This is a genomic window from Pseudonocardia phyllosphaerae (assembly GCF_046546475.1).
In the GTDB taxonomy this organism is placed as follows: domain Bacteria; phylum Actinomycetota; class Actinomycetes; order Mycobacteriales; family Pseudonocardiaceae; genus Pseudonocardia; species Pseudonocardia phyllosphaerae.
Map to the genome: position 1 here is coordinate 623,919 of NZ_JBKGXS010000001.1, position 224,380 is coordinate 848,298.

Annotated in this window: 224 protein-coding genes, 4 tRNA genes and 2 pseudogenes (2 of these 230 only partly in view); 156 read left to right on the forward strand and 74 right to left on the reverse strand. The window is 73.2% G+C overall.

The annotated features are described in order from the left end of the window. Positions 1 to 582 carry the end of an amidase gene (locus tag ACLE50_RS02905; protein ID WP_410941764.1) on the forward strand. 921 nt of this gene lie to the left of the window's left edge, so only the last 582 of its 1,503 coding nucleotides appear in the window; its start codon lies off the left edge, out of view; the stop codon is at positions 580 to 582. A gap of 5 nt (positions 583 to 587) precedes the next feature. Next, complete coding sequence (locus ACLE50_RS02910) at positions 588 to 779, forward strand: hypothetical protein (protein ID WP_410941765.1); 192 nt, start codon at positions 588 to 590, stop codon at positions 777 to 779. Here ACLE50_RS02910 and ACLE50_RS02915 read toward each other — a convergent pair. After that, a complete protein-coding gene (locus ACLE50_RS02915; protein ID WP_410941766.1) occupies positions 767 to 1,246 on the reverse strand; it encodes a GNAT family N-acetyltransferase in 480 nt (159 codons plus the stop codon). The genes ACLE50_RS02910 and ACLE50_RS02915 overlap by 13 nt on opposite strands. Before the next feature lie 7 nt (positions 1,247 to 1,253). Between ACLE50_RS02915 and ACLE50_RS02920 the strand changes: the two genes are divergently transcribed. Continuing rightward, positions 1,254 to 1,652 (forward strand): hypothetical protein, encoded by a 399-nt coding sequence (locus ACLE50_RS02920; RefSeq protein ID WP_410941767.1) that lies wholly within the window; start codon positions 1,254 to 1,256, stop codon positions 1,650 to 1,652. A gap of 147 nt (positions 1,653 to 1,799) precedes the next feature. Here the strand turns inward: ACLE50_RS02920 and ACLE50_RS02925 are convergent, their stop codons facing one another. Continuing rightward, positions 1,800 to 2,465: a TetR/AcrR family transcriptional regulator C-terminal domain-containing protein gene (locus ACLE50_RS02925; RefSeq protein WP_410941768.1), complete on the reverse strand. Its 666-nt coding sequence runs from the start codon at positions 2,463 to 2,465 to the stop codon at positions 1,800 to 1,802. Positions 2,466 to 2,562: 97 nt separating this feature from the next. On the opposite strand from ACLE50_RS02925, the gene ACLE50_RS02930 reads away from it, so the two are divergent. Further along, a complete protein-coding gene (locus ACLE50_RS02930) occupies positions 2,563 to 3,999 on the forward strand; it encodes an MDR family MFS transporter (RefSeq protein ID WP_410941769.1) in 1,437 nt (478 codons plus the stop codon). Between the two features lie 548 nt (positions 4,000 to 4,547). Here the strand turns inward: ACLE50_RS02930 and ACLE50_RS02935 are convergent. Beyond that, a tRNA-Tyr gene (locus tag ACLE50_RS02935) sits at positions 4,548 to 4,629 on the reverse strand. Between the two features lie 94 nt (positions 4,630 to 4,723). Here ACLE50_RS02935 and ACLE50_RS02940 point away from each other — a divergent pair. Next, on the forward strand, positions 4,724 to 5,215 hold the full coding sequence (locus ACLE50_RS02940; protein ID WP_410941770.1) for a YajQ family cyclic di-GMP-binding protein: 492 nt from the start codon (positions 4,724 to 4,726) through the stop codon (positions 5,213 to 5,215). 70 nt (positions 5,216 to 5,285) lie between these two features. Here ACLE50_RS02940 and ACLE50_RS02945 read toward each other — a convergent pair whose 3' ends face one another. The 3 genes from ACLE50_RS02945 to ACLE50_RS02955 form a co-directional block, all read right to left on the reverse strand. Next, entirely contained in the window at positions 5,286 to 5,522 is a 237-nt protein-coding gene (locus tag ACLE50_RS02945; RefSeq protein WP_410941771.1) for a helix-turn-helix domain-containing protein, read from the reverse strand. A 2-nt stretch (positions 5,523 to 5,524) separates the two neighbouring features. Next, positions 5,525 to 6,133: a DUF2975 domain-containing protein gene (locus tag ACLE50_RS02950; protein ID WP_410941772.1), complete on the reverse strand. Its 609-nt coding sequence runs from the start codon at positions 6,131 to 6,133 to the stop codon at positions 5,525 to 5,527. Between the two features lie 185 nt (positions 6,134 to 6,318). After that, a complete protein-coding gene (locus tag ACLE50_RS02955) occupies positions 6,319 to 7,869 on the reverse strand; it encodes an HNH endonuclease signature motif containing protein (protein ID WP_410941773.1) in 1,551 nt (516 codons plus the stop codon). Positions 7,870 to 8,022: 153 nt separating this feature from the next. Between ACLE50_RS02955 and ACLE50_RS02960 the strand changes: the two genes are divergently transcribed. Together ACLE50_RS02960 and ACLE50_RS02965 are read left to right on the forward strand one after the other, a co-directional pair. Further along, positions 8,023 to 8,658 (forward strand): DUF998 domain-containing protein, encoded by a 636-nt coding sequence (locus ACLE50_RS02960; RefSeq protein ID WP_410941774.1) that lies wholly within the window; start codon positions 8,023 to 8,025, stop codon positions 8,656 to 8,658. Positions 8,659 to 8,670: 12 nt separating this feature from the next. Beyond that, positions 8,671 to 9,030, forward strand: a complete 360-nt coding sequence (locus ACLE50_RS02965; protein ID WP_410941775.1) for a VOC family protein — start codon at positions 8,671 to 8,673, stop codon at positions 9,028 to 9,030. 27 nt (positions 9,031 to 9,057) lie between these two features. Here the strand turns inward: ACLE50_RS02965 and ACLE50_RS02970 are convergent, their stop codons facing one another. Genes ACLE50_RS02970 through eat form a run of 5 tightly spaced genes read right to left on the reverse strand, consistent with a single transcriptional unit; the run spans position 9,058 to position 13,584 of the window. Then, a complete protein-coding gene (locus ACLE50_RS02970) occupies positions 9,058 to 9,756 on the reverse strand; it encodes a cation diffusion facilitator family transporter (RefSeq protein WP_458788546.1) in 699 nt (232 codons plus the stop codon). Further along, positions 9,720 to 10,064 carry an ArsR/SmtB family transcription factor gene (locus tag ACLE50_RS02975; protein WP_410941776.1) on the reverse strand — a complete coding sequence of 115 codons (345 nt, stop codon included), beginning with the start codon at positions 10,062 to 10,064 and terminating at the stop codon, positions 9,720 to 9,722. The genes ACLE50_RS02970 and ACLE50_RS02975 overlap by 37 nt, the downstream gene beginning before the upstream one ends. Before the next feature lie 30 nt (positions 10,065 to 10,094). Beyond that, positions 10,095 to 10,817: an ethanolamine ammonia-lyase subunit EutC gene (gene eutC / locus ACLE50_RS02980; RefSeq protein WP_410941777.1), complete on the reverse strand. Its 723-nt coding sequence runs from the start codon at positions 10,815 to 10,817 to the stop codon at positions 10,095 to 10,097. Next, the gene (locus tag ACLE50_RS02985) at positions 10,814 to 12,190 is read right to left on the reverse strand and encodes an ethanolamine ammonia-lyase subunit EutB (protein ID WP_410941778.1); all 1,377 of its coding nucleotides are present in this window, start codon (positions 12,188 to 12,190) and stop codon (positions 10,814 to 10,816) included. Before ACLE50_RS02985 ends, eutC begins: the two co-directional genes overlap by 4 nt. Next, positions 12,187 to 13,584, reverse strand: a complete 1,398-nt coding sequence (eat, locus tag ACLE50_RS02990; RefSeq protein WP_410941779.1) for an ethanolamine permease — start codon at positions 13,582 to 13,584, stop codon at positions 12,187 to 12,189. Before eat ends, ACLE50_RS02985 begins: the two co-directional genes overlap by 4 nt. A 453-nt stretch (positions 13,585 to 14,037) precedes the next feature. On the opposite strand from eat, the gene ACLE50_RS02995 reads away from it, so the two are divergent. Further along, entirely contained in the window at positions 14,038 to 14,391 is a 354-nt protein-coding gene (locus ACLE50_RS02995; protein WP_410941780.1) for a hypothetical protein, read from the forward strand. A 98-nt stretch (positions 14,392 to 14,489) separates the two neighbouring features. Here the strand turns inward: ACLE50_RS02995 and ACLE50_RS03000 are convergent, their stop codons facing one another. Next, positions 14,490 to 16,127 (reverse strand): CocE/NonD family hydrolase, encoded by a 1,638-nt coding sequence (locus ACLE50_RS03000; RefSeq protein ID WP_410941781.1) that lies wholly within the window; start codon positions 16,125 to 16,127, stop codon positions 14,490 to 14,492. Positions 16,128 to 16,219: 92 nt separating this feature from the next. Between ACLE50_RS03000 and ACLE50_RS03005 the strand changes: the two genes are divergently transcribed. Continuing rightward, entirely contained in the window at positions 16,220 to 17,377 is a 1,158-nt protein-coding gene (locus ACLE50_RS03005; protein WP_410941782.1) for a GNAT family N-acetyltransferase, read from the forward strand. Here the strand turns inward: ACLE50_RS03005 and ACLE50_RS03010 are convergent. Together ACLE50_RS03010 and ACLE50_RS03015 are read right to left on the reverse strand one after the other, a co-directional pair. Next, entirely contained in the window at positions 17,374 to 17,643 is a 270-nt protein-coding gene (locus ACLE50_RS03010; protein WP_410941783.1) for a hypothetical protein, read from the reverse strand. The genes ACLE50_RS03005 and ACLE50_RS03010 overlap by 4 nt on opposite strands. 94 nt (positions 17,644 to 17,737) lie before the next feature. Continuing rightward, positions 17,738 to 18,721 (reverse strand): patatin-like phospholipase family protein, encoded by a 984-nt coding sequence (locus ACLE50_RS03015; protein WP_410941784.1) that lies wholly within the window; start codon positions 18,719 to 18,721, stop codon positions 17,738 to 17,740. A gap of 109 nt (positions 18,722 to 18,830) precedes the next feature. On the opposite strand from ACLE50_RS03015, the gene ACLE50_RS03020 reads away from it, so the two are divergent. The 3 genes from ACLE50_RS03020 to ACLE50_RS03030 all read left to right on the forward strand — a co-directional run bounded on the left by ACLE50_RS03020 (position 18,831) and on the right by ACLE50_RS03030 (position 21,409). Continuing rightward, positions 18,831 to 19,709: a class I SAM-dependent methyltransferase gene (locus ACLE50_RS03020; RefSeq protein ID WP_410941785.1), complete on the forward strand. Its 879-nt coding sequence runs from the start codon at positions 18,831 to 18,833 to the stop codon at positions 19,707 to 19,709. Positions 19,710 to 19,772: 63 nt separating this feature from the next. Then, positions 19,773 to 21,008: a serine hydrolase domain-containing protein gene (locus ACLE50_RS03025; RefSeq protein ID WP_410941786.1), complete on the forward strand. Its 1,236-nt coding sequence runs from the start codon at positions 19,773 to 19,775 to the stop codon at positions 21,006 to 21,008. Beyond that, positions 21,008 to 21,409: a phage holin family protein gene (locus ACLE50_RS03030; protein WP_410941787.1), complete on the forward strand. Its 402-nt coding sequence runs from the start codon at positions 21,008 to 21,010 to the stop codon at positions 21,407 to 21,409. Before ACLE50_RS03025 ends, ACLE50_RS03030 begins: the two co-directional genes overlap by 1 nt. Before the next feature lie 54 nt (positions 21,410 to 21,463). Here ACLE50_RS03030 and tenA read toward each other — a convergent pair whose 3' ends face one another. Next, complete coding sequence (tenA, locus tag ACLE50_RS03035; protein WP_410941788.1) at positions 21,464 to 22,132, reverse strand: thiaminase II; 669 nt, start codon at positions 22,130 to 22,132, stop codon at positions 21,464 to 21,466. A 226-nt stretch (positions 22,133 to 22,358) separates the two neighbouring features. Here tenA and ACLE50_RS03040 point away from each other — a divergent pair, with 226 nt between their 5' ends. Further along, the gene (locus ACLE50_RS03040; protein ID WP_410941789.1) at positions 22,359 to 22,595 is read left to right on the forward strand and encodes a hypothetical protein; all 237 of its coding nucleotides are present in this window, start codon (positions 22,359 to 22,361) and stop codon (positions 22,593 to 22,595) included. A gap of 41 nt (positions 22,596 to 22,636) precedes the next feature. Here ACLE50_RS03040 and ACLE50_RS03045 read toward each other — a convergent pair whose 3' ends face one another. From ACLE50_RS03045 to mrf, 5 genes are all read right to left on the reverse strand, one after another. Beyond that, the gene (locus tag ACLE50_RS03045) at positions 22,637 to 23,227 is read right to left on the reverse strand and encodes a hypothetical protein (protein ID WP_410941790.1); all 591 of its coding nucleotides are present in this window, start codon (positions 23,225 to 23,227) and stop codon (positions 22,637 to 22,639) included. Positions 23,228 to 23,504: 277 nt separating this feature from the next. Further along, complete coding sequence (locus ACLE50_RS03050; protein WP_410941791.1) at positions 23,505 to 26,597, reverse strand: helix-turn-helix transcriptional regulator; 3,093 nt, start codon at positions 26,595 to 26,597, stop codon at positions 23,505 to 23,507. A 112-nt stretch (positions 26,598 to 26,709) separates the two neighbouring features. Continuing rightward, complete coding sequence (locus ACLE50_RS03055; RefSeq protein ID WP_410941792.1) at positions 26,710 to 26,907, reverse strand: hypothetical protein; 198 nt, start codon at positions 26,905 to 26,907, stop codon at positions 26,710 to 26,712. A 101-nt stretch (positions 26,908 to 27,008) separates the two neighbouring features. Further along, positions 27,009 to 27,179 carry a 50S ribosomal protein L32 gene (gene rpmF, locus ACLE50_RS03060; protein WP_410941793.1) on the reverse strand — a complete coding sequence of 57 codons (171 nt, stop codon included), beginning with the start codon at positions 27,177 to 27,179 and terminating at the stop codon, positions 27,009 to 27,011. After that, complete coding sequence (mrf, locus tag ACLE50_RS03065) at positions 27,179 to 28,483, reverse strand: ribosome hibernation factor-recruiting GTPase MRF (RefSeq protein WP_410941794.1); 1,305 nt, start codon at positions 28,481 to 28,483, stop codon at positions 27,179 to 27,181. Before mrf ends, rpmF begins: the two co-directional genes overlap by 1 nt. A gap of 83 nt (positions 28,484 to 28,566) precedes the next feature. Between mrf and rpmG (ACLE50_RS03070) the strand changes: the two genes are divergently transcribed. From rpmG (ACLE50_RS03070) to rplA, 14 genes are all read left to right on the forward strand, one after another. Continuing rightward, positions 28,567 to 28,734 (forward strand): 50S ribosomal protein L33, encoded by a 168-nt coding sequence (gene rpmG / locus ACLE50_RS03070; RefSeq protein WP_410941795.1) that lies wholly within the window; start codon positions 28,567 to 28,569, stop codon positions 28,732 to 28,734. Positions 28,735 to 28,801: 67 nt separating this feature from the next. Beyond that, positions 28,802 to 29,044: a 30S ribosomal protein S18 gene (gene rpsR, locus ACLE50_RS03075; RefSeq protein ID WP_410941796.1), complete on the forward strand. Its 243-nt coding sequence runs from the start codon at positions 28,802 to 28,804 to the stop codon at positions 29,042 to 29,044. A gap of 4 nt (positions 29,045 to 29,048) precedes the next feature. Then, on the forward strand, positions 29,049 to 29,285 hold the full coding sequence (gene rpmB / locus ACLE50_RS03080) for a 50S ribosomal protein L28 (RefSeq protein WP_410941797.1): 237 nt from the start codon (positions 29,049 to 29,051) through the stop codon (positions 29,283 to 29,285). Positions 29,286 to 29,300: 15 nt separating this feature from the next. Then, on the forward strand, positions 29,301 to 29,606 hold the full coding sequence (rpsN, locus tag ACLE50_RS03085) for a 30S ribosomal protein S14 (RefSeq protein WP_410941798.1): 306 nt from the start codon (positions 29,301 to 29,303) through the stop codon (positions 29,604 to 29,606). A gap of 135 nt (positions 29,607 to 29,741) precedes the next feature. Next, positions 29,742 to 29,814 (forward strand) — tRNA-Thr (locus ACLE50_RS03090). Positions 29,815 to 29,852: 38 nt separating this feature from the next. Next, positions 29,853 to 29,928 (forward strand) — tRNA-Met (locus ACLE50_RS03095). A gap of 43 nt (positions 29,929 to 29,971) precedes the next feature. After that, positions 29,972 to 30,139 carry a 50S ribosomal protein L33 gene (rpmG, locus tag ACLE50_RS03100; protein ID WP_410941799.1) on the forward strand — a complete coding sequence of 56 codons (168 nt, stop codon included), beginning with the start codon at positions 29,972 to 29,974 and terminating at the stop codon, positions 30,137 to 30,139. Positions 30,140 to 30,171: 32 nt separating this feature from the next. Next, positions 30,172 to 30,624: an FAS1-like dehydratase domain-containing protein gene (locus ACLE50_RS03105; protein WP_410941800.1), complete on the forward strand. Its 453-nt coding sequence runs from the start codon at positions 30,172 to 30,174 to the stop codon at positions 30,622 to 30,624. After that, positions 30,621 to 31,067 carry a MaoC/PaaZ C-terminal domain-containing protein gene (locus tag ACLE50_RS03110; protein ID WP_410941801.1) on the forward strand — a complete coding sequence of 149 codons (447 nt, stop codon included), beginning with the start codon at positions 30,621 to 30,623 and terminating at the stop codon, positions 31,065 to 31,067. Before ACLE50_RS03105 ends, ACLE50_RS03110 begins: the two co-directional genes overlap by 4 nt. Before the next feature lie 111 nt (positions 31,068 to 31,178). Then, a tRNA-Trp gene (locus ACLE50_RS03115) sits at positions 31,179 to 31,254 on the forward strand. Positions 31,255 to 31,391: 137 nt separating this feature from the next. Then, complete coding sequence (secE, locus tag ACLE50_RS03120) at positions 31,392 to 31,745, forward strand: preprotein translocase subunit SecE (RefSeq protein WP_410941802.1); 354 nt, start codon at positions 31,392 to 31,394, stop codon at positions 31,743 to 31,745. Between the two features lie 290 nt (positions 31,746 to 32,035). After that, on the forward strand, positions 32,036 to 32,896 hold the full coding sequence (nusG, locus tag ACLE50_RS03125) for a transcription termination/antitermination protein NusG (protein ID WP_410942256.1): 861 nt from the start codon (positions 32,036 to 32,038) through the stop codon (positions 32,894 to 32,896). Between the two features lie 71 nt (positions 32,897 to 32,967). Then, positions 32,968 to 33,402 (forward strand): 50S ribosomal protein L11, encoded by a 435-nt coding sequence (gene rplK, locus ACLE50_RS03130; RefSeq protein ID WP_410941803.1) that lies wholly within the window; start codon positions 32,968 to 32,970, stop codon positions 33,400 to 33,402. 73 nt (positions 33,403 to 33,475) lie between these two features. Further along, entirely contained in the window at positions 33,476 to 34,201 is a 726-nt protein-coding gene (gene rplA, locus ACLE50_RS03135; protein ID WP_410941804.1) for a 50S ribosomal protein L1, read from the forward strand. A gap of 85 nt (positions 34,202 to 34,286) precedes the next feature. Here rplA and ACLE50_RS03140 read toward each other — a convergent pair whose 3' ends face one another. The 5 genes from ACLE50_RS03140 to ACLE50_RS03160 all read right to left on the reverse strand — a co-directional run bounded on the left by ACLE50_RS03140 (position 34,287) and on the right by ACLE50_RS03160 (position 39,039). Next, positions 34,287 to 35,387 (reverse strand): CaiB/BaiF CoA transferase family protein, encoded by a 1,101-nt coding sequence (locus ACLE50_RS03140; protein ID WP_410941805.1) that lies wholly within the window; start codon positions 35,385 to 35,387, stop codon positions 34,287 to 34,289. A 112-nt stretch (positions 35,388 to 35,499) separates the two neighbouring features. After that, positions 35,500 to 36,516 carry an LLM class F420-dependent oxidoreductase gene (locus ACLE50_RS03145; RefSeq protein WP_410941806.1) on the reverse strand — a complete coding sequence of 339 codons (1,017 nt, stop codon included), beginning with the start codon at positions 36,514 to 36,516 and terminating at the stop codon, positions 35,500 to 35,502. Beyond that, on the reverse strand, positions 36,513 to 37,790 hold the full coding sequence (locus ACLE50_RS03150) for a cytochrome P450 (RefSeq protein ID WP_410941807.1): 1,278 nt from the start codon (positions 37,788 to 37,790) through the stop codon (positions 36,513 to 36,515). The genes ACLE50_RS03145 and ACLE50_RS03150 overlap by 4 nt, the downstream gene beginning before the upstream one ends. Positions 37,791 to 37,846: 56 nt before the next feature. Next, on the reverse strand, positions 37,847 to 38,629 hold the full coding sequence (locus ACLE50_RS03155) for a coniferyl-alcohol dehydrogenase (RefSeq protein WP_410941808.1): 783 nt from the start codon (positions 38,627 to 38,629) through the stop codon (positions 37,847 to 37,849). Continuing rightward, positions 38,626 to 39,039: an SCP2 sterol-binding domain-containing protein gene (locus tag ACLE50_RS03160; RefSeq protein ID WP_410941809.1), complete on the reverse strand. Its 414-nt coding sequence runs from the start codon at positions 39,037 to 39,039 to the stop codon at positions 38,626 to 38,628. The genes ACLE50_RS03155 and ACLE50_RS03160 overlap by 4 nt, the downstream gene beginning before the upstream one ends. 104 nt (positions 39,040 to 39,143) lie before the next feature. On the opposite strand from ACLE50_RS03160, the gene ACLE50_RS03165 reads away from it, so the two are divergent. The 17 genes and pseudogenes from ACLE50_RS03165 to ACLE50_RS03245 all read left to right on the forward strand — a co-directional run bounded on the left by ACLE50_RS03165 (position 39,144) and on the right by ACLE50_RS03245 (position 63,553). Then, entirely contained in the window at positions 39,144 to 40,682 is a 1,539-nt protein-coding gene (locus ACLE50_RS03165; RefSeq protein WP_410941810.1) for an aldehyde dehydrogenase family protein, read from the forward strand. A 136-nt stretch (positions 40,683 to 40,818) separates the two neighbouring features. Beyond that, complete coding sequence (locus ACLE50_RS03170) at positions 40,819 to 41,385, forward strand: TetR/AcrR family transcriptional regulator (protein ID WP_410941811.1); 567 nt, start codon at positions 40,819 to 40,821, stop codon at positions 41,383 to 41,385. Between the two features lie 306 nt (positions 41,386 to 41,691). Continuing rightward, entirely contained in the window at positions 41,692 to 42,897 is a 1,206-nt protein-coding gene (locus ACLE50_RS03175; RefSeq protein WP_410941812.1) for an ABC transporter ATP-binding protein, read from the forward strand. Next, the gene (locus tag ACLE50_RS03180) at positions 42,894 to 43,667 is read left to right on the forward strand and encodes an MlaE family ABC transporter permease (RefSeq protein WP_410941813.1); all 774 of its coding nucleotides are present in this window, start codon (positions 42,894 to 42,896) and stop codon (positions 43,665 to 43,667) included. Before ACLE50_RS03175 ends, ACLE50_RS03180 begins: the two co-directional genes overlap by 4 nt. Positions 43,668 to 43,670: 3 nt before the next feature. Next, positions 43,671 to 44,510, forward strand: a complete 840-nt coding sequence (locus ACLE50_RS03185) for an MlaE family ABC transporter permease (RefSeq protein WP_410941814.1) — start codon at positions 43,671 to 43,673, stop codon at positions 44,508 to 44,510. Continuing rightward, positions 44,507 to 45,994 (forward strand): MCE family protein, encoded by a 1,488-nt coding sequence (locus ACLE50_RS03190; protein WP_410941815.1) that lies wholly within the window; start codon positions 44,507 to 44,509, stop codon positions 45,992 to 45,994. Before ACLE50_RS03185 ends, ACLE50_RS03190 begins: the two co-directional genes overlap by 4 nt. Beyond that, a pseudogene (locus tag ACLE50_RS03195) lies at positions 45,991 to 46,986 on the forward strand (MCE family protein); the annotation flags it as partial. The gene ACLE50_RS03190 and the pseudogene ACLE50_RS03195, both read left to right, overlap by 4 nt. Before the next feature lie 314 nt (positions 46,987 to 47,300). Next, the gene (locus ACLE50_RS03200) at positions 47,301 to 48,269 is read left to right on the forward strand and encodes an MCE family protein (RefSeq protein WP_410941816.1); all 969 of its coding nucleotides are present in this window, start codon (positions 47,301 to 47,303) and stop codon (positions 48,267 to 48,269) included. Next, positions 48,269 to 49,852: an MCE family protein gene (locus ACLE50_RS03205; protein WP_410941817.1), complete on the forward strand. Its 1,584-nt coding sequence runs from the start codon at positions 48,269 to 48,271 to the stop codon at positions 49,850 to 49,852. Before ACLE50_RS03200 ends, ACLE50_RS03205 begins: the two co-directional genes overlap by 1 nt. Beyond that, positions 49,849 to 51,204 (forward strand): MCE family protein, encoded by a 1,356-nt coding sequence (locus ACLE50_RS03210; protein WP_410941818.1) that lies wholly within the window; start codon positions 49,849 to 49,851, stop codon positions 51,202 to 51,204. Before ACLE50_RS03205 ends, ACLE50_RS03210 begins: the two co-directional genes overlap by 4 nt. Continuing rightward, the gene (locus ACLE50_RS03215) at positions 51,201 to 52,475 is read left to right on the forward strand and encodes an MCE family protein (protein WP_410941819.1); all 1,275 of its coding nucleotides are present in this window, start codon (positions 51,201 to 51,203) and stop codon (positions 52,473 to 52,475) included. Before ACLE50_RS03210 ends, ACLE50_RS03215 begins: the two co-directional genes overlap by 4 nt. A gap of 172 nt (positions 52,476 to 52,647) precedes the next feature. Continuing rightward, positions 52,648 to 53,226: a hypothetical protein gene (locus tag ACLE50_RS03220; protein ID WP_410941820.1), complete on the forward strand. Its 579-nt coding sequence runs from the start codon at positions 52,648 to 52,650 to the stop codon at positions 53,224 to 53,226. A 56-nt stretch (positions 53,227 to 53,282) separates the two neighbouring features. Then, positions 53,283 to 54,161 carry a hypothetical protein gene (locus ACLE50_RS03225; protein ID WP_410941821.1) on the forward strand — a complete coding sequence of 293 codons (879 nt, stop codon included), beginning with the start codon at positions 53,283 to 53,285 and terminating at the stop codon, positions 54,159 to 54,161. A 318-nt stretch (positions 54,162 to 54,479) separates the two neighbouring features. Next, positions 54,480 to 55,046: a 50S ribosomal protein L10 gene (gene rplJ, locus ACLE50_RS03230; RefSeq protein WP_410941822.1), complete on the forward strand. Its 567-nt coding sequence runs from the start codon at positions 54,480 to 54,482 to the stop codon at positions 55,044 to 55,046. A gap of 45 nt (positions 55,047 to 55,091) precedes the next feature. Then, the gene (gene rplL, locus ACLE50_RS03235) at positions 55,092 to 55,487 is read left to right on the forward strand and encodes a 50S ribosomal protein L7/L12 (RefSeq protein ID WP_410941823.1); all 396 of its coding nucleotides are present in this window, start codon (positions 55,092 to 55,094) and stop codon (positions 55,485 to 55,487) included. Positions 55,488 to 56,091: 604 nt separating this feature from the next. Further along, on the forward strand, positions 56,092 to 59,592 hold the full coding sequence (rpoB, locus tag ACLE50_RS03240; RefSeq protein ID WP_410941824.1) for a DNA-directed RNA polymerase subunit beta: 3,501 nt from the start codon (positions 56,092 to 56,094) through the stop codon (positions 59,590 to 59,592). Positions 59,593 to 59,641: 49 nt separating this feature from the next. After that, positions 59,642 to 63,553, forward strand: coding sequence for a DNA-directed RNA polymerase subunit beta' (locus ACLE50_RS03245; RefSeq protein WP_410941825.1), 3,912 nt, complete (start codon positions 59,642 to 59,644; stop codon positions 63,551 to 63,553). Positions 63,554 to 63,754: 201 nt separating this feature from the next. Here the strand turns inward: ACLE50_RS03245 and ACLE50_RS03250 are convergent, their stop codons facing one another. Further along, on the reverse strand, positions 63,755 to 64,651 hold the full coding sequence (locus ACLE50_RS03250; RefSeq protein WP_410941826.1) for an alpha/beta hydrolase: 897 nt from the start codon (positions 64,649 to 64,651) through the stop codon (positions 63,755 to 63,757). Positions 64,652 to 65,228: 577 nt separating this feature from the next. On the opposite strand from ACLE50_RS03250, the gene rpsL reads away from it, so the two are divergent. From rpsL to ACLE50_RS03405, 31 genes are all read left to right on the forward strand, one after another. After that, a complete protein-coding gene (gene rpsL, locus ACLE50_RS03255) occupies positions 65,229 to 65,603 on the forward strand; it encodes a 30S ribosomal protein S12 (protein ID WP_410941827.1) in 375 nt (124 codons plus the stop codon). Beyond that, entirely contained in the window at positions 65,603 to 66,073 is a 471-nt protein-coding gene (gene rpsG, locus ACLE50_RS03260) for a 30S ribosomal protein S7 (RefSeq protein WP_020622942.1), read from the forward strand. Before rpsL ends, rpsG begins: the two co-directional genes overlap by 1 nt. Positions 66,074 to 66,120: 47 nt before the next feature. Then, entirely contained in the window at positions 66,121 to 68,223 is a 2,103-nt protein-coding gene (gene fusA, locus ACLE50_RS03265) for an elongation factor G (protein WP_410941828.1), read from the forward strand. Between the two features lie 180 nt (positions 68,224 to 68,403). Further along, a complete protein-coding gene (gene tuf, locus ACLE50_RS03270; RefSeq protein WP_410941829.1) occupies positions 68,404 to 69,597 on the forward strand; it encodes an elongation factor Tu in 1,194 nt (397 codons plus the stop codon). A 505-nt stretch (positions 69,598 to 70,102) separates the two neighbouring features. Then, positions 70,103 to 70,408, forward strand: coding sequence for a 30S ribosomal protein S10 (gene rpsJ / locus ACLE50_RS03275; protein WP_003938093.1), 306 nt, complete (start codon positions 70,103 to 70,105; stop codon positions 70,406 to 70,408). Positions 70,409 to 70,420: 12 nt separating this feature from the next. Continuing rightward, positions 70,421 to 71,104, forward strand: a complete 684-nt coding sequence (rplC, locus tag ACLE50_RS03280) for a 50S ribosomal protein L3 (protein WP_410941830.1) — start codon at positions 70,421 to 70,423, stop codon at positions 71,102 to 71,104. Beyond that, positions 71,101 to 71,811: a 50S ribosomal protein L4 gene (rplD, locus tag ACLE50_RS03285; protein WP_410941831.1), complete on the forward strand. Its 711-nt coding sequence runs from the start codon at positions 71,101 to 71,103 to the stop codon at positions 71,809 to 71,811. The genes rplC and rplD overlap by 4 nt, the downstream gene beginning before the upstream one ends. Continuing rightward, the gene (gene rplW, locus ACLE50_RS03290; RefSeq protein WP_410941832.1) at positions 71,808 to 72,119 is read left to right on the forward strand and encodes a 50S ribosomal protein L23; all 312 of its coding nucleotides are present in this window, start codon (positions 71,808 to 71,810) and stop codon (positions 72,117 to 72,119) included. The genes rplD and rplW overlap by 4 nt, the downstream gene beginning before the upstream one ends. A 16-nt stretch (positions 72,120 to 72,135) precedes the next feature. Beyond that, positions 72,136 to 72,969 (forward strand): 50S ribosomal protein L2, encoded by an 834-nt coding sequence (gene rplB / locus ACLE50_RS03295; RefSeq protein WP_410941833.1) that lies wholly within the window; start codon positions 72,136 to 72,138, stop codon positions 72,967 to 72,969. Between the two features lie 15 nt (positions 72,970 to 72,984). Continuing rightward, complete coding sequence (gene rpsS, locus ACLE50_RS03300; protein ID WP_010232348.1) at positions 72,985 to 73,266, forward strand: 30S ribosomal protein S19; 282 nt, start codon at positions 72,985 to 72,987, stop codon at positions 73,264 to 73,266. Between the two features lie 39 nt (positions 73,267 to 73,305). Next, positions 73,306 to 73,734 carry a 50S ribosomal protein L22 gene (gene rplV, locus ACLE50_RS03305; RefSeq protein WP_410941834.1) on the forward strand — a complete coding sequence of 143 codons (429 nt, stop codon included), beginning with the start codon at positions 73,306 to 73,308 and terminating at the stop codon, positions 73,732 to 73,734. After that, a complete protein-coding gene (gene rpsC, locus ACLE50_RS03310) occupies positions 73,734 to 74,576 on the forward strand; it encodes a 30S ribosomal protein S3 (RefSeq protein WP_410941835.1) in 843 nt (280 codons plus the stop codon). The genes rplV and rpsC overlap by 1 nt, the downstream gene beginning before the upstream one ends. A gap of 3 nt (positions 74,577 to 74,579) precedes the next feature. After that, entirely contained in the window at positions 74,580 to 74,999 is a 420-nt protein-coding gene (rplP, locus tag ACLE50_RS03315) for a 50S ribosomal protein L16 (protein WP_410941836.1), read from the forward strand. Continuing rightward, entirely contained in the window at positions 74,999 to 75,244 is a 246-nt protein-coding gene (gene rpmC, locus ACLE50_RS03320; protein WP_410941837.1) for a 50S ribosomal protein L29, read from the forward strand. Before rplP ends, rpmC begins: the two co-directional genes overlap by 1 nt. Next, positions 75,241 to 75,525, forward strand: coding sequence for a 30S ribosomal protein S17 (gene rpsQ, locus ACLE50_RS03325; protein WP_410941838.1), 285 nt, complete (start codon positions 75,241 to 75,243; stop codon positions 75,523 to 75,525). Before rpmC ends, rpsQ begins: the two co-directional genes overlap by 4 nt. 8 nt (positions 75,526 to 75,533) lie before the next feature. Next, entirely contained in the window at positions 75,534 to 75,902 is a 369-nt protein-coding gene (rplN, locus tag ACLE50_RS03330) for a 50S ribosomal protein L14 (protein ID WP_068797776.1), read from the forward strand. 13 nt (positions 75,903 to 75,915) lie between these two features. Next, on the forward strand, positions 75,916 to 76,242 hold the full coding sequence (rplX, locus tag ACLE50_RS03335) for a 50S ribosomal protein L24 (protein ID WP_410942257.1): 327 nt from the start codon (positions 75,916 to 75,918) through the stop codon (positions 76,240 to 76,242). Position 76,243: 1 nt separating this feature from the next. Next, the gene (rplE, locus tag ACLE50_RS03340; RefSeq protein WP_410941839.1) at positions 76,244 to 76,807 is read left to right on the forward strand and encodes a 50S ribosomal protein L5; all 564 of its coding nucleotides are present in this window, start codon (positions 76,244 to 76,246) and stop codon (positions 76,805 to 76,807) included. 3 nt (positions 76,808 to 76,810) lie between these two features. Beyond that, positions 76,811 to 76,996 carry a type Z 30S ribosomal protein S14 gene (locus ACLE50_RS03345; RefSeq protein WP_410941840.1) on the forward strand — a complete coding sequence of 62 codons (186 nt, stop codon included), beginning with the start codon at positions 76,811 to 76,813 and terminating at the stop codon, positions 76,994 to 76,996. Positions 76,997 to 77,123: 127 nt separating this feature from the next. After that, positions 77,124 to 77,522: a 30S ribosomal protein S8 gene (gene rpsH, locus ACLE50_RS03350; protein WP_410941841.1), complete on the forward strand. Its 399-nt coding sequence runs from the start codon at positions 77,124 to 77,126 to the stop codon at positions 77,520 to 77,522. Between the two features lie 17 nt (positions 77,523 to 77,539). Continuing rightward, complete coding sequence (gene rplF, locus ACLE50_RS03355; protein ID WP_410941842.1) at positions 77,540 to 78,079, forward strand: 50S ribosomal protein L6; 540 nt, start codon at positions 77,540 to 77,542, stop codon at positions 78,077 to 78,079. 44 nt (positions 78,080 to 78,123) lie between these two features. Further along, positions 78,124 to 78,492, forward strand: a complete 369-nt coding sequence (rplR, locus tag ACLE50_RS03360) for a 50S ribosomal protein L18 (protein WP_410942258.1) — start codon at positions 78,124 to 78,126, stop codon at positions 78,490 to 78,492. Between the two features lie 40 nt (positions 78,493 to 78,532). Continuing rightward, positions 78,533 to 79,165 (forward strand): 30S ribosomal protein S5, encoded by a 633-nt coding sequence (rpsE, locus tag ACLE50_RS03365; RefSeq protein WP_410941843.1) that lies wholly within the window; start codon positions 78,533 to 78,535, stop codon positions 79,163 to 79,165. A 5-nt stretch (positions 79,166 to 79,170) separates the two neighbouring features. After that, on the forward strand, positions 79,171 to 79,356 hold the full coding sequence (rpmD, locus tag ACLE50_RS03370; RefSeq protein ID WP_410941844.1) for a 50S ribosomal protein L30: 186 nt from the start codon (positions 79,171 to 79,173) through the stop codon (positions 79,354 to 79,356). A 23-nt stretch (positions 79,357 to 79,379) separates the two neighbouring features. Further along, the gene (rplO, locus tag ACLE50_RS03375) at positions 79,380 to 79,820 is read left to right on the forward strand and encodes a 50S ribosomal protein L15 (RefSeq protein WP_410942259.1); all 441 of its coding nucleotides are present in this window, start codon (positions 79,380 to 79,382) and stop codon (positions 79,818 to 79,820) included. A gap of 375 nt (positions 79,821 to 80,195) precedes the next feature. Next, positions 80,196 to 81,506 (forward strand): preprotein translocase subunit SecY, encoded by a 1,311-nt coding sequence (gene secY / locus ACLE50_RS03380; RefSeq protein WP_410941845.1) that lies wholly within the window; start codon positions 80,196 to 80,198, stop codon positions 81,504 to 81,506. 118 nt (positions 81,507 to 81,624) lie between these two features. Further along, positions 81,625 to 82,179, forward strand: coding sequence for an adenylate kinase (locus tag ACLE50_RS03385; RefSeq protein WP_410941846.1), 555 nt, complete (start codon positions 81,625 to 81,627; stop codon positions 82,177 to 82,179). A 61-nt stretch (positions 82,180 to 82,240) separates the two neighbouring features. Continuing rightward, the gene (map, locus tag ACLE50_RS03390) at positions 82,241 to 83,086 is read left to right on the forward strand and encodes a type I methionyl aminopeptidase (protein WP_410941847.1); all 846 of its coding nucleotides are present in this window, start codon (positions 82,241 to 82,243) and stop codon (positions 83,084 to 83,086) included. 144 nt (positions 83,087 to 83,230) lie between these two features. Continuing rightward, the gene (locus ACLE50_RS03395; RefSeq protein WP_410941848.1) at positions 83,231 to 84,388 is read left to right on the forward strand and encodes a Re/Si-specific NAD(P)(+) transhydrogenase subunit alpha; all 1,158 of its coding nucleotides are present in this window, start codon (positions 83,231 to 83,233) and stop codon (positions 84,386 to 84,388) included. Then, complete coding sequence (locus ACLE50_RS03400; RefSeq protein WP_410941849.1) at positions 84,388 to 84,762, forward strand: NAD(P) transhydrogenase subunit alpha part 2; 375 nt, start codon at positions 84,388 to 84,390, stop codon at positions 84,760 to 84,762. Before ACLE50_RS03395 ends, ACLE50_RS03400 begins: the two co-directional genes overlap by 1 nt. Then, positions 84,762 to 86,141: an NAD(P)(+) transhydrogenase (Re/Si-specific) subunit beta gene (locus tag ACLE50_RS03405; protein WP_410941850.1), complete on the forward strand. Its 1,380-nt coding sequence runs from the start codon at positions 84,762 to 84,764 to the stop codon at positions 86,139 to 86,141. The genes ACLE50_RS03400 and ACLE50_RS03405 overlap by 1 nt, the downstream gene beginning before the upstream one ends. A gap of 62 nt (positions 86,142 to 86,203) precedes the next feature. On the opposite strand, the gene ACLE50_RS03410 is transcribed toward ACLE50_RS03405, so the two are convergent. Then, positions 86,204 to 86,608: a hypothetical protein gene (locus ACLE50_RS03410; RefSeq protein WP_410941851.1), complete on the reverse strand. Its 405-nt coding sequence runs from the start codon at positions 86,606 to 86,608 to the stop codon at positions 86,204 to 86,206. A 506-nt stretch (positions 86,609 to 87,114) separates the two neighbouring features. Here ACLE50_RS03410 and infA point away from each other — a divergent pair. From infA to ACLE50_RS03465, 11 genes are all read left to right on the forward strand, one after another. Continuing rightward, positions 87,115 to 87,336 carry a translation initiation factor IF-1 gene (gene infA / locus ACLE50_RS03415; protein WP_010228514.1) on the forward strand — a complete coding sequence of 74 codons (222 nt, stop codon included), beginning with the start codon at positions 87,115 to 87,117 and terminating at the stop codon, positions 87,334 to 87,336. Between the two features lie 31 nt (positions 87,337 to 87,367). Continuing rightward, a complete protein-coding gene (rpmJ, locus tag ACLE50_RS03420) occupies positions 87,368 to 87,481 on the forward strand; it encodes a 50S ribosomal protein L36 (protein WP_130292373.1) in 114 nt (37 codons plus the stop codon). A 184-nt stretch (positions 87,482 to 87,665) separates the two neighbouring features. Next, on the forward strand, positions 87,666 to 88,046 hold the full coding sequence (rpsM, locus tag ACLE50_RS03425) for a 30S ribosomal protein S13 (protein ID WP_410941852.1): 381 nt from the start codon (positions 87,666 to 87,668) through the stop codon (positions 88,044 to 88,046). Continuing rightward, positions 88,046 to 88,453: a 30S ribosomal protein S11 gene (gene rpsK, locus ACLE50_RS03430; protein ID WP_410941853.1), complete on the forward strand. Its 408-nt coding sequence runs from the start codon at positions 88,046 to 88,048 to the stop codon at positions 88,451 to 88,453. The genes rpsM and rpsK overlap by 1 nt, the downstream gene beginning before the upstream one ends. Positions 88,454 to 88,471: 18 nt before the next feature. Then, positions 88,472 to 89,077 (forward strand): 30S ribosomal protein S4, encoded by a 606-nt coding sequence (gene rpsD, locus ACLE50_RS03435; RefSeq protein ID WP_410941854.1) that lies wholly within the window; start codon positions 88,472 to 88,474, stop codon positions 89,075 to 89,077. Positions 89,078 to 89,171: 94 nt separating this feature from the next. After that, positions 89,172 to 90,224, forward strand: coding sequence for a DNA-directed RNA polymerase subunit alpha (locus tag ACLE50_RS03440; RefSeq protein ID WP_410941855.1), 1,053 nt, complete (start codon positions 89,172 to 89,174; stop codon positions 90,222 to 90,224). A gap of 2 nt (positions 90,225 to 90,226) precedes the next feature. After that, the gene (gene rplQ, locus ACLE50_RS03445; protein WP_410941856.1) at positions 90,227 to 91,027 is read left to right on the forward strand and encodes a 50S ribosomal protein L17, sunset domain variant; all 801 of its coding nucleotides are present in this window, start codon (positions 90,227 to 90,229) and stop codon (positions 91,025 to 91,027) included. Further along, the gene (truA, locus tag ACLE50_RS03450) at positions 91,024 to 91,941 is read left to right on the forward strand and encodes a tRNA pseudouridine(38-40) synthase TruA (protein WP_410942260.1); all 918 of its coding nucleotides are present in this window, start codon (positions 91,024 to 91,026) and stop codon (positions 91,939 to 91,941) included. The genes rplQ and truA overlap by 4 nt, the downstream gene beginning before the upstream one ends. Positions 91,942 to 92,007: 66 nt before the next feature. Then, complete coding sequence (locus ACLE50_RS03455; RefSeq protein WP_410941857.1) at positions 92,008 to 93,405, forward strand: purine-cytosine permease family protein; 1,398 nt, start codon at positions 92,008 to 92,010, stop codon at positions 93,403 to 93,405. Then, positions 93,402 to 94,349, forward strand: a complete 948-nt coding sequence (locus ACLE50_RS03460; protein ID WP_410941858.1) for an isopenicillin N synthase family dioxygenase — start codon at positions 93,402 to 93,404, stop codon at positions 94,347 to 94,349. The genes ACLE50_RS03455 and ACLE50_RS03460 overlap by 4 nt, the downstream gene beginning before the upstream one ends. A 10-nt stretch (positions 94,350 to 94,359) precedes the next feature. After that, on the forward strand, positions 94,360 to 94,803 hold the full coding sequence (locus ACLE50_RS03465) for a nucleoside deaminase (protein ID WP_410941859.1): 444 nt from the start codon (positions 94,360 to 94,362) through the stop codon (positions 94,801 to 94,803). 33 nt (positions 94,804 to 94,836) lie between these two features. Here the strand turns inward: ACLE50_RS03465 and ACLE50_RS03470 are convergent, their stop codons facing one another. After that, positions 94,837 to 95,298 (reverse strand): nuclear transport factor 2 family protein, encoded by a 462-nt coding sequence (locus ACLE50_RS03470; protein ID WP_410941860.1) that lies wholly within the window; start codon positions 95,296 to 95,298, stop codon positions 94,837 to 94,839. Between the two features lie 118 nt (positions 95,299 to 95,416). Between ACLE50_RS03470 and eccB the strand changes: the two genes are divergently transcribed. Continuing rightward, complete coding sequence (gene eccB, locus ACLE50_RS03475) at positions 95,417 to 96,748, forward strand: type VII secretion protein EccB (protein ID WP_410941861.1); 1,332 nt, start codon at positions 95,417 to 95,419, stop codon at positions 96,746 to 96,748. A 93-nt stretch (positions 96,749 to 96,841) separates the two neighbouring features. On the opposite strand, the gene mycP is transcribed toward eccB, so the two are convergent. Beyond that, positions 96,842 to 98,218 (reverse strand): type VII secretion-associated serine protease mycosin, encoded by a 1,377-nt coding sequence (mycP, locus tag ACLE50_RS03480; RefSeq protein WP_410941862.1) that lies wholly within the window; start codon positions 98,216 to 98,218, stop codon positions 96,842 to 96,844. Further along, entirely contained in the window at positions 98,215 to 99,573 is a 1,359-nt protein-coding gene (gene eccD / locus ACLE50_RS03485; RefSeq protein WP_410941863.1) for a type VII secretion integral membrane protein EccD, read from the reverse strand. Before eccD ends, mycP begins: the two co-directional genes overlap by 4 nt. A 126-nt stretch (positions 99,574 to 99,699) precedes the next feature. Here eccD and eccCa point away from each other — a divergent pair, with 126 nt between their 5' ends. From eccCa to ACLE50_RS03530, 9 genes are all read left to right on the forward strand, one after another. Beyond that, positions 99,700 to 103,674: a type VII secretion protein EccCa gene (gene eccCa / locus ACLE50_RS03490; protein WP_410941864.1), complete on the forward strand. Its 3,975-nt coding sequence runs from the start codon at positions 99,700 to 99,702 to the stop codon at positions 103,672 to 103,674. Next, positions 103,671 to 105,038, forward strand: a complete 1,368-nt coding sequence (locus ACLE50_RS03495) for a type VII secretion-associated protein (RefSeq protein WP_410941865.1) — start codon at positions 103,671 to 103,673, stop codon at positions 105,036 to 105,038. The genes eccCa and ACLE50_RS03495 overlap by 4 nt, the downstream gene beginning before the upstream one ends. Positions 105,039 to 105,191: 153 nt before the next feature. Then, positions 105,192 to 105,503, forward strand: coding sequence for a WXG100 family type VII secretion target (locus ACLE50_RS03500; RefSeq protein ID WP_410941866.1), 312 nt, complete (start codon positions 105,192 to 105,194; stop codon positions 105,501 to 105,503). Between the two features lie 32 nt (positions 105,504 to 105,535). Then, entirely contained in the window at positions 105,536 to 105,832 is a 297-nt protein-coding gene (locus tag ACLE50_RS03505; protein WP_410941867.1) for a WXG100 family type VII secretion target, read from the forward strand. Between the two features lie 320 nt (positions 105,833 to 106,152). Then, entirely contained in the window at positions 106,153 to 106,596 is a 444-nt protein-coding gene (gene rplM / locus ACLE50_RS03510) for a 50S ribosomal protein L13 (RefSeq protein WP_410941868.1), read from the forward strand. Positions 106,597 to 106,625: 29 nt separating this feature from the next. Then, positions 106,626 to 107,228 (forward strand): 30S ribosomal protein S9, encoded by a 603-nt coding sequence (gene rpsI / locus ACLE50_RS03515; protein WP_410941869.1) that lies wholly within the window; start codon positions 106,626 to 106,628, stop codon positions 107,226 to 107,228. Positions 107,229 to 107,239: 11 nt separating this feature from the next. Beyond that, positions 107,240 to 108,589 carry a phosphoglucosamine mutase gene (glmM, locus tag ACLE50_RS03520; protein WP_410941870.1) on the forward strand — a complete coding sequence of 450 codons (1,350 nt, stop codon included), beginning with the start codon at positions 107,240 to 107,242 and terminating at the stop codon, positions 108,587 to 108,589. Positions 108,590 to 108,657: 68 nt separating this feature from the next. After that, positions 108,658 to 108,906 carry a hypothetical protein gene (locus ACLE50_RS03525; RefSeq protein ID WP_410941871.1) on the forward strand — a complete coding sequence of 83 codons (249 nt, stop codon included), beginning with the start codon at positions 108,658 to 108,660 and terminating at the stop codon, positions 108,904 to 108,906. Next, complete coding sequence (locus ACLE50_RS03530) at positions 108,903 to 109,319, forward strand: hypothetical protein (protein WP_410941872.1); 417 nt, start codon at positions 108,903 to 108,905, stop codon at positions 109,317 to 109,319. The genes ACLE50_RS03525 and ACLE50_RS03530 overlap by 4 nt, the downstream gene beginning before the upstream one ends. A 28-nt stretch (positions 109,320 to 109,347) precedes the next feature. On the opposite strand, the gene ACLE50_RS03535 is transcribed toward ACLE50_RS03530, so the two are convergent. After that, complete coding sequence (locus ACLE50_RS03535) at positions 109,348 to 110,235, reverse strand: dienelactone hydrolase family protein (RefSeq protein WP_410941873.1); 888 nt, start codon at positions 110,233 to 110,235, stop codon at positions 109,348 to 109,350. Positions 110,236 to 110,408: 173 nt separating this feature from the next. Here ACLE50_RS03535 and glmS point away from each other — a divergent pair, with 173 nt between their 5' ends. The 7 genes from glmS to rimI all read left to right on the forward strand — a co-directional run bounded on the left by glmS (position 110,409) and on the right by rimI (position 118,298). After that, a complete protein-coding gene (gene glmS / locus ACLE50_RS03540; protein ID WP_410941874.1) occupies positions 110,409 to 112,283 on the forward strand; it encodes a glutamine--fructose-6-phosphate transaminase (isomerizing) in 1,875 nt (624 codons plus the stop codon). Positions 112,284 to 112,341: 58 nt separating this feature from the next. Then, complete coding sequence (locus tag ACLE50_RS03545) at positions 112,342 to 113,841, forward strand: NAD(P)H-hydrate dehydratase (RefSeq protein ID WP_410941875.1); 1,500 nt, start codon at positions 112,342 to 112,344, stop codon at positions 113,839 to 113,841. A gap of 66 nt (positions 113,842 to 113,907) precedes the next feature. After that, on the forward strand, positions 113,908 to 115,116 hold the full coding sequence (gene alr / locus ACLE50_RS03550) for an alanine racemase (protein WP_410941876.1): 1,209 nt from the start codon (positions 113,908 to 113,910) through the stop codon (positions 115,114 to 115,116). Beyond that, positions 115,113 to 116,606, forward strand: coding sequence for an alpha/beta fold hydrolase (locus tag ACLE50_RS03555; RefSeq protein WP_410941877.1), 1,494 nt, complete (start codon positions 115,113 to 115,115; stop codon positions 116,604 to 116,606). Before alr ends, ACLE50_RS03555 begins: the two co-directional genes overlap by 4 nt. Next, complete coding sequence (tsaE, locus tag ACLE50_RS03560) at positions 116,603 to 117,079, forward strand: tRNA (adenosine(37)-N6)-threonylcarbamoyltransferase complex ATPase subunit type 1 TsaE (protein WP_410941878.1); 477 nt, start codon at positions 116,603 to 116,605, stop codon at positions 117,077 to 117,079. The genes ACLE50_RS03555 and tsaE overlap by 4 nt, the downstream gene beginning before the upstream one ends. 11 nt (positions 117,080 to 117,090) lie before the next feature. Next, a complete protein-coding gene (tsaB, locus tag ACLE50_RS03565) occupies positions 117,091 to 117,798 on the forward strand; it encodes a tRNA (adenosine(37)-N6)-threonylcarbamoyltransferase complex dimerization subunit type 1 TsaB (RefSeq protein WP_410941879.1) in 708 nt (235 codons plus the stop codon). 11 nt (positions 117,799 to 117,809) lie between these two features. Further along, entirely contained in the window at positions 117,810 to 118,298 is a 489-nt protein-coding gene (rimI, locus tag ACLE50_RS03570) for a ribosomal protein S18-alanine N-acetyltransferase (protein ID WP_410941880.1), read from the forward strand. Here the strand turns inward: rimI and ACLE50_RS03575 are convergent. The 3 genes from ACLE50_RS03575 to ACLE50_RS03585 all read right to left on the reverse strand — a co-directional run bounded on the left by ACLE50_RS03575 (position 118,295) and on the right by ACLE50_RS03585 (position 122,249). Beyond that, positions 118,295 to 119,545 carry an aminotransferase family protein gene (locus ACLE50_RS03575; protein WP_410941881.1) on the reverse strand — a complete coding sequence of 417 codons (1,251 nt, stop codon included), beginning with the start codon at positions 119,543 to 119,545 and terminating at the stop codon, positions 118,295 to 118,297. The two genes, rimI and ACLE50_RS03575, sit on opposite strands and share 4 nt — an antisense overlap. Positions 119,546 to 119,673: 128 nt before the next feature. Continuing rightward, the gene (locus ACLE50_RS03580) at positions 119,674 to 120,585 is read right to left on the reverse strand and encodes an aldo/keto reductase (RefSeq protein ID WP_410941882.1); all 912 of its coding nucleotides are present in this window, start codon (positions 120,583 to 120,585) and stop codon (positions 119,674 to 119,676) included. Between the two features lie 47 nt (positions 120,586 to 120,632). Further along, the gene (locus ACLE50_RS03585) at positions 120,633 to 122,249 is read right to left on the reverse strand and encodes an alkaline phosphatase D family protein (RefSeq protein WP_410941883.1); all 1,617 of its coding nucleotides are present in this window, start codon (positions 122,247 to 122,249) and stop codon (positions 120,633 to 120,635) included. A 304-nt stretch (positions 122,250 to 122,553) separates the two neighbouring features. On the opposite strand from ACLE50_RS03585, the gene groES reads away from it, so the two are divergent. Together groES and groL are read left to right on the forward strand one after the other, a co-directional pair. Continuing rightward, on the forward strand, positions 122,554 to 122,844 hold the full coding sequence (gene groES / locus ACLE50_RS03590; protein ID WP_010225616.1) for a co-chaperone GroES: 291 nt from the start codon (positions 122,554 to 122,556) through the stop codon (positions 122,842 to 122,844). A gap of 110 nt (positions 122,845 to 122,954) precedes the next feature. After that, positions 122,955 to 124,574 (forward strand): chaperonin GroEL, encoded by a 1,620-nt coding sequence (gene groL / locus ACLE50_RS03595; RefSeq protein WP_410941884.1) that lies wholly within the window; start codon positions 122,955 to 122,957, stop codon positions 124,572 to 124,574. A 128-nt stretch (positions 124,575 to 124,702) separates the two neighbouring features. Here groL and ACLE50_RS03600 read toward each other — a convergent pair whose 3' ends face one another. Then, on the reverse strand, positions 124,703 to 125,047 hold the full coding sequence (locus ACLE50_RS03600) for a WhiB family transcriptional regulator (protein ID WP_410941885.1): 345 nt from the start codon (positions 125,045 to 125,047) through the stop codon (positions 124,703 to 124,705). Between the two features lie 131 nt (positions 125,048 to 125,178). Here ACLE50_RS03600 and ACLE50_RS03605 point away from each other — a divergent pair, with 131 nt between their 5' ends. From ACLE50_RS03605 to ACLE50_RS03620, 4 genes are all read left to right on the forward strand, one after another. Next, on the forward strand, positions 125,179 to 126,105 hold the full coding sequence (locus tag ACLE50_RS03605; protein ID WP_410941886.1) for a hypothetical protein: 927 nt from the start codon (positions 125,179 to 125,181) through the stop codon (positions 126,103 to 126,105). Between the two features lie 190 nt (positions 126,106 to 126,295). Further along, the gene (locus ACLE50_RS03610; RefSeq protein WP_010225624.1) at positions 126,296 to 126,892 is read left to right on the forward strand and encodes a response regulator transcription factor; all 597 of its coding nucleotides are present in this window, start codon (positions 126,296 to 126,298) and stop codon (positions 126,890 to 126,892) included. Between the two features lie 647 nt (positions 126,893 to 127,539). Then, positions 127,540 to 128,115 (forward strand): sigma-70 family RNA polymerase sigma factor, encoded by a 576-nt coding sequence (locus tag ACLE50_RS03615; protein ID WP_410941887.1) that lies wholly within the window; start codon positions 127,540 to 127,542, stop codon positions 128,113 to 128,115. Next, the gene (locus tag ACLE50_RS03620) at positions 128,108 to 129,472 is read left to right on the forward strand and encodes an anti-sigma-D factor RsdA (RefSeq protein WP_410941888.1); all 1,365 of its coding nucleotides are present in this window, start codon (positions 128,108 to 128,110) and stop codon (positions 129,470 to 129,472) included. Before ACLE50_RS03615 ends, ACLE50_RS03620 begins: the two co-directional genes overlap by 8 nt. Positions 129,473 to 129,602: 130 nt before the next feature. Here ACLE50_RS03620 and ACLE50_RS03625 read toward each other — a convergent pair whose 3' ends face one another. After that, on the reverse strand, positions 129,603 to 130,010 hold the full coding sequence (locus ACLE50_RS03625) for a DUF5319 domain-containing protein (protein WP_410941889.1): 408 nt from the start codon (positions 130,008 to 130,010) through the stop codon (positions 129,603 to 129,605). A 121-nt stretch (positions 130,011 to 130,131) separates the two neighbouring features. On the opposite strand from ACLE50_RS03625, the gene guaB reads away from it, so the two are divergent. The 4 genes from guaB to ACLE50_RS03645 all read left to right on the forward strand — a co-directional run bounded on the left by guaB (position 130,132) and on the right by ACLE50_RS03645 (position 133,481). After that, positions 130,132 to 131,643, forward strand: coding sequence for an IMP dehydrogenase (gene guaB, locus ACLE50_RS03630; protein ID WP_410941890.1), 1,512 nt, complete (start codon positions 130,132 to 130,134; stop codon positions 131,641 to 131,643). 41 nt (positions 131,644 to 131,684) lie between these two features. Further along, positions 131,685 to 131,891, forward strand: a complete 207-nt coding sequence (locus ACLE50_RS03635; RefSeq protein ID WP_410941891.1) for a plasmid mobilization protein — start codon at positions 131,685 to 131,687, stop codon at positions 131,889 to 131,891. Continuing rightward, entirely contained in the window at positions 131,888 to 132,262 is a 375-nt protein-coding gene (locus ACLE50_RS03640) for a type II toxin-antitoxin system death-on-curing family toxin (protein ID WP_410941892.1), read from the forward strand. The genes ACLE50_RS03635 and ACLE50_RS03640 overlap by 4 nt, the downstream gene beginning before the upstream one ends. Before the next feature lie 79 nt (positions 132,263 to 132,341). Next, the gene (locus tag ACLE50_RS03645) at positions 132,342 to 133,481 is read left to right on the forward strand and encodes a GuaB3 family IMP dehydrogenase-related protein (protein ID WP_410941893.1); all 1,140 of its coding nucleotides are present in this window, start codon (positions 132,342 to 132,344) and stop codon (positions 133,479 to 133,481) included. A gap of 40 nt (positions 133,482 to 133,521) precedes the next feature. On the opposite strand, the gene ACLE50_RS03650 is transcribed toward ACLE50_RS03645, so the two are convergent. Beyond that, entirely contained in the window at positions 133,522 to 133,881 is a 360-nt protein-coding gene (locus ACLE50_RS03650) for an FBP domain-containing protein (protein WP_410941894.1), read from the reverse strand. Between the two features lie 107 nt (positions 133,882 to 133,988). On the opposite strand from ACLE50_RS03650, the gene ACLE50_RS03655 reads away from it, so the two are divergent. Next, a complete protein-coding gene (locus ACLE50_RS03655; protein ID WP_410941895.1) occupies positions 133,989 to 134,420 on the forward strand; it encodes a substrate-binding domain-containing protein in 432 nt (143 codons plus the stop codon). A gap of 63 nt (positions 134,421 to 134,483) precedes the next feature. On the opposite strand, the gene ACLE50_RS03660 is transcribed toward ACLE50_RS03655, so the two are convergent. Both ACLE50_RS03660 and ACLE50_RS03665 read right to left on the reverse strand, forming a co-directional pair. After that, on the reverse strand, positions 134,484 to 135,254 hold the full coding sequence (locus ACLE50_RS03660; RefSeq protein WP_410941896.1) for an ABC transporter permease: 771 nt from the start codon (positions 135,252 to 135,254) through the stop codon (positions 134,484 to 134,486). Between the two features lies 1 nt (position 135,255). Next, a complete protein-coding gene (locus ACLE50_RS03665; protein WP_410941897.1) occupies positions 135,256 to 136,254 on the reverse strand; it encodes an ABC transporter ATP-binding protein in 999 nt (332 codons plus the stop codon). 82 nt (positions 136,255 to 136,336) lie between these two features. Here ACLE50_RS03665 and ACLE50_RS03670 point away from each other — a divergent pair, with 82 nt between their 5' ends. After that, positions 136,337 to 137,089: a TetR/AcrR family transcriptional regulator gene (locus ACLE50_RS03670; RefSeq protein WP_410941898.1), complete on the forward strand. Its 753-nt coding sequence runs from the start codon at positions 136,337 to 136,339 to the stop codon at positions 137,087 to 137,089. Between the two features lie 132 nt (positions 137,090 to 137,221). Here the strand turns inward: ACLE50_RS03670 and ACLE50_RS03675 are convergent, their stop codons facing one another. Further along, positions 137,222 to 138,283 (reverse strand): serine/threonine-protein kinase, encoded by a 1,062-nt coding sequence (locus ACLE50_RS03675; protein ID WP_410941899.1) that lies wholly within the window; start codon positions 138,281 to 138,283, stop codon positions 137,222 to 137,224. 189 nt (positions 138,284 to 138,472) lie between these two features. Between ACLE50_RS03675 and guaA the strand changes: the two genes are divergently transcribed. Beyond that, a complete protein-coding gene (gene guaA / locus ACLE50_RS03680) occupies positions 138,473 to 140,023 on the forward strand; it encodes a glutamine-hydrolyzing GMP synthase (protein ID WP_410941900.1) in 1,551 nt (516 codons plus the stop codon). A gap of 156 nt (positions 140,024 to 140,179) precedes the next feature. Here the strand turns inward: guaA and ACLE50_RS03685 are convergent, their stop codons facing one another. Beyond that, complete coding sequence (locus ACLE50_RS03685) at positions 140,180 to 140,389, reverse strand: hypothetical protein (protein WP_410941901.1); 210 nt, start codon at positions 140,387 to 140,389, stop codon at positions 140,180 to 140,182. Next, complete coding sequence (locus ACLE50_RS03690; RefSeq protein WP_410941902.1) at positions 140,382 to 141,638, reverse strand: PspC domain-containing protein; 1,257 nt, start codon at positions 141,636 to 141,638, stop codon at positions 140,382 to 140,384. Before ACLE50_RS03690 ends, ACLE50_RS03685 begins: the two co-directional genes overlap by 8 nt. A 142-nt stretch (positions 141,639 to 141,780) precedes the next feature. On the opposite strand from ACLE50_RS03690, the gene ACLE50_RS03695 reads away from it, so the two are divergent. Continuing rightward, on the forward strand, positions 141,781 to 143,340 hold the full coding sequence (locus ACLE50_RS03695) for an ATP-binding protein (protein WP_410941903.1): 1,560 nt from the start codon (positions 141,781 to 141,783) through the stop codon (positions 143,338 to 143,340). Continuing rightward, the gene (locus tag ACLE50_RS03700) at positions 143,337 to 144,035 is read left to right on the forward strand and encodes a response regulator (protein ID WP_410941904.1); all 699 of its coding nucleotides are present in this window, start codon (positions 143,337 to 143,339) and stop codon (positions 144,033 to 144,035) included. The genes ACLE50_RS03695 and ACLE50_RS03700 overlap by 4 nt, the downstream gene beginning before the upstream one ends. 227 nt (positions 144,036 to 144,262) lie before the next feature. Here ACLE50_RS03700 and ACLE50_RS03705 read toward each other — a convergent pair whose 3' ends face one another. Both ACLE50_RS03705 and ACLE50_RS03710 read right to left on the reverse strand, forming a co-directional pair. After that, positions 144,263 to 146,383: a hypothetical protein gene (locus ACLE50_RS03705; protein WP_410941905.1), complete on the reverse strand. Its 2,121-nt coding sequence runs from the start codon at positions 146,381 to 146,383 to the stop codon at positions 144,263 to 144,265. Positions 146,384 to 146,694: 311 nt separating this feature from the next. Then, positions 146,695 to 146,991: pseudogene (locus ACLE50_RS03710) on the reverse strand (chorismate mutase); the annotation flags it as partial. Positions 146,992 to 147,240: 249 nt separating this feature from the next. Between ACLE50_RS03710 and ACLE50_RS03715 the strand changes: the two are divergent. Beyond that, positions 147,241 to 149,802 carry a UvrD-helicase domain-containing protein gene (locus ACLE50_RS03715; protein ID WP_410941906.1) on the forward strand — a complete coding sequence of 854 codons (2,562 nt, stop codon included), beginning with the start codon at positions 147,241 to 147,243 and terminating at the stop codon, positions 149,800 to 149,802. Positions 149,803 to 149,874: 72 nt separating this feature from the next. On the opposite strand, the gene ACLE50_RS03720 is transcribed toward ACLE50_RS03715, so the two are convergent. After that, positions 149,875 to 150,807, reverse strand: coding sequence for a M23 family metallopeptidase (locus ACLE50_RS03720; protein ID WP_410941907.1), 933 nt, complete (start codon positions 150,805 to 150,807; stop codon positions 149,875 to 149,877). A gap of 276 nt (positions 150,808 to 151,083) precedes the next feature. Further along, positions 151,084 to 152,052 carry an esterase/lipase family protein gene (locus ACLE50_RS03725; RefSeq protein ID WP_410941908.1) on the reverse strand — a complete coding sequence of 323 codons (969 nt, stop codon included), beginning with the start codon at positions 152,050 to 152,052 and terminating at the stop codon, positions 151,084 to 151,086. Between the two features lie 279 nt (positions 152,053 to 152,331). Between ACLE50_RS03725 and sucC the strand changes: the two genes are divergently transcribed. The 9 genes from sucC to ACLE50_RS03770 all read left to right on the forward strand — a co-directional run bounded on the left by sucC (position 152,332) and on the right by ACLE50_RS03770 (position 166,885). Further along, positions 152,332 to 153,522, forward strand: a complete 1,191-nt coding sequence (gene sucC / locus ACLE50_RS03730; RefSeq protein WP_410941909.1) for an ADP-forming succinate--CoA ligase subunit beta — start codon at positions 152,332 to 152,334, stop codon at positions 153,520 to 153,522. A gap of 3 nt (positions 153,523 to 153,525) precedes the next feature. Beyond that, positions 153,526 to 154,413: a succinate--CoA ligase subunit alpha gene (gene sucD / locus ACLE50_RS03735; protein WP_410941910.1), complete on the forward strand. Its 888-nt coding sequence runs from the start codon at positions 153,526 to 153,528 to the stop codon at positions 154,411 to 154,413. Between the two features lie 300 nt (positions 154,414 to 154,713). Beyond that, the gene (locus tag ACLE50_RS03740; RefSeq protein ID WP_410941911.1) at positions 154,714 to 155,991 is read left to right on the forward strand and encodes a DUF5336 domain-containing protein; all 1,278 of its coding nucleotides are present in this window, start codon (positions 154,714 to 154,716) and stop codon (positions 155,989 to 155,991) included. A 195-nt stretch (positions 155,992 to 156,186) separates the two neighbouring features. After that, positions 156,187 to 157,914, forward strand: a complete 1,728-nt coding sequence (locus tag ACLE50_RS03745; protein WP_410941912.1) for a cell division protein PerM — start codon at positions 156,187 to 156,189, stop codon at positions 157,912 to 157,914. A 47-nt stretch (positions 157,915 to 157,961) separates the two neighbouring features. Further along, entirely contained in the window at positions 157,962 to 158,576 is a 615-nt protein-coding gene (purN, locus tag ACLE50_RS03750; protein ID WP_410941913.1) for a phosphoribosylglycinamide formyltransferase, read from the forward strand. Then, entirely contained in the window at positions 158,569 to 160,134 is a 1,566-nt protein-coding gene (gene purH, locus ACLE50_RS03755; protein ID WP_410941914.1) for a bifunctional phosphoribosylaminoimidazolecarboxamide formyltransferase/IMP cyclohydrolase, read from the forward strand. The genes purN and purH overlap by 8 nt, the downstream gene beginning before the upstream one ends. 658 nt (positions 160,135 to 160,792) lie before the next feature. Then, entirely contained in the window at positions 160,793 to 161,482 is a 690-nt protein-coding gene (locus ACLE50_RS03760; RefSeq protein WP_410941915.1) for a hypothetical protein, read from the forward strand. Beyond that, positions 161,479 to 163,200, forward strand: coding sequence for a Y-family DNA polymerase (locus tag ACLE50_RS03765; protein WP_410941916.1), 1,722 nt, complete (start codon positions 161,479 to 161,481; stop codon positions 163,198 to 163,200). Before ACLE50_RS03760 ends, ACLE50_RS03765 begins: the two co-directional genes overlap by 4 nt. 340 nt (positions 163,201 to 163,540) lie before the next feature. Then, a complete protein-coding gene (locus ACLE50_RS03770; RefSeq protein WP_410941917.1) occupies positions 163,541 to 166,885 on the forward strand; it encodes an error-prone DNA polymerase in 3,345 nt (1,114 codons plus the stop codon). 88 nt (positions 166,886 to 166,973) lie between these two features. On the opposite strand, the gene ACLE50_RS03775 is transcribed toward ACLE50_RS03770, so the two are convergent. Further along, complete coding sequence (locus ACLE50_RS03775; RefSeq protein ID WP_410941918.1) at positions 166,974 to 167,672, reverse strand: GPR1/FUN34/YaaH family transporter; 699 nt, start codon at positions 167,670 to 167,672, stop codon at positions 166,974 to 166,976. Between the two features lie 224 nt (positions 167,673 to 167,896). Between ACLE50_RS03775 and ACLE50_RS03780 the strand changes: the two genes are divergently transcribed. The 3 genes from ACLE50_RS03780 (at position 167,897) to ACLE50_RS03790 (ending at position 170,451) form a co-directional block, all read left to right on the forward strand. Further along, positions 167,897 to 168,751: a bifunctional methylenetetrahydrofolate dehydrogenase/methenyltetrahydrofolate cyclohydrolase gene (locus ACLE50_RS03780; protein ID WP_410941919.1), complete on the forward strand. Its 855-nt coding sequence runs from the start codon at positions 167,897 to 167,899 to the stop codon at positions 168,749 to 168,751. A 220-nt stretch (positions 168,752 to 168,971) separates the two neighbouring features. Next, positions 168,972 to 169,292 carry a DUF3017 domain-containing protein gene (locus ACLE50_RS03785; RefSeq protein ID WP_410941920.1) on the forward strand — a complete coding sequence of 107 codons (321 nt, stop codon included), beginning with the start codon at positions 168,972 to 168,974 and terminating at the stop codon, positions 169,290 to 169,292. Between the two features lie 418 nt (positions 169,293 to 169,710). Further along, the gene (locus ACLE50_RS03790) at positions 169,711 to 170,451 is read left to right on the forward strand and encodes an SDR family oxidoreductase (protein ID WP_410941921.1); all 741 of its coding nucleotides are present in this window, start codon (positions 169,711 to 169,713) and stop codon (positions 170,449 to 170,451) included. Between the two features lie 118 nt (positions 170,452 to 170,569). Here the strand turns inward: ACLE50_RS03790 and ACLE50_RS03795 are convergent, their stop codons facing one another. After that, on the reverse strand, positions 170,570 to 172,801 hold the full coding sequence (locus ACLE50_RS03795; RefSeq protein ID WP_410941922.1) for an NADP-dependent isocitrate dehydrogenase: 2,232 nt from the start codon (positions 172,799 to 172,801) through the stop codon (positions 170,570 to 170,572). A 243-nt stretch (positions 172,802 to 173,044) separates the two neighbouring features. Here ACLE50_RS03795 and ACLE50_RS03800 point away from each other — a divergent pair, with 243 nt between their 5' ends. The 7 genes from ACLE50_RS03800 (at position 173,045) to yhjD (ending at position 181,072) form a co-directional block, all read left to right on the forward strand. Continuing rightward, the gene (locus tag ACLE50_RS03800) at positions 173,045 to 173,377 is read left to right on the forward strand and encodes a hypothetical protein (protein ID WP_410941923.1); all 333 of its coding nucleotides are present in this window, start codon (positions 173,045 to 173,047) and stop codon (positions 173,375 to 173,377) included. A gap of 78 nt (positions 173,378 to 173,455) precedes the next feature. Next, positions 173,456 to 174,265: an exodeoxyribonuclease III gene (locus ACLE50_RS03805; RefSeq protein WP_410941924.1), complete on the forward strand. Its 810-nt coding sequence runs from the start codon at positions 173,456 to 173,458 to the stop codon at positions 174,263 to 174,265. Further along, positions 174,262 to 175,122 carry a protein kinase domain-containing protein gene (locus ACLE50_RS03810; RefSeq protein WP_410941925.1) on the forward strand — a complete coding sequence of 287 codons (861 nt, stop codon included), beginning with the start codon at positions 174,262 to 174,264 and terminating at the stop codon, positions 175,120 to 175,122. The genes ACLE50_RS03805 and ACLE50_RS03810 overlap by 4 nt, the downstream gene beginning before the upstream one ends. A 50-nt stretch (positions 175,123 to 175,172) precedes the next feature. Next, positions 175,173 to 177,755 (forward strand): bifunctional FO biosynthesis protein CofGH, encoded by a 2,583-nt coding sequence (locus ACLE50_RS03815; RefSeq protein ID WP_410941926.1) that lies wholly within the window; start codon positions 175,173 to 175,175, stop codon positions 177,753 to 177,755. 249 nt (positions 177,756 to 178,004) lie between these two features. After that, positions 178,005 to 178,922, forward strand: coding sequence for a winged helix-turn-helix transcriptional regulator (locus ACLE50_RS03820; protein ID WP_410941927.1), 918 nt, complete (start codon positions 178,005 to 178,007; stop codon positions 178,920 to 178,922). A 22-nt stretch (positions 178,923 to 178,944) separates the two neighbouring features. After that, positions 178,945 to 179,958 carry a tryptophan--tRNA ligase gene (gene trpS / locus ACLE50_RS03825; protein ID WP_410941928.1) on the forward strand — a complete coding sequence of 338 codons (1,014 nt, stop codon included), beginning with the start codon at positions 178,945 to 178,947 and terminating at the stop codon, positions 179,956 to 179,958. A 46-nt stretch (positions 179,959 to 180,004) separates the two neighbouring features. Then, entirely contained in the window at positions 180,005 to 181,072 is a 1,068-nt protein-coding gene (gene yhjD, locus ACLE50_RS03830) for an inner membrane protein YhjD (RefSeq protein ID WP_410941929.1), read from the forward strand. Positions 181,073 to 181,309: 237 nt separating this feature from the next. Here the strand turns inward: yhjD and ACLE50_RS03835 are convergent, their stop codons facing one another. Next, positions 181,310 to 182,614, reverse strand: a complete 1,305-nt coding sequence (locus ACLE50_RS03835; protein WP_410941930.1) for a D-alanyl-D-alanine carboxypeptidase family protein — start codon at positions 182,612 to 182,614, stop codon at positions 181,310 to 181,312. Positions 182,615 to 182,852: 238 nt separating this feature from the next. Between ACLE50_RS03835 and ACLE50_RS03840 the strand changes: the two genes are divergently transcribed. The 6 genes from ACLE50_RS03840 to ACLE50_RS03865 are packed head-to-tail and all read left to right on the forward strand — an operon-like array spanning position 182,853 to position 189,676. Continuing rightward, a complete protein-coding gene (locus ACLE50_RS03840) occupies positions 182,853 to 184,010 on the forward strand; it encodes a BMP family lipoprotein (RefSeq protein WP_410941931.1) in 1,158 nt (385 codons plus the stop codon). Further along, positions 184,007 to 185,515 carry an ABC transporter ATP-binding protein gene (locus ACLE50_RS03845; protein WP_410941932.1) on the forward strand — a complete coding sequence of 503 codons (1,509 nt, stop codon included), beginning with the start codon at positions 184,007 to 184,009 and terminating at the stop codon, positions 185,513 to 185,515. Before ACLE50_RS03840 ends, ACLE50_RS03845 begins: the two co-directional genes overlap by 4 nt. A gap of 8 nt (positions 185,516 to 185,523) precedes the next feature. Further along, positions 185,524 to 186,609 (forward strand): ABC transporter permease, encoded by a 1,086-nt coding sequence (locus ACLE50_RS03850; RefSeq protein ID WP_410942261.1) that lies wholly within the window; start codon positions 185,524 to 185,526, stop codon positions 186,607 to 186,609. A 29-nt stretch (positions 186,610 to 186,638) separates the two neighbouring features. Further along, positions 186,639 to 187,853 (forward strand): ABC transporter permease, encoded by a 1,215-nt coding sequence (locus tag ACLE50_RS03855; RefSeq protein WP_410942262.1) that lies wholly within the window; start codon positions 186,639 to 186,641, stop codon positions 187,851 to 187,853. After that, entirely contained in the window at positions 187,854 to 188,339 is a 486-nt protein-coding gene (locus ACLE50_RS03860; RefSeq protein WP_410941933.1) for a cytidine deaminase, read from the forward strand. Further along, entirely contained in the window at positions 188,339 to 189,676 is a 1,338-nt protein-coding gene (locus tag ACLE50_RS03865) for a thymidine phosphorylase (RefSeq protein WP_410942263.1), read from the forward strand. The genes ACLE50_RS03860 and ACLE50_RS03865 overlap by 1 nt, the downstream gene beginning before the upstream one ends. A 21-nt stretch (positions 189,677 to 189,697) precedes the next feature. Here ACLE50_RS03865 and ACLE50_RS03870 read toward each other — a convergent pair whose 3' ends face one another. Next, positions 189,698 to 190,735 carry an LLM class flavin-dependent oxidoreductase gene (locus ACLE50_RS03870; protein WP_410941934.1) on the reverse strand — a complete coding sequence of 346 codons (1,038 nt, stop codon included), beginning with the start codon at positions 190,733 to 190,735 and terminating at the stop codon, positions 189,698 to 189,700. Positions 190,736 to 190,956: 221 nt separating this feature from the next. Here ACLE50_RS03870 and murJ point away from each other — a divergent pair, with 221 nt between their 5' ends. Beyond that, positions 190,957 to 192,687 (forward strand): murein biosynthesis integral membrane protein MurJ, encoded by a 1,731-nt coding sequence (murJ, locus tag ACLE50_RS03875; RefSeq protein ID WP_410941935.1) that lies wholly within the window; start codon positions 190,957 to 190,959, stop codon positions 192,685 to 192,687. A gap of 255 nt (positions 192,688 to 192,942) precedes the next feature. Here the strand turns inward: murJ and ACLE50_RS03880 are convergent, their stop codons facing one another. Beyond that, positions 192,943 to 194,061 carry a PA containing protein gene (locus tag ACLE50_RS03880; RefSeq protein WP_410941936.1) on the reverse strand — a complete coding sequence of 373 codons (1,119 nt, stop codon included), beginning with the start codon at positions 194,059 to 194,061 and terminating at the stop codon, positions 192,943 to 192,945. 80 nt (positions 194,062 to 194,141) lie between these two features. Here ACLE50_RS03880 and ACLE50_RS03885 point away from each other — a divergent pair, with 80 nt between their 5' ends. After that, positions 194,142 to 195,299 carry an adenosine deaminase gene (locus tag ACLE50_RS03885; RefSeq protein ID WP_410941937.1) on the forward strand — a complete coding sequence of 386 codons (1,158 nt, stop codon included), beginning with the start codon at positions 194,142 to 194,144 and terminating at the stop codon, positions 195,297 to 195,299. Here the strand turns inward: ACLE50_RS03885 and ACLE50_RS03890 are convergent. Continuing rightward, on the reverse strand, positions 195,296 to 196,591 hold the full coding sequence (locus ACLE50_RS03890) for a primosomal protein (RefSeq protein WP_410941938.1): 1,296 nt from the start codon (positions 196,589 to 196,591) through the stop codon (positions 195,296 to 195,298). The two genes, ACLE50_RS03885 and ACLE50_RS03890, sit on opposite strands and share 4 nt — an antisense overlap. A gap of 39 nt (positions 196,592 to 196,630) precedes the next feature. Then, on the reverse strand, positions 196,631 to 196,867 hold the full coding sequence (locus ACLE50_RS03895) for a hypothetical protein (protein WP_410941939.1): 237 nt from the start codon (positions 196,865 to 196,867) through the stop codon (positions 196,631 to 196,633). 438 nt (positions 196,868 to 197,305) lie between these two features. Here ACLE50_RS03895 and upp point away from each other — a divergent pair, with 438 nt between their 5' ends. Both upp and ACLE50_RS03905 read left to right on the forward strand, forming a co-directional pair. After that, the gene (upp, locus tag ACLE50_RS03900; RefSeq protein ID WP_410941940.1) at positions 197,306 to 197,929 is read left to right on the forward strand and encodes a uracil phosphoribosyltransferase; all 624 of its coding nucleotides are present in this window, start codon (positions 197,306 to 197,308) and stop codon (positions 197,927 to 197,929) included. A 5-nt stretch (positions 197,930 to 197,934) separates the two neighbouring features. Further along, positions 197,935 to 198,738, forward strand: a complete 804-nt coding sequence (locus tag ACLE50_RS03905) for a GDSL-type esterase/lipase family protein (RefSeq protein ID WP_410941941.1) — start codon at positions 197,935 to 197,937, stop codon at positions 198,736 to 198,738. Here ACLE50_RS03905 and ACLE50_RS03910 read toward each other — a convergent pair. From ACLE50_RS03910 to ACLE50_RS03925, 4 genes are read right to left on the reverse strand one after another with little or no spacing between them, the layout of a single operon-like run. Next, the gene (locus tag ACLE50_RS03910) at positions 198,722 to 199,180 is read right to left on the reverse strand and encodes a flavodoxin family protein (RefSeq protein ID WP_410941942.1); all 459 of its coding nucleotides are present in this window, start codon (positions 199,178 to 199,180) and stop codon (positions 198,722 to 198,724) included. The genes ACLE50_RS03905 and ACLE50_RS03910 overlap by 17 nt on opposite strands. Then, a complete protein-coding gene (locus ACLE50_RS03915; RefSeq protein ID WP_410941943.1) occupies positions 199,177 to 200,817 on the reverse strand; it encodes a phospho-sugar mutase in 1,641 nt (546 codons plus the stop codon). Before ACLE50_RS03915 ends, ACLE50_RS03910 begins: the two co-directional genes overlap by 4 nt. Further along, positions 200,817 to 201,623 (reverse strand): purine-nucleoside phosphorylase, encoded by an 807-nt coding sequence (locus ACLE50_RS03920; protein WP_410941944.1) that lies wholly within the window; start codon positions 201,621 to 201,623, stop codon positions 200,817 to 200,819. The genes ACLE50_RS03915 and ACLE50_RS03920 overlap by 1 nt, the downstream gene beginning before the upstream one ends. Positions 201,624 to 201,650: 27 nt before the next feature. Beyond that, positions 201,651 to 203,357 carry a serine/threonine-protein kinase gene (locus tag ACLE50_RS03925; protein ID WP_410941945.1) on the reverse strand — a complete coding sequence of 569 codons (1,707 nt, stop codon included), beginning with the start codon at positions 203,355 to 203,357 and terminating at the stop codon, positions 201,651 to 201,653. Positions 203,358 to 203,778: 421 nt separating this feature from the next. Between ACLE50_RS03925 and ACLE50_RS03930 the strand changes: the two genes are divergently transcribed. Then, positions 203,779 to 205,026, forward strand: coding sequence for an amidohydrolase (locus ACLE50_RS03930; RefSeq protein ID WP_410941946.1), 1,248 nt, complete (start codon positions 203,779 to 203,781; stop codon positions 205,024 to 205,026). A gap of 84 nt (positions 205,027 to 205,110) precedes the next feature. On the opposite strand, the gene ACLE50_RS03935 is transcribed toward ACLE50_RS03930, so the two are convergent. Beyond that, positions 205,111 to 205,569, reverse strand: a complete 459-nt coding sequence (locus tag ACLE50_RS03935; protein WP_410941947.1) for a gamma-glutamylcyclotransferase — start codon at positions 205,567 to 205,569, stop codon at positions 205,111 to 205,113. Between the two features lie 144 nt (positions 205,570 to 205,713). Between ACLE50_RS03935 and ACLE50_RS03940 the strand changes: the two genes are divergently transcribed. Then, complete coding sequence (locus ACLE50_RS03940; RefSeq protein WP_410941948.1) at positions 205,714 to 207,117, forward strand: NAD(P)H-quinone dehydrogenase; 1,404 nt, start codon at positions 205,714 to 205,716, stop codon at positions 207,115 to 207,117. Here the strand turns inward: ACLE50_RS03940 and ACLE50_RS03945 are convergent. From ACLE50_RS03945 to ACLE50_RS03985, 9 genes are all read right to left on the reverse strand, one after another. Then, positions 207,071 to 207,712 carry an ESX secretion-associated protein EspG gene (locus tag ACLE50_RS03945; protein WP_410941949.1) on the reverse strand — a complete coding sequence of 214 codons (642 nt, stop codon included), beginning with the start codon at positions 207,710 to 207,712 and terminating at the stop codon, positions 207,071 to 207,073. The two genes, ACLE50_RS03940 and ACLE50_RS03945, sit on opposite strands and share 47 nt — an antisense overlap. A gap of 226 nt (positions 207,713 to 207,938) precedes the next feature. Continuing rightward, positions 207,939 to 208,451, reverse strand: a complete 513-nt coding sequence (locus ACLE50_RS03950) for a hypothetical protein (protein WP_410941950.1) — start codon at positions 208,449 to 208,451, stop codon at positions 207,939 to 207,941. A 348-nt stretch (positions 208,452 to 208,799) separates the two neighbouring features. Next, a complete protein-coding gene (locus ACLE50_RS03955) occupies positions 208,800 to 210,578 on the reverse strand; it encodes an acetyl/propionyl/methylcrotonyl-CoA carboxylase subunit alpha (RefSeq protein WP_410941951.1) in 1,779 nt (592 codons plus the stop codon). A gap of 144 nt (positions 210,579 to 210,722) precedes the next feature. Next, positions 210,723 to 211,148, reverse strand: a complete 426-nt coding sequence (locus ACLE50_RS03960; RefSeq protein ID WP_410941952.1) for a hypothetical protein — start codon at positions 211,146 to 211,148, stop codon at positions 210,723 to 210,725. Next, positions 211,145 to 212,014 carry a DUF692 domain-containing protein gene (locus ACLE50_RS03965; protein ID WP_410941953.1) on the reverse strand — a complete coding sequence of 290 codons (870 nt, stop codon included), beginning with the start codon at positions 212,012 to 212,014 and terminating at the stop codon, positions 211,145 to 211,147. The genes ACLE50_RS03960 and ACLE50_RS03965 overlap by 4 nt, the downstream gene beginning before the upstream one ends. A gap of 164 nt (positions 212,015 to 212,178) precedes the next feature. Continuing rightward, entirely contained in the window at positions 212,179 to 213,153 is a 975-nt protein-coding gene (locus ACLE50_RS03970; protein WP_410941954.1) for a TIGR04222 domain-containing membrane protein, read from the reverse strand. Between the two features lie 150 nt (positions 213,154 to 213,303). Continuing rightward, positions 213,304 to 213,768, reverse strand: a complete 465-nt coding sequence (locus tag ACLE50_RS03975) for a SufE family protein (protein ID WP_410941955.1) — start codon at positions 213,766 to 213,768, stop codon at positions 213,304 to 213,306. Next, positions 213,765 to 214,655 (reverse strand): sulfurtransferase, encoded by an 891-nt coding sequence (locus tag ACLE50_RS03980; RefSeq protein ID WP_410941956.1) that lies wholly within the window; start codon positions 214,653 to 214,655, stop codon positions 213,765 to 213,767. The genes ACLE50_RS03975 and ACLE50_RS03980 overlap by 4 nt, the downstream gene beginning before the upstream one ends. A 24-nt stretch (positions 214,656 to 214,679) precedes the next feature. Beyond that, positions 214,680 to 215,297: a Maf family protein gene (locus tag ACLE50_RS03985; RefSeq protein ID WP_410941957.1), complete on the reverse strand. Its 618-nt coding sequence runs from the start codon at positions 215,295 to 215,297 to the stop codon at positions 214,680 to 214,682. Positions 215,298 to 215,367: 70 nt separating this feature from the next. On the opposite strand from ACLE50_RS03985, the gene ACLE50_RS03990 reads away from it, so the two are divergent. Both ACLE50_RS03990 and ACLE50_RS03995 read left to right on the forward strand, forming a co-directional pair. Beyond that, on the forward strand, positions 215,368 to 215,598 hold the full coding sequence (locus ACLE50_RS03990; RefSeq protein ID WP_410941958.1) for a FitA-like ribbon-helix-helix domain-containing protein: 231 nt from the start codon (positions 215,368 to 215,370) through the stop codon (positions 215,596 to 215,598). Further along, positions 215,595 to 215,987 (forward strand): type II toxin-antitoxin system VapC family toxin, encoded by a 393-nt coding sequence (locus ACLE50_RS03995; protein WP_410941959.1) that lies wholly within the window; start codon positions 215,595 to 215,597, stop codon positions 215,985 to 215,987. Before ACLE50_RS03990 ends, ACLE50_RS03995 begins: the two co-directional genes overlap by 4 nt. Positions 215,988 to 216,038: 51 nt before the next feature. Here ACLE50_RS03995 and ACLE50_RS04000 read toward each other — a convergent pair whose 3' ends face one another. From ACLE50_RS04000 to ACLE50_RS04025, 6 genes are all read right to left on the reverse strand, one after another. Then, entirely contained in the window at positions 216,039 to 216,689 is a 651-nt protein-coding gene (locus ACLE50_RS04000) for a response regulator (RefSeq protein ID WP_410941960.1), read from the reverse strand. Continuing rightward, complete coding sequence (locus ACLE50_RS04005) at positions 216,686 to 217,903, reverse strand: sensor histidine kinase (protein ID WP_410941961.1); 1,218 nt, start codon at positions 217,901 to 217,903, stop codon at positions 216,686 to 216,688. The genes ACLE50_RS04000 and ACLE50_RS04005 overlap by 4 nt, the downstream gene beginning before the upstream one ends. Further along, positions 217,900 to 218,052, reverse strand: a complete 153-nt coding sequence (locus tag ACLE50_RS04010) for a hypothetical protein (protein WP_410941962.1) — start codon at positions 218,050 to 218,052, stop codon at positions 217,900 to 217,902. Before ACLE50_RS04010 ends, ACLE50_RS04005 begins: the two co-directional genes overlap by 4 nt. A 95-nt stretch (positions 218,053 to 218,147) precedes the next feature. After that, positions 218,148 to 218,636 carry a hypothetical protein gene (locus ACLE50_RS04015; protein WP_410941963.1) on the reverse strand — a complete coding sequence of 163 codons (489 nt, stop codon included), beginning with the start codon at positions 218,634 to 218,636 and terminating at the stop codon, positions 218,148 to 218,150. 161 nt (positions 218,637 to 218,797) lie between these two features. Continuing rightward, positions 218,798 to 219,043 carry an acyl-CoA carboxylase epsilon subunit gene (locus ACLE50_RS04020; protein WP_410941964.1) on the reverse strand — a complete coding sequence of 82 codons (246 nt, stop codon included), beginning with the start codon at positions 219,041 to 219,043 and terminating at the stop codon, positions 218,798 to 218,800. Beyond that, complete coding sequence (locus ACLE50_RS04025) at positions 219,043 to 220,683, reverse strand: acyl-CoA carboxylase subunit beta (protein WP_410941965.1); 1,641 nt, start codon at positions 220,681 to 220,683, stop codon at positions 219,043 to 219,045. The genes ACLE50_RS04020 and ACLE50_RS04025 overlap by 1 nt, the downstream gene beginning before the upstream one ends. A gap of 150 nt (positions 220,684 to 220,833) precedes the next feature. On the opposite strand from ACLE50_RS04025, the gene ACLE50_RS04030 reads away from it, so the two are divergent. Genes ACLE50_RS04030 through ACLE50_RS04040 form a run of 3 tightly spaced genes read left to right on the forward strand, consistent with a single transcriptional unit; the run spans position 220,834 to position 223,316 of the window. Next, the gene (locus ACLE50_RS04030; protein WP_410941966.1) at positions 220,834 to 221,688 is read left to right on the forward strand and encodes a biotin--[acetyl-CoA-carboxylase] ligase; all 855 of its coding nucleotides are present in this window, start codon (positions 220,834 to 220,836) and stop codon (positions 221,686 to 221,688) included. A gap of 54 nt (positions 221,689 to 221,742) precedes the next feature. Further along, a complete protein-coding gene (locus ACLE50_RS04035; RefSeq protein WP_410941967.1) occupies positions 221,743 to 222,375 on the forward strand; it encodes a PH domain-containing protein in 633 nt (210 codons plus the stop codon). Then, positions 222,372 to 223,316, forward strand: coding sequence for a hydroxymethylglutaryl-CoA lyase (locus tag ACLE50_RS04040; protein ID WP_410941968.1), 945 nt, complete (start codon positions 222,372 to 222,374; stop codon positions 223,314 to 223,316). Before ACLE50_RS04035 ends, ACLE50_RS04040 begins: the two co-directional genes overlap by 4 nt. A gap of 16 nt (positions 223,317 to 223,332) precedes the next feature. Here ACLE50_RS04040 and hisN read toward each other — a convergent pair whose 3' ends face one another. Continuing rightward, complete coding sequence (gene hisN, locus ACLE50_RS04045) at positions 223,333 to 224,148, reverse strand: histidinol-phosphatase (RefSeq protein WP_410941969.1); 816 nt, start codon at positions 224,146 to 224,148, stop codon at positions 223,333 to 223,335. 65 nt (positions 224,149 to 224,213) lie between these two features. On the opposite strand from hisN, the gene ACLE50_RS04050 reads away from it, so the two are divergent. Further along, positions 224,214 to 224,380, forward strand: the 5' end (the start) of a protein-coding gene (locus ACLE50_RS04050) for a response regulator transcription factor (RefSeq protein WP_410941970.1). The gene runs 490 nt beyond the window's last position; the window shows 167 of its 657 coding nt (coding positions 1–167); its start codon is at positions 224,214 to 224,216; the stop codon falls past the right edge of the window.

The following is a 224,380-nucleotide window of genomic DNA, read 5'->3' on the forward strand; positions in this document are numbered from 1 at the left end:
ACGGAGTTCCTGACCTGCTGGTTCGGCATGATCGCGACGCAGCTCGACGCCGCCCGCGTGCTCACCGGCTGCGACGAGGACCAGTTCGAGACCGAGACCCGGGTGATGGCCGCGATCGGCCGCGCGACCCCGGCGCCGGTGTACCTGGCCGCGCGGGCCGGGTGGCAGCGCCACACCCGCGCGCTGGCCGAGTTCCACGACCGCTACGACCTGCTCCTCACCCCGACGCTCGCCCGCCCGCCGGTCCCGATCGGCGCCCTCGACATCGCCGCGCCGCTCAAGATCGCCGCCCGCGCCGTGCTCGGCGTCGGCGCGGGATCGCTGCTGGGGAAGCTGAACCTGGTCGAGGGCCTGGTCGACGCGAACTTCGCGCCGGTGCCGTTCACCCAGCTGGCGAACGTGACCGGCCGCCCCGCCATGTCGGTGCCGCTGTACCTGACGCCGGGCGGGCTGCCGCTGGGTGTGCAGTTCGTCGGGCGTCCGGGGGCGGAGCCGGAGCTGCTGGCCCTCGCGGGGCAGCTGGAGCGGGTGCAGCCGTGGGGCGGGGTGGAGCCTGCGGCGGGGCTTGCCGCGGTCGGCTGAGCGACGTGCTTCCGCTGAGCGGCGACGCGGAGGACCAGCCGACTCCGCCGGACGGGACGACGGGCACGACCGTGTCCTTCCTGCCGTGCGAGGCCGTCCGCCGGATCGCCGACATCGACCTGGTGCGTCTGCGCCAGGAGCTCTTCGGAGTCCCGGAGCCGCCGGCTGTCCGGGTCTCGGACGCTCACGAGCGGTAGTAGCGAACCAGCACCGGATCACCGTCCGGTGTCCTCCAACCGGCGACGCCGGTGCCGACGCAGGTCCAGCCACGCTGCTCGTACAACGCGACGGCCGGGCGGGCCCCCAGCTCGGCGACCTCCAGCCCGAGCGTGCGCCCGGTGCGGCGGGCGTGGTCCCGGACGTGTGCGAGCAGCAGCGACCCGACACTGTCCCGCCGCCGGTCAGGGGCGACGAACAGGCGGCTGACCAGCGCGTCGGGTGCCCAGCCGTCGATGACGAGGTCGGAGCCGGTGAGCGCGACGTGCCCGGCGATCCCGTCGTCCACGCTCGCGACCCAGGCGTCGACGAGGTCATCGGGTGAGAGCCAGGAGGCGGGTTCGGACGGCCAGAAGGCGGGATAGCGGTCGGTGGCGTGGACGTCGGCCAGGACGTCGACGCAGGCGGGCAGATCGGTCGGGATGCGTCGTCGGATCCGGGGCGGCACGGCTCCTATGGTGGCCGACGTGCGCGCTCGGTTCGTCCGCTACGAGAGCCCCGTCGAGGACGCGAAGGGGCGCCACGTCGGTGTCTTCGGTCTCGTCAACGTGCTGGGGCGAGCGGACCGCCTCTCCCCGGAGGACCATCGGTTCTGGCGGTCCCACAACGAGTGGTACGACGCGACGCTCGACTGCCCGGCGCCCGAGGCGTACGACGAGCTGGTGAACCCGCTGGCGGCGGCGTGGTTCAAGGCGACCGCCACGCAGTTCCTGGAACCGGTGCCGGGGTGCCTGGCGATCCTGCGGCGCCACGGCGTGGAGTGCGTCGAACGCTGGTCGGACGATCCGGGCCGGACGGTCTACGAAGATCGTCATCAGGTCGTGGTGGTGCCGCGTGCGGACCGCGAGACGTGAGGGGCGACCCCGGTCGACGCCGTACAACGAAGAAGACCCCCGGCACCAGCGTTGTCGCTGGCCGGGGGTCTTCTTCACCTGCTGTGGCTGGTCAAGGATTCGAACCTTGGAACACTGGGTTTTGGACGAACTTGCCGCGCAGGTGCACTAGTCGGCAATCGTTGTGGTGGGCGGCGCGTACATCCGCAGGAAGGCGTCGACGCCGTCTGTCACGTAGTCCTCGATGTCCTGTTCCGGGATCGGGCCGAGTCCGAACAGGACGCGGTTGTTGACTCGGTAGAGCAGGAGTGCTGCGAGGTGATCGACTGCCCGCGCGGTGTCGGGAATGTTCAGCAGTCCTCGGTCGTGCAGGCGACTCAACTGGTCGCGCACGACGGCGTTGACCGGGTCGGGACCGGCGCGTCGCCATGCCTCGATCAGGCTGGGGAAGTGCGCCCCTTCGGCGACCAGGAGTCGTCGGAGAGCGATCAGATCAGGGGCGAGCAGGAAGGTGCGGATCCAGGCAAGGCCGAAGGCGATGAGTCCGGCCCTAATGTCCTTGCTGTGGCGCAGGTGTAGATCGCTTGTCTGTGTAAATCGCTGCTGCAACGAGGTCACAACGTCTTCGACCACGGCGCGGAACAGCTGCTCCTTGTCGCCGTAGTGCTTGTAGAGGGTTCTCTTGGACACCCCGGCCTCGGCGGCAATGGCCGTGACGTTGGCTCGGGCGAACCCGTCGCGCGCGAAAGCGCCGATCGCCGCTGTGGCGATCGCGCGGCGCTTCTCTGGCCAGCCGTGGATGTGGCGGGCCGCCTCTGGGGTCGCCTCTGGCAACGTCGGTCTCCTTCACTCACTGTGCTCTCCGGTGCGAGACTACCTGTGTAAACGTGAGCGTTTACAAGGGTAGTCTCGTGGGTGTACCTTGTGGGCTATGGCCCAACACTCGGCTACTCCGGTCTCGTCGTCCGCCCCGGCTGCCCTGGATCGCAGACTGATCCTGCTTGCGGTCACCACGCTCATCGGCGGATTCGCCTCGATGCTCGATGCGACCATCGTCAGCGTCGCGGTCCCGGCGCTGAGTCACAGCCTGTATGCGCCGCTGTCCACCCTGCAGTGGGTGGTCACCGGCTACCTGTTGGCGATGATGGCCGTCATACCGGTCACCGGGTGGGCGGTTGAACGATATGGGGCGCGCCGCGTGTGGCTGTTCGCGCTGGTGATCTTCCTTGGCGGGTCGGTGCTGAGCGGCGCTGCCTGGTCCGTGGGCAGCCTCATCGGGTTCCGCCTGTTGCAAGGGGTCGGCGGTGGCATGATTCTTCCGGTCGCACAGACGATCGTGGTGCAGGCCGCCGGTCCAGAGCGGATCGGGCGGATCATGAGCCTGATCGCGGTGCCGGCGCAACTGGCACCGATCTGCGGTCCGGTAATCGGCGGCCTGCTCGTAGACGGGCTGTCCTGGCGGTGGATGTTCTATGTGAACGTCCCGATCTGCCTGGCGGCAATCGTGATGTCGCTCGTCCTCATACCTGCAGGCGGACCAGCCCCGCACCACAAGCTCGACCTGCTGGGCCTGATGCTGCTCTCTCCCGGGCTCGCTGCCCTCGTCTATGGACTATCGCTCAGCGCAGACCACGGGTTCACTCACCCTCTCGTCATCTCCTGGCTCGCGGCCGGCCTCGCCTTGCTGTGCGGCTACGCCGTGCACGCCCTCCGACCGAAGGTCACCGCCATAATCGACCTGCGATTATTCCGGTCCCGTGCCTTCAGTACTGCCTCCACCGTGATGTTCCTCTACGGTGTCTCCATCTTCGCCGCGATGTTCCTGCTCCCGCTCTACTACGTCCAGGCACGCGGCGCGAGTGCTCTGTACGCCGGGCTCCTGCTAGCACCCCAGGGACTAGGCACGCTTCTGGCTCTGACCATCGTCGGGAAATTCACCGACCGGGTGGGTCCTCGACCGATCATCCTGATCGGGCTTGCGATCGCCACGGTCGGGACCTTGCCGTTCGTGTTCTTCGCCCACGACGGCAACATGATCCTCCTGGGTGCGGCATTGCTGGTGCGCGGGATGGGTTTGGGAGCAGCGATCGTTCCGGCCAACGCTGCCGCTTACCAGGGATTGCCCGACCGATCCGTACCCCGCGCCACAAGCGCCGTCAACATCGTCCAACGAATCGGACAGGCCTTCGGCACTGCCGTCTTGGCGCTTGTCCTTGAAAGCCAGCTCGTGGCCCACAACTCCACCGCGACCGGGATGGCTAGCGCGTTCAGTAACACCTTCCTGTGGACCCTCATTCTCACCGGCGCCGCCCTCGTCCCGGCGCTCCTGATTCCCGGTCACCGAGCTACAAATCGAACACCCGCATAGGCCGGTTCGCGACCGGCGGTGACTACGCGACTCTCGGCCCGACCGCGGTACCCCGAGCCAACGCGATCGCCGGAGCTGACTGCGATCCTGCGCGAGCACGTGGCCGAGCACGGCACCACGTCAGGCGGCCGTCTGTTTCGGGGTGCCTGTGGCGGCGCACTATCCGAGAGCCACTACAGGCGTCTGTGGGGTGCGGCCCGGCTGGCAGCGCTATCGCCCGGGGAGGGGGCCACCTCGCCGCTCGCGCGCCGTCCCTATGACCTCCAGCACGCGGCGGTGTCGACGTGGCTCAACGGGGGTGTTCCGCAACCCAGGTTGCTCACAGGGCCGGGCACGGAGTCAACGTCCTGCTGCGGGTCTACGCGAAGTGCATCGCCGGGCAAGACGATGCGCTGCGGCGCCGAGTCGAGCCCGCGATCCGCGACGGCCGTTCATGATCGCGTCCGCGAACACCCGTAGAAGCCCGACCACAGCTGGAGACACCCGGACAACGAAGAAGACCCCCGGCACCAGCGTTGTCGCTGGTCGGGGGTCTTCTTCACCTGCTGTGGCTGGTCAAGGATTCGAACCTTGGAAGGCTATGCCGACGGATTTACAGTCCGCTCCCTTTGGCCGCTCGGGCAACCAGCCGGGGTGCACATCGCTCGCGCTCCGTGCATGAACGAGGATACGACACGACATCCCGGACCCCGACGAGGGGGCCCACCGTAGGAGGAAGGCATCCATGGCTGACCCGTCGTTCGACGTCGTGAGCAAGGTCGACCGCCAGGAGGTCGACAACGCCCTGAACCAGGCCGCGAAGGAGCTGTCGCAGCGGTTCGACTTCCGCGGCACGAACACCACGGTCTCGTGGGCCGGCGAGGAGGCGATCACCTTCGAGTCGGAGACCGAGGAGCGGCTGCTTGCCGGTGTCGAGGTCTTCAAGGAGAAGCTGATCAAGCGAGGGATCTCGCTCAAGGCCCTCGAGGTCGACGAGCCGGAGCTGTCGGGCAAGGCGTACAAGGCCGGCGGCAAGATCCTGCAGGGCATCGCGCAGGACAAGGCCAAGGAGATCAGCAAGACGATCCGCGACGAGAAGCTCAAGGGCGTCCAGGCACAGATCCAGGGCGACCAGCTCCGCGTCACCGGCAAGAAGAAGGACGACCTGCAGGCCGTCATCGCCCTGCTCAAGGAGAAGGACTTCGGGATCGCCCTGCAGTTCACGAACTACCGCTAGTCCGATCCCTCTGACCTGCTGTCATGTCGATTCTCGGTGAGCCGGGGTGGTGACGTGGCCTGCGGAGGTTCTACTGCGTCGGCCGACTGACCTGGTGGGTCATGAGGTCCCCGGGTTGGCACTGGAGTACCTCGCAGATCGCGGACAGTGTCGAGAATCGGATCGCGCGGGCGTGGCCGTTCTTCAGCACGGACAGGTTGGCGTGTGTGACCCCGACCTGCCGGGCGAGCTCGGTCAACGTCATTCCCCGGTCGAGCAGGAGGTCGTCGAGATGGATGGCGATCGCTGACGGCGACTCCGCGGGCACCGCTACACCGTGCCGTCAAGGTCGCGGCGCATCCCGATGCCTTCGATGATGATCGAGCGCAGGACCAGGATCCCGACGCCTGCGCCCACCGCCGGCATCGCGAGGGAACCGGTGAACGCGACGTCCACCTCATCGCCGAAGGTCGTGCCGGTCAGGACCTGGACGCGCAGGTAAGCGACGCACACGGCGGTGAACAGTGCCCACGCCGGCTGGGCGATCAGTGCCCAGCCCAGCCAGCTCAGCCGGCGCGGCAGATCGTCACTGAACAGGCCTGCGGCGCGCGCTTTGTCGAGCGCCCGCAGCGCCAGGCCGATGATCACCGTCGGGTACAGGGCGGGGAGGATCCGTTGCAGCTCCGCCAGCACCGAGCCCAGTCGTGGTGAGTCGTGGCCGACCACCAGCGGCGAGTTCTCGATCATCCGGGCGGAGCCGGTCAGTGGCGGGTGGTCCCAGCCCAGTGTGAACACGTACGACGACGGGTCGCCGAACAGGGCGATGCCGACCTTCACGATCGCGAGCGGCACGAAGATCCCCATGGAGATCAGGAGAAGCCAGAAGTAGACCTTGGCGACCAGCCGGGTCGCGCTCACCACCCATGAATGCACTGTCATGACATCCCCCGATGTATGTCGTTTTACGATATACCGATAAACGGGGTAGCGCAAAGTCGGACCCACGTTCCCGGGGGCGCTCTCGGTGCAGGGGCCCGGCTGAGAACCTCACCGCGGTTCGACAGCGCCGGCCGCGGGAACGTACTGCTCGACGGTGAATGCGCTGGTCAGGCGTAGTTCGCGAGCTACCGCTGATCGGGCGGCTCGTCCTGGTCCTCCTCGAGTCCGGAGAAGTTCGCGACCCGCACGGTGCGGCGGGGTGCGCCCTCGCGGCAGGCCTGCTCGACGCGGTCGAAGTCGAAGACCCGGTAGGTCGGGGCAGGGTCAGGTGGGGTGATCTCCTCGAAGGGGATCACCCTGCGTAGCTCGCGCTCGGCCACCGGTGGCGCTTCGGTCTCACGCGCTGGGGTCTCGGTGTCGGCGGGTGGCCTCGGCGCGGGGACGGTGATCGGGGCCTGGTTGAGGTTGGGTCGCCGTCGCGGTTGCTGTCGTGGGTCGATCCAGGCGGGTGGGAGGAACTCGGGGATGCCGTCGGTGAGGCGCACGGTCCAGCCGGCGTGGTGAACCTGGCCATGGTGGACACGGCACAGCATGACCAGGTTGGTCACGGCGGTGGGGCCGCCGATCTCCCAGGCGATGATGTGGTGGATTTCGCACCATGACGGTGGGCGGTCGCAGCCGGGGTGGGCACATCCGCGGTCGCGGGCGGCGACGGCGCGCCGGATCGCCCGCGGGATGGTGCGCCGCGCCCGGCCCACGTCGAGGGGCTGTCCGGCGCCGTCGAGGACGACGGGGATCACGGCGGCGTCGCAGCACAGCATCCGCAGCGCCGACGCCGAGAGTCCGCCGGTGTGGTCGAGCAGCGCAGCCCGGGCGCGGTTCTGCAGGTCCTCGAGCCGGACGGTGACCGTGACCTGGGGCCGTTGCCCACCGGTGTCGGGCAGCAGCTCGCCGCCGGCGTGTTCCAACCCGTATCCGCAGATCTCGGCGAGGGCTTCGGCCTGGCGTTCCGGATGGGATCGGGGGTCGTCGGGGTGTCCGGGGCCGGTGAGGGCGTCGACGGCGGTGCGGATGCGTTCGAACATCTCGGCGTCGTCGAAGCGGCCGCGCAGGATCCCGCCGGGGCGTCCGCCGCGGTGGGTGGTGAGGCGGAGTTCGTTGATCCGGGGTTCGGGGCGGTCGTCGGGTTCGGGGCCGTCCTGGTCGAGGTCGGCGAGCAGTTGCCGTCCCCAGGTCTGCAGCTCGGCCGGGGTGCACAGGACCGCCTGGGCGGCGAGCTGTATCTCGGCGCCGGCCCACACAGCGGGGTCGAGGCGCCCGGCCTCGGCGGAGTCGAGCAGGGTGGCCACGACCTCGGCGTGACGCAGCGAGATCTCCCCACCGGCGAACACCTGCGCGGTCGCCGGGAGGGTGGGGTCGAGGGGTTGTCCGTCGAGGGTGGTGCGGGGTGCGAGCTGCTGCGCTGCGGTGGTGAAGCGGCGGGAGTGGCGGGGGTCCCAGCGCAGCAGGTCGGCCAGGGCACCGGCGGTGGAGCGGTAGCCGCGGGCGGCGTAGAGGTCCTCGCGTTCGGCCTTGGCGACCGCGCGGACGGCGACCTGGTCGAGGCGGCGTTGCAGGGATTCCACGGCGAGCTGGACCGCGCAGATCTCGGTGCCGGTGGCGGTGGTGAGGGTGTCGGCGAGCGCGTCGACGGCCGCGGCGATGCGGTCGCAGGCGGTGGTGACGCGCTCGGTCATGAACCCATGATACTCGAACTGGCGTTCGATGTGTGGTCCGTCGTCGCAGGTCAGCGACCACTCGGCGCAGGGGTGGGATCAGTCGAACGGAGTGGCGGCGAATCCGTCGAAGGAAGGACGACCTCCCTGTGTCCGCAGGGCACGCTCCACTGCGTGTGTCCCGTCCTCGACCGTCGACATCGGACACGACGGCTCGGTCTCGTTCTGCTCGTCGGGCAGGTGCTGACCATCCCGGCGGAGCTGCTCGTCGCGTCGCGGATGCCGCATCCGTACAGCTTCACCGGCAGCTGGATCAGCGAGCTCGGTGCCGTGACCTGCGCGCGACACGAGAGCGCGGCAGGTGTTCTGACGCTCTGCTCACCGTGGCACGCCGTCATGAACACCGTGTTCGTCGCCGCCGGGATCCTTCTGGTCGCCGGCGCCGTCCTCGCCCGGCCGTCGCGGGCGTCGGCCCTGCTGTGGGGGATCGCCGGGCTCGGCTCGATCGGGACCGGCCTCGTTCCGCTCGACGTCGCCCTCGACCTGCACATGCTTGTCTCGGCACCGATCGCGCCGGCCCAGTCGGTCGCCGTCGTCCTGACCGCGCTCGCCATGCCGGCACATCGCAGGACGCTCCGGAGGATAGGACTCGTCGTCGGCGGGGCCACGCTCGTCGTCGGCTTCGTGTCGGTCCCGGAGCTATCGGGGCTGCTGCAACGCGCAGCCCTGTGGCCGACGACCCTCTGGCTCGCCCTCACCGCGCTCGTCCTGCTCCGCGACAGCAGTGGACGCACCCCGCGGAGTCCGTGACCATCCCGCACCGTGGACCTGCACATCGGCTCCGTCGTGGTCGGCGCGGACGACGTCGCCCGCGCCGTCCGCTTCTGGTGCGCCGCCCTCGGCTACCGCCCGCGCGACGAACCGCAGCACGACTGGGCGGTCCTGACCTGCGACGAGGCCGGCCGGCCGAACGTGTCGATCATGCTGACCGAGGCGCGGCCGCAGCCACTGCCGCGCCTCCACCTGGACCTCTACGCCACCGACCAGGCGGCCGAGGTGGAGCGGCTGCTCGGGCTCGGCGCCGTCCGGGTGGACTGGCCGCGCTACCCGGAGAACCCCGACTTCGTCGTGCTCGCCGACACCGAGGGCAACCTGTTCTGCGTCATCGACACGACGTTCTGAGAACCCGAGCTACCAGCAGCCCCCGGACTACCCGCAGCAGCACTCCTCCGTCGCGCAGCACGAACCGGCGGCGGAGACGGGCGCGCAGCATCCCTCGCCGCGCCACGCGTTCACGCCCTCCCGCACGGCCAGGGCCGCCAGCACCAGCCCGGCGACCGGATCGGCCCACCACCAGCCCAATGCCGCGTTCAACACCAGCCCCACCAGTACTGCCGCGGACAGGTAGGTGCAGAGCAGCGTCTGCTTGGAGTCGGCGACGGCGCTCGCGGAGCCGAGCTCGCGCCCGGCCCGGCGCTGCGCCCAGGACAGGAACGGCATCACGACGACGCTGAGTGCGACCAGCACGATCCCGGTCGTCGTGCGCTCGGCCTCGCCGTCGCCGAACAGCCCGCGCAGCGACTCGACGGTCACGTACGCGGCCAGCGCCAGGAAGGATCCGGTGATCACCTGCAGAGCGACCCGCTCGCGTCGCTGCGGGTCGCGCCCGGCGAACTGCCACGCGACGGCCGCCGCGGAGCTCACCTCGATCACCGAGTCCAGCCCGAATCCGACCAGGGCGATCGACGACGCCGCGTGCCCGGCGGCCAGGGCGACGACGGCCTCGACGACGTTCCAGGTGATCGTCACCGCGACGAACAGCCGGATCCGCCGGGTGAGGACGGCTCGCCGGTCCGCGGGCGGGGCGGCGGTCACGACGCCGCCGTCGAGGATCCGTAGTTCGGGCACAGCGCGACCGCCTCGCCGGTCTCGGCGAGCACCGTCTCCGCGCTGCGCAGCAGGTCGATCAGCTCCGGCCGGACCAGCCGGTAGTACGACTGCCGCCCCTCGGTGCGGAAGTCGACCAACCGGCAGTCGCGCAGGCAGGCGAGATGCTTCGACACCGTCGACTGCGCCAGCCCGAGCGTGCGGGTGAGGTCGACGACCCGGGCCTCGCCCTCGGCCAGCCGCGCGACCACCGCGAGCCGCGTCGGGTCGGCCAGCGACCGGAACAGCGCCACGGCGGGGGAGACGTCACCACAGCAATCCATCGCCATTTGGCGATGATAGCCGATGAAAGCGATCAATCAATCGCTCGGCAGGGCCGGGTCCGCCTTCAGCGATACCCCGGACAGCTTGAGCCGCTTCGCCTCGCTCATCAGCAGCGCGAGCGTCGTCGCGGCCTCGGCGTACCCGACGCCGTGCGGCGGCCGGACGTTGGAGACGCAGTTGCGCTCGGAGTCCCGTCGGCCGCGCCGGGGGTCGTAGGTGAAGTAGATGCCCAGCGAGTCGACCGAGCTCATACCCGGCCGTTCCCCGACGAGGACGACGACGCTGCGCGCCCCGACCGCCGCCGCGATCTCGTCGCCCAACGCCACCCGCGCCTGCGTCGCGACGACGACCGGCGCCACCCGCCACCCGTCGAGCCGGTCGAGGATCGCGGCCAGCATTCCCGGCGCGTGCTCCTGCACGGCGCGCGGCGACAGCCCGTCGGCGACGACGAGCACGACGTCGTACTCACCCTCCGGCACGGACTGCCCGGCGGCGAGGCGACGGCCCAGGTCCGGGCGGGTCAGGTACTCGGCACGGTCGGCCGGAGCCCCCGTGACCGGCAGCGTCTCCACCCCGAGGTCACCGATCGCGGAACGGAGCGCGTCCACGTCGAGCGGGGTGTGCACGGCGTCGCGGGCGGCGGCGTGCGCGGCCCGCAGCTCCAGCAGCCGCGCGGTCGGCAGCGCGTCCCCGGCCCGGCCCAGCGCGACCCGGGCGCGGGTCGAGGCCCGCAGCACGTCCAGCGGGTCGGTGCTCACCGCACACCCGCCGTGAGCGCCCGGACCGCGGACGGCGGGAGCTCACGCAGCCGGCCGCCGTCGTCGAGCATGTCCATCCGGGTCAGCCAGTCCGCGAACTCCGGCGCGGGCGCGAGCCCGAGTGCCTGACGGGCGTAGAGCGCGTCGTGGAACGACAGCGACTGGTAGTGCAGCATCACGTCGTCGCCGCCGGGCACGCAGATGACGAACGAGCAGCCGGCCGCGCCGAGCAGGGTGAGCAGCGCGTCGGTGTCGTCCGCGTCGGCCTCGGCGTGGTTGGTGTAGCAGACGTCGACCCCCATCGGGACGCCGAGCAGCTTGCCGCAGACGTGGTCCTCCAGCCCGGCCCGGGTGATCTGCTTGCCGTCGTACAGGTACTCCGGCCCGATGAAGCCGACGACGGTGTTGACCAGCAACGGGTCGAACGCCCGCGCCACGGCGTAGGCACGGGTCTCCAGGGTCTGCTGGTCCACGCCGTGGTGGGCGTCGGCGGACAGTGCGCTGCCCTGCCCGGTCTCGAAGTACATGCAGTTCGTGCCGACGGTGCCGCGGTCCAGCGAGCGCACGGCGTCGTGCGCCTCGCGCAGCAGCTCCAGCGTCACGCCGAAGCCGGTGTTCGCCGCCTCGGTCCCGGCGATCGACTGGAACACCAGGTCCACCGGAGCGCCGCGGCCGATGATCTCGATCGAGGTCGTGACGTGGGCCAGCACGCAGGACTGGGTCGGGATCTCGTAGCGGGTGCGGACGTCGTCGATGAGGTGCAGCAGCTCGGTGGTGCGCTGCGGGGAGTCCGTCGCAGGATTGATGCCGATCACCGCGTCGCCGCAGCCGAGCAGCAGGCCGTCCACGATGGACGCCGTCACCCCGGCCGGGTCGTCGGTGGGGTGGTTGGGCTGCAGCCGGGTCGCCATCGTCCCGGGCAGCCCGACCGTCGAGCGGAACGCCGTCACCACCGGGGTGCGCCGCCCGACCGCGATCAGGTCCTGCAGCCGCATCAGTTTCGCGGTCGCGGCGACCATCTCCGGGGTCAGGCCCGCGGCGAGCGCGGTGGTGTCGGTGGCCGGGCGCAGCAGGTGCTCGCGCAGCTCGCCGACGGTCATCGATGCGACCGGGGCGAACGCCGTGGTGTCGTGCGAGTCGAGGATCAGCCGGGTGACCTCGTCGTCCTCGTAGGGGACGACCTGCTCGTCGAGGAACGTGCTGAGCGGCAGGTCCGCGAGCACCGACTGTGCGGCGACTCGTTCCTGCTCGCAGGAGGCGGCGACGCCGGCGAGGACGTCACCCGAGCGCAGCGGGGTGGCCGCGGCGAGCAGCGCCTTCAGGTCGGCGAACTCCCAGGTGTGGCCACCGAGCGTGGAACGACGCCGGGTCATGTCAGCTCCGCCTCCGCCGACTGCAACGCGGCGAACTCCTCGTCCGGGGCGCCGGCCACGAGATGGTGCCGCGAGTAGAGGCCGAAGTACAGCAGGAACAGCGCGAACACCCCCAGCGCCGTCCCGGCCGCGACCGGGTCCACCAGGAATGTCGCGACCACGGCCAGTGCCGCCACGACCAGTGCGAACCCGGTCGTCGCGACGCCGCCAGGGGTGCGGTACGGCCGCGGCATCCCCGGCTCGCGGCGGCGCAGCACGATGTGACTGACCATCATCAGTACGTACGACACCGCCGCTCCGAACACCGCGGTGTTCAGCAGGACGTCGCCCTCGCCGGTCAGCGAGAGCAGGAAGCCGATCGCCCCCGGGACGAGCAGCGCGAGCGTCGGGGCCTTGCGGCCGTTGGTCACCGACAGCACGCGGGGGAGGTACCCGGCCCGCGACAGCGCGAAGGTCTGCCGCGAGTAGGCGTAGATGATCGAGAAGAAGCTCGCGACCAGCCCGGCCAGCCCGATGTAGTTGACGACGACACCCGCCCCGGAGCTCGCGAGGGCCTCGACCAGCGGGTTGCCCGACTCCGCGAGCGCGTTCGCGCCGAGCGCGCCGGTCGCCAGCACGAGCACCGCCGCCCCGGTGAGCAGCAGGACCAGCATCGCGGCCACGATCCCGCGCGGGACGTTGCGTTCCGGGTCGCTGGCCTCCTCCGCGGCGAGCGGCACACCCTCGACGGCGAGGAAGAACCAGATCGCGAACGGCACCGCCGACCAGATGCCCAGCAGCCCGAACGGCAGGAACGGCGACGCGCCCGCGGCCCCGGTGGGCGGGATGTCGGCCAGGTGCGCCGAGTCGAACAGCGGCACCGCGGCGACCGCGAACACCACCAGCCCGACCAGTGCCACCGCGGTGATCGCGAACATGACCTTGAGCGCCTCACCCGCGCCGGTGAGGTGGATGCCGATGAACAGCGCGTACGCGACGAGGTAGACCCACCAGCCGTCGGTGATCCCGAACAGGCCGAGCGACTCGACGTAGGCGCCGATGAAGGTGGCGACCGCCGCCGGGGCCATCGTGTACTCGATGAGGATCGCGGTGCCGGTGGCGAAACCGCCCCACGGTCCCAGCGCCCGGCGGGCGAAGGTGTAGCCCCCGCCTGCCGCGGGAAGCGCCGAGGACATCTCGGCCATGCCCAGCACCATCGCGAGGTACATCCCGGCGATGACGACGCCGGCGACGAGCAGGCCGCCGAAACCACCCTGGGCCAGGCCGTAGTTCCAGCCGGAGAAGTCTCCGGAGATCACGTAGCCGACACCGAGGCCGGCGAGCAGCAGCCAGCCTGCGGTGCCGGTGCGGAGCTGCCGCCGGGCGAGGTAGTCGTCGTTCGGGCCGTCGCTCATCGGGTGTCTCCGTGCTCGTTCCGGTGCTCGTGCGTGCCCGTCGACGTCGCCGCGGGGCGCACGGAGCCTAGGAACGGATCGGGGCGGCGGCGCTACGCCGGCGTGACCGTCGTGTGTCCACGATCGGAGCCACGGCAACCCGACAGGGTGTCGCACCGAACCGGCCATGATCACAATCCGTGTCCGGCGGCAGGGTTGCTCGTCCGTTCGGGGGTGAGTTGGTCACTCGTGGTCACGGTTGCGCCGCAATAGAGTTGATCTTGCGGAGAGAACATTGCCGTAATGGCGCAGTAACCTCGCTCAAAGTGATTGGTGTAGTCCATTGGTGGTAGATCGTTCGTCGAAACGGTGACGACCCCAGTAGCGTTCTGTGCATCGGCAGGGCTCCCCCACCGCATGCCGAATCGCGTCGGCCCGATGTCCGGGCCCCGTACTGCAAACGGAGAAGTAGCTGTGCTGAAGAAGGCTGGAATCATCACCGCCGGTGCCACCGCTGGTCTGCTCGCGCTGTCGCCGCTGGCCTTCGCCGGTGACTACGGCCACAAGGGCCACGACGGTCACGACCACGGCAAGGGTGGCTCGGTGTCGGGTGACCAGGTCAACGTGAACGACAACGACAAGACCCAGAACGGTCTCGTCAACGTCGGCAACATCGACGCCCTGAACAACCCGAACGTCGCGCCGGCCGTGAACGTCAACGCCCTCACCGGTGCCCTGGGCCTCGTGGGCGACGCCAACGCGAAGGACACCGGCGGCGACGCGACCGCCAACTCGAACTCCGGCAACACCCAGAGCAACACCAAGTGAGCTGAGTTCGCGCGCTGCTGAGCGCACCGAGAAGGGCGCCGTTCCCGGATTCGAAAACGGGAACCGCGCCCGTCTCGCGTTCCGGTGAGAACCGCTGCTCAGGGGTGGTGCGGCAGCACCACGTGCGACGGGTGGTCGGGCCCGTGCAGGATCTCGTAGCGGATCGGGCGGGTCGCCGTCGCCGTGGCGGGCCGCTCGCCGGTGCCGTGGTTGCGGGCGAAGCGGGGGAACGCCGCGCCGGCGATCTGCACCCGCAGCCGGTGCCCCTGGCGCACCCGGTAGCCGGTGGGGCTCAGCGCGAGCCGCACGACCGTCGTGCCGTCCGGGGCGGTGGCCTCCTGCTCGGGCAGCAGCCGGTGCATCCCGTCGGTGATGTTGAGCGAGGTGCCGTCCGGCGCCACGTCGCAGAGCCGGACGAAGACGTCGCCGATGCCGGGCTCGGTGCGGACGTAGACCACGGCCCCGACCTCGCCGAGCAGGTCCAGGTCGGCGTCGAGCTGCGGCCCGGTGTGGACCAGGACGTCGTCGCGGGCCTCGGTCTCGCGGTTGTCGTGCTGCTTCGACGGCGGCTGCAGCATCGGCCCGCCCACCGACGGCGTCGGGTCGGCCGGGTCGTAGACGAAGCTGTCGCGCCCGGTGCCGTCGGGCATCTCGCTGCGCAGCGTTCCGTGCGGGCCCAGATACCACTCGGTCGGTGCCGCCTCGGGCGGCGGCCAGCACGGCAGGTCGGTCCACCGGTCGGCGTGCTGCATGTACGCGCGGACCGGGGCCCGGCCGTCGCCGGCACGGCCGAGCAGGTGCCTGCCCAGCCAGTGGATCATCTCGTGCGCGATCGTCGCGAGCGAGTGCCGGTCACCGTGCGTCCACGGTCCGATGGTGATCCGGGCGGTGGCGTGCCCGTTCTGCAGCGCGGTGAAGTCGGTCAGCTGCCGGTCCAGGAACAGGTCCCACCAGCCGGTCACCATGCAGACGGGCGGCATGGCGGCCGCGTCGAAACCGTCGTGCTCGGCGGGGGCCCAGAACTCGCGAGGTGACTCCGCGTGCTCGATGAAGTCCCGCCAGAACACCACGGGCGCGCCGGTCAGCGCGACGTCGGCGGCCTGCAGCGGCAGCGACTCCACCGCGCGGCGCTTGCGGCGGCTGAACACCGGCGTCGCGAGGAACCCGGTGACCGCGCCGATCCGCTCCTGGCGGCCGATCTGGTTCACCCAGCCCGCCAGGTTGAGCAGCCCGGGCGCCCCGCCCGGGTAGAACGTGCTGGTGAACTCCGACGCGGTGATGTCGGCGTTCATCGAGCACAGCCCGGGGTCGGCGTAGGGCGCGATCGCCCACTGGGTGTGGCCGACGTAGCTGGGCCCGACCGTCGAGACGCGGCCGTCGCACCACTCCTGCGCGCGCACCCAGGCCAGGGTGTCGAGGCCGTCCGGGCTCTCGTGCAGGAACGGGCGGAACTGCCCGCCGGAGCCGAACGTGCCGCGGGTGGACTGCACGAGCACCTGGAACCCGCGGCGCGCGAGCAGGCCGGCGATCAGCTTCCCGAGCCCGCCCCGGCCGTAGGGGGTGCGCATGAGGACGGTCGGCCGCGGCTCGGCGGCCCCCGGGCGCCGGTAGAGATCGGCGAGCAGCTCGACGCCGTCCGACATCGGGACCGGCAGGTCCCGCTCCCGGACGTACGGCTCCGCCGGATCGGTGAGGCCGAGCCTCCGGTCGATCAGGCGTTCCGTGAGCGCCGCCATCGCCACCTCCCCGTCGCACCCCGCCCGTTGCGGGTGCAGCGATGATCGTAGAGAAACCCGGTTGACCCGAACGGTCGTATCCCATAAACCACATGGCCGTGACCGAACCGTCATCCGTGCCCGTGCTCACCGACGGCGTCGTCACGCTCCGGGCCTACCGTTACGACGATGTGCCCGGAATGCTCGATGTCTACGCCGACCCGGTGATGCATCGGTGGACCTCGCTCGCGCCGACCTTCGGCGAGACCGAGGCGCGGGCCTGGATCGAGGAGTCGTTGCGGCACTGGGCCGCGGGCACCCAGGTGAACTGGGCGGTCGAGGCCGAGGACGACACCGGCGTTCCCCGCTACGCCGGCCAGGTGGACCTCCGGCTGGGCCCCGTCCCGGCGATCGGCTACTTCCTGGCCCCCTGGGCCCGGGGCGGCGGCCGGGCCACCCGCGCGGTGCGCCTGGCCGCGGACTGGGCCTTCGACGTCGCGAAAGCCGCTGTCCTGCAGTGGGACTGCCGCGCCGGGCACCTCGAGTCGTGGCGGGTGGCGCACCGCTGCGGGTTCCGCTTCGAGGGGGTCCGCACCCGGGCGCTGCCCGGCGCGGACGGCCCGGTCGACGCCTGGACCGCGGTACTGCTGCCCGACCCCGACGACCCCGTCGCGACGCGCGCCCCGCTCACCACCTGGTGGCCGGTCCGGACACTCGACGGCGCCGGTGTCCGGCTCCGGGCACCGGCCGAGCACGACCTCGACCGGCACGTCGAGGCCTGCTCGGACCCGGCGAGCCGCTGGTGGAGCGCGACACTGCCGCACTCCTGCACCCGTGACGACGCCGAGGCCTGGCTGCAGCGCGCCGGTCTCGACGCAGCCCTCGGCCGGGCCGTGGTGTGGACGATCGCCGACCCTGCCGACGACCGCTACCGCGGCACGGTCTCGGTGCACGCCATGGACCGGCCCTACACCCCGACCGGCGGCGAGATCGGCTTCCGGCTCCACCCGGACGCCCGCGGTCGCGGTGTCGCCTCCGCGGCGGTCGAGGCGGTGATCACCCACGCCTTCACCCCCGCCGACGACGGCGGGCTCGGCAGGCACCGCCTCGGCCTCGGCGCGTCCGCGGAGAACACGGCCAGCCGCCGCGTCGCCGAGCGGGCCGGGTTCCGGCTGGTGGGGGAGTTCCGCGGCGACGGCGTGCACGGCTTCGACAACGAGATCGTCGACGACGGCGTCTGGTACGACCTGCTGGCCACCGACCCCCGCTAACCGGGCCGGGGCGGCGGGCCCCGGGTGACCGCGCGGAACACCGCGTCGACGTCACCGGGATTGCGCACCATGGCCAGGTTCAGCCCGGTGAACCACAGCACCGCGCCCGCGCCGAACCGGCGGCTCCCGCCCGCCCGGCAGCACAGCTCCAGCTCACCGGCGTCGACGACGATCAGCGCGCCCTGCCACTCGTCCTCGTCGTGCGGGCGCACCGCGCCGGGCGCCAGGGTGACGGTGCGTGTCGAGAACGCCGGTGGTGCGGGCACGGGGCACCCCTCTCACGTCCGGTTCACCAAGGGGGACCGGGCGCGTGCCCGGAACTCATCGGTGCGGACCGGGACCGGCGGGCGGGCCGGGGACTCAGACCGCGATCTCGCCGACCGGGTCGGGCAGTGCCCCGAACACCGTCTCCCGCCCGATCCGGACGGCCTCGCGGACCCGCGGCCGGTCCGTCGTCAGGCCCCGGACCCCGGCGGAGGTGTGCGGGGACAGCGTCAGCAGGTGCCGGTCCGCGCGGTCCGGGTGCGCGGCGTCGCTCAGCAGCTCCAGCGTCTCGCCGTGCCGGGTCGCGTCCTGCGCCATCCGGCCCAGTCCCGGGGCGAGCCGATCCAGCGACCGCGCCCACACCGGGGCTCGGGTGCCGGGGGTGCGGGCGGTGAGCTCGTCGACGGTGCGGGTCATCAGGGCGAGCACGTGCGTCGCCCCGGAGCGCAGCGCCCGCGCCACCGGCAGCGGATCGCTCACCGAGCCGTCGATCCAGGTCTCGCCGAACAGCTCGACCGGCGGCCCGGCGAGCAGCGGGATCGTCGCCGTCGCCCGCATCGCCGTCCGCCATGCGTCGCCGTCGGGCAGGTCGGTGAGCACGTGCGCCCGCAGGTCCCCGGCCCGGGTCACCACGACGCGCAGCGGGACCGGGGAGGCCGCGAGCGCATCCCAGTCGGTCGGCCGGGTGTCGGTGAGGATCGAGTCGAACAGGTGGTCCAGCGAGACCATCGGCCTGCGCGCCCCCAGCCGGCGCGGGTCGATGAAGTCCCGGCACGCCATGTCCTCCGGGAAGATCGACGCGGCGTCGGCGGCGTGCCCGAGGGTCAGCGCCGTCCCGATGAACGCCCCGGCCGAGCTGCCCCACACCTCGTCGACGCAGCCGGCGAACCCGGCCAGCTCCAGCGCGTGACCCATCCCGCCTGCGTAGGCGCCGCGCATGCCGCCACCCCCGACGACCAGCGCGAGCCGGCAGCCGTCGTCGTGCCGGCCGGGGGCGCTGCCCGCCGCGCGGCGTCGCTCCAGCAGGCGCAACACCTCGGCGTCGCCGTGGGCTCCGGGGGCGACGATGCCTGTCCGCATGATCCCCATCATCCCGGCCCGCCCGGAGCCGCCTCATCCGGCACCGGTAGGTTCCGGCGCCCAGGGGGTAACGATGGTCACGGGTCGACGGCAGATCGAGCTCGGAGCGATGGAGCGCACGTCGCTCCCGCCGCTGCACGCCCGCGCCCGGGACGCCCGCCGGCGCCGACCCGTCGTCGGGGACCCGCACGCCGCCGGCCTGGCCGACGACCTGGAGCTGGGCGACGGCCCCGGCCGCGCCGACGCGCTCTGCACCCTGCTCCGCGGCGCGATCCTCGACGAGTGGGTCCGCGCGTTCGTCGCCGAGCACCCGACCTGCACCGTCGTCGAGCTCGGGCCGGGGCTGGACCGCCGCGCCGACCGGCTCGGCGGTGAGGGCCCCGCGCACTGGGTAGACGTCGAGCTGCCCGAGGTGGCCGAGCTGCGCCGCGAGCTGCTGCCGGGGCCGGGAGGGCCGGAGCCGGACCCGGCCGCGGGCCCGGTGTCGAGTCCGGCCGCGGGCCCGGTGTCGAGTCCGGTCGCAGGCCCGGTGTCGAGTCCGGTCGCAGGCCCTGTGTCGAGTCTGGTCGCAGGCTCCGCGCTGGACGAGGACTGGCTCGACACCGCCCGCGCGCTGCCCGGCCCGTACCTCGTGGTCGCCGACTCGGTGCTGACCCTGCTGCCCGAGCAGGGCGTGCAACGACTGGTGTTCACCGCCGCCCGGATGCTGCCCGGCGCGGTCCTGGCCACCGACGTGCTCTCCCGCGCCGCGGCCGCACGGATCTCCGGCGGCGCGCTGTGCGGCGTCGAGGTCGACTGGACCTGCGAGGACCCGCGCGAGCTGGAGCCGTGGGGCCTGCGCCTGCTCGAGGCGTGCGGTGCCGGTGAGCCGCCCGCCGCCGTCGCGGCGCGGATCCCGTACACCACGCGGGCGTTCGCCACGGCGCTGCGCGCGGTCCCCGCACTGCGCGGGCACCGGCTGGCGCGCTACGAGATCCTGCCCGGCTGAGCGGCGTACGGGCCCGGTTCGGATGATCTTCGCCGGTGCTCCGACGCGGGTAGGGTCGAGGTCGTGAGCGCCCCGACGATCGAGGCCGAGCCGTCCGAGGTCGGCATGGACCCGGACCGCCTCGCCCGGATCGACAAGCACTTCCGCCGCTACGTCGACGACGGCCGCCTGCCCGGCTGGTCCATCCTCGTCGCCCGCGACGACAAGGTCGTCCACTCCTCGACCTACGGCCTGCGCGACGTCGAGCAGGGCCTGCCGGTCACCGACGACACGATCTGGCGCATCTACTCGATGACCAAGCCGATCACCACGGTCGCGGCCCTGATGCTGTGGGAGCGCGGGCTGCTGGAGCTGACCGACCCGGTCGGGCGCTACGTGCCCTCGTTCGCCGAGCAGCGCGTCTACCGCGGCGGCTCCGCGCAGAACCCCGGCACCGACGCCGCGGTCGGCCCCGTCCGGCTGCACCACCTGCTCACCCACACCGCCGGGCTCACCTACGGCTTCCACCACGCCCACCCGGTCGACGAGATGTACCGCTCCAAGGGCTACGAGTTCGGGCCGCCCGCCGGCGTCGACCTGGCGACGGCGGCGCAGACCTGGGGCGAGTTCCCGCTGCTGTTCCAGCCGGGCACCGAATGGAACTACTCGGTGGCCACCGACGTGCTCGGCCGGGTGATCGAGGTCGTCTCCGGGCAGACCCTCGACGAGTTCTTCCGCACCGAGATCTTCGAGCCGCTCGGCATGCGCGACACCACCTTCCGCATCGACCCGGACTCCGACGCCGGGGCGCGGCTGGCCACGCTCTACAGCGCCCGCGCCGGTGGGCTGATCGAGAACAAGGCGCTGGGCCGCAGCATCACCGGCGATCCGGTGTTCCTCTCCGGCGGCGGCGGGCTCGCCTCGACCGCGGGAGACTTCCTGCGGTTCGCCCGGATGCTGGCCCGCGGCGGCGAGCTCGACGGCGTCCGGCTGCTGTCCCCGCGCACGGTCGCGTTCGCCCGGCTCAACCACCTTCCCGGCGGTGCCGACCTCGACACCGTGGGCCGGCCGATCTTCTCCGAGTCCGCGTTCGGCGGCGTCGGGTTCGGCCTCGGTTTCTCCGTCGTGCTCGACCAGGCGCGGACCGGGCAGCTCGCCAACCCCGGGACGTACGCGTGGGGCGGGCTCGCCTCGACGGCGTTCTGGATCGACCCGGTGGACGACGTGATCGCCACCTTCTACACCCAGCTCGTGCCCTCCAGTACCTACCCGATCCGGTCCCAGCTGCAGACGCTGGTCGGACAGGCGGTGATCTCCTGATGCAGGCCTCGCCCGGAATGGCGTTCGTCGTCCGGACGCTCGTGATCGCACTCTCGCTGTGGGTGGCGACGGTGCTGGTCAGCGGCATCGACCTCGGGGGTGGCACGACCGCCACCCGGGCCGGGACGCTGATCGTCGTCGCGCTGATCTTCGGCGTGGTGAACGCGGTGGTGAAACCGGTCGTCGCGACGATCGGCTGCCCGCTCTACGTCCTCACCCTGGGCCTGTTCGGCCTGGTCGTGAACGCACTGCTGTTCATGCTGACCGGCTGGCTGTCCGGGCTGCTGAACCTGCCGTTCCACGTCGACGGCTTCTGGGCCGGGTTCTGGGGCGCGATCATCGTCGCGATCGTGTCGTTCTTCCTGCACGTGGTGATCCCGGACCGGATCGACGCCCGCTGACCGCGGACGCCGGCCCGGCGGGATGGACCGGCCTGCGACCGGCCCGGTGCAGGGTCAGACCGGCCAGGTCTCCAGCCGGTGCGCGCCGTCCCAGAACATCCACTCGTAGCGCGACGTCGTCGTGAAGTGTTCGCGCATCCGGGCCAGCTCGCTCGCCGAGACGGTCGCGCCGATCCGGTCGGTCGCGTCCAGGACGGCGTCGACGACGGCGCGGTACTCGTCCCCGGCATACATGTCGATCCACCGCTGGTAGAGCGGATCGGCCGAGCCGGTACCGACCAGGTGCTCGCCGACCTCGGCGTAGATCCAGTAGCAGGGCAGGACCGCGGCGACGCCCTCGGCGTAGGACCCGCCGTGCGCGGTCGCGAGCAGGTAGCTGACGTAGGCGCGGGTCGCCGGGGCGACCGGCAGCGTGCGGGCCTGCTCGGAGGTGAGCCCGAGCGCGCCCAGCAGGTCGTCGTGCAGCTCGCGCTCCGCCGCGATCGCGCCGCCCGCGTGCTCGGCGAACATCAGCGTCTCGTCCTCGCCCGGCGCCTTCGCCGCGCACACCGCCAGCGCACGCGCGTAGCCGCGCAGGTAGTGGGCGTCCTGGACGATGTAGTGCCGGAAGACCTCGTGCGGCAGCGTTCCGTCGGCCAGCCCGGTGACGAACGGGTGCGCCAGGATGGCCTCGTGGATGCCTTCGACATCGGACCAGAGCAGGTCACGTGTGCGTTCCGCCATGGCCGCCACCGTAGTTGCCGGCCGGGGTCGTTGCGGCCCTACCGGATCCGGTGATCGGCGCCGAAACACCGGGTCGACACGACGGCAACCGGCCGATGACGGGGCGGTGAGATGCTGCGCACTTCCGGCGGCGAACCCGAGAGGGTCCGTCACCATGGGGAACGGCGGGCGGCTCAGCGCCGAGAGCGCGTCGAGGAGAACTCCCACCGATGCGGAGGTCACGGCCATGTCAGATCCCGTGCCCATGGAACACCACGAGAAGATGCGGATCCGGGCGGCCGCGTTCCGCGCGACGCGCGTCTACCCCGGCCCGGTCGGGGAGCTGGTCTCCCGCGAGCTGCTGTCCTGGGAGGACTTCGGCTACCGCCTCGGCGGGAACCGGCTGGTCATGGAGCTGGTCGACCAGGTCATGAAGACGCCGCAGCCGGAGGCGGCAGGGACGAAGCGCCCCGACGCGGCCTGAGCTGCCGCTCGTCCGGTCGGTCCGCGGTCAGGGCAGAGCGGTCAGGGCAGAGTGGCGATCGACAGCTGAGCGGCCTCGCCGGTGGGCGGGTGCCCGTCGGTGAGCCCGGCGACGGCCGTGGCCAGCACGAGCATCGCGGCCAGCGTGGTCACGCTGCCGACCCGGGCGACGACCTGGAACGCACGGTCCACGGGAACGGCACCGGCGCGCAGCTGCGCGCCGGTGACCGGGGTGCGGCGGTGCCGCCCGCGCTCGGTGGGGCCGGCGTGCCTGCCCCCGGCCCGTCGCCCCTGCGTGCGCGGCTCCCCGGTGCACGGGATCTGGTCGAGAGACTCCCCGGTACGCGACTCCTCGGGGCGCGAGGGCGTGCGCGGCGCCGGGACATCCGCCGGACGCGCCGGCTCCCGGACGGGATCCGGCACCGGGGTACGCGGCGCGGGGATCTGCAGTGCCGACGGCGCGACCTCCTCGACGCCTGCGTCACAGGGGCCGGCAGGGGCGACGCATGCCTCCTCGGCAACCGCATCGGTACGGACGGTCTCCGGAGCGGTGGTCGCGGCGCGCGAGGGCTCGACGGAGTCGACCGGTCCGCGCGGACCGGGGACTGCGACGGCGGGCTGGGGCGCGGGCATGGCGATCACCACGGTCTCGGGGAGTCGGTACGGGGCCGGTGGGACCGGTGCGCGCCGCCGGTTCCTGCCCGTGTTGTCGTGTGGGGTCATCAGGGTGTTATCCCGGCAGCCCATCCTCCAACCGTCGGAGTGACGACTCCACCCGTCAGGCGTACGGAACCACTCGTCCGACGCTGTCCTGGTCACATTGTGTGCCAGGCCAGTCACCCACGTGCGGTCGAACGGGGCGCCGGGACCGGACGGCGGTCGGCCGACCGGGTGCCGGCGGGCTGCCGTGTCACCCGTGTGGCGGCAGCAGACCGCGGGAGTGGGCGACGGAGACGGCCTCGGCCCGTCCGGAGGCGCCCAGCTTCGCCATCGCCCGGGACAGGTGGACGCTGACGGTCTTCTCGCTGATGAACAGCGTCTCGCCGATCGCCCGGTTGGTCAGGCCGTGTGCGACCTGCTCCAGGACGGCGCGTTCGCGCCGGGTGAGTGGGGACGCGCCGTCCGGCGCCGCGGGGCCGGGAGTGGTGCCGTCACCACCGGAACGGGCGGCGAGGGCCGCCACCGCAGTGGCCAGCGGGATCGCGCCGAGCTGCTCCGCGGTCGCGGCGGCGCAGCGCAGGGCGGCCTCGGCGGCCCGGCGGTCGTCGGCGGGAGACGGAGCGCGCTCGTCCTCCGCGGCCGCGACATCCGGGGCGTGGGTGTGTTGCACGCCGTGCGCGCGGGCCAGCAGTGCCTCCGCCCGCCGGAGGTGCGCCTCGGCGGCCCGGTAGTGGTCACCGTGCCCGGCGAAGGCCTCGGCGACCGCGGCCCAGGTCTCCGGGGCGTGGGTCCCCCCGGCGCGGTGGGCCTCCGCGCGGGCCCGTGCCAGCCAGGCCCGGCCCTCCGGCCCGACCTCGGTACCGCGCGGCAGCCCGCGCTGCGCGGTCAGCTCGGCCTCGGCGACCCGGGACTGCGCGGCGGCGACGTGGGCGTCGTCCGGGAGACCGGAGGCGCGCGCGGCCCGGGCGGCCTCGGCGTGCGCCTGCGCCCCGAGCGCGCACAGCACCAGCGCGCCCAGGTGGTACGGGTACTCGGCGCGGATCCGGGCCAGCGCGTCGGCGACCCGGTCCGCGGCGACGTCCGGCGCGGCGCGCCACAGTGCCGCCTCCGCCCCGACGACCCCCTGCAGCAGCGCGGCCTGGTCGTGCGGGGGCGGCTCGGCGGACAGCTCGGCGAGGACACGTTCGGCGGTGTCGAGCTCGCCGCGGGCGACCCGGACGAGCAGCCCGGCGGTGACCAGCACCCCGGTGACCCGCACGGACACGGCCGGGTCCACCTCGTCGGCGACGCGCAGCGCCTCGTCCCAGGCGCCCCGCTGGAAGTCCACCCGCACCCGGGCGACGCGGAACTCGAAGCCGTAGCCACCCCAGCTGAGCCCGTAGCCCTCGGCACGGCGGGACCCGGCGGTGAGCTCGCGGGCGGCGTCGTCGAGCAGGCCGTCCTCGACGAAGGACACGGCCCGGTTCCACACCGTCCGCAGCTCGACGACCCGGTTGCCCGACTCCGCGGCCAGCTCGGTGGCCCGGGCCAGCCGCTCCCGCGCCCCGCCCGGGTCGCCCTCGATCCGGGCGCAGAACGCCAGCGTGATCAGCGCGTCGGCCCGGGCGCCGCAGCGGGCACGGTGCTCCGGGTCGCCGGGGTCTGCGGCCGCCGCCGACCGGTCCGCGACGTCGAGTGCGGCGCGGGCGTGCCGCCACGCCTGCTCACCCCGGTCCCCGCTGAGCAGCGACCGGGCCAGCACGGCGTGCGACCAGGCCTGCTCGACGTCCGGGGGCGCGTCCGCGCGCAGCGCCACCGCCGCCGCGGCCACCTCGATCGCCTCCTCCGGCGGGGCACCCCTGTCCAGCAGCCGCATCGCGTACCGCCGCCGCGCCACCGCCTGCGCGAGCGGGCCCTCGCGCAGGTCGGCGACCTCGACCGCACGGGCGCCCAGTGCCGCGCCCCGCTCCGGTGCCCCGGACGCACTGGCTGCCCAGGCAGCCTCCCGGTGCAGCGTGCTCTCCGCGATGCAGGCGACCCGTTCCGGCCCGGGCACGGCGCTCCACAGCTCCAGCGCCCGTTCGGCGTGCACGAGCATCTCCGCCGGACCGTGCCTGCGGTCGGCCTCGCGCATCGCCGCCACCGACGCGGCCAGCGCCCGCGGCAGGTCGTGCGCGGCCAGCGCGTGCCGGGCCAGGTCCGCGGCGACGCCCGGCTCGTCGGTGCGACCGGAGAGCAGCTCCGCCAGGCGGGCGTGCAGCCGCACCCGTTCGTCGGGCAGCAGGTCGTCGTGCACGGCCTCGCGCAGCAGGGCGTGCCGGAACGCATAGGCCTCCGACCGGACGCCACCGGCGACGGCCGGGACCAGCACGTGGTGCGAGACGGCCTCGCGCAGCCCGGCGGCCAGGTCGGCGGGGGACAGGCCCGCGGCCTCGGCCAGCAGGTCGTGCGGGATCCGCCGCTCGGCGACCGAGACGACCTGCAGCACCGTCCGGGCCGGCTCGGAGAGCTGGTCGAGCCGGGTCAGCAGGACGTCGGCGAGCGCGTCGGTCAGGCCCGCGCGCCCGGCCGCGACCATCTCCTCGGCGTAGAAGGCGTTCCCGCCGCTGCGGTCGGCGATGCGGTGCAGCACGTCCTCGGCGGGGGAGCCGCCGGGGGAGCGGCCCGAGGTGAGGGCGGCCCGGTCCCGCACGAGGGCGAGCACATCGGACGCGGCGAGCGGGCCCAGCTCCGCGCGGCGGACGGCGGGCAGCCGGACGAGCTCGGCCAGCGCCGAGCGCAGCGGGTGCCTGCGGTGCAGGTCGTCGGTGCGGTAGGTCGCGAGTACCAGCAGGCGCTGCGAACCCAGCCGGGACAGCAGGTACGCGACGAGCTCACGGGTGGACCGGTCGGACCAGTGCAGGTCCTCCAGCACGACGAGCAGCGGCGCCGTGGCGGCGACCTCGCGCAGCGCCCCGGCGACGGCGTCGAAGACCTGCAGGCGGTCGGAGTCCCGGTCGGTCGGTGCGGGCACGTTCCCGCCGGGCGCGGCCGGGCCGCCGTCGGGCAGCAGACCACGCAGCGCCGGACGGTGCGCGACGAGTTCGGGGTCCGTGGCCACCAGCTCCCCGACGACCTCGGAGATCGGCAGGTAGGGCAGTGGTGCCGACCCGGTGTCCAGGCACCGCCCGACGACGACGCGGAACCCGCTCGCCTCGGCCACTCCGGCCAGCTCGGCGGCCAGGCGGGACTTGCCGATCCCGGCGTCCCCGGCGAGCAGTACCGCCCCGGCACGGCCGGAGCGGGCCGCCTCGAGGTCCGCGCGCAGCGCGGCGAGCTCGGTGCTCCGCCCCACCAGCGCGCCGACCGACGCTCCCGGGATCATGCCGACGATCGTGGCACGGACCCCCGACGGTTCCGACCGGTTTGCCGTCCGCCCGCAGCTGACAGAACCTGCGCGGACAGAATCTGCGCGGACAGAGCCTGCGCGGCCGGGGTCAGCCGGCGAGATCGTGCTCGCCCCGCCCGGGCCGGTGCGGGCCCGGCCCGCGCAGCAGGCGGGTGACCAGGCCGGTGAGCGTCCGGCGGGGGAGGCGGCGGGCGAGACGGTGGTTCTCGGCCTCGGCAAGCAGCCGGTACCGGCGTTGCTCGGCGAGGGCGACCAGGTGGTCCATCGGGATGCTGTTCATCAACATGCCGACCACGCTGGCCCTGAGGGGCCGCCCCGGGCATCGGACGATCACGTCGTCCGCGCCGGGCACGGCGGCCCCCGGTGGTGCAGGACGGGGTAAGGGCCTCAGGCCGGCGGCGGCAGCAGGCCGCGCCGGTAGGCCGGGACCAGGTTCTTCGGCACGCGGTGCTGCTGCCCCTCGAGCGTGATCGTCACCAGGTCCGGCGACTCCGCCTTCCACTGGGAACGGCGGTGGTGGGTGTTCGCGCGCGACTTGCGGCGCTTGGGAACGGCCATCAGTTCTCTCCTTCTCGGTCGTCCCGGCCCTGCTCCGGGCGGGACGTGGGGTCGGGGAGCCCGGCGGGGGCCGGGTCCTCACAGGGCTCGTCGTGTGCCCAGCCGAACGGATCCGGCAGCGCCGACCATGCGTCCTCACCTGCGGTGATCTCGGCGTCGGTCAGCAGTGCGCCGCGCAGGGCGGCGTCGATCTCGTCGGGGTCGGCGTGGTGGCACAGCACCACGACGTCCTGGGCCCGGTCACCCCAACGAGGGTGCCAGGCCAGCGACGCGAGTGCGCGGCGCTCGTCGCCCGCCTCGGCCCAGGCCTGCTCGTCGGCGCCGGCCAGCCACTCACCGGCGTGCCCGATCCGCATCCCGCCGCCCGCGCTCTCCAGCCACAGCACTGCGTCCGGGCGGGTGGCGAGCCAGATCCGCCCGCGCGCCCGCACGACACCGTCGAGCAACGAGTCGATCGCGTCGTGCAGCCGGTCCGGGTGGAACGGGCGGCGCGCGGAGAACAGCAGGGTGCGGACGCCGTTCTCGGCCTCCAGCGGCGGCGCACCCCGCAGCAGCGGGTCGTGCACCCCGCTCGGGACGCCCTGGCGGGCCTCGGCAGGCAGGCCGTCGCCGAAGACCCGGTGGTCGGCCGAGGACGGCAGCAGCCGCGGAGCCGTCGGGCACAGCCGGTCCAGGACGGCGGAGGTGCGGTCGACGTCCGCCGGCCCGAGCGAACGGGTGGTCACCAGCACGTCGGCGAACTCGGCCTGGCCGACGGCGAGCTGGGCGACCGTGCGCTCGTCGTCGGGCAGCGTGGACAGCCCGCGCTCGGGCAGTGTCGCCTCGCCCGTCGCGTCCTCCAGCCAGACGTCCGGGTCCAGCACCGCGACGACGGCGGTGAGGTCCACCAGGTCCGCGGCGGTCACCTGCTCACCGTCGCCGGCGTCGAACAGCACCGAGCCCAGCGCCCAGCACACCGGCTCCGGCTCCAGCCGGGGGTCCAGGTGCAGCACGATCCGGTCCACCTCGCCTGCCAGCCCGGCCAGCGTCGGGAGCACGTCCTCGCGGATCGTGCAGCTCACGCAGCCGTGCGCCAGCTCGAGCACCGAGTGCTCGTCGGCCGGCCCGCGGCGCAGCCGCCGGTGCACCCGGCCCCGGCCCAGGTCGTGCAGGTCGTGGTGCAGCACGACGAGGCCCGGGTCGAGGTCGCGCATCCGGCCGATCGTGCGCTCGATGCCCTCACGGGGCATGCCGCAGAGCACCACCAGCTCGGTCCGCCGCGGCGCTCCGGCGTCCGGGGCGTCCAGGTCCCGCTGCTCGGTCATGCGTTGCCGCCTCCCGCGTCCGACGTCGTACTCATCCGGTGTAGCCTAAACGAAAACGAGTATCATGTTGAGAGGAGGGTCGAGTGGCGAAGACGACCGATGTCCGGCCGATCATCAAGCTGCGCTCGACGGCGGGGACCGGCACCACGTACGTGACCCGCAAGAACCGGCGCAACGACCCCGATCGGCTGGTCCTGCGCAAGTACGACCCGAAGCTGCGCAAGCACGTCGAGTTCAAGGAAGAGCGCTAAGTGGAGCCTGCGGAACGAAAGGAGCGGCGCCAAGTGGAGCCTGCGGAACGAAAGGAGCGGCACTGAGATGGCGCCCAAGGGCAAGGCGGTGCGGACCCCGCGCCGCAAGGCGAACCCGCTGCACGCACGCGGGATCGACCACGTGGACTGGAAGGACTCGCAGCTGCTGCGGACCTTCATCTCCGACCGCGGCAAGATCCGTGCGCGCCGGGTGACCGGGCTGACCGGTCAGCAGCAGCGCCAGGTCGCCGTCGCGATCCGCAACGCGCGGGAGATGGCACTGCTGCCGTACCCGCACTCGGGGCGGTGACCCGGTGTCCGCCCGTTGCGACCTGACCGGGCGCGAGCCCGGCTTCGGCAAGAACGTCTCGCACTCGCACCGCCGCACCTCGCGCCGGTTCGACCCCAACATCCAGCAGAAGCGCTACTGGTTCCCGGCGGAGAACCGCTGGGTCCGGCTGCGCCTGTCGGCCAAGGGGATCAAGACCGTCGACCGGATCGGCGTCGACGCCGCGGTCGCGAAGATCCGCGCCAACGGCGTGCGGGTCTAGGGAGAGAGGGAAGACATGGCCACCAAGGGCCAGATCGCCAAGAACGAGCGCCGCAAGGAGATCGTCGCGCGCTACGCCGAGCGCCGGGCCGAGCTGAAGGCCGTCATCGCGCGGCCCTCGGCCACCGAGGAGGAGAAGGCCGCCGCGTCGGCGGAGCTCCGCAGGCAGCCCCGCGACGCCAGCTCCACCCGCGTGCGCAACCGCGACTCGGTCGACGGCCGCTCGCGTGGCTACCTGCGCAAGTTCGGCGTCTCGCGTGTGCGCCTGCGCGGGCTGGCGCACGAGGGCATGCTGCCGGGCGTGACCAAGTCCAGCTGGTGAACGACCGGCGACGTCCGGGCTGACCAGCACGGACCGGGTTCCGGGACCCCCCACCGCGGGGGCCCGGAACCGCCGTGTAGAGTTCTTCTCGTCGGTGAACGGCAGGGATACCGACTCCCCGCCGGGACCGCCGCCGCCCCCTTAGCTCAGTCGGCAGAGCGTCTCCATGGTAAGGAGAAGGTCTACGGTTCGATTCCGTAAGGGGGCTCCGGAAGGGCTTCGCCGTACTCGGCGGAGCCCTTTCATGACGGTGTAGCTCAGTCGGTAGAGCAAGCGGCTCATAATCGCTGTGTCGCCGGTTCAAGTCCGGCCATCGTCACCACGTCTGGCGCACCACACGAAGCACCTGCTGGGAGGCACCCGCGATGGCCAAGGCCACGGATGTTCGGCCGAAGATCACTCTGGCCTGCGAGGAGTGCAAGAACCGCAACTACATCACCAAGAAGAACCGGCGGAACGACCCCGACCGGCTCGAGGTGAAGAAGTTCTGCGCACACTGCGGCACGCACAAGGCGCACCGCGAGACCCGCTGACGCGGCTCGCGTAGCGACCCTCGGAGCTCCTCGTGCCCGACCAGAGCTGGGTCGGACGCGTCCTCGACCCGGCCGGCCCGTATCAGGTCGGCCGGGAACAGGTGCGTCAGTTCGCCACCGCGATCGGTGACGACGACCCGCTGTTCCACGATCTCGACGCCGCGCGCGCGGCCGGGCACGCCGACCTGGTGGCCCCGCCGACGTTCCCGACGTGCTTCACCATGCCGGTGATCGAGCGCTTCCTGCGTGACCCGGCCTTCGGCTGGGACTACACCCGCATGGTCCACGGTGACCAGCGGATCACCTACCGCCGGCCGATTCTCGCCGGGGACGAGCTCATGACGGTCATCCACGTCGACGAGCTGCGTACCCGGGCCGGCAACCACATGCTGACGCTGCGCTGCGAGGTCACCGACACCGCGGACGAGCCCGTCGCGACGACCGTCTCGCTGCTGGTCACCGCCGCGGGCGAGGAGGACGCGTGAGCGAGCGCCTCACCCCGGAGACCGCGCGGACCGTGGCGAAGGGCGACGCCCTGCCCGCGTTCGACGTGCAGGTCACCCGCGCGGACCTCGTCCGCTACGCCGGTGCCTCCGGCGACTTCAACCCGATCCACTGGAGCGACCGTGTCGCCACCGGTGCCGGGCTCCCCGGCGTCATCGCGCACGGGATGCTCTCGATGGCCCTGGCCGGTCGCGTGCTGACCGCGTGGACCGGTGACCCGGCCGCCGTGCGCAGCTACGGGACCCGCTTCACCCGCCCGGTCGTCGTCCCGGACGACGACGAGGGTGCCACCGTGGAGCTGTCGGGCACCGTGGCCGAGGTGCGCGAGGACGAGGGCGAGCGGATCGCCGTCGTCGACCTCACCGCCCGCTTCGACGGGAAGACCGTCCTCGGCCGCGCCCGCGCCGAGGTCGTCCTGCCGTAGAGGACCCGGGGTGCGGGGCCGCCACAGGTGGTGCCGTACACTCGATCCAGCCGGGCACGCCGGAGAGTCGGTCGTGCCCGTCCCGCCATCCGCGAGGGTGGGCCGGGGCAAAGGGGTGTAGCTCAATTGGCAGAGCAGCGGTCTCCAAAACCGCAGGTTGCAGGTTCAAGTCCTGTCACCCCTGCCACCGACACCAGTCTCCGCCGGATCCCGGCCGAGCCGGTGTCGACGGCACGGACGGCGAACAGAGCAGGACAGGTTCGAGAGCGGACGAGTTGACCGCCGGCGGGCGTACGGCGCCCGTCGCGGGCGGAGGGCGAAGGCGTGAGCGACGAGCGCGAGTCGGAGCGGGACCGGGAGCGTCCGAGCACCGCGGCCGACCGCCGTGGCCGGCGGGCCTCCCGTCACGGCACCGGCAGCACGCCCGCGAAGGGCCGTGCCACTCCCACCCGGGCCGCGGCGACCGCGACCGAGAAGCAGTCCCCGTTCGCGCGCCTCGTGCGGTTCCTGCGCGAGGTCGTCGCCGAGCTCCGGAAGGTCATCTGGCCGACCCGTTCGCAGATGGTCACCTACACGATCGCCGTCCTGGTGTTCGTGGCGATCATGGTGGGGCTGGTGTTCGTGCTGGACTCGGCGTTCGCCGAGGGCGTCGCGCTGCTGTTCGGCAACGGCAACTGACCGCGCCGCCGGCCGGTACCGACCGGTGACGACGGAACCCCGATGAAGGAAGCGAGTAGGACGTGACCTCCGACAGCGCCGGCACCACCGGCTCCGCGCAGGACGCGGCGGACCAGGCCGCGATCGACGCGGTCGCCGAGCACGCGGCCGACGAGTCGCTGCCCGAGCAGTCCGTCCAGGACGCCGACACCGAGGCCGCCCACGGCGACGACGCGGTCTCCGGCGACTACACCGACCCGGACGACGAGTCGACCGCCGGTGCGGCCGCCGAGACCCAGGCCGCCGAGGCGATCGGTGCCGAGGCCGGCGAGACCGACGCGGACGAGACCCAGGTCGGCCAGGACGCCGGGACCCGGGCCGCCGACGACGTCGAGGACGAGGCCGAGGCCTCGGAGACGGCCACGTCGGAGACCCTCGCCGAGGAGGCCGAGCAGGCCGGCGACGCGACTCCGGAGCAGATCGCCGAGGTGAACGAGGCCGAGGCGAAGAACGAGGTCGCCGACCTCGAGGCAGCCGAGAGCGAGGACCCCGAGGAGGAGCTCCGCACCGCGCTGCGCCGGGCCCCGGGTGACTGGTACGTCATCCACTCCTACGCGGGCTACGAGAACAAGGTGAAGCAGAACCTCGAGACCCGGGCGCAGACCCTGGACGTCGAGGACTTCATCTTCCAGGTCGAGGTGCCCACCGAGGAGGTCACCGAGATCAAGAACGGGCAGCGCAAGAAGGTCAACCGCAAGGTGCTGCCCGGCTACATCCTCGTCCGGATGGAGCTCAACGACCAGTCCTGGGGCGCGGTGCGCAACACCCCGGGCGTGACCGGCTTCGTCGGTGCCACGTCCAAGCCGTCGCCGCTGACCATCAACGAGGTCGTGAAGTTCCTGCTGCCCAAGACCGAGGCCCCCAAGAAGGAGGCCGAGGCCGGCAAGGCCGCGACCACCGGCGCAGCCGCCCCGAGCGGTGGCGGCGCCCCCGCCGTCGAGGTCGACTTCGAGGTCGGCGAGTCGGTCACCGTCATGGACGGGCCGTTCGCCACGCTCCCGGCGAGCATCTCCGAGGTCAACGTCGACGCCCAGAAGCTCAAGGTGCTGGTCTCGATCTTCGGCCGGGAGACCCCGGTCGAGCTCGGGTTCAACCAGGTCTCCAAGATCTGATCCGGTACCGGCGAGAAGCGTCCGCGGCGAGGCAGGGCCGCGGCGTGCACATCGATCACTGAGGACAGGACATGCCCCCCAAGAAGCGGAAGCTCTCCGCGATCATCAAGCTGCAGATCCAGGCCGGTGCCGCGACGCCGGCCCCGCCGGTCGGCCCCGCGCTGGGTCAGCACGGCGTCAACATCATGGAGTTCTGCAAGGCGTACAACGCCGCGACCGAGGCCCAGCGTGGCAACGTCGTGCCGGTCGAGATCTCGGTCTACGAGGACCGGTCCTTCGACTTCCAGCTCAAGACGCCGCCGGCGGCCAAGCTGCTGCTGAAGGCTGCCGGTGTCGACAAGGGCTCCGGCGAGCCGCACAAGACGAAGGTCGCCAAGGTCACGCAGGCCCAGGTCCGCGAGATCGCCGAGACCAAGATGCAGGACCTGAACGCGAACGACCTCGACCAGGCCGCCAAGATCATCGCCGGCACCGCCCGGTCGATGGGCATCACGGTCGAGGACTGAGACCACTTTTCCCGTACGCGTGGGAGAGCCGGCGCGGCTCGCACCACGACCTGACCTCCGAAGGAGAGGACAGATGACTCAGCGCAGCAAGGCCTACCAGGAGGCTGCCGCGAAGATCGACGCGGACCGCCTCTACTCGCCGCTCAGCGCGGCGAAGCTGGCCCAGGAGACGTCCAGCAAGAACACCGACGCGACCGTCGAGGTCGCGATGCGGCTGGGCGTCGACCCCCGTAAGGCGGACCAGATGGTCCGCGGCACCGTGAACCTGCCGCACGGTACCGGCAAGACCGCCCGCGTGATCGTCTTCGCGACCGGCGACAAGGCCACCGAGGCCGAGGCCGCCGGCGCGGACGCCGTGGGCGCCGAGGACCTCATCGAGCGGATCCAGGGCGGGTGGCTCGACTTCGACGCCGCCATCGCGACCCCGGACCAGATGGCCAAGGTCGGCCGCATCGCCCGCATCCTCGGCCCGCGTGGCCTGATGCCGAACCCGAAGACCGGCACCGTCACGCCCGACGTGACCAAGGCCGTCAACGAGATCAAGGGCGGCAAGGTCAACTTCCGGGTGGACAAGCAGTCCAACCTGCACCTGATCATCGGTAAGGCCTCGTTCGACACCGACAAGCTGGTGGAGAACTACGGCGCCGCCCTCGACGAGATCCTGCGGCTCAAGCCGTCGGCCGCCAAGGGCCGCTACGTCAAGAAGATCACGGTCTCCACCAACACGGGCCCCGGCATCCAGGTCGACCCGAACCGCACCCGGAACCTGCTGGTCCCGGACACGGAGGAGCAGGCCTGATCGGCCCCACCGCACGACGACGAACGCCCCCGCCGGACTCCGGCGGGGGCGTTCTCGCGTTCCGGGGCTCGCGGCCCCGAGGGGGCTAGGACCAGTCGGCCAGGACCTCGTCGGCGGACTCCGGGGCCGAGCGCGGCCCGGCGGTCTCGTTCGGTGTGCGGGAGAACCGTGGCGCCGGCGCGGCCTGCGGCACCCCGGACGAGGTGACGACGCTGCCCCGCGCGGCCAGATGCGGGTGCTCGGCCGCCTCACCGAAGGCCAGCACCGGCGTGGTGCAGGCGTCGGTGCCGGCGAAGACCTTCGCCCACTCGTCACGGGGACGGCTCGCGAACACCTCCGCGAACCGTTCGCGCATCGCGGGCCAGCCGGCCCGGTCGTACTGCTCGCCGAGCTCGGCGGCGTCGAGCCCCAGCCCGTCGAGCAGCTGGGCGTAGAACTGCGGCTCCAGTGCGCCGACGGCCATGTGCCGCCCGTCGGCGCAGGTGTAGGTGTCGTAGAACGGGGCGTGCCCGTCGAGCAGGTTCGACTCGCGCTCGTCGACCCAGGCGTTCTGGGACAGGAAGCCCCAGAACATCTGGTTGAGCACGCTGACGCCGTCGACCATCGCCGCGTCGACGACCTGCCCCTCGCCCGAGGCGCGGGCCTCCCACAGCGCGGCCAGCACGCCGACGACCAGGAGCATCGAGCCGCCGCCGAAGTCGCCGACCAGGTTCAGCGGCGGCACCGGCCGCTCCCCACCGCGCCCGATGGCGTGCAGCGCGCCGGTCAGGGACACGTAGTTGATGTCGTGCCCGGCGCGCTCGGCCCAGGGACCGTCCTGGCCCCAGCCGGTCATCCGGCCGTAGACCAGGCGTGGGTTGCGGGCGTGGCAGTCGTCCGGGCCGACGCCGAGCCGCTCGGTGACGCCAGGGCGGTAGCCCTCCAGCAGCACGTCGGCGTGCTCGACGAGGCGCAGTACCGTCTCCCGGCCCTCGTCGGACTTGAGGTTCGCGGCGACGGTGCGCCGCCCGCGCAGGGTGGGGTCCGGGACGTCGCCGGAGCCGAGCTCCAGCCCGCCGGACGGCCGGTCCACCCGCACCACGTCGGCGCCGAGGTCGCCCAGGACCATCGCCGCGTGCGGGCCGGGGCCCAGCCCCGCCAGCTCGATCACCTTCAGACCCGCCAGCGGTCCCTTGCCTCGTGTCACCCTCGGCCTCCTCGTCGCAGGTGTGCGCCCGGCGTCGGTGCCGGCGTCGCCCGGCCCGACGATAACCGGCGGCTACCGCCGGTAGCGGTGATTCTCGGCCCACCGATGATTCTCAGCCCACCAGGTCCCGGATGCGCCGCAGCGCGTCCGGCGGGCCGTCGACCACCATCGTCGTGACCAGCGAGTCCCGGAACACCGGGAGCTCCTCGGCGATCTTGGCCTCCGGCCCGACCAGCGCGACCTGCTCGACCATCGAGGTGGGCACGGCCTTCGCGGCGGCCCCCTTGTCCCCGGCCAGGTAGAGCTCCTGGATCCGGGCGCACTCGTCCTCGTAGCCCATCCGCGCGAACACCTCGTAGTGGAAGTTCGCGCCCTTGGCCCCCATCCCGCCGATGTAGAGCGCCAGGAACGGGCGGATCCGGTCGGCGGCGGCCTCGGTGTCGTCGTCGACGACGATCTGGACCATGCAGACGACCTCGAAGTTCTCCGGTCGTCCGCCGCGTGCGGCGAAGCCCGTCTCCAGCGACTCGCGGTAGTGCGCGTCGTGCCGTGGCGCGTAGAACAGCGGCTGCCAGCCGTCGGCGATCTCCGCGGCCAGCGCGACGTTCTTGGGGCCCTCCGCGGCGAGCAGGATCGGCAGGTCCGTGCGGTACGGATGCAGGGTCGAGCGCAGCGGCTTGCCCAGCCCCGTCCCGCCGGGGTGCGGGATGGGGTAGTGCGGGCCGTCGGAGACGACCTTCTCCCGGGCGATCGTGTCGCGCAGGATCCGTACGTACTCCCGCGTCCGAGCGAGCGGCTTCGGGTACGGCTGCCCGTACCAACCCTCGACCACCTGCGGCCCGGACGCCCCGATGCCGAGCGTGACCCGGCCACCGGAGAGGTGGTCCAGGGTCATCGCGGCCATCGCCGTCGCCGTCGGGGTGCGCGCCGACATCTGCACGACCGAGGTCCCCAGCCGCAGCCGCGACGACCGCGCGCCGTACCAGGCCAGCGGGGTGAACGCGTCCGAGCCGTAGGCCTCGGCGGTCCACAGCGAGTCGAAGCCGAGGTCCTCGGCGGCCGCGACCTTCTCCTCGACGCCGGGCGGCGGGCCGGAGCCCCAGTAGCCGAGTGCGAGACCGAGCTTCACGAGGTGCCTCCGCGGGTGACCGGCAGCCGCTTGATGCCGTTGATGAAGTTGCCGCTCAGGAACTCCGGCTCGCCGACGTCGATGTCCGGGGTGCGGGTGAGCAGCTCGTGGAACAGGCACCGCAGCTGGGTCTTCGCCAGGTGACTGCCCAGGCAGAAGTGCACGCCGCCGCCGCCGAAGCCGACGTGCGGGTTCTCGGTGCGGGTGATGTCGAACGTGTGCGGGTCGTCGAAGGCGGTCTCGTCGCGGTTGCCCGAGTGGTAGAACATGACCACCCGCTCGCCCTCGGCGATCCGCTGCCCGCGGATCTCGGTGTCCCGGGTCGCGGTGCGGCGGAAGGTCAGCACCGGGCTGGCCCAGCGCACGAACTCCTCGATCGCCGGCTTGATCCGTGAGTCGAACTCGTCGATCAGCAGCTGCTTCTGCTCGGGGTGGCGGTCCAGCGCGAGGATCGTGTGGCTCGCGGTCTGGCGGGTGGTGTCGTTCCCGGCCACGCAGAGCAGCACGAAGAAGGCCGCGATCTCCTCGTCGGTGAGGGTGTCGCCGTCGACCTCGGCCTGTACCAGCGCGGTCATCAGGTCGTTGGCCGGCTCCTCGCGGCGCGCCGCGGACAGCTCGAAGCAGGCGGTGTGCAGCGTCATCAGGCCGTTGAGCAGCACGGCCATCGGGTCGCCGTCGCCGATGAAGTCCGGGTCGTTCCACCCGACCATCGCGCCGGCGGCGTCGGCGATCTCGGTGCGCTTCTCGTCCGGGATCCCGATCATCTCCGAGATCGTCCACATCGGGAGCCGCGCGGACACCGTGGACACGAAGTCGACGGTGCCGGTCGTCTGCTCGAAGTCGTCGACGATCCGGCGGGCCTGGTCGGCGATCTGGTCCTCGATCTGCCGCACCCGGCGCGGGGTGAAGACCGAGCTGATCACCTTGCGGAGCGTGTTGTGCCGGGGCGCGTCCATCGCGAGGATCGAGTGCGCGGCCTCGAGGACGTCCTCGGGGGCGTCCTCCAGCATCACGCCGCCGTACTCCTGCCCGGAGGCGAAGGTGTCGGCGTCGCGGCTGACGGCCTGGATGTCGGCGTGCGCGACGACCGCCCAGAAGCCGGGGGCGTCCGGGTCGGGCAGCAGGTCGGTCTCCGCCGGCCGGTGCCAGGACAGCGGCCGCTCGCGGCGCAGCTCGGCGAAGGTCTCCTCGCGCTCGGCGGGCGGCTTCGCCCAGAACTCCTGGCTGGAGATGTCGAGCGGGTCGTACTCGCGGGTGGGCTCGGTGGTGGTCATGCAGATCTCCTCCTCGAGATCGGCAGTGGCGTGGAACGGGTCGCTCCGGAGCCGGCTCAGATCTCGGGAGCGGGGATCATGCCGGTGAGCACGGCCCCGCTCACCCCGCCGTCGACGACGAGGGCGTGGCCGTTCACCCACGCCGAGCCGGGCCCGGCGAGGAACGTGACCGGACCCGCGACGTCGGCGGGCGTGGCGTGCCTGCCGAGGAACGCGGCCAGCGCGTCGAGGTTCTCCTTGCCCATCGACTCCTCGAAGTCGCCGAGGATCGGCGTCTCGACGGGGCCGGGGCAGACGGCGTTCATCCGCACCCCGTTCTCGAAGAACACGGGGCCCATCAGCATCGTGTAGACGATCAGGGCCTCCTTCGAGAAGTTGTAGGCGTTGCCGTCCTGCGGGTTCGCCGCGAACCAGGCCAGGCCCTCGTCGACGGTGTCGGTCGCCAGCAGCGCGCGCAGCTGCTCCAGGCGCGCCGGCCAGTTGTAGCCCGCGATCGAGGCGACGTTGACCACCGCGCCGCCGGGGTTGATCCGCTCGACGAGCGACTCGGTGAGGTGGCGCAGGCCCAGCAGGTTGACCGTCAGGACCAGCTCGGCCGGGGCGGTGCCCGGGACGCCTGCGACGTTGCACAACGCGTCGAACCCGCCGTCCAGCGCCGCGACGGCCTGATCGATCGAGGCGACGTCGGACAGGTCGCAGTGCAGGTGCCGGGTGACGGGCACCTCGGGGTCCTTCACGTCGAGGGAGACGACCTCGTCGCCCGCGTCGAGGAACCGCCGGGCGACCTCGGCGCCGATCCCGGAGGCGGCCCCGGTGACGACGATCCGCCGGGGGCTCACGAGACCACCAGGTCGTCGCGGCCGTCGTTCTCGAGCGTCTTCACGTAGGTGGGGAAGAGCTTCTTCGACAGCGGCGCCAGCTGCAGCAGCTTGGTGACGGTGCCGTCGACGGTCACCTTGCCCTTGGCCATGGCGAACGTCAGGTTGACCTTGCCCTGCCAGTAGGCGTTCGCGGTCTCGGTCGCCATCGTCATCGTGGCGTCGGCGGCCGGGGCGCCGGGGTCGGAGCCCTTCCACACCTTCCCGCCGGGCAGGTCGATGACCAGGGCCGAGTCGGGGTCGGTGCACTGCTGGCGCAGCACCAGTCCGGTGGCGCGGAGCCTGGGCTCCAGATCGGGGTCCGCCAGGGCGGTCTCGAAGATCCCCCCGATGTAGCGGTAGAGCTCGTCCTCGTCGGCGAAGCCGGGCACGGGTACCTCCACGTCGTCGTGTGGCCGGTCGGGCCTCTTGAACATAACGTAAGTTACGTTACAGTCAACGGGGTCCCGACCCCCGACGACGTGGGAGAAGCCCGATGTCCCTCACCGCCCGGCCCGCCCGCGAATCCGGTCCCCACGCGTCCGCCGGCGATACCGGCACCGGCTCCGCCGTTGCCGCACAGGCTCTCCCGAACGGATCCGCGGACATCCCCGCGGAGGTGGCCCGGCTGCGTGACACGTTCGCCGGGGGCCGCACCCGCGACGCCGGTTGGCGGCTGCGCCAGCTCGCCGGGTTGGAGCAGATGCTCACCGAGCGCGAGGGCGAGTTCGTGGCGGCGCTGTCCGCCGACCTCGGCCGTCCCGCCGTCGACGCCTGGCTCGCCGACCTCGCTCCGACCGCCGCCGAGTCCCGCTACGCGCGCAGGCACCTGCGCCGCTGGATGCGGCCGCGCCGGGTCGGGCTGCCGCTGTCGGTGCAGCCCGGGCGGGCCCGGTACTCCTACGAGCCGCTCGGCGTCGTCCTGGTGATCGGGCCGTGGAACTACCCGGCCTACCTGACGCTGTCCCCGCTGGTCGCGGCCCTGGCTGCCGGGAACTGCGTGGTCGTGAAGCCGTCGGAGTACGCGCCGGCCACCGCCGACGCGATCGCCAGGCTGCTGCCGCAGTACCTCGACCCGGACGCGGTCTCGGTCGTCCACGGCGGCCCGGGGGAGACCCAGGAGCTGCTCGCCCAGGGGCTGGACCACGTGTTCTTCACCGGGAGCCCGGAGGTCGGCGCGAAGGTGATGGAGGCGGCCGCCCCGCACCTCACCCCGGTCACGCTGGAGCTGGGCGGCAAGAGCCCGGTGATCGTCGCCGCGGACGCGGACCTGGAGGTCGCGGCCCGCCGGATCGCCTGGACCAAGCTGATGAACTCCGGCCAGACCTGCGTCGCCCCGGACCACCTGCTGGTCGACGCCGCGGTGCGCGACGAGCTGGTCGAACGGATCGTGGCCGCCACCCGCCGGTTCCGGGGCGGGGAGACCGGCGGGCTGCGGGTCGTCGACGCGCGGCAGGCGCGGCGGCTGCGCGGCCTGCTCGACGGGCACGGCGGCACCGTCGTCACCGGGGGAGCGGTCGTCGCCGACGAGCCCGGTGGCTCCGCGGCCGCTGAGTCCACCGCCGAGCCGACCGCCGAGCCGACCGCCGAGCCGACCGCCGAGCCCACTGTCGAGCCGACGGTCGTCGTGGACCCGGATCTCGGGGCGCCGCTGATGACCGAGGAGATCTTCGGGCCGATCCTGCCGGTGCTCACCGTCGACTCGGTGGACGCCGCGATCGCGCACGTCAACCGCGGGCCGAAGCCGCTGGCGGTGTACGTGTTCTCCGCCTCGGCCGCGACCGCGGACCGTGTCACCCGCGAGGTCCCGGCCGGCGCGACGGTGGTCAACCACCTGATGTTCCACGTACTCGTCCCGCAGCTGCCCTTCGGCGGGGTGGGGCGCAGCGGCATGGGTGCCTACCACGGCCGGTTCGGTTTCGAGACGTTCTCCCACCGCCGCTCGGTGCTGGTGAAGCGGACCCGGCCCGATCCCACCCTGGTCTACCCGCCCTACAGCGCCCGCACCGAGAAGCTGCTGCGCCGGATCTTCTGAGGGCCGGCGGGCGCGACACGGTCCGGGTGCCGCGCCGCGCGCGTGGCACCCTGGTCGCAGGACAGGATCCGGCAGCCCACGATCAGACGCCGCAGGCGTGGACGGGAGCACGGTGCCCAGGAGAGCGGGCCGGCAGGTGGCCGCCGAGCAGTACTACGACGAGGCGATGGCGATCCTCGCCCGCGACGGCGCCGCCGGGCTCAAGATCGGCCCGCTCTGCCGCGCACTCGGAGTCACCAGCGGGTCCTTCTACCACCACTTCGGCAGCTGGTCGGGCTTCGTGCGCCGGCTGCTGGAGTTCTGGGAGACCGACCAGACCGACCGCGTCGTGCGGCTGGCCCGGGCCACCGCCGACCCGCTCCAGCGGATGGTCCTGACCAAGGAGCTGACGCTGGGCCTGCGCCACGACTGCGACGCCGCCATCCGCGCCTGGGCGGCGATCGACCCCGAGGTCGGCCGCGCGCAGCGCCGGGTGGACGGCCAGCGCCGCGCCGCGCTCGAACAGGTCGTGGCCGACGTCGTGCCCGATGCGGCGGAGGCGCACCGGCTCGCGGTGCTCGGCATCTCGTTGATGGCCGGTTTCCAGCAGACCTGCGACCCGCGGGACAAGGACCTGCTGCGCGGCCTGTTCGACGACTACCAGCGGCTGATCATGACCTACGCCGGTGCACCGCTCGGGTCGGGACCTCCCTCGAACGGGTGATGATCGTCGGTGTGCGTTTACCGGCCACCGTCGGAGTATCGACTTCGCGACAGCGCCGTTCGGAGTAGCTGAACTTCGCGATCGGGCCCAACGAGGGCGTCCGTGCCGCGCAGTGCGGTAGCAGTGCTCGACGCAGCGTGACCATGTCGTAAGTTACGTTATTGCCGGGGGATGTTCCCCGTAGTTCCTCCGAGTAACCCGATCGCCGCACGGTCGTTGTTCCGTGCAGCACACGGCGGCGACCGACGCTCCCCCGCATTCCGGGCCGCCCGTGCATCTCTGTGGTCGGACGCAAGGAGGCGGCACGTGACCGGAGTCGAGGTGAAGGTCGAGGGACTGACCAAGTCCTTCGGCCGGGCCAACATCTGGTCGGACGTGACGCTGACCCTGCCGCCGGGTGAGGTGTCGGTCCTGCTGGGCCCGTCGGGTACCGGCAAGTCGGTGTTCCTGAAGTGCCTGATCGGGCTGCTCAAGCCCGAGCGCGGCTCGATCGTCATCAACGGCGTCGACCTCGTCCGTTGCTCGGAGTCCGAGCTCTACGAGATCCGCAAGCTGTTCGGCGTGCTGTTCCAGGACGGCGCGCTCTTCGGCTCGATGACGCTGTTCGACAACATCGCCTTCCCGCTGCGCGAGCACACGAAGAAGACCGAGTCGGCCATCAAGGACATCGTGATGGAGAAGATGGAGATGGTCGGCCTCATGGGGGCCGAGACCAAGCTCCCCGGCGAGATCTCCGGCGGTATGCGCAAGCGCGCCGGCCTGGCCCGCGCGCTGGTGCTGGACCCGCAGATCGTGCTGTTCGACGAGCCGGACTCCGGCCTCGACCCGGTGCGCACGGCGTACCTGAACCAGCTGATCATCGACCTGAACGCGCAGACCGACTCGACGTTCCTGATCGTCACGCACGACATCAACTCGGCGCAGACGGTCCCGGACAACATGGGCCTGCTCTACCGCAAGCACCTGGCGATGTTCGGCCCCCGCGAGGTCCTGCTCACCAACGACGAGCCGGTCGTCGCGCAGTTCCTCAACGGCCGTCGTGAGGGCCCGATCGGCATGTCCGAGGAGAAGGACGCCGCGCAGGCCGCCCGCGAGATGGAGGAGGCGGGCGAGCTCGAGGGCCTGCCCCCGATGAAGCCGCAGCTCGAGGCGTCGACCGGGATGCCGGAGCGTCAGGCCGTGCACCGCCGCCGCGAGCGCGTCATGGCGATGATGCACGAGCTGCCCGAGCCCGCCCAGCGCGCGATCCGCGAGTCCTACGCCGAGGCCGACGCCGGTTCCGGCGGCGACGGCCCGACCGAGAACATCGGCGCCGCGCAGGACGGCACCACCCAGCAGGAGCCGCGCGGCGACGACTCGCCCACCGAGCTGTTCGGCGGCGCCGCCGGGGCCGGAGCAGGTGCCGCGGCCGCCTCGGACGGAGGTGCGGCCGCAGCGTCGGCCGGGCCCTCCACCGACGACCGGCCCACCGACGTCGTCCCGCGGGTCACCGACGGCGGAGACGACCGATGAGCAGCCCCGTCGTCCGGGCGCTGACGCCGGTCGGGAAGTTCTTCGGGCTCTGGGTCGACATCGGCCGCCAGGCGATGAGGCGGCCGTTCCAGCTCGGCGAGCTCATCGAGCAGACCTGGTTCGTCACCAAGGTCTCCGCGCTGCCGACGGCGCTGTTCACGATCCCGTTCGGCGCGACGATCGCGTTGCTGCTCGGTGAGCTGACCCGCCAGTTCGGAGCCCAGTCCCAGACCGGTGCCGGCTCGGTGCTCGCGATCGTGCAGCAGGCCGCCCCGATCGTCACCGCGCTGCTGATCTCCGGGGCCGGTGGCTCCGCGGTCTGCGCGGACCTCGGCGCCCGCACGATCCGTGAGGAGATCGCGGCGATGGAGGTGCTCGGCATCTCGCCGATCCAGCGCCTCGTCGTCCCGCGGGTGCTGGCCATGGGCATCACGGCCGTCGTACTCAACGGCATGGCCACCGTCGTCGGCGTCTCCGGCGGCTACTTCTTCAACGTGATCATCCAGGGCGGGTCCCCCGGGGCCTACATCAACAGCTTCTCGGCCATCGCCCAGGTCTCCGACATCGTCGTGTCCGAGGTCAAGGCGTTCCTGTTCGGCCTGGTCGCGGGGGTGGTCGCGGCGTTCCGGGGGCTGAACCCGCCGCCGGGCGCCAAGGGCGTGGGCGACGCGGTCAACCAGTCCGTCGTCATCTCCTTCGTCCTGGTCTTCCTGATCAACCTGGTCCTGACCGCGCTGTACCTCGAGCTCGTCCCGCCGAAGGGCTTCTAGATCATGGGCACCCTCTCCACCCGCGCGAAACGCGCCGTCCAGGGACCGCTGGACCAGCTCGAGGAGCTCGGCGACCAGCTGTCGCTCTACACGCGGTCGATCATCTGGATCCCGAAGACGCTGACGAGCTACCGCAAGGAGGTCGCCCGGCTGCTCGCCGAGGTGTCCTTCGGGTCCGGGGCCCTGATCGTCATCCTCGGCACGGCGGGCGTCATGGCGTCGCTGTCGCTGTTCGTCGGCTCGCTGGTCGGCCTGCAGGGCTTCCGCGCCCTCGACGCGCTGGGCGTCGAGGCGCTGACCGGCTTCATCACCGCCTACTTCAACACCCGCGACATCGCGCCGCTGGTCGCCGCCTCGGCACTGACGGCGACGCTCGGCGCCGGCTTCACCGCCCAGCTCGGCGCGATGCGGATCTCCGAGGAGATCGACGCGCTGGAGGTCATGGCGGTGCCGTCGGTGCCCTACCTGGTGACCACCCGCGTGGTCGCCGGGATCATCGCGGTCATCCCGATCTACACGATCGGCCTGCTGGCGAGCTTCGCCGCGTCCCGGCTGAACGTCACGCTGATCAACGGGCTGCCCGGTGGTACCTACGACCACTACTTCGACCTGTTCCTGCCGGTCAGCGACATCCTGTTGTCCTACGTCAAGGCGATCATCTTCGCCGCGGTGATCATCCTGATCCACTGCCACTACGGCTACGCGGCCAAGGGCGGCCCGGCGGGCGTCGGTATCGCGGTGGGCCGCGCGGTCCGCCTCTCGATCGTGTCGACCGCGGTGCTGGACTTCTTCCTCACCCTGGTCATGTTCGGCACGTCGGCCTCGGTGCGGGTGGCCGGATGAGGAACAGGAAGAAGGTCCTCCAGGGGCTGGCGTTCGTCCTCGCGATCGTCACGCTCCTCGGGCTGTCGGTCGCGCAGTACGCCGGCCTGTTCAAGGCCGGTGTCCCGGTGACGCTGAACGTCGCCCGCGTCGGCACTCAGATGCAGGAGCGCGCCGACGTCAAGGTGCGCGGGCTGATCGTCGGCGAGGTCGAGGGCGTCCGTTCCGACGGCAGCAGCACCAGCATCGACATGTCGATCTACCCGGACAAGGCCGAGCAGATCCCGGAGAACGTGACCGCCCAGCTGATCCCGAAGACGCTCTTCGGCGAGAAGTTCGTGTCGCTGGTCCCGCCGCCGAGCTCGACCGGTCCGACCCTGCAGGCGGCCTCGCACCTGCAGGCGGGTGACGTCATCCCCGAGGACCGCAGCCGGGAGGCGCTGGAGGTCGAGCGGGTGCTCGACGACCTGCTGCCGGTGCTGGAGGCGGTCCGCCCGCAGGACCTGGCCTCCACCCTCGGCTCGCTGTCCTCGGCGCTGCGCGGCCGCGGCGACCAGCTCGGCCGCACCCTGGAGGAGCTGAACACCCTGACCAAGGGGCTGCAGCCTGCGGTGCCGGACCTGCAGGAGGACATCCGCCAGCTGGCCACGTTCTCGGACAACCTGAACGAGGCGGCCCCGGACCTGCTCGACGCGGTCGACCACCTGGCCGTCACGAGCCGGACCGTGGTCGAGAAGCGGGAGGGTCTGCGGAACCTCTACCGGTCGATCACCGGCGCCTCCGACGACACCCGCGCCTTCCTCGACGCCAACGGCGACAACATCATCGGTCTGGCGAAGTCGAGCAGGCCGACGCTGAAGACCCTCGAGCGGTACTCGCCGGAGTTCCCCTGCCTGTTCCGGCAGCTGACCGATCTCATCCCGAAGATCAACAACGCGATCCAGCCGGGTACCGACCACGTCGGCGTCAACATCACCCTCGAGATCATCGCGAACAAGGGCAAGTACCTGCCGAACCAGGACGAGCCGCGCTACCGCGACGACCGTGGCCCGCGCTGCTACCCGATCCCGGTCCCGCAGGGCACCCAGTACCCGACCGACGGCCCGTTCCGCGACGGCTCCGTGCCCGGCCCGGCGCCGGACGGGCAGCCGCAGGGCCGCCCGGAGGACTTCGGCGTCGACAGCTACGGCACCTACGACGGCACCAACTCCTTCGGCGACATCCGCGACCAGAGCGGGGAGAACGGCGCGGGCGTGCTCCCGCCGCTGACCACCGCACTCAACGGCAACGGCATCCAGCCCAGCGCGTTCCACCAGAGCGCGCCCGGGGCGAAGAAGGGCGAGCCGGGCCGCGTGGACATGGGCGTGCAGAACTCGCCGGGTGAGCAGCAGGTGGTCTCCGAGCTGCTCGCCGTCCAGCAGGGCGGCAGCCCGCAGGCGGTCCCGGCCTGGAGCAGCACGATGGTCGGCCCGCTCCTGCGCGGCACGGAGGTGAAGCTGACATGAGGCGGCTGCCCTACGGCGCGCTCGTCAAGTTCCTCGTGCTCGGCGTCGTCGTCGCACTCACGACGACCCTGCTCGGCATGACGATCGCCAACACCCGCAGCAGCGGCGGCTCGACGAGCTACAGCGCCCGCTTCGCCGACGCGACGGGCCTGCTGGTCGGCGACGACGTCCGCATCGCCGGTGTCGTGGTCGGCTCGGTGACCGGTATCGAGGTCGTCGACAAGCGGGTCGCGCAGGTCGACTTCGACGTCGACGCGGCCACCCCGCTGCCGGCGTCGGTCAACGCCGCGCTCAAGTACAAGAACCTCATCGGGCAGCGCTACCTGGCGCTGGACCAGGGCCCCGGCCCGACCGGCGAGACGCTGCCGGCCGGGGCGCAGATCCCGCTGGAGCGCACGCGTCCGGCGCTGAACCTGACGGTGTTGTTCAACGGCTTCCAGCCGCTGTTCCAGGGACTCGACCCGGACCAGATCAACAAGCTGTCGATGGAGATCATCCAGACGCTGCAGGGCGAGGGCGGCACGGTGCAGAGCCTGCTCGCGTCGACGTCGTCGCTGACCAACAGCGTCGCCAACCGCGACCAGGTCATCGGGCAGGTCATCGACAACCTCAACTCGGTGCTGGGCACGGTCAACGAGAACGACCAGGGCCTCAACGAGCTGATCTCCTCGCTGCAGGCGCTGGTGTCCGGCCTGGCCAAGGACCGCGAGCCGATCGGCAACGCGGTGCAGTCCATCGGGACGCTGACCCAGGTCACCGGCTCGTTCCTGCAGGACGCCCGCCCGCCGCTGCGCGACGACATCCGCAACCTCGGGGACCTCGCGACCCAGCTCGACCAGGGCCGCCCCGCGATCGAGCGGTTCCTGCAGTACTCGCCGTTCAAGCTGAACCGGATCACCCGGGTCGGCTCCTACGGCAGCTGGTTCAACTTCTACGTCTGCGGTCTCGACGGCCAGGTCGGCATCTCCGGCCTGGTGGACCCGGTGTCGCTGGGCGACCTCGGCCTGGGCAACCTGACCCGCAACCCGGCGCCGCGCTGCAGCGCCGACCCGAGCGGCATCGGCGCGGGCAACACCGTCCCGGTCGACGGTGTCGGTGGCGGGGGCTCCGGGCACGACGGCGGGGGCCACGGCGACCACGACAACCGCGCCGCGCGGACCGCGAAGCCGGGCACCGACCCGGCGGCGTCGAACCCGCAGATGCAGGAGCCCTCCTCGCAGTCGGTGGACCGGCTGCTCGACCCGCTGGGCCAGGCCGGCCCGACCGCGCCGGGGGCCGACCCCGCCGCGCCGCTGGGAGGCAACTGATGGCACAGGCGGGTGAGAAGCGCCCGGTCCTGGTGGCGACGCTGGGGATCGTCACGATCCTCGCGATCGTCCTGGCCGCGTTCAACTACGAGGCCCTGTTCTCCGGGGCGAAGACCTACTCGGCGGAGTTCCCGGAGTCCGCGGGCCTGCAGGCGGACAACAAGGTGACCGTGGCCGGTGTCGACGCCGGCCGGGTCAAGTCCGTCGAGCTCGACGGCGACCACGTGCGCGTCGACTTCACCGTCGAGGACGCGTGGATCGGCAACCGCACGACGGCCTCGATCGAGATCGCCACGCTGCTGGGCTCCAAGTACCTGGCGCTCGACCCGCGCGGCGACGCCGACCAGGACCCGGATGAGCCGATCGGGCGGGATCGCACCAAGTCCCCGTTCGACGTCGTCGACGCCTTCAACGGGCTGTCCGGCACGATCGACGACCTGAACACCGACCAGCTGGCGAACAGCCTGACCACGCTGTCGGACACCTTCCGGGGCACCGCCCCGGAGGTCCGCGGCGCACTCAACGGGCTCTCCCGGCTGTCGACGACGATCTCCAGCCGGGACGCCCAGATCAAGCAGCTGCTGGCCAACACCCGCAAGCTGTCGACGACCCTGGCCAACCGCCGCGGCGACGTCGTGAAGCTGGTGAACGACGGCAACCTGCTGCTCGGCGAGCTGCAGCGCCGCAAGGCGGCGATCAGCAACCTGCTCGACGGCGTGCAGAAGCTCTCGGTGCAGCTGCGTGGCCTGGTCGCGGACAACCAGGACCAGCTGCGCCCGACGCTGGAGACGCTGGACAAGGTGCTCGCCGTGCTCGAGCGCAACCGCGACAACCTCGGCGAGATCCTCGACAAGGAAGCGGTGTTCGTCCGGGTGTTCGGCAACGCACTCGGCAGCGGCCGCTGGTTCGACAACTACGCCTGTGGCCTCGTCCCGCCGGCCACCTCACCGCTGGGGGGTGACTGCTGATGGGCAGCTGGGCCAACGACCGCCGCCAGCTCCAGATGTGGAGCCTGGTCGCCGTCGTCGCCGTGCTGGTCGCGACCGGCTTCTGGCTGATCACCTCGGCCGGGGGCCGCCCGGTCACCGCGTACTTCTCCAGCGCCGCGGCGCTGTTCCCGGACAACGACGTCCGCATGCTCGGCGTGCCGGTCGGCAAGATCGACCGGATCACGCCGGAGGGCGACCGGGTGCGGGTCGACATGACCGTCACCGACGACGACGCGAAGCTCCCCGCCGACCTGCGTGCCGCCGTCGTCTCCCCGAGCCTGGTCACCGGCCGCTACGTGCAGCTGACGCCGACCTGGACCGGGGGACCGGAGTACGATGGCGCCCCGATCCCGGTCGAGCGCACCGCGGTGCCACTCGGCGTCGACGACCTGACCCGCACCGCCACCGAGCTGTCCAAGGCCCTCGGGCCGCAGGGCGCGAACAAGAACGGTGCGGTCAACGACCTGCTGAACGTCGGCGCGCAGAACCTGCAGGGCAACGGCCGCGCGCTCAACGACACCATCCGCAACCTCGGTGGCCTCGCCACCACCCTCAACGGCTCCAGCGGCGACCTGTTCGGCACCGTGACCGAGCTGCAGAAGTTCGTGTCCACGCTGCGCGAGAACGACTCCGGGGTGCGCGAGCTCAACGGCAAGCTCGCCGACGTCACCGGCTTCCTCGCGAGCCAGCGCGGCGAGCTGGGCGGGGCGCTGAACCAGCTGTCCTACGCCCTCGGCGACGTGGCCCGGTTCGTCCAGGACAACCGCGCGACGCTGCGCTCGAACGTCGACAAGCTCGCCGGCGTCAGCCAGGAGATCGTCGACCACCAGAAGGCGCTGGCCGAGGTGGCCGACACCGCGCCCGCCGCGCTGAACAACCTGGTCAACATCTACAACGGCTCGTCGGAGACGCTCGACACCCGGGCGAACCTCAACGAGCTGTCCTACCCGCCGATCCTGGCGATCTGCCAGCTCCTGCAGAGCCGTCCGCCGTCGGGCCCGCTGCCCGACACCGACGCGGCGCTCGGCCCGATCTGCCAGGGCCTGGCGCCGGTGCTGAGCGGGGCGGTCCCGCTGCCGTCGCCGAGCGACGTGGCCCGCGGGCTCGCCTCGGGCAACCCGCTGCAGAGCCCGGTCCCGGCGAGCCTGCGCCCCGGTGCGCCGCTGACGCTGACCGACCCGGCATCGCAGCTGCGGGTCCCGGGCACCAACACCGACCCGGAGGCCACCGCGGCACCGTCGCCGGACATCACCCCGGCACCGGACCGCACGGCACCGGACCGCACGGCACCGGACCGCACGGCACCGGACCGCAGTGCTCCGGATCGGAGAGCACCGGACCGCGAGCAGGCGCCGGCGGCACCGCCGGCTCCGGGCGCGGCCCGGCCGGCCCCTGCTCCGGCGCCGGCTCCGGCCGCACCGCGCTCGCGGACGGCTCCGGCGAGCCCGTCGGCCCCGGCCACACCGCGCAGCACCGCCCCGTCGGCCACCCCGACGCCCGATGAGCGCCCCGGGCCGGACGACGGCGGCATCTTCGGCCGACTTCTCGGAGGTGGGTCATGACCGGCCGCTGGACCAGGCTGGCCGCGCTCGTCGCGGCCACCGCGACCGTCGCGGTGACGGCGAGCGGCTGCGGCGGCTTCGACGGTGGCCTGCGCGGGGTCCCACTGCCCGGTGGTGCGAGCCTGGGTGACGACCCGTACCAGGTGCAGATCGAGTTCCCGGACGTCGTCGACCTCGTCCCGCAGTCGATCGTGCGCGTCGGTGACGTCCCGGTCGGCACCGTCGAGGACGTCGCCGTCGAGCCGAAGGCGTGGAACGCGCTGGTCACCGTGCAGGTGAACCGGGACGTGAAGCTCCCGGCGAACTCGACCGCCCGGGTGCGCACCACGTCGCTGCTCGGCGAGAAGTTCGTCGACATCTCCCCGCCCCAGGGCGCCCCCGCCGTCGGGTCGCTGGCCGAGTCCGGCCGGATCGGGCTGCAGAGCTCCGGCCGGGCGGCGGAGGTCGAGGAGGTCCTCGGTGCGCTCTCGATGCTGCTCAACGGCGGCGGCGTCGCGCAGATCCGGACGATCTCCACGGAGCTGAACAAGGCGCTGTCCGGGCGCGAGCCCCAGGTCAAGGACCTGCTGGGCAACCTGAACACGCTCGTCGGCTCGCTGGACGACTCCAAGGACGACATCAACCGGGCGCTCGACGGCCTCAACCGGCTGTCGGCGACCCTGGACGCGCGCCGCCCGCAGATCCGGACCGCGCTGAACGACCTGAGCCCTGGCCTGCGCGAGCTGGAGGCCCAGCGCACCCAGCTCGTCGGGATGCTGCGCTCGCTCGACCGTCTCTCCGGGGTGGCGACGAACGTGGTCAACCGGTCCCGCGACGACCTGCTCGCCGACCTCAACTCGCTGCGCCCGGTGCTGCGCCAGCTCGCGGACTCGGGCCAGAACCTGCCGAACTCGCTGCAGCTGCTGCTGACGATCCCGTTCACCGACACGGCCACCGACGCCGTCGCCGGTGACTACGCGAACCTCTACATCAAGCTCGACCTGGACCTGCGCAGCGTGCTCGACAACATCCTGCGCAGCAACCAGCTCGGGCTCCCGATCGACATCAAGCAGTTCGGCTCGCTCCCGCCGACCGGGCAGCTGCTCGCGCCGCTGCTGGCGGGCGGGGGACAGACCGGCCGCAAGCCGGTCCTGCCCAACGCCCCGCCGCTGCCGCTGCTCGGGCCCGAGACCCCGTCGGCGCCCGCGCCGGCGGCTCCCGCTCCCGCCCCGGCACAGCGCCGCGCGACTCCGGCTCCGGCGGCCCCGGCCCCGGCTGCGCCGGCCCCGTCCCGGAGCGCGACCCCGGCTCCGAGCGAGACCCCGGAGCCCGGGCCCGGCCTGCTCGGCGGCCTGTTCGGAGGTGGCTCGTGATCACCCGTACGACCAAGATCCAGCTCGTCGGGCTGCTCCTGGTCTCCCTGATCGGCGTCGGCTACGCGGGCTTCCGCTACGCCGGGCTGGACCGGCTCTTCGGTGCCACCACCTACCCGGTGACGATGCAGCTGGCCGACTCCGGCGGAATCTTCACCGGGGCGGACGTGGCCTACCGCGGGGTGAGCGTCGGGCGGGTCGGCCCGCTGACGCTGACCGCCGACGGCGTCGACGTCGAGCTCGACATCAACAACGACGCGCCGGAGATCCCCTCCGACGCCCGCGCGGTCGTCGGGAACCTGTCGCCGATCGGCGAGCAGTACGTCGACCTGCGACCGGAGACCGGCACCGCGCCCCCGCTGGAGGCAGGCGCGGTCGTCCCACGGGAGCGCACGACGGTCCCGGTGCCGATCGAGAGCCTGCTGACCAACCTCGACCAGCTCGTCAGCACGGTGCCGCTGGACAACCTGCGCACCGTGGTCAGCGAGCTCGGGCAGAGCTTCGAGGGCACCGCGCAGCCGCTGCAGCAGCTGCTCGACACCGGTGGCCAGTTCACCCGGACCGCGACCGCCGCGCTGCCGCAGACCACCGCGCTGCTCGCCGACGCCCGCCCGGTCCTGACCACCCAGAACGACGTCGCGCCGCAGTTCAAGGACTTCAGCCGCGGGCTGAAGCTGCTGAGCGAGCAGCTGGAGCGCTCCGACCCGGACCTGCGCCGGATCATCGACGACGGCCCCAAGGCCGGTGACCAGCTCAGCGCCCTGATCCGCGAGTCCGGTCCCGGGCTGGGGGAGTCGATCGCGAACCTGCGCAGCACCACCGAGCTGCTCGAGCCCCGCCAGGCCGGGCTGCGCCAGATCCTGGTCACCTACCCTGGCCTGGTGGCGGTCGCGCCCAAGGTCGTCCCCGGCGACGGCACCGCGCACCTCGGTCTCGTGGTCAACGTCGCCGACCCGCCGGTCTGCAGCCGCGGCTACGAGGGCACCGTCAACCGGCCGGGCAGCGACGTCACCGAGACGCGGGCCAACAGCGATGCCTACTGCGCCAATCCCCCCGGCGACCCCGGTGACGTGCGCGGGATGCAGAATGTGCCGAAGGCGGCGACCCCGATGCCGCCCGCGGACGCGGGTGACACGCCGGCTCCGCCGCCCGCTGCGGGCTCCGACGACGGGAACACCCCCGGCGCCGGTGAGGCACCGAGCGGCGGCAACCAGCGGGTGAGCTACCCGGCCCTGGTCGGGGACGCCTCCCAGATCCTGATGGGCGGGTGAGCCCGAGGGCGTGGTCCCCACCGGGGCCACGCCCGGCACGACGGCCGTGCTCCCGGTGCGGCCGGCACGACGACCGCCGGCGCCCCTCCGGGCGCGGCGGCCGGACCCGGGCTGCGGGCGCCGCAGCCACCGAGCGGCTGTGCCCCCGCAGCCGGGAGGAGGAACGCTCCCCATGAACGTCACCCTCGACGAGCGGCCGGGCGGCCCGCAGGACGCCGCCACGGACCCCGCGCCCGCCGGCCCGACCCGCCTCGCCCGTCTGCTGCCGATCGCCGCCGCCGTCGCGGCGCTCGCCGCGATCGTGTTCGGCGTGCTCTGGCTGATCGCCGCGAACAGTGACGCGGTGCAGGTCGCCGACGCCCGCGACGAGGCCCTGCGCGACGCACGCCAGGCCGTCATCAACCTGAACACCCTCGACTACCACGACGCCCAGAAGGGCCTGGACCTGTGGATCCAGAGCTCGTCGGGGTCCGTGCGCGACGAGTTCGTGAAGAACCGCGACTCCTACGCGCAGCTGGTCACCCAGCAGAAGCGCACGACGGCCGCGACCGTCACCGACGCCGCGGTCACCGAGGTCGACCCGCGGGCAGGCACCGCACGGGTGCTGCTCGGCGTGGACGTGACCGTCACCCCCGAGGGCCGGCAGCCGGCCGTCACCCGCCAGCGCATCGAGGCCGGGATGACCCGGACCGACGAGGGCTGGAAGGTCGACGCCCTCGAGCCGCTCCTGACCCCCGGCGCGGGGGGCTGACCGGGCACCGCCCCGGTCCCCACCACCCGGCCGTTCCCTCCAGGAGGTCACCCCTGATGTCCACTCCGCGCCGCAAGCCCACCGGCGGGATCCGCAGGCCCCAGGTCGCCGGACGTCCCCGCACCGGCCGCGCCGACGACGAGACCGCCGAGACCACCGCCTCCGAGCAGGGCGGCGTCGCCGTCGACGAGCGTTCCGGCTCCGAGCACGAGGCCACCGGCAGCGACCGGTCCTACGGCGCCGTCGCGGCCGCCCCGGTCCGCTCCGGCAGCACCGGCGACGACGAGCCCGCCGCTGCCGACGCCGCTTCCGAGTCCGCTTCCGGCTCCGCCGACGCGGCCGACGGCACGGACGGGGAGGCCGGCGAGCACGACGCCGACGGCACCCGTTCCCGCCGGGGCCTCGGCGGGCTCACCGGCCCGACGTCCCGTACCGGCGTCGCGGCCCTCGCGGTGGTCACCGTGCTGCTCGCCGCGGCCGCGGTGTTCTTCGCCGTGTCCTGGTACCGCGCCGAGTTCTCCGGGGCGGCCGCCAACACCGCGCTCACCGACGTCGGCACCACCTCCGAGGTGAACCAGCAGATCGGTGACGCCGTCACCAAGGTCTACTCGTTCGACTACGCCCGGCTGGACCAGGCCGAGGGCGACGCCCGCGCGGTGATCACCCCGGCGTTCGCCCCGGAGTTCGAGCGGATCTTCGGCAGCGTCCGGAAGCTGGCCCCGCAGCAGAAGGCCGTCGTCACCGCGACGATCCCGAAGTCCGCGGTGGCCGACGTCGACGGCGACCACGCCACCGTCTACGTGTTCGTCAACCAGGTCATCCGCCGCCAGGCCGACGGCGGCGCCCCGCAGCAGGGCTCGGCCGCGGCCCGGCTGCGGGTCGAGGCCGACCACGTCGACGGCGCCTGGAAGATCGCGAGCATGACCCCGGCCTGACCCGGGGCCCCCGTCCCGCGACGTGGCCCGCACCCCCGCCGGGAAGGGGTGCGGGCCACGGGCGTATCGTGGGTCGCGATCCACCGAAGACCGCAGGTCTGCGTCCCGGCTCCGGCCGGGCGTCGAAGGTCCGGAAACCCTCCGGGCGGCCCGCGCAGGAGGACGAGGCCCGGCCGGGCGCCCGCGAGCGCCCGCCCTCTTCACGCCCCGTGCTGCTGCGCACGGGGCGTTCGTCGTTTCCGGGCCCGACGCGGTGGCGCATCAGACGGCGCACCCTCCAGGGCGCGCCGCGAGCACACACCCGAGAGGAGGGCAGCGATGGCACGTCCCGACAAGGTCGCGGCGGTCGACGAGATCGCCGACCGGTTCCGCGCGTCGTCCGCGTCGGTCGTCACCGAGTACCGCGGGCTGAGCGTGGCCAAGCTGACCCAGCTGCGCCGGGACCTGGGCCAGACCGACGCGAGCTTCCGCGTCGCGAAGAACACCCTGGTCAAGCGCGCCGCTGCGGATGCCGGGGTGCAGGGGATCGACGACCTGCTCGCCGGCCCGACCGCCATCACCTTCATCGCCGGCGAGCCGGTCGATGCGGCGAAGGCGATCAAGAAGTTCGCCAAGGAGAACCCCGGCCTCACCATCAAGGGCGGGTACATGGACGGGCGCGCCCTGTCCGGCTCCGAGGTGGAGCAGCTCGCGGACCTCGAGTCCCGCGAGGTGCTGCTGGCCAAGCTGGCCGGCGCGATGAAGGCGAACCTGACCAAGGCCGCCACGCTGTTCAACCAGCCGGCCTCCCAGGTCGCGCGCCTCGCGCAGGCGCTCGCCGACAAGAAGGGCGAGAGCGGCGAGACCGCCGAGCCTGCAGCCGACGGCGACTCCGCCGAGAGCTGATCACCACCCCCACCTGAACGTCTTTCGTTAGAAAGGACCGCCACCATGGCGAAGCTGTCCACCGACGAGCTGCTCGACGCCTTCAAGGAGCTCACCCTCATCGAGCTCTCGGACTTCGTGAAGAAGTTCGAGGAGACCTTCGAGGTCACCGCCACCGCCCCGGTCGCCGTCGCGGCCGCCGGTGCCCCGGCCGCGGGCGGCGAGGCCCCGGCCGCCGAGGAGGAGAAGGACGAGTTCGACGTCGTCCTCGAGTCCGCCGGTGACAAGAAGATCCAGGTCATCAAGGTCGTCCGTGAGGTCGTCTCGGGCCTGGGCCTGAAGGAGGCCAAGGACCTCGTCGAGGGTGCGCCGAAGCCGCTGCTCGAGGGTGCGCCGAAGGAGGCCGCCGAGGCCGCCAAGGCGAAGCTCGAGGAGGCCGGCGCGAAGATCACCCTCAAGTGATCTGAGCACCGACTGCTCGAAGGGGCGGGACCCGATCCGGGTCCCGCCCCTTCTGCGTGTCCGGGGCACGTCCGTTCCGGGCGTCGCATCGGGCGGGCCCGGTAGCCGGGCAGGTGCGACGGCGGTGCGCGGAACGGGCCTGCGGTGCCCGCCGGCACCGGCCGGGGCCGAGACGGCCGATTCCGACCGGTCGTCCCGGAAGACAGACCGTTCGTCGATGCGTGGGGACTTGACTCGGTGCGGCGAGCAGGTCACTCTATGGCAACGATGGTTGCCTGGATGCTGGAATCGGCGACCTGTCTCGACAGCTGCGTTCGCAGCGTCTATAGTCATTCTTTGCGCTGCCTGCGTCCAGGCCACGTCGCGCTTGCTACCGGGAAGTATCCGGGCCGGTCCGAGAGGACATCCACGGCCGTCGGAGAGGGTCCGGCGGAGCGAGTCGGCGGAGCCGGGGTCGCAGCGCCGCGTATGACAACAGACGGCGTGTGACGTAGGCCGACTGCCGACCGTCGATCCGGGGGGACCCCGAGCGGATCGAGGGAGACGGTAGCGCTCGGCGGCGGCGCACGCCAGACGAGAAGCGCAGTTCTCGGAAGGACGCATCTTGGCTGTCTCCCGCGCCGCCGCGACCACCTCGACCCTCTCCGCTTCGGCGAACCCGAACTACCCCGGAGCACCCACCCGGGTCTCCTTCGCAAAGATCGCGGAGCCGCTCGAGGTCCCGGACCTCCTCGATCTCCAGATCCAGTCCTACGAGTGGCTGGTCGGCTCGGAGGCCTGGTTCCAGCGCCGCATCGAGGCCGGCGACGAGATGCCGGTCAGCGGTCTGGAGGAGATCCTCACCGAGATCTCCCCGATCGAGGACTTCTCCGGCTCCATGTCGCTGTCCTTCTCCGACCCGCGCTTCGACGAGGTCAAGGCCTCCGTCGAGGAGTGCCGCGACAAGGACATGACCTACGGCGCCCCGCTGTTCGTCACGGCGGAGTTCACGAACAACACCACCGGCGAGATCAAGTCCCAGACCGTCTTCATGGGTGAGTTCCCCGTGATGACGGACAAGGGCACGTTCATCATCAACGGCACCGAGCGCGTCGTCGTGTCGCAGCTCGTCCGTTCGCCGGGCGTCTACTTCGATCACTCGATCGACAAGACGACCGAGAAGGACGTCTACTCCGTCAAGATCATCCCGAGCCGGGGTGCGTGGCTGGAGTTCGACGTCGACAAGCGCGACACCGTCGGTGTCCGCATCGACCGCAAGCGCCGCCAGCCGGTCACCGTGCTGCTGAAGGCGCTGGGCTGGACGAACGAGAAGATCGCCGAGCGTTTCGGGTTCTCCGAGACGATCATGACCACGCTGGAGAAGGACAACACCGCGGGTCAGGACGAGGCACTCCTCGACATCTACCGGAAGCTGCGCCCCGGTGAGCCGCCGACGCGCGAGTCGGCGCAGGCCCTCCTGGAGAACCTGTTCTTCAAGGACAAGCGCTACGACATGGCCAAGGTCGGGCGCTACAAGGCCAACAAGAAGCTCGGTCTGGACATCGACAACTCGGTCGGCACGCTGACCGAGGAGGACGTGGCCACCACCATCGAGTACCTGGTCCGCCTGCACGCAGGCGAGACCTCGATGACCACGGTCGACGGCCACGAGATCCCGGTCGAGACCGACGACATCGACCACTTCGGCAACCGGCGCCTGCGCACCGTCGGCGAGCTGATCCAGAACCAGGTCCGGGTCGGTCTGTCGCGGACCGAGCGCGTCGTCCGTGAGCGGATGACGACGCAGGACGTCGAGGCCATCACGCCGCAGACCCTGATCAACACCCGGCCCATCACGGCCGCGATCCGGGAGTTCTTCGGCACCTCGCAGCTGTCGCAGTTCATGGACCAGCACAACCCGCTGGCCGGCCTGACCCACAAGCGCCGCCTGTCGGCGCTGGGCCCGGGCGGTCTGTCGCGTGAGCGCGCGGGCATGGAGGTCCGTGACGTCCACCCGTCGCACTACGGCCGGATGTGCCCGATCGAGACCCCCGAGGGTCCGAACATCGGCCTGATCGGCTCGCTCTCGTCGTTCGCGCGGGTCAACCCGTTCGGCTTCATCGAGACGCCGTACCGCAAGGTCGTCGAGGGTGTCGTCACCGACCAGATCGACTACCTGACCGCCGACGAGGAGGACCGCTTCGTCGTCGCGCAGGCCAACGCGCGCCTGAACGAGGACGGCTCCTTCGCCGAGGACCGGGTCCTGGTCCGCCGCAAGGGCGGCGAGGTCGACCTGATCTCGCCCAACGGCGTCGACTACATCGACGTCTCGCCGCGCCAGATGGTGTCGGTCGCGACCGCGATGATCCCGTTCCTCGAGCACGACGACGCGAACCGCGCCCTGATGGGTGCGAACATGCAGCGTCAGTCGGTGCCGCTGCTCCGCTCCGAGTCGCCGCTGGTCGGCACCGGTATGGAGCTGCGCGCCGCGGTCGACGCCGGCGACGTCGTCGTCACCGAGGCCGCCGGTGTGGTCGAGGAGCTGTGCGCCGACTACATCACCGTCATGGACGACGAGGGGCAGCGTCAGACCTACCGTCTGAACAAGTTCCGCCGCTCGAACCAGGGCACCTGCAACAACCAGAAGCCCGTCGTCGACGAGGGCCAGCGGGTCGAGGTGGGCCAGGTGCTCGCCGACGGTCCCTGCACCCAGGACGGCGAGATGGCCCTGGGCAAGAACCTGCTCGTGGCGATCATGCCGTGGGAGGGCCACAACTACGAGGACGCGATCATCCTGTCGCAGCGCCTCGTCCAGGACGACGTCCTCACCTCGATCCACATCGAGGAGCACGAGGTCGACGCCCGCGACACCAAGCTGGGTGCCGAGGAGATCACGCGGGACATCCCGAACGTCTCCGAGGACGTGCTCGCCGACCTCGACGAGCGCGGCATCATCCGGATCGGTGCCGAGGTGCAGCCGGGCGACATCCTGGTCGGCAAGGTGACGCCGAAGGGCGAGACCGAGCTGACCCCGGAGGAGCGCCTGCTCCGCGCGATCTTCGGCGAGAAGGCGCGCGAGGTCCGCGACACCTCGCTGAAGGTGCCGCACGGCGAGTACGGCAAGGTCATCGGCATCCGGGTCTTCTCCCGCGACGACGACGACGAGCTGGCCCCGGGCGTCAACGAGCTGGTCCGCGTCTACGTGGCCCAGAAGCGCAAGATCTCCGACGGTGACAAGCTCGCCGGCCGCCACGGCAACAAGGGCGTCATCGGCAAGATCCTGCCGGTCGAGGACATGCCGTTCCTCGCGGACGGCACCCCGATCGACATCATCCTGAACACCCACGGTGTTCCGCGACGGATGAACATCGGCCAGGTCCTGGAGACCCACCTCGGGTGGATCGCCAAGACCGGCTGGGAGATCGAGGGCGAGCCCGAGTGGGCGTCGCAGATGCCCGAGGAGCTCTACTCGGTCCCCGCGGACACCAAGACCGCCACTCCGGTCTTCGACGGTGCCCGCGAGAACGAGATCACCGGCCTGCTCGGCAGCACGCTGCCGAACCGGGACGGCGAGCGGATGGTCGGTTCGGACGGCAAGGCGGAGCTGCTCGACGGCCGCTCCGGTGAGCCGTACCCGTTCCCGGTCGCGGTCGGCTACATGTACATCCTGAAGCTGGCCCACCTGGTGGACGACAAGATCCACGCCCGGTCGACCGGCCCGTACTCGATGATCACCCAGCAGCCGCTGGGCGGTAAGGCGCAGTTCGGTGGCCAGCGCTTCGGCGAGATGGAGTGCTGGGCCATGCAGGCGTACGGCGCGGCCTACACCCTGCAGGAGCTGCTGACGATCAAGTCCGACGACGTCGTGGGCCGCGTGAAGGTCTACGAGGCGATCGTCAAGGGCGAGAACATCCCGGAGCCGGGGATCCCCGAGTCGTTCAAGGTGCTGCTCAAGGAGCTGCAGTCGCTCTGCCTGAACGTCGAGGTGCTCTCCAGCGACGGTGCGGCGATCGAGATGCGGGACGCCGACGACGAGGACCTCGAGCGCGCCGCGGCGAACCTGGGCATCAACCTGTCCAGCCGCCCGGGCTCGGAGTCGATGACCGTCGACGACGTCGTCAACTGACCCGCCCGTAGATCGACTAGCCGACTTTACGAAGAAACAGAGGACTTACGTGCTCGACGTCAACTTCTTCGACGAACTGCGCATCGGCCTGGCCACCGCCGAGGGCATCCGCCAGTGGTCGCACGGCGAGGTCAAGAAGCCCGAGACCATCAACTACCGCACCCTGAAGCCGGAGAAGGACGGGCTCTTCTGCGAGAAGATCTTCGGTCCGACCCGGGACTGGGAGTGCTACTGCGGCAAGTACAAGCGCGTCCGCTTCAAGGGCATCATCTGCGAGCGCTGCGGCGTCGAGGTCACTCGCGCCAAGGTGCGTCGTGAGCGGATGGGCCACATCGAGCTGGCCGCGCCGGTCACGCACATCTGGTACTTCAAGGGCGTCCCGAGCCGGCTGGGCTACCTGCTCGACCTGGCTCCCAAGGACCTCGAGAAGATCATCTACTTCGCGGCGTACGTGATCACCTCGGTGAACACCGAGCTGCGGCACAACGACATGTCCACGCTCGAGAACGAGATGAGCGTGGAGCGCCGGCGGATCGAGCAGACCCGCGACGCGGACCTCGAGGCCCGCGCGCAGAAGCTCGAGCAGGACATCGCCGAGCTCGAGGCCGAGGGTGCCAAGGGCGACGTCCGCCGCAAGGTCAAGGACGGCGGCGAGCGGGAGATGCGCCAGCTCCGCGACCGTGCCCAGCGTGAGCTGGACCGGCTCGACGAGATCTGGACGACGTTCACCAAGCTCGACGTCCAGCAGCTCATCGCGGACGAGTCGATCTACCGCGAGCTGTACGACCGCTACGGCGACTACTTCACCGGCGCCATGGGTGCCGAGGCGATCCAGAAGCTGCTGGAGAACTTCGACATCGAGGCCGAGGCGGAGAAGCTGCGCGAGATCATCCGCAGCGGCAAGGGGCAGAAGAAGCTCCGTGCCCTCAAGCGCCTCAAGGTCGTCGCGGCGTTCCAGTCCACCGGCAACTCGCCGATGGGCATGGTGCTCGACTGCGTCCCGGTCATCCCGCCGGACCTGCGCCCGATGGTGCAGCTCGACGGTGGCCGCTTCGCCACCTCGGACCTGAACGACCTGTACCGCCGGGTCATCAACCGGAACAACCGCCTCAAGCGACTGATCGACCTCGGCGCGCCCGAGATCATCGTCAACAACGAGAAGCGGATGCTCCAGGAGTCCGTGGACGCGCTGTTCGACAACGGCCGTCGCGGCCGGCCGGTGACCGGTCCGGGCAACCGCCCGCTCAAGTCGCTGTCGGACCTGCTGAAGGGCAAGCAGGGCCGGTTCCGCCAGAACCTGCTCGGCAAGCGCGTCGACTACTCCGGCCGTTCGGTCATCGTCGTCGGCCCGCAGCTGCAGCTGCACCAGTGCGGTCTGCCCAAGCAGATGGCGCTGGAGCTGTTCAAGCCGTTCGTGATGAAGCGCCTGGTGGACCTCAACCACGCGCAGAACATCAAGTCGGCCAAGCGGATGGTCGAGCGCGGCCGCTCGCAGGTGTGGGACGTGCTCGAGGAGGTCATCTCCGAGCACCCCGTGCTGCTGAACCGGGCACCGACCCTGCACCGCCTCGGTATCCAGGCCTTCGAGCCGCAGCTGGTGGAGGGCAAGGCCATCCAGCTGCACCCGCTGGTCTGCGAGGCGTTCAACGCGGACTTCGACGGTGACCAGATGGCGGTGCACCTGCCGCTGTCGGCCGAGGCGCAGTCCGAGGCCCGGGTCCTGATGCTGTCCTCGAACAACATCCTGTCCCCGGCGTCCGGCCGCCCGCTGGCGATGCCGCGTCTGGACATGGTGACGGGTCTGTTCCACCTGACCCGGCTGCGCGAGGACGCCCAGGGCGCCGGCAACCACTACGGCACCGTGGCCGAGGCGATCATGGCCTACGACCGCAAGGTGCTCCACCTGCAGGCGCCGATCAAGATCCGTCTTGAGCAGGTCACCCCCACCGCGGGCGTGCCCGAGGAGTCGGTGAACGAGCACGGTGTCTGGACGGCGGAGACCACACTGGGCCGGGTGCTGTTCAACGAGCTGCTCCCGGCGGACTACCCGTTCATCAACGAGCCACTCCCGAAGAAGCGCCAGGCCGCGATCATCAACGACCTGGCCGAGCGGTACTCGATGACCGAGGTCGCGCAGGTCCTGGACCGGCTCAAGGACGCCGGCTTCTACTGGGCGACCCGCTCGGGCGTCACGCTGGCCATCGACGACGTCGTGGTCCCGCCGAAGAAGCAGGAGATCCTCGACTCCTACGAGGCGAAGGCCGACCAGATCAACAAGCGCTACCAGCGTGGTGCCCTGTCGCACCAGGAGCGCAACGACGAGATGGTCAAGATCTGGTCGCAGGCCTCGGAGGAGGTCGCGAAGTCCATGGAGGAGAACTTCCCCCAGGACAACCCGATCCCGACGATCGTGCAGTCCGGTGCCGCGGGCAACATGGCCCAGGTCCGCCAGCTGGCGGGCATGAAGGGCCTGGTGGCGAACCCGAAGGGCGAGTACATCCCGCGGCCCATCAAGTCGAACTTCCGCGAGGGCCTGTCCGTGCTGGAGTACTTCATCTCCACGCACGGCACCCGGAAGGGTCTGGCGGACACCGCGCTGCGGACCGCCGACTCGGGTTACCTGACCCGTCGTCTGGTCGACGTGTCGCAGGACGTCATCGTCCGCGAGGTCGACTGCGGCACCGAGCGTGCGATCACCATGCCGGTGACCGAGGAGACCGCGGACGGGCGGCTCATCCCGCACCGTTACCTGCGGACCTCGGTGTACGCCCGTACCTCGGCCGAGGAGGTCACCGCCCCGGACGGGACGGTCATCGTCGGCAAGGGCGACGACCTGGGCGACCCGGCGCTCGACGCGCTGGTCGAGGCCGGCGTCCGGCAGATCCGGGTGCGGTCCGCGCTGACCTGCGCGTCCGCCACCGGCATCTGCGCGATGTGCTACGGCCGCTCGATGGCCACCGGCAAGCTGGTGGACGTCGGCGAGGCCGTCGGCATCGTCGCGGCGCAGTCGATCGGTGAGCCGGGTACCCAGCTCACGATGCGTACCTTCCACATCGGTGGTGTGGCCGGCGACGACATCACGACCGGTCTGCCGCGTGTCACCGAGCTCTTCGAGGCCCGGGTCCCGCGCGGCAAGGCGCCGATCGCCGACGTCGACGGGCGCATCCGCATCGAGGACGGCGACCGCTTCTGGAAGATCACGCTGATCCCGGACGACGGCGGCGAGGAGATCGTCTACGAGAAGCTGTCCAAGCGGCAGTGGCTCGGGATGACCTCGGTCGACGGCGTCGAGCGGCCGCTGGCCGACGGTGACCACGTGACGGTCGGCCAGCTGCTCCTCGAGGGCACGGCGGACCCGCACGAGGTGCTGCGCGTCATGGGCCCGCGTGAGGTGCAGCTGCACCTCGTGCGTGAGGTGCAGAAGGTGTACCGCACGCAGAGCGTGGACATTCACGACAAGCACATCGAGGTCATCGTCCGGCAGATGCTGCGCCGGGTGACGATCATCGACTCGGGTGCGACCGAGTTCCTGCCCGGTGCACTGGCCGAGCGGGGCGAGTTCGAGTCCGAGAACCGCCGGGTCGTCTCCGAGGGGCTGGAGCCGGCCTCGGGCCGTCCGGTCCTCATGGGGATCACCAAGGCCTCGCTGGCGACGGAGTCGTGGCTGTCCGCGGCCTCGTTCCAGGAGACCACCCGGATCCTCACCGATGCCGCGATCAACGGAAAGCGCGACAAGCTCGTCGGGCTCAAGGAGAACGTGATCATCGGTAAGCTGATCCCGGCCGGTACGGGCATCAACCGCTACCGCAACATCCAGGTCCAGCCGACCGAGGAGGCCCGCGCGGCCGCCTACGCGCTGCCGAGCTACGACGACGGCTACTACGGCCCCGACGTGTTCGGTACCGGCACCGGTGCGGCCGTGCCGCTGGACGACTACGACTTCGGGCGCGACTACCGCTGATGCGTTAGCGCAACGTTCCGGCAGGCGACGGTCTGCCGGAACGCACCGAAGAGGTCCCGGACGGGGCCGGACACCGCTCTCCCGTGGCGGTGCCCGGCCCCGTTCGTGCGTTCCGGGGCTGTGTCGTTCGGGGCTGTGTCGTTCCGGGCGGTGTCGGCCCGGGCCATGTCGTTCCGGGTGTGTGACCGCCCGGGGGACTGCTCAGCGGGTGCAGTCGGCCCGCAGCGCCGCCCCGAGCCGGTTCAGTGACACGTCGGCCTCGGCGAGCAGCCCGGCCAGGATCGGGTAGGCGTGCCACATGCCCGGCGCCCGCTCGTAGGTCACCGGGGTGCCGGCTGCGCGGGCCAGGTCGACCAGCGCGTCGGCGTCGTCGACCAGGAGCTCGTCGGCGCCGGCGACGACGTGCAGCGGCGGCAGCCCGGCCAGGTCGGCCTCCAGCGGGGTCAGCTCCGCGGCGTCGCGGTGCGGGCCCGCGTAGTCGCCTGCCATCGTGTGGATCCACGAGCCGTCGAGCAGGACGTCGGTCGCGGCGTTGCGGGTCAGGGCGTCCGCGGTGCCGCTCAGGTCCAGCCACGGCGAGATCAGACCGATCGCCCCCGGCAGCTCCTCGCCGAGCGCCCGCAGCCGCAGCAGCAGCGACATCGTGAGCCCGCCGCCCGCGGAGTCCCCGGCGACGGCGATCCGGTGCGCCGGGAACCCGTCCGCACGGAGCGCCCGCCAGGCGGCGAGCGCGTCGTCCAGCGCGGCCGGGAACGGGTGCTCGGGCGCCAGCCGGTAGGCCGGGGCGAACACCGCCGTGCCGGTCGCGTGCGCCAGGCCCGCCAGCAGTGGGCGGTGCGACGACGCGGACCCGACGACGTAGCCGCCTCCGTGCAGGTAGAGCACGCGGTGCGGGGCGAGTGCCCCGGGCGGCGCGACCACGTCGGTGCGGACCCCGCCCAGCTCGCCGCGGGACCGGCGGGTGCCGCGGGGGAGCGGCAGCGACGCCCCGACGAGGTCGAGTCCGGTCCGCCGGACGGGCAGAGGTAGGCTGGGGGACAGCAGAGGCGCGATGATCGCGCGCGTGGCGAGCCGGTTCACGGCCGTCGGCAGGTGCATACCGGACGGTATCCACCGCACCGGAGTCCCGAATCCCCAGGTGGGCGCCCGCGCGAGGAGATCATCGGCCACGGGTGACCCCACCGCGGCGAGCGGCGGACGACCTGCGACGAGCGGGTGAGCCTGCTTGCCAGGTGCCGTCCCGTACGGCAGGGTCGGGTCACCACAGGTCTCCGCCGGGTTCTGCCCGGTGGATCCGCCGGCCCTCCGAAGCCCCCGGAGGACCGCGAGGCGAGGTCGCGACCGACCCGCTTTGACCGTGTCGAAGAGGGCCCGGTATCGTCATGTCCTGCGCTCGACTTCGGTCGGGCCGATCCGCGTGCCTCGTGGCGCTCGGTCCCCGGTGCCCGCACCCCGGACCGCCCCGCCGCGCACCGGCACGGTGGACGTCCCCGAGTACGTGCGGGGCCCTCGAGGCCGGGCACGAGCACGGGACGACACGCCCGACCCCGGGGATCGGTAGCGACGGTGGCGGTCCATCCGCCGTTCCGGCGCCCGGATCCCGGAGTACCCAGTACGAAGCAACAGCGCCTAGACACACAGTCGAGCCACGTCGACGGGAAGAAGTAGACGGTTCATGCCCACGATCCAGCAGCTGGTCCGAAAGGGCCGTGAGGACAAGGTCGCGAAGACCACCACGGCCGCACTGAAGGGCAGCCCCCAGCGCCGTGGGGTCTGCACCCGCGTGTACACGACCACCCCGAAGAAGCCGAACTCCGCGCTCCGCAAGGTCGCCCGCGTCCGGCTGTCCAGCGGTATCGAGGTCACCGCGTACATCCCCGGCGAGGGCCACAACCTGCAGGAGCACTCCATCGTGCTGGTGCGCGGTGGTCGTGTGAAGGACCTCCCCGGCGTGCGTTACAAGGTGATCCGCGGGTCGCTGGACACCCAGGGCGTCAAGAACCGCAAGCAGAGCCGCAGCAAGTACGGCGCGAAGAAGGAGAAGAGCTGATGCCGCGCAAGGGCCCCGCCCCCAAGCGTCCGCTGGTCTCGGACCCGGTGTACGGCTCGCCGCTGGTCACCCAGCTGGTGAACAAGGTCCTCAAGGACGGCAAGCGCTCTCTCGCCGAGCGCATCGTGTACGCCGCGCTCGAGGGCACCCGTGACAAGACCGGCACCGACCCGGTCGTCACGCTCAAGCGTGCACTGGACAACGTGAAGCCGGCCCTCGAGGTCCGCAGCCGCCGTGTCGGTGGCGCGACCTACCAGGTCCCGGTCGAGGTCCGTGCCGTCCGGCAGACCACCCTGGGTCTGCGCTGGCTGGTGACCTACTCGGGCCAGCGGCGTGAGAAGACCATGGTCGAGCGCCTCATGAACGAGCTGCTCGACGCGAGCAACGGCCTCGGTGCCAGCGTCAAGCGGCGCGAGGACATGCACAAGATGGCGGAGTCGAACCGCGCCTTCGCCCACTACCGCTGGTGACCGGCCGACCGTCGGGTGCCATCTCGCGATCGAGGGAGAGCTGAGAAGTGGCAGCACAGGATGTGCTGACGGACCTCACGAAGGTCCGCAACATCGGCATCATGGCCCACATCGACGCCGGGAAGACCACCACCACCGAGCGGATCCTGTACTACACCGGGATCAACTACAAGATCGGTGAGGTGCACGACGGCGGCGCGACGATGGACTGGATGGAGGAGGAGCAGAAGCGCGGCATCACGATCACGTCCGCCGCGACGACCTGCTTCTGGAAAGACCACCAGATCAACATCATCGACACCCCCGGCCACGTGGACTTCACGGTCGAGGTCGAGCGCTCCCTGCGGGTGCTCGACGGTGCCGTCGCGGTCTTCGACGGCAAGGAGGGTGTGGAGCCGCAGTCCGAGCAGGTCTGGCGGCAGGCCACCAAGTACGACGTCCCGCGTATCTGCTTCGTCAACAAGATGGACAAGCTCGGCGCGGACTTCTACTTCACCGTCCAGACGATCAAGGACCGGCTGAACGCCACGCCGCTCCCGCTGCAGATCCCGATCGGCAGCGAGAGCGACTTCATCGGCGTCGTCGACCTGGTCGAGATGCGCGCGCTGACCTGGCGCGGTGAGGTGGCCAAGGGCGAGGACTACACGGTCGAGGAGATCCCGGCCGACCTCGTCGAGAAGGCCCAGGAGTACCGCACCGCCCTCGTCGAGGCCGTCGCCGAGACCGACGACGCCCTGATGGAGAAGTACTTCGGCGGTGAGGAGCTCACCGTCGACGAGATCAAGACCGGTATCCGCTCCCTGGTCACAAGCCGGTCCGCGTACCCGGTGCTCTGCGGCTCCGCGTTCAAGAACAAGGGCGTCCAGCCGATGCTGGACGCGGTGATCGCGTACCTGCCGTCGCCGTACGACGTCCCGCCGGTCGAGGGCTTCCTGACCGACGGTGAGACGCCTGCGGTGCGCAAGCCCTCGAAGGAGGAGCCGTTCTCGGCTCTGGCCTTCAAGGTCGCCGCGCACCCGTTCTTCGGCAAGCTCACCTACGTCCGGGTCTACTCGGGCCGGGTCGCGTCGGGCGCGCAGATCATCAACTCGACCAAGGACCGCAAGGAGCGCATCGGGAAGCTCTTCCAGATGCACTCCAACAAGGAGAACCCGGTCGACGAGGCCGTGGCCGGCCACATCTACGCGGTCATCGGTCTGAAGGACACGACCACCGGGGACACCCTCTGCGACTCGCAGTCGCCGATCGTCCTCGAGTCGATGACCTTCCCGGACCCGGTCATCCAGGTCGCCGTCGAGCCCAAGTCGAAGGCGGACCAGGAGAAGCTCTCCACGGCGATCCAGAAGCTCGCCGAGGAGGACCCGACGTTCCAGGTCTCCCTGGACGACGAGACCGGCCAGACCATCATCGCGGGCATGGGCGAGCTGCACCTCGAGGTGCTGGTCAACCGCATGAAGTCCGACTTCAAGGTCGAGGCCAACATCGGCAAGCCGCAGGTCGCCTACCGGGAGACCATCCGGCAGCCGGTGATGAAGTACGAGTACACGCACAAGAAGCAGACCGGTGGCTCGGGCCAGTTCGCCCGCGTCATCATCAACCTGGAGCCGCTGACCGGCGGCGACGGTGCGCTGTACGAGTTCGACAACAAGGTCACCGGTGGTCGTATCCCGCGGGAGTACATCCCGTCGGTCGACCAGGGTGTCCAGGACGCCATGCAGTACGGCATCCAGGCCGGCTACCCCGTGGTCGGCGTGAAGTGCACCCTGCTGGACGGGCAGTACCACGAGGTCGACTCCTCGGAGATGGCCTTCAAGGTCGCCGGTTCGATGGTGTTCAAGGAGGCGGCCCGCAAGGCGAGCCCCGCCATCCTCGAGCCGATGATGGCCGTCGAGGTCACCACCCCCGAGGACTACATGGGTGACGTCATCGGCGACCTGAACTCCCGCCGCGGCCAGGTCCAGGCCATGGAGGAGCGGGCAGGCGCCCGCGTCGTCAAGGCGCTCGTGCCGCTGTCCGAGATGTTCGGCTACGTCGGCGACCTCCGGTCGCGGACCCAGGGCCGGGCCAACTACACGATGGTCTTCGACTCCTACGCGGAGGTGCCGCAGAACGTGGCCAAGGAGATCATCGCGAAGGCGACGGGCGAGTAAGTCCCGCTGCGACGGTCGCGGGGGACATGACCCCCGCGGCCGCGGGCGGGCCGGCACGCAGTCCGACCTGCTCGAAGGGCGTGGGACGCGGATCGGTAAGGTCCGCGCCCCGCACCCACAGACCACAGACCTGCCGTCAGCACGGCGGAGTGAACCCCATCAGTCCAGGAGGACCCTGAAGTGGCGAAGGCGAAGTTCGAGCGGAACAAGCCGCACGTCAACATCGGCACGATCGGTCACATCGACCACGGCAAGACCACGCTGACGGCGGCCATCACCAAGGTTCTGCACGACAAGTACCCGAACCTCAACGAGGCGTCGGCGTTCGACATGATCGACAAGGCGCCCGAGGAGCGTCAGCGCGGTATCACGATCTCCATCGCGCACGTCGAGTACCAGACCGAGAAGCGGCACTACGCGCACGTCGACTGCCCCGGGCACGCCGACTACGTGAAGAACATGATCACCGGTGCCGCCCAGATGGACGGCGCCATCCTCGTGGTCGCCGCGACCGACGGCCCGATGCCGCAGACCCGTGAGCACGTGCTGCTCGCGCGTCAGGTCGGCGTGCCGTACATCGTCGTCGCGCTGAACAAGGCCGACATGGTCGACGACGAGGAGATCATGGAGCTCGTCGAGATGGAGGTCCGTGAGCTCCTCTCGGAGCAGGACTACCCGGGCGACGACCTCCCGATCGTCCGCGTCTCGGCGCTGAAGGCGCTCGAGGGCGACGAGAAGTGGGCCAACGCCATCGTCGAGCTCATGGACGCCGTCGACGACTCGATCCCGGAGCCCGAGCGCGACATCGAGAAGCCGTTCCTCATGCCCGTCGAGGACGTCTTCACGATCACCGGCCGCGGCACCGTCGTGACCGGCCGTGTCGAGCGCGGCATCGTCAAGGTCAACGAGAACGTCGACATCGTCGGCATCCGCCCGGACAAGACCTCGACCACCGTCACCGGTGTCGAGATGTTCCGGAAGATCCTCGACGAGGGTCGTGCCGGCGAGAACGTCGGCCTGCTCCTGCGCGGCATCAAGCGTGAGGACGTGGAGCGCGGCCAGGTCGTCGTGAAGCCGGGTTCGATCACGCCGCACACCGAGTTCGAGGGCCAGGTCTACATCCTGGGCAAGGACGAGGGCGGCCGTCACACCCCGTTCTTCAACAACTACCGTCCGCAGTTCTACTTCCGGACGACCGACGTGACCGGCGTCGTGACCCTCCCGCAGGGCACCGAGATGGTCATGCCGGGTGACAACACCACCATGAGCGTTCAGCTGATCCAGCCGATCGCCATGGAGGAGGGCCTGCAGTTCGCCATCCGTGAGGGTGGCCGCACCGTGGGCGCCGGCCAGGTCACCAAGATCAACAAGTGAGGCGACGGGGCGGCCGGGAGACCGGTCGCCCCGTTACCCACCCCCGGTTCGAGGGGGCACACAGGCGTGTGTCATCCTTGACGGGTTGCACGACGGCACGGCGCGTGGATGCGCCGCTCCTGTTCCCGGTCAGCCGGTAGTTCAGGGACGAGCGTTCCCGCGCCGTGTCCGTCGTCAGTCTCGGCCTCGTGGTCGTGCGCCCCTCGTGGTGCAGGGCCTCGGGACGAGGAAGACCAAGCGACATGCCCGCCCCACAAGGGGGTGGGACGCGGTGACCCGGGCACAGCCATGTGGGTCAGGGCGCGACACGCCCGACCTCGTGGACCGGAGAGCCCCGGCAGGACGCGTGCTCCGGGCAACTGGAGGCACGGATCCGGGCCGACAGACCTGAACAGAGCACGGGCCGCAGCCGGCCGCCCCGCAACGGTGGCAGCACGGCGCGAGTTCTAACGGGGCCGACACCGCGACATCCCCCGCGGCAGGAAGAAGAGGACGACCGACGACCATGGCGGGACAGAAGATCCGCATCAGGCTCAAGGCCTATGACCACGAGGCAATCGACGCGTCTGCTCGCAAGATCGTGGAGACTGTGACGCGTACCGGTGCCCGGGTCGTCGGGCCGGTGCCGCTGCCGACCGAGAAGAACGTGTACTGCGTCATCCGCTCGCCGCACAAGTACAAGGACTCGCGCGAGCACTTCGAGATGCGCACGCACAAGCGGCTGATCGACATTCTCGACCCGACGCCGAAGACGGTGGACGCGCTCATGCGCATCGACCTGCCGGCCAGTGTCGACGTCAACATCCAGTAAGGCGTGGGGACGATGACTTCGATCAACAAGACGACTGCTACCAAGCAGGCCAGGAAGATCACCGGGATCCTCGGCACCAAGCTCGGGATGACCCAGGTGTTCGACGAGAACAACCGCGTCGTGCCGGTCACCGTGGTCCAGGCCGGACCCAACGTCGTGACCCAGGTGCGCTCCGAGGACACGGACGGCTACACCGCCGTCCAGCTGGCCTACGGCGCGATCGACCCGCGCAAGGTGAACAAGCCGGAGTCCGGCCACTTCGCCAAGGCGGGCGTGACGCCGCGCCGGCACCTCCTCGAGCTGCGCACCGCCGACGCCGCCGACTACACCCCCGGCCAGGAGATCACCGTCGAGGCGTTCTCCGAGATCGCCGAGGTCGACGTGGTCGGCACCACCAAGGGCAAGGGCTTCGCCGGCGTCATGAAGCGCCACGGGTTCAGCGGTCTGGGTGCCTCGCACGGTACCCAGCGCAAGCACCGCTCCCCGGGCTCGATCGGTGGCTGCGCCACCCCGGGCCGCGTCTTCAAGGGCATCCGGATGGCCGGCCGTATGGGCAACGAGCGCCAGACCACGCAGAACCTGAAGGTGTACCGCGTGGACGCCGAGCGCGGCCTGCTGCTCATCAAGGGCGCGGTCCCCGGTCCCCGCGGTGGCCTCGTCGTGGTGAAGACCCCCGCGAAGGGTGATGGCAAGTGAGCACCGTGCAGATCCAGTCCCCCGAGGGCAAGGCGGCGGGCAGCGTCGAGCTGCCGGACCACGTCTTCGACGTGACCGCCAACGTGTCCCTCATGCACCAGGTGGTGACCGCGCAGCTGAACGCGGCGCGCCAGGGCACGCACGACACCAAGACCCGCGGCGAGGTTCGCGGCGGTGGCAAGAAGCCGTACCGGCAGAAGGGCACCGGCCGCGCCCGTCAGGGTTCGGTCCGCGCGCCGCAGTTCGCCGGTGGTGGCACCGTCCACGGCCCGACGCCGCGTGACTACGCGCAGAAGGTCCCGAAGAAGATGAAGGCCGCCGCCCTGCGTGGCGCCCTCTCGGACCGGGCCCGCGCCGGCCGCGTGCACGTCGCGTCCGAGCTGGTCGCGGGGGAGACCCCGTCGACCAAGTCGGCACGCCAGGCCCTCGCGGCCGTGCTCGGCGATGCCGACACGCGTGCGCTGGTCGTCGTCGAGCGTGACGCGACCACCGCGGTGCTGAGCCTGCGCAACCTGCCGCAGGTGCACCTCATCGCGCCGGACCAGCTGAACACCCACGACGTGCTCGTCAACGACGTCGTGCTGTTCACGCAGACGGCGCTGGACGAGTTCCTGGCCGGCCCGGTCGCGAAGCCGAAGGCTGCCGGCCGCAGCACGAAGCCTGCGGAGCTGCGCGTCGACACCGACGCTGAGGAGGCGGACAAGTGAGCGGACAGACCGTCACGGACCCGCGGGACGTGCTGCTCGCGCCGGTCGTCTCGGAGAAGAGCTACGGGCTGCTCGACGAGCGGCAGTACACCTTCGTCGTGGCCCCGGACGCGAACAAGACCGAGATCAAGATCGCCGTGGAGAAGGTGTTCGGGGTCAAGGTGACCAGCGTGAACACGCTGAACCGCCCGGGCAAGCGCAAGCGCTCCCGCACCGGCTACGGCAAGCGCAAGGACACCAAGCGCGCGATCGTCACGCTCTCCGAGGAGAGCAAGGCGATCGACGTGTTCGGTGGCCAGGCGAGCTGAGGGAGCGAGCTGACCGATGGCCATTCGTAAGTACAAGCCGACGACCTCCGGCCGCCGCGGCTCGAGCGTCGCGGACTTCGCCGAGATCACCCGGGACACCCCCGAGAAGTCGCTGCTGCGCCCGCTGCACAACAAGGGCGGCCGCAACGCGCACGGGCGGATCACCACGCGCCACCAGGGCGGCGGTCACAAGCGGGCCTACCGCCTGATCGACTTCCGGCGCAACGACAAGGACGGTGTGCCGGCCACGGTCGCGCACATCGAGTACGACCCGAACCGCACCTCGCGGATCGCGCTGCTGCACTACGCGGACGGCGAGAAGCGCTACATCATCGCGCCGGCCCGCCTCAAGCAGGGCGACCGGATCGAGAACGGCCCCCGGGCCGACATCAAGGTGGGCAACAACCTGCCGCTGCGCAACATCCCGACGGGCACCGTGGTGCACGCGATCGAGCTCCGCCCCGGTGGCGGCGCCAAGATCGCGCGCTCGGCGGGTGCCGGCGTCCAGCTGGTCGCCAAGGACGGTCCCTACGCGCAGCTGCGGATGCCCTCCGGCGAGATCCGCAACGTCGACGTCCGCTGCCGCGCGACGATCGGCGCGGTGGGCAACTCGGAGCACTCCAACATCAACTGGGGTAAGGCGGGCCGCATGCGGTGGAAGGGCAAGCGCCCGACCGTCCGCGGTGTCGTCATGAACCCGGTCGACCACCCGCACGGTGGTGGTGAGGGCAAGACCTCCGGTGGCCGCCACCCGGTGAACCCGGCCGGTACGCCCGAGGGCCGTACCCGCCGCAACAAGCCGTCCGACAAGTTGATCGTCCGCCGGCGCCGTACCGGCAAGAAGCGCTGAGCAGGGAGGTAAGAGATGCCGCGCAGCCTGAAGAAGGGCCCCTTCGTGGACGACCACCTGCTCAAGAAGGTGGACGCCCTCAACGAGTCCGGCAAGAAGACCGTGATCCGCACGTGGTCCCGCCGGTCCACCGTCATCCCGGACATGATCGGTCACACGATCGCCGTCCACGACGGTCGCAAGCACGTCCCGGTGTTCGTCTCGGACTCGATGGTCGGGCACAAGCTCGGCGAGTTCGCTCCGACGCGCACGTTCCGGGGCCACATCAAGGACGACCGCAAGGCGCGTCGGCGCTAGTAGCCGGCCCGAACCAGCGACAAGGAGAGGTGGAGAGAAATGGCTGATGCAGTGAACACTGCAGCCGACACCACCGGCGCTGCGCTCGAGCCGACTCGTGCGCGCGCGGTGGCCCGGTTCGTCCGCAGCTCGCCCATGAAGACCCGGCGCGTCGTGGACCTGGTCCGCGGCCTGCCGGTGAACGAGGCGCTGGCGATCCTGCGGTTCTCGCCGCAGGCGGCCGCCGAGCCGGTGGCGAAGGTCGTGGCGAGCGCCGCGGCCAACGCGGAGAACAACCTGGACCTGGACCCGGACACCCTCGTGGTGGCCGTGGCCATGGTCGACGAGGGCCCGACGCTCAAGCGCATCCGTCCGCGTGCCCAGGGGCGCGCCTACCGGATCCGCAAGCGGACGAGCCACATCACCATCGAGGTCGAGTCCGTGCCGAGCAAGGCCGGCCGTCGTGGTGCGAAGGGGAGGGCCCGCTGATGGGGCAGAAGATCAACCCGCACGGCTTCCGCCTGGGCATCACCACGGACTGGAAGTCGCGCTGGTACGCCGACAAGCAGTACTCGGAGTACGTGAAGGAGGACGTCGAGATCCGCAAGATGCTCTCCAAGGGCATGGAGCGGGCCGGCATCTCCAAGGTCGAGATCGAGCGGACCCGGGACCGCGTGCGGGTGGACATCCACACCGCCCGTCCGGGCATCGTGATCGGCCGTCGCGGCGCCGAGGCCGACCGCATCCGCGGCAACCTCGAGAAGCTGACCAAGAAGCAGGTTCAGCTCAACATCCTCGAGGTCAAGGCGTCGGAGTCCGACGCCCAGCTCGTCGCGCAGGGCGTGGCCGAGCAGCTGTCGAACCGGGTCGCCTTCCGGCGGGCCATGCGCAAGGCCATCCAGTCGGCCATGCGCAGCCCGCAGGTCAAGGGCATCCGGGTCCAGTGCTCGGGCCGCCTCGGCGGTGCCGAGATGTCGCGGTCGGAGTTCTACCGCGAGGGTCGGGTCCCGCTGCACACGCTGCGCGCGGACATCGACTACGGCCTGTTCGAGGCCCGCACCTCCTTCGGCCGTATCGGCGTGAAGGTGTGGATCTACAAGGGTGACGTCGTCGGCGGGCGCCGTGAGGGTGCCCCGGCCGCCGAGGCGCCGGGCCGCGGCCCGCGTCGCGAGCGTCCGGCGCGTCGTCGCTCGGGTGCCTCGGGCACGACCGCGACCAGCACCGAGGCCGGGCGTGCCGCGCAGAGCGCCGGCCAGTCCGGCGGCGCCGCGACGGCGACCGCCGAGGCCCCGGCCTCCGGTGAGAACCAGAGCAACGGTGGGGAGAGCTGACCGATGCTGATCCCACGCAAGGTCAAGCACCGCAAGCAGCACCGGCCCAAGCGCAAGGGCATGGCCAGCGGCGGTACCGCGGTCACCTTCGGTGACTGGGGCATCCAGGCGCTGGAGCCGGCCTACGTGACGAACCGGCAGATCGAGTCGGCACGTATCGCCATCAACCGGCACATCAAGCGTGGCGGGAAGATCTGGATCAACGTCTTCCCGGACATCCCGATGACCAAGAAGCCCGCCGAGGTCCGCATGGGCTCGGGTAAGGGCTCGCCGGAGAAGTGGGTCACGAACGTCAAGCCGGGCCGCGTGCTGTTCGAGATGACCTTCCCGAACAAGGAGGTGGCCCACGAAGCACTCCGTCGGGCCATCCACAAGCTGCCCATGAAGTGCCGGATCGTGTCCCGTGAGGGTGGTGACATCTGATGGCGAGCAGCGGCAACACCAAGGCAGCCGAGCTGCGCGAGCTCTCCGACGAGGAGCTGGTCGTGCGCGTCCGGGAGGCCAAGGAGGAGCTGTTCAACCTCCGCTTCCAGATGGCCACCGGGCAGCTGGACAACAACCGGCGGCTGCGGGCCGTCCGCCACGACATCGCGCGGGCGTACACCGTCATGCGTGAGCGTGAGCTCGGCCTGTCCGCCGCCCCGACCGAGAGCGAGGGCGCGGCGTGAGCGAGCAGGCCGGCACCGAAGTGAACGAGGAGCGCGGGGAGCGCAAGGTCCGCGAGGGCCTGGTCGTGTCCGACAAGATGGACAAGACGATCGTCGTGTCCATCGAGGACCGGGTGAAGCACCCCCTCTACGGCAAGGTCATCCGCCGGACCAACAAGGTCAAGGCGCACGACGAGGAGGGCACCGCCGGTATCGGCGACCGCGTCCGCCTCATGGAGACCCGCCCGCTGTCTGCGTCCAAGCGCTGGCGGCTGGTGGAGATCCTCGAGAAGGCCAAGTAGGAGTCACAGTGATCCAGCAGGAGTCGCGGCTGCGCGTCGCCGACAACACCGGTGCCAAGGAGATCCTGTGCATCCGGGTGCTGGGCGGCTCCGCGCGGCGCTACGCCGGGATCGGCGACGTCATCGTCGCCACGGTCAAGGAGGCCATCCCCGGCGCCGGCGTGAAGCGCGGTGACGTCGTCAAGGCGGTCATCGTGCGCACCAAGAAGGAGAAGCGCCGTCCCGACGGCAGCTACATCCGATTCGATGAGAACGCCGCTGTCCTGATCAAGCCGGACAACGGACCTCGAGGGACCCGAATCTTCGGCCCGGTCGGGCGAGAGCTGCGCGACCGCAAGTTCATGAGGATCATCTCCCTCGCTCCGGAGGTGCTCTGACATGAAGGCGAAGATGAAGGTGAAGAAGGGCGACACCGTGCAGGTGATCGCCGGTAAGGACAAGGGCGCCAAGGGCAAGGTCATCGCGGCCTACCCGGAGCGCCAGCGCGTGCTGGTCGAGGGCGTGAACCGGATCAAGAAGCACACCCGGGTCAGCCAGAACCAGCGCGGGGCCGAGAGCGGCGGGGTCGTCACCCAGGAGGCGGCCATCCACGTCTCGAACGTGATGGTCGTCGACTCCGACGGTAAGCCGACCCGTATCGGCAAGAAGACCGTCGAGGGCGAGGACGGCGCCACCCGCCGCGTCCGGATCTCCAAGCGCAACGGGAAGGAGATCTGAGATGACCACCGCTGAGAAGACGATCCCGCGTCTCAAGCAGCGCTACCGGGACGAGATCCAGGAGCAGCTGCAGCAGGAGTTCGCCTACAAGAACGTCATGCAGATCCCCGGCCTGACCAAGGTCGTGGTGAACATGGGTGTGGGCGACGCCGCGCGGGACTCCAAGCTGATCGACGGCGCGCTGCGGGACCTGGCCACCATCACCGGCCAGAAGCCGCAGCTGCGGCGGGCGACCAAGTCGATCGCGCAGTTCAAGCTGCGCGAGGGGATGCCCATCGGCGCCAAGGTCACCCTCCGGAACGACCGCATGTGGGAGTTCCTGGACCGGCTGCTCACGATCGCGCTCCCGCGTATCCGTGACTTCCGGGGCCTGAACGGCGACCAGTTCGACGGCCGGGGCAACTACACGTTCGGTCTCACCGAGCAGTCGATGTTCCACGAGATCGACCCGGACCAGATCGACCGTCCGCGGGGTATGGACATCACCGTCGTGACCACCGCGACCACCAACCCCGAGGGCCGGGCGCTGCTGCGTCACCTGGGCTTCCCCTTCAAGGAGAGCTGAGCAATGGCGAAGAAGGCGCTCATCAACAAGGCCAACGGCACGCCGAAGTTCGGCGTCCGTGCCTACACCCGCTGCCAGAAGTGCGGCCGGCCGCGTGCCGTGTTCCGCAAGTTCGGCCTCTGCCGCGTGTGCCTGCGCGACATGGCGCACGCCGGCGAGCTGCCGGGTGTGAGCAAGTCCAGCTGGTGACTCACAGGCCCCGCAACCGCGGGGCCCGGGTCGACCCTGATCACCGAAGGCCACTGCCGTGGTGCGGCGCCCCTGAGCGGGCGCCGCGCCACGAGCGCGGAACCACGGTGGGAAAGAGACAGACACCATGACGATGACCGATCCGATCGCAGACATGCTGACCCGTCTGCGGAACGCGAACTCGGCCTACCACGACCGCGTCGTGATGCCCCACTCGAAGCTGAAGGTCGCCATTGCGGAGATCCTTCAGAAGGAGGGCTACATCGCCGCGCACCACACCGAGGACGCCGAGGTCGGTAAGTCCCTGGTCGTCGAGCTGAAGTACGGCCGCAACCGTGAGCGGAGCATCGCCGGCCTGCGCCGGGTCTCCAAGCCCGGTCTGCGCGTCTACGCGAAGTCGACGAACCTGCCGCGGGTCCTGGGTGGCCTCGGCGTGGCGATCATCTCGACCTCGCGGGGTCTGATGACCGACCAGCAGGCCTACCGGAGCGGCGTTGGCGGGGAAGTCCTCGCCTACGCCTGGTGAGAGAGGGGTAACGAACGATGTCCCGCATCGGAAAGCTGCCCATCACCGTCCCGTCCGGCGTGGAGATCACCATCGACGGCCGCACGGTCACCGCGAAGGGCCCCAAGGGCTCCCTGTCGCACACCGTCATCGAGCCGATCACGGTCGAGCGCGACGACGACGGCACGGTGCTGGTCCAGCGACCTGACGAGGAGCGCGAGACCCGGGCCTACCACGGTCTGTCCCGCTCGCTCGTGAACAACATCGTCGTCGGCGTGAGCGCCGGCTACGAGAAGAAGCTGGAGATCCACGGCGTCGGTTACCGGGTCCAGCTCAAGGGATCGAACCTCGAGTTCGCCCTGGGCTACTCGCACCCGGTCGTCATCGAGCCGCCGGAGGGCATCACCTTCGCGGTCGAGTCGCCGACCAAGTTCTCGGTCTCCGGTATCGACAAGCAGCTCGTCGGCGAGACCGCCGCGAACCTGCGCAAGCTGCGTCGCCCCGACCCGTACAAGGGCAAGGGCGTCCGCTACGCGGGCGAGCAGATCCGCCGCAAGGTCGGAAAGACGGGTAAGTGATGGCCGAGACCGAGAAGACCGTGTCCGGGGCCGCACGTCGCCGGATGGCGTCGCAGGTCGCGCGCAAGCGTCGCGACTCGCGCATCAGCCGGCACGCCCGGCTCCGCAAGAAGATCTCCGGGACGCCTGCGCGTCCGCGGCTGGCGGTCCACCGCTCCTCGCGGCACATCACCGTCCAGCTGATCGACGACCTGGCCGGGCGCACCCTGGCCCACGCGTCGAGCCTCGACGCCGACGTCCGCACGCTGGACGGCGACAAGAAGGCCAAGGCCTCGAAGGTCGGCGAGCTCATCGCCGCCCGTGCCAAGGAGGCCGGCGTCTCCGCGGTCGTGTTCGACCGCGGCGGGCTCGCCTACCACGGGCGGATCGCGGCTCTGGCCGAGGCCGCCCGCGAGGGGGGCCTGGAGTTCTGATGGCGCGCAAGTCCAACAAGCAGATCGAAGGGATCGTCTGATGCCGGGACGTACGCGGCGTGACGGCGGGACCCCGGGCGGCGGGAACAACGACAACCGCAACAACCGGGACCGTCGCGACGGTGGCCGTGGCGGGGCGGCCCAGGACAAGACCCCGTACATCGAGCGGCTGGTCACGATCAACCGCGTGGCCAAGGTCGTCAAGGGCGGCCGCCGGTTCAGCTTCACCGCGCTGATGATCGTCGGCGACGGTGACGGCCTGGTCGGCGTCGGCTACGGCAAGGCCAAGGAGGTGCCGGCCGCGATCGCCAAGGGCGTGGAGGAGGCGAAGAAGAACTTCTTCCGCGTCCCCCGCATCGGCGGCACGATCGTGCACCGCGTGCAGGGTGAGGACGCCGCAGGCGTCGTCATGCTGCGCCCGGCCTCGCCGGGTACCGGTGTCATCGCCGGTGGTCCGGTGCGTGCCGTGCTCGAGTGCGCCGGGATCTCCGACATCCTGTCCAAGTCCCTCGGCTCCGACAACGCGATCAACATCGTGCACGCCACGGTGGCCGCGCTGAAGTCGGTCCAGCGTCCGGAGGAGGTGGCGGCCCGCCGTGGCCTGCCCCTCGAGGACGTCGCTCCGCACAGCATGATGCGGCAGCGCGCCGAGGCCGACGCGGCGAAGGTGTGAGCGCGATGGCCACGTGGAAGATCACCCAGGTGAAGAGCCGGATCGGGACCAAGCAGAACCAGCGGAACACGCTGCGCTCGCTCGGCCTCCGCAAGATCCGGCAGTCGGTGGTGCGTGAGGCCGACCCGCAGACCCGCGGGTACGTCCACACCGTGCGCCACCTCGTGACCGTGGAGGAGGTGCAGTCGTGAGCGAGCAGGAGACCGAGCAGTCGGTGATCAAGCTGCACGACCTGCGTCCGGCCCCGGGCTCGAAGAAGGCCAGGCTCCGTGTGGGTCGTGGTGAGGGCTCGAAGGGCAAGACGGCCGGGCGCGGCACCAAGGGCACCAAGGCCCGCAAGAACGTGTCGCCGGCCTTCGAGGGCGGTCAGATGCCGCTGCACATGCGGCTGCCGAAGCTCAAGGGCTTCAAGAACCGCTTCAAGGTCGAGTACCAGACCGTGAACGTCGGCGAGCTGGCCGTCCTGTTCCCGCAGGGCGGCGAGATCGGTCCGGCGGAGCTGGCCGAGGCGGGCGCGGTTCGCAAGAACCAGCCGGTCAAGGTCCTCGGCGAGGGCGAGCTCTCGGGCGTCGCCCTGACCGTGAAGGCCCACAAGTTCTCCGCGTCCGCGCGCGAGAAGATCTCGGCGGCGGGCGGTTCCGTCTCCGAGCTGTGAGGCCCGGACGGTCGTGAGACCGGACAGTCGAAGGGGGTCGTGCCTGCGGGCACGGCCCCCTTCGTCGTGTGCGGGGCACCGTCCGGCGCCGGCGGGTGGCCCTCGGGAACCGCACCGTCGCCCCTCGTGGCGGGGTCGCCCGTGGGCGGCGCCGGAGTGCCCCGGACGCGCTGTTAGAGTCGCCTCCGGTCTGCGTGCACCGGTCCGGTGTGCGCAGGTCACGGGACATGCGCGTGTGCGCGGCCTCCGCCGGAACCGGATACCGGCCCGGGCGTCCCACATACGGTGCGTACAGCACCCTGTGAAATCCGGCCGTTCCCGTCCGGGGACGGCGCAGGCGGTGTCGGGCCGCCGACGTCGTAGGAGGATCACCGAGTGCTCAGCGCAGTCCGGTCGGCCCTGACCACACCGGATCTCCGCAAGAAGATCCTCTTCACGCTGGCGATCGTCGCGGTGTACCGGCTCGGTGCCAACGTGCCGTCGCCGGGGGTGTCGTACCCGAACATCCAGGAGTGCGTCCGCCAGGTCGAGGGCGGCGACAACGCGAGCGTCTACTCGCTCATCAACCTGTTCTCCGGCGGGGCACTGCTCCAGCTGTCGATCTTCGCGCTGGGCATCATGCCCTACATCACCTCGAGCATCATCATCCAGCTCCTGCAGGTGGTCATCCCACGGTTCGAGCAGCTCAAGAAGGAAGGCCAGTCCGGCCAGTCCAAGCTGACGCAGTACACCCGGTACCTGACGATCGGGATCGCGGTCCTGCAGGGCACCGGCTTCGTCGCACTGGCCGAGCGCGGCCAGCTGTTCGCCGGCTGCTCGCTGCCGATCATCCCGGAGTCCTCGGTCTTCACCCTGGTCGTCATCGTGCTGGTGATGACCGCCGGGACCACGGTCGTCATGTGGCTGGGTGAGCAGGTCACCGAGCGCGGCATCGGCAACGGCATGTCCCTGCTGATCTTCGCCTCGATCGCGCACCGCATCCCGGCCGAGGGCCAGCAGATCCTGCAGAACTCCGGCGGCCTGGTCTTCACCGGCATCTGCGTGTTCGGCCTGGCGATCATCGCGAGCGTCGTGTTCATCGAGAACGGCCAGCGCCGTATCCCGGTGCAGTACGCCAAGCGCATGGTCGGCAGGCGGATGTACGGCGGGACGTCGACGTACCTGCCGCTGAAGGTGAACCAGGCCGGTGTCGTGCCGGTCATCTTCGGTAGCTCGCTGCTCTACCTGCCCGACCTCGTCGCGAAGCTCGCGGGCAACGACGGCGGCTGGTTCCAGAAGTTCGTGGCGACCTATCTGGTCGACCAGTCCAACTGGGTGCACATCCTGCTGTACGTCGCGCTGATCATCTTCTTCACGTACTTCTACGTCGGCATCACGTTCAACCCGGACGAGCGCGCCGACGACATGAAGAAGTACGGCGGCTTCATCCCCGGCATCCGGCCCGGGCGGCCGACCGCGGAGTACCTGAACTACGTGCTCAGCCGCATCACGCTGCCCGGCTCGCTGTACCTGGGCATCATCGCCGTGCTGCCGAACTTCTTCCTCGGCGTCACCGGGGGCGGCGGGAACCAGAACTTCCCGTTCGGCGGCACCGCGGTCCTGATCATGGTCTCGGTCGGTCTGGACACCCTGAAGCAGATCGAGAGCCAGCTCATGCAGCGGAACTACGAGGGTTTCCTGCGTTAGGCTCGTCGGATGTGGCGCCGCGGTGCGATGCACCCCGCCACGATCCGGTGCAGTCAGTGGTACCGGGCGCCGGTGACGAGGCCGGCGTCGGCAACGAAATCTTGGAGGTCGGGTTCGCGTGCGAGTCGTTCTGGTGGGGCCGCCCGGTGCGGGCAAGGGGACGCAGGCCGAGAAGCTGGCCGCCCGGTTGGATGTCCCGCACATCTCGACCGGCGACCTGTTCCGGGCGAACCTGCGCGACGAGACCGAGCTGGGCCAGGAGGCCAAGCGCTACATGGACGCCGGTGACCTGGTCCCGGACGAGGTGACCGTCGCGATGGTGAAGGACCGCCTCGGCGACTCCGACGCGCAGAAGGGCTTCCTGCTCGACGGGTTCCCGCGCAACGCCTCGCAGGCCGAGTCCCTCGCCGCGATCCTGGACGAGAAGGGCACCAAGCTCGACGCCGTCCTCTACTTCGAGGTCGACGACGAGGTCCTCGTGGAGCGGCTGCTGGCCCGTGGCCGCAGCGACGACAACGAGGAGACCATCCGCAACCGGCAGCGCGTCTACCGCCAGGAGACCGCGCCGCTGCTGGAGCACTACGCCGACCTGGTCCGCACGGTCGACGCCGTCGGCTCGGTCGACGACGTCGCGCAGCGGATCGACTTCGCGCTGAACCCCAGCAGCGTCTGAGCACCACCCCACGGGCGGGGAGATCCGCCCGGAGATCAGCAGGGAAGAAGGCACGGAACCGATGAACGGTCGGGGCGGCGTACGCGGCGCCATCGCCCGCTACCGGGGGCGCGACATCGAGCTCAAGACCCCGGCACAGCTGCAGGCGATGCGGGAGGCCGGCGCTCTGGTCGCCGCGACGCTCGCGGCGGTCACCGAGCAGGCGAAGCCGGGTGTGAGCACGGCGGAGCTGGACGCGGTGGCCGAGCAGACCATCCGCGACGCGGGCGGCGTCCCGTCGTTCCTCGGGTACCACGGCTTCCCCGCGAGCATCTGCGCGTCGGTGAACTCCCAGATCGTGCACGGGATCCCCTCGTCGTCGACCGTGCTGGCCGACGGCGACCTGATCTCCGTCGACTGCGGGGCGATCCTCGACGGCTGGCACGGCGACTCCGCGGTGACCATCGCCGTCGGCGACGTCGCGCCCGCCGACCTCGCGCTGTCCGACGCCTGCCGCGGCGCGATGGAGGCCGGGCTGCTCGCCGTGCAGGCGGGTGCCCGGCTTACCGACGTCTCGCACGCGATCGAGGAGGCGTGCCGTGCGGCGGCGATGGCCGACCGCGCCGACTACGGGATCGTCGCCGAGTACGGCGGGCACGGCATCGGCACCTCGATGCACATGGACCCGTTCCTGCCCAACCACGGCGAACCGGGCCGCGGCCCGAAGCTGCGTCCCGGGATGGCCCTGGCGGTCGAGCCGATGCTCGTCGCGGGCGACCCGGAGACGATGGAGCTGGAGGACGGCTGGACCGTCGTCACGGCCGCGGGCGGGCGTGCCGTGCACTGGGAGCACACCGTCGCGGTCACCGAGGACGGCCCGTGGCTGCTCACCGCCCCGGCCGGGGCTCCGGACCGTCTCGGATCCTGAGAAACAGGATGGGACGGACATCACCCCGAGGGCGTGTCTGCACCGATTCAGCGCCCAGGTGAGATCGATCAAGAACAGATCTTCGGGGTAGTCCCGGTCACGTCGGTGCGCCACGGAGCCGGACCCATGCTCTAGGTTCCCGGCATGGGCGAAGAGGCCGCCAACGGCGGGGACGCGGGGCCGCAGAAGACGGTCACCGTCGGCGTCCCGAAGGAAGTGCGGGAGGGCGAGCGCCGGGTGGCGCTGGTCCCCAAGGTCATCGGCAAGTTGTCCGGGCGTGGTGCCCGGGTGGTCGTCGAGCCGGGTGCGGGTGACGGGGCGCTGATCCCCGACTCCGAGTACACCGATGCCGGGGCCGAGATCGGTGACCCGTGGGAGTGCGACGTCGTCGCGGTGGTCAACCCTCCGACGACCGAGCAGATCGGCAAGCTGCGCTCCGGCACGACGCTGATCGGGTTCCTGTCGCCGCTGACGTCACCGGAGACGGTGCAGGCGCTCAAGGACGCGGGGGTCACCGCGTTCGCGATGGAGTCGATTCCGCGGATCTCGCGGGCCCAGGGCATGGACGCGCTGTCGTCGCAGGCCAACGTGGCCGGCTACAAGGCCGTGCTCGCGGCGGCGGAGAACTCGACGCGGTTCTTCCCCATGCTGACGACGGCGGCGGGCACGGTGAAGCCGGCGACGGCGCTGGTGCTCGGCGTCGGCGTCGCGGGGCTGCAGGCGCTGGCGACCGCGAAGCGGCTGGGCGCACGCACCACCGGCTACGACGTCCGCCCCGAGGTGGCGGACCAGGTCAAGTCGCTCGGTGCGCAGTGGCTCGACCTGGGCATCGACGCGGCCGGCGAGGGCGGGTACGCCCGCGAGCTCTCCGAGGACGAGCGCAGGCAGCAGCAGGAGCAGCTGGAGAAGGCGATCACCGGCTTCGACGTCGTCATCACGACGGCGCTCGTCCCGGGCCGCCCGGCCCCGAAGCTGGTCAGCGCGGCCGCGGTCGAGGGAATGCGTCCCGGCAGCGTCATCGTCGACATGGCGGGCGAGACCGGCGGGAACTGCGAGCTCACCGAGCCCGGGCAGACGACCGTCGCGCACGACGTGATCATCCTGTCGCCGGAGAACCTGCCCGCGGGGATGCCCGAGCACGCCTCGGAGCTGTACTCGCGCAACATCACCTCGCTGCTGGAGCTGATGCTCTCCGACGGCGAGCTGACCCCGGACTGGAACGACGAGGTGCTCGCGAAGTCCTGCGTGACGCGGGACGAGCCGGCCCCCGCGCAGGACGACAGCACGGAGGGAGAGTCCTGATGGAGTCCGGAAGCCTGCTGGCCGACATCGCGATCCTGGTCCTGGCCGGGTTCGTCGGGTTCGCGGTCATCTCGAAGGTGCCGAACACCCTGCACACCCCGCTGATGTCGGGCACGAACGCCATCCACGGCATCGTCGTGCTCGGCGGCATCGTCGTGCTCGGCGAGCTGGAGAACGCCTCGGTCCTCGAGACGATCCTGCTCGTGATCGCGATCGCGTTCGGCATGATCAACGTCGTCGGTGGCTTCCTGGTCACCGACCGCATGCTCGGCATGTTCAAGGGCAAGAAGCCCGCGAAGGGCGAGGCCGAGGAGAAGGAGAAGGACGGCGACATGACCGTCGACGCCGACACCGCAGCCAAGGGCGGCGCCTGATGGACATCCTGCAGCCGATTCTCTACATCATCGCGTTCGCGCTGTTCATCTACGGCCTGAGCGGGCTCACCGGGCCGCGCACCGCGGTCCGCGGCAACGTCATCGCCGGCATCGGCATGGCGATCGCACTGGTCACCGTGCTGCTCACGGTCCACCACAACTGGCTGTGGATCATCATCGGCCTGGTTCTGGGCACGATCCTGGGCGTCCCGTCGGCACGGAACGTCAAGATGACCCAGATGCCGCAGATGGTGGCGCTGTTCAACGGCGTCGGCGGTGGCGCGGTCGCCCTGATCGCCTGGTCGGAGTTCCTGGCCACGCCCGGTTTCCAGGGCCGCGCGGTCGCCTTCGTTATCGCGTCGCTGTTCTCCGCGGTGATCGGCTCGATCTCGTTCTGGGGATCGCTGATCGCGTTCGGCAAGCTGCAGGAGATCGTCTCCTCCTCGCCGATCGGACTGGGCAAGCTCCAGCAGGTCGTCAACGTGCTGCTGCTGGCCGGCGCGATCGTCTGCGCGGTGATCGCCGGGCTCGGCAACACCTCGCAGCTGTGGATCGTGCTGGTGCTCGTGCTCGCCGGCGTGCTCGGCGTGATGGTCGTGCTGCCGATCGGTGGCGCGGACATGCCCGTCGTCATCTCGCTGCTCAACGCGATGACCGGTCTGGCGGCCGCGGCCGCGGGGCTCGCGCTGAACAACACCGCGATGATGGTCGCCGGCATGATCGTCGGTGCGTCCGGCTCGATCCTGACCAACCAGATGGCCGTCGCGATGAACCGGACGATCCCCTCGATCATCGTCGGCGGGTTCGGCGGCGCCTCGGTCGCGGGCGGCGGCGACGACGGCGACAAGACCGTCAAGTCCACCTCCGCGGCGGACGCGGCGATCCAGATGGCCTATGCCAACCGCGTCATCGTCGTGCCGGGCTACGGCATGGCCGTCGCCCAGGCACAGCACGCGGTCAAGGACATGGCCAAGCTGCTCGAGGCCAAGGGCGTCGACGTCAAGTTCGCGATCCACCCCGTCGCGGGCCGGATGCCGGGACACATGAACGTGCTCCTGGCCGAGGCCGAGGTGTCCTACGACAACCTCAAGGAGATGGACGAGATCAACGACGACTTCTCCCGCACCGACGTCACGCTGGTGATCGGGGCGAACGACGTCACCAACCCGGCGGCCCGCAACGACCCGAGCTCGCCGATCCACGGGATGCCGATCCTCAACGTCGACGAGAGCAACAACGTGATCGTCCTGAAGCGGTCGATGAGCTCCGGCTTCGCCGGCATCGAGAACCCGCTGTTCTTCCAGGACAACACCTCGATGCTCTTCGGCGACGCCAAGGGCTCGGTCGAGGGCGTCACCGAGGAGCTCAAGCAGCTCTGAGGGACAGCTCTAGCTCTGAGGGACAGCTCGGACGACCCAGTTGCTCCGGCGGTCGCCGCCGGTCAGGGGATGGCGCTGAAGCGCACCGACCGCACCGGGCGGTCGGACCTCTGACCGGCGGCGATCTGCTGTCCGGAGGCGGCGGTGGCCGGAGCGGCGGGCGCAGGCTCGGCCTGCGCGGTGCACGGCAGCGGCGACACCAGCGCGACCCGGTCGGTCCCGTTGACGAACCGGGTCCAGGTGGCCGGGCGGCCGTCCGGGGTCGTGAGGTCCTGGCAGACACCGAGGTCGGGGTTCTCCAGCACCCGCGACACCGGTGCGGACGCGCCGTCGGCGGTGGTGCCGGCCAGCGCGACGGCCGTGCCCTGCGCCGGGCGCGGGGCCGCTCCCGCGGCGGGGGTGAGCACGAGGGCGGCGGTGGCGGCGACGGCCAGTGCGACGGCCGGGCGGACGAGGGTGCGCGTCACGGATCTCCCTTTCGGCTGGGGCGCCGGCGCCGCCGTGTGCGGGCCGTGCACCCGAGAGCACCCGGTCCAACGAGGAGGACCACCTGCGGGTTACCCGGCGACCCTCCGTGTCGATCTTCGTGGACACAGCGTGACCACGCTCGGTCGGCACAGCGTGACCACGCTCGGTCGGTGCAGCGTGACCATGGCGCGGTACTGGCCCCGGAGCGGGGTCGCCGGTACCGTCGGGCACGCGCACCCGGTGCTCCGTGGCCGTCCGGCCCGGCGAGCCGTAGCACGCGTGTCACCCCCGCGTGCATCCCGGCCCATGCGCGTCCGTACACTGGTCTCTCGGTGCGCCTGTCGGCGCAGGTCCCGTCGTGCGATCCGCACACCGGTCCCCGTGTCCCGCGCGCGCACCGTGCGGTCCGTGTCCCGTCCCGGGGCGCCGGGCCGTGCAGTCACCGCACGCACGACGCACCACCGCGGTGACGCGGTAACGACACCTGTCACGGATAGCGGAGGACATGGCCAAGAAGGACGGGGCGATCGAGGTCGAGGGCCGGGTCGTCGAACCCCTGCCGAACGCGATGTTCCGGGTGGAGCTGGAGAACGGCCACCGGGTTCTCGCGCACATCAGCGGCAAGATGCGGCAGCACTACATCCGGATCCTTCCGGAGGACCGCGTGGTCGTCGAGCTTTCGCCCTACGACCTGAGCCGCGGCCGCATCGTCTACCGCTACAAGTGACGATCACCAACGACGGACAGAGGCAGTCGACGTGAAGGTCAAGCCGAGCGTCAAGAAGATCTGCGACAAGTGCCAGGTGATCCGCCGTAACGGCCGGGTCATCGTGATCTGCTCGAACCTGCGCCACAAGCAGCGCCAGGGCTGATCACCGCTCACAGCGGGCACGTGCCGCGATCCTCTGATCGCTGACACACGGGAAGCCCCCGGTGTACCCGCCGGGCCACGAGGGCCCGGAGGCACCCCCGGAACCAGGCCGGGGCTCGGACGCAGCGGCGGCCGGGACGGACACCGGGCAGACCTGGAACTACTACAAGAGGAGACAGCGCCGCATGGCACGCGTTGCCGGCGTCGATCTTCCCCGCGAGAAGCGGATGGAGATCGCGCTCACCTACATCTACGGGGTCGGACGAGCCAAGTCCAAGCAGATCCTCGAGGCCACGGCCATCAGCCCGGACCTGCGGTCCAAGGAGCTGACGGACGAGGACGTCAACAAGCTCCGCGACTACATCGAGGAGCACCTCCAGGTGGAGGGCGACCTGCGCCGCGAGGTGCAGGCCGACATCCGCCGGAAGATCGAGATCGGCTCGTACCAGGGCATCCGCCACCGTCGCGGTCTCCCGGTCCGCGGCCAGCGCACGAAGACCAACGCGCGCGGCCGCAAGGGTCCGAAGAAGACCGTCGCCGGTAAGAAGAAGGCAGGTAAGAAGTAATGCCGCCCCGCGCACGCCAGGGCACCGGACCCAAGAAGGTCCGCCGTCGCGAGAAGAAGAACGTCGCGCACGGGCACGCCCACATCAAGTCCACGTTCAACAACACGATCGTGTCGATCACCGACCCGACCGGCGCCGTCATCGCCTGGGCCTCGTCCGGGCACGTCGGCCTCAAGGGCTCGCGCAAGTCGACGCCGTTCGCCGCGCAGCTCGCCGCCGAGAACGCCGCCCGCAAGGCGATGGACCACGGCATGAAGAAGTGCGACGTGTTCGTCAAGGGCCCGGGCTCGGGCCGCGAGACCGCGATCCGCTCGCTGCAGGCCGCCGGCCTCGAGGTCGGCACCATTTCCGACGTCACCCCGCAGCCGCACAACGGTTGCCGTCCGCCCAAGCGGCGCCGGGTCTAAGGGGAAGGGAGAACCACCATGGCTCGCTACACCGGCCCCATGACCCGCAAGTCCCGCCGACTGAAGACCGACCTCGTCGGCGGCGACCAGGCGTTCGAGCGTCGTCCCTACCCGCCGGGCCAGCACGGCCGGATCCGGGTGAAGGAGACCGAGTACCTGCTGCAGCTCCAGGAGAAGCAGAAGGCCCGCTTCGGCTACGGCCTCCAGGAGAAGCAGCTCCGCGCCTACTACGAGGAGGCGCACCGTCGCGAGGGCAAGACCGGCGACGAGCTGCTCCAGATCCTCGAGTCGCGCCTCGACAACGTCGTGTACCGCGCGGGCCTCGCCCGCACGCGTCGCATGGCCCGCCAGCTGGTGAACCACGGCCACTTCACGGTCAACGGGAAGAACGTGGACATCCCCAGCTACCGGGTCTCGCGCTACGACATCATCGACGTGCGTGAGAAGTCGCGGAACATGGACCCGTTCGTCATCGCCAAGGAGACCCAGGGCGAGCGCCCGGTCCCGGCGTGGCTGCAGGTCGTCCCGTCGACGCTGCGCATCCTGGTGCACCAGCTCCCGGAGCGCGCTCAGATCGACACGCAGGTCACCGAGCAGCTGATCGTCGAGTTCTACTCGAAGTAGCGACTCGGCATCCCGCCGCCCCGCAGGGAGGGGCGGCGGGCACCGCTGCGGCATCAAATAGCGGTTGCCGCAGGTGCTAAGGAGGCACATTCCCATGCTGATCTCTCAGCGACCCGCACTCACCGAGGACGTGGTCACCGAGACCCGGTCGCGGTTCGTCATCGAGCCGCTCGAGCCGGGCTTCGGCTACACCCTCGGCAACTCCCTGCGCCGGACCCTGCTGTCCTCCATCCCCGGTGCCGCCGTCACGTCCATCCGGATCGACGGCGTCCTGCACGAGTTCACCACCGTGCCGGGGGTGAAGGAGGACGTCACCGACATCATCCTGAACCTCAAGGAGCTCGTCGTGAGCTCCGAGGAGGACGAGCCGGTGACGATGTACCTGCGCAAGCAGGGCCCGGGCCCGGTCACCGCCGGCGACATCGTGCCGCCGGCCGGGGTCACCGTGCACAACCCGGACCTGCACATCGCCTCGCTGAACGACAAGGGCCGGCTCGAGGTCGAGCTCGTCGTCGAGCGGGGTCGCGGGTACGTCCCGGCGATGCAGAACAAGGCGACCGGCGCCGAGATCGGCCGGATCCCGGTCGACTCGATCTACTCGCCGGTGCTGAAGGTGACCTACAAGGTCGAGGCGACGCGTGTCGAGCAGCGCACCGACTTCGACAAGCTCATCCTCGACGTCGAGTCGAAGCCGTCCATCACCCCGCGGGACGCGCTGGCCTCGGCCGGCAAGACCCTGGTCGAGCTGTTCGGCCTGGCCCGCGAGCTGAACGTGGACGCCGAGGGCATCGAGATCGGCCCCTCCCCGCAGGAGGCGGACACCATCGCGGCGTTCGCGATGCCGATCGAGGAGCTGGACCTCACGGTCCGTTCCTACAACTGCCTCAAGCGCGAGGGCATCCACACGGTCGGCGAGCTCGTCGGCCGCAGCGAGGCGGACCTGCTCGACATCCGCAACTTCGGCGCCAAGTCGATCGACGAGGTCAAGATGAAGCTCGTCGGCCTCGGCCTGGCCCTCAAGGACAGCCCGCCCGGGTTCGACCCGTCGGCGGCGGCGAGCGACTACGGCGCAGACGGTGACGGCGGGTTCGACCCCGGCGCCTTCGGCGACGACGGTCAGGACTACGCAGAAACGGAGCAGTTGTAGCCATGCCCCAGCCCACCAAGGGTGCCCGCCTCGGCGGGTCGCCCGCGCACCAGCGGCTGATCCTGGCCAACCTGGCGACTTCGCTGTTCGAGCACGGCCGGATCACGACGACCGAGGCCAAGGCCCGTCGGCTGCGTCCCTACGCGGAGCGGCTGATCACCAAGGCCAAGAACGGCGACCTGCACAACCGGCGCGAGATCATGAAGGTGATCCGCGACAAGTCGGTCGTGCACCGCCTGGTCACCGAGATCGCGCCGTTCTTCGCGGACCGCGAGGGTGGCTACACCCGGATCACCAAGACGATGCCGCGCAAGGGCGACAACGCCGCCATGGCCGTCATCGAGCTGGTCTCGCAGAAGACGGCGACCGACGAGGCCAACCGTGCCCGTCGTGCCGCCGCCGCTCAGGCCGCCACCGCGGACGCCGAGCTCGACGACGCCGGTGAGGCCGAGAAGGCCGCGCCGTCGTCGGAGGCCGCGGACGCGGACGTCGACCAGGCCGTTGCCGCCGAGGAGTCCGCTGCGGCGGCCTCGGACGCGGCTGCGGACGGTCCGGTGGAGTCCGCCGCCGAGGCCGCGGAGACCTTCGAGGCGCCGTACGGCGAGGGCTCGCACGCCCCGCTGGCGGACGCGTCGCAGGCCCCCGAGGGCTTCGAGATCAAGGGCAACGCCGACTCGATGCTGTACCACGTCCCCGGTTCGTCGTTCTACGACCGCACCGTGGCCGAGGTCTGGTTCGCCTCCGAGGAGGCCGCCGAGGCCGCCGGTTTCCAGAAGCCGGCGTCCCAGCGGAACGACTCCTGAGCAGTACGCACCACCCCGACGAGCCCGCCGTCCCCGACGGCGGGCTCGTCGGCGTTTCCGGGGATCCCGCCCCGGTACCCCGGCCCTCGCCGGAGCCGACCCGCCGGGTCCGGCTCGACGTCGCCTACGACGGCACCGACTTCTCCGGCTGGGCCCAGCAGCCGACGCGGCGCACTGTGCAGGGTGTGCTCACCGAGGCGCTGTCCACCGTGCTGCGCATCCCGCTGCGGCTCACCGTCGCCGGACGCACCGACGCCGGGGTGCACGCGTCCGGGCAGGTCTGCCACGCCGACCTGCCGGTGTCGCTCGAGCCGCAGATCGACGCGCTGCTGCGGCGGCTCAACCGGTTCCTGCCCGCCGACGTGCGGGTGCACGCCGTCACCCGGGTCCCGGACGCGTTCGACGCCCGGTTCTCCGCGCTGCGCCGGCATTACCGCTACCGGGTCACCACCGCGCCGTTCGGCGCCGAGCCGCTGCGTGCCCGCGACACCGTCGCCTGGCCCTACGCGCTGGACCCGGTCGCGATGAACGCCGCCTCGGCGCTGATGCTCGGTGAGCACGACTTCGCCGCCTACTGCAAGCGCCGCGAGGGTGCCACCACCGTCCGCGCGCTGCAGCGCTTCGAATGGGAGCCCGCCCCCGGCGAACCGGACGTGCTGGTCGCGGCGGTGTCGGCGGACGCGTTCTGCCATTCGATGGTCCGCAGCCTCGTCGGCGCGGTCCTCGAGGCCGGGCGCGGGCACCGGCCGGTGGACTGGCCGTCCGGGCTGCTGAGCCGGACCGTGCGGGCCTCGGAGGTGACCGTCGCGCCGGCGCACGGGCTGTCACTGACCGGGGTCGACTACCCGGGCGACGACGAGCTGGCGGCACGGGCGGAGACGACGCGGCGGATCCGGGTGCCGGGCGTGTCCTGACTCCCGGGTGTCAACTCCCGGTTACCGCTGTTCCCCGGGGTGGCTCCCGCGGGCCACAGTGTCCGCATGACCACCGAGAAGCCCGCGGCGCCGGGCGCGGACCGCGGCTACGGGGACCGGGTCGTCGCCGTCGAGCCGGGGGCGAACGAGCCGGTGCCCGACGCCGAGCGGCACGGCAGCCCGCTGCAGCTGTTCCGGACGTGGTCCTCGCCGAACCTGGAGTTCGCGACGATCTTCGTCGGGGTCCTGTCGGTGCAGGCGTTCGGTCTGACGTTCGGCCAGGCGGTCGCCGCGATCGTGCTCGGCAACGGGCTCGCGGCCGTCGCGCTCGGGGTGCTGTCCGCCCGCGGGCCCGCGCACGGCGTCCCGCAGATGGTGCTGGGACGGCTGGCGTTCGGCTACGGCGGCAATGCGCTGCCCGCCGGGCTCATGACGCTCACCTCGGGATTCGGCTGGTTCGCGGTGAACAGCGTCAGCGCCGCGTTCGCGCTGTCGTCGCTGACCGGCGGCGGGCCCGTCGGATGGCTGGTCGCGGTCGTCGTCGTGCAGGTCGGGGTCGCCTACTTCGGGCACAACCTGGTGCAGGCCTTCGAGCGGATCGCGTTCCCGCTGCTCGCGATCGTGCTGGGCATCGGCGCGTGCACGGTGCTGGGGCTGTCCGACCCCTGGGCGGCCCCGCCGCCCGGCGGCCCGGGAGCGGTCGCGGGGTTCCTGCTGACCGTCGGTGCGGTCTTCGGCTACGCGGCCGGCTGGACCCCCTACGCCGCGGACTACACCCGCTACCTGCCGCGGACCACCTCCACCCGGCTGACCGGGCTCTCCGCCGGGGCCGGGCTGATGGTCTCCTCGACGGTGCTGATGGTGGCCGGTGCGGCGTCGGTGAGCGCGGCGACGGCCGCCGGGCTCGACGGGGACAACCCGGTCGGGAACTACGTCGGCCTGTTCAACGAGGGGTTCGCGGACGTCACGCTGCTGGCGATCGCGCTCGGGGCGATGTCGGCGAACGTCCTCAACGTCTACTCGGGTGCGATGGCGTTCCTGTCGCTGGGTGTCGACGTGCCGATGCGCCGGGCCCGGGCGGTGGTGGCGCTGGTGTTCGGCGTCGTCGGGTTCGCGATCGCGGCCTACGCCCTCGACGACGCCGCGGCCGGCTACGAGGCGTTCCTGCTCGTCGTCGTGTACTGGATCGGGCCGTGGCTCGGCGTGGTGCTGACCGAGCAGTGGCTGCGGCGCGGACGGCCCGTCGACCCGGCCCTGTTCTACGACCGCGACCACCGCAACCACGCCGGCCCGATCGCGCTGCTCGTCGGGATCGTGGTGTCGGTCGGGCTGTTCGCGAACCAGGAGCTGTTCGTCGGCCTGGTCGCGCGCGACCATCCGGAGGTCGGAGACATCGCCTTCGCGGTCGGCGCGGTGCTGTCGGCAGGCACCTACGTACTGCTGGGTGGGAGGGAACGGGTATGAGCGAGCTGATCCCGACCGTGGACCTCACCGCGGCCGACGCCGCAGCGGTGGACACCGCGCTGCAGCGGGCCGGGTTCCTGCAGGTCGTCGGGCACGATCTGCCCGGCGGTGCCGCGGGCGCGGTGCGCGCGGCCGCGCGGGAGTTCTTCGCGCTGCCCGAGGAGGTCAAGCGGCGCTACGCGGTCGACGTCGGCGGGCGCGGCTGGCTGCCGCCGGGTGTGGAGGCCAACGAGCGGGTCGAGGACGGCGCGGCCGGGTCCCCGCCGGACCTGAAGGAGTCGTTCGCGATCGGCCCGTTCACCCCCACCGGCGACGCCGGGATGGACGCCGTGTGGTTCCCGCCGAACGTGTGGCCGGCCGAGGTCCCCGCGCTGCGCGAGGCCGCGACGGCGTACTGCACGGCGATGGAGCGGGTCGCCGGGGACCTGCTGGAGCTGTGCGCCGCGTCGCTGGGGCTGGACCGTGGCGCACTGCGGGACCTCGCGGTGCACCCCACCTGGACGTTCAACATCAACCGGTACCCGCCGCTGACCGAGGTCGGCGCGCCCGCGCCGGGGCAGTTCCGGATCGGGCCGCACACCGACTTCGGCACCGTCACGCTGCTCGACCGCGAGCCCGGGGCGGGCGGCCTGCAGGTCGACGTGGCCGGGCACGGCTGGACCGACGCGCCGTACGCACCGGACGCGCTGACCGTCAACGTCGGCGATCTGCTCGCGCACTGGACCGGGCACCGCTGGCGGGCCGGGCGGCACCGCGTCCTGCCGCCGCAGGCGCACGCCCCGGACGAGGACCTGATCTCGCTGGTGTTCTTCTTCGAGCTGGACCACGACGCCGTCGTCACCCCGCTGGCGCCGCCGCTCGGGCACGAGAACCTGGAGCCGGTGGTGTCCGCACCGTTCCTGCGGGAGCGACTGGACGCGATCTCGGTCCAGCCGCCGGTATAGGTTCTCCCGCATGGATCCGCGCTGGCTGGACGTCGCGATCGCCGAGGCCGAGCAGGGGCGCGCCGAGGGCGGCATCCCGATCGGCGCCGCGCTCGTCGGGCCGGACGGCGAGGTGCTCGGCCGCGGGCACAACCGGCGTGTGCAGGACGACGACCCGACCGTGCACGGCGAGACCGACGCCTTCCGCAATGCCGGCAGGCTGCGCGACTACCGCGCCACGACGATGGTCACCACGCTGTCACCGTGCTGGTACTGCGCCGGGCTGGTCCGCCAGTTCGGGATCGGTGCGGTGCTCATCGGTGAGGCGCGCACGTTCCACGGCGGGCACGACTGGCTCGCCGAGCACGGGGTGCGCGTCGAGGTGCTCGACGACGAGCGCTGCGTGGCGATGATGAGCGCGTTCGTCGCCGAGCGACCCGAGCTGTGGAACGAGGACATCGGCGTCGCCGAGTAGCCCTGCTGTTGCGGAGCAGCCCTGCTGCCGTGGCTACTGCAGCGGGATGTCGGTGCCGCGTTCGCTCTCCGGGCGCGGCCCGTGGATCCGCCGGTCCGCCTCGGTGATCGGGACGTCGTTGATGCTGGCCTCGCGTCGGCGCATCAGCCCGTTGTCGTCGAACTCCCAGAGCTCGTTGCCGTAGCTGCGCCACCACTGCCCGTCGGCGTCGCGGCACTCGTACTGGAAGCGGACGCCGATCCGGTTGCCGCTCCAGCTCCACAGGCTCTTGCGCAGCGCGTAGTCCTGCTCGCGCTCCCACTTCGCGGTCAGGAACGCCTCGATCTCGTCGCGGCCGTGCAGGAACGTGTCCCTGTTGCGCCACACCGAGTCCGGTGTGTACGCGAGCGCGACGCGCTGCGGGTCGCGGGTGTTCCACGCGTCCTCGGCGGCCTGGACCTTCGTCCGGGCGGTCTCCTCGTCGAACGGCGGGTAGGGCGGGCGGTCCTCGGCCACGACGGGCTCCTCGCGGTGATCAGGGTGGGGCGCCGGCGACGCTACCGCCGGTGGGGACTTCTACGCAGGTTCCCCGGAACCGGGCCGGACGGGGGACGGGCGGACCTACCGTCGCGCGGTGAGCAGTGAGCCCGGCCGTGCCCCGGCGACCCGCGACCAGGCCGACGCGTACCGGTTCGGGGAACGGCGGCTGGAGGCCGCCCTGGTCCGCGGCGACGCGGTCCTGGCGCACGAGGGGCTGCGGTCGCGGCGGCGTGCCGTCGTCGCCGGGGTGGTGGCCGGGGCACTGTCGCTGGTGGTGGCGGGGGTGCTCGCGCGGGCCGATCCGGCGCCGGACTGGCGCCGCGCCGAGCTGGTGCGCGGTGAGCGGACCGGCGTGCTCTACGCCGTCGCGACCGGACCGGACCGGCTGGTCCCGGTGCCCGACCCCGTCGCCGGACGGCTTGTTCTCGCCGCCCTCGGGCGCACCGACGGCGCGTCGGCGGTCCCGGTGGTGGTCCCCGACGCCGCACTGGCGACCGCGCCGCGCACCCCGCCGGCCGCGGTGCCGCCCGCGGTCGGGGTGCCGCTGGACGGGGCGCCGGTGCCGTCGTCGTGGGCGGCGTGCGACTCCGACGGTGCGACGACCGTGCTCGCCGGGGCGCTCGCGCCCGGACCCGATCCGGCCGTGGCGCCGGTGCTGCTGACCGCCGAGGGCGGCGCGACCTACCTGGTGCACGACGGTGTCCGGCACCGCACCGACACCGGGGACTCCGCGGTCGTGGCCGGGCTGGGCCTGCGCGGGGTACCGGCACGGCGGATCGCGGCCGCCGTGCTGTCCGCGATCCCCGAGGGGGCGCCGCTGCGGCTGCCCGGCACCGGCGAGGTGGTGACCAGCCGCCCGCTCGGGGCGCCGGAGCTGACCCTGCTCGACGTCGACGGCGGTCTCGCCCCGATCCCGGTGACGCTGGCCGACGCACTGCTGGCCCGCAGCGGCCACGACCGCCCGACGACGGTGCCGCCCGGCCGTGTGGCGTCCGCGCCGGTGCGGGCGGTGCCGGGTGTGGAGGCGTGGCCGCGCGAGCGGGCCTCGGATGCGCCTGCCGGCCCGGTGCTGTGCGCGACCTGGCGGGACGGGCGGGCGGGGCTGGTCGTCGGCGACCGGGTGCCGGCCGTGCCGGGCGGGGCCGCGGTGCCGCTCACCGGGGCCGACGGCGCCGGGCCGCGGGCCGACACGGTGGTGCTGCCGCCCTCGGGACCCGGCCCCCTGAGGTCCGGTGTGGACGGCTCCGGTGCGCGGTGGCTGCTGACCGCCTCCGGCGCGGTGTACGGCGTCGCCGACGAGCTCTCGGCGCGGGCCGTCGGGGTCGAGCCGGCCCCGGCGGCGCCGGCCGGGGTGCTCGGCCTGCTGCCGCGGGCCGGGGTGCTGGACGTGCGGGCGGCGCGCGAGGTGGGGGACGTGCCGCGCTGAGCACCGGTCCTGTCGCACCGGTCCTGTCGCCGGTGTCGTTCGCCCTGGTCAGCGACTCTGGTCAGCGGTCCGGGCGGCAGCTCTGTCAGAAGGTCAGCGGCCCGGCCGGCGGCCGGGGCGGCGCCCGAGCGCGGCCAGGGCGGCGGCCACCAGCCCACCCAGCCCGGCGACGGCACCGGCTGCGACCGTGAGCGGCAGCGAGCCGGTGGCCGGCGCGGCCACGACCAGCGGAGCCCGGACCGGCGCCGCCCGGCGCGGGGTGAGCAGCAGCGGCTCGGCGGTGACCGCCGCGACCGGGTCCACGACGCCGTCGCCGACCCGGTCGTCGTGTCCGGTGCCGGGGCGCGTCGCGGTGGCGCGGATGCGGTCGGCTACCTGCCGCGGGGTCAGCATCGGGAACCGTCCACGAAGGACTGCGGCGGTGCCGGCGACGACCGGGGCGGCGTAGGAGGTCCCGCTGATCGTCCCGCTCCCATCCGGGTCCGGGACGGCCACGCCGGGGGCGGCCACGTCGACCCACGGGCCCGGCACCGAGAACGGTGCCGGGGTCCCGTCGGCGTCGACGGCTCCGACGGCGAGCACCCCGTCGTAGGACGCGGGCAGCGGACGCAGCCCGGGCGCGCCGGTGCAGGTCCCGGCCGGGTCGAGGTTCCCGGCCGCGGCCACCACCAGCACACCGGCCCGCTCGGCGGCGGCGACCGCGCGCCGCAGCGGGGCGCCGACGTCGTCGAGCCGGTCGGCGGGCAGGCACACCACCTCGGACACGTTGATCACCGACGCGCCGAGTGCGACCGCGCGGTCGAGCGCGGCGGCCAGGGTGCGGATCTCTCCGGCCGGGCGCTCGGCGCCGTCCGGACCGGTGACGACGAAGTGACTGCTGGACTGGCGCAGCGAGAGGATCCCGGCCCGCGGCGCGACCCCCGCGCCCCGCCCTCCGCCGGTTCCGCGGCCTGCGTCGGCACCGCCGGCGAGCAGCAGCGCGACGTCGGTGCCGTGACCGTCGCAGTCGTCGAGGCCGTCGCCGCCTGCGAGGTAGTCGCCGCCGCCGCGCAGCCGCCCGGTCAGCCGGGGCACCGGCGCGATCCCGGTGTCGATCACCGCGACGACCACGCCCGCGCCCTCACCCAGCGCGGGGGACAGGCCGGTCGCGGCGGCGCCGGGACCGGCCGGTCCCGGCCGGGTGCAGTCGCCCGTGCGGCGCAGGCCCGCGGCCCGTTCCGGCGGGACGGAGGAATCGGCAGGCGCGGCCCGGTACGGCCCCAGCGCCGCCGGGGCGACCGGGTACGGCGGGGTGAGCGGGTACGGCACGGACATCGGGACTTCCGGCGCGGCCGGCGGAGCGCTCGGCAGGGCCGCCGGTGCCATGAGTGCGGTCGTCGCCAGGGCCGTCGTGACCAGTGTCGTCGTGGCCAGGACCGCCGCCGCGGCCCGGCGCCCGCGCCGCGCCGGGACCGCTCGCCGGCCGGTCACAGGCCGCGGACCAGGGCGAACAGGCCCATCGCGGCGAGCGCGACGGGGATCGCGGCGGCGGTCAGCAGCAGCTCCACGACGTCGAGAGCGCGGCGGACCGGCGGCGACGGTGTCGCCCGCACGCAGGCCGCACCGACCAGCGTCGCCAGCCCCAGACCGGCGGCCACGGCGAGACGGATCTCGGCACCGTGGGCCAGTGCCGCGGGCACGGCGGCGGCCGCGACCCCGGCCAGCGCGCAGCCGGTCAGGGCCTGCGCGGGCAGCGGCTCGGTGTGGGTCCGGGCCCGTAGCAGCAGGACCGCGGCGGTCACCGCGGCCAGCCCGGCGCCCGCCGTTCCGCCGCCGGACGCAGCCAGCGCGGCGGCACCGGCGGCGGGCAGCGCGGTCCCGGCGACGGCACCGGCGAGCAGGCCGCGGGCCAGCTCCGCGCGGGCGGGCAGCTCGGCGGCACCGGGGAGATGCTCGGCGGCGGCCAGGTCGTCGGCACCGGTCGGGACGGCCGGCGCCGCGACCCCGGCCAGACGCAGCGCGATCCGGGGCAGCAGCGGGCCGACGGCGAGCGCGGGCGCGGCGAGCCCCGCGGCGACCGCGGGGGCCGGTGCGTCGAGGACGAGCGCCGCCAGCGCGGCCAGGGCCGTCGCCGACGTCGCGAGCGTGGCCGCGAGCAGCAGCGGGGACAGCACGCGGAGCAGGACCAGCCCGGTCGCGGCGACCGCACCGGCCGCGGCCGCGGCGAGCAGGAGCGCGCCCGCCGAGGGGGCCCCGGTCGTCGGCGGGAGGGCGAGCAGGCCCGCGGTCGCGGCGGGCGGGACGGCGCAGCAGGCCGCGCCGTTCCCGCCGCTTCTGCGGGCCACCAGCAGCGCGACGAGCGCCCCGGCCCCGGCGAGCACCGCGGCCCCAGGACGCAGCGGCCCGGTGACCGTCGCGAGCACCCCGCAGGCGGCGACGACCAGCAGCGTCGCCCCGACCGCGCCCACCGGCAGCGGGCCGGGACCGGTCGCGGACCGGACGGACTCGGCGACGGCGTCCGCGGCGTCGTCGACGACCGGGGGTGCAGGCACCGGGCGCGCCGGGCCGAGATGGAGCAGCTCGCCGTCGCGCAGCGACAGCTCGTCCGGGGTGGCGTCCGGCGGGAGCGGGACCCCGGACGTACCGGTGAACCGCCAGCCCTCCGGCCGCCGGGACACGGGACGGCCGCCGACGACCTCCCGCACCATCGGCACCAGCTCGGCCACCGCGACGTCCGCGGGCAACGCCAGGTCCGCCCGCCCGCGCGGGGTCACGACGGTGACGCGCACCCACCGGCCGGACGCGGGAACGGACACGGCGACGGGACGGGGGACGACCGAGGTCACGGGCACCTCCTGGGCTGCAGGCATTTCCGCGGAACGGCCTCGGCCGCGCCGGGGCGCTGCGAGTATCGGACGTCCCCGCAGCCCACCGAGGGCGTTCGGGAGAACTCGGCCGGGAACGGAGACGCGGTGGGTGCGACGATCGGGGTGCGGCGGCCACGCCGGGCCGTCCCGGAGCTGCCGGCCGGCGACCTCGTCATCGAGCCGCCGCCCGAGCCGGAACGCCCGGTCCCCGCCGGTCCGCTGCAACGGCTGCTGCCCCTGGCGATGGTCGGCGGGTCGCTGCTGTTCGTCGTGGTCGGCCACGGCGACGCGAACAGCTGGCTGTTCGGCGGGATGTTCGCGCTGTCCGCGCTCGGGATGATGGTCACCGGCGGCGGCCGCGGGCCGGGTGCGCGGGCCGCCGCGATGGACGAGGACCGGCGCGACTACCTGCGCTACCTCGACGTGCTGGCCTGCCGGGTCCGCGACACCGCCGCCGCCCAGCGCCTCGCCCTGGAGACCGTGCACCCCGAGCCCGCGGCCTGGCCGGACGTCCTGGCCGCCGGCCGGATCTGGGAACGCCGCCCCGGCGACGACGACTTCGCCCGCCTGCGCATCGGGCGCGGCACCCAGCGCCTCGCCACCCCGCTCGTCGCCCCGCGCACCGGGCCGGTCGACACCCTGGAGCCGCTGTCGGTGCCGGCGCTGCGCCGGTTCCTGCGCCGGCACGCGACCGTGCCCGGCCTGCCGATCGCGCTCGACCTGCGCGCCACGACGACCGTCTGGCTGGAGCCGGAGCTCGCCGCCGACCCCGGCCCGGCGCTGGACCTGGCCCGCGCGCTCGTCGCGCAGTACGTGCTGTGGCACGGCCCCGACGACGCCCGGCTCGCCGTCGTCACCGCCGACCCGGCCTCCTGGGACTGGGTGAAGTGGTTGCCGCACAACGGCCATCCCCGGCACGCCGACGCCGTCGGGCCGGTCCGGATGATCACCGATGACCCGGACGAGGTGCGCGGCTGGTGGGCGGGGGAGCGGGCGGCGGCCCAGCAGCACCTGCTCGTCGTCGTCGACGCCGTCGGCAACCGCGCCGACACACCCGGCGCGTGGGCCGGGCTGCCCGGTGTGACGACGCTGCGGGTGGGCCCGTCCGGCGGGCGGCGCCCGGCCGCGTCGGTGCTGCGGCTGGCCGCCGCGCGTGCCGCGGACGGCGCTGCGGTGCTGCGCCGCGGTGGCCCGGACGGGCCGGCCGCCGGGACCGCCGACGCCGTCACCGTCGCCGAGGCGCGGGCGCTGGCCCGGCGGCTGGCGCGCTACCGGCCCGAGGGCGTCGCCGTCACCGACGACGATCCGGCGGAGGACCCGGACGCCGGCCCGGCCGGGCTGCCCGCCCTGCTCGGCCTCGACGGGCTGGGCCCGGACCGGATCGCCGCGCTGCGGGCGTCCCGCCCGCACGGCGTGCGGCTGCAGGTCCCGCTCGGCACCGACGACGCAGGCCGCCCGGTCGTGCTCGACCTGAAGGAGTCCGCACAGGGTGGCGCCGGGCCGCACGGGCTCTGCATCGGCGCGACCGGCTCGGGCAAGTCCGAGCTGCTGCGGACCCTGGTGCTCGGGCTGGTCGCCACGCACACCGCCGACGAGCTCAACCTGGTGCTCGTCGACTTCAAGGGCGGCGCCACCTTCCTCGGGCTGTCTGGGCTGCCGCACGTGTCCGCGGTGATCACCAACCTGGTGTCGGAGCTGAGCCTGGTCGACCGGATGGCCGACGCGCTCGCCGGGGAGATGACGCGGCGCCAGGAGCTGCTGCGGACCGCGGGGAACCTGGCGTCGCAGGCGGAGTACGAGGCGTGGCGGGCCGGGAACAACTCGCCGTCGTCGCTGCCGGCACTGCCGTCGCTGCTGGTGGTCGTCGACGAGTTCTCCGAGCTGCTCGCCCGGCGCCCCGAGATGATCGACCTGATGGTCACCGTCGGCCGGCTCGGGCGGTCGCTGGGCATCCACCTGCTGCTGGCGTCGCAGCGGATCGAGGAGGGACGGCTGCGCGGGCTCGAGTCGCACCTGTCGTACCGGATCGCGTTGCGGACCTTCTCCGCCGCCGAGTCCCGTGCGGTGCTCGGTGTCCCGGACGCGCACCTGCTCCCGCCGACGCCCGGCGCCGCGTACCTGTCCGCCGGCACCGACGAGCTGGTGCGGTTCCGGGCCGCCTACGTGTCCGGGCCGTACCGGGCGCCCGACCGGCGCCGTGCCGGCGCGCGGGCGGCGCAGCGGGTGCTGCCGTTCGGCACCGCGGTGGTGGCCGCGCCGCCGGTCGCGGTGGCACCCGTGGCCCGGCCGGTCCCCGACGACGGCGGCACGACCCTCGACCTCGTCGTCGCCGCGGTGTCCGGTCCGGGACCGCGGGCCCACCGGGTCTGGCTGCCGCCGCTGGACGACCCGCCGCCGCTGACCGCCGTCCTCGGGACCCCGGTGCGGTGGCCGGGCCGCGGGCTGGCCGCACCCGGGCCCGCGGGGCGGCTGCTGGCCCCGGTCGGGCTGGTCGACCAGCCGTACCTGCAGCGCCGGGACCCGCTGGTGCTGGACCTGTCCGGCGCGGCCGGGCACCTCGCCGTCGTCGGCGGGCCGCGGGCGGGGAAGTCGACCGCGCTGCGCACCGCCGTCACCGCGCTGGCGCTGACCCACACCCCCGACGAGCTGGGCGTGCACGCCGTCGACCTCGGCGGCGGGACACTCGCGCCGCTGGCCGGGCTCCCGCACGTCGGCACCGTCGCCGGGCGCCGCGACGCCGACCTCGTCCGCCGGGTCGTCGCCGACGCCGTCGCCACCGTCGAGCGGCGGGCAGAGCTGTTCGCGGTGCACCGGATCGGCTCGGTGGAGGAGTTCCGCGCGCGGCGCGCGGCCGGCGACCCGGTGACGGCGGGGGAGCCGTGCACGGACCTGGTGGTCGTCGTCGACGGCTACGGGGCGCTGCGCGCGGACTTCGAGGACCTCGACGAGAAGGTCACAGCCCTGGCCACGCAGGGGCTCGGGCACGGGGTGCACCTCGCGGTCACCGCGTCGCGCTGGGCGGAGTTCCGGCCCGCGCTCAAGGACCAGCTCGGCAGCCGGCTGGAGCTGCGGCTCGGCGACCCGGGCGACTCCGAGATCGACCGGCGCCGCGCGGCGACGGTCCCGGCGCGGGCCGGGCACGGGCTGGACCCGGGCGGCGCCGCGGCCGTGGTCGCGACACCGGCGCTGGGCCCCGGGCCCGGCGGGGCCGCGCCGGACGACGCCGCGTCCACCCGCCGGCCCGCCGCGGTCCCGGACGCACCCGCGGGCACGGTGGCCGCGATCGCCGCCGCGTGGCCGGGACCGGGAATGCCTGCGGTGCGCCTGCTGCCGCACCGCATCACCGTGTCCGAGCTGCCGCCGGGGCCGGGCCGCGGGATCGCGGTCGGGGTCGACGAGGACCGGCTCGGCGCGGTCGAGCTCGACCCGGCCGAGCCGCACCTGCTCTGCTTCGCCGACTCCGGCGGCGGCAAGACGAACCTGCTGCGCCTGCTCGCCCGCGGGATCGCTGCGCGGTGGACCCCGGAGCAGGCGCGGATCGTCGTCGTCGACCACCGGCGCACCCTGCTCGGGGCCGTCGCACCGTCGCACCTGCTGGCGCACACCGCCACTGCGGCGGCGACCGCCGACGCCGCCGCGGAGATCGCCGGATCGCTGCGGCGACGGCTGCCCGGCCCGGACGTCACCCCCGCCCAGCTGCGGGAACGGTCCTGGTGGAGCGGGCCGGAGCTGTGGCTGCTCGTCGACGACTACGACCTCGTCGCGCCCGCACCCGGCGGGGCGGGTGCGCATCCGCTGCAGGCACTCGTCGAGTTCCTGGCCCAGGCAGGCGACGTCGGTCTGCACCTCGTGGTCGCGCGGCGCACCGGCGGGGCCGCGCGGGCGATGTTCGACCCCGTCCTCGGGCGGCTGCGCGAGCTCGGTGCCCCCGGACTCGTCGGGTCCGGCAGCGCCGACGAGGGCCCGCTGCTCGAGCGGACGCGTCCCGCCCCGCTGCCGCCCGGCAGGACGGTGCTCGTCGACCGCCGCGCCGGTGCCCGCCGGATCCAGCTGGCCCGGGTGCCATCGGACGAGCCGTGACCGGGTTCGCGGCGGCGCTGCACGCGACCCCGTCGGCGCTGCTGCTGGCCGCCGCCGACACGGCCGGAGTCACCCTGCTCGTCGGGCTGCCGCCCGGGACCGCGCCGGCGACTGCGGTGGCGGAGTGGCTGGGGGACGAGCCACCGGACGTCGTGGTGCTGGTCGGGACGGCGGGTGGGGACACGGCGGGTGGGGACGCAGCGGGTGGGGAGGCGTTGGGCGCTGACGCCGCGCTGCCGGGCCCACCGTTCCCCGGCGATCCGCGCGTGCTGCCGGTGCCGTTCGGTGCGGCCGTGCTCGCGACCGGGGCCGCCCCGCCGGACGGACCGGTGCTGGTGGTCGACGCCGACCGGGGCGCGGCGCAGGTCGTCGACGGAGCACGGGTGACGGCGGTACCGCTCGGCCCGGTGGCCGGGGCACCCGGACCACGTTCCGCGGAACGCGACCCGCCGCCCGGGGACCCGCGTGCCGACGGCATCGCCCGGGCCGCGCGCGGGTGCCGCGCCGTCGTCCTGGCCGGAGCGCACGGCGGCGACCCGGTGCTGCGCGACGCCGTCGCGGCACGCGCCGGATGCCCGGTGCGGGTGGCGGGACCGTCCGTGGCCCCGGCCGACCCCGCGTCGGTGGAGGGCGCGGGGCCCGCGACCGCGGCCGTCCTCGGGGCGGCTCTGCTCGGTGCCGCCCTGTCCGGTGCCGGCCTGCCCGCAGCGGTCCCGGCGATGAGTGCCACCGCGGAGTCCGGCGCCGGTCCGGAGTCCGGCGCCGATCGGGAGCCCGCTGCCGGTCCGGATCCCGCCGCCGATGCGGAGCCCGAGCGGCCGGGCGTCGCCGGACGCCTGCGCCACCACGTCCTCACCGCGGCGGCGCTGCTCGGCGCCGCGCTCGTCGTCACCGGGCTGGTGCTCGGCGCGACGACCTCCGCCACCCGGACGGTCCCGGCGGCCGGGCGCAGCGTGGTCCAGTACGGCTACGCCACCGTCCTGCCCGACGGCTGGGAGCACTCCGGCGGCGACCCCGCGCGACGACGCGTGCTGCTCACCCCCGCCGGGCGCCCGGACGGGGCCGCGCTCCTCGTCGTCGAACGCAGCCCGCTCACCTACGACGCGACCGCCGAACCCGCCCGCGCCCGCCGGGAGCTGGCCGCGCTGCTCGCCGGTGTCCCGGGCGTCGACGGGCCGTGGCCGCGGCAGGTGGCCGGCCGTCCCGTCCTGCGCTACGTCCAGCGCGACACCACGACCGTCACCGACTGGCACGTCGTGCTCGACGGCGCCGACGAGCTCGTCGCCGGCTGCCGCAGGCCGGCCGGGGCGCCGGTCCCGGCGGCGTGCCTCGACGTCGTCGCCGGCCTGCGGCTCACGGGGTAGCCGTCCGCGCGTCGTTCCCGTTCGCGAACGACCTGGGCGGAACGGCCACGCCCGCACCCGGCGCCGGGCGACCCTGCTCGGCAGGCGGGCACGGTCCGCCGGGCAGGAACCCACGACGACAACGACCGACGACGAACGGAACGGGTGAGCCGCATGGCCGACGGGTTCGGTACGACGACCGAGGAGATGGCCCGCGCGGCCGGGCACGTGCGGGGGGTGAACAGCGAGGTCGCGGGCGAGCTCGCCGCCCTGCGCGGCAAGCTCGCCCCGCTGGCGGGCATGTGGACCGGTCAGGCGGCGGTGCAGTTCGCGCAGCTGATGGAGCGCTGGGACACCGAGGCCCGCACCCTCAACGAGTCCCTCGCGACGATCGGCACCGCCCTGCAGGGCAACCGGGCCGACTACGAGCAGCGCGAGCAGGAGCAGGCGAGCTCCCTCGGCGCGATCACCACGGCGCTCGGCTGAGCCGCGGCACCGACCCAGGAGACGAGGAACAGATGAGCACTCCGGAAATCAAGGTCACCTTCAGCGCGCTCGACGGGGCCCGGGCCGACGTCGCCGCGACCGCGGGCCGGATCCGCACCCAGCTCGAGGACCTGCGCCGCTACCTGGCGCCGATGGTCGGGACCTGGACCGGGCAGGCCGCGGCCGACTACCAGGCCGTCCAGCAGCGCTGGGACACCTCCGCGGCCGGGCTGAACGACACCCTGGACCGCATCGGCGTCGCACTGGGCCGCGCGCACGACGCGTACCGTGCGACCGAGCAGGCCAACGCGGCCCGCTGGCGGGGCTGAACGACCGGCCCGGGCACCCGGTCGCGGGGCGGCGTTCCCACCGGCTCGACCGCGAGCTCGGCCGGGGGTGCGGACGCGGTGGTCGGCGCGGTGTTCGCCACCCCGCGTGCCCGCCCCGCGAACCGGCGGGTACTCTTGACTCTCGTTGTGCAGCGGTGGAGACCCGCGGGCGCTTTCCCGCCCGGGCATCGTCTCGGTGGGGTGCGTCCCTCCGGCGTCCACCAGCGGCACGCTGAGGAACCACCAGACACACCAGCGTGGGCCGGCCCGGGGCACCCGGGGCCGCCCACCACAGCCGAGAACGACGACGAGGTAGATCCGTGCCCACGTACAGCCCGAAGCCCGGCGACATCACCCACGCCTGGCACGTGATCGACGCCAACGACGTGCGCCTGGGTCGGCTCGCCACGCACGCGGCCACGCTGCTGCGCGGCAAGCACAAGCCGACCTACGCGCCGCACGTCGACGGCGGTGACTTCGTGGTGATCATCAACGCCGAGAAGGTCTCGCTCTCCGGCAACAAGCACCAGGACAAGCACGTCTACCACCACTCCGGCTTCCCGGGCGGCCTCCGCTCGCGGTCGGCCGGCGAGATGCTGGAGACGCACCCGGACCGCCTCGTCGAGAAGGCGGTCAAGGGCATGCTGCCGAAGAACCGCCTCGGCCGTGCGATGGCCAAGAAGCTGAAGGTCTACTCCGGTCCGTCGCACCCGCACGAGGCGCAGAAGCCGCAGCCGTTCGAGATCACCCAGGTCAGCCAGTGACCACCCCGAGCAACGAAGAGGGACAGCCCGTGACCAGCCCCGAGAACGGACCCGACGAGGTCGTCGACGTGGTCGAGACCGAGGGTTCGGCCGCCGAGGCGACCGAGACCGAGCTGACCGAGACGGTCGGCGAGGCCGTCGCCGGGGAGGCCGGCGCCGACGAGGCCGTGGCCGACGTCGACTACTCCATCGAGGAGCCGGCGTTCGACGCCGACGCCTTCGCCGCGGAGGCCCCGCTGCAGGGCGACCGCCCGGTGCAGACCGTCGGCCGCCGCAAGGAGGCCGTCGTCCGCGTGCGTCTCCTGCCCGGCACCGGCCAGTTCACCCTGAACGGCAAGCCGCTCGAGACCTACTTCCCGAACAAGCTGCACCAGCAGGTCGTGAAGGAGCCGCTCGTCACGGTCGAGAAGACCGAGCGCTTCGACGTCTACGCCAACCTGCGTGGCGGCGGCCCCGCGGGCCAGGCCGGTGCGCTGCGCCTGGCCATCGCCCGTGCGCTGGCCGAGCTCGACTCCGAGGACCGTCCGGCCCTGAAGAAGGCCGGCTTCCTCACCCGGGACGCCCGCGCCGTGGAGCGCAAGAAGTACGGCCTCAAGAAGGCCCGTAAGGCGCCCCAGTACTCCAAGCGCTGATCGCACACCGGATGCCTCGCCTCTTCGGAACCGACGGCGTCCGGGGCCTGGCCAACGGCGAACTCCTCACTCCGGAGTTCGCCGTTGGTGTCTGTGCCTCGGCTGCGCGCACCCTTTCCACCGGCACCGACCGGCGGCCCGTCGCGGTCGTCGGGCGGGACCCGCGGGCCAGCGGTGAGATGCTGGAGGCCGCGGTCGTCGCCGGTCTGACCTCGGCCGGTGCCGACGCGATCCGGGTCGGCGTGCTGCCCACCCCGGGCGTCGCGCACCTCGTCGCGCAGACCGGTGCCGACCTCGGCGTGATGATCTCCGCGTCGCACAACCCGATGCCCGACAACGGCATCAAGCTGTTCACCGCGGGCGGTCAGAAGCTCCCCGACGACGTCGAGGACGAGATCGAGCGGGCCTTCACCGGCCCGCCGGCCCCGCGCCCGACGGGTGCCGCCATCGGCCGGGTCTGGGACGCCCCCGACGCGACCTCGGTCTACGTCGGGCACCTGCTGGAGGCCGCGGGCCTCGGGCAGGAGCTGTCGCTGGCCGGACTGACCGTCGTCGTCGACTGTGCCAACGGGGCCGCGTCGCTCGCGGCGCCGGAGGCCTACCGGCAGGCCGGTGCCGAGGTCGTCGCGCTGCACGCCGACCCGGACGGTCTCAACATCAACGACGGCGTCGGATCGACCCACCTCGGGCCGCTGCAGGCCGCCGTCGTCGAGCACGGCGCCGACCTCGGCATCGCGCACGACGGCGACGCCGACCGCTGCCTCGCGGTGGACGCGAACGGTGACGTCGTCGACGGCGACCGGATCATGGCCGTGCTGGCCGTCGCGATGCGCGACGCCGGCGAGCTCGCCCACGACACGCTCGTCGCCACGGTGATGAGCAACCTCGGGCTGCACCTGGCCATGCGGGACGCGGGGATCACCCTCGACACCACCAAGGTCGGCGACCGCTACGTGCTGGAGCGGCTCCGCGAGGGTGGTTTCTCCCTCGGTGGCGAGCAGTCCGGGCACGTCGTGCTCCCGGGGCACGCCACCACCGGCGACGGCCTGCTCACCGCGCTGCGCCTGATGGCGCGCGTCGCGCAGACCCGTACGCCGCTGGCCGAGCTGGCCTCGATCGTCACGGTGCTGCCGCAGGTGCTGGAGAACGTGTCCGTCGCCGACAAGGACGCCGTCGCCGACTCCACCGAGGTCGCCGAGGCCGTCGCGAAGGCCGAGGCCGAGCTGGGTGAGACCGGGCGGGTGCTGCTGCGCCCGTCGGGCACCGAGCAGCTGGTCCGGGTGATGGTCGAGGCGCCGACCGAGGACATCGCCCGCGGTGTCGCCGACCGGCTGGCCGCCGTCGTCGCCTCCGCGAGCTGACGTTCGCACCTGCAAGTTCCACTCCCGCCGGGCCGTGCTCCACGGCCCGGCGGTGGAGTATCCGGCCCGTGTGCGCCGACCTCTTCCGCGATCCCGACGAGCTGGACCGGCTCGCGCGGGCCACCCGCGACCTGGCCGGTGAGCTCGTCCCCGGCACGGCAGGCCCCTACGACGGCCCGCGCCGGATCGCCGACGAGCTGCACGCCGCCGCCGACGCGATGAGCCGGGCCGCCACGGCCGCCCGCGCCGCCGACGACACCGCCCGCACCGGGTTCCGGCTGCTCCCGGACCTGCCCGGCCCCCGGATCCTGCCGTGAGCGCACACGACACCGGTTCCGGCGGCACCGCCGAGGAGCAGGCCCGGGCCCTGCGACGGCTGGCCGAGCGGCTCGACGACACCGCCCACCGGATCGCGTCGATCACCGGCGAGCTGGCGCGGGTGTGGGACGACCCCGCCGGACACGGCTGGGCCGACCGGCTCGAACGGGTGCGGTGGGAGGCGATGCGGCTGGCCGACGCCGCGTCCGCGGATGCCGCGCAGGCCGGTGCGGACGGCGAGCACCTCGGAGCAGGCGGCCCGGCCGCGCAGGTCGGAGCCGAGCGCCCGGCATCCGCCACGGAGCGGCATCCGATCACCACCGGTCTGCGGCTCGGCGCCACCACGGGCACCCGCACCACCGACCGCCGCGGGATGACCGCGCCGCTGCTGCCGCCCCACGAAGCGGGCTGAGACACCCGGCGACGGACGGGCCGGGTGGCTACTTCTCGTCGGCGGCGGTGAGCAGCCCCAGCGGCAGCTGCTCGTGCTGCTCGTCGACCTCGCCGTCGAAGTCGACCAGCGGGGCGCCGGGCACGTCGCCGGAGGTCAGGGCCGACACGCTCTTCTCGTTGATCAGGTGCTCCATCAGGAACGCGGTGACCAGCGCGCGGGTGATCTTGCGGGTCTTGTGCTGCGAACCCTGCTGCAGCAGCACGCCCGACCAGTGCCGCCCGTCGCAGAAGCCCAGGTGCCCGGCCTTCTCGATCGACCGGACCCACGCGTCGCCGCCGGCGGCCAGTGCCATCTGCTCGGCGTAGCGCGCGGACGGGGCCAGCGGGTCCAGGGCGCCGGTGAGGTGCAGCGTCGGCGCGGTGACGTCCGGCGCGGCGGCGATCGCCGACGGGCGCGTCTCCACCGGTGCCATCGTGACGACGGCACCGAGGCGGTCGCGCACGGCCGCGGCCACGAGCGCCGCGCCGCCGCCGGTGCCGTGCCCGAGCAGGGCGGTGCGGCGGGCGTCGACGCTGATCAGGCCGTTGCCCAGGCGCACGCCGCAGCACATGTCGAGCACGGTGTTCATGTCCGAGGAGAACCGGGCGATGCTCGGCAGCGGGCCGCGCTGGGTGTCCGGCGCGGCGGCGACGAAGCCCCAGGTCGCGAGGTGGCGCAGCAGCTCGTGGTAGCGCCGGGTCGGCTGTAGCCAGCCGTGCCCGAGCACGACGGCGGGCAGGCCGTAGCCCTCCGCCGGGGTGTAGACGATCCCCGGTGTTCCGGCCAGGCCCAGGTCGCCGTAGCGCACGGCGTTGGGTCCGGGTCGCGACAGCACGCCGATGGCGTCCTTCGCGCCCTTCATGGACGGGGGACGGGTCACACTGCTCCGGGCCACCGGGGCACCGTACCGGTGCAGGTCATGGCATGCCCGTCCTGCGCGTCGCCCCGGCGTGCCGCGTCCCCCACCCGTGACCGGTGCTCCGGGCGGGCCCGCTACCGCACCGGCGGCGACGCGCCGAGCACCCGGCGCCGCACGGGTCCGATCGCGGCGCCGATACCCTCTGCGGCATGTGTGGCATCGTCGGTTACGTCGGTCATCGCCCCGCACTCGACGTCGTCCTCGGTGGACTGCGCCGGCTGGAGTACCGGGGTTACGACTCCGCAGGCGTCGCGATCTGCGTGGACGGCGAGCTGCGGGTCGAGCGTGCGGCCGGGCCGCTGGCCAACCTGGAGACCCGCCTCGACGAGGTCGGCCGGGACCTGTTCGAGGGCACCTCGGGGATCGGGCACACCCGGTGGGCGACCCACGGGCCGCCGAACGACCGCAACGCGCACCCGCACCGCAGCCTCGACGGCCGGGTCGCGGTCGTGCACAACGGCATCATCGAGAACTTCCTGGAGCTGCGCGCCGAGCTGGAGCAGCGCGGCATCTGGGCCGAGTCCGACACCGACACCGAGACCGCCGCGCACCTGGTCGGCCTGGCCTACGACGGCGAGCTGGCCGGCGCCGACGACACCAAGGGCGACCTGACGGCCTCGGTGCGCGCCGTCGCCAACCGGCTCGAGGGCGCGTTCACTCTGGTCGTGACGCACGCCGACGACCCGGACCGGATCGTCGCCGCCCGCCGCAACTCCCCGCTGGTGCTGGGCCTGGGCGATGGCGAGAACTTCCTGGCCTCCGACGTCGCCGCGTTCATCGAGTTCACCCGCTCCGCGGTCGAGCTGGGCCAGGACCAGGTCGTCACGATCACCCGTGCGGGCTACGAGGTCATCGGCTTCGACGGCGAGCCCGCCGAGGCGAGCCCGTTCGAGGTCACCTGGGACCTCGCCGCCGCCGAGAAGGGCGGCCACGACTACTTCATGCTGAAGGAGATCGAGGAGCAGCCCGTCGCGATCGCGAACACGCTGCGCGGGCACCTCGTCGACGGCCGGATCGTGCTCGACGAGCAGCGCCTGTCCGACCAGGACCTGCGCGACGTCGACAAGGTCTTCGTCGTCGCCTGCGGCACCGCCTACCACTCCGGGCTGCTCGCGAAGTACGCCATCGAGCACTGGACGCGGCTGCCCGTCGAGGTCGAGCTGGCCTCGGAGTTCCGCTACCGCGACCCGGTGCTCGACCGGTCCACGCTGGTCGTCGCGATCTCCCAGTCCGGGGAGACCGCCGACACCCTCGAGGCGCTGCGCCACGCGAAGGACCAGAAGGCCCGCGTCCTCGCGATCTGCAACACCAACGGGGCGCAGATCCCGCGCGAGTCCGACGCGGTGATCTACACCCACGCCGGCCCGGAGATCGGCGTTGCGGCCACCAAGACGTTCACCGCGCAGGTCGCGGCCACCTACCTGGTCGGTCTCGCGCTGGCCCAGGCCCGCGGCACCAAGTACCCCGACGAGGTGGTGCGCGAGTTCCACCAGCTGGAGTCGATGCCCGCCGCCGTCGACGAGGTGCTGGAGTCCCTCGGCGAGGCCCGCGCGCTCGGGCAGGAGCTGGCGCCGTCGAAGGCTGTGCTGTTCCTGGGCCGCCACGTCGGCTACCCGGTGGCGCTGGAGGGTGCGCTCAAGCTCAAGGAGCTCGCCTACATGCACGCCGAGGCGTTCGCCGCCGGCGAGCTCAAGCACGGGCCGATCGCGCTGATCGAGGACGGCCTGCCGGTCGTCGTCGTGATGCCGTCGCCGAAGGGGCGCGCGGTGCTGCACTCGAAGCTGCTGTCCAACATCCAGGAGATCAAGGCGCGCGGCGCCCGCACCGTGGTGATCGCCGAGGTCGGTGACGAGACGGTCCGCCCGTTCGCCGACCACCTCTTCGAGCTGCCCGCCGTGCCGACGCTGCTGCAGCCGCTGGTCGCGACGATCCCGCTGCAGGTCATCGCGGCCGAGATCGCCCGGGCCCGCGGCTACGACGTCGACAAGCCGCGGAACCTGGCGAAGTCGGTCACCGTCGAGTAGCGCCCCTGTGCGGGCCGTGCGGGGAGTGAACGACGCCGTTCGCGGATAACCTCCGCGCATGCACGGTGTCTACGCAGCGGACCAGGTGCGCGCGGCCGAAGCCGCCATGCTCGCGACGGTGCCCGACGGCACGCTGATGCGCCGGGCCGCGTCCGGGCTCGCGCAGCACCTGGCTGCGTACCTGGGCTCGACCTACGGCCGCCGGGTGGTGCTGCTCGTCGGCGCAGGCGACAACGGCGGCGACGCGCTGTGGGCCGGCACCGAGCTGCGCCGCCGCGGCGCGGCGGTCACCGCGCTGCTGCTGAAGCCGGAGCGGGCGCACGCCGCGGGTCTGGCCGCGCTGCGCCGGGCCCGCGGCCGGGTGCTGCCGGTCGGCCCGGACACCATGGACGCGGCGCGGGCGGCGGTCGAGGACGCCGACGTCGTCGTCGACGGGATCGTGGGGATCTCCGGGCACGGCCCGCTGCGCGACCCCGCGCCGCTGCTCGTCGACACCGCGGACACCGCAGGGGTGCCGATCGTGGCGTGCGACCTGCCCAGCGGCGTCGACTGCGACACCGGGATCGCCGACGGCCCGCACGTGCGGGCCGCGTTCACCGTCACCTTCGGCTGCCGCAAGCCGGTGCACGCGCTGGCCGCACCGCTCTGCGGGCCGGTGCGGCTGGTCGACTTCGGGCTCGGCCCGTTCCTGGACTCCCACGCCCCCGAGCCCGACGCGTGGGTGCTCGACGACGCCGACGCCGGAGCCCGCTGGCCCGTCCCCGGCCCGGCCGACGACAAGTACTCCCAGGGCGTCGTCGGGATCGCCGCGGGTTCGGCCGCCTACCCGGGCGCCGCGGTGCTCGCGGCCGGTGCCGCCGCGCTCGCCACGTCCGGGATGGTGCGTTTCGCCGGGGCCGCCGCCGACGAGGTCCGCCTGCACTGGCCGGAGATCGTCGCCACCGGCGACATCACCGACGCCGGGCGCACCCAGGCCTGGGCGGTCGGCCCGGGCATCGGCACCGGCGACACCGGCCGCTCGGTGCTGGAGACGGTGCTCGCCCGCGAGGTCCCCACCTGCATCGACGCCGACGGCATCACCCTGCTCGCCCGGCACGACGACCTGCGCGACCGGATCCACGGCGCCCCGGTGGTGCTCACCCCGCACGCCGGGGAGTTCGCCCGCATCGCCGGATCGGTCGACGACGACCACGGCGGCGACCGGCTCGCCGCCGCCCGCGCGGCCGCCGCCGCACTCGGGGTGACCGTGCTGCTCAAGGGCAACGCCACGGTCGTCGCCGACCCGGACGGGCGGACGCTGGTCGACCCGGCCGCCGACGCGTGGGCGGCCACCGCCGGGTCCGGGGACCTGCTCACCGGCATGATCGGCGCGCTGCTCGCGGCCGGGCTCGACCCGTGGTGGGCGGCAGGCGCCGGGACGCTGGTGCACGCCCGCGCCGCGACCCTGGCCGCCCGGGCCCACGGGCTGCCGCCGGTCCCGGCGCCCGCGACGGCGATCCAGGCCGCCATCCCGTCCGCGGTGCGGGCGGTCCGGGCCGCCGCAGGCGCGCACCGGTAGCGGTCCGGCCGGGCCGGCGCCGCGTCGTGGACCGGCCGGGCGGACCGGGATGCGATGATCGGGGCCGTGTTGCCTGCCGCCGAACCCGCGCCAGGGCCGAGTACCGCGCCCGGGGGCCCGCGCCCGCGCGCCGAGGCGGTCGTCGATCTGGACGCCGTGCGGCACAACGTCGCGCTGCTCTCCGGCACCGCCGCCCGCTCCGGCGCGGCGACGATGGCGGTCGTCAAGGCCGACGCCTACGGCCACGACGCGGCCGCCGTCGCCCGGGCCGCGCTGGAGTCCGGCGCCGACCGGCTCGGCGTCTGCACCCTGGAGGAGGCCCTCGCGGTCCGTGCGGCCGGGATCGACGCACCCCTGCTGAGCTGGCTGCACCTGCCCGACGAGGACTTCGCGTCCGCCGTCGCCGCCGGCGTCGAGCTGGGGGTGTCCTCGCGTGAGCACCTCGCCGCGATGCTGGCCGGGGCCCGTGCTGCGGGCCGCCCGGCCCGGCTGCACCTCAAGGCCGACACCGGGCTGAGCCGCAACGGCTGCCCGCCCGGCGAGTGGCCCGCCCTCGTCGGCGAGGCCGCCGACGCCGTCGCGGACGGCTTCGCCGAGGTCACCGGGGTCTGGTCGCACCTGGCGAGCGCCGACGAGCCCGGCGACCCGAGCATCGACGCCCAGGCCGACCGGCTGCGCGCGGCCGCCGCGCACGTCCGCGACCGCGGCTTCGACCCGCTGGTGCACCTGGCCAACTCCGCGGCCCTGATGACCCGCCCGGACCTGCACTTCGACGTCGTCCGGCCCGGGATCGCGGTCTACGGCCTGGACCCGATCGCGCAGCCCGCCGACAGCCCGCTGGTCCCGGCGATGACGCTGCGCGGCCGGGTCGCGCTGGTCAAGACGATCTCCGCCGGGGAGGGCGTCTCCTACGGCCACGAGTGGGTCGCGCCCACCGAACGGACGCTGGCGCTGGTCCCGCTGGGCTACGCCGACGGCGTCCCGCGGCGGCTCAACAACCGCGGCCGGATGCGCGTGCGGATCGGCGACACGATCCGGCCCGTCGTGGGGCGGGTCTGCATGGACCAGTTCGTCGTCGACTGCGGGCGGCCCGGTGAGCTCGACGTGGCCGTGGGGGACACCGCCGAGCTGTTCGGGACCGGCGCCGGCGGCGCGCCGACCGCCCGCGAGTGGGCCGACGAGCTCGGCACGATCCACTACGAGATCGTCACCGGAATCAGGGGGCGGGTGCGGCGCACGCTCGCGCACCCGTCCGTCGGGGGGAACAACGGATGAGCCGCACGGGATGGACGGTCGCCGGCATCGCCGGTGGCCTGGCCGGGGCCGCGGGTGCCGCGGTCGGGGTCGGCGTGACCAACCAGCGGCGCCGGATCGCCGCCAGCCGGCGCAGCCTCGCGACCGAGATGGCCGAGTACGACGGCAACCCGCCTGCCGGAGTGGTCGGCGAGGACATGTCGGTCACCGCCGACGACGGCGTGCGGCTGGCCTGCGAGGAGGTGCTCCCGGCCGACGGCTCGGAACCCGTGGCCACCGTCGTGCTGATCCACGGGTTCGCGCTCGACCGGCGCACCTGGCAGGAGCAGCGGCCGTTCCTGGCAGGGCTGTCCGGCCCGTCGGTGCGGCTGGTGCTCTACGACCAGCGCAGCCACGGCCGCTCCGAGCGCGCCCCCGCGGAGTCCTGCACGATCGCCCAGCTCGGCCACGACCTCGACGCGGTGATCCGCAGCCTCGCCCCGACCGGACCGCTGGTGCTGGTGTCGCACTCGATGGGCGGCATGACGGTGATGGCACTGGCCGAGCAGAACCCGGAGCTGTTCCGCGACCGGGTCGTCGGCGTCGCGCTGATCTCCACCTCGGCCGGGGAGATGGCCTCCTCCGGGCTGCCGGGCACGTTCCTGTCCCGCCGCAACCCGATCATCCGCGGGCTGTCCGGGCTCGCCGCCTGGCAGCCGGGCTTGGTCGAGGGCGGGCGTCGCGCGCTCGGGGACGTCATCTGGGCGTTCACCAAGCACTTCGCCTACGGCGACAAGCAGGTCGACCCGGCGATGGTCGACCTGGTCGACACCATGATCGACGCCAACGCGGTCGGCGCGCTGACCGACTTCGTCGACACCCTCGGCACGCACGACCGGATCGCGGCCCTGCCCGGTCTGTCCGACGCCGAGGTACTGGTCCTGGCCGGTGACGCGGACCGGATCATCCCGTACCGGCACTCCGAGGTGATCGCCGACGCGATCCCGACCGCGCGGCTGGTGCGCGATCCCGGTGTCGGGCACATGCCGATGCTGGAGACCCCCGACCTGGTCGACGGCGAGCTGGGCGACCTCATCGAGCGCAGCATGGAGCGGGTCCGCGGCGGGAAGGTGCGGCTGCGCCGCCCCGAGCAGCGGCGCAAGGACGAGCGCACCGGCCGGAAACGGTCCGGGACCGCGAAGGGCGGTGCCCAGAAGAACGGCGCCGCGAAGGGCAGGGCCCCGAGGAACGGGGCCCCCAAGGGCAGGGCCTCGAAGAACAGCGCCGCGAAGGCGGGTACGGCGAAGGACACCACCCCGAAGGACGGCGATCCGAAGAACGGTCCCGGGCGGGACAACGGGCCGAACGGCACCGCGACCGACGCCGGAACCTCCACCGGCGGCTCCGCGAGGAACGGCACCGCGGCCGCCCGGAAGAACGTGGCCGCCGACCGGGCCCGGGCCGCCGCCGAGAGCACCCGCAACGCCGTCACCCGGGCCCGCGGACGGGCGGCGCGGAAGGACCGGACGTGATCCCGGCCCCCGGTGCGGAGCCGGTGCGCCACGAGCTGCCCGGCGTCGCCGACACCGAGGCGTTCGGTGAGCAGCTCGGTGGTGAGCTGGCGGCCGGGGACGTGCTGCTGCTGGCCGGTCCGCTGGGTGCGGGCAAGACCGCGCTGGTCCGGGGCCTGGCCCGGGGGCTCGGGGTGGCCGGGCAGGTCGCGTCGCCGACGTTCGTGATCGCGCGCGAGCACCCGTCGTCGGGCGCCGGGCCTGCGCTGGTGCACGTCGACGCCTACCGGCTCGGTGGGCCGGACGGCAGCGTCGACGTCGCCGCCGAGCTCGACGACCTGGATCTGGACACCGAGCTGGAGCGGGCCGTCGTCGCCGTCGAGTGGGGGGTGGGGGTGGCCGACCGGCTCGCGACGAGCGCGGTGGAGGTCGTCCTGGAGCGGCGCGACGACGAGACCCGGGTCGCCACGCTGCGCCGCACCGCACGGCCGTAGGCTGGACGACCGTGCTGGTACTGGCCCTGGACACCGCGACGACCGTCGTCACCGCCGGACTCGTGGAGCTGCCCGGGTCACCGGGCGAGGCGCCGGTGACGCTCGCCGCCCGCGCCCACGACGGCCGCCGCCACGGTGAGCTGCTGATGCCCGCGGTCCGCGCGCTGTGCGCCGAGACCGGCCGCGACCTGGCCGAGGTCGACGCCGTCGTGGTCGGCGCCGGGCCGGGCCCGTTCACCGGGCTGCGGGTCGGGATCGTCTCCGCCGCCGCGCTCGGCGACGCCCTCGGCGTCCCGGTGCACGGCGTGTGCTCGCACGACGCGATCGCCTGGGCCGTGCCGGTCCCGGAAGGCAGCGATCCGAGAGACCCCGGAAACCTGCTCGTCGCCACCGACGCCCGCCGGCGCGAGGTGTACTGGGCGCTCTACGACCCCACCGACCCGCAGGTCCGGCGGATCTCCGGCCCCTCGGTCGAGGCGCCGGAGTCCCTGGGGCAGCGGCTCGGCGAGCTGGGTGTGGGTGCGGTCGCCGGGGACCCGGCGTTCGCCGACCGGCTCGGGGTCGCGATCACCGGGCCGTCCGCCCCGGCACCGGACGGGCTGGTCGCCGTCGCCGCCGCGGACCTGCGCGCCGGCCGCGCACCGGCCCCGGTCGAGCCGCTCTACCTGCGCCGCCCGGACGCCGAGGAGCCGACCGGCCGCAAGCGCGTCACGGCCTGAGCGGACCACCCGTGCCCACCGACGCCACCGTCACGATCGGCCCGCTCTACCGGGCCGACGCCCGCCGCTGCGCGGAGCTGGAGGACCTGCTGTTCCCCGGCGACGACCCGTGGAGCGCCCAGGCCTTCCGCGACGCCGTGTCCTCGGGCCAGCTCTACGTCGCTGCCCGGGCCGACGGCCGGCTGGTCGGCTACGCAGGTCTCGCCGTCGTCGCCGGTCCGCCGCAGGCCGAGGCCGAGGTGCACACCATCGGCGTCGACCCGGACTGGCAGGGACACGGGATCGGGCGCGCGCTGCTGGCGCAGCTGCTCGCCGCCGCCGACGAGCTGGGTGCCACGGTGTTCCTCGAGGTCCGCACGGACAACGAGCCCGCCCGCACGCTCTACGAGTCCACCGGGTTCACCGTGGTCGGGCTGCGCAAGCGCTACTACCGGCCGTCCGGCGCGGACGCGCACACCATGCGCCGCGACCCCGCCGGACCGGCCGGAGAGCAGGGCTAGAGGCTCTTCAGCACGTCGTCCAGGCTGTTGCGGGTGCCCTCGACCAGCAGGTCGACGTGGTCGCGGGTGAACGTCAGCGGCGGCGAGCACACCAGCGCGGTCGCGGTCGCCCGGATCAGCACACCGTGCTCCCGGGTGGCCTTCGCGATCCGTACCGGCAGGTCCGGCGTCGCGGCCAGGCGCTCCGGGTCCACGGCCAGCGCCCCCAGCACGCCGACTCCGCCGCGGGCGTGCCCGACCAGCGGGTGGTCCTCCAGCGACGCCAGCCCGGCGAGCAGCACCGGCTCCAGCTGCAGCGCCCGGTCGAGCAGGCCGTCCCGCTCCATCAGTGCGATCGTCGCCGACCCGGCGGCGCACGCGGCCGGGTGCCCGGCGTAGGTCTGGCCGTGCTTGAAGATCCGGCCCGGCTCGTCCCAGAACGGGGCCGCGACCCGCCCGGAGGCGATCATGCCGCCGAGTGGCTGGTAGCCCGAGGTGATGCCCTTCGCGAACGTCGCGATGTCCGGGCGCACCCCGAACCGGTCGATGCCGAGCCAGGTGCCGAGCCGGCCGAACCCGCAGATGACCTCGTCGGCGACGAACAGCACGCCGTGCCTGCGGCACACGTCGGCGGCGGCCTCGACGTAGCCGGGCGGCGGGGGCAGCACGCCACCGGCGCCGATCACCGGCTCGCAGAAGAACGCGGCCACCCGCTCCGGTCCGACGTCGACGATGGTCTTCTCCAGCGCGGCGGCGTCGTCCCACGCGGTCTGCACGACGTCCGGGGTGAACGGGGCACCGAGCCGGTTGCCGGGGATCCCGGCCAGCGACGTCCCGAACCCGTGCGTGCCGTGGTAGCTGTGCTCACGGTGCAGCAGCACCGTGCGGTCCGGCTCGCCGACGGCGACGAAGTACTCCCGGGCCAGCTTGGCCGCGGTCTCCACGGAGTCGCCGCCGCCGCTGGTGAAGAACACCTTCGCGTCGTCGACCGGGACGCGCTCGGCGATCTCGGTCGCCAGCCGCTCGGCCGGGGCGTTGGTGAAGTCGGTGAACGTCGAGTACGCCTCGAGCTCGTACATCTGGTTCGCGACGGCGTCGACGATCTCGCCGCGACCGTGCCCGACGTTGGAGTACCAGAGGCTGGCGGTGGCGTCGAGGAAGCGGCGGCCGCGGTCGTCGTACACCCATACGTCCTCGCCACGGGTGATCGTGACGGCGCCGTCACGGACGGAGTGCATGGCGGCGAAGGGGTGCCAGAACGCGGTCATCGAGCCTCCTCGGGGCCGGGCCGCCCACCGTCGGGCGGCGCCGGAGGACCCGATCCTCACCCGGTGTGGGGCCGCGGCGCCACAACCGGGCGGGGGACCCGGCAGGGGATCGAGCCTCCGAGAGCACCTCAGGCGTTGTCGGACAGGTGGTTCAGCAGCCGCAGCTCGTCGTGGGTGAGCTGCAGCGTGCGCATCGGCAGCAGCCCGGCGAGCTGGGCGACCGACCGGGCGCTGGACAGCGGCGCGGTCACCGTGGGTTGTGCGGCCAGCCAGGCCAGCGCGACGGCCGGGACCGGCACCTCGTGTCCGGCGGCGATCTCGTCGAGCCCGGCCAGCACCGCCCGGCCGCGGGAGTCGAGGTAGGCCTCGGCGCCCTCGGCCCGCGGGCCCTCCGGCGCGGGGGAGTCGGGCCGGTACTTGCCGGTGAGGAAGCCCTTGGCCAGCCCGAAGTACGGGTAGACGGCCAGCCCCTCGGCCTCGGCGATCGGGGCGAGCGCGGCCTCGTAGTCGTCGCGCTCCATCAGGTTGTAGTGCGGCTGGATCGCGGTGTACGCGGTCAGCCCGTCGCGCGCGGAGATCTCCAGCGACGAGCGCAGCCGCTCGGCGGAGAAGTTCGACGCGCCGATCTCCCGGACCAGGCCCTCGCGGACCAGGGCGTCGAACGCGTCGAGGGTCTCCTCCTGCGCGGTGTCCGGGTCGTCGCGGTGGGCGTAGTAGAGGTCGATCCGGTCGGTGCCCAGCCGGCGCAGCGAGTCACGCGCCGCGGCGGCGATGTTCTCCGCGCCCAGCCCGGGGCGTTCCGGCCAGCTGCCGACCTTCGTCGCGATGCTCAGGGCGTCCCGGTTGCCCCGGGCGGCCATCCACTCGCCGAGGATCGTCTCGGACTCGCCGCCGGAGTTGCCCGGCGCGCGCCACGTGTAGGAGTCGGACGTGTCGATCGTCGTGCCACCGGCCTCGACGAAGGCGTCGAGCACCGCGAACGAGGTGTCGCGGTCCGCCGTCCAGCCGAAGACGTTCGCACCGAGTGCCAGGTCAGCCACGGCGCCGACGCTACCGAAGAGCGACGGCGCCGCGGCCGGTCCCGGCCTCAGGCCTCCTGCAGCCCCGGCCTGCGGTCCTCGGTGACGAACTTCCCGCGGCTCTCCACCGGCGCACCCGGCGTCTTCACGTACGGGACGACCTTGTACTCGCTGGTCAGCGTCTCGGGCGTGAACCGGGTGCTGACGTAGCCGCGGCGGTTGTTGAAGAACTTCACGTGCGGGTTCTCCGCCAGCGTGGTGGCGGTGTCCGGGCGGACCTCGGTGCCGTCCCCACCGGAGGTGATCGACGTCGACACCAGCTCGGTGCCGATCACCGGCGACGCCGGGTCGTCGAAGCGCTGCTTGACGTCCGCGCCCCAGTGGGCGTGCACGTCGCCGGTCAGGACGACCAGGTTGCGGCCCCGGTGCTTCCGGTTCGCCGCCACCCAGGAGTCGACGACGCGGTCGCGCGAACCCGGGTAGCCGTCCCACGCGTCGGGGTTGAAGCCGCGGCCCGGGCCGGGGGTGAAGTCGACCTGGGAGAAGAAGACCTGCTGGCCCAGCACGTCCCAGCGGGCCCGGGACCGCTCGAAGCCCTTGCCGATCCACTGTTCCTGCGGGGATCCGGGCAGCGACCGCGCCGGGTCGGTGCGCTCCGGGCAGTCGCTGTTGAACTTGTCCCCGCACGGCTGGTCGCCGCGGTACTGGCGGGTGTCGAGCATGTGGAAGGTGACCAGGTTGCCGTAGCCGATCCGGCGGTAGAGCTGCATCGACGCCCCGCGCGGGCGCTGCGCGGCACGCAGCGGCATGTTCTCCCAGTACGCCCGGAACGCAGCGGTCTTGCGCGCGGTGAAGTCGCCGGGCGGGTCGATCGGCAGCTCACGGACGTCGCCTGCCCAGTTGTTCTCGACCTCGTGGTCGTCGAACACCGGCAGCCACGGCGCGGCGGCGTGCGCGGCCTGCAGGTCGGTGTCGGCGTGGTACTGGCCGTAGCGCTGGCGGTAGTTCTCCAGCGTGGTCGTCTCCGGGCCGACGTGGTTGCGCGGGTTCCCGCCCGGCGCGACGTAGTGCCCGGCGGCGTACTCGTACATGTAGTCGCCGAGGAACAGGATGACGTCCGGGTGCTCCTCGGCCATCCGCCGGTAGGCGGTGAAGTAGCCGTGCTCGTACTGCGCGCAGGAGGTGAACGCCATGTGCACCGGGCTCATCGACGCCGGCTGCGGGGCGGTGCGGGTGCGGCCGGCGTCGGACACGGCGCGGCCCACCTTGAAGCGGTAGAAGTAGTCGCGGCCCGGGCGCAGGCCCGCGACCTCGGCGTGCACGCTGTGCCCCAGCTCGGGGCCGGTGGTCTCCCGGCCGCGGCGGACGATCCGGGTGAAACGCTCGTCGTCGGCGATCTCCCACTCGACCTCGGTGCGCCGGTTGCCGAGCCCGCCGAGGCCGTCCTCGGCGGTGGGGTCGGTGGCGAGCCGGGTCCAGAGGACGACCGAGTCCGGCCACGGCTCGCCGGAGGCGACACCGAGCCCGAACGGGTCCCCGGCGGGACGTGCGCGGGGCACGCCCGCGGCGGGGGACGTGAGCGGCGATGTTGCGGCCGAGGCCGCAGCGGGTAGGGAGATGGCGGCGGCGGCCGCGCCCGCGGTGGTGAGCCCGGTGCGCAGCAGGGAACGGCGAGAGATGACCACGCGCGCAGTCGATCAGCCCCGCGCGAGGCACCGGTGTCCGGAGTACGGCGCGCCGGTGAACAGCCGGTGCCGGTGATCACCGAACCGGGTGGATCCGGGCGGGTTCGCCGCGCCGGGAGCGAAGCGGTTGTGACCCGGCTCCGGTTCTGGCACTCTCGTCGGTAGAGTGCCAATGGCGCGAGCGAGACCCCCGGCCGAGGCCCCGGCACCCGCGACGGCGGGGCCCCGGCAGGTCCGCGAACGCACGTGACACCGGACAGAACCCGTGACACCGGATTCACCCCAGGAAGGGGAGGTCATCGTCGTGGCGAACATCAAGCCGCTCGAGGACAAGATCGTCGTTCAGGCCAGCGAGGCGGAGACCACCACCGCGTCGGGCATCGTCATCCCGGACACCGCCAAGGAGAAGCCCCAGGAGGGCAAGGTCCTGGCCGTCGGCCCGGGCCGGGTGGACGACAACGGCAACCGCGTCCCGCTCGACGTCGCCGTGGGCGACGTCGTCATCTACTCCAAGTACGGCGGCACCGAGGTCAAGTACAACGGCGAGGAGTACCTGATCCTCTCCGCCCGCGACGTGCTGGCCGTCGTCAACTGACGATCCGCAGCACCACGCATCGCACCGCCCCGGGCGGGTCACCCTCCCGGTGGTCCCGCCCGGGGCGGTCGCGTTCGTACCCCCACAGCACGAGAGGCTGAGAGACACAGATGGCGAAGCAGATCAGCTTCGACGAGGACACCCGTCGCGCACTCGAGCGCGGGGTGAACCAGCTCGCCGACGCGGTGAAGGTGACGCTCGGCCCGCGCGGCCGGCACGTCGTCATCGACAAGAAGTTCGGCGGCCCGACCGTCACGAACGACGGCGTCACGATCGCCCGCGAGGTCGACCTCGAGGACCCGTTCGAGAACCTCGGCGCGCAGCTGGCGAAGACCGTCGCGACCAAGACCAACGACGTCGCCGGTGACGGCACGACCACCGCGACCGTGCTGGCCCAGGCCCTGGTGAAGGAGGGCCTGCGCAACGTGGCCGCCGGCGCCGGGCCCGCCGCGCTCGGCCAGGGCATCGACGCCGCCGCGAAGAAGATCTCCGAGATCCTGCTGGAGAAGGCCACCCCGGTCGAGGGCGAGAAGCACATCGCCCAGGTCGGCGCGATCGCCTCCCGCGAGCAGGAGATCGGCGACCTCATCGCCAAGGCGATCGAGACCGTCGGTACCGACGGCGTCATCACGGTCGAGGAGGGCTCCACCCTCGCGACCGAGCTGGAGATCACCGAGGGCCTGCAGTTCGACAAGGGCTACCTGTCGCCGTACTTCGTCACCGACACCGAGTCGATGGAGGCCGTGCTGGAGGACCCCTACATCCTCCTGCACCGCGACAAGATCTCCTCCATCCAGGACCTGCTCCCGCTGATGGAGAAGGTGCTCAACGAGGGCCGCCCGCTGCTGATCGTGGCCGAGGACGTCGAGGGCGAGGCACTGTCCACCCTGGTCGTCAACTCGATCCGCAAGACGATCAAGGTCGCCGCGGTCAAGGCGCCGTTCTTCGGTGACCGCCGCAAGGCGTTCCTGGACGACCTCGCCGTCGCCACCGGCGGCACGGTCATCAACCCCGAGGTGGGCCTCAAGCTCTCCGAGGCGGGGCTGGACCTGCTGGGCCGCGCGCGCCGCGTCGTCGTCACCAAGGACGACACCACCTTCGTCGAGGGTGGCGGCAGCAAGGCCGACATCGAGGGCCGGGTCGCGCAGATCAAGCGCGAGATCGAGGAGTCCGACTCCGACTGGGACCGCGAGAAGCTGCAGGAGCGGCTGGCGAAGCTGTCCGGCGGCGTCGCGGTCATCAAGGCCGGTGCGGCGACCGAGACCGCGCTCAAGGAGCGCAAGCACCGCATCGAGGACGCGGTGTCCGCCACCCGTGCCGCGGTCGAGGAGGGCATCGTGCCCGGCGGCGGTTCGGCGCTGGTGCACGCGGCCAACGAGCTCGACGACCTCGGCCTGATCGGGGACGCCGCGACCGGTGTCTCGATCGTCCGCAAGGGCCTCACCGCCCCGCTGTACTGGATCGCCGAGAACGGCGGCGACGAGGGCGCCATCGTGACCTCGCGGGTCGCCGAGGGCGGCTGGGGGACCGGATACAACTCGGCCACCCGCAGCTACGGCGACCTGGTCGCCGACGGCGTCATCGACCCGGTCAAGGTGACCCGGTCGGCCGTCGAGAACGCGGCGTCGATCGCCAAGCTGGTGCTCACCACGGAGAGCGCCGTGGTGGACAAGCCCGAGGAGGAGGAGCCCGCCGCAGGCGGTGGCCACGGCCACGGCCACGGGCACTGATCCCGGACAGCAGAAGACCCCGCACACGACGACGGCGGGCGGCCCTCGGGTCGCCCGCCGTTGTTGTTGCGGGGCAAGTGTGTTGATGCCGGGGTGGAGGGATGGAAGACCCACCGCCCCGGGGCTCGTCAGGCAGTGCCGAGAGTCTTCTCGACAGGCCGGTCGGGCGTCGTGGCGGCGCCGACCTTGAGCGTGCGGCGCGGACCGCGGATGATCGCGTCCCGCTCGGATTCGGACAGGCCTCCCCAGATGCCGTACGGCTCGTGCACCGACAGCGCGTGTTCACGGCACTGCTGCACGACCGGGCAGCCCTGGCAGACCTGCTTGGCGCTCGCCTCGCGACGCGCCCGTGCGGGGCCTCGCTCGCCCTCGGGATGGAAGAAGAAGGCACTGTCCATCCCCCGGCAGGCCCCCTCCATCTGCCAGTCGTAGATGTCGGCGACCGGCCCGGGCAGCCTCCGGATGTCCGCCATTTCGTCACCTGCCTTGAGAGTCTCGGATCAGACGTCGGCCGGATTCCCCCGCTCCCGGGGGTGCAAACCTGTCCGGGCGAAGAACGATCGCGCACGACCGGTGGATCGGTGGGTGGCAGGTGGAACGGTGTGTGACCGGCGTCGATCCGGCGATCCGGGGGTTGCTCGGCGGCTCCGCGGCCCCCGGTGCCGTGCGCGCCGCGGCCCGTGACGCCGGCCCGCAGCGGCGCTGGGCGGGCGCCGTGGCCCTCGGCGGCGCCGGGTACTACGCCGCCGCGGCCGCGGTGCTGGACCCGCTGCGCCACGACCCGGCCGTCGCGCCTGCGGTACGGGCACATGCCGCGGTCACCCGGGCCTCGCACCTACGGCAGCTCGGCGGGCACGCCCGTGCCGCGGCGCTGGACGGGACCGGCCTGCGTCTCGCGCTCGCGTCCGGTGCCGTGGCAGCCGGCGGCGAGGTAGGGGAAACCGGCGACGTGTGGGGAGCCGGTGCCGGGGCCGCCGTCGCCGACGCCTGCACCGGGCTGGCCGCCGACGCGCTCGGCCGGGGGGATGCGGGAGGAGCGGCCCGGCTGCTGGACCGGGCGGCACCGTGGTGCGTGCCCGGCAGCCGCTCCGCCGTCCGGTACGGCTGGGTCGCCGCCGAGACCGCGTTGCTGCGCGGGGACCCGGCCGCCGCACTCGCGGCCGCGACCGCGGCACTGACGACGGCCCGTGCGCTCGGCTCGGTCCGGCACGTGCTCAAGAGCCGGGTGGTCCGCGCGGTCGCGGCCGGGCTGCCGGGCTCCGGCGCCGGGGAGACTCCGGCCGCCCTGCTCGCCGAGCTCGACGACGTCGCCGCCCGCGCGCTCGGGGCCGGGCTGCTTCCGCTGCGGTGGCCGGCTCTGTTCGCCGGGGCGGACCTCGCGGCGCGACACGCCGAGGAGGTGCCGTTGGATACGCACAGTCGACAAACGGCTGCGGAGGGTCGCCGACATGCAGGGTTGCAGACGGTGAGCGCGTTGTTCACGCGATGTGACCGACTCGGCCGCGACCTGCTGCGGGAGTCGTGCCCGTGAAGGGCTCCGAAGGATGTACCGTACGGACTACTCCATTCGGCGACTCTTCACCCACATGCCACTGAGGGCGGGAGACGAGTTCCGACCGGAGAGCACAAAATCGCCCCGACCGTGTCAAGGTGAGAGGGTCACCCGCCGATTCGGAGGGTGAATATCACCCGGCTGCAGGAAGCTGCAGGAAGGAATCGTCGTGACGACGGTACTCATCTGCGACGATCGTCGCAGCGTCCGCGAGGGTCTGACCCGCGTCATGTCCGCGGTCCCCGGGGTCCAGCGCATCGACTGCGTGGCCCACGGGGACGAACTCCTCGCCCGCTACGCCCGCCAGTCCGTCGACGTGGTCCTCGTCGGGACCCAGCGGGCCGTCCCCACCGGTGTCGAGGCGACCCGTCGCCTGGTCGCCGCGCACCCCCAGGCCAACGTCATCGTGTTCGGGGCCCCCGACGACGCCGGGAGCATCGCCGCGGCGATCGCCGGCGGGGCACGTGGCTACCTGCGCTGGGACGCCTCGCGTCCCGAGCTGGTCGCCGCACTCGCGCACACCCTCGCCAGCACCTCGGTGCCCACCCCCCGGGTGCCGACCGACCCGGGTGTCCAGCTCACCGAGCGCGAGCTGCAGGTGCTGCGCGGGATGAGCCAGGGCAAGAGCAACGGCCAGATCGGCCGCGAGCTCTACCTGTCCGAGGACACCGTCAAGACCCACGCGCGCCGGCTGTTCCGCAAGCTGGGTGTGCGTGACCGCGCCCAGGCCGTCGCGCACGGCTTCCGCCGCGGTCTGGTGTCCTGACCCGCACGACCGCACGGCACGACCGCGCCGCACGAGCACACGGCACGACCGCACCACCGCCGGACGCCCCCGTCGTCCGTCACCCGCGGAACGACCCTCGGTCTCCCCGCCGAGGAACCGTCGTCCCGCAGCCCGCAGCACCAGAGCGGGTGATCCGAGAGCCGGACCGGGCCCCCGCGGTCCGGCTCAGCGGTAGCGACCCACCGTCCGTCGTGACGGCATGGCCACCCCCATGGCCCGGTCGCCGCCCCTCGCTACTCCTTCTGCCGGGCCCCCGCCCGGACCGAGCGACCCGACCGGCGCCGAACCGCGCGGCAACCGCGACGGACGGTCCGCGCCGTGGCTCCCGGCCCCGCTCGACCCCCCTCCGCACACCCGGGATGCACTCGTGGGCGTCACCGGGGCGCCTCCGCTGCGTCGCCGACCGTTCGCCGACCGTGCTCGGCCCATGGCCGTGTGCGCTCGGTGTCCGAGCAACCTCCGGAGGGGCCCGATCGTCGTACATGGTGTGGAGCAACTCCCGTGCGCCGTGTGCGCTCGGATACGGTGAACCCACCTCGACCTGTGCGCGGGTCGCCGTAGATGTGACCTGTTCCACGAACGGATGACTCCAGCTCAGCCTCGTAACGCCCGGGCGGTTCCCCACGATGAGTGAATCAAGAGACGTACCCGACGAGTGGATCGAAGCGGCCATGGCCGGCGACCGCTCCGCCGTCGAGCGCGTTCTCGCAGTGATTCGTCCCCTCGTCGTGCGCTACTGCCGTGCCCGGCTGGGGGGCGACCGTGGGTCCGTCTCGGCGGACGACGTCGCCCAGGAGGTGTGTCTCGCAGTGCTCACGGCGTTGCCGGGCTACCGGGTTCAGGGACGTCCCTTCCTGGCGTTCGTCTACGGCATCGCGTCCCACAAGGTGATCGATGCCCACCGGGCCGCGTCCCGGAATCGCTCCGAGCCCGTCGCGGACGTCCCGGACCACATGGAGGTCTCGGACGGCCCCGAGACGCGGGCACTTCAGGTCGAGCTGTCGGAGGAGATGTCCAGGCTGCTGGAGATCCTTCCGGAGAAACATCGGGAGATCATCGTGTTGCGGGTCGTCGTGGGCCTGTCCGCGGAGGAGACCGCGGCGGCCGTCGGCTCCACCCCGGGCGCAGTCCGGGTCGCCCAGCACCGGGCTCTGACCCGGCTGCGCAAGAGCATGAGTGAGGAGGTGGTCCGGGATGCGTGACCAGGATCCGCACGGCTCGGACACCTCCCGCGCCGACGACGGGTGGGAGCACCCGCCGGCGTCGGTCACCCGCGGGCGCTTCGGCGAACCGCGGCAGAACACGAACAACAACGGTGCCGGCGCCGCGCCGCCGTTCGGGAAGCCGCTCGGTACCTCCGACGCCGAGGACGAGGGTCCGGTCGACCTCGTCGAGATGCAGGCCGACGACGAGCTGATCAATGCGCTCGCGTCCGGCCTCGGCGTGTCCGGCCCCGGCCACCAGGGCTACGACGCCGACGACCGCCTGGTCGCCGCGCTCGCGTCCTGGCGCGCCGAGATCGACGAGAAGCCGGTGCCCGAGCTGGTCGGCACCGACGAGGCCGTCGCGCTGCTGCAGCCCGCCCGCCCGGCGCGGCGCCGGGTGTCCTACCTGCGCCCGCTGGTCGCCGCCGCCGCGGTCGCCGCGGTCGCGGTCGGTGTCGTCTCGGTCGGGGCGCACGGCGCCCAGCCCGGCGACCCGCTCTGGGGCGTCTCGAAGGTCCTCTACAGCGAGCACTCCCAGCAGGTGCAGGCCGCGTCCGACCTGCGTGACGGCATCGCCCGGGTCAACGCCGCACTCGCCTCCGGCGACTCGGCGGGCGCCCGCGACGAGATCGGCCGCCTCGGCCCGCTCGTCGGGAAGGCCGGACCGGACCAGCGGGAGTACTTCTCCGGCCAGGAGCGCTTCCTGCGCGCCAAGGCGGCGGAGACCCCGCAGGGCACCCCGACCGATCCGCAGGCGCCGCTGCGCGACGGCACCCGGGCCCCCGGGTCCGGGCAGAACGCGACGACGACCGCGCCGTCGGGCACGACCGGCCCGTCCGGTACCACCGGGCCCTCCGGCACCACCGGGCCCTCGGGGACGACCGGCCCGTCCGGGTCGACGGGCCCCTCCGGCTCGACGAGCCCGTCGGGCACCAGCGGGTCCGCCGGCGCCGTGGCGCCCTCGCCGAGCGCGCCGCAGTCGCCGTCGGGCTCCGCGGGCAACGCGCCGCAGAACCCGGCGGCCCGGCCGTCGCCGAGCTCCCCGACCACCCCGGGCGGTGCCGAGAGCGGGTCCGCCGACCCGCGCCGGCCGGCGAACCCGTCGGGTCCGGACCCGCGCAGGGCCGAGGCCCCGGCACCGGGTGGCGGCACCTCGGCACCGCCGTCCTCGGGCGGCTCGGAGACCCCGCCGCCGTCCAGCGAGGGCGCCGGCGACCGGACGACCACCCCGCCGCCGTCGTCGGAGACGGTCCGCCCGACCGCCTCCGGCGAGGGCGGCCCGGACCCGGCGCAGCCGCCGGCCACCCCGCCGTCGTCGACGACGACCGGAGCGGTCAGCAGCACGTCCAACTGAGTACGTCCAACTGGGACGGACACCCGGCACCGCACAGCGGAACGGCCCCGGAGGATTCCTCCGGGGCCGTTCTCGTGTGCGGGTGCCCCCGACCGTCGGCTCAGTACAGCTCAGTACAGCTCGGTACGGCTCAGTCGTCGGCGAGGGTCGCGTCGGCGAAGCCGCGGCAGTACTCCCAGGTGACGTAGTGCGCGGGGTCCGGGTCGTAGGCGGGCTCGTGCGGGCGCATGCGGCCCTCGTCGAGCAGCTGCTGCAGGCTCGCGCGCAGCAGGTTCCACTCGTGGAAGTGCTGCTCGCCGCAGTCGGCGCAGTCGACGACGATGCCGCGCACCCCGCGGCCGGACAGCAGTGCCTGGTAGACGGCGAGGTCGGCGAGGTCGGCGATGATCTCGCCGCGCTCGACCTCGTTCAGCCGGCCCGGCTCGTCGTCGGAACCGGGCCAGGTGGCCTCACCGGACGTGTCGAGCGCGTCCATCGAGAGCGCGGGATCGTCCGGGTCGCCGGCGAACGGGTCCGGTGGGAGCGCCTCTGATGACACGCCGTACACGGTACTCGGCCTTCCGGTGCGGTGGCCGGACCACCCCGGCCCGGCACGTACGATGTGGCGAAGCGGCGAGCGCCCGCCGCGGTACGTGCGACTCCAGGGGTTCGGTGTACAGATGACCAGCGAGATCGGCGGCCTGCCGGAGAAGTTCGCGACGCTCGGGCTGACGTTCGACGACGTGCTGCTGCTGCCCGCGGAGTCGGACGTGGTTCCGAGCACCGCGGACACCTCCAGCCACGTCACCCGGCGGGTGCGCGTGCGCGTGCCGCTGGTGTCCTCCCCGATGGACACCGTGACCGAGTCCCGGATGGCCATCGCGATGGCCCGTGCCGGCGGGCTCGGCGTGCTGCACCGCAACCTCGCGCCGGACGCCCAGGCCGCCCAGGTCGAGGTCGTGAAGCGCTCCGAGGCCGGCATGGTGACCGACCCGGTGACGTGCTCGCCCGAGGCGACGCTGGCCGACGTCGACGCGCTCTGCGCCAAGTTCCGGATCTCCGGGGTGCCGGTGACCGACGAGCGCGGCCGCCTGGTCGGGATCATCACCAACCGCGACATGCGCTACGAGGTCGACGAGGACCGCGCCGTCGGCGAGGTCATGACCCGTGCCCCGCTGGTGACCGCGAAGGTCGGTGTCACCGCCGAGGCCGCGCTGGGCCTGCTGCGCAGGCACAAGCTGGAGAAGCTGCCGATCGTCGACGGCGACGACACGCTGCGCGGCCTGATCACCATCAAGGACTTCAACAAGACCGAGCAGTACCCGCTGGCCACCAAGGACCCGGACGGGCGCCTCGTCGTCGCCGCCGCGGTCGGGGTCGGCGACGACGCCTACTCCCGCTCGATGCAGCTCGTCGAGGCCGGTGTGGACATCCTGATGGTCGACACCGCGCACGGGCACTCCCGGCGTGTCCTCGAGACCGTCGCGAAGCTCAAGGCCGAGGCCGGCGACCAGGTCGACGTCGTCGGCGGCAACATCGCCACCTACGAGGGCGCCAAGGCGCTGGTCGAGGCCGGTGCGGACGCGGTCAAGGTCGGCGTCGGGCCGGGCTCGATCTGCACCACCCGCGTCGTCGCCGGGGTCGGCGCCCCGCAGATCACCGCGATCTACGAGGCCACCCGCGCGTGCGCCCCGGCCGGTGTCCCGGTCATCGGCGACGGCGGCATCCAGTACTCCGGCGACGTCGCGAAGGCCATCGCGGCCGGCGCGTCGACGGTCATGCTGGGTTCGCTGCTCGCGGGCACCGCCGAGTCCCCGGGTGAGGTCGTGCTCGTCGGCGGCAAGCAGTTCAAGACCTACCGCGGCATGGGCTCGCTGGGCGCCATGCAGGGCCGCGCCGGTGCGGCCGGGCGCAGCTACTCCAAGGACCGCTACGCCCAGGACGACGTGCTCAGCGAGGACAAGCTCGTCCCCGAGGGCATCGAGGGCCGGATCCCGTTCCGCGGACCGCTGTCCTCGGTCGTGCACCAGCTCGGCGGCGGGCTGCGCTCCGGCATGGGCTACGTCGGCGCCGAGACGATCCCGGAGCTGCAGCAGGCCAAGCTCGTCCGGATCACCGCGGCCGGGCTCAAGGAGAGCCACCCGCACGACATCACCATGACCGTCGAGGCGCCCAACTACGCCGCTCGCTGAACCGTGGAGGCGGTGGTACCGGATCGGTACCATCGCCGGGTATGGCGATGAACGTGCGTTTCACGGACGAGGAGACCGAGCAGCTGCGGATCGCTGCGGAGGCCGACGGTGTGTCCATGAACGACTACACGCGTACGGCGGTCCGTGAGCAGATCGCCCGGCGCGGTCACGAGCGGAAGGTCGCGGACTCCGCCGCGCGTGGTGCGGAGCGGTACGCGGAGGCGTTGCATCGCCTCGGCACGCTGTGACCACCTATCTGTCCCTGGAGGACCTGCTCGCGATCGCCGGGTACGCCGTCGGCGGCGAGCCCGTGGTGCGGGACGCGGGGCTGCTGGAGTCGGCCGCCGCGCGACCGCGCACCACGGTCTTCGGCGAGGACGCCTACCCGACGGTCTTCCAGAAGGCGGCTGCACTGTGCGAGTCGCTGGTGTGCAACCACGCCCTGGTCGACGGAAACAAGCGGCTGGGGTGGCTCGCGACCTGGGTGTTCTGCGATATCAACGGAGTCGTCCTGCAGCCGAGCCAGGACGAGGTCGTCGATCTCATCGTGACGGTCGCGGAGGGGACGATGCGGGACATCCCGGCCCTTGCTGCGCAGCTGGAATCCTGGCAACGCTGACCCGTGCGCCGCCGCGGGAGAACCGCCTCGGGGATGGGGGCGGGCAGCGCACCGCCGGCCACCGCTTAGGCTGTGCCCCGTGCGTGACCTCGTGGAGATCGGGATGGGCCGGGAGGCCCGTCGTGCGTACGACCTCGACCAGATCGAGATCGTCCCGTCGCGGCGGACCCGCAGTTCCAAGGCGGTGTCGACCGCGTGGCAGCTGGACGCCTACCGGTTCGACATCCCGCTGGTGACCCACCCGACGGACGCCGTCGTGTCGCCGTCGACGGCGGTGCGGGTCAGCGAGCTGGGCGGCCTGGCGGTGCTGAACGCCGAGGGCCTCTGGGCCCGGCACGCCGACCCCGAGGCCGCTCTCGCCCGCGTGGTGAAGGCCGCGACCGGCGACGACCCGGGCTCGGCCCAGGCGATCCTGCAGGAGCTGCACCGTGCGCCGGTGCAGGAGTCCCTGATCGTCGAGGCGCTGCGCCCGCTGCGCGACGCCGGCCACACCGTCGCCGCACGGGTCAGCCCGCAGCACGCACGCGAGTACACCCCGGCGCTGCTCGCCGCCGGCGTCGAGGTGCTGGTGGTGCAGGGCACGATCATCTCCGCCGAGCACGTCAGCGCCGCGTCCGACGACGGCGCGGACCCGCTGAACCTCAAGGACTTCATCGCCGACCTCGACGTCCCGGTCGTCGCGGGTGGCGTCGGTGACTACCGGACCGCGCTGCACCTGATGCGTACCGGCGCCGCCGGCGTCATCGTCGGCTACGGCCAGTCCACCGCCACCACGACCGACGAGGTCCTGGGGGTGGGAGTGCCGATGGCGACCGCGATCGTCGACGCCGCCGCTGCCCGGCGCGACTACCTCGACGAGACCGGCGGCCGCTACGTCCACGTCATCGCCGACGGCGGCATCGGCACCTCCGGTGACGTCGCCCGCGCGATGGCCTGCGGCGCCGACGCGGTGATGCTCGGCGAGCAGCTCGCCGAGTCCACCGAGTCGCCCGCGGAGGGGCTGTACTGGACGTCCTCGGCGGCCCACCCGTCGCTGCCGCGCTCGGAGGTCACCGGCCCGGCCCGCACCGGCAACAGCCTCGAGCAGGTGCTCTACGGCCCGACCGACGACCCGTACGGCACGACGAACATCTTCGGCGCGCTGCGCCGCGCCATGGCCAAGACCGGCTACTCCGACCTCAAGGAGTTCCAGCGCGTGGGGCTGAACCTGCGCAGCTGAGGTACGGCCTGCGCCGCGCCCGCGTTCCCGCCGGCGCGGCTCAGGCGGTGACCGCGGCGACGAACTCCGCCGCTCGCTCCCGCAGCCCGGCCCGGCGCTCGTCGACGGTCATGCCGGGCGCGGGCTTCAGTGCGGCCGTGGCCTTCTCCACCCGGACGTGCTCGGCGCAGCTCAGATCGGCGCAGATGTAGGTGCCCACGGTGTCACCCTGGCGCCCCTTCGCCCCGGACCGCGGCGCGGCGAACAGCCCGACGCCGCCGACCGAGTGCGTGGTCCGGCACAGCGCGCACATCGCCGCGGCCCGGGCGGTGCCGTTCGCGGCGCGCAGGACGACGCCGGTGGCGCCGTCGTCGCCGGGGACCAGCAGCACACCGCGGTCGGCGCCGTCGGTGCTGGTCATGGGACGCGACCGTAGTCCGCGCCGCCTGCTGCGGGCGACCGATTTTCGCACCGCAGCCTCCGCGCGGGGCATGATGGCCGGACCCCGAGGTCGAGGAGGACCACCGGATGAGCCGACCCACCGCAGGCGCAGCCATGGGCGGCGGACGCGCGTTCGTCGACGCCACCGGGGCCCGCGTGCCGCTCGGCGGGGTGATCCGCCGCGTCGTCGCCACCGATCCCGGCGTCGGCGCGCTGCTGGTCGAGCTGGGGGCCGACGTCGTCGGCTGCGCCGGAGCGCTCGAGGGCGTCGACACCGTCGGCGACGACCGCGCGCCGGATCCTGCACGGGTCGCGCAGGCCGGGCCGGACGTCGTCGTCACCGGGGCCGCGGGCGGCGCGCACGACCTCACCGACCCGGCGCTGCTCGGGCTGCTGCGGCAGGTCGCGCCGGTCGTCGCGGTCGACCTGTCCCGGCGCCGCGCCTCGTCGGCGGATCTGCGGGCGCTGCTGGGCGCGGTGCAGCCGCCGCCGCACCGCTCGCGGGGGCGGCACGACTGACCACCGGCACGACCGGCCCGCAGCACGACCGGTCCGCGGCACGACCGGCCCGCGGCACGACCGTCAGAGCGTCGCGCGGCGGATCGTGCGGATCCCGACCACCAGGCCCAGCGCGGCCGTCGCGAGCGCCGCGACCAGGCCCCACAGCACCGCGGGCGAGCCGAACGTGCCACCGAACAGGGCCCGTTCGGCGTCGACGATCCAGGTCAGCGGGTTGACCAGCGACACCGCGCGCATCCACGCCGGCCCGGTCTCCAGCGGCAGCATCATCCCGGACAGGATCAGCAGCGGGAACAGCAGCGACTGCTGCACCGCCCAGAACATCCACTCGGTCCGGCGGGTCACGATCGCCAGCGCGTAGGACAGCGCCCCGACGCCGACCCCGAAGATCCCCAGGATCACCAGCCCGGCCAGTACGTGCAGCGGGTACAGCGCGAACCCGAACGGCACCGCGACGAGCGTGATGATCGCGGCCTGCACCACCAGCGGCGTCAGTTCCTTGAGCGCCCGGCCGATCATCAGCGACGACCGGGACAGCGGCGTCGCCAGCATCCGCTCGAACGCCCCGGTCATGATCTCGAACTGCAGGTTCGCGCCGGTCATCGACGTCCCGAACATCGTGATCATGACGACGACGCCGGGCAGGAACCACTGCAGCGGTGACCCGCCGAGCGCACCGGTGCCGCCGGCCAGGCCGGACAGCAGCGGCCCGAACAGGCCGAGGAACACCAGCGGCTGGATCAGGCTGAAGACCATCGAGAACGGGTCGCGGACGATCGTGAGCGTCTCGCGCCACCAGACGTTGCGGACGTCGCCCAGTACGGCCGTGGTCATCTCAGGCCTCCCGCAGGGATCGGCCGGTCAGGTTCAGGAAGACGTCGTCGAGCGTCGGTCGCCGGGACTCGACGGCACGGACGTCGACGCCGGTGTCGCGCAGCCGTCCCAGCAGCCCGGGCACGACGTGGGCGGCGCCGGTGACGCCGACGGTGAGCGCGACGCCGTCCGGCGCCGGGCGCTCGTCGACCTCCGGCGGGCTCGTGTCCGGTTCCGGCACTGCGCCCGCGGCGACCGGTACCGACGCCCCGGCCAGCACCGACGTCGCCACCGCGACGTGCTCGGGCGCGACCGTGACGGTCAGCCGGTCCCCGGCCTGCTCGGCCTTGAGCCGTCCGGCGGTGTCGTCGGCGATGACGCGGCCGTGGTCGATGATCACGACGCGCTCGGCCATCGCGTCGGCCTCGTCGAGGTAGTGGGTGGTCAGCACGATCGTGGTGCCGTGCTGCTCGCGCACGCGCAGGATGTGCTCCCACAGGTTCGCGCGGTTCTGCGGGTCCATGCCGGTGGAGGGCTCGTCGAGGAACAGCAGCCGCGGCGAGTGGATCAGCCCGAGTGCGATGTCGAGGCGGCGCTTCTGACCGCCGGACAGCGTGCTGACCTTGCGCAGGCCGAGCGACTCGAGGTCCAGGGTGCGCAGCAGCTCCTCGGCGGCGTCGAGCGACTCGGCCTTGCCCATGCCGTGGAAGCGGCCCTGCATGACCAGCTCGTCGCGTACCCGGTAGTTGTGCCCGGCACCGTCCTTCTGTCCGATGTAGCCGATGCGTCGCCGCACCCCGGCGGGGTCCTCGGCGACGTCGACCCCGGCGACCACCGCGCGTCCGGACGTCGGCGGCAACAGGCTGGTGAGCATCCGCAGGGTCGTGGACTTGCCCGCGCCGTTCGGGCCGAGGAAGGCGACCAGCTCCCCGGCGCCGACGTCGAGGTCGATACCGCGCACCGCCTCGACAGTCTCGTGGCCGACCCGGAAGGAGCGGGTCAGATTCTCGGTGTGGATCATCGACGCCTCTCGCCGTACGCTGTACCGAATCGCGAAGCGATACAGTACGCCGTACGGAGAACATCTGTCGAGGGAGTTTCCGGTGCCCGATGAACCGCAGCCGTCGTGGGGGACGCCCGAGGGGCAGGCGATGGTCGAGCTGCTCTGGGGCCCGCCGGTCCCGGCGCGGCGCGGGCCCCGGCAGCGGCTGACCCTCGAGCAGGTCGTCGAGGCGGGGATGGCGGTCGCGGCGCGCTCGTTCGACGAGCTGTCCATGCGCAAGGTCGCCCAGGAGCTCGGCGTCGGCACGATGAGCCTCTACACCTACGTGCCAGGGCGCGACGAGCTGTTCGAGCTGATGGTGGACCGGGCCTGGGCCGACCGGCGGCTGCCCGACCCGGCGCTGCCGTGGCGCGAGCAGGCCGAGGTGCACGCGCACGAGGCGTGGCGGATGTACGCCGAGCACCCCTGGCTGATCAGCGCGAACCTGTGGCGGATGCCGCTGGGGCCGCACGTGCTCGACGTCCAGGAGGACCTCTACCGGGTCGTCGCGCTGACCGGGCTGGAACCGCCGACCGTGGTCCGCTCGGCCGGGCTGATCGAGTCGCACGTGTTCGGCGCGGCCCGGGCGACGATCACCGACACCTCGGTGGCGTCGCGGACCGGCGTCGGGCGCGACGAGTACTGGGCGTCGCGCGCGGGGTTCTGGGGCAGCTACTTCACCGCCGAGCGGTTCCCGACGATGAACCGCCTCTACTACGCCGGCGGGTTCGACGAGGCCGACGAGACCGGGGACTGGGAGTTCGGGCTCGGGCTGATCCTGGACGGGATCGCACGCCTGGCCGAGGACGCGTAGCCGGGCCGCGGGCGGCGACCGGTGAGCAGATTCCGGTCGGCGCAGCACACCGTTTCCGTACGTGGCACACGCTGCGGCATGTGCTGCGGACGGAATCGGTGTGCTGCGCTGGGATGTGCGGTGCTCCGCTGGTCAGCCCGCCGGGGTCCAGATCGGCTGGTCGCCGCGGACCCAGCGGACCGCGGGACCGGTGACGTGGGCGGCGTCGGTCAGCCAGTACGTCTGGTCCGGGTCCCAGCCCGCGAGGACGGCGGCGCGACCGTCGCCGATGTCGATCGCGCGCCCGGCAGTGCTCAGGTAGCCGGTGACCGTGAGGTGGACGCCGTCGTACTCCTCGGCGACCCGGCTCCAGTCCGGGCGCACCCACGGCCCCGGTCGCCCGGTGACCTCGTCCCAGTCGTGGCCGTGCTCGGAGGTGACGTCCACCGGATGACGTCGGGCCAGGCCGGCCCAGTCGCCGGGGTCGTCGATCTCGAGGATCCGGGCGTCCGGGGCGACGGAGACGCGGTGCGCGACGGCCTCGTCCCAGCCGTGGCCGGCCTCGACGAGCGCGAGCCCCACCGGGCCGGAACCGTCGAGTGCGCGGGTGCTCCGGGCCAGCTCCTGCGGCGGGACCGACCACCAGAGGCCGCCGCTCGCCTCGCGCCACCGCCACGTCGCGAGCAGCGTCGCCGGGTCCGGTGCCGGTGCGCGGGACTCGCCCGGTGCGAAGTCGACCAGCCACTGGTCGTCGCGCCGCACCGGCGTCGACCACCACGCGGTCCCGGACGCCCGGGCGATCTGCTCGGCGACCGGTACGAGCGCGGCCCGCATCTCCGGGGTGGCGGCCAGGGCCTCGTCGCCGTCCGGGGGCTGCCAGTACGCAGCGTCGTCGACGGACCGCCACAGGCAGTGGAGGAGCCGGGTGTCGTCGGGGATCCCGACCGGGACCTCGGGCAGCAGCGCGGCCACCTCGGCGGCCGATGGCCATGGCGGGTCCTCGTCCGCGTCCGGCGCGGCGTCCAGGTCGGAGCTCGCCACGACGCCGGTGAAGCAGAACCCCGCCTCGCGGGACAGGTGGAACGTCGCGTCCCTCGTCGCGTCGGCGAACCGGCGGGCGCCCGCCCCGGCGTCGTAGGAGCAGCTCAGGGCCCACCGCAGGCACAGGTCCCGGCCCCGCGGCCCGGCGAGCAGGTCCTCCGAGGTGATCGTCATGGCGATCGACCGTACGGAGCGGTGCGGCCCGGAGCGATCCGATTGCACGGCGGGTTCACACACCCCCTGGCCGGTCCGCACACCCGAAATTACGGGTGTGCGGACCCCGGCGGGGGTGTGTGGTCGGGCGGAGGGGTGTGAATGCGGGCGGGGGAGGGGTGAGCCAGGTCGCGTCGTTACGCTGGTCCCGTGCAGACCCCGACCGTCCTCGTCGTGGACTACGGCGCCCAGTACGCGCAGCTCATCGCCCGTCGCGTGCGCGAGGCGGACGTCTACTCCGAGATCGTCCCCGCGTCCACGCCGGTGTCGGAGATCGTCGCCCGGGAGCCCGCGGCGGTGATCCTGTCCGGCGGCCCGGCGAGCGTCTACGCCGACGGCGCCCCGGCCGTCGACCCGGCGCTGTTCGAGGCCGGGATCCCGGTCTTCGGCATGTGCTACGGCTTCCAGGCGATGGCCCGCGCGCTCGGCGGCGAGGTCGCCCACGACGGCACCCGCGAGTACGGCCGCACCGAGGTCGCGCTGTCCGCCACCCCCGGGGCGCTGCACGACGGCCTGCCCGCGACGCACCCGGTCTGGATGAGCCACGGCGACTCGGTGACGGCCGCGCCGGAGGGCTTCACGGTCACCGCGTCGTCGGACCGGGTCGCGGTCGCGGCGTTCGAGAACACCGACCGGCGCCTGGCCGGTGTCCAGTACCACCCGGAGGTCGGGCACTCCCCGCACGGCCAGGAGGTGCTGCGCCGCTTCCTGCACGACGTCGCGGGCATCACCCCGTCCTGGACCACCGCGTCGATCATCGACGAGACCGTCGACGCCGTCCGCGCCCAGATCGGCGACGGCCGCGCGATCTGCGCGCTGTCCGGCGGCGTCGACTCCGCGGTGGCCGCGGCAATCGTCCAGCGGGCGATCGGGGATCGGCTGACCTGCGTGTTCGTCGACCACGGGCTGCTGCGGGCCGGGGAGCGCGAGCAGGTCGAGAAGGACTTCGTGGCCGCGACCGGCGCGAAGCTGCACACCGTCGACGTCGCCGACCGCTTCCTCGACGCCCTCGCCGGGGTCACCGACCCCGAGGAGAAGCGCAAGATCATCGGCCGGGAGTTCATCCGGGTCTTCGAGGCCGCCACGGCCGAGGTCGCGGAGTCCGAGCACGTCGGGTTCCTCGTCCAGGGCACCCTCTACCCGGACGTCGTCGAGTCCGGCGGCGGCGACGGCACCGCCACGATCAAGAGCCACCACAACGTCGGCGGCCTGCCCGACGACATCGAGTTCGCCCTGGTCGAGCCGCTGCGCGCGCTGTTCAAGGACGAGGTCCGCACGGTCGGTGCCGAGCTCGGGCTGCCTGAGGTGATCGTCGGCCGGCAGCCGTTCCCCGGCCCCGGCCTGGGCATCCGGATCATCGGCGAGGTCACCCGCGACCGGCTGGAGACGCTGCGCGCCGCGGACGCGATCGCCCGCGAGGAGCTGTCCGCGGCCGGTCTCGACGGCGAGATCTGGCAGTGCCCGGTCGTGCTGCTCGCCGACGTCCGCTCGGTCGGGGTCCAGGGCGACGGCCGCACCTACGGCCACCCGATCGTCCTGCGCCCGGTTTCCAGCGAGGACGCGATGACCGCGGACTGGACCCGCCTGCCCTACGAGGTGCTGGAGCGGATCTCCACCCGGATCACCAACGAGGTGTCCGAGGTCAACCGGGTCGTGCTCGACGTGACGAGCAAGCCGCCGGGCACCATCGAGTGGGAGTGACCCACGGACGCACGTGAAAGGGGCGGGGCCGCAGTGCGCGGCCCCGCCCCTGTTGTCACCGGGGTACCTGCGGCCCGACCCCCGTCGGGACCGCGCCCTCGCGGTGACCGTGCAGGCCTCCGGCGACGCTCCCCAGCCCGCCGGATGGCCTGCGGCTTATACGTCGTCGGAAGTGGCCCGGGAGTTACGCAGACCGGCCACCAGAATCGCCAGTCCCGCCAGGACGGCCGCCGCCGCGAGCACCCAGCGCAGGTCCAGCAGCTCAGCCGGGGACGTCCCCGCGACGCCGAAACCCCCGCCGACCAGGGCGAACAACCCGGCTACGAGCGCCACCGGGTCGGTGTTGCGCAGTCGCCGCTCAGTCACGGTGCACCTCCACGTAGCCGGTCTCCGACCGCAGGTTCAACTCGAGGACGCGTCCACCGGGCCCGTCCGGACCGGGGTCGGTGACGTCGAGGCGCGCGTCCCGGCCGGACTCGGACCGGCCGTCGACGCTCACGTCGCCCATGCCCGTCGAGCCGTGCACGACGACGTCGGCGTCCTCCGGGACGGTCACCGACACCCCGCCGACGCCGGCCGTGGCCGCCGTCCGGACCGGGCCGTCCGCGCCGGGCGCGGCGGTGAGGTCGAGGCCGGACAGGTCGAGGTCGACCGTGCCGGTGCCGACCCGGTACTCGGGGCGCAGCGCCGCGACCGACGCCGGCGCCTCGGTGACCGAACCGACGCCGTCGCGGGTCGCCCAGCCGTCGGGCCCGACGGCGCCCTCCGCGGCCCCGGTCACCGCGGTGACCAGCGCGAGCAGCACCGCGAACGGGATCAGCCAGCGCCCGGCCCGGCGGAACGCACCGATCACCAGCCCGGCCCCGACGACGACGAGTGCGGCGCCCGGCACCGCGGACGCGGGCAGCGCCCCCGGCGCGGCCAGCAGGACCACCCCGGTCATCCCGGCGACGATCAGCGCGACGGCCAGCGTCACCGGCGTCAGCTTCGAGGTACGGCGCCGCCCGGCGGGCACGGCGCCGGGCTCCGGTCCGGGCTCGGGCAGGTCCCAGGCGAACGGTGCGGCGCCCAGCGGGTCCCAGGCCGGCGGCTGCTGCCGCCCGGGCAGTCCCGCCGACGACACGTACGGCGCCGGGGTCGGGGCCGGTCCGGTCTGCCACGGCGGCAGCGGCGTCGCCGACCGGGCCGCGGCGCGTCCGCCCGGCCGGTTCCCGCGGGTCAGGTGCAGTGCGGCGAGCAGCCCGACGGTGACCAGCAGCGCGATGACGCCGTACGAGCTCCACAGCGAGGCGACCAGCAGCAGCCCGGCGAGGATCAGCAGCAGCACCGACAGTGCCGAGGCCGGCCCGGATCGGCGCGGCGGGGCTCCGGGCGGCCCCGCGTCGGGCAGCACCGCGCAGCCGGCCACGTAGAGGCCGAGGCCCGGCCCGACCAGCGCGGCGACGACGAAGCCGATCCGCACCAGCGTCGGGTCCAGCTCGTAGCGGCGGGCGATCGCGGACGCGACCCCGGCCAGCTTGCGGTCGTCGCGCGGGCGGACCGGCCGGGAGTCCCACATGTCGCGCACGGTGTCCCGTGCGGGGGACCGGGCCGGGCCGGTGGTCGTCGGGTTCATGGCCGTGCTCCCCGTGTGGTCGGTGCCTCGGTGGGCCTCATGACACCGAACCCTGCCGGGCCCCGGGCCCCGCGGGCTCAGGGACGACCCCGAGACGACCCCGGAACGGATCCGGAGGGCCGCGGGGGCGTGCCGTGTGACGATGGAGCACGTGAGCACGCCGACCCCGCCGCCCCGGCCCGGGGCCGCGCCCTGGTGGGCGCGGCCGACCGGCCCCGTGCCCGGTGTCGCCGGGCCCGGAGCCGGCGACGACACCGGCTCCGCCGAGGTAGGGACCGACGTCGTCGCCCGGGATACCCGTACCGACACCGTCGACCCGGTCACCGGTCCCGTCGTGTCCCCGCCGCCCCCGGCGGAGGCGCCCACCCTGGCCGTGCCGCGGACACGGCGGCTGACCCGCCGCCGTAGCGGGCGGATGCTCGGCGGGGTCGCCGGCGGTGTCGCCGACCACCTCGGGACCGACGTCCGCTGGGTGCGGGTCGCGTTCGTCGCGCTGGCGTTCGTCGGCTGGGCCGGGGTGCTGGCGTACGCCCTGTTGTGGGTGTTCGTCCGGCAGGAGACGACCGGGGTCGAGCGGGCGCTGAGCCGCTCGGAGCGACTGCAGGCGATCGGCCTGCTGACCGTCGGCATCGGACTGTCGGTGCTCGCGACGACCGTCGACTCCTCGCTGCTCGGCTGGATCGCCGGTCCGCTGGGGCTGGCGACGATCGGTGCTGCCGTCGTCTGGCGGGAGGCCGACGAGTCGCAGCGGCGCCGGTGGGCGCGGGACGCGCGCAGCCGCGTCGTCGGGGGACGGGCGGCGGTGGCCCGCACGGTGCTCGGTGTCGGCCTGGTCGCCGTCGGCGGCACGGTGTTCCTGCTGGGGAACCTGGATCTCGGCCAGCTGCGGTTCGGGCTGCTCGCGGCGCTGGCGACGCTGCTCGGCGTCGCGGTGCTGACCGTGCCGTGGTGGGTACGGCTGGTCCGCGAGCTCGGCGAGGAGCGGCAGGCCCGCGCGGTCGAGGCGGAACGGACCGAGGTCGCGGCACACCTGCACGACTCGGTGCTGCAGACTCTCGCGCTGATCCAGCGCCAGGCCGGCGACCAGCGTGAGGTGCTGCGCCTGGCCCGCGGCCAGGAACGTGAGCTGCGGGCCTGGCTCTACGGGCCGGGCGGGCGGGCCCGCGGCGGTGACGGCACCGACCCGGCCGCCGAGACGACGCTGTCCGCGGCGATCACCCGGGCCGCGGCGGAGGTGGAGGACACCTACGCCGTCGCCGTCGGGCCGGTGCTGGTCGGCGACGCCGTGCTCGACGCCGACCTGCGCGCGCTCGTCCTCGCCGCCCGCGAGGCGATGGTGAACGCGGCCAAGCACGCCGGCGTCGACGAGGTCGACGTCTACGCCGAGGTCGAACCCGGCGACGACGACGGCCCGGGTACCGCGGAGGTGTTCGTCCGGGACCGCGGCCGCGGTTTCGACCCGGACGCCGTCGACGGCGACCGGCACGGCCTCGCCGACTCGATTCACGCCAGGATGGAGCGGCACGGCGGTACCGTCCGGCTGCGGACGGGCGCGGGCACCGGCACCGAGGTCCGGCTGACGATGCCGGTCGCCGGCCGGCCCGCGCCGCCCGAGCCCGGGCCACGACAACCAGACGTACAGCCGGGGTCCGGGGAACAGCCCGAGCACGTGACCACCGGGGACGAGGGGACGAAGCCATGACCGAGAGCTCCGAGGCCGGCAGCACGGCACCCGACGGGCCGGTGCGCGTCTACCTGGTCGACGACCACGCGTTGTTCCGGTCCGGGGTGCGGGCCGAGCTGGACCGCGGCGACGGGCGGGAGCCCGCCGTCGAGGTCGTGGGGGAGGCCGGGTCGGTGGACGAGGCCGTGGCCGGGGTGGCGCACCTGGCGCCGGACGTCGTCCTGCTCGACGTGCACATGCCCGGTGGCGGCGGTGCGGAGGTCCTGCGCCGGGCACGAGAGGCGGGTACCGAGGCGGTGTTCCTGGCGCTGTCGGTGTCCGACGCCGCCGAGGACGTCATCTCGGTGATCCGTTCCGGGGCGCGCGGCTACGTCACGAAGACGATCTCCCCGCGGGAGCTGGCCGACGCCGTGCGCCGGGTCCGCGCCGGGGACGCGGTGTTCTCGCCGCGGCTGGCCGGGTTCGTGCTCGACGCGTTCTCCGACCGCCCGGGCGCGGCGGCGCCGGTGGACCCGGAGGTCGACCAGCTGACCCGCCGCGAGCGGGACGTGCTGCGGCTGCTCGCCCGCGGCTACGCCTACAAGGAGATCGCCGGGGAGCTGTTCATCTCGGTGAAGACCGTCGAGACGCATGTGTCGAGCGTGCTGCGCAAGACGCAGACGTCGAACCGCTACGAGCTGTCCCGCTGGGCTTCCGACAGAAGGCTCGTGTAGGTCGCGCTAGCGACCGGAGCGAGCCGGAAGGAGCATCGACACAACCAGGAGGCTCGTGTAGGTCGCGCAGCGACCGGAGCGAGCCGGAAGGAGCATCGGCGCAGCCAGGAGGCTCGTGCAGGTCGCGCTGGCGACCGGTGCGAGCCGGAAGGAGCGTCGGCGCAGCCAGGAGGCTCGTGCAGGTCGCGCAGCGACCGGAGCGAGCCGGACGGCGACCGGAGCGAGCCTCAGCTCTCGTCGGAGGACGAACCCAGCAGACCGCCGGTGAGCCCGGTGACCGGCGCGGTGGTGTCACCGACGGTCTTCTCCAGGCCCTGCTTCTCCGGCTTCTCCGACGAGTCGTCCGAGGACGTCGCCGGGGCGCTGTCGGAGGACTTCTCCGACGACTCCGCCTGCGGCTCCTCGGACCCGGTCTCGGAAGCCCCGGTCTCGGAGGACCCGGTCTCGGACGACCCCGTCTTGGAGGACCCGGTGAGCGGGCTCGTGACGCCGTCGACGGTGTCGGTGACGCCCTGCAGCGGGGACCGCTTCGCCGAGGTGCCGGACTTCTCGTCGTCCGACTTCCCGGAGACCGTGTCCGTCGTCTTCTCGACGGTCTTCCCGACGGTCTTCGCCACGGACTTCTCCGAGGACTTCTCCGACGACGAGGCCTGCTTCTCCGGGGTGTCCTTCTCCGCGGAGTCCGCCGTGCCCGAAGCCCCCGAGCCGCCGGTGAGCGACGTGGTGAGGCCGCCGACGGTGCCGGTGACGCCCTGCACCGCACCACTGCCGGTGGAGACCAGCGAGGAGACGGCGTCGTCGTCGGTCTTGCGGTGCTTGCCCTTGCGCACGGCCGGGGTGCTCTGCTGCTCACCGTCCTCGGAGTCCGACGGGTCGGCAGCACTGGTGTCGAGCAGCGAGGTGACCGGCTTCGCGGCGTCGAGCACCGGGCCGGTCAGCGGCTCGGTGCCCTTCAGCACGGGCTCGGTGACCGGGCTGACTGCGCCGAGCACCGGCGTCGTCACCGGCTCGACGGTGTCCGACAGGCCCTTGGTGACGGGCTTCAGCGGCTTCGTCAGCGGCTCGGCCGTGTGCGTGACCGGCTTCAGGACGCCGCCCGCGGTCTCGCCGACCGGGGCCGCGGCGTGCGCGACCGGCTCGGCGGCGTGCCCGACGGTGTCCCCGGCCGGGCGCAGCGTCTCGGTGGTGTCCTGCAGCGGCCCGGTGCTCTTCGCCTTGGGCGACGTGGACCCGCCCGACGGCGGGGTCGACGACGGCGCCGGCCCGGTGACCGGCTCGAACAGGTTCTTCGACGGCGTGCGGTCCGGGCCGCCGTTCAGCCCGGAGACCACCGGAGCGAGCGCGGAGCCGGCACCGCCGCCGGCGATGTGCGACGGCGCGGCCAGCACCGGTGCCAGCGGCTTCGACGGTGCGGCCAGCACCGGGTTCAGCGGCTTCAGCGGTGCGGGCAGCTCCGGAGCGGCCACCGGGAGAACCGGCGCGGGGCGTGCCGGAACAGGGCCCGTGGCGGGACGGGCCGGAGCGGTGCCCACGGCGGGGCGTGCCGGAGCGGTGCCCACGGCGGGACGCGCCGGGGGCTGCGCCGCGGCCTGCGCGGCCTGCGCGGCCGAGGTGACCTGCTGTGCGGGGGCGGCGGCCGCACCGGCCGCACCGCCCGACGCGGCCACGGTGCGCAGCGCGGTCGCGGCACCACCGTTCGCCGGGGCGGACGGCCCGAACGCGACGGCCATCCAGCCGCTCGCACCGGGGGCGGTCGCGGGAGCCGGGGCCGCTGCCGGGGTGGCCGGCTTCGCGAGCGGCGAGGTCAACGCGACGTTGGTGGACCGGTAGACGTCGGGGAGCACCGAGGGACCGGCCGCGACCGGGGTGCCCTGCGGGGCGGCCCCGGAGAAGCCGGGGACGCCGGGCACGAGCCCGTCGGCGGTGGCCTGGGTGTCGGAGTCGTGCGAGGTCGCCGCGTTGTAGAGCGCGGCACCGAGCACCGACCCGGCGGCGACGAGCACGCCCGCGGCGACGCTCGCACGGCGCCTGCCGAGCTTCGGGTGTGCGGGCCAGGTACCGGCGCTCTCGGCGGTGGAGTGCTGCGGCGGGAGCTCGATGTCGGGCCAGCCGCCGGGCGCACCACCCGGAGGGACGTCGCCGGGCGCACCGGCGCCACGGCCCTCACGGCGCAGCAGGTCGCCGACGGACAGGACGGCGGCACCGGTGGCGGCGACGGCAGGGCCGGTCGCGCTCGTCCGGTGCTTCTCGTGGCGTGCCCGCAGCTCGGCGACGCTCATGGCGTCCGCCTCACGACGTCCGGTTCCCGGGGTGCCGGGGAGCGGGGAACCGGTGGGGGTGTCGGTCACAGCCGCACGTCCTCCTTCGGGTCGTATCGACGTGAGTAGATCTACCCGAACCCAGACGGATCACCAAGCGGTCACCGTCCGCTCGTCGCAGCTCCACCGAACGGGTGTATCCCGTTCGTCGGCCGCATTCGACCGTTCGTCCTGCCTGGTGGCGTCACGGGCAACCCCGTCGCCGGTCTGACGGTGGTGAAATCCCAGGTCGCTTACCACCGGGTCCATCCATGCGGCCTGTCGTCGTCGATCGCCGAACGGTAGGCCGTCCGGGCGTGCCGGAACCGCGGTCACGGTCCGCGACGGCGAGGGGCGGGGCGTCAGCCCACTCCGAGGCGACCGCGTCCCAGACGGAGCAGCATCATCGCCAGCTCCCGGCCCTCGGGGCCGAGCGCGGCGAACCGGTCCAGGACGGCCATCTCGCGGCTGTAGACGATCCGCGGGCCGCCGGTGGCCTTGCGTGCCGCGGCGATCCGCCGCGACACCTCGGTGCGGCGCAGGATCGCGTCCAGGATCTCCTTGTCCAGCCGGTCGATCTCCTTGCGGAGCTCGTCGATCTCGGCGTCGGTGCCGAAGACGGGCGCGGGGGTCTCGGCGGGCTCGGTCACGGTCGTCTCCTCGTCTCGGTCGGGCGGCGCACCGCTCGACGGGGTGTGCGGCGCCGGAGGGCCGAGGACAGACGAACGCCCCGGGTCCTCCGGACTCCGGGGCGTGCAGTGCCGTCGTGGCTCAGCCGACGGTCGCAGCGGGCACCGGCATCCGGGACCCGTAGCGAAATCGCCTGGCGTCGAGCACACCGGCAGTCTGCCACAGGACGCACGCCGGGCCGAGAGTGTCGGACCCCCGGCGTACCGTGTTCCCTCACGATGAGTGCGCTGTTCGAACTCCCCGGCACGAGCTCGATCCCCGAGCCCTCGACCTCCCGCGGCCGCGCGCTGCTGGAGGGGCTCAACGACCGTCAGCGTGAGGCGGTGACCCACGCCGGGTCGCCGCTGCTGATCGTGGCGGGTGCGGGGTCGGGCAAGACCCGCGTGCTCACCCACCGGATCGGCTGGCTGCTCGCCGAGCGCGGCGTGCACCCGGGCGAGATCATGTCGATCACCTTCACGAACAAGGCCGCGGCCGAGATGAAGGAGCGCGTCGACGGCCTGGTCGGGCGCCGGTCCGGCCCGATGTGGGTGTCGACGTTCCACTCCATGTGCGTGCGCATCCTGCGCCGCGAGGCCAAGCACCTGGGTGTGCGCAGCGCCTTCTCCGTCTACGACGCCGACGACACCCGCCGCCTGGTCGGCATCGTCGGGCGCGACCTGGAGCTGGACGCGAAGAAGTTCGCCCCGCGTGCCCTGGCCGCGCAGATCTCGAACCTGAAGAACGAGCTGGTCTCCCCGGAGGAGGCTGCCGAGCAGGCCGGCACCGACCACGAGCGGCGGATCGCCGAGGTCTACGGCGTTTACCAGGCCCGGCTGCGCCAGGCGAACGCGTTCGACTTCGACGACCTGATCATGGAGACGGTGTCGCTGCTGGACCGGCTGCCCGCCGTCGCCGAGTACTACCGGCGGCGGTTCCGGCACGTGCTCGTCGACGAGTACCAGGACACCAACCATGCGCAGTACGAGCTGGTCCGCCAGCTGGTGGCGCCTGCGACGGACGCCCAGGACGGAGCGCAGCGGGAGTCCGCATCGGCACAGGACGGAGCGCAGCGGGAGTCCGCATCGACACAACCCGCCGAGCTGTGCGTGGTCGGCGACTCCGACCAGTCGATCTACGCTTTCCGTGGCGCGAACATCCGCAACATCATCGAGTTCGAGCAGGACTTCCCGGACTCGCGCACGATCCTGCTGGAGCAGAACTACCGCTCCAGCCAGACGATCCTGACCGCGGCCAACCGGGTCATCGCCCGTAACCCCGAACGGCGGGACAAGCGGCTCTGGAGCGACGCGGGCGACGGCGAGAAGCTCGTCGGCTACGTCGCGGACAACGAGCACGACGAGGCGTCGTTCGTGGCGAAGGAGATCGACCGGCTCGTCGACTCCGGGGAGTACCGCAACTCCGACATCGCCGTGTTCTACCGGACCAACAACCAGTCCCGGGTCTTCGAGGACGTGTTCCTGCGGGTCGGGCTGCCCTACCGCGTCGTCGGCGGGGTCCGGTTCTACGAGCGCCGCGAGATCCGCGACGCGCTGGCCTACCTGCGGGTGCTGTCCAACCCCGAGGACACGGTCAGCCTGCGCCGCGTCCTCAACGTGCCCAAGCGGGGCATCGGGGACCGGGCGGAGGCGGTCGTCGCCGAGCACGCCGAGCGCGAGCGGACCTCGTTCGCCCAGGCGCTGCGCACCGCGGCCGAGGACCCGGGGCGGCTCCCGGCGCTGGCGACGCGCTCGCAGCGCAACATCGCCGGGTTCGTCCGGATGCTCGACGAGCTGCGCGAGCTCGTCGACCGCGGCGACGACACCGCCGAGATCCTCGAGGCGATCTACGCCCGCACCGGGTACCTGGAGGAGCTGCAGGCCTCCGACGACCCGCAGGACGGCACCCGGATGGACAACCTGGCCGAGCTGGTCACCGTGGCCCGGGAGTTCGCCGGCGACGCCGCGGTCGCCGACCTCGCCGAGGGCGACGGCGGCGGCGCGATCGGCTCCGGCGAGGCCCCCGCCTCCGGCGGGCCCGGCTCCGACGGGAGCGACCCTGCCGGACCCGGCTCCGAGGGGACCGGCGCCGGGCAAGCCGGTCCGGAGGCACCGGACTACGCGAGCGAGGACGCCGCCGGGGAGCCCGAGCCGGGCTCGCTGGCCGCGTTCCTGGAACGGGTCGCGCTGGTCGCCGACGCCGACTCCATCCCCGGCGACGAGTCGGGCCTGGTCACCCTGATGACCCTGCACACCGCGAAGGGCCTCGAGTTCCCGGTGGTGTTCCTGACCGGCTGGGAGGACGGCGTCTTCCCGCACCTGCGCGCCCTCGGCGACCCGAAGGAGCTCGCGGAGGAGCGCCGGCTGGCCTACGTCGGCATCACCCGCGCGGAGCAGCGGCTCTACCTGTCCCGGGCGATCGTCCGGTCCGCGTTCGGGCAGCCGAGCACCAACCCGGCGTCGCGGTTCCTCGACGAGGTGCCCGACGAGCTCGTCGAGTGGCGGCGCACCGAGGAGCAGCTGGCGGCGTCGCGGCCGTCGGCGCCGGTGGGGCGTTTCGGGTTCGGCGGGCGGCGCCCCCAGGCGTCCGACCGCGGGGACTGGAAGGTCCCCGAGCGGACGCTGAACAACCAGTCCCTGCAGCTCGACGTCGGCGACCGGGTGCAGCACGACAAGTACGGCCTGGGCACGGTGATCAGCGCCGACGGCACCGGCCCGCGGGCGACGGTGACGATCGACTTCGGCTCCGGCGGCACGGTGCGGCTGATGCTCATCGGCGGCGTGCCGATGCAGAAGCTCTGACCCCGTCGGCCCGGCTCCGCCGGGCCCCGCCGGCGCACGAGGACCACGAGCGCGGGCGCCCCGGGCCCGGGGCTACAGCGCCGAGCCGCCGCCGGTCAGGTGCGTGACGTCGAGCCCGCGCGTGCTCAGCCACGGCAGCGGGTCGATCTTCGTGCCGTCCGGCTCCCACACCTCGAGGTGCAGGTGCGGGCCGGTGGACTGGCCGCGGTTGCCGACCTCGGCGATCTGCTGCCCGGCCTTCACCTTCTGGCCGGCCTCGACCAGCGACCTGTTGATGTGGCCGTAGACCGTGTGGGTGCCGTCGGGGTGTTCGAGGACCACCCACATGCCGAAGCCGCTGGCCGGCCCGGACTTCTCGACGACGCCGTCGGTGAGGGCGAAGATCGGCGTACCGATCGGGGCGGCGAGGTCGATCCCCTTGTGCTGCACGCCCCAGCGGGAGCCGAAGCCGGAGGTGAACCGGCCGGCGGTGGGCATGACCAGGGTCTCGCCCTTGAACTGCACGGCCTTCGGGGCGCCCTGCGCGGTCGCCGAGCTGACGGCCTTCTCCGCCACGGCGGCCCGGCTGCTCATCTTCGTGGCCTTGGTGAGGCTGGCGACGTCGACCTTCGAGGTCTTCTCCAGGTCGGGCACCGACGACGCGGGGGTGTGGGACAGCTGCTCCCCGCCGATGGCGCTCGACGCTGCGCGGGAGGCGGCGTCACCGGGACCGGCGGCGCGGACGTCGTTCACCGGCAGCATCGACGACGCGGCGAGCCGGGAGTAGGCGGGGTCCTCGACGGTCTTCTCCCCGGAGAGTCCGGGGACGCCGAGCAGGCCGGCGACGGTCTGACCGGCGGCGACGAGTGCGCCGCCCGCGGCGGCCACCACGGTGACGCGGTGCCGGGCGGTCGGCTGCGGAAGCGCCGGGAGGCCGTCACGGCTCGCGGAGGCGGCGACGCCGGGGGGCGTGCCGGGCCGGAGCTCCGGTCGTACGGCGCCGCTGGGGGAGCGGTGCTGCGCCAAGACCTGCCCTTCTGTGTACAGGTCGCCCGGACCGGGCGGTGGCGGTCGGAGTGGGGGCTCCGCGGGGGGAGGACGCCGGTTCGGGGCCGGTGTCCGGCACCGTGATCGGTCCGTGACGTGGTCGGCAGGACCGTAACCCGACCGTCGCAACGCATCAACGGCACCCCGCCGTTCGGGTGCAGGCGGTCGTCCGCCCGCGACGACCGGTCGGGTGACAGCGCCGTGCGTGATCTTCCCGAACGGCGGTGCGGCGGAGGTACGGGTGACCCGGCCGGCTCAGGCCAGGCGCGGGGCCCGGGCACCGGCGGCTCGGGTCACCGGCTGCTCGGGGCGGGGTTCGGGGTGGGGCCGCAGCTCCCGCACCCGGCCCCGCTCGCCGCGGGCGAGAGTGCTCGCGACCCAGTGCACGGCGCGCGGGTCGATCGGCAGCGAGAGGTGCCCGACGTCGTCGAGGGCCAGCTCCTCGACGTCGAGGTCGGGGTGGCGCAGCCGGGAGTTGCGCTGCGGGACGATCACCTCGTCCATCCGGGACCACACCGCCAGGAACCGGGTGCGGCAGCCGGGTGCGGGCTCGCCGAGCTCGGCCAGCAACGGCGAGCCGGGGCGCAGCTGGCGGACCAGCGGCGTCGGCATGAGGTGGGCCAGGGTGCTGCCCCCGTGCGGCGAGCCGAGCGTGACCAGGGTGTCGACGCAGGCGTCGCCCCCCATCCGCTGCACGTAGTAGCGGGCGATGACCCCGCCCAGCGAGTGCCCGACGACGTGCACGGTGTCCGAGCCGGTGGCCTCGCGCAGCCGCTCGACGTGCCCGGCGAGCTCGTGTGCGGCGGTGCGGACGTCCGCGGTCAGCAGGCTGTAGTTGATGGCGTGCACGACGCCGAACCCGCGGCGGCGCAGGGCGTGCGCGAACACCGTGAACACCGACCGGTTGTCCAGGATCCCGTGCACCAGCAGGATCGGCGTCCCCGCGGCGGCCGGGTCGGCGACGACCAGGCTCCGTTGTGCGGGCGGCAGGCTGTCGGTCCGGTAGTGCCCGCGCGGCCGGATCGTCTCCTCCAGCAGTCCCACTGGGTAGAGCGCCACGTGCGCGGTCAGCCACGCCCACTCGACGGCGAGGCCCTTGAGTCCCGCGGGTGAGGTGTAGGTGCGCAGCGCGTAGTCCGCCGCCTGCCCGAGATCACCGGCCAGGGACACCGCCCCCGAGGCGATCGCGCGCAGGCGACCCCACCCCGGTAGCGACGTCGCCATGTCCTGGAGGGTAATTCACATCACAGAAACATGCGTCCTCCTGCGGATTCGCCGTTGCCGATGGCCCGATCGGTGGCGACGATCACGTGCCCGGTCGTCTGAATCGTGTCGCAGGGCCGATCAGGTGACTGCTGTCACCAACCCCAGGTCAGGACCGGTGCACCGAGCGTGGCTAGGCTCGCCGTCGCAGCACGACCGACGTCCGCGACCGCTGCCGCCTCCCCTGTGCGGAGCGCGCCCCGGGGCCTCGCCCCGAGGTGTGGTCGCGGCGAGAGCGAAGTGGAGCGGGAGAGCCGAGTGGACCTGTACGAGTACCAGGCGAAAGACCTCTTCGCCGCGCACGGAGTCCCGGTGCTGCCGGGCAAGACCGTGGACGACGCCGCCGACGCCGGTGCCGCAGCCTCCGAGCTGGGCACCGCGGTCGTCGTGAAGGCCCAGGTCAAAACCGGCGGCCGCGGCAAGGCCGGTGGCGTCAAGCTGGCCGAGAACGCCGACGAGGCCAAGGAGAAGGCCGAGGCCATCCTCGGCCTCGACATCAAGGGCCACATCGTCCACCAGGTGCTGGTGACCGAGGCCAGCGACATCTCCGAGGAGTACTACTTCTCGTTCCTGCTGGACCGGTCGAACCGCACCTTCCTGGCCATGTGCTCGGCCGAGGGCGGCATGGAGATCGAGGAGCTGGCCGTCGAGCGCCCGGAGGCGCTGGCCCGCATCCCGATCGACCCGATCGCCGGTGTCGACAAGGCCAAGGCCGACGAGATCGTGGCCGCGGGCAGGATCCCGGCCGCCGTCGCCGACGAGGCCGCGAACGTCATCGTGAAGCTGTGGGACACCTTCGTCGGCGAGGACGCCACGCTGGTCGAGGTGAACCCGCTGGTCCGCGACCCGCAGGACAAGGTGATCGCCCTCGACGGCAAGGTCACCCTCGACGGCAACGCCGACTTCCGCCACCCCGAGCACGAGCAGCTCGTCGACGAGCGGACCGAGAACCCGCTCGAGGCGAAGGCCAAGGCCAAGGGCCTCAACTACGTCAAGCTCGACGGCGGCCAGGTCGGCATCATCGGCAACGGCGCGGGCCTGGTCATGAGCACCCTCGACGTCGTCGCCTACGCCGGTGAGGCCCAGGGCGGCGTCAAGCCGGCCAACTTCCTCGACATCGGTGGCGGCGCGTCGGCACAGGTCATGGCGGACGGGCTGGACGTCATCCTCGGCGACGACGAGGTCAAGAGCGTCTTCGTCAACGTCTTCGGCGGCATCACCGCCTGCGACGCCGTCGCGAACGGCATCGTCGAGGCGCTGAAGATCCTCGGCGACGACGCGACCAAGCCGCTCGTCGTCCGCCTGGACGGCAACAACGTCGAGGAGGGCCGCAAGATCCTCGCCGACGCCAACCACCCGCTCGTCACCGTGGTGGGCACCATGGACGACGCGGCCGCCAAGGCCGCCGAGCTCGCGAACGCTGGAGCCTGAGACATGTCGATCTTCCTCAACGAGAACAGCAAGGTCATCGTCCAGGGCATCACCGGCGGCGAGGGCACCAAGCACGCCACCAAGATGATCGCGGCCGGGACGAACATCGTCGGCGGCGTCAACGCGCGCAAGGCCGGCACGACGCACACCGTCGGCGACACCGACGTGCACGTCTACGGCACCGTCGAGGAGGCGATGAAGGAGACCGGCGCCGACGTGTCGGTCGTCTTCGTCCCGCCGAAGTTCGCCAAGGACGCGGTCATCGAGGCCATCGACGCCGAGATCCCGCTGGCCGTCGTCATCACCGAGGGCATCCCGGTGCACGACGCCGCGTACTTCTGGGCGCACGCCGTGGCCAAGGGCAACAAGACCCGCATCATCGGGCCGAACTGTCCCGGCATCATCTCGCCCGGCAAGTCCAACGCGGGCATCATCCCGGCCGACATCGCAGGCCCGGGCCGGATCGGCCTGGTGTCGAAGTCCGGCACGCTGACCTACCAGATGATGTTCGAGCTGCGTGAGTTCGGCTTCTCCACCGCCATCGGCATCGGCGGCGACCCGATCATCGGCACCACGCACATCGACGCCCTCGAGGCGTTCGAGGCGGACCCCGAGACCGAGGCCATCGTCATGATCGGTGAGATCGGTGGCGACGCCGAGGAGCGCGCGGCCGCGTTCATCAAGGACAACGTGACCAAGCCGGTCGTCGGCTACGTCGCGGGCTTCACCGCGCCGGAGGGCAAGACCATGGGGCACGCCGGTGCGATCGTGTCCGGTTCCGCCGGCACCGCGCAGGCCAAGAAGGAGGCCCTCGAGGCCGCGGGCGTGAAGGTCGGCAAGACGCCGTCGGAGACCGCCGGGCTGATGAAGGACATCCTCGCCGCGAAGTGAGTGCCGCGACGTGAGTGTGGTGTAGCGGCGACTCGCGCCGCGAGCCGGCGGGCCCCGGGAGCTGTGTTCCCGGGGCCCGCTGTGCGTCCGGTCCCCGCTGTGTGTCCGGTCCCCGGGGCCGCCGCGTGTGCCGCGGCCCGGCTTCCGGGCGTTCCCGGTGACACGACCGGGGGTCCCCCGGACGTGCGGCGGTGCGGCCCCGCGATGGGCTAGCGTCAGGGCGCCTGCCGCCTGCCCTGCGCGCGGTGCCGCTGTTGCTGCAGTTGTTGCTGCTGGCGTGTCCCTGTTGCCCTGTCCCTGTTGCCGACCGCCGCGTCCGAGCGCGGCCCGCGGGAGATGTCCGAGATGACGACCCACCAGCCGGATGCCGGTTCGACGCCCGCGCCCGACCCGGCGCCGCCCGCTCCGGCCGGTGCCGTCCGCGCCGCCGCCGTCGCCGGTGCGGTGCTCGCTCTGCTGGCCTACCTGACCGCGTTCTTCGGCAACGGGGCGCTGTTCTGGCTGCCGCTCGCGCCGGTCGTCGCCGGTGGGGTGTGCGCGATGCTGTCGCTGCTGCCCGGCACCGGACGCGTGCTGGTCGCCGGAACCGCGCTGTCGGTCACCGGTGTGCTCGTCCACCTGCTGGCGCTGACCAGCACCACCTCGACGTACGCGCCCGGTGTCCCCGGCTGGGCCGGGTTCGTCCTCGCGCTGTTCGCGGCGATCGCGATCGGCTATGCGCAGGCGCTGCTCAGCGGGGTCGTGACGTCGTCGGCGTCGAAGCCGAAGGCGTCCGCTCAGCCGGATCCGCAGTGGGCGGCCGCGCAGGCGCAGGCCGGGTACGGCCGTCCGGGGTACGGGCAGCCGCCGTACGGCCAGTACCCGGGCCAGCCGGTGCAGCAGATCCCCGGCCAGGCTCCCGGCCAGCCGGTTCCCGGGCACCCGTACGCGGCGCCCGGTGAGTACGGCCCGTACGGCGTCGCGCCCGGGCAGTACGCAGGTCAGCCGCAGCAATACCCGGGCGCGCAGTACGCCGCCCCCGGGCAGCACGGGGCTCCGGCGCAGTACGGGCAGTACGCCGCCCCCGGCCAGTACGGGCAGTACGGCTACACCGGCGGCCCGGAGTCCTACGCCCGTCCGGAGTACCGGAGCGATCGCACCGGCGCCGAGCGGACGGGTGCCGAGCGATCCGGTGGGGCGCTGTCCGGAGTGGTGCCGGGGTCGTCGGCCACGGGGTCGGCCGCGGGGTCGTCGGCCACCGGTTCGTCGGCCGGGCAGTCGCCGGCCGCGGGGGCGTCCGCGGAACGCGCGGCGGGGTCCACGGGCGTGCCGGCGTCGTCCGGGGCGGTGCCGGCGTCCGGGAGCGACGATCCGCCGCGGGTCACCGAGATCCCGGTGACCGACCCTGCGAGTGCCGACCGGGCCGTCCCGGGCCCGGACGAGACCACGGTGCGTGCCGAGGATCCCGCCGCGCGTGCCGCGGAACCTGCCCCGCGTGCCGAGGACGCCGCCGCGCGTGCCGAGGACCCGGCCGGGCCGGGCGCGAGTGTCGACGAGTCCACCCGGGCGATGCGCCCGGAGCGCTCCGGCGAGTCCTGACCGGCGTCCGGTCCGCGGAACGCCTCACCCGGTGAGGCGTTCCGGAGATGCGTCACCTGCTGACGTTCCTCCGCGGGGTGGCCTGGACCGTCCCGCGTGGCCCGAGCTTCCCCGCGGGGGCACTGCCGAGGCCGTCGCGGGGTGCGCCCGGCGAGCCTGCCGCGGGTCACGGCGCCGCGCTGCGACCCTGAACGGGTGAGCAGCAGTCCGTCCGGTGCCGGCCGCGGCCGGTCCACGTCCCGTACCCGGTCCTCGTCCGCCCGGACGTCTCCGGCCAGGTCGCCGTCGGCACGGTCGTCGTCCGCCCGGTCCTCGTCGCCGGAGCCGGCCCGCACCGCGACCGCCGTCCGGGAACGCCCGGCGCCGGAGTACGAGATCCAGGTCCCCGACCGTGGCCACGGCCTCGACCGGATCCGGATCCTGCTGGTCGCCGCGCTCGGCGCGGTCCTCGTCGGCTACACCGTCCTCGTCCCGCTCGGCGCGGTGCTGGCCGCGACCGGGGGCGCGTCGACCGGCTTCGACGGCGCGCTCGCGACCGCCGTTCCGCTGTGGCTGGCCGCGTACCAGATCCCGATCGCGGTCGGCGGTCACGAGCTCGGTGTCCTCCCGCTGCTCTCGACGCTGCTCGTGGTCGGGGTGACCGCGTTCGCGTCCTCCTGGGCGGTCCGCCGGCTCGGTGGCCGGGCCCGGGTGGACGCCGGTGCGGTCGTCGCGACCCAGGCCGGGGCGGCGGCCGCGCTCGCCGTGCTGGCCGGGGCGCTGCTGCCCCGGGAGATGGCCGTCACCGCACCGTGGGCGTCGCTGGTCGGGCCGGGGCTGCTCGGCGGGCTCGGCGCGGCCGCCGGGGTGCTGCGGGCCTGCGAGCCGCCGGTCGCCTGGCGACGGCTGCGCGCCTCCGGGTACGGCGCTGTCGCATCCGGGGCGCTGGCCACCCTGCGGGTCGGCGCGATCGGCCTGCTGCTCGCCGGGGCGCTGACGCTGCTGCTCGGGCTGGCGCTCGGCGCTGGAGCGGTCACCGCGACCGCCCAGGCGCTGGGTCCGGGCACCGGGGCCGGGTTCGGCGTGCTGCTGCTCGGCGTCGGGTACCTGCCGAACGCCGTCGTCGGTGCCCTGTCCTGGGCCCTGGGCGCCGGGATCTCGACCGGGGTCACGACGTCCAGCCCGCTGGTCGCCGAGCCGGGCCCGCTGCCGCCGTTCCCGATGGCCGCCGCACTGCCGGTGACCACCGTCCCGCCCGCCGCACCGCTGATCCTGCTGCTCCCGGTCGCCGTCGGTGTGCTGGCCGGGCTGGCCTGCCGGCGCGCGCTGCCCGCCTCCTGCCCGACGACCGAGCGGCTCGCCGCCCCGGCCGTCGGCGCCGTCGCCCTGGCGGTCGCGGCGTCGCTGCTGGCCGCGCTCGCCGGGGGATCACTGGCCGGCGGACCGTACGACCCGGTGTCCTTCCACGGCGGTGCCGTCCTCGGCCTCGTCCTGCTGCTGGTCGGGAGTCCGGCCGTGCTGGCCTGCGCCGGTGCCGAGCTGGCCCGGCACGTCCCGGCCGGGTCCCGGGAGAGCCGGGGTCCCGCCGCCCGCACCCGGGACGCGCGACCGGCCCGCGAGCGGCACGCCCGCACCACGCGCCGCGTCGCCGCTCCTGCCGGCGCACCGGCCCCCGAACCGGCGGACACCGAGTCCCACGACACCGAGTCCCACGACACCGAGTCCCACCACGCCGAGCCGTCCGCCGGGGCCCACGATGAGGTGCCCGCGGAACCGGCCCCGAAGCGGCCGGCGACCGTCGCCGAGCTGGTGGCTCAGCGCGAGGCCGAGCGCGCGGCCGCCGAGCAGGGCGCCGACGAGCACACCCACGAGGACGGCAGCCACGAGGACGGCACGCACGAGGACGGCACCCACGACGACGGGGAACCCCGCCGGGAGAGCTGACCGGCCCGGCCGCGCCGGCGCCCGGACACCGCCTCTACGCTGGCCGGGTGGGCGACGAGCGGGCGGGCACCGGTGTGCGCGTCGTCGTCCTCGTCTCCGGCCGCGGGACGCTGCTGCAGGCGCTCCTGGACGCCGACGGACCGTTCACCGTCGTCGCCGTCGGGGCCGACCGGCCCGGTGCGACCGGTCTGGAGCGGGCCCGCGCGGCCGGGATCCCCACGTTCGTGCAGTGCCTGCCCGACCACCCCGGCCGGGACGCCTGGAACGCCGCGCTGGCCGCGGACGTGCGTGCCCACCGGCCGGACGTCGTCGTGGGGGCGGGGTTCATGAAGCTGGTCTCCCAGGCCTTCCTGGACACGATCGGCTGCCCGATGCTGAACACCCATCCGGCGCTGCTGCCGGCCTTCCCCGGCGCGCACGCGGTGCGCGACGCGCTGGCCGCCGGCGTCGGGACGACGGGCGCGACCGTGCACGAGGTCGACGCGGGGCTGGACAGCGGTCCGGTGCTCGCGCAGGCCGAGGTCCCGGTCCTGCCGGACGACGACGAGCCGACCCTGCACGAGCGGGTCAAGACCGAGGAACGACGGCTGCTGGTCGACGTGGTGAGCGGCCTCGCCACCACGGGCCCGGCCGGGAACCGACGAGGTGTGAGTGATGAGTGAGCGCAGGCCGGTCCGCCGGGCCCTGATCAGCGTCTACGACAAGGCCGGGCTGCTGGACCTGGCCACGGGGCTGCACGCGGCCGGGATCGAGATCGTCTCGACCGGGTCCACGGCGCAGCGGATCGCCGACGCCGGTGTGCCGGTCACGCCGGTCGAGGAGATCACCGGCTTCCCCGAGTGCCTCGACGGCCGGGTGAAGACGCTGCACCCGCGGGTGCACGCGGGCCTGCTCGCCGACACCCGCAAGGACGAGCACGTCGCCCAGCTGGAGCAGCTGGGCATCGCGCCGTTCGACCTGCTGGTGTCGAACCTGTACCCGTTCCGCGAGACGGTCGCCTCCGGCGCCGGCCGCGACGAGGTGATCGAGCAGATCGACATCGGCGGCCCGGCGATGGTGCGGGCCTCGGCCAAGAACCACGAGAGCATGGCCGTGGTCACCGACCCGCAGCGCTACGCGTGGGTGCTGGAGCAGGTCGGCGCGGGCGGCTTCGTCGCCGAGGACCGCCGCCGGCTGGCCGCCGAGGCGTTCCGCCACACGGCCGGTTACGACGTGGCGGTCGCCTCCTGGATGGAGGAGCAGTTCCCCGCCGACGACGAGCAGGACGGCGCGCTGCCGGGCTGGCTCGGCGCGACCTGGACCCGCCGGCGGTCCCTGCGCTACGGCGAGAACCCGCACCAGGCCGCCGCGCTCTACACCGACGGTTCCGCCCGCGGCCTCGCCGGCGCCGAGCAGCTGCACGGCAAGGAGATGTCCTACAACAACTTCGTCGACGCCGACGCCGCCTGGCGGGCCGCGCACGACCACGGCGACGCCCCCACCGTCGCGGTGATCAAGCACGCGAACCCGTGCGGGATCGCGGTCGGCGCCGACGTCGCCGAGGCGCACCGCAAGGCGCACGCCACCGACCCGGTGTCGGCGTTCGGCGGGGTCGTCGCCGTCAACGGTGAGGTCACCGTCGAGCTGGCCGAGCAGATCGCGGAGATCTTCACCGAGGTCGTCGTCGCCCCCTCCTACGCCGAGGGCGCGCTGGAGGCACTGCAGCGCAAGAAGAACGTCCGTGTGCTGCGGATCGCCGACGACGCAGGCCGGGCCGGTCTCGAGCAGCGTGTCATCTCCGGCGGGCTGCTCGCCCAGGAGCGCGACCTGGTCGACGCCGACGGCGACGACCCGGCGTCGTGGAAGCTGGTCACCGGCGACCCGGTCTCCGAGGAGACGCTGGCCGACCTCGCGTTCGCCTGGCGTGCGTGCCGCGCGGTGAAGTCCAACGCGATCCTGCTGGCGCACGACGGCGCCGCCGTCGGCGTCGGGATGGGGCAGGTCAACCGGGTCGACGCGGCCAAGCTCGCCGTCGAGCGGGCCGGGGACCGGGCCCGCGGCTCGGTCGTCGCCTCCGACGCGTTCTTCCCGTTCCCCGACGGGCTCGAGGTGCTCCTGCAGGCCGGCGTCGCCGCCGTCGTGCAGCCCGGCGGGTCGGTCCGCGACGACCAGGTGATCGCCGCCTGCGCCGAGGCAGGGGTGCCGATGTACCTGACCGGGACGCGGCACTTCACGCACTGATACCCGCACGCCCATGGCTACCTGTACGTCCCCGGCGGGCCCGGACCACCTCGGCGTGGTCCGGGCCCGCCGCGGTTGCAGGGGTGTTCGTGCAGCTCACGGGCACGATCGCGGATTCCCGTCGGTGGTCCGTGCGACTGTTCTGCCGTCGGTCCGAGGTTCCCCCGACCGGGGGCTGCGGCGGGCCGGCCCCGGCCTTATGATTCGAACGTAAGTTCTAAGGCGTCGCCTTCCCCGCGACGTTGCCGGGTGAGTTCCGGCCGGTCGTGCGACCGGTCGTCGGTACGGCGGGGAGGGTCGTGTGAGCAGGACTGCGGTCGGTGCCGGGATGTGCGCGGACGCCGGGGGAGCGGCGGAGGTGTGCGACCCGGGGTCGTGGGGAGCCGAGTCGTGGCCGGTGGGGGCCGGTCCGGACGGTGACCCGTTCGACCCCGGTGGTCCGGTCATCGGCGGTGCGGGGGCTCCGGGTGTGCGGACGGACGGGGAGCCCGTCCGCGCACATGGTTCCGCTGCTGCCGGTGTGCGGTCCGGGCTCGCCGGGCCCCGCGACCCCGGGAGCGGGCGGGAGCCGCTCCACGGGGTCCGGGGTCCGGTCGGGGGGACTGCGGTCCCGTCGGCCGAGGACCGGCTGGCGCACGCCCGCCAGGTCCTGCGCCGGGTGGAGGGTCGCTCCGACCGGGACCGGGCCCGCCCCGGCCCGGGGAGCGACGAGGCGCTGCTCCCGGTCCCCGGGCCGCTGGCCGGGCTGCTGCCCGGTGGCGGGCTGCGCCGCGGCTCGACGGTGGCCGTCGGCGCCGGCCGGGCCGCGGGCTCGCTGCTGTTCGCGCTGCTCGCGGCCGCCTCGGCCGACGGCGCCTGGGCCGCGGTGGTGGGCCGCCCCGGCCTGGGGACGACGGCCGCCGCCGAGGCCGGCGTCCGGCTGGAGCGGCTCGCGCTGGTCCCCGACCCGGGCGCCGATCTCGTGCCGGTCGCCGCCGCGTTGCTCGACGGGCTGGATCTCGTCGTCGTCGCGGGGGCGGAACGGGCCGGGCTGCGGGACGGTGACCGGCAGCGGCTGGCCGCCCGGGCCCGGCAGCGGGGCGCGGTGCTGCTCGCGCTCGGCGGCTGGCCGGGCGCGGACCTGCGGCTGGAGTGCTCGCGGGTCCGCTGGGAGGGGCTGTCGTCGTCCGGGGCGGGGCGGCTGCGGTCCCGGCGGGTCGAGGTGCGGGCCCACGGCCGCGGCACCGGCCCGGCCGGGCGCGTGGCCGAGCTGCTCCTGCCCGGCCCCGGCGGCGTGGTCACCGCGGTGCCGGAGCACGCCGGCACCGGGTCCGTCGCGGAGCCACGGCCGATCCGGGTGGCGGGATGAGCACCCGGCACGACCCGTCGGCGGCCGGGCAGCGGGTGCTCGCCGTCTGGTCCCCGGACTGGCCGGTGACCGCCGCCGCCCGCGCCGCGCACGTCCCGGCGCACCGCCCGGCTGCGGTGTTCCACGCCAACCGGGTATTGGCCTGCTCGGCGACGGCCCGCCGCCACGGCGTGCGCCGCGGCCTGCGCCGGCGCGAGGCCCAGGCCCGCTGTCCGGACCTGGCCGTCCTCGCCCCCGATCCGGGTCGCGACGCCCGGCTGTTCGAGCCGGTCGCGGCGGCCGTGGAGGAGCTGGCACCGGGCGTCGAGGTCGTCCGGCCGGGGCTGCTGGTGCTGCCCGCGCGCGGCCCGGTCGGCTGGTTCGGCGGGGAGCGGGCCGCCGTCGAGCGGTTGATCGACCAGGTGGCGCTGCACGCGGGCACCGAGTGCCAGATCGGCGTCGCCGACGGCATGTTCACCGCCGAGCTCGCCGCCCGCCGCGGACGCGGGGTCCCGCCCGGGCGCTCGGCGGAGTTCCTCGCCCCGCTGGAGGTCGCCGAGCTCGACCGCGACCCGGACGTCGACCGGGCCGCGCTGGTGGACCTGCTGCGCCGGCTGGGGCTGCGGTCGTTGGGGGCGTTCGCGTCGCTGTCCGAGGCCGACGTCGCGTCCCGGTTCGGCGCCGACGCCGTCGCCGCCCACCGGCTGGCCCGCGGCCTCGACCCGCGCCCCCCGGTGCGCCGCGTCCCGCCGGAGGAGCTCGCCGCCGCGATCGAGCTGGACCCGCCGGTGGACCGGGTCGACGCGGCCGCGTTCGCCGCCCGCGGGCTCGCCACCCGGCTGCACGAGGCGCTCGCCGGGCACGGTCTGGCCTGCACACGGCTCGGCGTGCACGCCCGCACCGACAGCGGCGAGGAGCTGCTGCGGATCTGGCGCTGCGCCGAGCCGCTCGGTCCGGCCGGGACCGTCGACCGGGTCCGCTGGCAGCTCGACACCTGGCTCGGCCGCGGCGGATCCGGGCGGCTGGTCGCGCTGCGGCTCACCCCGGAGGACACCGTGGCGGCCGGGGCGTTGCAGCGCGGGCTGTGGGGCGATGTCGGTGAGGCCGACGAGCGGGCCGGTCGCGCGCTGGTCCGGGTGCAGGCGCTGCTCGGCCCGGAGGCGGTGTGCACCGCCGTGCCCGCCGGTGGCCGCGACCCCGCCGAACGCGTGCGTCTGGTGCCATGGGGCGACGACCGTGCCGACGGTGCCGACCGGGATGCCCCCGGACCGGCCCGTGCCCGCGCGTCCGGCACCGTCGGCCGTGCCGTCGCGTCCGGCACCGTCGGCGGTGCCGTCGCGTCCTGCGCTGCCGGGGACCCGCCTGCGCCGCGGCCCGGCTCGCGCAGCAGGCCTCCGGCGGATCCCCCGGAGGCGTGGCCGGGGCGGCTTCCGGCTCCATCCCCGGCGACCGTGCCGCCCGAGCCCCTCCCGGTCCGGCTGACCGGCGCCGACGGCACCGAGGTCCGCCCCGCCGCCCCCGACCTGCTCGACGGCGTTCCCACCCGGATCGCCGGTGGGTCCGGCGCCGACGACCGGGCGGTCACCGGCTGGGCGGGTCCGTGGCCGGTGACCGCGCGCTGGTGGGCCCCGGACGCCCCCGGCCCGGCCACCCGGATCCAGGTCGTCCTCGCCGACGGCGCGGCCCTGCTGCTGACCCACCGCGACGACCGCTGGACGGTGACCGGTGTCTACGACTGAGCCGGCTGTGGCCGAACGGCCCCGGTCCCGGGCGGGCGAAACCGATCCTCGGCCGATCCACGGCCGGATCTCAGCCCCTCCACAGGTTCGGCTGGTGATATCGACGGTGTCGCCGGGAGCGCTGCGAAGCCCCTCCCGGTCGACCACGGGCCGACCGGATGGCCCTGGGAATCGGCGCTGGGGAGCGGCCGGTGACCTGGAGGAGTCCGGTCCTGCCGTGCGGGGCCGACCGGTGCTGGGGAGCAGCCGGCCGGGCCCCGCACGGAAAGCCCGCGCATGGAAACCCCAGGAGCGCACCCGCACCCTGGATGTCGAACACAAGTTCGAGTACCGTGAGCGGGTGGGCTGGCAGAATCCCGACGTCCCCTGGTCGGAGCTGGAGAGCGCGCTCTCCGGCCGTGCGGTGCGCGACGGGTCGAGCCTGCGCGGCGGTCCCGAGGCCGACGGCGGCGACGCCCCGGCGTGGTCGGCGCACCGCGGCCCCTACGAGCCGCCCGAGGACCTGCGCGCCGGCACGGACCCCGCGCCGGTCCCGTACGCCGAGCTCCACTGCCACTCCGACTTCAGCTTCCTCGACGGCGCGAGCACCCCCGAGGCACTCGTCGAGCGGGCCGCCGAGCTGGGCCTGGCCGCGATCGCCCTCACCGACCACGACGGCATGTACGGCGTCGTCCGGTTCGCCGAGGCCGCCCGGACGCTGGGGGTGGCGACGGTGTTCGGCGCCGAGCTGAGCCTGGACCTGTCCGCCCCGCAGAACGGCGTCGCGGACCCGGAGGGCGAGCACCTGCTCCTGCTGGCCCGCGGCCCGGACGGCTACCGCGCGCTGTGCCGCACGATCTCCACCGCCCAGATGCGGGGCGCGGAGAAGGGCCGCCCGGTCTACGACCGCGAGGAGGTCGTCGCCGACACCGCGGGGGTCGTCGTCGCGCTCACCGGCTGCCGCAAGGGCGCGGTCCGCCGGGCGCTGGACCGGCACGGCCCCGAGGCCGCGGCGGCCGAGCTGGACCGGCTGGTGTCCTGGTTCGGGCGCGACCAGGTCCGCGTCGAGCTGACCGCACACGGGGACCCGTGCGACACCGAGCGGAACGACGCGCTGGCGGCGCTGGCCGAGCGGGCCGGTGTCGCCACCGTCGCCACCACCGCGGCGCACTACGCGACGCCCGCGCAGGCACCGCTGGCGGCGACCGTCGCCGCCGTCCGCGCCCGGCGCGGCCTCGACGAGCTGGCCCCCTGGCTGCCCGCGGCCGGCACCGCGCACCTGCGGTCCGGGCACGAGATGGCCCGCCGGTTCGACGACAGGTACCCCGGTGCGGTGGCCCGCGCGGCCGAGCTGGGCCGCGAGCTGGCCTTCGAGCTGCACCTGGTGGCTCCGGACCTGCCTCCGTTCGACGTCCCGGCGGGGGAGACCGAGCAGTCGTGGCTGCGGACACTGACCGAGCGCGGCCGGATGCGGCGCTACGGCAGCCACGCCGAGAACCCGGTGGCCGCGGAGACCATCGCGCACGAGCTGGCGATCATCGAGGAGAAGAACTTCCCGGGCTACTTCCTGATCGTCCGCGACATCGTGGCGTTCTGCGAACGGGAGAACATCCTCTGCCAGGGCCGGGGCTCGGCCGCGAACTCCGCGGTCTGCTACGCGCTGGGCATCACCAGCGTCGACGCCGTCCGGCACGGCCTGCTGTTCGAGCGATTCCTGTCCCCGGACCGCGACGGCTACCCCGACATCGACCTCGACATCGAGTCCGGCCGCCGCGAGGAGGCCATCCAGTACGTCTACCGCCGCTACGGCAGGCTCTACGCCGCCCAGGTCGCGAACGTGATCACCTACCGGCCGCGGTCGGCGGTCCGCGACACCGCCCGCGCGCTCGGTTTCTCACCCGGCCAGCAGGACGCGTGGAGCAAGCGGGTCGAGCGCTGGCACGCCCTGGAGGCGAGCGCGCTGCCCGAGGAGATGCCGCCGCAGCTCGTCGAGCTGGCCGGGCAGCTGCTCGGCGCCCCGCGCCACCTCGGCATCCACTCCGGCGGCATGGTCATCTGCGACCGCCCGGTGTCGGAGGTCGTGCCGGTGGAGTGGGCCCGGATGGCCGACCGCACGGTCGTGCAGTGGGACAAGGAGGACTGCGCCGCGGCCGGGCTGGTGAAGTTCGACCTGCTCGGGCTGGGGATGCTCACCGCGCTGCACCTGATGATGGACCTCGTCGAGCGGCACGACGGGGAGCGCGTCGAGCTGCATCGGATCGGCCAGTCCGACCCGGAGGTCTACGCGATGCTCGCCCGGGCGGACTCGGTCGGGGTGTTCCAGGTGGAGTCACGCGCCCAGATGGCGACGCTGCCCCGGCTGCGCCCACGGGAGTTCTACGACCTGGTCGTCGAGGTCGCGCTGATCCGCCCCGGCCCGATCCAGGGCGGCTCGGTGCACCCCTACATCCGGCGCCGCAACAAGATCGAGCGCTGGGAGCACGACCATCCGCTGCTGAAGCCGGCGCTGGACAAGACCCTGGGCATCCCGCTGTTCCAGGAGCAGATGATGCAGATCGCCGTCGACGTCGCCGGGTTCACCGCCGCCGAGGCCGACGAGCTGCGCCGCGCCATGGGCGCCAAGCGCTCCACCGAGAAGATGGAGCGGCTGCGCGGCCGGTTCTACGCCGGCATGGCCGAGAACGGGATCACCGGCGAGCTCGCCGAGACGATCTTCACCAAGATGCTGGCGTTCGCGAACTTCGGCTTCCCGGAGAGCCACTCGATCAGCTTCGCGGCGCTGGTCTACTACTCCGCCTGGTTCAAGCGCTACCACCCGGCGGCGTTCTGTGCGGCGCTGCTCAACGCCCAGCCGATGGGCTTCTACTCCCCGCAGTCGCTGGTGGCCGACGCCCGCAGGCACGGCGTCCGCGTCCGGCACCCGGACGTCAACGACGGCCGGGCCGACGCCGTCCTGCAGCCCGACCCGGGCAGCACCGGCGGGCACGCGATCCGGCTCGGGCTGTCCGGGATCCGCACGATCGGCACCGACCTGGCCGAGGCCCTCGACGCCGAACGCGACACCGGCGGCCCGTTCGCCGATCTCCCCGACCTGGCCCGGCGGGTACGGCTGACCGGGCCGCAGGCCGAGGCACTGGCCACCGCGGGCGCGTTCGCCTGCTTCGGGGTGGAGCGCCGGGAGGCGCTGTGGGCGGCCGGCGTCGTCGCCGGGGTGCGGCCCGAGCATCTGCCGGGCACCGCCGTCGGGTTCTCCGCGCCCGCGCTGCCCGGGATGACCGAGGCCGAGCTGACGGTGTCCGACGTCTGGGCCACCGGCGTCTCCCCGGACAGTCACCCGATCCAGCACCTGCGGGCGAAGCTCGACGGGCTCGGCGCGGTCCGGATCGACGGGCTCGACGCCGTCGGCCGCCGGGCCGGCCCGGACGCCCCGCCCCGGGTGCTTGTCGGCGGCCTGGTCACCCACCGGCAGCGTCCGGCGACGGCGGGCGGGGTGACGTTCGTGAACCTGGAGGACGAGTCGGGGATGCTGAACGTGACCTGCTCGGCGGGGCTGTGGGCGCGCTACCGCACGGTGGCCCTGGGCAGCGCCGGGCTGCTCGTACGGGGCCGGCTGGAACGCAGCCCCGAGGGCGTCCTCAACCTGGTGGCGGACCGGCTGCAGCGGCTGCCGCTGGCCGTGCCGGTGGCATCGCGTGACTTCCGCTGACGGCACCGACGGCACCGACGGCACCGGTGGCACCGGTGCCACCGACGCCACCGGCCCGGCCGTGGTCACGGCCGGGACCGGGGACGGCTCAGGACTTCACGACGGGCGGCCCCAGCGGCATCGGGCGCCCGCCGAGGGCCTGGCCGAAGCCGTCGTAGAGGACGTAGGCGAACACCGCGCAGAAGGCGAACGTGGTGATCCCGGCGAACGGGAACAGACCGGTGTTGCCCGCGGTCACCCCGACGTAGGCGAGCACGAAGGTGATGTCCACCAGCACGAACCCGAGGGTGAACATCAGCGGCAGGCGCAGCGTCGCCAGCGTCAGGAGCACGAAGACCAGCAGGAACGACAGCAGGAAGGTCGACTGGATCCCGGTGATCTGTGTGGTGGACAGGGCCTGCCCGGTGCCGGCGTCGATGATCCAGCCGTTGTTCAGCGCCATGAGCAGCACGCCGAAGCTGGTCCAGAACGCGGAGAACACGCCGAAGATCGCGGCGGAGGCGCTGTCACCGATCCGCAGTGCGGACACCGTCGAGATCAGCATGAACAGGCCGGCGGAGAAGGTGAGGATCGGGATCATGCCGCCGGGCAGCGCCGCGGTGTCGAGGTAGCCGACGAACCAGAGCCCGAGCGTGACGCCCGACGGCAGGAAGCAGATCAGGGCGGTGAGGGAGGGATTGGCCACCGGCGCCGCCACGGGTGCGGCCGCGGGCAGCGCCTCGGGCGGGGCCGCGGCGGCGGGTGCAGCAGCACGGGTGTCGGTGGCGTTTTCGCTCTCCACGCTCATGGGAACTCCTCATCGAGTAGGGCCGAACGAACCGATGATGTGATTTTCCTCTCGACGAGATCGTTTCCGGCCCCACCGGAGGGCGGGATCCCGCCCTGTACTGCGGTGGCGCGTCCGCGGAGCGTTCCCGCAGGTCGGATTCCGGGCGTGCCCTACTCGCCCGGCATCCGCACGCCCTTCGGTCAGGCTCCTCGGGCCCCGCGTGAACCTGCGAGGATGGCCGCGTGAGCGCACGGTTGATGGACGGCAAGGCGACGCTGGCGGACCTCATCGAGGACCTCCGCGTGCGCGTGGAGAAGCTCGCTGCGGCAGGGGTGACGCCGGGACTGGGCACCGTGCTGGTCGGGGACGACCCCGGCTCGCACTCCTACGTCCGCGGCAAGCACCGCGACTGCGCGAAGGTCGGGATCACCTCGCTGCAGCGCGAGCTGCCGGCCGACGCGAGCCAGGCCCAGGTCGAGGACACCATCGACGAGTTGAACGCCGACCCGTCCTGCACCGGGTTCATCGTTCAGCTCCCGCTGCCCGGCGGTCTGGACTCCGGGGCGGCGCTGGAGCGGATCGACCCGGCCAAGGACGCCGACGGCCTGCACCCGACGAGCCTGGGCCGCCTCGTGCTGAACGAGCCGGGCCCGCTGCCCTGCACCCCGCGGGGCATCGTCGAGCTGTGCCGCCGCTACGACGTCGAGCTGAACGGCGCGAACGTCGCGATCGTGGGGCGCGGCGTGACGGTCGGGCGCCCGCTGGGGCTGCTGCTGACCCGCCGCTCGGAGAACGCGACGGTCACCCTGTGCCACACCGGGACCCGGGATCTGGGTGCGCACCTGCGGGAGGCCGACGTCGTCGTCGCGGCGGCGGGGAAGGCCGGGCTGATCACGGCCGACCTGATCAAGCCGGGCGCCACGGTGCTCGACGTCGGCGTCACCCGGACCGACGCCGGCCTGGTCGGCGACGTCGCACCGGAGGTCGCCGAGGTCGCGGGCCTGCTCGCGCCGATGCCCGGCGGTGTCGGCCCGATGACCCGCGGGATGCTGCTGACGAACGTGGTCGAGGAAGCCGAACGGAGCTTGCCGGAGTGAGCATCGGTACCGAACGGAGCTTGCCGGAGTGAGTATCCGGTACCGAACGGAGCTTGCCGGAGTGAGTATCCGGTACCGAACGGAGCCTGCCGGAGTGAGTATCCGGTACCGAACGGAGCTTGCCGGAGTGAGTATCCGGTACCGAACGGAGCTTGCCGGAGTGAGCATCAGCACCGAACGGAGCCTGCCGGAGTGAGCGACACCGTATGAGCGACACCGTATGAACGACACCGCGGACACCAGCCGCAGCGGGCACGGCCTGCGTGCGCGGCTGCGGGTGCACGGCGCTCTGCTGCTGGTGTTCGCGGTCGCCCTGCTCGGCCTGCAGCGGGTGCTCACCGAGCACTGGCGGGAGGGTGCGGTGCTGTTCGGCGGGGCGGTGCTGCTCGCGGCGGCGCTGCGGGTGGCGCTGCCACCGGACCGCGTCGGGCTGCTCGCGATCCGCGGCCGCTACGCCGACGCACTGGTCTACGCCGCGTTCGCCGTCGCCGTCCTGGTGCTGGCGCTGACGATCACCCGCGGGTCGCTGGCCCTGAGCTGAGCAGCCCCGAACCGGGCGGCCCCCAACCGGAGCGGTCCTGAACCGGAGCGGCCCCTAACCGGAGCGGCCCTGAGCCGGGGCAGTCCTGGGCCGGGCACTCAGCGCCGGGTGCCCCCGGTCGTCGCCGGACTGGCCGGGCGGCGGGTCGGCGGGCGCCGCGGACCGGCAGGCCGCTTGCCGCCCGGACGCCCGGGTCCGGTGCTGGTCGCCCGGGGGGAGCGTGCGGGGGTGGGGAGCCCGGCCGCGGGCCGCACGGTGCGGGTCGGCAGATTGATGATCATCGCTAAGCAGATTTTACCGGTCGGTACACACCGTCGGTGACGGGGGACGGGTTCGTCCCGGCCGTCGACGTACTTCCCTTGTGTGAGAAGCGGAACCCGGCCGAATGAGGTCTCGCGCACCGGGCAACCCGGCCCGTATGACCGACAGCAACGAGAACATCGCGGGCAAGGTCGTCGTCATCACCGGCGCGAGCAGCGGACTCGGCGAGGCCACCGCCCGCCGGCTGGTCGCCGAGGGGGCCCGGGTCTTCCTGGGGGCCCGCCGCGAGGAGAACCTCCGCGCGCTCGCCGACGACCTCGGGGACAACGCCGCGTACCAGGTGGTGGACGTCACCTCGCGTGACCAGGTCCAGCAGTTCGTGGACGCCGCGGCCGAGAAGTTCGGCCGGGTCGACGTCGTCGTCAACAACGCGGGGCTCATGCCGCTGTCCCCGCTCGACGCCCTGAAGGTCGACGAGTGGGAGACCATGATCGACGTCAACATCAAGGGTGTGCTCTACGGAATCGCCGCCGCGCTGCCGCGGATGCAGGAGCAGGGCGACGGTCACATCATCACGCTGTCCTCGGTGGCCGGCCACACCGTCCTGCCGAACTCCGCGGTGTACAGCGGCACCAAGTACGCCGTGTGGGCCATCACCGAGGGCCTGCGCCAGGAGGTCGGCGGCGAAATCCGCGCCACGATCATCTCGCCCGGGGCGGTGGACACCGAGCTCCCGCAGCGGATCAGCCACGACGAGGCCAGGGAGGGCGCCGACGCGCTCTACTCGGTCGCGATCGACGCGGACGCCGTCGCCCGCGCGATCAGCTACGCGATCGCCCAGCCGCGGGACGTCGACATCAACGAGATCGTGCTGCGCCCGACCGCCCAGGCGGTCTGAGCCCTCGCGGCCGGCCCACCCACGCGGCGAGGCCCGCCCCCGGTCGAACCGGGACGGGCCTCGCCGATGTGTCGGGTCGATGTGCCGGGTCGTGTGCCGGGCCGGACGAGCGCGAGCCTCAGCTCTTCCCGGCGAACCCGTCGATCGCGGCGTTGAACGTGGAGCTGGGCCGCATCGCGGCGTCGGTCTTCGCAATGTCGACGTGGTAGTAGCCGCCCAGGTCGACCGGCTCGCCCTGCACACCGTTCAGCTCCCCGACGATGGTCTCCTCGTCGGCGGCGAGCTTCTCGGCCAGCGGCGCGAACAGCGCGGCCAGCTCCGGGTCCTCGGTCTGCGCGGCGAGCGCCTGTGCCCAGTACAGCGCGATGTAGAAGTGGCTGCCCCGGTTGTCGAGCTCACCGGCCTTGCGCGACGGCGAGCGGCCGTTCTCCAGGAGCTTGCCGGTCGCGTCGTCCAGGGTCTGGCCGAGCAGCTTCGCGCGCAGCGGGTCCGGGGACTTCGACGCCAGCATCTCCAGCGAGACGGCCAGCGCGAGGAACTCGCCGAGGGAGTCCCAGCGCAGGTGGTTCTCCTTCTGCAGCTGCTGCACGTGCTTCGGTGCGGAGCCGCCGGCCCCGGTCTCGAACAGGCCGCCGCCGTTCATCAGCGGGACGATCGAGAGCATCTTCGCCGACGTCCCGAGCTCGAGGATCGGGAACAGGTCGGTCAGGTAGTCGCGCAGCACGTTGCCGGTCACCGAGATGGTGTCCTCGCCCTTGGATGCGCGCTCCAGGGTGTAGCGGGTGGCCTCGGCGACCGGGAGGATCTCGATGGTCAGCCCGTCGGTGTCCAGCTCGCCCAGGTAGGTCTCGACCTTCGCGATGAGCTGGGCGTCGTGCGCGCGGCTCGAGTCCAGCCAGAACACGGCGGGGGCGCCGGTGGCACGGGCCCGCTCGACGGCCAGGCCGACCCAGTTGCGGATCGGGGCGTCCTTGGTCTGGCAGGCGCGCCAGATGTCACCGGTGTCGACGTCGTGCGAGAGCTTCACGTCGCCGGTCGCGGCGTCGACGACGCGCACGGTGCCCGGCTCGGTGACCTCGAAGGTCTTGTCGTGGCTGCCGTACTCCTCGGCCTTCTGTGCCATGAGGCCCACGTTCGGGGTGGTGCCCATGGTGGTCGGGTCGAAGGCGCCGTGCTCCTGGCAGAACTTGACGGTCTCGTCGTAGAGCGCGGCGTAGGACGAGTCCGGGATGACGAACGCGGCGTCCTGCGTGGCGTCGTCGGCGTTCCACATCTGCCCCGACGAGCGGATCGCGGCCGGCATCGAGGCGTCGATGATGACGTCGCTCGGCACGTGCAGGTTGGTGATCCCGCGCGACGAGTCGACCTGGGCCAGCGCCGGTCCCGACTCGTACGCGGCGGTGATCGCGGCCTCGATCGCCTCGCGCTTCTCCGCGGGCAGCTTCTCGATCGCGCTCAGCACGGCAGCCAGACCGTCGTCGGGGTCGGCGCCGACCGAGGCGAGGTCGTCGGCGTAGGTGTCGAACACGTCGGCGAAGTAGGCGCGCACCGCGTGCCCGAAGATGATCGGGTCGGACACCTTCATCATCGTGGCCTTGAGGTGCACCGAGAACAGCACGCCGGCGGCCTTCGCGGCCTCGACCTGCTCGGCGAGGAACGCCTGCAGCGCGGCCCGGCGCATGACGGCGGCGTCGACGACCTCACCGGCCAGCACCGCCACCCGGTCCTTGAGCACGGTGACGGTGCCGTCGGTGCCGACGTGCTCGATGCGCAGCGCGCCGTCGGCGTCGACGGTGAACGACTGCTCGGAGTGCCGGAAGTCGCCGTCGGTCATGGTGGCGACGTAGCTGGCCGAGTCGCCGGACCAGGCGCCCATCGAGTGCGGGTGCTTACGGGCGAAGTTCTTCACCGAGGCGGGCGCGCGGCGGTCGGAGTTGCCCTCGCGCAGCACCGGGTTGACCGCGGACCCCTTGACGGCGTCGTACGCGGCGCGGGCGGCCTTCTCCTCGTCGGTCTGCGGGTCCTCCGGGTAGTCCGGGAGGTCGTAACCGGCGGCCTGCAGCTCACGGATCGCGGCCTTGAGCTGCGGGATCGACGCGCTGATGTTCGGCAGCTTGATGATGTTGGCGTCCGGGGTGGTCGCCAGCTCACCCAGCTCGGAGAGTGCGTCGGCGACCCGCTGCTCGTCGGTGAGGCGGTCCGGGAACTGCGCCAGGATTCGACCGGCCAGCGAGATGTCGCGGGTCTCCACGTCCACCCCGGCCTTGCCGGCGAACGCCTCGACGACCGGCAGGAACGAGTGGGTCGCGAGTGCGGGGGCCTCGTCGGTGTAGGTGTAGATGAGCTTCATCGCGTGTCGTGCCTGCCTCGGGCTCGTCGGTACGTCTGCACTCGGTGGGCCCGCCCGGCGGCACGGCAGCTCGTCGTCTCGACGGCGAGGTCGGCGCGGCGGCCCGCTCCGGAACGACACGCTAAACCCCCGGCCCGGTGCCGCGCCCGCAGGAGTAACCGGCCCGACACCCCGGGCGGCGGATCTCGTGCGCGTGTCCGACCGGCTACGGTACGGAGGCGGCGGCCGGCAGGAGGAGAACGCGTGCCGAACAGGTTCACGATCCCGGGGCTCAAGCGGCCCTCCCTGTCCGGGTGGCCGCTGGTCGGGATCCTCGGTGTCGGGCTGGCCCTGGTCGCCCTGGTCTACGGCTCGGCCACCGACAACCTGGAGAGCTCCTGCACGATGACGGTGCAGCAGTCGCAGGTCACGGTGCGGGTCGCGCCGAACTCCGCGTCGCGCGCTGTCGAGACGCTCAACCGTGGCGAGGACGTCGGCGCCGAGACCATCGTGGACTCCGGTTTCCGCAAGCTGACCGGCGGCGACCGCTGGGTCCCCGCGAACAGCGTCGCCGCGACCGCCGGGAGCACCTGCTGAGTGCCGGCCGGGTACCGGGGTCGCGCGGCCTCGTGACACGTGGGGGAAGCTGAGGGCGTGCCGGATTCGCTTCGCTGTGTGGCCACCGCCAACGTCAACGGGGTGCGCGCCGCCACCACCAAGGGGTTCCTGGACTGGCTCGCGGCCACCGACGCCGACGCCGTGTGCCTGCAGGAGGTGCGGGCCCGCCCCGAGGAGCTGCCCGCCGCGCTGACCGACGCCCTCGACGCCGGGGGCTGGCACCTGCGGCTCGCGCCGTGCGAGACGGCGAAGGGGCGCAGCGGAGTCGCGGTGCTGTCCCGCGCCGAGCCCGAGGCGGTGCGGATCGGCTTCGGCGACCCGGCCACCGACCTCGACGGCCGCTACGTCGAGGTCGACCTGCCCGGCGGCGTGACCGTGGCCTCGCTGTACCTGCCCAAGGGCGTGGCCGGCACCGACAAGCAGGACGCCAAGGACTCGTTCCTCAAGACCTTCGGCGACCACCTGCGCGCCGCGTTCGACCGCTGCCGCGCCACCGGGCGCGAGATGGTCGTCGGCGGGGACTGGAACATCGCCCCGACCGAGCTGGACCTGCGGAACTGGCGCAACAACCGTCGTAACTCGGGGTTCCTGCCGCACGAGCGGGAGTGGTTCGCCGGGGTCACCGGGCACGGCTGGGTCGACGCCGTCCGCGCGCTGCACCCGGACACCGACGGCCCCTACTCCTGGTGGACCTACCGCGGGCGGGCCTTCGACAACGACGTCGGGTGGCGGATCGACCACCTGCTCGTCACCCCGGGGCTGGCCGCGGCGGCGTCGGACGCGGGGGTGGACCGGGCGCCGGCGCACGACCGGCGCTGGTCGGACCACGCCCCGGTCGTGGTGCGTTTCGGCGGTGCGCTCGGATGATCTCGGGCCGCGTCGTCGGAGGGCGCTACCTGCTGCTCGACCCGCTGGACCGCCGCGGGTTCGGCCCGGCCTACCGGGCCGAGGACCGGGTGACCGGGCGCAACGTCGTCGTCACCGAGATCCGCGTGCCCGCCGACGGCGAGAGCCCCGACGGTATGCGCGACCGGCTGCTCACCGAGGTCCGTGCGGCCGGACGGCTGCGGCACTCCGGCCTCGTCGGCGTCCTCGACCTGATCACCGACCGGGACGCCGACGGGACGCTGCGCGAGCACCTGGTCACCGAGCGCCCGGATGCCCGCTCGCTGTCGGAGATCCTGCTCGACGGCCCGCTGCCCCCGCACCGCGCCGCCACGGTGGGCCGGGACGTGCTCGCCGCGCTGCGCGCGATCCATGCCGACGGCGGCACGCACGGTGGCCTCGACGCGGACAGCGTGCTCGTCACCCCCGACGACCGCGGGCTGGTCACCGACGTCGGCCTGGCCCGCGCGGTCGGCGCCGCCCGTGCCCCGGTGCCCGGCGACGAGGGCGGCGGGTTCACCCCGCCCGAACGCGACCCCGGCCGGCCCGGCACCGGCGACACCCCGGCCGCGGACCTGTGGAGCCTCGGCGCGGTGCTGCACCACGCCGTCGGCGGGCAGCCGCCGCCCGGTGGCCCGCTCGAGGCCGCGATCGAGGAGCTGACCCGCCCCGACCCGGCGGCCCGTGGTGAGCCCGCCGAGGTCGACCTGCTGCTCGAACGCGCCGCGGTGCCGCCCTCGAGCGGCAACGACCTGGGGCGCAACCGCTGGATCCTGCTGGCGGTCGCGGGGCTGCTGCTGCTCGTGGTCGTGGTGATCGTGCTCGTCCAGATCCGCTGAGACGGTCGGCACGGTCGCCGGGGTGATCGTTCGTACCTACTGTGGAGGTCATGTCCGACACCGCCCCCGCACCGTCCGAGCAGGCCCCGTCGGAGTCGGCGATCCGCCGCGCGTTGCGCCGGGTCCGTGACGGGTCCGCGCTGGACGTCACCGAGGCCTCGGTGCTCCTCGCGGCCCGCGGTGAACACCTGGACGAGCTGCTCGGCCACGCCGCGCGCGTCCGCGACGCCGGCCTGGCCGAGGAGGGGCGCCCGGGCGTGGTCACCTACTCCCGCAACGTCTTCATCCCGCTCACCCGGCTGTGCCGGGACCGCTGCCACTACTGCACGTTCGTCACCGTCCCCGGCAGGCTCGACTCGATGTACCTCGAGCGCGACGAGGTCGTGGAGATCGCCCGCCAGGGCGCGGCGCAGGGCTGCAAGGAGGCCCTGTTCACCCTCGGCGACCGGCCGGAGGACCGCTGGCCGCAGGCCAGGGAGTGGCTGGAGGCCCGCGGCTACGACTCCACGCTGGACTACGTCCGGGCGTGCGCGATCGCCGTGCTGGAGGAGACCGGGCTGCTGCCGCACCTCAACCCGGGCGTCCTGAGCTGGGAGGAGATCACCCGGCTCAAGCCGGTCGCGGCCAGCATGGGGATGATGCTGGAGACGACCTCCCAGCGGCTGTTCGAGAAGGGCGGCCCGCACTACGGCAGCCCCGACAAGGAGCCCGCGGTCCGGCTGCGCACCCTGGCCGACGCCGGCCGGGTCGGTGTCCCGTTCACCACCGGCATCCTCATCGGGATCGGTGAGAACCGCACCGAGCGGGCGGAGTCGCTGTTCGCGATCCGCTCCGCCGCCCGGCAGCACGGGCACGTGCAGGAAGTGATCGTCCAGAACTTCCGGGCCAAGCCGGACACCGCGATGGCCAACGACCCGGACGCCGACCTGCAGGACCTGGCCGCGACGATCGCCGTCGCCCGGATCGTGCTCGGCCCGAAGGTGCGCCTGCAGGCACCCCCGAACCTGGTCGGCGACGAGCAGGCACTGATGCTGCGCGCCGGGATCGACGACTGGGGCGGCGTCTCCCCGGTGACCGTCGACCACGTGTCCCCGGAGATGCCATGGCCCGCCGTCGACGAGCTGGCCCGGATCACCGAGTCCGAGGGCTTCGCGCTGCGGGAACGCCTCACCGCCTACCCGAAGTACGTGCGCGCCGGGTCGCCGTGGATCGACACCCGGCTGCTCGGGCACGTCACCGCGCTCGCCCGGCCGGACGGTCTCGCGGACCCGGACGCGGTCGTGCGGGGACGCACCTGGCAGGAGCCGGACGGCGGGTTCGCCTCGACCGGACGGACCGACCTGCACACCGCCGTCGACACCGAGGGCCGTACCGCCGACCGGCGCAGCGACTTCGGCTCGGTCTACGGCGACTGGGACGAGGTGGCCGCGGAGCTGCAGGCGCAGCGGGCGAACGCCCCGGAGCGGCTCGACGGCGACGTGAAGGCCGGGCTGGATCTGGCCGCGTCGGACCCGGCGGCCCTGCTGGACCCGGCGAACGCGGCCGCGGCGATGGCCGTCCTGACCGCCGACGGCGCCGCGCTGGGTGAGCTCACCCGCCTCGCCGACGACGTCCGGGCCCGGGTGAACGGCGACGATGTCACCTACGTGATCAACCGGAACATCAACTTCTCGAACGTCTGCTACGTCGGCTGCCGGTTCTGCGCCTTCGCCCAGCGCGAGCGCGACGCCGACGCGTTCCGGCTCTCGCTCGACGAGGTCGCCCAGCGTGCCGTCGAGGCCGCGGACGACGGTGCCACCGAGGTCTGCGTGCAGGGCGGCATCGACCCGCAGCTGCCGGTGTCGTTCTACGCCGACCTGGTCCGCGCGGTCACCGACGCCGTCCCCGGGATGCACGTGCACGCGTTCTCCCCGATGGAGATCGTCTCCGCCGCGGCGAAGGCCGGAGTGTCGATCCGCGAGTGGCTCACCGAGCTGAAGGAGGCCGGGCTCGGCTCGATTCCGGGCACCGCCGCGGAGATCCTCGACGACGAGGTCCGCTGGGTGCTGACCAAGGGCAAGCTGCCCGCGTCGCAGTGGATCGAGGTGGTCTCGACCGCGCACGAGGTGGGGATCCCGTCGTCGTCGACGATGATGTACGGCCATGTCGACGAGCCGCGGCACTGGCTCGGCCACCTGCGCACGCTGGCGTCCATCCAGGACAGGACCGGTGGTTTCACGGAGTTCGTGCCGCTGCCGTTCGTGCACCACAACGCGCCGATCTACCTGGCCGGGCTCGCCCGCCCGGGCCCGACCGAGCGGGACAACCGCGCCGTGCACGCGTTCGCCCGGCTGGCACTGCACGGCCGGATCGACCACGTCCAGTGCTCCTGGGTGAAGCTCGGCGACGACCTCGCGGCGGACATCCTGCGCGGCGGCGCCGACGACATGGGCGGCACGCTGATGGAGGAGACGATCTCCCGGATGGCGGGCTCGGAGAACGGGTCCGAGCGCTCGGTGGAGGAGCTGACCGCGATCGCGCACGGGGCCGGGCGTCCGGTGCGGCAGCGGACCACGACCTACCGGGGCGAGCCGGGCCGGCTGACGCCCGCGGCGCCGTCGGGACCGCGGATGCTGCCGCTGACCACGGCCTGAACGGTGGAGCTGAGGCTCGGGGCAGGGGCTCCGCGACCGGCCCGTCCGGTGGCGGCGTCCCCCTCCGCGCCGCCACGCGGACCGACCGGCCGCGTGCCTCGACCGGCCCCCCGGTACCGATCGACCCTGCACCACGCCGGTCCTCGGGCCGGTGTGCCGAATCGGCTTCGATCGGCAGAGTCAGAGACGACGGTACGATCATGGGGTGACCGGGTCAAGCAGTGAGCCGGGCCAGGAGGAGGCGGAGGGATGCGCGCTCAGGGCGTGGGCGCCGTCGGCCGGGGGCTGGGTCTGCTCGCCGACACCTGGACGCTGCTGATCCTGCAGCGGGCGTTCCTGGGCGTGACCCGGTACGCGGGTTGGCGGGAGACCCTCAACATCTCCGACGCGACGCTGTCGGCGCGGCTGCGGTCGCTGGTCGAGGCCGACCTGCTCGAGCCGCGGCCCTACCGCGAGGGCGGACGGGAACGGCGCGGCTACGCGCTCACCGAACGCGGTGGCGACTGCTGGAAGCTGCTGCTCGCCACCTGGTACTGGGAGCAGCAGTGGGTACCGCGCGAGGTCCCGCTGCCCGACATCGTGCACCGCGAGTGCGGCGCCGCGGCCGGCGTCCAGCTGGCCTGCGACCACTGTGGTGAGCGCGTCGCGTTCCGCGACACCGAGGTGTGGCGCAAACCCGGGGCGCCTGCGCTGCAGCTGCTGTCGCGGGTGCATCCCCGGCGGACCCGCGGACGGCTGCCCAGCGACCCGCTGTCGCTGCTCCCGGGGGCCATGGAGATCATCGGTGACCGCTGGGGCGCCACCGTGCTGGGCGCCGGGCTGGCCGGGGTGAGGTCGTTCACCGCGTTCGGCGACGAGCTCGGGATCTCCCCGGAGGTGCTCAGCGACCGGCTGCGCCGGTTCATCGAGCTGGGGGTCATGGAGCGTGGCTTCGGCGGCACCGCCCGCGACGGGCGTTACCGGATCACCGAGAAGGGGCTGGCGTCGTTCCCGATCCACGCCTGCCTGATCGACTGGTCGCTGCGCTGGCAGGTGGCCGACGGTGCCGAGGTCGACCTGGAGATCCTGCACGCCGGCTGCGGGGAACGGCTGCGGGTCCGGCTGGTGTGCGACCGGTGCGACACCCCGTTCACCCGCGGGTCGGTGTCCCCGGGCCGACCCCGGTGAGGTCGTTGGCGAGAATGGGGCCATGACCGACGCCCACCGTCCTCGCGTCCTGTCCGGGATCCAGCCGACCGCCGACTCGTTCCACCTCGGCAACTACCTGGGCGCGCTGCGGCAGTGGGTGTCCCTGCAGGACGACCACGAGGCGTTCTACTGCGTGGTGGACCTGCACGCGATCACCGTCGAGCAGGACCCGGCCGAGCTCGCGCGGCGTACCCGGGTCGCGGCGGCGCAGCTGCTCGGCCTCGGGCTCGACCCGGACCGCTGCACGCTGTTCGTGCAGTCGCACGTCCCCGAGCACACCCAGCTGTGCTGGATCCTGGAGTGCCTGACCGGGTTCGGCGAGGCAGGCCGGATGACCCAGTTCAAGGACAAGTCGGGCAAGGAGGGCGCCGACCGCACGACGGTCGGGCTGTTCACCTACCCGATCCTGCAGGCCGCGGACATCCTGCTCTACCAGGCCGACCGCGTCCCGGTGGGCGAGGACCAGCGCCAGCACCTGGAGCTGACCCGCAACCTCGCGCAGCGGTTCAACCACCGGTTCGGCGAGACGTTCGTGGTGCCCGAGCCGCACATCCCGCAGTCGACGGCGAAGATCTACGACCTGCAGGACCCGACGGCCAAGATGAGCAAGTCGGCGTCGTCGCCGTCGGGGATCGTGGAGCTGCTCGACCCGGCGCAGCGCTCGGCGAAGAAGATCCGCTCGGCGGTCACCGACAACGAGCGCGAGATCCGCTACGACCCGGAGAACAAGCCGGGCATCGCGAACCTGCTGACGATCAACGCGGCGATGACCGGCCGCAAGGTCGCCGAGGTCGAGGCGGAGTACGCCGGACGTGGCTACGGCGACCTGAAGAAGGAGCTCGGCGAGATCGTCGCGGGCTTCGCCGAGCCGTTCGCCGAGAAGGTCAACGGCTATCTGGCCGATCCCGCCGAACTCGATCGGGTGCTCGCGAAGGGCGCCACCCGGGCGCGCGAGGTCTCCGGCGCGACACTGGCCGCAGTTCAGGAGAGGATCGGCTTCCTTCCGCCCGTGTGATTCACCGACCCGGGCGGGTGAGAGGCACGACCGACCGGGGGAAGAGATGGCCGATCACCGCGCCACCACGATCGCGCACGACATCGCCGACGACGAGGAGGAGGCGGTCGGCACCTTCGAGCGCCTCCGCGAGAAGCACCCCTGGCTCGACCACCTCGTGCGTGCCGGTGTCGGCTACACCGAGAACCACGGCGACCACTACGCCGCCGCGATCACCTACTTCTCGCTGCTCGCGGTCGTGCCGTTGCTGATGGTGGGGTTCGCGACCGCCGGGTTCGTGCTGCGCGGCAACCCCGAGCTGGTCATGCAGCTCAAGGATCAGATCACCGGCGCGGTGCCCCCGGAGTTCGCGGGCAAGCTCGGCGGGATCGTCGACACGGCGGTGACCCGGGCGGGCGCGATCGGGATCGTCGGTCTGCTCGGTGCGCTGTACTCCGGGATCGGCTGGATGAGCAACCTGCGCGAGGCGCTGTCCGAGCAGTGGGGCCAGCGCGAGGAGGCACCGCCGTTCCTCAAGCGGATGGGCGGCGACCTGCTCGCCCTGGTCGGCCTCGGGATCGCGCTGGTGCTGTCGTTCGCGATCTCCTCGGTCGGTGGCTCGCTCGGCGGCTACCTGCTCGGCCTCGTCGGGCTGGGCGAGGCGGGCTGGGCGAAGTTCCTGCTCGGTGTCGGCGTGTTCGTGCTGACCCTGATCGGCAACTGGCTGGTGTTCCTCTGGATGATCTCCCGGCTGCCGCGCGAGCCCGTCTCGACCAAGTCGGCGATGAAGGCCGCGATCTTCGGCGCCGTCGGCTTCGCGGTCCTGCAGTACGTGATGGTCAACTACTACATGCCATCGGTCAGCGCCTCGCCGGTCGGCGCGGCGTTCGGCCCGATCCTCGGTGTGCTGGTCTTCATCTTCTTCTCCGCCCGCTTCCTGCTCTTCGTGACGGCCTGGGCGGCCACCGCCGACGGCAACGACGTCAACACCGGCGCCGTTCCGGCGCCGGCGATCATCCGGCCGCAGTACGTGGTCCGCGAGGGCCGCGGCGCCGTCGGCTCGGCCGGTCTGCTCGTCGCGGGCCTGCTGGGCGGTGCGCTCGGCACGCGGGCGTTCGGACGCAAGAAGCGCTGAGCGCGCGGGCCGCGGTTCCGCGCGGGGCGGCGGCGTGCGGGCTCCGCGGGCGGGTACGTGCACCCGGCGGCCCGGATCCGGGACGGTGACCATCCGGAAATACCTCAGCTGCTGAGGCATTTCCGGGAAGTACGTCAGCTCCTGACGTACTCGGCGGGTGCGGGGCCCGTGTAGAGCCCATGGGCCCGGCACCGGGATGGGCGCACCGGGAGCGTCGCACCCCCGGCCCGCACACCCTCAGCGCCGCCGTTGCCGCCGTCGCACCTCGAGCACCCCGATGATCGCGGCGGCCGCGAGCACCGCGCCGCCACCGGCGGCGACCACCGCGGTCGACGACCCGGACGGGCCTGCGTCGGCGTCGGGACCGCCGGCCTCGGTGGCGGTCGGCGAGTCCGCTCCGGGGCCCACCCCGGGAGCACCGCTGCCGGGAACGCCACCGGGAGCGGCGGAGGCGTCCGGGCCGGCGTCCTGCTCCGGCTCGGCGGCGGGCAGCGTCCCGATCCCGCCCGCGCGTACGCCGAAGCCCCAGCCCAGCAGTGCCTTCGCCTGGTCGACCATCCGCACCGGGTGTGTCTCGCCGCGGACCAGTGAGACCACCAGACGTCGTCCGCCGCGCTGCATCCCGCCGACGAACGTGTGCCGGGCGGCGTCGGTGAAACCGTTCTTCCCGCCGAGGAATCCGGGGGTGCCGAGGAGCTTGTCGTCGTTGCCGAGCACGAAGCCGGGGTGCGCGCCGAAGCCGGGGAACGGCACGTTGCGCGTCCGCAGCACGGTCGCGATCCGCGGCTCGGCGATCGCTGCCCGGTAGATCACCGCGAGGTCGTGCGCGGACACCGACATCCCCGGTCCGTCCAGACCGGACGGCGTCGCGGGGCGGGTGTCGAGTGCGCCCAGCCGGACGGCCTCGTCGCGCATCGCGGCCACGGTCGTGGGTGCTCCGCCGAGCCGGCGGGCCAGGGCGTTCGCGCAGTCGTTGCCGGACGCGAGCAGCAGCCCCTGGAGCAGCTGCGCCACCGTGTAGCGCCCGCCGGGGCCGATGCCTGCGCGGCTGCCGTCGACGTCCACGTCGGCCTGGACGACCGTGACGACCTCGTTCGCGGGGAGCCGTTCGGCGACGAGCAGCGCGAGCAGCAGCTTGATCGTCGACGCGGGCCGCTCCCGGGCGTGCGGTGCCCGCGCGGCCAGCACCTCGCCGGAGTCCAGGTCGGCGACGACGTAGGACGCCGCCCCGACCTGCGGTGGCGGCGCCGTACCGGCGTGCGCGTCGCGGCACGTCGCCAGGCCGCTCACCGGCGGATCGGGCACCGGCAGCGGGGCGACGGCGACCGTCTCCTCCCGGGCGGGCGGCCCGGGCGGCGCGGCCTGGCCGGGACACCCGGCCACCGCGGTGGGCCGCGCAGACGTTGCTGCGGCGGGCCGCGCAGACGTTGCCGCGGCGGGGCCGGCACCGGCGACGAGCATCCCCGCGACGAGCAGAGCGGCGGCGGCGGCGCTCCGGCTGATCGCACGGCCGTGGACGGGCACGCCGCAGGGGAACCTCACGCCCGCAGCATGCCGCACCACACGGACCGTGCGCGCGCGAACGCGCAACGCCGCGGCGGGCCGCGCCACATCCGACCGCCGGGCGCGACCCGGCGTCCGTCCGGCGGGGACCGGACCGCCCGACGGTTCCGTTCTGTCACGGCGATGTTGCAACCCTGCCGCTCGGCGCGCCGAAGGATTACCGTCCGGCGGATACGACGCCGCCGACCGGGTGGCGCGCAGGAGGGGGAGATCGTTCGTGCGGATCGGACAGCGCATCGGACGGCGGGGGCGGTTCGCCACGGCGGTGGCGCTCACGGCGGTGGCGGCGCTCGCGCTCGCGGGCTGTGCCCGGGACACCGGCGGAGGCGGCGGAGCCGGCGGGAACCAGGCGAAGGAGTGCACGCGCACCGCACCACCTGCGGGCGGCGCGGCCTCCGCGCAGCCGGCGCCGGAGCCGGCGAAGGCCGACGCGAGCAAGCTGAAGGTCGGTCTGGCCTACGACATCGGCGGGCGCGGCGACGCGTCGTTCAACGACGCCGCCGCGGCGGGCCTCGACCGCGCGATCGCCCAGCTGGGCCTGCCGAAGGCGAGCACCCAGGAGGCGACCGCCCAGCAGGGCGAGACCGAGGACGCGGCCACCAACCGGCTGCGCCAGCTCGCCAAGAGCGGTTTCAACCCGATCATCGCGATCGGCTTCAACTACGCCAGTGGTGTGAAGACCGTGGCGCAGGAGAACCCGAACGTCCAGTTCGCGATCGTCGACGACGACACCGTGCAGCTGCCGAACGTCAAGCCGCTGGTCTTCGCCGAGGAGCAGGGCGCGTTCCTCGTCGGTGCCGCGGCCGCGCTCAAGACGACGACCTGCAACGTCGGGTTCGTCGGTGGCGTCGACAACCCGCTGATCCAGAAGTTCGAGGCAGGCTACGAGCAGGGCGTCAAGACCGTCGCGCCGGACGCGAAGGTCGACGCGTCCTACATCTCCCCGGCCGGTGATGTCTCCGGCTTCAACGACGCCACCAAGGCCACCGAGATCGCCAACGGCCAGTTCGACAAGGGATCCGACATCTCCTTCGCCGCGGCGGGCAAGTCGAACCAGGGCGTGTTCTCCGCGGCGCAGACCGCAGGGAAGAAGGCCATCGGCGTCGACTCCGACCAGTACAACTCTCCGCAGCTCGCCCAGGTCAAGCAGGTCATCATGACCTCGATGATCAAGCGGGTGGACGTCGCCGTGTACGACTACATCAACGCGGTCGCGGGCAACACCGTCGCGAAGCTGCCGAAGCGCTTCGACCTCAAGACCGACGGCGTCGGCTACTCCACCTCCGGCGGCCAGGTCGACGACATCAAGCCGCAGCTCGACGCCTACAAGTCCGCGATCATCGCCGGACAGGTCACGGTGAAGTCGACGAAGTGAGTGCCGGCAACGCGGTCGAACTGCACGGCATCACCAAGCGGTTCCCCGGCGTCGTCGCGAACGACGGCGTGGACCTCACCGTGGCCCACGGTGAGGTCCACGCCCTCTGCGGCGAGAACGGGGCCGGCAAGTCGACCCTGATGAAGATCCTCTACGGCATGCAGGCACCCGACGAGGGCACGATCGCCGTCGACGGGACGACAGTGCACTTCCGCTCCCCGGCCGACGCGATCGCCGCCGGGATCGGGATGGTGCATCAGCACTTCATGCTGGCCGACAACCTGACCGTCGCCGAGAACACGCTGCTCGGCGCGGAGTCCCGGCACGGCATCGGGAAGGCGGCGCGGGCCCGCATCGCCGAGCTCTCGGCGACCGTCGGGCTCGACGCGCGTCCGGGCGAGCTGGTGGAGCGCCTCGGCGTCGCCGACCGGCAGCGCCTGGAGATCCTCAAGGTGCTCTACCGCGGTGCCCGCACCGTCATCCTCGACGAGCCGACGGCGGTGCTGGTCCCGCAGGAGGTCGAGGAGCTGTTCACGACGGTTCGCCGGATGCAGGGTGAGGGCTACACGTTCCTGTTCATCTCGCACAAGCTCGACGAGGTCCGCGCGATCGCCGACCGGATCACCGTGATCCGCCGCGGCCGCACCGTCGGCACCGCGGACCCGGCGTCGGTGACCAACCGCGAGCTCGCCGAGATGATGGTCGGCTCCGAGCTGCCCAGCCCGCCGGCGCGCACGTCGACGGTGGGGGACCAGGAGGTCCTGCGGGTCGAGGGGCTCGGGCTGCCCGACCCGGCCGGCGGGCGCGACCTGCTCGACGGCGTCGACCTCGTCGTCCGGTCCGGGGAGATCCTGGGCATCGCCGGGGTCGAGGGCAACGGCCAGACCGAGCTCGTCGAGACGATCATGGGGATGCGCCGGGGAGCGCGCGGCCGCGTCCTGCTCGGCGGTGCCGACGTCACCGGCCTGTCCACGATGGCCCGCCGCGAGCGCGGCGTCGGCTACGTCCCCGAGGACCGCACCCGCTACGCGCTGCTCGGCGAGCAGTCGCTGTGGGAGAACCGGGTGCTCGGGTTCCAGTCCCGCGCCCCGATCGCCCGCGGCGCGCTGATCGACCGGGCCGCGGCGCGTGCGGACACCGAGCGGATCGTGTCCGAGTTCGACGTCCGCACCCCGGGCATCGACGTCGCCGCGGCCGCGCTGTCCGGCGGCAACCAGCAGAAGCTCGTCGTCGGGCGGGAGCTGTCCGGTGACCCGGTGCTGCTGATCGCCTCGCACCCGACCCGTGGTGTCGACGTCGGCGCCCAGGCCGGGATCTGGGCCGAGCTGCGCCGGGCCCGCGCCGCCGGCCTGGCCGTGCTGCTGGTCTCCGCCGACCTCGACGAGCTGATCGGGCTGTCCGACACCCTCGCCGTGATCCTCGACGGCCGCCTCGTCGGCACCGCCGACCCGGCCACGGTCACCCCCGAGGAGCTCGGCACCGCGATGACGGGGGCCGCCGCATGACCGCACTGCTGAACCGCTTCCGCGGCGCGGTCGTCGCGCCCGCGCTGGCCATCGGCGTCGCCGCCGTGCTGTGCGCGATCGCGCTGCTGATCAGCGGCGCCTCGCCGGTCACCGCCGTCGCGACGATCGTCGCCCAGCTCGGCTCGGGCACCGTCGCGGTCGACACGCTGAACTCCGCGGCGATCTACTACCTCGCCGCGCTCGCCGTCGCGATCGGCTTCCGGATGAAGCTGTTCAACATCGGCGTCGAGGGGCAGTTCCGGATCGCGGCGTGTGTCGCCGCGATCGTCGGCGGGACGCTGCCGCTGCCGCCGGTGCTGCACGTCGTCGTGATCATCGTGGTGGCGATGCTGACCGGCGCCGCGTGGATCGCGATCCCCGCGCTGCTCAAGGCCTACCGCGGCGTCTCCGAGGTCATCTCGACGATCATGCTGAACGCGATCGCCACCGGCATGATCGCCTTCCTGATCCGGCCGGAGACGTTCGGTTCGCTGCGCGGCAACAACATCACCACCCCGCCGATCCCGGAGACCGGCTGGTTCCCCGGTGTCCCGGTCGGCAACGGCGCGATCTTCGGGACGCTGGTGATCTCGGTGCTGCTCGGTGTCGGGTACTGGTTCCTGCTCGGCCGCACCCGCTTCGGGTTCGACCTGCGGGCCTCCGGTGAGTCCCCGACGGCGGCCGCCGCCGGTGGCGTCGACGCCCGCCGCACCGTGCTGGTCACCCTGCTGATCTCCGGCGCGGTCGCCGGGCTGGTCGGGCTGCCCGAGCTGCTCGGGCGCGACCACGCCTACACCCTCACCTCGCCGCAGGGCTACGGCTTCACCGGCATCGCCATCGCGCTGCTGGGCCGCAACCATCCCGTCGGCATCGCCCTCGGTGCGCTGCTGTGGGCGTTCCTGGACAAGGCCGCCGTCGCGCTCGACGTCGTCGGCATCCCACGGGAGATCGTGCTGATCATGCAGGGCCTGATCGTGCTGTCGGTGGTGGTGGCCTACGAGGTCGTCCGCCGGGTCGAGCTCGGCGCGCAGCAGCGCCGGGTCGCCGCGGCCACCGAACCCGCCACCGCCGCACCCGCGGAGGTGACCTCGTGACCGCCGCGCTGGAGCAGGTCTCCGAGCGGATGGACCGGCTGCCGCGCTGGGCCCGCTCCGCGCTGGTCGCCGCCGTCCTGGTGCTCGTCCTGTCGATCACCGTGACGCTGACCGGGCAGACCCAGCTGACGTCGTCGGGCACCGCGGAGGCGGCCGTCCGGCTCGGGCTGCCGATCCTGTTCGCCGCGCTGGGCGGCCTCTGGTCCGAGCGCGCGGGGATCATCAACATCGGTCTCGAGGGCATGATGGTGCTCGGGACATGGGGCTCGGCCTGGCTGGGCTACCAGTACGGGCCGTGGGCCGCGCTCGTCGGCGGGATCCTGTTCGGCGCGCTCGGCGGCCTGGTGCACGCCGTCGCGACGGTGACGTTCAACGTCAACCACATCGTCTCCGGCGTCGCGATCACCCTGCTCGGCACCGGGCTCACCAAGTACCTGTCGACGCTGGTGTTCGCGCCGGTCTCGCAGAACAACCGCGAGTCGCCGCGGGTGGAGGGCTTCACCGAGTTCTCGATCCCCGGGATCTCGCCGGCGCTGCGGGCACTGGAGCAGCAGCAGCGCGTACTGCTCTCCGACGTCGCGGGGCTGCTCGGCGGGCTCACCACGGGGCTGACGCCGATCGTCGTCATCGGGATCGTGCTGGTGCCGGTCAGCTACTGGGTCCTCTGGCGGACCCCGTTCGGGCTGCGGCTGCGCTCGGCGGGCGAGTCGCCGGTCGCGGCGGAGTCGCTCGGGGTGAACGTCGTCGCGCACAAGTACGCGGCAGTGATCGTCTCCGGGGCGCTGGCCGGCCTCGGCGGCGCGGCGCTGGTGCTCAACCCCGGCCAGCTGGGTTACCTGGAGAACCAGGTCGGTGGCCGCGGTTACATCGGTCTCGCCGCGATGATCTTCGGCAACTGGCGGCCCGGCGGGCTGCTGATGGGCTCGGCGCTGTTCGGCTACGTCGACGGGCTGCAGCTGCGCGCAGGCGGCGAGGCGGTGCACGCCCTGCTCTACGGCGCGACGCTGCTCGCGATCGTCGCCGCGGTCGTGCTCGCGCTGCGCCGCCGCTGGATCGGCGCGCTGATCACCCTCGGCGCGGGACTGGTGCTCTACGCCGTGTACTGGCTGATCGACACCGTGCCCGACGAGTTCTCCGCCTACGCGCCGCACCTGGTCACGCTGGTCGTGCTCGCCGCCGCCGCACAACGGCTGCGGCCACCGGCGAGACTCGGGGTCGAGTACCGCAGAGGGGAGGGCCGCTAGATGGTCGGTGGAGGACCGTCCGGGGTCCGGGACCTGGTGACGCCCGACCCGCCGGTGCCGGACTGGGACGCGCTGCGCGCGGCCGCCGTCGACGCCGCGGCCTGGGCCTACGCCCCCTACTCGCGGCTGCGGGTGGGTGCCGCCGCCCTCGTCGACGACGGCCGGGTGGTCACCGGCTGCAACGTCGAGAACGCCTCCTACGGCCTCGGCGTCTGCGCCGAGGTGACCCTGGCCGGGCAGCTGCGCCTGTCCGGTGGCGGGCGGCTGCTCGCCGTCGCGTGCCGGTCCGGCGACGGCGAGCTGCTCATGCCGTGCGGGCGCTGCCGCCAGGTGCTCCACGAGTTCGGCGGGGCGGCGCTGGAGTGCGACACCCCGCGCGGGCCCCGGCCGTTCACCGAGGTGCTGCCCGACGCGTTCGGGCCCACCGATCTTCCCGGCGGCACCGATCTTCCCGGCGGCCCCGATCTTCCGGAGCGGGCCCCGTGATCCGCGGTGTCGGCTGGGCGGACGCGGAGCCGATCCCGGCGCAGCCGCCGCCCGGCACGAGCGCGGTGGAGATCGTCGTCGCCAAGCGGGACTGCCGGGAGCTGACCCGCGACCAGATCGACTGGGTGGTCGGTGCCTACGCCCGCGGCGAGGTCGCCGAGGAGCAGATGGCCGCGCTGGCGATGGCGATCCTGCTCAACGGCATGGACGCCGACGAGACCGCGCACTGGACCCAGGCGATGATCGACTCCGGGGAGACCCTGGACTTCGGCGACGTCGGGCGCCCGCTGGTCGACAAGCACTCCACCGGCGGCGTCGGCGACAAGATCACCCTGATGCTGGCGCCGCTGGTCGCCGCCTGCGGTGCCGCGGTCCCGCAGCTGTCCGGGCGCGGGCTCGGGCACACCGGCGGCACGCTGGACAAGCTGGAGGCGATCCCCGGCTGGCGCGCCGAGCTGAGCACCGAGGAGATCCGTGCCCAGCTGCGCGCCGTCGGCGCCGTGGTGTGCGCGACGACGCCGACGCTCGCCCCCGCCGACCGGCGGCTCTACGCGCTGCGCGACGTCACCGGCACCGTCGAGTCCGTCCCGCTGATCGCCAGCTCGATCATGAGCAAGAAGCTGGCCGAGGGCACTGGCGGGCTCGTGCTCGACGTCAAGGTGGGCTCCGGGGCGTTCATGAAGACCCGCGCCCGGGCGGGCGAGCTGGCCGACGCGATGACCGCGATCGGTGCCGCGCACGGTCTCCCGACCACGGCGGTGCTCACCGACATGTCCGTGCCGCTGGGCCGCTGCGTCGGCAACGCGCTCGAGGTCGCCGAGGCGGTCGAGGTGCTGCGCGGCGGGGGCCCGCCGGACCTGGTGACGCTCACCGTGACGCTCGCGTCGGAGATGCTGGCGCTGGCCGGGATCACCGGCGCCGATCCGGCGGGGGTGCTCGCCTCCGGTGCGGCGTACGAGGTCTGGGACCGGATGATCCGCGCGCAGGGCGGTGACCCGGACGCGGCGCTGCCGGCGGCCCGGCACGTCGAGACGGTGACCGCGGAGCGGGCCGGGGTGTTCGTCTCCGCCGACGCGATGGCCGTCGGGACGGCGGCGTGGCGGCTCGGCGCCGGCCGGGCTCGCAAGGAGGACCCGGTGCAGGCCGCCGCGGGTGTCCGGCTGCTGGTCGACCCGGGCGACGAGGTGCAGCCCGGCACCCCGCTGCTGGAGCTGCACACCGACACCCCGGAGAAGCTGCCCGACGCGCGCCGCGCTCTCGGCGGTGCGGCGCTGCTGGTCATCTCGGAGCCGCCGCGGCCCCGGGAGCTGGTGCTCGACGTGCGGCGCAGCCGCTAGCGGGCACGGCGCGCGCCACCGTCACGGGGCGAGCTTCTCCCGGACCGCGGGCAGCACCGTCGTGCCGAACGCCGCGACGTTGCGCGCGACCCGCTCCGGCTCCGCGGCGGCCTCCAGCATGAGCAGCACCCGCTGCGGGCCGCCGTCGGCGAGCACCCCGGACAGCCGTGCCACGCAGTCCTCGACCGTCCCGATCGGGTGCGTGGCCAGCAGCGTGTCGACGTAGGTGCGGACCTCGTCCGGGCCGCGCAGCCGCGCCGCCGGGCTCGACTCCGCCCCCGGTAGCAGTACGTACTGGGAGGTGGCGGACACGAGGAACTCGGCCAGCCGGTCGCCCACCGTGGCCACGTCCTCGCCCGGTTCGGTCACGTGCCCGACCAGCGCGCACGCGTGCCCCGGGTCGGCGCCGTCGTGCCCGTTCTCGACGGCGACCGACGACCAGCGCGCCATCTTGGCCCGGCGGGCCTCGTCGGACTCGTGCAGGAACATCAGCATCGGCAACCTGCGGGCGGCGGCCTCGTCGACCGAGGTGTCCGAGACCGCGGCGACCAGCAGCGGCGGGTCGCCACCCGGGCGCGGCCGCGGGCGCACGGTCAGCGTCCCGCCGACGACGGCCGGGTTCTCCGCCCGGCCGGCCCAGGCCTCCCGGATCCGGTCGACCGCCGGCCAGACCCCGGCCTTCCAGTCCTCCAGCCCGCGCCCGGCGACGGCCAGGTCCGCGGACGGCCCGCCGCGCCCGACCCCCAGGTCGAACCGGCCGCCGGAGACGTGGTCGAGCAGCGCGGCCCGTTCGGCGACGAACACCTCGGGGTGCTGGGGGAGCAGCACGACCGCGGTGCCCACCCGCATCGCGGTGGTGCGGCCGAGCAGGAACCCGGCGAGCTCGATCGCCGACGGGGTGATGCCGTAGTCGATGAAGTGGTGCTCGCTCACCCACAGGTCGTCGAACCCGGTCTCCTCGGCGATCCGGGCGTAGTCGAGTGCCGCGGACAGGACGGTGGCCTCGTCGAGCCCGTCGAACAGGCTGGTGAACAGGAACGCGCCGAACCGCGGTGCCATCGCCCCTCCACATGACAACCGATGTCGATAAATCGGATGCTACGCCGGACCGAGCCGGGTGCGGGAGTCACCGTGTCGATCCGGCACGATGGACGACGATGCGTGACGACCGAGGAACCGAGCGCCGATCCACCGGGGTGGATCCGGCGCCACGGGCAGCGATCCCCCGCCCGGTGATGTCCGGGCGACCTGCCGACGTTCCTCCGGAGGGAGCTCAGGAGGTGACCCGTCCGGTGCCGCGTCCCGATCCCGAGCCCGACGAGCCGACCGAGCTGCTCACGCCGGTCGGGGAGCCGACCGAGGTGATCGAGCCGGTCGGTACCGCCGACGGGGCACCCGCGAAGGGCCGGGCCACCGAGAACGCCGGATCGCTCGTCCGGTCGTCGAGCATGATCGCGGTGGCCAGCCTGGTCAGCCGGATCACCGGCTTCGTCCGGAACCTGGCGATCGTCGCCGTCCTCGGCCTGGCGATCGTCAACGACTCCTACACCGTGTCCAACACGCTGCCGAACATCGTCTACGAGCTGCTGCTCGGCGGCGTGCTGACCAGTGTGATGATCCCGGTGCTGGTCCGCGCCCAGACCGAGGACGCCGACGGCGGCGTGCACTTCACCCGCAGGCTGCTGACGGTCATCGGTACGGCGCTGCTGGTCGCGACGGTGGTCGCGGTGCTGGCGGCACCGCTGCTGACCGCGTTGTTCGTCAGCTCCGACAGCGGCCGGGCGAACCCGGCCCTGGCCACGGCGTTCGCGTTCCTGCTGCTCCCGCAGATCTTCTTCTACGGCATCGGCGCCCTGCTCGGCGCGATCCTGAACTCCAAGCAGGTGTTCGGGCCGTTCGCCTGGGCGCCGGTGCTGAACAACCTGGTCATGCTCGGCGTGCTCGTCGCCTACGTGCTGGTGCCCGGGCAGATCTCGGTCGACCCGGTCAGCATGGGCGACCCGAAGCTGCTGGTCCTGGGCCTGGGGACGACGTTCGGCATCGTCGTGCAGGCCGTCGTGCTGATCCCGTACATGCGCCGCATCGGGTTCCGGTACAAGCCGGTGTGGGGCTGGGACCCGCGGCTGTCGGTGGCCGGCGGGATGGCGCTGTGGATCATCGGCTACGTCCTGATCGGGCAGGCCGGCTACATCGTCACCACCCGGGTCGCGACGGCGGCCGACGGCGGCTCGGTCGCCACCTACATGAACGCCTGGCTGCTGCTGCAGGTCCCGTACGGCGTGCTGGGTGTCTCCCTGCTGACCGCGCTGATGCCGCGGATGAGCCGGGCGGCCGCGGAGGGCGACACCGACCAGGTCGTCACCGACCTCTCGCTCGGGGCCCGGCTGTCGACGGTCGGCCTGGTCCCGATCGCGGCGGTGATGACCGCGTTCGGCGGGGTGCTGGGCACCGCGCTGTTCTCGGTCGGCGCGGGATCCGGGGCCGGGGCCGCCCGGCTCGGGGCGACCGTGGCCGCGTCGGCGTTCGGGATCCTGCCCTACGCGGTGACCATGCTGCAGATGCGCGTGTTCTACGCGATGACCGACTCCCGCACCCCGACGCTGATCCAGCTCGGCATGGTCGCGGTGAAGATCCCGCTGCTGCTGCTCTGCCCGGTCCTGCTGGCCCCGGACCGGGTGGTGCTGGGGCTGGCCGCGGCCAACGGGCTGTCCTTCGTCGGCGGGGCCGTGATCGGGCAGATTCTGCTGCGCCGCCGGCTCGGGCGGGCCCGGACGGGCGAGGTGCTGCGCACTCTGGCGCGGGTGACGCTCGCGTCCGCGGCCGGTGCGGCGATCGCCTGGGGCCTGGGCAGGCTCCTGGAGCCGGTGACGGCGTCCTGGCCGGTGACCGCGCAGGCGTGGGTGCTGCTGGTCGGCGGCACGATCGTCACGCTGGTCATCGCGGTCGCCGGGATGCGGCTGCTCAAGGTGCGCGAGCTGGACGCGGTCTTCCGGCGCCTCGCCCGCCGCTGAGCGCCTCGCCCGGCGCTCCGGGGCGGCGCCGCCGGGCGATCACGAGCTCGACGGCGGGGCCCCGCACGGCCCCGGGCGGCACGTGATCACGGTTTCGGAGGCGAGGCGGCCATCGGTGGCCGGAATCCCTCCGAAACGGTGATCAGCGCCGTTGGTGACAGCGCCGTTGGTGATCAGCGCTGTTCGTGGTGCGGCCCGGGAACGCGCGGACGCCGTGGCCGGGGGACCGTGGCGTCCGCGCGTGCGGGGTCCTGCTCACTCGTCGGGGTCGTCGCCCACCAGGTCCTCGGCGGAGGCACCGTTCTGGCTGTGGCTCTTCACCGCGGCCTTGGAGCGGCTGCTGCGCCGCTGGGCCGGCCGCGGCGGGGGCGGCGGCTGCTGCTGGGCGTACTGGCCGCTGCGGCCCAGGATCAGCTCCGCGAAGGTCGCCATGGCCTCGTCGAGCTGGTTGGCGTTGCGCCGCTCGGACTCCGCGTTCGACTTCTCGATCAGCCCGGAGACGGCGTCGGTGTCCGGGCGGCTCTGCACCGTGGTGTCCAGCGCACCGAGCTTCTCGTCGACGGCGGTGGTGATCGCGTCCAGCTTCGCCTCGACGGCGTCGGCGAAGCCCTCGAAGCGGCCGCCGACGCCGTTCTCCACGGCCTCCAGCCGGGTTCCGATCTCCTCGAGCCGGCCGGCGAGGGTGTCCAGGCGCTCGGTGACGCCGTCGAACGCCGCGGTGGGGTCGACCGCGTCCGGGCGCTGGGCGAGCTCCTCGAGGCGGCGGTGCAGCCCGACCGAGGTGTCCCCGAGCAGGTTGCGCAGACCCTCGCCGGTCTCCTCCAGCGCGTGCACCGCGCCGTCGACGCGCTCGGCGACGCCCTTCTCGATCGCGTCCACCCGCTCCTTGATCGGGGCGGAGACGGTGTTGGGCAGCGCGTCGAGGCGCATCTCGTGCCGGTCGAAGCGGTTGTCGACGTCGTCGAGGCGCTTGTGCAGGCCGCCGAGGCGGTCGTCGAGCCCGTCCATCCGGCCGGAGACGCCCTCCATCCGGCCGGTCAGGGCGTCGAGCCGCCCGTCGAGCTGGGCGATCGGTTTCGCGAGCTTGTCCGGGAGGGACTCGATCGCGCGGGTGATCGCGCCGAGCATGACCTCCTGGTTGTCGAGCTTCGTCGCGGTCTCGTCGATCCGCTCGGCCAGCGCGTTCAGCTCGGACCGGTCGGGGAGGTCGGTCAGCTTCTTGCGGACGGTTCCGATGGCGTCCAGGGCCGCCAGGCGCGCGTGGATCTCGTCGAGGGAGTCGAAGATCTGCTGCTGCTCGCTGTCGCGGATCTCCGCGGCGCGCATGAGCATGCCGCGCATCCGGTCGAACGAGCCGTTCGAGTTGTCGCTCATGGCACTGTCACTGTTCCTCTGAGCCGTAGGGGGAGCCCGCAGAGCGTAGCGACCACCCGAACGGGTAGTACGGTGCGGGCGTGTCCGATTGTGAGACGCCCGTACCGATCTCGCTCGAGAACGTCCGCCGCGCGCCGAAGGTCCTGCTCCATGATCACCTCGACGGTGGTCTGCGGGTCGCGACGGTGATCGACCTGGCCCGCGAGCACGGCTACGACCGGTTGCCCACCACCGATCCCGACGAGCTCGCGGCCTGGTTCCTCGGGGCCGCGCACTCGGGCTCGCTGGAGCGCTACCTGGAGACCTTCGGGCACACCGTCGCGGTGCTGCAGACCGCAGGCGCGCTGACCCGGGTCGCCGCCGAGGCCGCGGAGGACCTGGCCGCCGACGGCGTCGTCTACGCCGAGGTGCGCTTCGCGCCCGAGCTGCACGTCGAGCAGGGACTGGAGGTCGACGCCGTCGTCGAGGCCGTGCAGGAGGGGTTCCGGCTCGGCGCCGAGCGGGCCGCCGCGCGCGGGCAGGTGATCCGGATCGGCACCCTGCTCACGGCGATGCGGCACGCCGCGCGCTCGCGGGAGATCGCCGAGCTGGCGGTGCGGCACCGGGCCCCGGTCGACCCGCGGCCCACCGGTGCGCCCGCGGTCGGCGTCGTCGGGTTCGACATCGCCGGCGCGGAGAAGGGCTTCCCGCCCACCCGCCACCTCGACGCGTTCGAGTACGTCCGCCAGCAGAACGCGCACGTCACGATCCACGCCGGTGAGGCGTTCGGGCTGCCGTCGATCTGGGAGGCGATCCAGTGGTGCGGTGCCGACCGGCTCGGGCACGGCGTCCGGATCGTCGACGACATCACCGTGCCCGAGGACGGCGACCCGCAGCTCGGGCGGCTCGCCGCCTACGTGCGCGACAGCCGGGTGCCGCTGGAGATGTGCCCGACCTCCAACGTGCACACCGGGGCGGCACCGTCGCTGGCCGAGCACCCGATCGGGCTGCTCACCGATCTGCGGTTCCGGGTCACGGTGAACACCGACAACCGGCTGATGTCCGGCTGCACCCTGTCCAGCGAGCTGTACGACCTCGCGGAGACCTTCGGCTACGGCTGGGACACCCTCGAGTGGTTCACCGTGAACGCCATGAAGTCCGCGTTCCTCGGTTTCGACGAGCGCATCGCCCTGATCAACGACGTGATCAAACCCGGCTACGCCGCGCTGACCGGCGCCGGCGGGGGCGCACGGGGCTAGTGCGCCCGGAGCCGGGCCTCGAGCCCGGCCACCAGCTCGCCCCAGGCCGCCGCCTCCTGCGCGAACGGCGGGCTCGGCGCCATCCGCGTCGGGTCCGGCCGGACGACGAACGACACCAGCCACCCCAGGCTGGACGACTCGGCCAGGGTATCGGCGGGCTCGGGGTCCCCGGCCCACTCGCCGGCGTCGAGCAGCAGCTCGGTGGCCAGGTCCAGCTGCACCGGGTCGAGGGCGTCGAGTGTGCCCTCGGCCAGGTCGGCGCCGATCCCGGTGAGGTCGTAGGTGTTCATGTCCTCGACGGTCGCCTCGAGCTCGCCGACCTGGGCCTGCTCCAGCACCTCGGTGAAGGTCGCGGCGGCGGCCAGGTCGGTCTTCTTGACCGCGTCGTGTGCCGGGTCGGCCAGCGCGCGCACCAGGGCGCGCTCGGAGGCGAAGACGTCGATGCGCCCGTCGGAGCCGAGGAAGACCGGCTTGTCGTCGAGGTAGCAGCGCAGCGAGACCACCGACTGCCCGCCGGTGGTGATGCGGATCGGGTCGATGCCCATGTCCGCCCAGAAGCCGGTCGGCTCGTCGGGCTCGGCGGAGCCGGCGCCCGCGGACACGGCGGCGGCGCCGAGGCCGGTGTCATCGGCCCCGTCCGCCGCATCGGCATCGGCTCCGTCGGCCGCGTCGAAGGCCGCGGCCTGCGACGCCTCCCACTCCTGCTGCTCGGCGCGGGCGGCCTCCAGGGCCTTCCCGTCGACCTCGGGGGTGTCGACGAGCTCGTCGACGGTGTCGACGACGCCGTCCCACTTCGCCGCGATCGTCGACGACAGCGACGACCAGCGCTTGCGGCCGTCGCGGCCGGTGAAGGCCTCGGGGCCCTCGCGGAGCCTGCCGAACGCCGGCTCGCCGTCGAGGACCTCGATCACGCCGGAGAGGTCGCACACGTCGGCCAGCGACCGGACGATCGAGACGGTCTCGTGCAGGTCCTGCACGGTCCACGTGTCGGGATCGTCGGCCGCCACCTCGGGCAGGCCGACGACGTCGTAGCGGTGCGCGTCGTCCGGGGTGAGCTCGGCGACCGACAGGTCCGGAACGGCCGACCAGGCGGGGTGGTCGGTCAGGTCGTGCCCGGACGCCGTACGGACGAACGCGGCCAGGGCCGCGGGTTCGTCGAAGACGAAGACGTGGTCGTCGTCGCCGAGGAACGCCTCCCACTCCTCGCCGTCCTCTCGCCACGGGGGAGCCCAGAGGGTGACCACGTCGCCCCGGGTGAGGGCGAGCCGGATCGGCACGATGTCGCTTGCCACGGCACCGACCCTATCGGGGAGCGTCGGGGGAGCGCGGGGTCAGGCCTGGCTGTGCAGACGGACCACCCCGATCGAGACGTCCTCCAGCCCGCCCTTGTCGAAGTCCCGCCGCAGCTGGTCCGCCTTGATCGTGGCGGTTATCCCGTCGAACGGCCCGTGCGCGTCGACCTCGCCGGTCTGCGGGTCGACCGCCAGCACGACGTATCCGTCGCACTGAGTGAGCTTTTCCGCGGCAGCGATCAGCGTCTGCTCCTCGGAAGTCGTGTTCTCCGGCATCGGATCACCTCCTTGTCATGTAGTACAGCGTCGTGGAGGGCCTCGATGTGACACCGTTGCGGTGTTACCACCCGTTCGGGTCAGGTGAATCGCGAGATCGGCGTCATCGTGTGCCGATCGTGGTACTCGCCGTCGCCACTCCTCCGTTGAGGGGAGCCTCGCCCGCTCCGAGGTCTACCCATCGTCACCGACCCTCCATGCCGGATCTCCTGTCACGCAAGGTCCGAACGGGCCCTGCGGCGCTCGCCCGGCCGGACGAGAGGGCTCCGTCGACGGGGTGGGCGCTCACCCGATGGTGGCGCACGCTTCTCACGCTGGGTGATACGGGCCATGCTTCGGTGTCGGCGCCGGACACGGCCGTGGCGGGAGGGTCCGGCGGCGTGACGTCCCCCGCCGAGGGGCCCGCACCCCGTCCGTGCAGCCGTAGGGTGTCGCGTCGTGGACACGATCGTCGTCGACCACCCGCTCGCGCGGGCCCGGCTGAGCACCATGCGGGACGCCCGCACCGACAACGCTAACTTCCGGGCCGCCCTGCGCGAGCTCACTCTCATGCTGGTCTACGAGGCGACCCGGTCGGCACCGCTGACCGAGGACACCATCCACACCCCGGTGTCGCGCACCCGCGGCCACCGCCTCGCGACGCCGCCGGTGCTGGTCCCGGTGCTGCGCGCCGGCCTGGGCATGGCCGAGGCCGCGCTGAACCTCATCCCGGAGGCCCAGATGGGCTTCGTCGGGATGGCGCGCGACGAACGGACCCACGAGCCGGTGCCCTACATGGAGTCGCTGCCGGACTCGCTGGTCGGGCGGCCGGTGTTCGTGCTGGACCCGATGCTCGCGACCGGCGGCTCGATGGTGCACACCATCGAGCTGCTGGCCCGCCGCGGCGCCGACGACGTGACGGTGCTGTGCGCGCTGTCCGCACCGGAGGGCGTCGAGCGGCTCGAGCGGTCCGGTCTGCCCGTCCGGATGGTGACGGCCAGCATCGACGAGCGGCTCAACGAGTCGGCGTTCATCGTCCCCGGCCTCGGCGACGCCGGGGACCGCCAGTTCGGGCCGCGCTGAGCGCCGTGACCCGGACCGGGAGACACCACCTGCGCCGCCCGCCGCGGCGGCGCCCGCACCGGCGGCTGCTCGCCGGTGCCGTCGTGGCGTGCCTCGCCGCGGTCGTCTGGGTGGTGCCCTCCGGCGACACCCCGGAGGTCGCGACGGTCCCGGCCCGCGCGCCCGGGATGCTGCGGGTGATGCCGCTGGGGGCGTCGTCGACGGTCGGGGTGGGCAGCCCCGCGACGGCGGGCTACCGGCTGCCGCTGTGGCAGCGCCTCACCGCCGACGGCGTGCGCGTGGACTACGTCGGCTCGCGCAGCTCCGGGCCCGCCGCGCTGCCGGACCGCGACCACGAGGGCCGCTCGGGCTGGAGCGCCGCCGGGATGGCCCCGTACACCGGCCTGTGGGTCTCCGACGCCCAGCCCGACGTCGTGCTGCTGCACGCCGGCACCAACGACCTGCTCTACGGCAGCTCCCCGCAGGCGACGGCGCACTCGCTCGACCGCATGCTCGACGCGACCTTCGCCGCCGCACCCCGCGCCCACGTGATCATGGCGGGGGTCTGGGCGCCGATGCCGAAGAAGCGGGCCGAGCGGGCGAAGCTCGGGCAGCTGATGGCCCGTCTGGCGATCCAGCACTCGGCCCGCGGCGAGTCCGTGGAGTACGTCGACGTCTCGCACCTGTTCGCAGCGAAGGGGACCGCCGACGGCCTGCACGCCGGCCCCGCGGCGTACCGGAAGATCGCCGCGATGTGGGCCGGGCACATCGAGAGCTGGATGCGGCGCCCGGCACCGGCGCCGCCGCGCCCGGTCAGCCCTCCGGCATGACGGTCGCGGCCAGCACCGCGCCCAGCTCCCGGCAGGCCTCCCGGGCCGCCGCGTCCGGGGCACCGGTGAGCTCCACCGGTGCGGCCGCCGCCGTCCAGCCGAGCGCCTCGGCGATCGTCGTCACCGAGCGGGTGGCCCCGGAGGTGTCCGAGCCGCCGTGCACCCACAGCCCGTACGGCAGGCCGCGGGTGTCGTCGGCGCAGACGTAGTAGACCTGGTCGAGGAAGTGCTTGAGCGCCCCGGACATGTAGCCGATGTTCGCCGGGGTGCCGAGCAGCACCGCGTCCGCGCCCAGCAGGTCCGACGCGGTCGCGGCCAGCGCCGCCCGGGCGACCACGTCCACCCCGGTGATCTCCGGGTCGGCCGCACCCGCGCGCACCTCGGCCAGCAGCTCCGCCGTCGTGGGGGACGGCGTGTGGTGGACGACCAGCAGCGTGCTCATGCCCCGAGGATCCCGTCCAGCTCGGTACGCAGCGCGGTGAGCCGCGCCGCCGCGCGGGACCGGGCGGCGGCGACGTCGGGGCCGGGGGCCTCGACGACCTCGAGGTAGGCCTTCAGCTTCGGCTCGGTGCCCGACGGGCGGATCACCACCCGCTCCCCGGCGCGGCGCAGCCGCAGCACGTCCGGGGCAGGCCGGTCGGTCTCCCAGCCCGCGGGCGGGGCGTCGCGCAGCCGGACGACGGCGGCGTCGCGGGCGGCGGGCTCCATCCGCACCGAGACACCCGCGGTGGCGTGCAGACCGAACTCGGCGGCCAGCTCGTCGAGCCGCTGCGGGACCGACGAGCCGTCGGCGGCCAGGGCGCGCACCAGGTCCGCCGCGACGACGGCCGCGGAGATCCCGTCCTTGTCCCGGACCCCGTCCGGGTCGGCGCAGATCCCGATGGCCTCCTCGTAGCCGTAGACCAGGCCCTCCCCGGCGCGCACGATCCACTTGAAGCCGGTGAGCGTCTCGGCGCTGCGGGCGCCGCGCCCGGCCGCGACCGCGGCGAGCATCGACGACGACACCACGGTCGTCGCCACCAGCGGTTCCGCCGGGGCGCCGGGCGCCGGACGGCGCAGCAGATGGTCGCCGAGCAGCACCCCGGTCTCGTCGCCGGAGAGCATCCGCCACGTCCCGCCGGTGTCCGGGACGCCGATCGCGCACCGGTCGGCGTCCGGGTCCAGGGCGATCGCCAGGTCCGCGCCGCGCTCGGCGGCCAGTGCGAGCAGCGCGTCGGTGGCGCCGGGCTCCTCCGGGTTCGGGAACGTGACCGTCGGGAAGTCCGGATCCGGCCGGGCCTGCGCGGCGACGACGTGCACGTCGTCCACCCCGGTGCGGGCCAGGGCGGCGGTCACCAGGGCCCCGCCGACGCCGTGCATCGGGGTCAGCGCCACCCGGGGCGCAGGCCCGCCGGGGGAGCGGGGCAGCGTCGCCACCCGGTCCAGGTAGGCCCCGGTGACCTCGGCCGGCGCGGGCTCGGGGCCCAGCGGAACCGACACCGCGGCCGGGGCGGCGGCGATCGCCGCCTCGATCCGTGCGTCGGCGGGCGGGACGATCTGCGCGCCGTCGCCGAGGTAGACCTTGTAGCCGTTGTCCGCGGGCGGGTTGTGCGACGCCGTCACCGTCACCCCGGCGACCGCGCCCAGCTCCCGGACGGCGAACGCGACCAGCGGGGTGGGGACGGGACCGTCGAGCAGGGCGACGGTGAACCCGGCGCCGGTCAGCACCCGCGCCGCCGCGGCGGCGAACTCCGCCGAGCCGTGCCGCGCGTCCCGCCCGACGACCACGGTGCCGGAGATCCCCTCGGCGGCCAGCCACGCCGCGAGCCCCGCGGTCGCCCTGGTCACCACCGCCACGTTCATCCCGGCGGGTCCCGCGCGCACCGGCCCGCGCAGCCCCGCGGTACCGAACCGCAGCGGCCCGGACATCCGGTCGGCGAGCTCGGCCGTGGCGTCGGCGGCGGCCTCGGCCGCGGAGCCGGTGGCGCCGCCTGCCATCGCGGCGGCGAGCACCTGCTGCAGCTCGGAGCGGGTGGCCGGATCGGGATCGTCGGCGATCCAGCGCAGCGCCGCGTCGCGCAGGGCGGGCGCGAGCGCCATCAGACGCGGGCGACGAGGTCGCGCAGCAGCACACCCATCCGGGACGCGGCCGCCTGCCCGGCGTCGAGGACCTCCTGGTGGTTCAGCGGCTGCCCGGACAGCCCCGCGGCCAGGTTCGTGACCAGCGAGATCCCGCACACCTCCAGGCCCGCGGCGCGGGCGGCGATCGTCTCCAGCACCGTCGACATGCCCACGAGGTCCGCGCCCAGGGTGCGCAGCATGCGGATCTCGGCGGGCGTCTCGAAGTGCGGGCCGGGCAGCCCCGCGTAGACGCCCTCGGCCAGGCTCGGGTCCAGGTCGCGGGCGGCCTCGCGCAGCCGCGAGGAGTAGGCGTCGGTGAGGTCGACGAAGTCGGCCCCGGTCAGCGGGGACAGGGCCAGCAGGTTGAGGTGGTCGGCGATCAGCACCGGCTGCCCGACGGCGAGGCCCTCGGTGATCCCGCCCGCGGCGTTGGTGAGCACCACCGCGCGGGCCCCGGCCGCGGCCGCGGTCCGGACACCGTGCACGACCGGGTCGACGCCGTGCCCCTCGTAGAGGTGGGTGCGGCCCAGCAGCACCAGCACCCGGCGGTCGCCGACGGTCAGCGAGCGGATCGTGCCGCCGTGCCCGAACGCCGACGGCGCGACGAAACCGGGCAGCTCCGCCATCGGGACCTCGGCGTCGGCGGTGCCGAGCTCGTCGGCGGCCGGGCGCCAGCCCGACCCGAGTACGACCGCGACGTCGTAGGCGTCCACGCCGGTCCGGCGGGTCAGCTCGTCGGCGGCGGAACGGGCGAGGGACTCGGTGGCGGGCGGTGCGTCGCTCATGGTCGGCACCCTAACGAGGCCCCCCGGTCAGGCGCCGCTGGTCCGGAAGCCGTCCGCGATCGTGTCGAACAGCTGCGAGGTGGCGTGCTCGGCGAGTCCGGCCGGCGAGGTCAGCTGCAGCACCCAGACGCCGTTCCCGCTGCTGCGGGGGATGATCCGCAGCAGGCTGATCCGCCTGCGGCCGTCGTCGGTGGTGCTCATCCGGACCGCGGTGATGCCCCGCGCGGCCTGCCGCGGCGTGACCGAGTCGACGGTGTCGACGCCGAGAGCGCGCGGGTTCAGCGAGTCCAGCACGGCCTTCGCCGACGCCGCCCCCTGCACCATCAGCTCCTGACGGCCGTCCGGGCTGACGAACCGGACGACGGCGGACCCGTCGTCGTTGGTGGCGCGGTACTGCGACCAGTTCTCCGGGAACAGCACCGTGAACCCCAGCGGGTCCGGATGCACGCTGCGCGGGGTGCGGTCGGTGGCCACCGAGATCGTGCTCATCGGCTCCTGCCCGGCCAGCGCCCGCACGCCGGTGTAGCCGCCGAGCGCGCCGCCCAGCACCAGCACCGCGCCCCCCAGGACCAGCGGGATCGCGCCGAGCACCCCGACCGGCCGGGTGCGGCGCGCCGAGGCGGCCTGGCGCGGGACCGGCTGTGGCGGCGGCCCGGTCGGGGACTGCAGCGGTCCCGGGACCACGGGGACGGAGCCCTGCGAGGCCGCCGCGGGCGGCGGGGCCGGGGCCGGGCGCGGTGACACGGCCGGGGCCGGTGGGGCGGTCGGCGGGGTCGTCGGCGGGGTGGTCCGGGCGGCCGTACCGGGGCTCGTGGCGCTGCGCGGAAGCCGCGCCATGATCGTCGGGACGTCCGGGGAGCCGGGAAAGATCGGGTCGTCCGGGTCGTCGAGCAGCGGGCGCAGCCGGGCCCGCACCTCGTCGAGCGGCATCCGGTCGCCGGGCTCCTTGACCATCAGCCCGTGCACGACGTCGGCGAGCGGGCCCGGTTCGGACAGCCGCGGCACGTCCCCGTCGACGACCTCGGTGATCGTCTTCACCGGGTCGCCGTCGACGTCGTAGGGCGGGCGGCCCTCGACGGCGGCGAACAGCGTCGCGCCGAGCCCCCACAGGTCCGCGGCCGGGGTGACCGGGCGGCCCGCGGCCACCTCCGGCGCGATGTAGGCCGGTGAGCCCAGGACGAGCCCGGCCGAGGTCATCGGGGCGTCGGACTCGTTGCGGGCGATGCCGAAGTCGGTGAGCTTGATCCGGCCGTCGTCGGAGATCAGGACGTTGCCGGGCTTCACGTCGCGGTGGGTGATGCCCGCCTTGTGTGCCGCACGCAGCGCGGCCGCCGTCCCGTACCCCACGACGGCGGCCTGGGACCGGTCGAGCCGGCCCAGCTCCGAGGTCGCCGAGGCGAGGTTCTTCGACGGGACGAGCTCCATGACCACGAGCGGGTCGGTCTCGATGTCGAGGACGTCGAACACCGTGACGACGTTCGGGTGCGACAGCCCGGCCAGCGCCCGGGCCTCGCGCATGATGCGCTCCCGCATCTCCAGTTCCTCGCCGGCCGGAATGCCCTCGGGGAACTTCAGCTCCTTGAGCGCCACCCGGCGCTGCAGGATGTCGTCGAAGCAGGCCCAGACCGTGCCCATGGCGCCGCTGCCGAGCGGGCCGTGGACGGTGTACCGGCCCGCGAACCGGCGGCGCGGGGCGTCGTCGTCCCCGGGGTCGGGAGCGGAGGGGTCGGGCACGGAGATGATTGTTCCACCGTGCGCGGGCGGAGTCCCCCCGCCACCACCCGTGTGGCTCCCGGGAGGCGGCCGGACGGGCGCGGCCACGCCGGACGGCATGTGCCGCAGGACGGATGCCCGGATGTCCCGGGACGGTCCGGACCGGGCGGCGACCCCGGTCCGGCGAACGTGCGTAACGCCGGTGAACGGCGCAAACGGCCGTTCGCCGACACCACGAACGGTCGGCTGCGTCCGTTCATCACAAACGGTGAACCCGCTGGCAGCACGTCGCCGACCCCTCGCCGCGCGAAGCCGTGAACGACCGATTTCGACTGGAACACCGCCGGACGGGTGAGGACCATGAGTGATGTCGGGGGCGACAGATGTCCGGTGCCTGCCCAGGGTTCCGGATCCCGACGCCCCCGCCAGAAGGAGGACGAAGGTGACTGCGCTGGAGACCCGCACCGAGCTCCCGGAGATCGTCGACCACCCCGTCGACGACCTCGGAGCAGGCACGGGTCCGGCCTGGCTGGAGTCGTGGATGCGTGCCCACAAGGGCGAGATCGTCGGCTGGCGCCGCGCGATCCACGCACGGCCCGAGCTGGCCCGGAACGAGCACCTGACGACCGCGCGGGTCCGCGAGACGCTGCAGCGCGCCGGGCTGGAGCCGCGCGTGCTCCCCGGTGGCACCGGAGTCGTCTGCGACGTCGGGCACGGCGAGCCGCTGGTGGCGCTGCGCGCGGACATGGACGCCCTGCCGCTGGACGAGCAGAGCGGCGTGGACTTCGCCTCCGTCCACCCCGGCGTCATGCACGCCTGCGGGCACGACGCGCACACCGCGATGCTGCTCGGCGCGGCGCTGGCGCTGAACTCCGCGCCGTCGCTGCCCGGCCGGGTGCGGCTGGTGTTCCAGCACGCCGAGGAGGTGCAGCCCGGCGGGGCGCTCGACGTCGTCGCCGACGGGGTGCTCGAGGGCGTGGACCGGGTGTTCGCGCTGCACTGCGACCCGCGCCTGGAGGTCGGGCGGCTCGGTACCCGGGTCGGGCCGATCACCTCGGCCTGCGACCTGATCGAGATCCGGCTGACCTCCCCGGGCGGGCACACCTCGCGTCCGCACCTCACCGCCGACCTCGTCGAGGCACTCGGCCTGCTGGTCACCCAGGTGCCGCTGCTGCTGACCCGGCACGTCGACCCCCGCTCGGGCACCGTCCTGACCTGGGGCGCGGTGCACGCAGGCGACGCGGCGAACGCGATCCCGCAGTCCGGCACCCTGCGCGGCACGCTGCGCACCGCCGACCACGCGACGTGGACCGGGCTGGAGGAGACGCTGCACTCGATCGTCGCCCCGGTGCTGGCCCCGACCGGCGTCGGCTACGTGCTCGACCACGTCCGCGGCGTCCCGCCGGTGGACAACGACGCCGACTCCACCGGCATCCTGCGCGAGTCCGCCGTCGCGATCGGCGGGGAGTACGCCGACGCGACCACCGAGCAGTCCTCCGGCGGCGAGGACTTCGCCTGGTACCTGGAGGAGGCCCCGGGTGCGATGGCCCGGCTCGGCGTCTGGCCCGGCACCGGGCCGAAGCGCGACATCCACCAGCCGACGTTCGACCTGGACGAGCGGGCACTGCCGTTCGGCACCCGCGTGCTGGTCGAGTCGGCGCTGTCCGCGCTGGCCGCCGCGAAGGTCTGACACCCCCGCAACGACCGACGGCGCGCCCCCGCGTGGGGGCGCGCCGTCGGTGTGTCCGTGCGGAAGCCGTCCGTGCGGACCGGCTCAGTCGCGGGGGAAGGACTTCCTGCTCGGCCGGCTGCGCAGGTCGTTGACGTAGTCGGCGGGGGCGCCGGCGGCCTCGGCCGCGTCGGCGATCACACCCAGGTAGCGCGCCGACGGCTCGCCGCCCTCGTAGGCGTCGAGCACGTAGATCCAGACCAGGGCGCTGCCGTCGAGGGTCGCGACGCGCAGCCGCAGCTTCTTGTGCAGCCCCAGCTCGCCGCCTTCCCAGCGGTCGAGCTGTGCCTCGTCCTGCTCGGGGACGTCGTAGAGCACGACGAACACCTGCGAGCCCGGCTCCTCCACCACGGTGGAGAGCGCGCCCTCCCAGGTGTAGTCCTCGCCGCCGAACGTCAGCCGCCAGCCCTGGAGCCACCCGGTCCCGGCCATCGGCGAGTGCGGGGCGCGCTCCTTCATCTGCTCGGGGTCCATGTTCGACCCGTAGGCGGCATACAGCGGCACGGGAGTGAGGGTAATGGGTCGACTCCATCGATTCCGACCCGCCCGGCCGGTCCGATAGGACGGGCGTACGGTGACGGACGTCGAGCTGTCGGCGGATGAGCCCCGGCGGCCACCACCACCGACGTCTCCAGGGGAGATCTACCCATGTCCCGCATCGTGATCATGGGCGGCGGACCCGCCGGATACGAGGCCGCGCTCGTCGCGGCCCAGCACGGCAGCGACGTGACCGTCGTCGAGCGGGACGGGATGGGCGGTTCCTGCGTCGTCTCCGACTGCGTGCCGTCGAAGACTTTCATCTCCTCCGCCGCCGTGCGGGTGGACCTGCACCGGGCCGAGGACCTCGGCGTCATCCTCGACCGCGGCACCTCCGCGGTCGACCTGCCCGCGGTGAACAAGCGGGTCACCGCGCTGGCCCAGGCCCAGTCGGCCGACATCCGTGCCGGGCTCGAGGCCGAGGGTGTCCGGATCATCAGCGGCAGCGCCCGGTTCGCAGGTCCGGCCGCGCAGCGCGCCACCCACGAGATCACCGCGACCCACGACGACGGCACCGTCGAGCAGCTCACCGCCGACGTCGTGCTGGTCGCGACCGGTGCGACGCCGCGGGTGCTGCCGAGCGCGCGCCCGGACGGCGAGCGGATCCTGGACTGGCGCCAGCTCTACGACCTCACCGAGCTGCCCGAGCACCTGATCGTCATCGGCTCCGGGGTCACCGGTGCCGAGTTCTGCTCCGCCTACGTCGAGCTGGGCTGCCGGGTCAGCCTGGTCTCCAGCCGCGACCGGGTCCTGCCGCACGAGGACGCCGACGCCGCGGCCGTGCTGGAGGAGGTCTTCGCCGAGCGCGGCGTCGAGATCCTCGCCCACGCCCGCGCCGACGCCGTCGAGAACACCGGCGACGGCGTCCGGGTCACGCTGTCCGACGGCCGCGTCGTCACCGGCTCGCACGCCCTGATGACCGTCGGGTCGATCCCGAACACCGCCGACCTCGGTCTCGACGAGGTCGGCATCGAGACCGACCGCGGCGGTTTCGTGCCGGTCGACAAGGTCTCCCGCACCTCCGAGCCGGGCGTCTACGCCGCCGGGGACTGCACCGGGGTGCTCATGCTCGCCTCGGTGGCGGCGATGCAGGGCCGGATCGCGATGTGGCACGCGCTCGGCGAGGGCGTCGCCCCGATCCGGCTCCGGACGGTCGCGGCCAACGTGTTCACCCGCCCGGAGATCGCCACCGTCGGGATCAGCCAGAACGCGATCGACTCCGGCGAGGTCCCGGCCCGCACCGTGATGCTGCCGCTGTCGACGAACCCGCGGGCGAAGATGCGCGGGCTGCGGCGCGGCTTCGTGAAGCTGTTCTGCCGGCCCGCGTCCGGTGTGGTGATCGGTGGCGTCGTCGTCGCGCCGGTGGCCAGCGAGCTGATCCTGCCGATCGCGATGGCCGTGCAGAACGGCCTCGGTGTCGACGACCTGGCCCACACGTTCTCGGTGTACCCGTCGCTGTCCGGTTCGATCACCGAGGCCGGACGGCAGCTGATGCAGCACTCCGACCTGGACTGAGCGGACCTGGACCGAGCGGGCCGCCCGCCGCGGTCAGCAGCGCGGCGAGCAGCACCCCGGGATCGCCGGCGCCGCCCGGGCCGGTGACCGTGCGCCCCGCCGGGGTGTCGACGACGTCGACGTGCCCGGGGGCGTGCCGCGGGCTGCCCCAGCGGTCGTGCGCGACGGCCCCGATCCGCGCCGTGCAGCCCCGCTCACCCGTCCACGACGGCAGTGCCGCAGCCACCGCGTGCGGCGGCGGCCCGGCCGGCCCGACGACGACGGCGCCACCGGTCCGCACGGCCAGCACGGCCTCGTCGCCGCGCTCGGCGGCCAGCGCCCGCCACGGCGCCCCGAAGTGCCCGCGCACCTCGAGCAGCCGGGCCGGTGAGGCCAGCAGCATGAGCAGCCGGACCAGGCCCGGGTCGGGGCCGGACGGTCCGGCCAGCCCGCGCCCGCGCAGCCCGGCGAGGCCGCGTGCGGTGATCCCCCGCCGGTCGTCGCGGGAACGGGGCGGGGTGCGCAGCCGCAGCACGCCCGGCTGGGCGCCGAGACCGAGCAGGTCCCAGACGGCGTCGAACTCGGCGTCGGACAGCCTGCGGCCGGGTTCCGGCACGGTGCACCCCCGGGTCTCGGGCGGGACGGACCGGCGCAGCCTGCGCCGCGGCGCCCGGGTACCGCGGCGGAACCGGGGGAGCGGGTCGCGATCGCGAACACCCGGACACGGCAAGACCCGGACACGGGAACGCCCCGGGCACAACACCCCGGACACGGGAGCACCCCCGCCCCGCACCGGGGTCCGGTGCGGAACGGGGGTGTCCGTGTCGTGTGCCCCGCGCCGGTTATCCGGCGAGTGCCGGGACGGCGCCTGCGCTCCTCGGGGCCGGGACGCTGCGCACGGCCACCGCGGTGCGGCAGCCGACGAGCGGGCACGCGGGCGGCGACCACATCCGGTCGTCGCCCATGCTCCGCGGGGCGATCCCCGCGAACGGCCAGCGTCCCGCGAAGCGCTGGAGGTACCAGTAGCAGAACAGGTGGTCCGGTTCCTCCGGGTCCGTGACGAGCAGGGGCTGCCCGTCGAGCCCGGAGAGCCAGGTGACGTAGGCCTGCACCACGTCGCCCGGCGGCCGTGCGGCCCGGCGGGTGCCGAGCCACTCGTCCGCCCGGTTCCGCCAGTCCGCGAGTGCCGTGGGGTGCAGCGTGGCACCGGGGAGCTCGCGCAGGTTGGCGGTGAAGGTGCCGGCCGGGGTCCCGTCCGCGTGGTACGCGGCGGAGGCCAGGGTCAGCAGGGAGTGCGGCCCGGGGATCGGGCCGTCCGTGTGGATGTGAGTCGTGACGTGAATCGAAGGCGGCATGACGGATCCTGTGCGTCGGTCGAGCTGTGACGGCTCGCGGCGCGGCCCGGAGGGCACACGTGGCGAGTGGATCCGCGGCGCGGTGATCCGCGTGGCGGGCAGGGGCTCTGTTCAGTTGTCGTGAAGCGGAGTGCGGGCGCCGGGAACGGCGTGCGCAGGGAAAACGCTAGGTCGATGCCCGCCGGGCGTCAATGCTTGCGCCGGCAGGCTGTGGATCGGTGCGCAACCGGCCCAGCACGACGACGTCCACCCGGACGCGGCGACGGCCGGGCGGTCGTCCACCCGGCCGTCGCAGCGCAGCCCGCGCAGGGTCCACCCCGGCGTCGATCACCGCCGGGAGCGGGGCACTCAGTCCTTGATCTCGCAGATCACGGTGCCCTGCGAGATCGACGCGCCCTGCTCGGCGTCGAGCCCGGTCACGGTGCCGTCCTTCGACGCGGTCACCGGGTTCTCCATCTTCATCGCCTCGAGCACGACGATCAGGTCGCCGGCGGAGACGGTGTCGCCGTCGGACACCGCGACCTTGATGATCGTGCCCTGCATCGGCGCGGTGACGGCGTCGCCGGAGACCTTGGCGCCACCACCCTTGCCGGTGCGCTTGCGCGGCCCGGCCTTCGGCCCACCGGCCGCGGCACCTCCGCCCCCGCCGAGGGCGAGGTCACCGGGCAGCGAGACCTCCAGGCGCCGGCCACCGACCTCGACGACCACGGTCTGCCGCTCGCCGGACTCGTCGTCGGCCCCGGCCCCGCCCTCGAACGGCGGGACCGTGTTGTCCCACTCGGTCTCGATCCAGCGGGTGTGGACGGTGAAGTCGTCCAGGTCGTCCGCGGCGTAGGCCGGGTCCTCCACGACGAGCCGGTGGAAGTCCAGCACGGTCGCCATCCCCTCGACGCGGAACTCCGACAGCGCGCGGCGGGCCCGCTGCAGGGCCTGCTGCCGGTCGGCGCCCCAGACGATCAGCTTCGCCAGCAGCGAGTCGAACTGCCCGCCGATCACCGATCCGTCCTCGACACCGGCGTCCACCCGGACACCGGGGCCTGCCGGGTACCAGATCCGCTCGGCGGTACCGGGCGCCGGCAGGAAGTTGCGGCCCGCGTCCTCACCGTTGATCCGGAACTCGATCGCGTGCCCGCGCGGGGCCGGGTCGTCCTCGAGGTCGAGCTCCTGGCCCTCGGCGATCCGGAACATCTGCCGGACCAGGTCGATGCCGGTGGTCTCCTCCGAAACCGGGTGCTCGACCTGCAGCCGGGTGTTCACCTCGAGGAAGGTGATCATCCCGTCCTCGCCGATGAGGAACTCGACGGTGCCGGCGCCGTAGTAGCCGGCCTCCTTGCAGATCGCCTTCGACGCGTCGTACAGGGTCTTGCGCTGCTCGTCGGACAGGAACGGCGCGGGCGCCTCCTCGACGAGCTTCTGGAAGCGGCGCTGCAGCGAGCAGTCCCGCGTCCCGACGACGACGACGTTGCCGTGCTGGTCGGCCAGGACCTGGGTCTCGACGTGGCGCGGGCGGTCGAGGTAGCGCTCGACGAAGCACTCGCCGCGGCCGAACGCCGCGGTGGCCTCGCGGACCGCGGAGTCGTAGAGCTCGGCGACCTCGGAGCGCTCACGGGCGACCTTCATGCCGCGGCCGCCGCCGCCGAACGCCGCCTTGATCGCGACCGGCAGGCCGTGCTCGTCGGCGAAGGCCAGCACCTCGTCGGAGCCGGAGACCGGGTCCTTGGTGCCCGGGACCAGCGGGGCGCCGGCGCGGGTGGCGATGTGCCGCGCGGTGACCTTGTCGCCGAGGTCGCGGATGGACTGCGGCGACGGGCCGATCCAGGTGATGCCGGCGTCGATCACGGCCTGGGCGAAGTCGGCGTTCTCCGACAGGAAGCCGTAGCCGGGGTGGATCCCGTCCGCCCCGGACCGCTTCGCCGCATCGACGATCTTGTCGATGTCCAGGTACGACTCCGCGGCGGTGGCCCCACCGAGCGCGAAGGCCTCGTCGGCGAGCCGGACGAACATCGCGTCCCGGTCCGGCTCGGCGTAGACGGCGACGCTGGTGAGCCCCGCGTCCTTCGCGGCTCGGATCACGCGGACGGCGATCTCTCCCCGGTTGGCGACGAGCACTTTGCGCAGTGCGGGCACGGTGGAACTCCTCCGGTCGCGAGCGCCGGCCCGATGCTCCGGCGCAGGGTTACTCGCGAGTGTAGGAGTCAGGACTGACTCTCACGGAGCCGGGGATTGTGGCGCTCACAACGCCGGCGACCCGGATACGGGCCCATGATCGGTTCAGAGACCCGGTCGGGAGTGACCGCCGCCACCCGTCAGGCGGCGGAGTAGCCGGGCCGGGGCCGACCGGCGGCGCGGGGCGGACCGCCCGTCGTAGCGCCAGAACGTCTCCCGCTCCGCCAGCTCCCGGGCCGCGCCGGCGCCGAGCTCGCCGCGGGCCGCCAGCTCGCGGGCGAGGTCCCAGCCCTCGCGTTCGGCGCCGTAGGGCGCGACGCCGTCGAACCGGGCCGCGAACACCGCCGCCCAGCGGTCGCCGAACCCGTGCGCGAGCAGCGGCCACGCCGACGCCACCTGACCGGAGCGCTTGCGCAGCAACGCCACCCGGGTCACGGCCAGCATCCGCGCGTCGAACCCGGACGGCTCCGGGCCGCCCGCGACGAGCGCGGCGACCAGCGCGGCCTGCCGCGCCGCTAGGCCGGAGCTCATCGGACCGGCTCCGCGGCGGCGGTGACCGGCGGGTGCCCGGCCGCGGCGGCGATCGCGTCCAGCTCCGCGTGGGTCTCGGCGGCGGGCGGGTAGCGGCCGTCGCGTTCGAGCATCACCGGCGGTGGCGCGGGCAGCCGTGCGACGACCTCGGTGAGCAGCGCCAGCACCGCGTCCGGGACGGGCGCGGTGTGCGTGTCGTGCAGCAGGCCGTCGTGCTCGGCGCCGCCGGCGACGTGGCAGTAGGCGATCGCCTCCGCGGGCAGCCGGCCCAGCAGCTCGTCGAGCACGGCGCGCGGGTCGCCGCCCCGGTTCAGAGCGTTGGCCCGCAGGTTCGCGACGTCGAGCAGCAGCGGCGCACCGGTCCGCTCGTGCAACCGCAGCAGGAACTCCGGCTCGGAGAACTCGTCGTCGGGCCAGTCCAGGAACGTCGCGATCGGCTCCAGCGCGAGCGGGACGTCGAGCTCGGCGCGGGTGCGGGAGACGTTGCGCGACAGCACGTCCAGCGCCTCCCGGGACCGTGGCAGCGGCAGCAGGTGCCCGGCCTCGATCCCACCGGCCCGGACGAACGCGACGTGCTCGCTCACCAGCGGCGCGCCCAGCGCCGCGGCGCACGCGGCCAGATGGGCGATCCGCTCCGGCTCGACGCCGTGCGGGTCGCCGAGCGAGAGCCGCACCCCGTGCACGACGACGTCCCCGCCCCTGTCACCGCCACTGCCGCCACCACTGTCACCCCCGCCGACGAGCGGCGCCGGGGGCGCGTCGGGCCGGATGCCCTCCGCGATGACCTCCCGGAACCCCAGCCCGGGGAGGTCGTCGAGGACGGCCGCGATCTCGGGGCGCCATCCGGCGCCGGTCCCGTGCAGCACGCTCGCCTCCCTGGTCTCGTGCGAGTACGGCAGTGCTGTTCTCTGCTGTTCTCCCGCAGTGCTGTTCGCTCGCGGGGCTGTTCTCCTGCAGTGCTGTTCCCCCGCGCCGTTCCCGCGGCTCCACACCCCCCACAGGCGGAGCCGCGGGAACGGAAGTACTCGGATCAGCCGCCGCAGCCGCCACCGCCGCCGCCGCAGCCGCCGCCCCCACCGCCGCAGCTGGAGCCGCCGAAGGAGCCACCGCCGAAGGAGCCGAAGAACCCGCCGCCGTCACCGGACGACCCGCCGTCCGAGCCGCCGCCGGCGCCACCGCTGCCGCCTGCGGCCCCCAGGGCCGACGCCTTCTGCGCCGCGAGCTCCTCGGCGAACGCCGGCTCGGCGGCGACCATCGCGCTCACGCCGAACGCGCCGACGCTGAGCGCGGCGGCCCCGGCCCCGACCGAGCCCCACTCGGGTCGCATGTGCGGGGCCAGCGAGCGGTGCCGGTCCCGGATGCCGTCGAGCGCGGTGTCCCCGGCCCGCGTGCGGTGCGGGACCTTGCCCGCCATGACCACCGCGGCCACCGTGACGAGGACGGTCAGGACGACCAGGAAGCCGACCGCGTGGCCGGTGGCGAAGCCGGCCGCCAGCCGTAGCGCGCCCAGGAGCGCGACGGCGCCGGGCAGCAGCGCGGTCCGGCGGTAGCGGGCCCGGGCGGCCGGGGTCAGCAGCAGGCCCGAGGACTCCAGGGCTGACGCGATCGACTCCAGCTCGGTCGTCACCGGCTCGTGGGTGCGCAACGTCCGGCTCGGCGTCAGCCGGTGCGCGGCGGTGTGGATCGCGCGCTGCAGTGCCGTGGCGTCGCGGCCGGGGGCCGCACCGGCGCGGACCTGGCCGGTGGTGCGGTCCGAGGTGACGATCGTGCCGTCGACGTGCATCGCCGACAGCGCCGCGTAGACGGCCAGCTGCGGGCCGCCGTTGAGGTAGGCGACCTCCTCCGGTCGCCGGTTCAGGCCCCACCGTGCCCGGCCGTCGACGGCCACGATCCTGCGGCGCACCGCGACCGCGGTCGCGATCGCCGCCACGGCGAGGATCAGGTAGATCACGAGGAACGTCGGCCCCGGGATGCCCCAGGTGTCCGTGGTGAGAGTCGTGCCCATTGCCGTCACCCCCAGCTGCTCGGAACTCCGTCGTTCGAAGCAGTCTGCCGCCGCGCAAGGCCTGCGCCGACGGTTTTGAGGGAGACTTGAGCTTGGGTGTCGCGAAGTCCCGGGGCGCTGCGACGGGCGCCCCGGGACCGTGCGGGCAGGTCAGAGCGCCGCGCGTACCTGGTTCTTGATCCGCGCGAGCATGGCGGCGATGCCGCGCAGCCGCAGCGGGCTCACGGCCTCGGCGAGGCCGAGGTCGGTGTAGAAGTCGTCGGGTACGTCGAGCACGGTCGCGGCCGGCTGGCCGTCCAGCCCGGTGTGCATGATCGACGCGAACCCGCGGGTCGTCGGGGCCTCCGGCGGCGCGGAGAAGAACAGGTGCACGGGCCGGTCCCCGGCGTCCTGATCACGGCTGCCCTCGACCTCCACGGCCAGGAACAGCGGCGACTGGCACTCGTGGACCTGTTCCATGGTGTCCGCGGCGTCGGCGTAGCGCTCGGGCAGGTCGGGGAGCTCCCGGGACAGCTCCAGCAGCAGCTGGAGCCGGTCCTTCGGGCCGACGTCGGCGAAGTCGTCGACCAGCTCGGCCAGCTCCGGGGGCAGCGTGCCGGGATCGGTGCTGCTCACGCGGACCCGCGCTCCTCGCCCTGCACGATCGGCACGCGGACGGCGTTGCCCCACTCGGTCCAGGAGCCGTCGTAGTTCCGGACGTTGCCGAAGCCCAGCAGGTGGGTCAGCACGAACCAGGTGTGGCTGGAGCGCTCGCCGATCCGGCAGTAGGCGACGACCTCGTCGGACGGGTTCAGGCCCTGCTCGTCCTGGTAGATGGCCTCCAGGTCGGCGCGGGACTTGAACGAGCCGTCCTCGGCCGCGGCCCGGGCCCACGGCACGCTCGCGGCGCCCGGGATGTGCCCGCCGCGGACCGCGCCCTCCTGCGGGTAGTCGGGCATGTGGAGCTTCTCGCCGGTGTACTCCTGCGGGGACCGGACGTCGACCAGCGGCTTGCCCAGGTGGGCGAGCACGTCGTCCTTGAACGCGCGGATGTCCGCGTCGTCCCGCTCGACGACCGGGTAGTCGGCCTGCTCCGGCGCCGGGGTGTCGGTGACGACCTCCCGGCCCTCGGCGATCCACTTGGCGCGGCCGCCGTCGAGCAGCCGCACGTCGGGGTGGCCGAACAGGGAGAACACCCACAGCGCGTAGGCGGCCCACCAGTTGTTCTTGTCGCCGTAGACGACGATCGTGGTGTCCCGGCCGATGCCCCGCTCGGACATGATCTCGGCGAAGCGCTTCCCGTCGACGTAGTCGCGGGTGACCGGGTCGTTCAGCTCGGTGTGCCAGTCGACCTTCACCGCGCCGGGGATGTGGCCGGTGTCGTAGAGCAGGACGTCCTCGTCGGACTCCACGACGACCAGCCCCGGGTCCTTCAGGTGCTCGGCCAGCCACTCGGTGGTGACCAGCCGCTCGGGGTGGGCGTACTCGGCGAGCTTCGGGTCGGAGTCGTTCGCGACAGCCATGCGCGCGAGCGTAGTAGCCCGCGCTCAGGTCCACAGGTCGGTGACCCGCACCCCGACCTCGGCCAGCAGCCGGCGGACCAGCGGCAGGCTGATCCCGATCACGTTCGACGGGTCGCCGTCGATGCCCTCGACGAACCAGCCGCCCAGCCCGTCCAGGGTGAACGCGCCCGCGACCTCCAGCGGCTCGCCGCTGCCCAGGTAGGCCTCCAGCTCCTCGGGGGAGGGGTCGGCGAACCGGACGACGGTGGCCGCGGACGCCTCGGCGCGGGCGACGACCTCGCCACCGGCGAGCCGCAGCACCGCGTGCCCGGTCAGCAGGTCCCCGCTGCGCCCGGCCATCGCCTTCCAGCGCCGCCGCGCGGTGTCCGGGTCGTGCGGCTTGCCGACGAGCTCGTCGTCGACCAGCAGCATCGAGTCGCAGCCGAGCACCACGGCCTCCGGGTGCCCGGTGCCGATCCGGTCGGCCACGGCACCGGCCTTCGCCGCAGCCAGCAGGGTCACCTTCTCGGCCGGGCCGGCGTCGGGGTGCGCGTCGAGCAGCGCGTCCTCGTCGACGTCGGAGACCTCGACGACGGGGTCGAGGCCTGCGGTGCGCAGTACACCGAGCCGGGCGGGGGAGGCGGAAGCGAGGACCGGACGCACGCCGCGACCCTACAAGCCCCAGCGCAGCCGGTTCGGTGAACGAGGAGCGCAGTAGCGCTAGAATAGCGCTGTGGCGACGATTCAGATCCGCGAAATCCCCGAGGACGTGTACGAGGTCATCCGGCGCCGAGCCCGCGCTGCCGGCCGGTCGATCCAGTCCTACATGCGAGAGGTCGTCATCGAGACCGCGGCGCGGCCCACGCCGGGTGAGGTGTTCGCCGCTGTGGACGCGACCCGTTCCGGCGCCGCTGTCGTGACCAGGGAGTCGGTGATCGAGGCCCTGGACGAGCTGCGCCGGTGACCGACGATGTCGTGGTCGACGCGTCTACCGTGATCCTGGCGTTGCTCGGTGACGAACCGGGAATCCGTGCCCGGCTACAGGACTCGACCACTCATGCGCCGCACCTGATCGACGCCGAGACGGGGTCGGTGCTCCGCCGACACGAGCTGGCCGGAACCGTGAAACCGGACGAGGCAGCGGCGGCGCTGCTCGGCGCCCGTCTGCTCGTCGAGCAGCGATACCCACATGAAGGAGCGATCGGCGACGCCGCCTGGTCGCTCCGGCACAACCTGTCCTTCTACGACGCCCTCTACGTCGCGCTCGCCACGCGGCTCGGTGTCCCGCTGCTGACCGCGGATGTCCGGATGGCCAACGCACCCGGCCTGACCTGCGCAGTCGAAGTGGTGTGACCGGAGCCGCGTTCGGGCCGGGCTCCCGCCGTCCTGCGCCCGCCTGATGCCTCAGCGACCCGCGAGGCCGTGCCGGTAGGCGTAGCCGACGGCCTGGGCCCGGTCGCGCAGCCCGGTCTTGGCGAACAGATGGTTCACGTGCGTCTTGACCGTCGCCTCGCCGACGACGAGCCGGTGCGCGATCTCGACGTTGGACAGCCCCTCCGCGATCAGCGCGAGCACCTCCACCTCGCGCGGGGTGAGCCCGTCCGGCGGCTCGGCGGCGGCCCGCGGGGCGTCCGCGCCGCGCCGTTCGACGATCTTCGCGAGCACCGAGGCGTCGATCGTGGAGACACCGTCGGCGGCGGAGCGCAACGCCCGGCCGATGGCCTCGGCGTCGGCGTCCTTGGACAGCCAGCCGGACGCGCCTGCGGCGATCGCGTCGACCACGGCGTCGTCGTCGACGTAGGTGGTGAGCACGACGACCGCGGTACCGGGGTGCTCGGTGCGCACCCGCCTGGTGGCGGAGACGCCGTCGCCCGCGGGCATCCGCAGGTCGGTGAGCAGCACGTCCGGGGCCACCGACGCGACCAGGCCGACCGCCTCGTCGCCGCCGGAGGCCGTCCCGACGACCTCGACGCCGTCGAGCAGGCCGAGCACGGTCGCCAGTCCGTCCCGGACGATGCGCTGGTCGTCGGCCAGCACCACCCGCAGGTCCTTCACGAACCGATCCTCTCGCACGCCTCCGCCGCGCCCCCGCCGGGCTCCGTGGCCGACGGCGTCTCCGGCGCGGGGAGCCGCAGGTGCACGCGCCAGCCGTCGGCGGTCGGGCCGGCCTCCAGCTCGGCGCCGACCAGCGCGGCCCGCTCGGCCATCCCGACGAGGCCGGATCCCTGGCCGTCGCCGGGCGCGGCCGGGGTGATCGCCCGGTCGAGCACCTCCAGCTCCACGCCGGCCCCGTCCCCGGTGCGGTGCAGCCGGACGGTGACCGGTGCACCGGGGGCGTGCTTGCGGGCGTTGGTCAGTGCCTCCTGCGCGGTGCGCAGGACGGTCTCGCCCTCGCGGGCACCGACCTCCAGGTCCGTGGCGGCGTCGAGAACGGCGCCGGGATGCGCGTCGACCAGCTCCCGCAGCTCCGCGGTGACGTCGACCGGCGCGGGGCCCTCGCGCAGCGCGCGGACGGCGCGGCGGGCCTCGGTGATGCCGTCGGAGGCGAGCTGCTGGGCCCGCTCGAGCTGGGCGACGGTGTCCGGGGCGGCGCCGTCGCGCTGGGCCATCAGCCGGGCACCCTGCAGCTGCACGGCGAGCGCGGACAGCGAGTGGGCGAGCACGTCGTGCACGTCGCGGGCCACCCGGGCGCGGTCGGCGATGGCCTCGGCGCGGGCGTGCTCCTCGCGGGCCCTGGCGTCGGCGACCAGCGTCTGCTCACGCTCCTCGACCCGCCGTGCGCTGTCCCGCCGGGCCATCCCGAAGAGCACCATCACCGCGTGCACCCCGGCGACGACGAGCGGGTCGCCCAGGCTGTCGTACGGCCCGACGACGATCAGCGTCGCGACGGCGACCGGGGCGGCGGCGAGCACCGCGAACCGGGTCGGCAGCCGCATCCCGGCGATGAACGCGGCCAGCATCGGGAACGCCGCCGCGGCCGTCCAGCCGCTCGAGCCGGCCAGCAGGAGCTCACCGCCGGCGGCGAGCGTGACCACGATCGCCAGTGCCCGGCGGACCGTGAGCTGCGGCAGCATCGAGAACACGACCCAGGCGAGGCCCGCGGGCACGAGCCCGAGGTACATCCACGACGGGCTGACCCGCTGGTTCGGGATTGCGACGATCATCACGACGATGACCGGCAGCCAGAGCAGCGCGATGACGCGGCGCGGCATCCCGAGGAACGTCGAGCGGTCCTCCCACTGCTCGTCCCCGCCCGCCGGCCTGCTCACCCGGCCACCCTGGCACAGTTGCGGCCCGGGGCGGTGTCCCGCGATGCCCCCGGCACCGTGGCCGGAACCGTCCCGGCGGTCCCCCGGCCGACCGCCGCGCCGCCGGTTCCGACGATCGCGACGGTGCCGGAGAGCTGCGTGGGGTCCATACCTCGACGATCACCCGGGCGGCCCCGTACCGCGTCGGTCCCCGGGTCGAACACGGATGGAAACAGGGCCTCCACCCGTGGGTGGACGCGGCGGGTCACGCGCCGGTCCGGGAGGCCCGCTTCGGGCGGATCGGCACCCCGGTGGCGGCGGCGCGGTGGTGCAGCACGGCGGCCTGCACCGCCAGGCTGGCCCCGAACACCAGCGCCGACGACGCCCCGACCAGCGCGGCGGCCCCGAGGCCCCCGGCGACCAGGCTCGCGCCGACCCGCACCGCGATCGTCAGCGCCCAGGCGACGGCCAGCGCGACCGAGCCGCGGCGGTAGAGGTAGCCGTCCCGGTTCTCCAGGACGAAGGCGCGGCCGCGCAGCACGCCCAGCGCACCGGCGAGGACGACCTCGACGGCGACCAGGGCGATCCCGGCGGCGGTGACGGTGACCGGGGTGGTCGCCAGCGTGACGACCCCGAGTGCGATGACGACCAGCGGCAGGACGTCGTCCCGGGCGGCGACGAACCGCCCGGAGAACTGCTTGTAGAGGACGAGTCCGACGACCGCGACGGTGATGGCGAGCTGCGTGGCATCCATGCCGACGACGATCGCCCACCGGGACCGGGCGGCGCGTCGGTCCCGGGGTCGAACGGAGTTGGAAACGGGGCCTCGCACCGAAGGTGGAGGCCCCGTCCATCAGAGGGCGGGCACCAGCCGGTCGGCGGCCGGTCAGGGATGCCGGTGCTGCTCGGCGCAGGTCAGCGCGGCAGTCCGGACGCCCGCCAGGCGCCCGGCCCCGCGAGCAGCGGGGCGCGGAGCTGCGCCGCCGGGCTCGACCAGAGATCCGGTGCACGCACCGGCTCCGGCGGCCCGCCCGCGCTCGCGGCTGCCGCGACGACAGCGGTCAGCGCGGCCAGCTCGTGGTCGTCCGGGGTGCCCCGCACCACCCGGAACAGCGCACGGCGCTCCTCCGGGCCGGCGTCCGGGTTCTCGTCGGCCCCCATCAGAGCGGGATGTTCCCGTGCTTGCGGGTCGGGCCCTGCTCCCGCTTGGTGGACAGCATCCGCAGCGCCCGCCCGACGTAGCCGCGGGTGTGCGACGGCGGCACGACCGCGTCGATGTAGCCCCGGTCGGCGGCGATGTAGGGGTTGCAGAGGGTGTCCTCGTAGTCCTGCTGCAGCTCCGCGCGGCGCTGCTCCAGCTCGTCGCCGGAGAGGTCCTTGAGCTCCTTGCGGTACAGGATCGACACCGCACCCTGCGCGCCGGTGACCGCGATCTGGGCGGTCGGCCAGGCGATGTTGACGTCCGCGCCGAGGTGCTTGGAGCCCATGACGTCGTAGGCGCCGCCGTAGGCCTTGCGGGTGATGACGGTGACCTTGGGGACGGTGGCCTCGGCGTAGGCGTAGATCAGCTTCGCGCCGCGGCGGATGATGCCGTTCCACTCCTGGTCGGTGCCGGGCAGGAAGCCCGGGACGTCGACGAAGGTCAGCACCGGGATGTTGAACGCGTCGCAGGTCCGCACGAAGCGGGCCGCCTTCTCCGAGGCGTCGATGTCCAGGCAGCCGGCGAACTGGGTCGGCTGGTTGGCGACGATGCCGACGCTGTTGCCCTCCACCCGGGCGTAGCCGATCACCATGTTCGGTGCCCACAGCTCCTGGACCTCGAGGAAGTCCTCGTCGTCGACGACCCGGTTGATGACCTCGCGGATGTCGTACGGGGTGTTCGGCGAGTCCGGGATCAGGGTGTCGAGCTCGAGGTCGGAGTCGATGAGGCCGTCGGTGATCGAGCCCTCGACGGGCTCGGAGGCGGGGAACGACGGCGGCTCGGACAGGTTGTTCGACGGCAGGAAGCTCAGCAGCTGCTTGACGTAGTCGAGCGCGTCGGACTCGTCGCCGGCCAGGTAGTGCGCCACACCGGACTTCGAGTTGTGCGCCCGGCCGCCGCCGAGCTCCTCCATGTCGACGTCCTCACCGGTGACGGTCTTGATGACGTCCGGGCCGGTGATGAACATGTGGCTGGTCTCGTCGACCATCACGGTGAAGTCGGTGATCGCGGGGGAGTACACCGCACCGCCCGCGCACGGCCCCATGATCAGCGAGATCTGTGGGATCACGCCGGAGCTCTGCACGTTGCGGGTGAAGATCTCGCCGTAGAGGCCGAGCGCGACCACGCCCTCCTGGATGCGGGCGCCACCGCCGTCGTTGATCCCGACGACCGGGCAGCCGATCTTCGCGGCCACGTCCATGACCTTGACGATCTTCTCGCCGTAGACCTCGCCGAGCGCGCCGCCGAACACCGTCGCGTCCTGGGAGAACACCGCGACCGGGCGGCCGTCGATCGTGCCGGTGCCGGTCACGACGCCGTCGCCGAAGGGCCGCTTGGCCTCCATGCCGAAGTTCGTCGACCGGTGCCGGGTCAGCGCGTCGAGCTCGACGAACGAGCCGGGGTCGAGCAGCTGGTCGATCCGCTCCCGGGCGGTCTGCCTGCCCTTGGCGTGCTGCTTCTCGACCGCGCTCGCCGATCCGGCGTGCACCGCGTCGTCGAAACGCTGGTAGAGGTCGGCGAGCTTACCGGCCGTGGTGTGGATGTCGGGCTCTGTGCTTCCGTCGTCCGGGGACGCCATCGGCTCCGTTGCGGCGCTCATGGAACCGGAGCCTAACTCGCGAGTAGGGAAGGGTCGGGGGTGACGTCCGCCGCAGTGCCCCCGGTGGTTCCGGCGGACGAACGGTTGCCGTGCGTCGAGGAGAGGTCCACACGGAGTGTGTCCGGATCGCCCGGGATACGGTGCGCGGTGATGAGCCCCGGTACCGATCCCGCCACCCCGTTGGACGCGTACGCGCTGCGCAACGCCGTGCTGCGGCCCGCCGGGGGCTGGTCCGCCCTCGACGTCGTCCCGTCCACCGGGTCCACCAACGCCGACCTGCTCGCCTCCGCGGCCAAGGGAGCCGAGGACCGTTCGGTGCTGATCGCCGAGGAGCAGGTGCGCGGCCGGGGCAGGCTGGACCGGACCTGGACCTCGCGGCCCGGTGCCGCGCTGACGCTGTCGGTGCTGTGGCGTCCCGAGGGCGTGCCCGCCGACCGGCTCGGCTGGCTGCCGATGCTCGCCGGGGTCGCCCTGGTCGACGCGATCTCCGAGCTCGCTGCGGAGGTCCCGGCCGCGCTGAAGTGGCCGAACGACCTGCTCGTCGGGCCGTCGCGGGGCAAGGCGGCCGGGATCCTGGCCGAGATGACCGCGGTGTCCGGCGGCGGGCCGGGCGTCGTGCTCGGGATCGGGCTCAACGTCTCCACGCACGGCACCGACCTGCCGTGGGGGGCGACGTCGCTGGCCGCGCACGGGTTCGCCGCGTCCCGCCAGGAGCTGGCCGCGACCCTGCTCGCGCACCTGTACCAGCGTGAGGCGCAGTGGCGCGACGCGTCCGGCGACGCCGACGCGTGCGGGCTGCGCACCGCCTACCGCGCCCGCTGCGCGACCCTCGGCTCCCAGGTCCGGGTGGAGCGGCCCGCCGGGGACCACCTGATCGGGATGGCCGAGGACGTCGACCCGTCCGGGCGGCTGCTCGTGCTCCCCGAGGGCGGCGAGCGGGTCGCGGTCGCCGCGGGCGACGTCGTGCACCTGAGGCCCGCGGACAACCCCGACCACCAGCGCTGAGCCCGTCGCGCGCGTCGCCCCGGCGGCCGGCGCGCGGGGTCCTACCGTGAGCCCATGGCCTTTCCCGACGCCCTGCTCGACGAGCGGGAGCGGGTGGCGCTCTACACCGGGCCGCACTGGCGGGTGTGCCTGCGACCTGCGGCGACGCTGCCGCTGATCGCGGTCCCGGCCGGGTTCGCGGCCTCGGTCGTCCGGCTGCAGACGTGGGCGCCGTGGGCCTGGGCGCTGATCGCGATCCTGGCCGCGCTCGCCGCCGCCAGGTGGGTCGTCGCACCGATCGCGCGGTGGCGCTGCACCCGGCTGGTGGTGACGAGCAGCAGGCTGCTGGCCCGCGACGGCGTCGTCGCGGTGCGGTCGGTGCAGGTCCCGCTCGACCGGATCGACGCCGTGCGGGTGGCGACCCGGCGGGGCTCGCGGGCCGGGACGCTGCACGTCGACGCCGCCGACGGCCGCTACACCTTCACCGACGTGCCGCGCGTCGAGCACGCGCAGGCCCGGCTGCACCGCGAGATCGGGCACTGCGCCGACCGCGCCCGCTCGGCCCACCTGGAGCGCGTGCACGCCACCCGGCGCGCCCACGCGGACCGTGTGGTCCGCACCCGAGCGGCTACCCGGACCGGCGCCGGTGGGGTGAGACTGTCCGGATGGGGCGCGGCGCGGGCCGCGCCGGAGAGGACGTCGTCGTGAGCCTGGCCGGAGCGAAGCTGCCCGCCGTCGTACGGGACCCGGACCTGCCCGAGCGGGTGGAGATCTACGAGGTGGGGCCCCGCGACGGGCTGCAGAACGAGTCCGGGGTCGTCCCGGTCGCGGTCAAGGCCGAGTTCCTCGACCGCCTCGCCGACGCGGGCCTCACCACCCTGGAGGCCACCAGCTTCGTGCACCCGAAGTGGGTGCCCCAGCTCGCCGACGCCGCCGAGCTGCTGTCGGTCCTGCACCGCCGCGACGGCCTCGACTACCCCGTCCTCACCCCGAACGAGCGCGGCCTGGACCGGGCGATCGAGGCCGGCTGCGACCACGTCGCGGTGTTCGCCTCGGCCACCGAGACCTTCGCGAAGCGCAACCTCAACCGCACCCTCGACGAGCAGTTCGCCATGTTCGAGCCGACCGTCACCCGCGCCGTGCGGGAGGGGCTGCGGGTACGTGCCTACGTGTCGATGGTCTTCGGCGACCCGTGGGAGGGCGGCGTCGACCCGGCGCAGGCCGCCGCGGTCGGGGCCCGGCTGATGGAGATGGGCTGCGACCAGCTCTCCCTCGGCGACACGATCGGCGTCGCGACGCCCGCGCACGTCGGGGCGGTGCTCGACGCGTGCGCCGGACGCGGCGTCGGCGTCGACCGGATCGCGGTGCACTTCCACGACACCTACGGCCAGGCCCTGTCGAACACCCTCGCGGCGCTGCGCCGCGGGGTGACGACGATCGACGCCAGCGCCGGCGGGCTCGGCGGCTGCCCCTACGCCGGTTCGGCCACCGGGAACCTCGCCACCGAGGACCTGGTGTGGATGCTCGACGGCCTCGGCATCGCCCACGGCACCGACCTGCGCGCGCTCGTCGACACCAGCGTCTGGATGGCGTCGCAGCTGGGCAGGCCGTCGCCGTCGCGGGTGGTCACGGCACTGGTCGAGGGGTAGCGCGCTCCGCGCCCGCTCAGCCGCGCAGTACCTGCAGCACCGGCTCGTGCAGGGCTCCGTTGCTGGTCAGGCCGTTGCCGCCGGAGAACGTGTCGGCCCCGGTCAGGTCGGTCAGCCGCCCGCCCGCCTCGGCGACGACGACCGCGGGCGCGGCCAGGTCCCACGGGTTCGCGGCCGGCTCGACGGCCACGTCGAGCACCCCCTCGGCCACGAGCACGTGCTGCCAGAAGTCGCCGAACGCCCGGGACTCCCAGCACGCCTCGGTGAGCGCGGTCCAGCCGTCGCGGGGCACCGGGCCGGGCTCGGCGCGGAACGTGTCGGCGTTCGTGGTGGACACGTAGGCGTCGGCGACGTCGGAGACCCCGGACACCGCGATCCGGTGCGGCGTGCCCGACGGCAGCTCGCGCGCCCACGACCCGGCACCGGCCGAGCCCCACCAGCGGCGGTGCATCGCCGGGGCGCTGACCACACCGACGACCGGGGTCCCGTCGACGACCAGCGCGATCAGCGTCGCCCACACCGGGACGCCGCGGGAGAAGTTCTTGGTGCCGTCGATCGGGTCGATCACCCAGCCGCGCCCGGACGCCTCGACCGCGCCGCCGCGCTCCTCGCCGAGGATCGCGTCGCCGGGGCGCTCGTGGCCCAGTGCGGCGCGGATGGCGTCCTCGGCGGCGGTGTCGGCGTCGGTGACCGGGGTGCGGTCCGGTTTGCGCGTGACGCGCAGGTCCGCCGCGCGGAAACGGGGGAGGGTGATCGCGTCGGCGAGATCCGCCAGTCGCAGGGCGAGATCCAGATCACTCGGGTCGGCGGGCACGTTCTGCTCGGCACTCACGTTCGGCGAGCATGCCAGTTCGCACCGAAACAGCCCCCGGGGGCCGGAGCCCTATGCTGGGTGAGATGACCACCGTGGTGCTGGCCGAGGACGATGCGGCGATCGCCGAGCCGCTCTCCCGCGCCCTGCAGCGGGAGGGCTACGACGTCGAGGTCGTGGCCGACGGCGCCGCCGTGCTCGACCGCGTCGGCACGTCCCCGGCCGACCTGCTCGTCCTCGACCTGGGCCTGCC

Bases quoted from the DNA above. Each gene is read 5' to 3' on its own strand.
- ACLE50_RS02920 (WP_410941767.1), top strand. From the start codon at position 1,254: ATGGTGGCCGACGTGCGCGCTCGGTTCGTCCGCTACGAGAGCCCCGTC.
- ACLE50_RS02930 (WP_410941769.1), top strand. From the start codon at position 2,563: ATGGCCCAACACTCGGCTACTCCGGTCTCGTCGTCCGCCCCGGCTGCC.
- ACLE50_RS02940 (WP_410941770.1), top strand. From the start codon at position 4,724: ATGGCTGACCCGTCGTTCGACGTCGTGAGCAAGGTCGACCGCCAGGAG.
- ACLE50_RS02950 (WP_410941772.1), bottom strand. From the start codon at position 6,133: ATGACAGTGCATTCATGGGTGGTGAGCGCGACCCGGCTGGTCGCCAAG.
- ACLE50_RS02955 (WP_410941773.1), bottom strand. From the start codon at position 7,869: ATGACCGAGCGCGTCACCACCGCCTGCGACCGCATCGCCGCGGCCGTC.
- ACLE50_RS02975 (WP_410941776.1), bottom strand. From the start codon at position 10,064: ATGGCGATGGATTGCTGTGGTGACGTCTCCCCCGCCGTGGCGCTGTTC.
- ACLE50_RS02985 (WP_410941778.1), bottom strand. From the start codon at position 12,190: ATGACCCGGCGTCGTTCCACGCTCGGTGGCCACACCTGGGAGTTCGCC.
- eat (WP_410941779.1), bottom strand. From the start codon at position 13,584: ATGAGCGACGGCCCGAACGACGACTACCTCGCCCGGCGGCAGCTCCGC.
- ACLE50_RS03000 (WP_410941781.1), bottom strand. From the start codon at position 16,127: ATGGCGGCGCTCACGGAACGCCTGATCGACCGGAGGCTCGGCCTCACC.
- ACLE50_RS03005 (WP_410941782.1), top strand. From the start codon at position 16,220: ATGGCCGTGACCGAACCGTCATCCGTGCCCGTGCTCACCGACGGCGTC.
- ACLE50_RS03015 (WP_410941784.1), bottom strand. From the start codon at position 18,721: ATGCGGACAGGCATCGTCGCCCCCGGAGCCCACGGCGACGCCGAGGTG.
- ACLE50_RS03020 (WP_410941785.1), top strand. From the start codon at position 18,831: ATGGAGCGCACGTCGCTCCCGCCGCTGCACGCCCGCGCCCGGGACGCC.
- ACLE50_RS03030 (WP_410941787.1), top strand. From the start codon at position 21,008: ATGCAGGCCTCGCCCGGAATGGCGTTCGTCGTCCGGACGCTCGTGATC.
- tenA (WP_410941788.1), bottom strand. From the start codon at position 22,132: ATGGCGGAACGCACACGTGACCTGCTCTGGTCCGATGTCGAAGGCATC.
- ACLE50_RS03040 (WP_410941789.1), top strand. From the start codon at position 22,359: ATGTCAGATCCCGTGCCCATGGAACACCACGAGAAGATGCGGATCCGG.
- ACLE50_RS03045 (WP_410941790.1), bottom strand. From the start codon at position 23,227: ATGCCCGCGCCCCAGCCCGCCGTCGCAGTCCCCGGTCCGCGCGGACCG.
- ACLE50_RS03050 (WP_410941791.1), bottom strand. From the start codon at position 26,597: ATGATCCCGGGAGCGTCGGTCGGCGCGCTGGTGGGGCGGAGCACCGAG.
- ACLE50_RS03055 (WP_410941792.1), bottom strand. From the start codon at position 26,907: ATGTTGATGAACAGCATCCCGATGGACCACCTGGTCGCCCTCGCCGAG.
- rpmF (WP_410941793.1), bottom strand. From the start codon at position 27,179: ATGGCCGTTCCCAAGCGCCGCAAGTCGCGCGCGAACACCCACCACCGC.
- mrf (WP_410941794.1), bottom strand. From the start codon at position 28,483: ATGACCGAGCAGCGGGACCTGGACGCCCCGGACGCCGGAGCGCCGCGG.
- rpsR (WP_410941796.1), top strand. From the start codon at position 28,802: ATGGCGCCCAAGGGCAAGGCGGTGCGGACCCCGCGCCGCAAGGCGAAC.
- rpsN (WP_410941798.1), top strand. From the start codon at position 29,301: ATGGCCACCAAGGGCCAGATCGCCAAGAACGAGCGCCGCAAGGAGATC.
- rpmG (WP_410941799.1), top strand. From the start codon at position 29,972: ATGGCCAAGGCCACGGATGTTCGGCCGAAGATCACTCTGGCCTGCGAG.
- rplK (WP_410941803.1), top strand. From the start codon at position 32,968: ATGCCCCCCAAGAAGCGGAAGCTCTCCGCGATCATCAAGCTGCAGATC.
- rplA (WP_410941804.1), top strand. From the start codon at position 33,476: ATGACTCAGCGCAGCAAGGCCTACCAGGAGGCTGCCGCGAAGATCGAC.
- ACLE50_RS03150 (WP_410941807.1), bottom strand. From the start codon at position 37,790: ATGACCACCACCGAGCCCACCCGCGAGTACGACCCGCTCGACATCTCC.
- ACLE50_RS03165 (WP_410941810.1), top strand. From the start codon at position 39,144: ATGTCCCTCACCGCCCGGCCCGCCCGCGAATCCGGTCCCCACGCGTCC.
- ACLE50_RS03180 (WP_410941813.1), top strand. From the start codon at position 42,894: ATGAGCAGCCCCGTCGTCCGGGCGCTGACGCCGGTCGGGAAGTTCTTC.
- ACLE50_RS03185 (WP_410941814.1), top strand. From the start codon at position 43,671: ATGGGCACCCTCTCCACCCGCGCGAAACGCGCCGTCCAGGGACCGCTG.
- ACLE50_RS03190 (WP_410941815.1), top strand. From the start codon at position 44,507: ATGAGGAACAGGAAGAAGGTCCTCCAGGGGCTGGCGTTCGTCCTCGCG.
- ACLE50_RS03200 (WP_410941816.1), top strand. From the start codon at position 47,301: ATGGCACAGGCGGGTGAGAAGCGCCCGGTCCTGGTGGCGACGCTGGGG.
- ACLE50_RS03205 (WP_410941817.1), top strand. From the start codon at position 48,269: ATGGGCAGCTGGGCCAACGACCGCCGCCAGCTCCAGATGTGGAGCCTG.
- ACLE50_RS03210 (WP_410941818.1), top strand. From the start codon at position 49,849: ATGACCGGCCGCTGGACCAGGCTGGCCGCGCTCGTCGCGGCCACCGCG.
- ACLE50_RS03220 (WP_410941820.1), top strand. From the start codon at position 52,648: ATGAACGTCACCCTCGACGAGCGGCCGGGCGGCCCGCAGGACGCCGCC.
- ACLE50_RS03225 (WP_410941821.1), top strand. From the start codon at position 53,283: ATGTCCACTCCGCGCCGCAAGCCCACCGGCGGGATCCGCAGGCCCCAG.
- rplJ (WP_410941822.1), top strand. From the start codon at position 54,480: ATGGCACGTCCCGACAAGGTCGCGGCGGTCGACGAGATCGCCGACCGG.
- rplL (WP_410941823.1), top strand. From the start codon at position 55,092: ATGGCGAAGCTGTCCACCGACGAGCTGCTCGACGCCTTCAAGGAGCTC.
- ACLE50_RS03250 (WP_410941826.1), bottom strand. From the start codon at position 64,651: ATGCACCTGCCGACGGCCGTGAACCGGCTCGCCACGCGCGCGATCATC.
- rpsL (WP_410941827.1), top strand. From the start codon at position 65,229: ATGCCCACGATCCAGCAGCTGGTCCGAAAGGGCCGTGAGGACAAGGTC.
- rpsG (WP_020622942.1), top strand. From the start codon at position 65,603: ATGCCGCGCAAGGGCCCCGCCCCCAAGCGTCCGCTGGTCTCGGACCCG.
- rpsJ (WP_003938093.1), top strand. From the start codon at position 70,103: ATGGCGGGACAGAAGATCCGCATCAGGCTCAAGGCCTATGACCACGAG.
- rplC (WP_410941830.1), top strand. From the start codon at position 70,421: ATGACTTCGATCAACAAGACGACTGCTACCAAGCAGGCCAGGAAGATC.
- rplB (WP_410941833.1), top strand. From the start codon at position 72,136: ATGGCCATTCGTAAGTACAAGCCGACGACCTCCGGCCGCCGCGGCTCG.
- rpsS (WP_010232348.1), top strand. From the start codon at position 72,985: ATGCCGCGCAGCCTGAAGAAGGGCCCCTTCGTGGACGACCACCTGCTC.
- rplV (WP_410941834.1), top strand. From the start codon at position 73,306: ATGGCTGATGCAGTGAACACTGCAGCCGACACCACCGGCGCTGCGCTC.
- rpsC (WP_410941835.1), top strand. From the start codon at position 73,734: ATGGGGCAGAAGATCAACCCGCACGGCTTCCGCCTGGGCATCACCACG.
- rplP (WP_410941836.1), top strand. From the start codon at position 74,580: ATGCTGATCCCACGCAAGGTCAAGCACCGCAAGCAGCACCGGCCCAAG.
- rpmC (WP_410941837.1), top strand. From the start codon at position 74,999: ATGGCGAGCAGCGGCAACACCAAGGCAGCCGAGCTGCGCGAGCTCTCC.
- rplX (WP_410942257.1), top strand. From the start codon at position 75,916: ATGAAGGTGAAGAAGGGCGACACCGTGCAGGTGATCGCCGGTAAGGAC.
- rplE (WP_410941839.1), top strand. From the start codon at position 76,244: ATGACCACCGCTGAGAAGACGATCCCGCGTCTCAAGCAGCGCTACCGG.
- ACLE50_RS03345 (WP_410941840.1), top strand. From the start codon at position 76,811: ATGGCGAAGAAGGCGCTCATCAACAAGGCCAACGGCACGCCGAAGTTC.
- rpsH (WP_410941841.1), top strand. From the start codon at position 77,124: ATGACGATGACCGATCCGATCGCAGACATGCTGACCCGTCTGCGGAAC.
- rplF (WP_410941842.1), top strand. From the start codon at position 77,540: ATGTCCCGCATCGGAAAGCTGCCCATCACCGTCCCGTCCGGCGTGGAG.
- rplR (WP_410942258.1), top strand. From the start codon at position 78,124: ATGGCGTCGCAGGTCGCGCGCAAGCGTCGCGACTCGCGCATCAGCCGG.
- rpsE (WP_410941843.1), top strand. From the start codon at position 78,533: ATGCCGGGACGTACGCGGCGTGACGGCGGGACCCCGGGCGGCGGGAAC.
- rpmD (WP_410941844.1), top strand. From the start codon at position 79,171: ATGGCCACGTGGAAGATCACCCAGGTGAAGAGCCGGATCGGGACCAAG.
- map (WP_410941847.1), top strand. From the start codon at position 82,241: ATGAACGGTCGGGGCGGCGTACGCGGCGCCATCGCCCGCTACCGGGGG.
- ACLE50_RS03395 (WP_410941848.1), top strand. From the start codon at position 83,231: ATGGGCGAAGAGGCCGCCAACGGCGGGGACGCGGGGCCGCAGAAGACG.
- ACLE50_RS03400 (WP_410941849.1), top strand. From the start codon at position 84,388: ATGGAGTCCGGAAGCCTGCTGGCCGACATCGCGATCCTGGTCCTGGCC.
- ACLE50_RS03405 (WP_410941850.1), top strand. From the start codon at position 84,762: ATGGACATCCTGCAGCCGATTCTCTACATCATCGCGTTCGCGCTGTTC.
- infA (WP_010228514.1), top strand. From the start codon at position 87,115: ATGGCCAAGAAGGACGGGGCGATCGAGGTCGAGGGCCGGGTCGTCGAA.
- rpsM (WP_410941852.1), top strand. From the start codon at position 87,666: ATGGCACGCGTTGCCGGCGTCGATCTTCCCCGCGAGAAGCGGATGGAG.
- rpsK (WP_410941853.1), top strand. From the start codon at position 88,046: ATGCCGCCCCGCGCACGCCAGGGCACCGGACCCAAGAAGGTCCGCCGT.
- rpsD (WP_410941854.1), top strand. From the start codon at position 88,472: ATGGCTCGCTACACCGGCCCCATGACCCGCAAGTCCCGCCGACTGAAG.
- ACLE50_RS03440 (WP_410941855.1), top strand. From the start codon at position 89,172: ATGCTGATCTCTCAGCGACCCGCACTCACCGAGGACGTGGTCACCGAG.
- rplQ (WP_410941856.1), top strand. From the start codon at position 90,227: ATGCCCCAGCCCACCAAGGGTGCCCGCCTCGGCGGGTCGCCCGCGCAC.
- ACLE50_RS03455 (WP_410941857.1), top strand. From the start codon at position 92,008: ATGACCACCGAGAAGCCCGCGGCGCCGGGCGCGGACCGCGGCTACGGG.
- ACLE50_RS03460 (WP_410941858.1), top strand. From the start codon at position 93,402: ATGAGCGAGCTGATCCCGACCGTGGACCTCACCGCGGCCGACGCCGCA.
- ACLE50_RS03465 (WP_410941859.1), top strand. From the start codon at position 94,360: ATGGATCCGCGCTGGCTGGACGTCGCGATCGCCGAGGCCGAGCAGGGG.
- ACLE50_RS03500 (WP_410941866.1), top strand. From the start codon at position 105,192: ATGGCCGACGGGTTCGGTACGACGACCGAGGAGATGGCCCGCGCGGCC.
- ACLE50_RS03505 (WP_410941867.1), top strand. From the start codon at position 105,536: ATGAGCACTCCGGAAATCAAGGTCACCTTCAGCGCGCTCGACGGGGCC.
- glmM (WP_410941870.1), top strand. From the start codon at position 107,240: ATGCCTCGCCTCTTCGGAACCGACGGCGTCCGGGGCCTGGCCAACGGC.
- glmS (WP_410941874.1), top strand. From the start codon at position 110,409: ATGTGTGGCATCGTCGGTTACGTCGGTCATCGCCCCGCACTCGACGTC.
- ACLE50_RS03545 (WP_410941875.1), top strand. From the start codon at position 112,342: ATGCACGGTGTCTACGCAGCGGACCAGGTGCGCGCGGCCGAAGCCGCC.
- ACLE50_RS03555 (WP_410941877.1), top strand. From the start codon at position 115,113: ATGAGCCGCACGGGATGGACGGTCGCCGGCATCGCCGGTGGCCTGGCC.
- ACLE50_RS03575 (WP_410941881.1), bottom strand. From the start codon at position 119,545: ATGACCGCGTTCTGGCACCCCTTCGCCGCCATGCACTCCGTCCGTGAC.
- groL (WP_410941884.1), top strand. From the start codon at position 122,955: ATGGCGAAGCAGATCAGCTTCGACGAGGACACCCGTCGCGCACTCGAG.
- ACLE50_RS03600 (WP_410941885.1), bottom strand. From the start codon at position 125,047: ATGGCGGACATCCGGAGGCTGCCCGGGCCGGTCGCCGACATCTACGAC.
- ACLE50_RS03615 (WP_410941887.1), top strand. From the start codon at position 127,540: ATGAGTGAATCAAGAGACGTACCCGACGAGTGGATCGAAGCGGCCATG.
- ACLE50_RS03620 (WP_410941888.1), top strand. From the start codon at position 128,108: ATGCGTGACCAGGATCCGCACGGCTCGGACACCTCCCGCGCCGACGAC.
- guaB (WP_410941890.1), top strand. From the start codon at position 130,132: ATGACCAGCGAGATCGGCGGCCTGCCGGAGAAGTTCGCGACGCTCGGG.
- ACLE50_RS03635 (WP_410941891.1), top strand. From the start codon at position 131,685: ATGGCGATGAACGTGCGTTTCACGGACGAGGAGACCGAGCAGCTGCGG.
- ACLE50_RS03650 (WP_410941894.1), bottom strand. From the start codon at position 133,881: ATGACCAGCACCGACGGCGCCGACCGCGGTGTGCTGCTGGTCCCCGGC.
- ACLE50_RS03655 (WP_410941895.1), top strand. From the start codon at position 133,989: ATGAGCCGACCCACCGCAGGCGCAGCCATGGGCGGCGGACGCGCGTTC.
- ACLE50_RS03660 (WP_410941896.1), bottom strand. From the start codon at position 135,254: ATGACCACGGCCGTACTGGGCGACGTCCGCAACGTCTGGTGGCGCGAG.
- ACLE50_RS03665 (WP_410941897.1), bottom strand. From the start codon at position 136,254: ATGATCCACACCGAGAATCTGACCCGCTCCTTCCGGGTCGGCCACGAG.
- ACLE50_RS03675 (WP_410941899.1), bottom strand. From the start codon at position 138,283: ATGACGATCACCTCGGAGGACCTGCTCGCCGGGCCGCGGGGCCGGGAC.
- ACLE50_RS03690 (WP_410941902.1), bottom strand. From the start codon at position 141,638: ATGAACCCGACGACCACCGGCCCGGCCCGGTCCCCCGCACGGGACACC.
- ACLE50_RS03695 (WP_410941903.1), top strand. From the start codon at position 141,781: ATGGAGCACGTGAGCACGCCGACCCCGCCGCCCCGGCCCGGGGCCGCG.
- ACLE50_RS03700 (WP_410941904.1), top strand. From the start codon at position 143,337: ATGACCGAGAGCTCCGAGGCCGGCAGCACGGCACCCGACGGGCCGGTG.
- ACLE50_RS03715 (WP_410941906.1), top strand. From the start codon at position 147,241: ATGAGTGCGCTGTTCGAACTCCCCGGCACGAGCTCGATCCCCGAGCCC.
- ACLE50_RS03725 (WP_410941908.1), bottom strand. From the start codon at position 152,052: ATGGCGACGTCGCTACCGGGGTGGGGTCGCCTGCGCGCGATCGCCTCG.
- sucD (WP_410941910.1), top strand. From the start codon at position 153,526: ATGTCGATCTTCCTCAACGAGAACAGCAAGGTCATCGTCCAGGGCATC.
- purH (WP_410941914.1), top strand. From the start codon at position 158,569: ATGAGTGAGCGCAGGCCGGTCCGCCGGGCCCTGATCAGCGTCTACGAC.
- ACLE50_RS03765 (WP_410941916.1), top strand. From the start codon at position 161,479: ATGAGCACCCGGCACGACCCGTCGGCGGCCGGGCAGCGGGTGCTCGCC.
- ACLE50_RS03775 (WP_410941918.1), bottom strand. From the start codon at position 167,672: ATGAGCGTGGAGAGCGAAAACGCCACCGACACCCGTGCTGCTGCACCC.
- ACLE50_RS03785 (WP_410941920.1), top strand. From the start codon at position 168,972: ATGAACGACACCGCGGACACCAGCCGCAGCGGGCACGGCCTGCGTGCG.
- ACLE50_RS03790 (WP_410941921.1), top strand. From the start codon at position 169,711: ATGACCGACAGCAACGAGAACATCGCGGGCAAGGTCGTCGTCATCACC.
- ACLE50_RS03795 (WP_410941922.1), bottom strand. From the start codon at position 172,801: ATGAAGCTCATCTACACCTACACCGACGAGGCCCCCGCACTCGCGACC.
- ACLE50_RS03810 (WP_410941925.1), top strand. From the start codon at position 174,262: ATGATCTCGGGCCGCGTCGTCGGAGGGCGCTACCTGCTGCTCGACCCG.
- ACLE50_RS03815 (WP_410941926.1), top strand. From the start codon at position 175,173: ATGTCCGACACCGCCCCCGCACCGTCCGAGCAGGCCCCGTCGGAGTCG.
- ACLE50_RS03820 (WP_410941927.1), top strand. From the start codon at position 178,005: ATGCGCGCTCAGGGCGTGGGCGCCGTCGGCCGGGGGCTGGGTCTGCTC.
- trpS (WP_410941928.1), top strand. From the start codon at position 178,945: ATGACCGACGCCCACCGTCCTCGCGTCCTGTCCGGGATCCAGCCGACC.
- yhjD (WP_410941929.1), top strand. From the start codon at position 180,005: ATGGCCGATCACCGCGCCACCACGATCGCGCACGACATCGCCGACGAC.
- ACLE50_RS03855 (WP_410942262.1), top strand. From the start codon at position 186,639: ATGGACCGGCTGCCGCGCTGGGCCCGCTCCGCGCTGGTCGCCGCCGTC.
- ACLE50_RS03860 (WP_410941933.1), top strand. From the start codon at position 187,854: ATGGTCGGTGGAGGACCGTCCGGGGTCCGGGACCTGGTGACGCCCGAC.
- ACLE50_RS03870 (WP_410941934.1), bottom strand. From the start codon at position 190,735: ATGGCACCGCGGTTCGGCGCGTTCCTGTTCACCAGCCTGTTCGACGGG.
- ACLE50_RS03880 (WP_410941936.1), bottom strand. From the start codon at position 194,061: ATGAGCGACAACTCGAACGGCTCGTTCGACCGGATGCGCGGCATGCTC.
- ACLE50_RS03895 (WP_410941939.1), bottom strand. From the start codon at position 196,867: ATGCCGGAGAACACGACTTCCGAGGAGCAGACGCTGATCGCTGCCGCG.
- ACLE50_RS03910 (WP_410941942.1), bottom strand. From the start codon at position 199,180: ATGAGCACGCTGCTGGTCGTCCACCACACGCCGTCCCCCACGACGGCG.
- ACLE50_RS03915 (WP_410941943.1), bottom strand. From the start codon at position 200,817: ATGGCGCTCGCGCCCGCCCTGCGCGACGCGGCGCTGCGCTGGATCGCC.
- ACLE50_RS03920 (WP_410941944.1), bottom strand. From the start codon at position 201,623: ATGAGCGACGCACCGCCCGCCACCGAGTCCCTCGCCCGTTCCGCCGCC.
- ACLE50_RS03940 (WP_410941948.1), top strand. From the start codon at position 205,714: ATGTCCCGCATCGTGATCATGGGCGGCGGACCCGCCGGATACGAGGCC.
- ACLE50_RS03950 (WP_410941950.1), bottom strand. From the start codon at position 208,451: ATGCCGCCTTCGATTCACGTCACGACTCACATCCACACGGACGGCCCG.
- ACLE50_RS03960 (WP_410941952.1), bottom strand. From the start codon at position 211,148: ATGAGCTCCGGCCTAGCGGCGCGGCAGGCCGCGCTGGTCGCCGCGCTC.
- ACLE50_RS03970 (WP_410941954.1), bottom strand. From the start codon at position 213,153: ATGGGCACGACTCTCACCACGGACACCTGGGGCATCCCGGGGCCGACG.
- ACLE50_RS03980 (WP_410941956.1), bottom strand. From the start codon at position 214,655: ATGGCTGTCGCGAACGACTCCGACCCGAAGCTCGCCGAGTACGCCCAC.
- ACLE50_RS04010 (WP_410941962.1), bottom strand. From the start codon at position 218,052: ATGGACCCCACGCAGCTCTCCGGCACCGTCGCGATCGTCGGAACCGGC.
- ACLE50_RS04015 (WP_410941963.1), bottom strand. From the start codon at position 218,636: ATGGATGCCACGCAGCTCGCCATCACCGTCGCGGTCGTCGGACTCGTC.
- ACLE50_RS04020 (WP_410941964.1), bottom strand. From the start codon at position 219,043: ATGGGGGCCGACGAGAACCCGGACGCCGGCCCGGAGGAGCGCCGTGCG.
- ACLE50_RS04025 (WP_410941965.1), bottom strand. From the start codon at position 220,683: ATGAGCGCCGCAACGGAGCCGATGGCGTCCCCGGACGACGGAAGCACA.
- ACLE50_RS04030 (WP_410941966.1), top strand. From the start codon at position 220,834: ATGAGCCCCGGTACCGATCCCGCCACCCCGTTGGACGCGTACGCGCTG.
- ACLE50_RS04035 (WP_410941967.1), top strand. From the start codon at position 221,743: ATGGCCTTTCCCGACGCCCTGCTCGACGAGCGGGAGCGGGTGGCGCTC.